Origin of the sequence: Megasphaera sueciensis, assembly GCF_050219315.1 — a bacterium.
Taxonomy (GTDB): domain Bacteria; phylum Bacillota; class Negativicutes; order Veillonellales; family Megasphaeraceae; genus Megasphaera_A; species Megasphaera_A sueciensis.
The window spans coordinates 57,672-288,357 of record NZ_CP116939.1 but is presented as its reverse complement, the minus strand read 5'-3'; the positions used below and the strand labels follow the sequence as shown (position 1 = coordinate 288,357).

The window sequence follows — 230,686 nt, the reverse complement described above, 5'->3', positions numbered from 1 at the left end:
CAATCATCCATCCCCCCCAAGCCGTTTCCTATCGCCTGTTGGCGAAGCTGGTGCAAATCCATAATGATTTCCCGCGTCATAGCATCTACAGCATAATATTGCCGATGCCAGGATAGAGCAGGTACTCCCAGAAACAGCAACGTCATAAGAATACTTATGGCAATAAGCAATTCTATAAGAAGGTATCCGTTATTTTTTATGTGAAAAAAAGCCATTCTATACATTCTCCGCCCATCACAGAAGCACACCACCATCCCATCAGCAGATACGGTCCAAAAGGTATCCTGTTGGTTCGACGAAATCGTCGGTAAATAAAGGTTCCAGCTGCAGCTGAAAAAAAAGCGGCGACAGTCATAATATAAGCAGATTGACCAGGACAGCCCAAGCAAAGAGCTGCAGCTAATTTTATATCGCCGCTTCCTATTCCTTTCGGAAAAAACAAATATACTCCCAAGTAGAAAAACAAACTAATAGCACAAACCATAGTATTTATGATTATATGCTGCCCTGCCAACATAAACCCGTCAATAATCAACAACAGCATAATCGGTTCATCAGGAATCCAGCAGCAACTCCAGTCTGTTGTAATAATAACAGCAGCGCTTATAGAAAAACCGGCAGCAGCTAAAAAAGACGGCCAAGAATAACACCACAGCGGGATTGTCATAAAAAAAAGGATAACGATACCCGCTAGTATTACATAAAAAATTTTGCTCTGCCGGCATTCTTCCGGCAGATAATGAATGAGTACATAATAAATAGGAATATATATCAGACCGCCTATTATTCCAGCAATGCTGCAGATCCACATAACGTCTATCACCTGTCAGCTTTTAACGGCTTCCGTATTGGATTTCGAATCATATGCAGTTCCTTCATATACAGCGGACACAACACCGTCTTCATCTATCAAATACGCCGTACCATCAGGAACTTTAGGCAAAAATTGCAGATAGGTTTTGCCATTTGTTTTGGCAGCAAGTATTTCCACTGTTTCAGGAAATTTGCCGTTTTCTGCTTCATATAAAGCAGCCGCAGTACTAATAGTACGAATATCTGTCTGAATTTTTGCAATTTTAGCTGTTTTCCCTGCGGAAGTAAATTTCGGTACAGCCACAGTTGCCAACACCAACATAATAGATACGCAAATCAAAAGCTCTAAGAGTGAAAATCCATTTTTCAAAGGTTTTTTTTGCTTAAATTTTGTCGAAATTGATACCAGCATACGTGTATCTCCCTTCAAACGTTACTTACTTTACCATAAAAGTAACCGCATCCAAAAGCGGCAGTAAAAGGCATAGTATAATCCCACCGACAATAATACCCGTAATCAAAAGAATAGTTGGTTCCAAAAGCTTTTTGCCACGCTTTAACATGACATGCAACCGCCATTCATAGTACCCGGAAATAGCTTGCAGGACTTCTTCATAGTTGCCTGTTGTTTCTCCCACAAGCAACATTGTTTCAATATATGCCGTGCCTGACTTACTGATTTGTACCGCCCGACTGAATGACATTCCGCTTTCCAAATACCGTATTATACTATTTATTTTTTTTTTAAACCAAATTACAGATATAACAGCAGCCGCATCATAAAGTGCCGACAGCAGCGGCATCCCTCCGGCAAGCTGTACCGCTAAAATACGGCTGAATCGTGCCCAGCATCCAATAATGCAAATTCGGCGCAACACGTCAATCTGCATTATATATTCTTCTAACATCACACGATACCGCTGCTGCCGTACCCCAGCGATACTACCCACTATAAAAATAATCACGGTAAAAAAACATCGTTCCGGATAGTAGCACAACTGATGCTGCACTGACAGTAATGCCTGTGCCGGTACCGGTAACGGAACATCCATTTGCTGAAACATCGTTTCAAATACAGGCAAAATGTAAAATACCGCACAAAACAACATTAATACTGTACAAATAATAAGAAACGCCGGATATACTAAGACATTGATCAGCTCTTGTTTTTGTTTTCCTGCTTTCTCATAATATTCCCCTAAGAGATGCAGCATTTTATCCATGTTGCCAGAATGCTCACCTGCTTTAATGATATTGCAAGCGAGTACAGGAAACAATCCAGACTGCTCCATAGCTGCCGAGGGATTCATTCCCCCTTCCATCAGCTGCGCTGCTGTTTCCATCTTTACAGCACATTTCTTCGGCATATCACACTGGACCAGCCGCCATCCTTGTACAAAAGTAATTCCTGTTGCTGTCATGACAGCTAATTGTTGAAACAATACTGCCAATTTAGAAGACGTAAGCCGCTCTTGTTTCTGTAAGAGGGTAAAAACAGAGCTTCTTTTTCGAAATTCCAAAATGTACAAGGATTGGCGAGCCGCAGTCCTGCGTGCTTCCTGTTCAGAAACAGCATATAGCGTTCTTTCTAATCGTCGTCCCGATGAATCAATAAGACTAACAATAAACTTTTTCATAATTTTTTTTACCGTAAAGCGCTAATGCTTGTTCCATTGTACGCATGCCGTAAGCAGCACCCGTCTGAAGAACGGATTCTAATTGATACTCACGTCCTGTCCGAATAAGTTGGGCAACCGCCGTTGTCTGAAATAACACTTCTCTTGCTACATGAGTCCCCGAATCATCACAAAAACGCTGTTGTGCCAATACCGCTTGCAGCACCATCGATAATCGGCATCGCAATTCTTCCTGTCTAGCAGCAGGAACCGCTCCTACAATTCTGGATATCGTCTGTGCCGCAGAGTTTGTATGAAGAGTAGAAAACACAAGATGGCCTGTTTCCGCGGCTGTAAGAGCTGCTTCCATTGTAACTCCGTCACGCATTTCTCCAACAAGAAGCACATCTGGATCTTGCCTCAAAGACTGCCGAACACCATCTTGAAAGGTTAAAAAATGTTTTCCCAATTCCCGCTGTGAAATCAACGCTTTCTTCCCTGGAAGAATATATTCTATAGGATCTTCCAGGGTAATAATATGGCATCGTCTGCTATTGTTCAGATATTCCATAATACGCCATAACGTAGTAGTTTTCCCACTCGCCGTAGGTCCCGTAATAAGAACTAGTCCATGTTTCATCTGACTGATATGTTCCAGAATAACTGCATCTTTATCAGGCGGCAGCCACTGCAAAGGATACAGCAAACGAAGTGCGGCATGATACCCCGCATGTTCAGGGAAAATATTGACACGACACCGAATACCATCCTGTAAGTCAACGGCCAGAGAAAGTTCACCGCACACCGGTAAGTTACAGCCATATGCATTCAACCAGGAAGAAAGATCACATGACTCCGCAACTTCCCCTTCCAACGGGAAAAGTTCCATACCTGTACGCAATAAAGGCAGCTTATGTTCTTGTAAATGTACGTCTGTAGCTTTTTTTTCAATTGCCGCTGCAATAATAGTCATGATATCCATGAAGAATCCTCACTCGTCATACATACGTTGAATTTCTGCCCAATCGGTCATTCCTTTTGCCAGTGCTTCTTCGACAGACTGTTTCATAAACCAAGCACCATCAGCTTTTGCCGCGTCCCGCAAGATCTCTGCGTTATCGGAATTACGGATCTGCTTCCGCATATGCCTTCCCACCGGCACGACTTCACAGAGACAAATACGCCCGGTATAACCAGTATGAAAACAATGCGTACATCCCACATGTCTATATCGTCCTTGTCTCTGTTCTTCAGCAGCGGGCACGCAACAGTGACGACAAATCTTACGCACCAACTTCTGTGAAATGATACCCACTAAGGCTTCACTTAACAAATATTTTTCAATACCCATGTCAGCCAAGCGTATCGGTGCCTCTACGGCGCTGGAAGTATGAAGGGTAGAAAACACAAGATGACCGGTTAATGCTGCTCGAACTGCAATTTCTGCAGTTTCTCGATCCCGCATCTCCCCAATAACAAGAATATCTGGATCTTGTCGCAAGAGTGCACGCAGGCCATTGTGAAACAAAAGACCTCCTTTAGGATTAATTTGACTTTGGCTCACTCCCTGTAATTGATATTCGACAGGATCTTCCATTGTTGCAATGCTAACTGCCGGACTTAATAATTCTCGCAGCATAGCATACAGAGTTGTTGTTTTTCCACTGTTAGTCGAACCGCTGATTAACAACAATCCTTTACTGTTACGAGATAACCGTCTCAGCATAGGCACCACACTTTCTCCTAATCCCAATGTATCCAGGTCTAAATGGACACGATTAGCATCCAGAAGACGGATTACCGTTTTTTCACCCCGGACAGTAGGCATCGTACTGACACGCATGTCAATGGATCGGTCATCCGTCTGCCAAATCATCCTGCCATCCTGAGGCAGCCGTTTATTAGCAATATCCAAAGAACTCATAATTTTTACGCGGGCAGTTATTTTTTCAAGCATATGACTCGGTAGTTCTCCTGCCTGAAATAATACTCCATCAAAACGAAAACGAATACGTACACAATGATCCATAGGTTCAATATGAATATCGCTTACACCTGCCTGAACAGCATGACCTAATACAGAATCCACTATATTCTGTGCATTTGTTTCCGAAGAAAGGGGCAGTTGCCAATGAACCTCCTCCATCTCGTCACCTCCAAGCATATTCCAGTACTACAAGACAAATCATAGCATATGCATCGTTACAACATGGGTAATATAATTATACTTTAATCTCAAATTTCCCAGTTATAAGTTTATCTTAAGCATTCTCTAATTATGCTTTAATAAAGATATTGATGCAGGCAACAAAAAAAGATGCCTCAGAATACTATCTGAGACATCTTTTTTCCATTCTTATTTTAATTTTTCCAACTCTTCTTTAATAATCGGCATCGCATTAAATAAATCTCCTACAATCCCGTAATGAGCAAATTTAAAAATGGGTGCATCCGGATCCTTATTAACGGCAATGATAAGACCTGCCTCTTTAATACCCAGCTGATGTTGAATAGCACCTGAAATACCAAGTGCGATGTATATTTTAGGAGCAATTTTCTTGCCCGTAATGCCAACCTGCAATTCATAAGGTGCCCAACCGTTATCAACAAGGGGTTTAGATACACCCAATGCAGCTCCAATAGAAGCAGCAAATTCTGTCACTTTTTTCAAACCTGCTTCATCCCCTACACCTCGGCCAGCACCCACCACAATATCTGCTGTTTCAAGACTGAATTCTTTTTCTTCCGGAGGTGTAGACACAAAATCTGTTACTTTTTGCATGACCTGCCGGCCTGACAAATCAACAGTTTCTTTTATAATTTTACCTGTACGTTGTCCATCAAATGAATTGCCGTGAAAAATTTTATCGCTGATAGTAGCCAGCTGGGGTCGCGTTGTTGTAAGAATCTTAACAAAAAGCTTACCTGTATAAGCCGGACGAATCCAAGTAACAGCGTCTCCCTCTCCTTCATAACGGGCATCAATGCAATCAGCCACAAGGCCTAAATTTAGCATAGCGGACAACCGTCCGCCTATATCACGCCCATTATGCGAAGCTCCTATAAGAATTACATTGGGTTCATATTTTTGTATCATGCCGGTCATAGCTTCAGCATAAAAATCAGCATTAAAATCCTTCAATGACGGATTTTCTACAACAACAGCAACATCAGCACCATACCCAATAACACATTTTGAAGCGCTTTCAATGTCGTCTCCAATAAGAACTGCTGTTAGAGGAACTTTCCGGCTATCGGCAAGTTCTCTTCCTTTTCCAAGTAATTCCTGACTTACCTGACTTGGTTTACCATTACTAAGTTCAATATATACCCATACGCTATTTTTCATTTCCATAGAACACACCTCCTTATATTGCCTTTTCCGAAGCCAGTATTTCTATAAGCTTATGTATTGCCTGCGCTTCATCATCACCGTTGATGATGATTCCCGCCGCATGCGGTTCTGGTGCAAACAACTCGGTAACCTCTGTAGCCGAACCGGCAGTACCAGCTTCTTCGGGACTTAGCCCCAGATCTTCCAATCTCCATACTTCAAAAACGGCTTTTTTAGCCATCATTTTCCCTCGGATGTTAGCCGAGCGAGGTGTGTTTGCAGTTTCCGTAACAGAACAAACTGCCGGCAACTGTGCTTCCACAGTTTCAAGTCCATCATTATTTTTCCGTGTTGCTTTAAGAACATTACCTTCCACAGTAACGGATTCAGCATACGTAATAAGGGACATTCCCAAACGTTGTGCAACTGCCGGGGGTATTTGTCCCGTATCGCCATCGGTAGAATGCTTGCCTGTTAAAACCAAATCTACGTTACCAATTTTTTCAACAGCCTTTGCCAATATTTTTCCAGTTGCCAATGTATCTGAACCGGCCATGCGTTCATCTGATACAAGAACACCTGCGTTTGCTCCCATGGCAATTCCATCCCGCATGCCTTCGCCTGCCAAGGCAGTTCCCATCGTAATAAGTGTAATGGTCCCACCGACAGACTCTCTGACAGCTAAAGCTGCTTCAATAGCATGAACATCCACCGGATTTAACATAGACGGTGCTCCGACACGGACCAAATTTTTATCCTTCGCATCAATTTTGATATCAGAAATAGCCGGTACCTGTTTTACTAATACAACAATATTCATATTTCAAACCTCCTTTGCATCTTTCCGTTATAGCTTATTTAACTCATATATCTATTATGCCACATATCAGCCCATTTATCAACTAATAGTAATTATTATTTATTAAAATATATATTTTTTTACGCTTTTATCCCTATTTTGCTGTTTTTTCCATGTCAATATCGATAATACCCACAACATACGGTGCTATTTCATATTGTCCAAAAAGAAAATGAATATGACTTTCAGCATCTAAATAATAATTATTGGGAAGATTTTTTAATCCTTTAAAATCATTGTAAAAATAATGTTTCTGACCATACTCGCTAGATAAAAGTTTAGCGTTAACTGCTTCCAACGTAAAATATTTTTCGTCCTCCGGGCGAACTATTTGCTGCCAACTTAATCTTTTTCCTGTCTGCAAATCAAAAGTCGCACCAACACATCCGCTGGAAGGATGCGCTGCATGATCAACATACACATATGTTTGTTCCAGAATAGATAAATATTTTCCATCATTTAGCTTAACTGCAAATTTTCTATCCATGGTACGTTTCACTTGGCTGTCTTTACCGGTTGTAAATACTTTGACATATCGATCTACATTATGAGAAAAATAATACGAAATTTTTTGTCCTGCAAAAACATTATCCCTCGTTTTTACAATGGGATATTGTAAAGTATACACACTCATGCCATCAGAGTTTTCCATCGTTGTCTTTTGATTCACCGTGATTATATCAGCCGGAGTTACTCGGGCTGCAGCAAAACCAAACGTCATAAGGCACACACAGACAGATAGTAAAAATTTTTTTTTCATCATGTTTAACGCCTCCTCGAACAAATATATTATTTCTTATTATAGCAATAGATACAGAAAAAATGCAAAATAGAAGTTTTATAAAAAACGGAGGCTGTCCTGCATCAAAAACAGCACCCAAAAAGCTGAGTGCTGTCTAACTATTTATATGTATCCCCGTTCGCAAAGACTAACAAATGTGCCATCACCAATAATGATATGATCAAGAACGGGAATTTCCATGACCCTTCCAGCTTCTGATATGCGCTGTGTCACAGTAATATCCTCGCGGCTTGGCTCTGGATCACCGGATGGATGATTATGCAGCAGAATAACAGCCGCTGCATTATATCGTATTGCATATCGAAACACATCCCTTGATTTAGCCAGAGATGCGTTAATCGTACCAACCGTCAGTGTTTGAAACGATATAAGCTGGTTTTTCGTAGATAAATATGCCGCTGCAAATTGTTCCTGCGGCAAAACTCTCATATCCTCCATGACATAATCAGCAATAGCTTGCGGAGAACTGAAATCAGGCGAACTTTGTTTGGCCCGCTGCCGGGAAATTCGTTTCCCTAATTCAATAGCCGCACAAACAGTAACCGCTTTATCAACACCTAATCCACGAACAGTACATAAATCACTAATACTCGTCTCTCCCAAATAATACAAATTTTCATTGGGAAGTAAACGCAAAACATCACGTGAAATATCTAACACAGAATGTCCCTTTATACCCGTCCGCAATAAGATTGCTAATAAATCCTGATCGGTTACGGCCCTCGGACCTTGTCTCATAAATTTTTCCCGTGGTTTTTCACATAGAACCATATGTCTTACATCTACGGTCATTAAGTCACCTTTGCCTTCTTAAGCATTTTGTAGACTTGTGACAAGGGGAGACCCACAACATTCGTATAGGAGCCATTTATTTTATCAACAAAAGCAGCAGCTTTTCCTTGTATACCGTAGGCTCCAGCCTTATCCATCGGTTCTCCCGTCGCAACGTACCGCTCTATTTCTCTGTCTCCTAACTTACGGAACCAAACCTTTGTTTCTACAACCTGCATATATTCCTTATCACTGCAAGCCAATGTTACTCCCGTATATACAGAATGTTTTTTCCCGGACAATTCATGCAGCATACGGATAGCTTCCTTATCATTCCGCGGTTTTCCTAATATAGTTCCGTTAACAGCCACTACCGTATCTGCGCCTAGCACCCACTGTCCGGGAAATTTTCCAGCAACATCTCGTGCCTTGCCAGCAGCTTGTGCCAATACATATTTTTCAGGATTTTTCTTTTTAGGGGACTGCTCATTATATGAGCTGGGATTCACCATATAGGCTATTCCGATCTGTGCCAATAATTCACGGCGTCTAGGTGAACCAGATGCTAAAATCAACACGTCAATCACTCCCATCAAAGACGTCGAAAGATAAATACGGCAAGCAGTATGCCCAATAGGCTTAGTATATTAGGTGCAAAACGAATGCCGAATTTGAGTTCCAATACATAGAGATTCAAGTCTACATTTTGAATATTAAAAATTTCATAGTGTTGTGATAACATGGGCATAAGGCTGCCAAAGCTGATCTGAGATAATAATTCACCCAGAATACCTCCCAGGATACCTCCAATGACCAGAAACAAAATAAACATTCCTACGCCATGAGCTCCAATCATTTTCAAAAAAATCATCCCCTCTTACAGGTACTTTGTGTACTATATCATTATACAGTTTAGTCATACTGGCCGCAACTGAAAGACGAAAAAGAACCGGTTTTCTAAGAAAATTCTAAGAATTTTCTTAGCCGGTCCATTTTTTTTATACCAGTTTAATCAAATTTTTATATAGTTATCATCTATCTTTTTTTCTGCATTTTCGCCCAAGTATCCCGCAAACCTACAATACGATTAACAACAATATGCGTTGCTGTTGTATCTGAATCAATGACAAAGTATCCCTGCCGCAGAAATTGAAAATGATCACCGATTTCAGCATCTTTGATGCATGCTTCCGCTTTACTATGATATACATCCAAACTGTGCGGATTAATTTTAGAAAGAAAATCCTTGTTATCTGATATGCTGTCTTCCTCTTCTTCCGGTGTTTCATCAGTCAAGAGATAGTCATACAATCGTGTTTCCACATCAACTGCATCAGCAGTCGATACCCAATGCAGCGTTCCTTTTACCTTGCGATTTGCATGCACCCCGCTGCCGCTCTTACTTTCCGGGTCATACATACAGTGGAGTTCCAGTATATTTCCCTCCGCGTCTTTAATAACTTCCTCACATTGAATGATATACGCATATTTTAAACGAACTTCTCTGCCAGGGGCAAGACGGAAAAATTTTCTTACCGGTTCCTCCATAAAATCTTGCCGGTCAATATACAGTTCTTTACTGAAATGGATCGTACGCAGCCCCATTTCTTCATTTTCCTGATTATTTTCGGCCGTCAGATCTTCTACCAAATCATCGGGATAATTTGTAATAACCACTTTAATCGGATCTATAACTGTCATAATGCGAGGCGCCTTAAGTTTTAAATCTTCACGAATACAATATTCCAAAAGAGAAATATCTACCATACTGTCCGCTTTAGCTACCCCAATGCGTTCACAAAAATCACGAATAGATTCCGGCGTATAACCACGACGGCGTATACCCGAAATGGTCGGCATGCGAGGGTCATCCCAACCGCTGACGATTCCTTTTTCCACGAGCGTGCGCAATTTGCGTTTGCTTGTAATCATCTTTGTTACATTGAGTCTGGCAAACTCGATTTGGCGAGGTTTTTGTCCTTCTGGATCGTCCCAATCTTCCAACACCCAGTTATATAAGGGGCGATGATCTTCGAATTCAAGTGTACAGATAGAATGTGTAATACGTTCTATCGCGTCAGATACGGGATGAGCAAAATCATACATAGGATAAATGCACCAAGCATTGCCGGTACGGTGATGTTCGGCATGCACAATCCGGTAAATAACCGGATCACGAAGATTAATATTAGGACTGGCCATATCAATTTTTGCACGCAGTACTTTTTCCCCATCAGCGTATTTTCCAGCCTTCATTTCTTCAAATAATTTTATATTTTCTTCTACACTGCGGTCCCGATACGGACTTTCCTTGCCAGGCTTAGAAAAAGTACCGCGGTATTCATGGATTTGTTCCCCTGTCAAATCATCCACATACGCTTTTCCCAGCTTAATAAGTTTTACAGCATATGCATACAACTTATCAAAATAATCGGAGGCATAAAACATGCGATCATCCCAAGTAAACCCCAGCCATTTTACATCTTCTTTAATAGAATCGACGTATTCTATGTCTTCCTTGGCCGGATTAGTATCATCAAAACGAAGATTTGTCAAACCACCGTATTTTTTGGCTATCCCAAAATTAAGGCATATTGACTTTGCATGCCCTATATGCAGATATCCGTTCGGTTCCGGCGGAAAACGCGTATGTACCCTTTTCTCATACGTATTCGCCTCATTATCTTCGTCAATGAAATTTTCGATAAAGTTTTTTGTGATTTCGTTGTCCATGGAACGCCCTCTCCTCTTTCTTGCTATGATACTTTATTGTAGCATAAATATGCCGGTCAAACTAGTAACTACTTAAGAATTAGAACTATAATTTACTTTCTCGTTCACACACGCCTCCAATGATTTTCCTGCAAGGCCTTTCAATAAATTGCGTGCTGCCAATTCGGCCATATCAATTCGTGTCCGTTCCGTAAGACTGCCAATATGCGGAAATACTAATGCATTAGGCAACGCCAGCAGTGGATGCTCCGCTGGCAAGGGTTCCGGTTCAGATACATCAAGAGCCGCTTTTGCGATTTGTCCTGTTTGCAACGCAGTTATTAAATCCGAGGTGTTAACAACGCCCCCTCGTGCAATATTAACAAAAATAGCTGTTTTTTTCATTTTCTTAAACCAATTCATATCAATTACATGCCGTGTTTCATCGGTAAGAGGCACGGCGGCAACCAACACATCAGAACGACGCAAAAGTTCATCAATCGTAACATATTCCGTACACCGTATGGGATCATCCGTTCTAGGATGACGATTATGATAAATAATCGTCATCCCGCAGGCACGTGCCCGTCGAGATAACGATATCCCGATAGCCCCCATTCCCAAAATCCCCATAGTACGCCGTGATAAGTCCATACCAAAAACAGGGTACTGACCCTCCATCCACTTCCCATCCAGCACAAATTGATGCGCTGGAATAAGGTCACGAGCAGCGCATAAAGTAATTGCCATTGCCAGTTCGGCCACCGTTTCCGTAAGAACTCCGGGAGTATGTCCCACTGGAATACCATATGACGTTGCCGCCGCAATATCTACTTCATTATATCCGGTTTGCGGAAGTGTTATCACTTTCAATTTTTTTGCTTGTGCCAGTACTTTCGCCGTTACCGGTGATCCTTCGCCGGCTACAAGTCCATCCGCTTCGCTGATCCATTGTGCTAAGAGATTTTCTGATATCTGTTCGGGATACTTCCATTGCCGGATAATCTCGCAGTACGGCGCAATTATTTCTAAAAAACGAGGATGTATATAATTTGCAGCTATTACAATTTTATATTTTTTCATGTCCAATCTCTCCTTTCGTTCATACGAAAGTATTGTACCACAATCTCCTTTATTGCGACACCATGATTTGCTATATCATATATGGTATAATAAAAATTATATAATTAAATACAAAGCAACAAAAGGAGGCCAATCTATGAATATGAAAAAATTATTAACCTTTGAAGATATGGGACTCGTCCAGTGGGGAGTTCTTAATGAAGAGGAAACAGGCGTATATAGTGCAATTGCTTTGGAAGAAGGTTTTTTTACGCCGCTTCCAGAAACACTTCTGGAATTCATCCGGCAAGGGAATGACGGATTATTAGCTCTTGCAGATGCCTTAGAGCAAAATGAAAAAGAAGGTGCCATAGAAGCAAAACTCCTTGATACGATTCGTATTCTTGCTCCCATTCCTCATGTAGAACGCAACATTTTCTGCATTGGTAAAAATTACACCGAACATATCGTAGAATTCGATAAAACAACCAACCCTACCATTCCAAAATACCCCATTATTTTTACAAAAGCGACCTCCAGTGTCATTGGTCCGGAAGACTTGATCAATCCACATAAAAATGTAACGGCAGAACTTGATTATGAAGGAGAATTGGCTGTTATCATCGGCAAAAGCGATTGTGACATCCCCATAAGTGAGGCAATGGATTATGTATATGGTTTTACTATTCTCAATGACGTTACCGCTCGTGACTTGCAACGTAATCATAGTCAATGGTTCCATGGCAAAAGTCTGGATACATTTTGTCCCATGGGTCCTTATATCTTGCTTCGTGATGCGGCCCCAGATACCTTTGATGTGATAACCAAAGTAAATAACGAAGTTCGTCAAGACGGTTCAACCGGAGAATTCATATTTACAATCTCTCAGTTGATCACAACTATTTCACAAGGTACGACCTTACAAGCCGGTGATATCATTGCCACCGGGACACCTTCAGGCGTCGGTGCAGGCTTTAACCCTCCCCGCTATCTCCATTCGGGAGACTGCGTAGAAATCTCAATTTCAGGTATCGGGACATTAAAAAATAAAATTAAATAGCCGCTATTAAAAACACCATTCACTTCAAGTCTAAAAAAGGCCTGCTAAAAAGCAGGTCTTTTTTCATACAACTCTATTTCTTTTTTTCCAACTTAATCATTTCCGGATGTTTTTGGGCCATACGGTCAAGAATTTTATCGTAACCGCCGCTGCCATACATAAGACAACGTTTAATGCGGCTGATCGTTGCCGTACTAGCCCCGGTTTTTTTGACGATGTCTTCATATATGTCACCGGCCTTGAGCATTCGTGCAACTTCAAGTCTTGCAGAAATGGCTTTCATCTCTTGAACCGTACACAAATCTTCAAAAAACTCGTAGCACTCATCCAAATCTTTTAATTCTAAAATAGATTCAAATAATTGATCATGAAGATGATCCTTCAATTTTTCATTGGCACTCATAATGACACCTCTCTCGCCTTTTGCTTTTACGCTTTATCCTATTAAATTCATTTATTTATTATAAAGCAGAAATATACAAATGTCGATAGGCAAATTACATGGCAAACAAGTCTATCTGTTCATCCTCCGGCAAATCCCCCAAACATCCTTGTTCTGACATTAAATCAATGAGTGATTGCGAAACCTTGCCGCGCATCTTAAGATCCGCTTTAGAACTAAACGGCTGCTGCTTGCGAGACGTAACGATCTGTTCAGCAACATTTTCTCCCAATCCTTCTACCGATGTAAACGGAGGCAGTAATTTTCCATCATAAATGGTAAATTTCGTTGCTGCCGATAAATTAATATCGACATTCAGAAAAGAATATCCGCGTAAACTCATCTCCACAGCTATTTCCAATGCGGAATACAGATCCTGATCCCGAGGAGATGCCGCTTTACCCTGTGCCGCAATTTCTTTCATAGCACGTCGTTGTGCCTCCAATCCCGGAACCATACACGATAATTTGAACGCCTTTGCCCGGATGGTAAAAAAAGCAGCATAATAAGCCAATGGTTGATTAATTTTAAACCAAGCAATACGAAACGCCATCATTACGTACGCCACCGCATGGGCACGCGGGAATAAATAACCAATTTTGTGACATGATTCAAGAAACCAGTTGGGAATATGAGCCGCTTTAAGTTCTCCTTCGTAGTCCGTAGTCTTTTGACCGAGTTTATTTTTCTTATCAATCCCTTTCCCTTTTCGCACATTTTCCATGACCTTAAAACCGGTTTTTGGTTTTACTCCGTGCTCAATCAAATAGTTCATAATATCATCACGCGTAGAAATGGCTTCTTTTAAAGGAACGGTATGAGAAGTAATTAAATCCTTGGCATTATTGAGCCATACATCCGTACCATGAGAAAAGCCGGAAATCCGCACCAATTCAGAAAACGTCTTAGGTTTAGTATCAACCAGCATCTGCCGGACAAAAGAAGTCCCGAATTCAGGAATTCCCAGGCTTCCCACTTCACTGCCCAGCTCCTGCGGATCCAAATCCAGTGCTTTGGTAGAGCTAAATAAACTCATGGTTGCCGGATCATCAAAAGGCACCTTCGTCGCATCAAGACCCGTCAAATCCTCAAGCATGCGTATGAATGTCGGATCATCATGCCCCAGGATATCAAGTTTGACTAACCGTCCTTCGATAGAATGATAGTCGAAATGAGTCGTAATAATTCCTGAATCCTTTTTATTAGCCGGATATTGGACCGGCGTAAAATGATGGACATCCATATCACGTGGAATTACCATAACGCCGCCGGGATGCTGACCCGTTGTATTTTTGACGCCGGTACAACCAGAAACAAGGCTATTGACAAAAGCATCGTTAACCTTAATACCCTTGGAATCGGCCCATTTCATAACATAACCATATGCCGTTTTATCTTTGACCGCGCCAATAGTACCAGCACGGAAAACATTATCTTTACCAAAAAGTTCTTCTGTGTATTTATGGGCTTTAGGATGATATTCACCGGAAAAATTCAAATCAATATCCGGTACTTTATCTCCATCAAAACCCAAGAAAATAGCAAACGGGATATTATGTCCATTTTTTTGCAATTGTGCGCCGCACACCGGACACTTTTTATCGGGCAAATCAAATCCGCCGCCTACGGATCCATCTTCAAAAAACTCGCTGTGCTTACAAGACGGACAAACATAATGAGGTGGCAGCGGATTTACTTCCGTAATCCCTGACATCGTCGCAACAAAAGAAGAGCCAACGGACCCCCGTGAACCTACAAGATATCCATCATCGTTAGAGTGCTTTACAAGCTTATGTGCGATATAATACAATACACCAAACCCATGACCCAAAATAGATGTAAATTCTTCTGTCAATCGATCTTCCACAATATCGGGCAAAGGATCTCCATAAATCTCATGCGCCTTATCATAACACATTTGTTTCAATGCTTCCGATGACCCTTCGATTTTGGGGAAATACAAAGTCTCCTTCGGTACAGGACGTACTTTTTCAATCATATCATTAATTTTATTGGGGTTCGTAATTACAACTTCTCGAGCCCGTTCTTCTCCTAAATAAGCAAATTCCTCCAACATTTCATCAGTCGTACGCAAATACAAATCAGGTTGAAAAGCAGCATCCTTAAATCCCTTGCCAGTCATTAAAATTTCACGATATATTTTGTCCTCGGGATTTAAAAAATGAGCATCACAAGTAGCCACCGTCATCTTCCCCAATTCATCACCCAACTTGATTATCGTACGATTAATATTGCGTAATTCTTCGTCGTTTTTCACCAATCCTTCCCGTACTAAAAACTGATTATTCGTAAGCGGCTGAATTTCAAGATAATCATAATAGGAGGCAATTTCTTTCAGTTTTTCATACGGTAAATTTTTCTGCACCATAGAACGCACAAGTTCACCCGCTTCACAAGCCGATCCCAATAAAAGGCCTTCCCTATATTCATTGAGTACAGCCCGGGGAATCCGCGGACGACTGCGATAGATATATTTTAAATGGGAAATACTGATAAGCTTGTACAGATTACGCAGTCCCACCATGTTTTTTGCCAAAATAACAATATGATATGATTCATCAATATGTTCATCAAACAAATACCCTTCCATACCATAAATAATTTTGACGTTATTCACGGGATTAGTCGCAATTTCCTGCAAAAGGGGAAAAGATTGAACCACTCCGTGGTCAGTAACAGCAACCGCCGGATGCTTCCATTTTTTTATGGTCTTAATAAGTTCTTTAACAGTAATAAGGGCATCCATATCACTCATAATAGTATGGAGATGCAATTCCACTCTCGGAGTTGGATTCGTATCTTCCCGTTCGACTACGCTGTTTTCAGCCGGCATAATATCATATACATTGAGTACATAATCATTTTGATAATTATCATACTTTACATCGCCATGTACACGAACAAAAACCCCTTCTTTGAGATTTTTCTGCAAGGCTTCAAACCGTTCGGGCGTCATAGAATCTTTACGACGATATTTTGCGTTAGGATTCCCTGCCCCTTTTGATATATCAATAAATTTTTTCGCTGATATACCATTTGTCTTATCTGCTATTTGAAATGACAACAGTATTCTGCCTGATTTCAATTCACGAAATTCCGCCTTAACTACTTTTCCTTTAAAGATAACTCCGTTTCTTTCTTCTCCAGAAACATCATTAATGGCTATTGTTTCACCAGTAAAACTTCTTCCCATCCATACGCGGCTGTCAACACCAGAAGCTGACTCTGTTCTTCCGGCAGAATTACCGCTTGACACTACTTTTTTAGGCCCATCGGCAACAGCCTTGCAAGCTTTGATGTACGCATCATCGCAAAGATCATCCGCTTCTTCATACAAATTTTCGTACATATCCTCATGAGGAATCGCATATCCTTCCTCATCTCGATCTGTTGTATCAACGATTTCCTCCATATCTTCTTCCGGCATGGGACGACCATCACAAGAAAGGTCGACACCGTTGGCAGTCTCACAAAGAGAATCAAAATCAGCGGCAGCATCATCCAATACCGCGGTATGAGCTGAAACGGGATTGGGTAAATTCGTTTTTACGGTATGATCAAGTATAACATCTCCACTAATAGATAATTGCCGGCAAACAGCTCTTTTCAAGGCCTCCAGATTCCGACATCCTTCACCATGGGTATATATATGCCACCTCTTACCGGCATCTGCCATGCATACTTTTTCAACAGTTATGCGATTTACATCGTCTAATTGTATTGTCATTGCATCCTTAGGAACAATATGATAGACCTTCATAACTTCTTTCCTCTCAAAAAATACTATACTATGATTAATCTGTCATGTCATGTAGTTTATTAATAATAACATCTTGTGGTGTCTCACCATCTAAATTTGTATCTTGAACCGTTTGTTCCGACGACGGCCCCAATGTACGAATAATTAATGTATTCGGATCATAATGCGATATAATTTTATCCGTATATTTATCTCCATCTTTGTATGACACATCACGCCGGATAGTTACATCATGTCCATCATATCCTTCTTGCTCGCGTACATCGTCCGTAACAGAGTCATCGTGTTTATAAATAACTTTATGCGGAAGCGTCTTTTGAGACAGCGTCGTAAAGGATACCTCACAAGTATCTGCGGCGTTCCCCAATATATATACAGTCAGCGCACTTCCTGTCATTACCGTATAAATATATATAGGATGTTTAAACGGATTGGTAAAGCCAAAATCCAAAGACCCATCAGCCACAGTAGCATCCATCCCTACCGGGACATATTCGGCAGGGGCAAAGTGGGGAGCCCGATGATCAATAATGAGCCCTGCTCTCAGAGCCGCATTGAAAAGAGTGGTACTTACCTGACAAACACCGCCGCCGGCATCCATGACCACCTTATTATCAAAGTAAACAGGCGCATCCTTATATCCTTTATCACGTGTACGCGTACCAACAGTATCATTGAAAGAGAAAGCTTTTCCTGCCGGTATCAATGCATGCGTCAGAAGATTCTGGCAAATTTTTATGTTGGCATCGCGGTCTGCAGCTGATGTATCAAAATGAGTCGTATAATAAGAAAGCACTGTATCAATCCCTTTTAAATCCTTCTCCTTGATGGCAGGTTCTTTGCGATCCTGTACCGTTATTGCAATATCCCCAGTATTCCCTTTGTGCAGTTCATCAAGAATCTGATTCTTCAGCTGCCCTGCATCAATCACGATACGATCCGTTCCATTATGCAAAATAACAGAACTGCCGTTAGGAACAGCATATGCATTTTTCTCTTCCACATCGTATGTATCATGAATCTGATTCGTAAAATCCGTAAGCATATCATCATTTACTTCGATAGCCAGCGGAACATCCTTTCCATATCGCAGCGTCGTATATACATCTGCTATGCGTTGTATAGGCGTACCGCTGCGCCCAATAAGAAATATGCCCTCATTGATGCGCTGCCGGTCATAATGGCCCTCCATTTTTTTTAAAGAAAGCGTTTCATCTACGCCTTGTGCCTTAAGCGAGATGGTTTTTTTATTCAAATCATTTTCTCTTTCATCAAGATACTGTTGAATATCCTCTTCGGTCATATTTGCAACAGGTTGTCCTTCCAATGTAACGGAATCAATCGTTTTACTCTGCGCAAAAAGAAATCCCCCAGTACTAACAATACAAATAACACCCAATGCAATTAATCCTTTTTTCCATGGAATCTGATGATGATGAATACCATGTTTTTCCTGATACCTGCGACGATATTCTTTCATCCGTTCCTTTCGTTCTCGTTCTTCTTCTGTCACTATAGGTGCCTTCCTTTTGAACTGCAATACAAGCAGATAAGCGGTACCATATCCTCGTGTGAACCCATTCCCCTGCGAATATTGAGCTGTAATTTAAATATGTTACTGATCAATTCATCTAATTCTGCCGCTGTCCAATATGTTTCTACCTTTTTTAAACTAAATAAAACATATTTTACGTTTCTCCCCTTATTGATTTGCGCTAAAACGGACTCACATTGCACCGTTCCAGCCTGACTATGTTTTAGTTCTTTGTATGCTTTTAACAGACGCAGACGTGACATCATGTACCCAGTATTTTTAAGAAACACATCTTGGCGGGAAAAAAGCCCTGTCAGCAACGGTATGGCATGACGACCATCACGGTGAAGAAATGCTTCCATAAAGGTAAACAAATTCTTTTCCATAGTGCCTGAAAACAGATGGGTTAGTTCGGCAACATCAATATGTGTTTGATGTTCATCAAGCATAATACAGAGTTTTTCTAGTTCTGAAAATACATACATAAGTGAGATAGATTCCCACGTTTGAAATAAGGCATGAAGATACTGTTCCGCTCTACTGGTAAGTATTTTTTGTTTTCCCTTCAAATATTCTGTTACATACATCATAGCATTGCGATCTGTAACAGGCTCACACTGTACTGTATCTGCTAAAGGTTTCAGTTTTTTATAAAAAATACTGCCCCTATCCACCATCCCTTTTGTATAAAAAAGAACGGCCTGCTGATCCGGCAAACGGCTGATTTTATCAAGGAACCATTCCTCATCTTTAGACAATTTACTCCGTGACCGTCCGCCATGTTTTACGGGTAGATAAGGAGATTCATTCCATATGCAGATACCTCCGCTGCCAAACAGAGAGGTTCCTTCAAAAGACTCCACAACGCGGGCAGGCGGTGTTTCCTTAGAAAACGTTTGAACATCTATATCACTGCCGAACGTTTTCCGACAAGAAAGGATAAACTTTCGGCGTGCTTCTTCCATTAGATATTCTTCTGTGCCATATATAATTTTTATAGAATTCATTCTGAATCACCACCATAAGAAGAAAATCTCCACTTCCCTTTACGAAATACGGCAATAATTTCACCCGTTCGAAAAGGAGAAAAACAAGGTATTCCATAATAGGCGGCCTCTTCCTGCCAATTTTCCCAGCCCATATCACCTTTGCCGCTGCGAAACAATATTAACGCAGCTGCCTCTTTAGGAAAAGATATCTTTTCGGTACCATATTGCAGTGATCGTATTTCAATACAAGACTTGGGAAATATAACACCATGAGGAAGCCTATCGCAAATATAATAAGGAACCATGCCCGGTACAGCTTCACAGTATTTCTGCTGATGTTCCTTATCAGCAGGAACGGTGGTAATATGTCCTATCGAAAACTGCTCTGTTAATTGCTGTGCCGTTTGTTTCGGCTCATACCCGCTGATATAAGCTGTATCAATGGAAAATATACCTTTATGGCGCAAAGCCGGAGTAAGGACACAGGCTATTTGTTCCGGATTGGACCATTGGCTCTTATTATACCACACATGGATAGAACTATCACTATGTATACTACATGTCGCTCTATCATTTCCCATATCGAAAACATAGACAACTGCTTCGGGTCTGTTCCATTGCCGCCATAAAACATTAATACTGACTAAAAGTACAGAAAATAATATTAATTTTTTTTTCTTTGGCAAAGGAAAAAATAATACTCCCACAAAAATATAATAGGCAATAACGGAAGACAGCGATAGTGCTCCGCTCCATATTCGGCTATACGGCAGGGCCGCAATGAAGTAATTTCCATGTACTGCCAAAGTAAGAAGCGGATTTATTATCCATAATAACACGGTCATTCCCGGTGTAAAAGAAATCCCCAAAAAAGCGGCAATAAGTCCTAACACAATAGTGCTGTCTAAAACAGGACCAATTATAAGATTTGCAAGGAAAGAATATAATGGGAACGCAAAGAAATTAGCAAACAAGAAGGGGACCAGCAATACCTGCGCACTGAGGCAGACAGTCATGCTTTCTTGTAAAAAATGTGGTAAACTGGCCAGTTTTTTTCTAACTGGATGCTGAAGCAAAACAATACCCGCCGAAGCGCCGCAAGACAATTGAAAACTTAAATCATATAAAAGATATGGGCTGTAAAGAACCATCGCAATGACTGCTGCTGCCAAAGCATGACAACTTGTATAATCACGCCTGGCAACCAGGCTATACGCGCTAATAAGTCCCATAATAACAGAACGAATAACGGGTGCTGTAAAATTTGACAAGGCACCATAAAAAACAACTAGCAGAGCCGATACGATAAATAATCTGCGTTCTCTTAATCCGAAAATACCCCCTGCCAATTGTACAATACTCAACAATAAAGAAACATGTGAACCTGATACAGAAAGTATATGAATAAGGCCTGTCGTACTAAAACTATCAATAAGCGTTTTCGGTAAATCTTCATAATGCCCGCCAAAAAGCAAACTGCTGAGGAGATATGAATTTTCTTTACTGAGAACCGTCATAAAATTCCGTGTCATATTTTCACGCATATTCCATGCAAAAAGCGGCCACCCGGAAGCTTCCTTTAAATATCGGATATCATTAAGAGTATCCACATATACCGCTCCTATCATATACCGTTCTCGATCCCGATGGCGTGCATCATACATTCCTGTATTTTTATAATATTTTACAGCATGTATGCTTCCCGTTATTCCAATATGAGTAGAAGGAAGCCACGACGGCAATGCAGGAAGCGTAATGTAGACCCGCCCGGAAGCAGCATACCGTAGGTCTTCTCCTTTATAGGAAAATTGAGTCAAAGAAAAAACATAGCGTGTCACCCTCCCTTTATCCGATTCATATGTATTTTTCTGCTCTTCAATAACACCTTCCATATAAAGAGTATGACCAATCAAATATACCGGAAGTTTATGATATTCCTCAGATACATATTGCAGCCGCCATGCTCCTAAGAAGAAAAAAAACGGTATAAGAAATACACAAAGCATTTTTTTCCTATAACGCATTTCCCCCATTGCTACAAGACTGATAAGCAATCCTGCAATATAATATTCACTCTGCAGATGCAGTATTTCTGCAGTTGCGATACCTCCGCAGCAAGCAACGGCTAATGCTAAACTAAAATATATCATGCAGTTACCTTATCTTTAATCTTATCAAATTTTGCAGTTCCGATTCCTTTAACCTTTTTCAAATCATCGCCGCTTTGGAATGCTCCATGTTCATTTCTGTAATCAATAATTTTTTTTGCCATAGAGGGACCTATCCCCGGCAATGTACACAGCTCGGCCTCCGTCGCTTGATTTATATTGATTACATCTCCTCCGGACTGCGTTGGTACCCCTTCTAAATTATAGGGAACGTGGATATGCATCCCATCATGTATTAATTCAGCCATATTTATACCGTCAGGACCTGCATATAACACCATATCGCCTGCATTATGAATAGCATCCCCTACTCTCACAGCTTCAGAAAATGAGTACAGCCCAGGTTTTCGAACTGCCCCTGTAATATATACGTAAATATCATTTTTTTTAGGCTTTTCTGCCATAACGACTTCTGCATGCTGCGGCGGTACCGCAATATAATCACTGCCAAACCATACAGCACTGCTTACAAAAACCAGCATAACAATTATTGCGACTTTTCTCATATTAGTGCCTCCTTATATATTTGATATTAAATAAACGATATAACTCATCACTTCTCTTACCATCAGAATCAATCCTGCTATTTTAATGTAAGTTTAAAGGAAGTTTAATCATTTTCTAATTACAAATAAACTTGCGGCACAAAAAAAGCTCTCCCAATGTATACAACATTCGGAGAGCAACTCAATATAAAAGTTCTGTTATTTGCGATTCTTTTCATGCATTTTTCTGCGCGTATTGCTTTTCATCCAACAATTCATTACACATATAAATACATCAAGTAAAAGAATGCCTACCATCACTCTTGATGGTCCATCATGCATAATAGCATATAAAGTGTAAAAGAAGACAACCGCCAATAAGGCATTTTTTAATTTATTCATAACCAACGCCTCTTACATATTTTTCTAGTTGCTGGATTTAGCTCTCTGCATAGCCAGAACAGCTTGAATATACATAGCACATTCAATACGCTTCTTTTGGATATGACAACTTAGTTCATAAGGAGTTTCAATAGCACCGCCATATTTAATATTGTTGGCATGACAACCGCCGCTGCAGAAAAATTTTGCCCAGCATTTTACACAAGTAGGTTTATTAAGAACATGAGTATCTCTAAAAATCTTTGGCAGTTTTTGATCTGTAACACCTGCATAGACATTACCAATGACATATCCGTCTTGACCTACAAATTGGTGACAAGGATAGATATCTCCGTTAGGAACAACGCACATATATTCATGGCCAGCCCCACAGCCCCGCAACCGTTTTGCAATACAAGGCCCCCGATATAAATCCATAATAAAATGATAATACACAAACGGACGTCCTTCATTATATCGTTTTAGATAAAAGTTTGTCAAACGGTCATATTCAGAATAGATTTCCGGCAAATCTTCTTCTGTAATCGCATACGAAAGATCATCCCCCACAACGGGTTCCATAGAAAGGCCCTTAAAACCGAGATCTGCCATATGGCGAACATCTTCTGTAAAATCAAGATTGTATTTTGTGTAGGTGCCGCGTACATAGTATTCTTCTCCATTACGGCGTTCTGCTGCTTTAACCTGATTTTCTGCACAGCGCTTATAAGAGCCATGTCCGCCGACATCAGGACGCATCCGGTCATGCACTTCCGGTCTGCCATCCAAGCTGAGAATCAAACTAATATGGTTATCTGTTAAATAGCTTATTTTTTCATCATCCAGAAGCATTCCATTGGTTGTCAGTGATAGTTTAAAAATCTTATCATGTATCTTTTCCTGTTCTCGTATATAGGAAATGGTCTGTTTTACAACATCGAAATTCATAAGCGGTTCGCCGCCGAAAAAGTCAATCTCGCAATGTTGTCTTTTATTTTTCGTACTTTCAATGAGTAAATCCACGGCATGCTTAGCTACGTCAAAGCTCATCAATTCTCGCTTGTGTGTGTCATAGTCTCCCGTAGAAGCAAAACAATATTTACAGCGCAAATTACAATCATGTGCAATATTGAGACACAAGGACTTAATAACCGGTTCTTCCTCCGCCACAACTTCAAAAGATTCACACATAGGTGCAAAAAGCATTTCTTTTTTAATGAGTTCATCTAATTCATCCAGTACTTGTTCTATATCTTTTTGAGCATATATTGAAATGAATTTTTCCAGAACCTTGTCTCGATTGCTGCCATTATATACATCGAGTATATCATACGTCATTTTATCAATAACATTCATAATGCCGCTGTTTACATCCAGTAACATATATGTTCCATTTTGGCAGTATTTGTGAATCATCGGTCTAATTTTTTCCGTCATAATTCCTCCATGCATAAGAATAGCCCTTTACCATTGTGGTAAAGGGCTGCTCAAAAATAACTTATTTGCTGCAAACCTGGTTACCTACCGTACAAGACGTTTTACAAGCGGACTGGCAGGATGTCTGACATTCGCTGCAGCCTGCATATTGAGCCGTCTTTTGGATAGATTCCGTATTAATTGTGATAATATGTTTTTCCATTGGAATTCACCTCGCATTTATGGTCACTATTATTTTAACACATGATATGTCTTTCTACAACATATCAAAGAAGCTTAAACCCTTTAAACATAAAGTTCTTCCCCATGCTGACAACAATAGAGTGCTCGTGAAATACGTCATTCGTATCAAAGAAAATATCAAAACCGCCTTGATACTGGACATACACGGAATTAATCCGTTCCAAATAACCTCGTATCTCCTCTGATGTAACTTCCGGTTCTCCGTCCTCACGCCATTTTTTATTTTTAAAATTGGCGATCAACGGCGCATGGGCAATGACACGGACACGATATTCCAATATCCATTCCCATATCTGCTTGCTATAGCGGACAGCTTCTTCATCATTTCCCTCCGGAAGCCCTTCCAGCGAAAACAAGACCGGCCTGTTTTCAAACATGATTTCATCCATATAACTGCCTTTAACATATTGCAAATTCATATAGAGAAAACCTCCCCTAAATAATTTATATATAGGAATGCCTTATTTCATCTTAGCAGAGTTGTAAAATTTGTCAAATGAAATATTCATATATTTTACCGGACATACATAACTATATATAATAACCAGCAATTACATCCCCGCCATACAACTTGGACAGCCGTGCACAAAAAAAGACTACTATCTGAATAAAGACAGCAGTCCTTTTATGACAAGCTACAATATTAAATAATTAAATCCAATGCCTGTTTAAGATCGGAAATGATATCTTCAGGATCTTCCAATCCGACAGATAACCGGACCAATCCTTCACTAATGCCAGCACTCGCCAATTCTTCTTTAGTATAAGTAGAATGCGTCATGGAAGCCGCGTGTTCAATCAACGTTTCCGCATCACCAAGAGAAACGGCAAGTTTACAAAGCTTTACATTATTCATGACGACTGCGCCTTCTTTGACACCGCCTTTAAGTTCAAAAGAAATCATGCCGCCGGACATACGCATTTGCTTTTGCGCCAATTCATAATAAGGAAAACTTTTAAGTCCCGGATAAGATACCGAAGCAACTGCTGGATGGGTTTCCAAAAACTGCGCTACCTTCATTGCATTGCTGCAATGGCGATCCATACGAATGGACAGTGTCTTCATGCCGCGGGCAATCAAAAATGCATCAAACGGGCTGAGTACAGCACCAGTCATATCTTTTAGTCCGAACATTTTAACATTGTTAATGTAGTCTTGCTTTCCGCAAACAAATCCAGCAATAACATCGCCATGCCCATTCAAATACTTTGTCGCCGAATGGACAACAACGTCAGCACCTAATTCCAGCGGGCGTTGAATATAGGGTGTACAAAATGTATTATCCACAATCACCATGCAATCATCAATCGAATGCGCAATTTCACTGACAGCACGGATATCCGTGATTTTTAATGTTGGATTCGCCGGTGTTTCCAAGTAAATAACTCTTGTATTTGGTTTTACCGCTTTTTTGACAGCTTCTAAATCTGCCATATCCACAAAAGTAACATCCACTCCATATCGTGTCATGCCATGGTTCAACAGAGAAAAAGTACATCCATAAAGCGTATCGCTGGCAATAACATGATCACCTGCATGAAGAGCCGTCCAAAGTGCCGCAGAAATAGCTCCCATACCCGAGGATGTAGCTACACAAGCTTCTGCTCCTTCCAATAATGCTAACTTTTCTTCAATAACCGTATTCGTCGGGTTGCCCAAACGCGAATAAATATATCCGCCTTCTTCTAAAGCAAATCTTCGGCCTCCTTGTTCTGCCGAATCAAACACAAATGTTGATGTTTGATAAATAGGACAAGTTAACGCACCAAAGGTGTTTGTAGAAGCACCGCCATGAATCGCTTTCGTTGCAAAACCCATTTTTTGTAATTGCTTTCTTTCCATGATTATCTCCTCCCAACTATTTTATCTGAGAAAATCATACCATAGAAATTTTTTTCTGAAAAATACCTATTAGTAGCATTTTTACATAGTTTTAAACTATGCCTACGTTTCTGTAAGGCATCCCCGTGTACATTGAGTCAAAGAATCCTCCAGCAATTGGACATAAAGTGTCATTTCCTCAGTCATTTTCATGTTTTTCAATTTCAACCAACCAATTTCCATCATATCAATACAATCTTCCACAGGAACAGAAATGATGCTGCTGCCAACCATATCAGCTAATAAACACCCTGTGCCGATATTAAAAGAATTGGTATTACGCAACATACTGAGCAGGCTGGACCGATCTGTCACATAAATCAGTTTCGTATTGGACATCCCTGGAAGAATAACTTCTTCAGAAAAAAGATACGGATCCTGCCCTTGTCCATATCGTACATACGGATAGGGTTCCAGCTCACGTACGTTGATCTGCCGTCTGGAAGCTAATGGATGCTGTGCTCTGAGATATACATATGGCGGATATTGGCAAAAAGGAACAAATTCCAGTCCTTTATGCAAAAATAACCGGTTCATAAATTTTTTTGTTGCCTTAGATACATAGATGATGCCAATCTGGCTTTGCTGCACAAGCACATCATGAATAACCTGCGTCGTTCGGCTTTCCTGCAATGTAATTGTATAACTATGATATGATTCAGCTTTCTGAACAAACTGAACCAATGCATCGGTAGGAAACATATAATGCTGTGCTGATATAGACAAATGAACCTTCTTTTCATTACTGTTATCCTGCCGAAAGTAACCCTGCATGCCTTCTATCTGATCGGCAATACGATAGGCATAGCTTAAAAATTCCATGCCACTTTGCGTAAAAGATACGCCATGTCTCGTTCGTTCCAATATAGTGATCCCCAACTCCGTTTCCAATTCTTTTACAGATTTGCTAAGACTGGGCTGAGAAATAAACAATTTTTGTGCGGCAGCAGTAATAGAATGACTCCTGGAAATTTCAATAATATATTTTAACTGTTGAAATGTCATGACACATGTCCTCCTTTTACTATAGTTTCAAACTATGCAACTTTGATGAAAATTGATATTTCACGAATACTATCTTAAAATGCTATTCTTATTATAACAAAACAGGAATCCATACGCTATAGCCATATGAATCTGGGGGAAATACAATACGTCGGGAGGTAATTTAAGAAAAAACAATAATGTAAAACTCAATTAAATATAATAAGGGAGGTACGTACAATAATGAATGATGAAAAAAAAGGTAATGCCATCGCCCTGCTGCCACTAGTTGTATTTATGGCACTATTTCTCGGGGTTTCATTAATTATGAAAGACTTTTACAAAATGCCTGTAGTCGTAGCTTTAATTATCGCCTCCACCATAGCCATACTGCAAAATAGAAAAGTATCCATCGACGCAAAAGTGGAACAATTCTGCAAAGGTGCCGGAGATTCCAGTATCATTCTGATGTGTTTAATTTTTATTCTGGCAGGAGCATTCGCTGAGGTCAGCAAATCTATGGGTGCAGTAGATGCTACGGTAAATTTGGGATTGGCTGTTTTTCCGCCCAGCCTAATGGTAGCCGGCATGTTTGTAATTGGTTCTTTTTTATCCATGTCTCTCGGCACGTCTGTCGGAACCATAGTTACATTAGCACCTATTGCCGTTGGAATAGCGGAAAAAACAGGATTGCCCGTAGGTTTCTTGATTGCTGCTGTCGTCAGCGGTGCCATGTTTGGCGACGGTTTATCCATGATATCGAATTCCACGGTAGCAGCCACTAAAACGCAAGACGTTGAAATGGTAGATAAATTTAAGGCTAATTTTAAAATAGTATTACCTGCGGCAATTATCACGTTGATTATATATGCATTTCTGACGTTAGGCATGGATGTCAACGCTACGGAAGCATATGATTATGAATTGATTAAAATAATACCTTATGTAGCCGTGCTTGTAATCGCTTTAACCGGTTTGAATGTAGTCCTGGTATTAGTCGGTGGCATTGTATTATCTGCTATAATAGGCCTTATATATGGTTCATTTGATATATTTACTGTATTTCAGCTTTCTTTAAAAGGTATTGCTGGTATGGAAGATATATCCATCATATCCATACTAATCGGCGGCATGGGAGAATTAACAAAGGTCAATGGCGGCATAGATTTTTTATTACATACCATACAAAAAAGAATTCACTCTGAAAAGGGTGCTGAATTTGGTATTGGCATACTCGTCAGTTTAGTAGATTTATGTACCGCAAATAACACAGTCTCTATCATCATAGTAGGTTCACTCACGAAAAATCTATCTGAAAAATATGGTGTGGACAGGAGAAAAGCCGCGAGTCTTTTGGATACGTTTGCTTGCTTTATACAAGGATGCATCCCCTACGGTGCTCAGCTGTTAGTTGCTTCCAGTCTCGCAGTAATTTCACCATTCTCCATCATGCAATATTTGTATTATCCTTATCTTTTAGGTGTGGCATCAGTCGTGGCCATATTATTGGGAATCCCCAAGTTTAAAACCCCGATAAAAGGAGACTCACTGTCTGCTGCACAAACAATGAGTTCTTCTAACAAATGAAGCATCATAAGATATACAATCAAGAATATTGCCATGCCTAATACGTGGCAGAAAATTCCCATAGACTGGTTCTATGCCTGTCCACTTTGCAGTGAATAATAGTGTCATCGGCATACCGTTCGAAGGGTGCCTGCAGATTTATTCTTACCCTCCACATATCAAATGCATATGTGCTTGGCACTATTAACCCGCACTAGGGACTTTCACCCGCTAGACTGCGCCCATGTCGGGCGCACAACGACAAGAGCGATATATTTCCACCATCCCTGTGGCGTGAAATATATCGCTCTTGTAATAATATATTCTTTCATAAATCCTGTTCCATTATTTACTTTTTAATGCCGCTGCCGGACACAAATCATTCAATATACATTCATGACATAACGGAGTCCGTGCTTTACAAACACGTCTTCCGTGCCAAATAAGCCAGTGATGTGCCCGACTCCACCATTTTTTTGGAACAGCCTTCTGCAATCCTTGTTCTACCTCTAACGGAGTTTTCCCAACAGCCAGTTCCGTACGATTTGCGACACGAAATACATGCGTATCTACAGCAATTGCCGGTATATTAAAAAGAATACTCACAAGAACATTGGCTGTTTTTCGGCCAACACCAGGAAGTTTGACAAGTTCTTCAAAAGACTGCGGCACTTCTCCGTCATATTTTTCACAAAGAATTGCGCTAGTTTCCAGCAAATGCTGCGCTTTGCTATGATAGAGACCACACGTACGTATTTTACTTTCCAATCCCTGCAGACCCAGTTCAAGCATTTTCTTTGGCGTATTATATAAAGGAAATAAGTCTCCTGTTACAACATTAACTCGTTCATCAGTACATTGTGCCGATAAAACGACGGCCACCAGAAGTTCAAAGGGGGAATGATAATGCAAGGCCGGTTTCAATATACCATACTGCTGTTGAAATCGTTCTAACATTTCTTGTTTTATTTTTTTTGTGATTGCCATTATACTATTCCTCTTTCACACTGATTTCTTCATTCAAACTTCCCATTTCATATCCGCCCAAGTCCAGTGTTACATATGTAAATCCACATTTCTTTAAAGCTTTTACAATACTTTGCCGATGCTTCAATATAACACTTAATTCCTCCATCCCCACTTCAATACGCGCGATATCGCCATGATACCGCACCCGCAGGGATCCCTGAATAAAAGGTGCAATATAAGTTTCTGCTTTATCAATTGTCTCCAATCGCTCCGATGTTAGTTCCATTCCATAGGGAATTCGGCTGGCAAGACAAGCTGCACTTTGTTTGTCCCACGTACGAAGCCCCAATTGACGGGAAATAATTCTGATATCCGCTTTTCCCAAACCTGCTTCGATCATCGGACTGCGTACGTGATCGGATAATTCCAGCAGTGCTTTCATTCCCGGACGGTAATCATCAAGATCATCTATATTGCCGCCATCAATTACCCATTGATATCCTTCCCTCTGTGCTAGTTTTACCAGTGCTTCAAACCTGATTTTTTTACAAATATAGCAGCGTTCTTTCGGATTATGCACAAAATTCGGATTATCAAATTCTGTCGACAATACTTCCCGATGGGGTATTCCTATTGCCTCAGCCAAACTTTTTGCATCAGACCGTTCACTTGCAGGCAGCGTTGGGGATACTGCCGTAACAGCCAGTGACTGCTTTCCTAATACGGTATACGCCGTATAAGAGAGCAGCGTACTGTCTACCCCACCGGAAAAACCAATAACAACACTGCCCATATGGCTTAAGATTTTTTTTAGTTTTTCATATTTTTGTTCTGTATTCACGAGTATATCTCCTGTATCATCATTTTATAAAATTTTGTATTTTCAAGCAAATCCGGTCCATGACGAAAAATACCGCCGCCTACCAAATATATAACATCCCTGCCGTATAACTTTGCCAGTTTAGGAATCGTTTCTTCTGTTATACCGCCACCGGGACTGGGAAAAATCGCCGCTAATTTTCCCAAATGATTTCTAGCGGACTCGGCAATCTTTTTGCAGTCATCCGCCGTAAAAGTAAATCTGCCGCCATAACTGGGAAATACAACAGCATCCGCACCGGCAAGACGTGAAAATACGCCATACAAGACAGACATGACAACACCGGAAAGGCCGGGCATAATAAACCCCCCTGACAACGATGGATGAGAAATTATGGGCAATCCTACCAAGGGATCATCCGCAATTTCACGAATCATGCCAAACCCTGTAAGCACAGGTGCCAATAAAATGCCCCCGGCCCCTAATTTTTTAGCTTGCAGTGCTCTTTCATGACTTTTTGTCCCGTCTGCAGTGCAATTAGCAACATAGACAGCATGCCCGCCAGTGTCCTTATTCGCTTTCCGTACAGCTTCGGCACAAGCAGCTACCCGTTCTGCAAAAGGAGCACTAGCCTGATTGGTAATACCGTGATCATCTTTAATAAGATCTGCCCCCCCTGCTGCAAACTCATAGGCCATATGAGCCAGCTCTGCCGTCGTTGAACCTAACGGCTTAATCACACAGTGAAGTAAAGGCCGGTGAAAAACACCTAAAAGTTCACGAATACCGGCAATGCCAAAATGAGGCCCGTGATACGCCGATAAAAAAGCCGAAGAAAATTCAATATCTTCTACCCATATGCCAGGCTGCATACTGCTATTTCCAAAAACAACATTGAATAACTGCGTAATTTCGGTTCCTGCAGCTCCATCATTATACGTTATCCAATACCGATATTGTCCATCCCCATACTCTGTAAACTTAACATTTCCAACTATATTATCGAAAATAGACTGTCTTTCTACTAAATCAGGAGGAAATTCGATAGTCTGTTCTACAGCAATTTTCTGAGCCAAATTTTGAGCTTCTTCCTTACTGTCTGCCGTAATTCGGTAAAGGACAGAAAAACTTTTCTCCTTGATCACGCTATGGTCTCCCTTCTCCTATTAAAAAGAATATCGCTATTTAAAAATACGTTCAAATGTAATAAGCACTTCTTTTAATTCCGGTGTTAACCGCTGCCATGCACCCTGCCATACTGCCTGCGGTATTCCTCCATAGTAAGCTTCCGCTATACTGGCAGCAATAGCCGCTTGTGTATCACTATCGCCGCCCAAGGAGATGGCATTGCGGATAGAATTTTCCACGCTTTCACTTTCTAAAAACGCCTCAATGCCCTGTGGAACACTCTCTTGCGTTCTAGAAGTAAACTGATAGCCGGGCCGAATTAGATCCAAGGTCTGTTCCATCGGATAATAGTATTGCTGTATATATGAACGTATACTCTCTTTATTATTCTTTGTACGAGCCAAATAAATAGCCGAAGCTACAGCAACTGCTCCGGTTATAGCTTCTTGTGTGTCATGTGTCACCACCGCCGTAAGTTCTGCCAGATACTGAACTTCATGTAAAGATCGTCCGACCCATGCGACCGGTGATACACGCATAGCTGCCCCATTGCCATAACTGCCGTATGGTTTTGCCGCTTCAGCTTGGAACCATTCCTTAAAACAAGGACCGTACCCCGCATCCGGATATTTTTGGCACCAATATCGTAGTTTTTCGCGAAGTGGCATACTAAGACCCTTTTTCTCTTTATATGCTTCTATTAACGCATCCGCTACAGCCACCGTGGTAACTGTGTCGTCCGTAAAACGCGATTGTTTTACAAACAAAGGAAACTCTTTCGTTTTAATGCGATACGGTCTTGCTTCATATACTGAACCAACTATATCACCTACAATTGCACCACGCATGTACTCACTCCTATCGATTATTATTCTCTGTATTAGGTATTATATCACAAGTAAAGATAGATAAACACATCTTACAATACAAGGGTATTTTTCTATAAAAAAGGCAGAAACGAGAATATCCCGTCCTGCCCTGATATCATAAAATTACATAAATTTTGCCGATTCCTCCTGCAAAATCCTATTACGTAATTTAGAAAGTTTAGAACTCCGCTGCACCCACATTTCCTCTGGATTAACAAGACGCAGATATTCCGGCCAAAGTGTCTGTATCTGTTCATCTGCATAATCACAGATTGCCGCCAACGTAGGCTTATGATATACCAGCTTCCCTTTTTGAAAAATAGGCTGCAGCATCGGACAAACATCGAAACTGTTAGCATAAATAACACGAGAGCGCCAAGGTGTCTTATCACTGACAAGCTGAAGATTTTTTATTGTCGAAAATTTTTCTTCTTCAAGGGCAATGATATCCGCTTTCATTTTTTTGCTTTCTCTGTCATAAATACGATATACATTTTTAATACCCGGATTAGAAATTTTTTCCGCATTATCGCTCATCTTAATTTTCGGTACAAACACATCCCCATCATATTGTCCCACAAGTTTAAATACGCCCCCCAAAGACGGACTGTCTTCAGCCGTTATCAGGTGTGTTCCTACTCCCCACGAATTGATAGCACATCCTTGCAGCTTTAGCTCAGAAATAAGAAACTCGTCAAGATCATTTGAGGCCGATATAATAACATCAGGAAATCCAGCTGCATCAAACATCTTTTTTGCTTCTTTTGACAGATAAGCTAAATCACCGCTATCGAGACGAATACCAAATTTCTTAGGCAGTGTCCCAGCATCTTTCATTTCTTGAAATACAGTAATCGCATCAGGAACTCCCTGCTTCAATGTATTGTATGTATCTGCCAAAAGTATTAAATTATTGGGATATTGGCGGATATATGCGTGAAACGCTTCCAGTTCCGACGGAAAACTCATGATCCAGCTATGCGCCATAGTTCCTAAAACAGGCATGCCAAATTTAGCTCCAGACAATACATTACTCGTACCGTTAAAGCCGCCAATCATAGCCGAACGCGCCCCATAAACACCCGCCGACATTCCCTGCGCCCGGCGTAATCCGAATTCCATAAGCGTATCATTCCCTGCAACCGTTCGAACACGACGTGCTTTAGTAGCTATCAAGCTTTCATGATTCATGATCATAGACATTGCAGTTTCCAGCAATAATGATTCATCTTTAGCCGTATGTATGCGAAGCAGCACTTCCTGGGGAAAAGCAACGGTTCCTTCCGGCATCGCATAAATATCACCCGTAAAATGCACGCCTTTCAAATAATCTAAAAATCTTTCTTTAAATAGATTCGTACTCTTCAGATAATATATATCATCATCACTGAAATGCATATTCTGCACATAATCAATCAAATGCTCCAATCCAGCTACAACCGTGTAGCCGCCTTTAAAAGGATTCGTTCTGTAATATCTGTCGAAAACACATGGCTGATTATGCTTGCCTTCAAAAAATAAGCCTTGCATCATCGTCAATTGATACAGATCAGTTAACAAAGCGTTCGTATACAATAGACTCGCCTCCAAATTATGATTAAATACATTATACATCATTCATTTATATATGACCAATGATTTTTAATATTTACATCTGTAAATACAGTGAAATATTTCACAATAATACATATTATGTATTATTTTTAGTTTTGCTTTATATTTTCTTTCTAGTAGAAAATATTTTTATGGTATAGTATACTTGATAAGTACAAATTTTACTTATGAAAGGATATTTCATGAAATATAGGTTATTATTATTGCTAGCTGCATTTATTTGGGGTACCGCGTTTGTCGCCCAAAGAATAAGTACCGAAACGATCGGTCCGTTTTCCTTTAACGGAATTCGTTTCGCATTAGCTTCCCTATCGCTTTTACCATTGATTATCTGGCAGAAAAACAGTCTGCTTGTGCGTTCGCGGAAAACTCCATCCCATCTGTCACTGCCGATAGCCTGCACGATGCTGGGCTTTGTCTTATTTGCCGGAGCTTCCTTACAGCAAATAGGTATTTTTTACACTACCGTTGCAAAGGCTGGTTTTATTACATCTTTATATATTATTGCTGTTCCTATTTTGGGCTTATTTTTATATAATCCTTTACGATTTTCTCATATCACCGGATGTATTGTCGCCGTCATCGGTCTTTATTTTCTTTCATATCCTACAAATGGACAAGCACTGAATTTCGGAGATGCCTTGGAATTATGCGGGGTTATTTTTTGGTCTCTGCATATTTTACTTGTTTCTTGGCTGGTTCGATATTATCCGGGAATCATACTTGCCGCTGGACAATTTGCTGTCTGTTCTTGTTTTAATTTTCTGGCAATTGCAATTACGGGAGAGTCCTTATCTTGGTCTATGGTTTTACTCACTTGGCTGCCTCTGGTATATGGCGGCGTGTTTTCCGGAGGCATCGCCTATACTTTACAAATTCTGGGACAAGCCCGCATTGCTGCAACGGAAGCGTCCTTGTTATTGAGTTTTGAAATGATTTTCAGTGCTTTGGCCGCCTTCTTACTATTAGGAGAAACGTTGACTTTTCGGGAATTATTTGGTTGTTTCCTTATGGCAAGCGGTATTTTTACCGCCCAAGTTCCCAGTCGCATTGTATGGCAAGGATTTCACTTGAAATAACTTGTTTATTTTGTTAATAATTAATTAATTTTTATAAAATAAATATTTCCACTCACAGCCATATATTTCCGTTAATCTCCTTTTTTGTTCCATTCACACGAAATTGCTTTCTTCTCCTTTAAAAGAATGTTATATTTGGAACGTAATAAAAAGGAGGTTTTAGTAATGGTAATGAATGGTGTTTATATGGTTATAATCACCGCATGCTTCCTTGTATTGGGATATCGTTTTTACGGCTCATTTATTGCTGCCAAAGTATTAACGTTAAACCAGTATAAGGTAGTACCATCCATCCGTTTAGATGATGGACATGACTATGTACCGACTAATAAATGGGTCGTATTTGGTCATCATTTTGCTGCCATAGCCGGTGCAGGTCCTCTTGTTGGTCCTGTTATTGCAGCACAATTCGGTTATTTACCGGGTATGCTTTGGATTTTGTTTGGCTCTGTATTTGCCGGAGCCGTCCATGACATGGTTATTTTATTGGCTTCTGTCCGTCACGACGGCAAGTCTATTGCTGAAATTGCAAAGGACGAAATCAGCAATACTGCCGGCATAAGTGCACTGCTCGCCACCTTATTTCTCTTGATTATCACAGAAGCAGGCATGGCTGTTGTAGTTGCAAATTCTCTATTTAATAGTCCTTGGGGAACGTTTACTGTAGCTTCTACCATTCCTATCGCAATTTTTGTTGGATTATATTTAAAGTATCTTCGTCCCGGTAAAATTCAGGAAGCTACTATTATCGGGGTTGTTCTTGTATTACTTGCTGTATTTTATGGTTCGGAAATTCCCGGTTCCGTATTAGCTCCCTATTTTACTTTCAATTTGACACAATTGGAAATCATGCTTGCTGTTTACGGATTTATTGCTTCCGTTCTGCCAGTATGGCTGTTATTAGCGCCACGTGATTATTTATCTACGTACATGAAAATCGGCACAATTGCTGCATTAGCTGTCGGTATCCTGATCGTAGCTCCTACTATCCGCATGCCGGCTTTAACAGAGTTCTGCGCAGGCGGCGGCCCGGTAATCAAAGGATCTGTGATTCCGTTTGTCTTTATTACCATCGCGTGCGGTGCTATTTCTGGATTCCATAGTTTGATTTCTACAGGCACAACACCAAAAATGCTGACTAACGAACGTCAAATTCTGCCAATTGGGTATGGGGCTATGCTTACCGAATCATTTATTTCCATGATGGCCCTTATTGCGGCTACTAGTCTTCATCCGAGCGATTATTTTGCTATTAACTCCACTCAAAGCGCATTTGCCGCTCTTGGCATCCAAGTTCAAGACTTACCCAGCTTAGCCGAACAAGTTGGTGAAAATCTTATGCATCGCCCAGGTGGTGCTGTATCCTTGGCTGTCGGCATGGCCGATATCTTTAACAAAATTCCAGGTATGGAACAGTTCATGGGATTCTGGTATCACTTCTGCATTATGTTTGAAGCGCTGTTCATTTTAACTTTGATTGATGCCGGTTCTCGTGTCGGCCGTTATTTACTTCAAGAACTTCTCGGAAAATTCTCCCCGAAATTCGGTGATACGGAATGGTGGCCCGGTATTATTATTTGCTCCGCTGCTATCAGCATTTGCTGGGGATATTTAGTACTCCAAGGCAACATCGGCGTCATTTGGCCGCTGTTTGGCGTATCCAACCAGTTACTTGCTGCCGTTACATTGGCTATTGGCACTTCCTTTATTTATCGTCATGGTCGTGGACGTTATGCATGGGTTACCATGATTCCCTGTATCATTATGAGTTTGATTACCGTCGATGCGGACTATGAAAATGTATTCTATAATTATATCCCTGACGGTAAATGGCTTTTAGTAGCTATCAGTGTTATTATGCTGATTCTCGATGCTATCGTTATGATAGAAGCGATTAAGAGCTGGATCAAATATTCTAAAACCGTTCCACAGGATATGCGTTCTCGTGAAGAAATCGAAGCAGAAACAAAAGCTAAAAATGAAAAAGAAGGTATTGAAGCACCTGCAATGCACTAACTTCATCTTTTTCCAACAAAAAAGCAACTTCAGCATAGTCGTTGAAGTTGCTTTTTTCTATATTTCAAAAAATAAACTTGTTATTTTTCTCGTATAATAGGTACCAATACATTCCCATCCTCCTTGAAAACGGCAGTACCATTTGTCAAATCAGCGATATCAGCCTGTACCTGCACACTCTTTTCTTGTGGAATCTCCAAACGAAAACAAACAGTATCAGAAAATATTCTGTCTATAATACGAACTTTCAAAGCCGGCAGTATCCGTTCAAGAGAGTTAATAAACGCATACCCAAATTCAGCTTCAGCAATAATAAAAGGAAAATAATCCGCAATCTGCGCCGCTTCAACCCCTAACACAGCAGCATGACTATATGCACGAATAAGACCTCCGCCACCAAGCTTAATACCGCCAAAATAACGTGTTATAACAATTACCGTATTGGTAATGCCGCTTTTCGTTAATACCTCCAATATAGGCCGGCCAGCTGTTCCTGCCGGTTCCCCATCATCATTATATTTTTGTATAAAACCGGTATCCCCTATACGATAAGCAAAACAGTTATGTCTGGCATCCCAGTATTGCTTACGAATTCTTCCAATAACGCTGCGTGCTTCTTCTTCTGTAGAAATTTCTGCCGCAGACGTAATAAACCGTGATTTTTTAACCGTAAATTCCGTTTCGGCATGACCATAGACGGATGTAAAACAAGGTGATATGATAGACATTATATTCTCCTGTACGTGAAATAGCTTATAAAATGCCATATGTAGTAGTGTAACGCATAATACTATTTTTGACAAATTATACGTTGACAAAACCTGCATTATCATATATAAAATTTTAATTTTCCAGAAAGTACAGCTTAGTTGGTTAGAACAAGCCATCGTCTTGTTCCGCATAGCCCATAATCTGTCGGATAGCCTGCTGTATTACCCGGTCCATGACCGTGGGGATACCCAGTTTTCGTACGCTGCTTTCTATTTTGGGATTTTCTTGCACCGTCCCGGCCGGGTCCATATTTTCCCATCCCGTAAAAAAAGAGCTGCGAAAGAATGATTTTTCATTTTTTCACAGCCCCTAATTTGTAGTTCGCTATTAAGTCATCCCAACATTTGACATAGAACCATAAATTGTATTTCGCCGTATCTTTTCATTTATTGACAGCATTTTTTTGATATACAGTTTTTATACCAAGCCGGTTAGCGGGTTTTATAGCCCTGATAGTCCTTCAATTTCGTGTTTTCTTTGAGCACTTCTGCAATCGATTTTCCTGCATCCAGTTCCTGAATAACTTTCTGTGCTTTATCAGAGAGATATGCTTTGTCTTTTTTGCCCAGCAACAAGGTCTTATCGTCGGGCCACAAGGTTCCGGTATTTTCATTTCTGCCCTGCAGGAGATACAGTGTATCGCCATTCTTATTAGCCTGTGCTAAGGAAACACCTTTCTTTTTCTGCCATACGGCAATACCGGCGCATAATGCGGCGTCATCTGTCCGCTTGCGGTTCAACACCAGAACAGCTTTGGTATTTTTATATTCTGTACAGAAATTAAAATCTCCCTGAGAGTCCATGGCGGTAAAAACCGGCCCCTGACCCTTATATCGCGGAGCAATAACCGAATCGATCGTCTGCGATTTGCCGACGCCCTGAGTCTGGGCATGAAGCTTGTAGTCGTACGCATTGATATACCGTCCCTGCCGATCCTTGCGATTCGTCATACCGACAATTCCATCGACACCGGGGATCTGGAAATAATCTACCGCGGCCCGAACAACATCCAGAGGAGATGCGGAATCAATCCATGTATCAATACCATTCTCATTTAAGGCGTTATACAACTCTTTTATTTCCGGTGTCACGGTAATCCCCAATTTATAGGATACGCTGACATTGCCGGCCTGCGATTTCAATTCCGCCGGGCTCTGATAGGAACCCTTACTCCATGTCTGTCCCTTGGCAGGATCACCATACCAGCTGTCGCAGCGGTACGCCAACTGATATACTTGATTAGGCGTCATGCCCGTATACCAGTAGGTTACCCACGGATACGACACGGATGCGTCCATGGTTTCGCCTATCGCATCATAGAGCCAGCGCATTTTAGCCTTAAATTCCTTGAATTCCGGACTATTTTTTACTGCTGCAGAAAATTCTTTTCCCTGCGGGGTTACTAGCCCTTGCTTATATAAAACACTATATGCAGCCGACGCATCTCGGATCCCATCCTGAATCCGCACCTGGCGTCCTTCGCCGTCATCGGCACCATAGGTCAAACTCAGCTTTTCCGCCGGAATGCCCGTCCGGAGCACTTCCATCATCTGATTCGGCGCAATGGCAAAAGCCAAATGATCTAGTTGCCAGATCATAAGCTGTTCCTCCACATCCATAACAGACGTCGTATTGTCAAAATCAAACACAGCATACGGACGATCCGCAGCTTTATAATTGGCCGACTGCTTGCCATAGAGTTTTAAAAAATCATTGATAGACTGTTTTACCTCCGGTTCCCAAGCCGTACGCTGTAAATACAGGGTGGAAGCCGCCTGCCGATTCATTACCGTCACCGTTTTATCAACAGGCGCAGCCATGACAGGCAATGTTTGCACAACCGAAAAAATAGTCAGTGCACACAATACACTGGCCGCATATTTCTTCATCTTACCCGGAACAATTTGTCTTTTCATATACATACCCCTTTCCACATCTGGATTTAGTATACAAAACGTATTCAAACGTAATGTCAGAAATATGTAATAAATTTGTAAATACAGAAAAATACGACAAGTTTTATCTGCGTATTATTAGGTTTGAAAACCTTTGCCAAAATACCATGCAATGAATATAATAAAAGACGAATCGAATATATGGTCCACAACAACGTTCCTGGTTATCTCGTTTTTGCGTGTCTTTTTTTATTGCACAAGAGAGATTTGATATGTTGTGAGACACATTACCTAACATCATTACATCATCCGTACTCGGACAGAAAATCGGTCGTTTTGCTGTCACGGCGCGACGAGGGTGTCCTGTTTGAATACGCAGATGGTAATTATTTCCATGCCATGACTAATATCGTAACACATGAAAGATATGTCAAACCAGCTGAAAAATCAATGCCATCACGCCCTTCAAGAGTGATGGCAAACACACCTTTTTCATCAACAACGGCGCTGAAGCCGATTGGAACGTCTTTTCTTCATGGATTTGAAATTTTTAATGGGACACTCCGGTACCCGAACGGTAGAACAAGTTTACGCCAACTATGAATCCCTGTGTACAATTCATAAATACAAAAAGAAGCTGGATACTGTTGTAAAAATATCATAGTATAGAATATACCATATGTAGGAAAATGGGGGTTGCACTCTATTGTCAATTATGGTACAATTCTAGATGCAACCTTACAAAAAGTGTATTATTAGTAATCTCAAAACACTAAGTTTTATCTTATTCCAAGGGGGTATAGCTCAGTTGGTTAGAGCGCTACGTTGACATCGTAGAGGTCAGTGGTTCGAATCCACTTATTCCCACCATATATTATCTCTAAGTTTCTAATATTATTTATTAGAAACTTTTTTCTTGTGTCTTATAATATATATCCTGTAAAATTTCTCCCCACTGTACTACTGAACCGCTTGCATTATAAGAACTTTTAAGAATATCGGATTTGACTTGACTATATAAGCATGGTACGATAAAGACATAAAGGAAGTGGTAATATGGATGCATTTTTTTCAATTATTATTTCCGCCCTTGTTACCTTCGTGATTTACATGCTGTATTGTAATTGGGCAAGACATAAATAGTACTATAAGGTTACTCGAAAAGACAAGCTCCCAATAAAAACGCAGCCATATCGGGCATCGAGCTTCGATATGGTGCGTTTTTGTGTTGACCTGTATGGTACTAGTGATTTATCTTTTGGCAAAATGAGAGGAGTCTGTATATGTCAGGACTAAAAGATTTACAGCGGTTATGCAATACCATAAGAAAGGATATCGTGCGGATGATTTATACTGCCGGTTCAGGACACCCAGGTGGTTCTTTATCTTCCGTAGAAATTATGGTTTCCTTATATTTCACAGATATATTTCGATGTTTCCCGGAAGATCCCGATAACCCTGCACGAGATCGTTTCATTTTATCAAAAGGGCACGCCGCCCCATTGCAATACAGTATATTGGCCCGTAAAGGATATTTCCCGGTAAAAGAGCTTGAATCACTTCGTACCTTTGGTAGTCCTCTCCAAGGCCATCCCAATATGAAAAAGCTCTCTTGTCTTGACTGTTCGGCCGGTTCTCTCGGGCAAGGGCTTTCTATTGCCAACGGTATTGCTTTTTCCTTCAAGCATACCCACCGTACACCACGTGTATATTGCCTTATGGGTGATGGTGAACAGCAGGAAGGACAGATTTGGGAAGCTGCGTTATTTGCTGCTCAGAATAAACTCGACAATGTATGTGCCATTATTGACTGCAATGGCATACAACTTGACGGTTCGGTAAAAGATATAAAAAATATGGAACCGTTAGATGAAAAATGGCATAGTTTCGGTTGGAATGTTATCAAAGTAAATGGCCACGATATATCTGCCCTACACAAAGCCTACAAACAGTCAGAAACGCATTTAGGAGTTCCTACCGTTATTTTAGCGGCTACCACCAAGGGGAAGGGTGTATCCTATATGGAAAATCAAGCAAAATGGCACGGTACAGCACCCAATACCGAAGAATATGCTGCAGCCATGGCAGAATTATCCTTGGAGGTGCAATAATGGAACAAATACCCATGCGGGATGGATATGGAAAGGCATTGTTGGAATTATGCAAAATTGACAATAATGTATTGGTTCTTGATGCAGATGTTGCAAAATCAACGAGGGCGGATTGGATCAAGCAACAATTTCCCGATCATTTTATAGATATGGGGATATCCGAGCAAGATATGGTAGGTACAGCGGCAGGAATGGCTCTAGCCGGCATGATTCCTTTTGTATCTACATATGGAGTGTTTCTATCTGGTCGTGCCTGGGATCAAATCCGCAATACCGTATGTTATAACAATTTAAATGTCAAACTCGGCGGTGCCCATGCAGGTATCTCTGTCGGACCCGACGGCGCTACGCACCAGGCATTGGAAGATGTCGCTATCATGCGTGTCCTGCCTAACATGACAGTTGTTGTGCCTTGCGATTCCATTGAGACCTATAAAGCCACCATGGCAATCTATCACACCACAGGCCCCTGTTACATTCGCTTTGGCCGAGAAGCGGTTCCGGTCATTACTACCGATGATATGCCCTTTGTTTTAGGCAAGGCATGTGTGTTCCGCCCTGGCAGCGATATTACAATATTTGCAAACGGAACAATGGTCCACCAAAGTATAAACGCCAGCAAACAACTGCAAAAAAAAGGAATTTCCGCCCGTGTAGTCAATGTACATACAGTTAAACCATTAGATGAAGAAACGATACTTTCTTGTGCCGCAGAAACAGGAGCCGTCGTCGTTGCCGAAGAACATCAGCAAGCCGGCGGCTTAGGAGGCGCAATTTGTGAATTATTGTCTCAGCATAATAATGTCCCTATATGCCTTGTCGGTATACATGACACGTTTGGAGAATCCGGAAATCCCTGTGAATTGATGAAAAACTATGGATTAGGAATACAGAATATTGTTGATGCCGCAGTAAATGTATGGCAAAGAAAATAACTGTCTATATAAAATCCCGTTGAAAACTTTTTGTTTTTTCAACGGGATTTTTTGAGAACTATTTTATTACAGTATCATTTAGGCGGTTATAAATAAAATAAAGAGTACCGTCTATTCTTCATTAAACATTCTTTCATACTCCCGTAAAACAGCTTCAAATTCTTCATCTGTCGGAGCTACATACAACGGTTCCCCATCTTCCATGTCGACACGGGCAATAATGGTTTCCGCATCTTCGGGAATAGCTTCTTCCCCATTTTCGTCCTCTGCATACCGGACGAGGATACTGAATTTCTTGCCATCGTATTCTAACGATGTTTCTTCATGGTAGTACACTTCATTTCCTTCTTCGTCTTCAATAACGATTACTGGAACTTCTTCCATCATTTCTTCTGCCATGTTATCCTCCTTGAGCGTCTAAATAATTCTGTAAGATGAAAACAGCCGCCATTTTATCCACAACTTGTTTTCGTTTTTCACGACGTACATGGGCCTCTATCAATTGACGTTGAGCCATAACTGTCGTTAGGCGTTCATCCCAATATACAAATTCCATATAGGGCATCACTTTTTTTAATTCTGCGACAAAATGTTCTATTTTATCAATGTTTACACTGTTATCGCCATTCATATGACGTGGTTTTCCCACGACAATACGATGAACTTCTTTTTCTTTTACAATCTCCTGCAGCCGGCCAAAATCTTTGGCTTTTGATTCCCGTCGAATCGTTTCTATTCCTTGTGCTGTAATCAGCAGTGCATCACTGCACGCAACTCCAATCGTACGGGAACCTACATCTAATCCTAATATACGCATATCCACCTATAGCTTATGCTGCTTTACATAAGAACGAACTAATTCTTCTATCAGTTCATCGCGTTCAATCCGACGTATATTGCTGCGAGCATTATTATGACTCGTAATATACGTGGGATCTCCGGACAACAAATAGCCCACAATCTGATTGATTGGATTATACCCCTTTTCCTCCAAAGAATGATAGACATCTTCAAATATCATAGATGCTACCGTTTGTTCTTCATCTCTGGATTTAACAATCATCGTTTCATCATTAATAGCCATTGTCAACACTTCCTTATCCTCATTGGACTATTTTTCTAATACATCGTAAATGGCCCTATAGCCAGCTTTTAAAGCTTCATTTATATGCTGCGGTTCTTTGCCGCCGGCTTGCGCCATATCAGGACGGCCGCCGCCATTACCTCCGGCAGCTTGTGCTGCCGCTTTGATGATTTTTCCGGCATGAAGACCTTTTGCCGTGTCTGCTTTGGCCACCTTGCAAACAAAATTGATTTTATCCGCATGAATGGCTCCCAATAAAACGACGCCGCCCCTGAGACGATCCAATATAGTATCCGCCAAATCACGTAATTCATCGATAGAATCAACATCAGCTTGCGCTGTAACAACAGATACCGCAGCAATAGTTTCTTTATGTGCAATAATGGAATCTACTCCGGAAAGAACCTCTTTCTTTTTTAAATCCTGCAATTCTTTTTCTGTTTCTCTCATTTGAGTCAACATATGTTCCAATTTTTCTGGAATCTCTTCGCTTTTTGTTTTAAGAAGACTGGCTATTATTTCCAGTTCTTTAACATCCGCTTGTGATTTTTCAAGTGCAGCAGCCCCTGTTACAGCTTCAATACGGCGCACCCCTGTACCAATGCCGGATTCACTTAAAATACGCAGAGAACCGATCACAGAGGTATTGGCTACATGAGAGCCGCCACAAAGTTCACAACTGAAATCATCTACAGTAACCACACGGACGATATCCCCGTATTTTTCACCAAAAAGCGCCATAGCTCCTTTTTCCTTAGCTGCCGCAATAGGCATTTCTTCAATCGTAATAGGAATCGCCTTAAGGATTTCCGTATTTACTAAATCTGAAATTTGATCCAATTCCTGCGTTGTAATAGGAGAAAAATGCGTAAAGTCAAATCGCAGTCGTTCCGGAGTAACGAGAGAACCAGCCTGATTGACGTGATCTCCCAACACACGGCGCAATGCAGCCTGCAACAAATGTGTTGCTGTATGGTTGCGGGCCATAGCTAGATTACGATCCGTATCAACGGCAATATCCATGACATCTCCGCAATGAACTACCCCTTCCTCTACAGCAGCTATCAAATACACCAACCCATTGGGCAATGCCTTAGCATCTTCGACAACGACCTTGCCAAATGCACTGGTAAGCACACCGGTATCGCCAAGCTGTCCTCCACCTTCTGCATGAAAGGGATTTATATCAAGAATTACAGTAACTTCCTGGCCATCATGAGCTTCCTTTATTTCAATGCCATCTTTGCCTAACATGACGACTTCAGCAGTAACGGCATGTACATCGTTCGTCAATTTTCCCTGATCCAGATGTGTTGTATCAGGTGTTGCTACTTTAGCAGCGGCATCATGACGAGCCGCTCTGGCACGTTCCTGCTGTTTCTTCATTGCCTTCTCAAAACCGTCTCTGTCAATAGCAATTCCGTGCTCCTGTGCAATTTCCTCCGTCAGCTCTACGGGAAATCCAAATGTATCATATAATTTAAATACTTCTGACCCAGCCAGCACTTTATTGTCCCCGGACGCGTCCATGGTTTCCTTCAAAAGCGCTAACCCTTGTGCTAGCGTAGCGCTGAATTGCTTTTCTTCCGTTTCGATAACTTTCTTGATAAATTTCTTATGCTCTATCAGTTCCGGATATTCCCCGCCAAGAATTTCGATAACCGTATCAACTAATCCTGCCAAGAAAATATCAGTAATTCCCAGTACACGGCCAAACCGCACCGCTCTACGCAATATACGCCGCAATACATACCCGCGGCCTTCATTGGACGGCAAAATACCATCACTGATCATGACCGTAATTGCCCGGATATGGTCTGCAATAACTTTAAGAGCTACTTTGTCGCTAGGATCAGAATACTCTCTATGACAAATAGAAAGTACCTGTTCGATAATAGGATAAATTAAATCCGTTTCAAAATTTGATTCTTTTTGCTGAATCACAGAAGCTAGTCGTTCCAAACCTGCTCCTGTATCAATATTCTTTTTTTCCAATGGATGATATTCTCCATTAGCATCCCGATCAAATTGTGTAAAAACAAGATTCCATATTTCAAGATACCGGTCGCAATCACATCCAACGGTACAAGTAGGTTGTCCACAACCACGTTCCGGACCAAGATCATAAAAGATTTCACTATCGGGACCGCAAGGACCTTCTCCAATTTCCCAGAAATTGTCTTCCATTTTAAAAATCCGTTCATCTGCCAGTCCGATCATATTATGCCAATAGTCATATGCTTCCGTATCATCCGGATAAATGGTAACATAGAGTTTATCTTTATCTAGTGCCAACACTTCTGTAAGAAATTCCCAAGCCCAAGAAATGGCTTCTTTTTTAAAATAATCGCCAAAAGAAAAATTTCCCAGCATTTCAAAAAACGTATGATGACGAGCTGTGCGTCCCACATTATCAATATCTCCCGTGCGAATACATTTTTGGCTGGTAGTTACACGATAAGACGGTGGAACAAGTTTACCCGTAAAATAGGGTTTTAACGGAGCCATGCCGGCACCTATAAGCAGTAAACTGGGATCATTTTCCGGTATCAATGGAAAACTGTGTAAAATCATATGTTCTTTACTTTTGAAAAAATTCAAATAGGCACTGCGAATTTCATTTCCCGTCATATACTTCATGCTGTAAACACTCCTCTGTTATCTTCCTTTATGGGAACGATTATACTCTAGTTACCCCCTTTAAAGCAACTGTTCCCATATAATACACCTTTAATTTATATGTTTTTTTATAAAACTACAAAACAAGGAGGCGATCCGCCCCCTTGTCTGCGCAAATTACTTGTTAACGTACTCGTTTAGCACCCACATACCGAGAAGACCAATACCCGTTTGACATACTATCTACACGAATACCACCACTTGATGTGGCACTAATAAATTTATCATTGCCTACGTAAATCCCCGAGTGGGACACACCCGGACAATAGGTTGTAAAAAACACGAGATCTCCGGGAATCAAATCAGACCTTGAAACAGGAGAGCCAACCATATACTGCTGATCAGCCAGACGTGGCAAATTGATGCCCGCATTAGAAAATACATATTTTGTAAACCCTGAACAATCAAATCCTTTAGGTGTATTCCCACCCCATACATAAGGAACCCCGACATATTTATTAGCAATAGAAACAAGACGATTGCCCATATCATCAGAAGAAAATCTTTGATAACTAATTTGATCTTCGTTGATCATCTTCATACGTTTTCCAGTAATTTGGTAAAAAGTCCAATCTCCTACTTTACCGCTAATCTGAATGCGCCGATCCGCTTGAAACTTGGCAACGGCTCTTGCCGTATCTTCCGTATATATACCGTTTGTTTTTACTCGATACCCTTTTTTTATCAGCTGCTGTTGTATCAGCATTACATCATTTCCCTTATCACCAATGGAATAATAGGCACCAACTGGAACGACCATCATCATCAATAAGACAGCCATCAAAAAAATTCTGTTAACATTCTTCCACATAAAGACTCCTTTCTATCTCCGGGTTATCATAATATAGTCCCGTACCTCGTCAGGATTCGATACTCTTTTATGTATACAGTTTCTACTTGCGATGCCGGCCTAATTCTGCCCGTATCCAATATAAAGGCCGACGCTTTACCTCTTCAAATATCCGGCCAATATATTCCCCAATAATTCCCAAAAATATAAGCTGCAGACCACCTGCCAGCGACACGACAATCATAGTAGTCGCCCAGCCGGGAACAGCCAATCCAGCCAATTTACAATATAAAACATGGATAATCAAAAAAACACTGAGCAAGCCGCTCAATAACCCAATATATAGGGAAGCTCTTAACGGCATAGTCGAATAGGCTGTTATGCCATCCAAAGCAAATCGCAGCATTTTGCGAGGAGAAAACTTTGATTTACCGGCATAACGCGGTGGTGCTACAAACTTAATTGTCGTCCGCTTATAGCCAATATCTCCCATCATACCGCGAATAAATCTATCATGTTCCCGAAACAACATAAAGGTTTCCAATACCTTGCGGTCTATCAATCTAAAATCTGATCCCCCCGGAACGATATCGACCTGAGAGATAGCATTGATAATCTTATAATACCATTTCGAAGTTGTCCGTTTAAGGAAATTCGCATCATCCGTAGACACCCGAATCGTCTGGACCACTTCATACCCTTCCTGCCATTTTTTTACTAAATCAGGAATCATCACCGGTGGATGTTGTAAATCCCCATCCATCGTAATAACCGCATCCCCTTGTGCATGATCCATACCACACGTAATTGCCAATTGATGTCCAAAATTTCGAGCCAGAATCAACGCACGAACATGTTCATCTTGTTGTGTCAAACGACTTAACATCAACGGTGTTGCATCTTTCGAACCATCGTCGACAAATATAATTTCATAATCCATGTCTATTGTCCCTACTGCTTTTATGGCTTCTTCATAAAACTTCTCTACATTATCTTCTTCGTTATACACAGGAACTACAATAGACAATAGCATTTTTTTCACCAACTTAATTGAATTCATTATGAGTATTATACCATTCTTCGGTTTTACCTGTCAAAATTTACTTTTTACTTAGGTATCATTCGAGTGTATGCAGCAATTTTTCAATTTCCTGCTGTGATGCATACCCAATAAGCCGTTTAATAAGTCTGCCGTCTTTAAAAAACAACAAAGTAGGAACGGCCATAACTTCATACTGTTCAGCCAATTCATGAAAAGCATCCACATCTACCTTAACCACTTTAACTTTAGTTTCAAATGTCTCTGCCACTCGTTTAATCTCCGAACGAATCATCTTACAGGGCTCGCACCATGATGCCCAAAAATCAACAATCACAATGCCCGGCTGATCAATGACACGCAATCGAAAATCACCTTTATTTTCAATTGCCATAATAGACATATTTCCCCATCCCTCCCAGGAATTACAGTAGTTGTAAGAATTGTGTCAAAATCATTAATATACTGCAAAATATTCGGCAATCTTATTTATTATAACAAATTTTATATAAAATATATAGAGGCAGCTGATTTTATACCGCATAACCGTGTAGGTTTACCATAGATATGTTACAAAAACAGAAATGAGAGAACACCTTTTTGTGTTATGCTTAAGTTACTACGCAAAACCATAACAGAAAGGGAGTCCTCTCATGAACAGCATAACACAAGATGTAAAATATCGTCTATCTATTCTTTCCTATGCAACAAAGCATGGTGTCACAAAAACTGCCATAAAATATCGTACGAATCGCCAGTTTATCTATCGCTTGCAATGGCGCTATGATGGGACCCCGGCATCGTTACAGCCCCGATCCAGACGCCCTCACCATCATCCCAATCAACACACGTCTCAAGAGATAACGTTTATTCAGAATATGCGACGACGAAATCCGCATGCCGGGCTGGTCGTGTTTTGGATCAAGCTAAGAAAACGGGGATATACACGATCCATCACGGGCCTATATCGCTGTTTAAAGCGTATCGGACTCACACGGGAATCCGTACCGAACCCAAAGTACATCCCCAAGCCCTATCAACAAGCACTGTTCCCTGGAGAAAAAGTGCAGGTAGATGTCAAAGTAGTTCCTTCTGCTTGCATCGTGGGGCAGGCACATGCGCTGGGTGAAAAGATGTACCAGTACACCGCTATGGATGAATGTACGCGCGTTCGGTATTTGGAAGCATTCCAAGAACAGAGCACCTATTCTTCCACGATATTTCTCCAACACTTGGTACGAAGATTCTCGTTTCCCATTTGTAAAATCCAAACCGACAATGGCTTTGAATTCACCAACCGATTTGGTCGAAGTAAGACAGCGGAACTCACGCTGTTTGAACGACAATTGGCAGCCTATCACATTATCCATCAAAAAATCCGTCCCTATACACCAAGACATAACGGAAAGGTAGAACGATCTCACCGAAAAGATAACGAGTATTTCTATGCGAATCATCGCTTTTATTCCTTTGAAGATTTCAAAAAACAGTTGGCTGTCCGTAATAGAGAATACAATAATTTTCCTATGCGTCCCCTGGCTTGGAAATCTCCCAATGAAGTTCTCCGATCTTTTCTCTCCGCTATGTAACATATGTTTGACAAACCTACACAGCTGATTTTATACCGCATAACCGTACCAAAGCTCAAATTTCATAAATCAATTGAGCTCGTTTCTCACTATATCGAAAAGGTACCTGTTCGTTCGAAAACAACAAACAAGTACCTTTACATTATTTAAATCATACTGCGAAAACGATTTAACAGTATCTCCCGTCCTTCGTTTTTTAAAGAAGAATAAGCAACTGCCGGAAAAGTTCCCGGAAACAATTGATCCAATGTTGTCAAATTACGTTTTCGTTCTGCTGTTTTCAGTTTATCCGCTTTAGTCCCAATAATCTGCAGCGGTACGCCATGACTGCGCATCCATTCGTAAGCCTTTTTATCTATAGCAAGTCCGGGATGCCGCAAATCCATAAGCAGGCATAATAGCGCTAATCTCGGAGACTGTTCAATATATTCTCCTATGAAGGTACCCCACATATTTCGATTGGCTCCTCCCGTCTTAGCAAAACCATAGCCCGGAAGATCAACAAAAAACAATGGGCAGCGTTCTGATTCCTCTCCCTTTTTTTCCCGCAATATTACAGTATAAAAATTTACAGTCTGTGTTTTTCCGGGTTCACCACTTACCCGTGCCAACCCTCGATAATTACAAAGAGAATTAATGAGACTCGATTTTCCTACATTGGATCGTCCTAAAAAAGCAATTTCCATTAATTCACTTTCTGGGTATTGCTCCTTGCGTACAGCAGAAGCCGTATATTCAGCTCTTATAATCTGCAAATCTCTAGATTCTGTCATCATGATTCACCAACGCTTGACTTAACACCTCATCCATGGACTGGACAAATACAAATTGTACATCTTCCTGCACAGACCGGGGTACATCTGCCATATCCCGTTTATTATCTACGGGCAAAAGTATTTTCTTGATACCTGCGCGATGAGCTGCTAATACCTTTTCCTTAATTCCTCCCACCGGCAGTATCGTCCCTCTCAATGTAATTTCACCTGTCATCGCGATATCATGATGTACCGCCTTACCCGTCAATGCGGAAGCAATCGCAGTTGCCATTGTAATTCCTGCCGACGGTCCGTCCTTAGGAATGGCCCCCTCGGGAAGATGAATATGGAGATCTGTGTTTGTATAAAAATCTTCGGCTAATCCTAAATCATCTGCCCGACGACGTATGTAAGTTACTCCGGCTTCAGCCGATTCTTTCATAACATCCCCTAACTGACCGGTCAAGGTAAGTTGCCCCTTTCCTTTTACAGCGACAGCTTCTGTCTCTAAAACTTCACCGCCTACCTGGGTCCAAGCCAATCCTGTTACAATACCGATTTCATCGTTTTTACTAAGCTTCGTATCAAAAAAACGCGCAGGTCCCAATAATTTTTCTAAATTCTTAACACTCACAGTAAGAGGTGTCTTTTCTCCTAATAACAGCGATTTGCCAACTTTACGGCAAACTGCTCCAATTTTGCGTTCCAGCGATCTGACGCCAGCTTCGCGTGTATAATCACGAATAATATGGCGCAAAACGGTATCTGAAAACTTAGCTCTAGCCATTGTAACTCCATTAGCGGCAATCTGCTTTGGCACAAGATAGCGTTTTGCAATCTGCAATTTTTCCTCATCTGTATACCCTGAAAGTTCAACAATTTCCATCCGATCCTGAAGAGGTTTAGGAATATCACTCATCACATTGGCTGTCATAATCCAAAACACTTTAGATAAATCAAACGGTATTTCAATAAAGTGATCGCTAAACATATTATTTTGTTCTGGATCCAGCACTTCAAGAAGTGCCGAAGATGGATCACCACGCATATCAGATGTCATTTTATCAATTTCATCAAGCAAAAACACTGGATTTTTAGTACCGGCCTGCTTCATACCTGATATAATCCGCCCCGGCATAGAACCGATATAAGTCCGGCGATGACCGCGAATTTCGGCTTCATCACGCACGCCTCCTAAAGAAATACGTACATACTTACGATTCATAGCCCGCGCAATAGAACGTGCCAAGCTTGTTTTCCCCGTCCCCGGAGGTCCTACCAAACACAAAATAGGTCCTTTTGAATCATGTGTCAGCTGTCGAACAGCTAAAAATTCAATAATACGTTCTTTTATTTTTGTTAGTCCATAGTGATCCTCATCCAGAATTTTCTGAGCCTCTGCTAAATCCAGCCGATCCTTTGTTTCCTTAGTCCAAGGCAAAGACAAGGCCCAATCTAAATAAGTACGGATAATCGCCGATTCTGCCATCATAGGCGGCATTGAATCAAGCCGGTCTACTTCTTTCAATAAACGTTGCTCCACCGACTTTTCAAGTTTCATATCATGAATTTTTTTACGCAGATTTTCTACTTCTTCATCGGGATCAACTTTATCCCCCAGTTCTTTATGAATCGCTTTAATCTTTTCACGTAAATAATATTCTTTTTGAGCTTGATCCATTTTTCCACGTACTTCTACATTCAGCTGCGACTCCAAATCGGCGATTTCTACTTCCGTATCAAGCAGCGAACAAATTCGACGCATCCGTTCAGATACATCTGCTATCTCCAGTAATTCTTGCCGGACTATCATTTGCAGAGGTAACTGGGAAGCAATAAAATCGGAAAGTATACCCGGGGTAGTAAGAGTCTGCGCCTTCTGCAGAATATCATCTCTGTTTTTAATCGTTTCCAACCACTCTGTAAACCGGCCAAGCATGACCCGTCGATATGCTTCATCTTCTACAGAGGAAGTACCATATTCATTTATTTCAACTCCGGCAACTTCAAAATAATTTTTCTTGCGAGAAAAGCCGTGTATACTTACACGAGAAATTCCATCAACGAGAACCCGGGCGACACCGCCGGGAAGGCGCAGCATCTGCTGAACTTTTACTAATGTTCCTGTATGATATATATCATCGAAATCAGGATTGTCTTCATTTTCATCTATTTGTGCCGATACGATCAGCATACGGTCATGAGCCATTGCATATTCTACAGCAGCTAAAGACTTTTCACGTCCTATATCCAAATGACTCAGTAGTTTTGGAAACACAACGATGCCGCGCAAAGGAACAAAAGGCAAAGCCAAGATTGATTTATCATCCATTTGATTCACCTACATTTCCTTTTCTTAAATAAAATTCTATAAGTTAAAACAAAACTCATTTCTCACGATGAAGAAATGAGTTTTGCTGTTGTAAGCATGTCTAATGCGTATATACCTATTCCATAATAATGGTAGGTTCCGCTTTTTTTGTAACGCAATCTTTCGTTACGATACATTCCTTAACATCTGTCCGGGAAGGAACGTCAAACATGACATCCAGCATAATGCGTTCAATAATAGAACGCAACCCCCGGGCCCCTGTATTCCGGCGCAGAGCTTCTTTTGCAATGGCCCGCAAGGCGTCTTCTTCAAACGTAAGTTTAACGTGATCCATATCAAGCATCTTTTCATATTGCTTGACCAATGCATTTTTAGGCTCCGTCAAAATATGCATCATTGCATCTTCATCCAGAGGATTCAACGTCACCAAGACAGGAAGACGGCCAACCAACTCTGGAATAAGGCCAAATTTCTGTAAATCGGCAGGAATAATCTCTTGCAAAATAGTTTCCATAGACTGTTCATCTTTTGAATGAATGTCAGCGCCAAACCCCATATTTTTATCAGATGTACGGTTTAATATCGTTTTATCAATACCATCGAAAGCACCGCCGCAAATAAACAAAATATTTGTGGTGTCAATCTGCAGCATTTCTTGATGCGGATGTTTGCGTCCTCCCTGAGGCGGCACTCCCGCAACGGTTCCTTCCAAAATTTTAAGCAAAGCCTGCTGTACTCCTTCACCAGATACATCACGGGTGATAGACGGATTTTCCGACTTACGGGCAATTTTATCGATTTCATCAATATAAATAATGCCACGTTCAGCTTTGGCGATATCATAATCAGCTGCCTGAATCAATTTAAGCAGACAATTTTCTACATCTTCTCCAACATAGCCAGCTTCGGTCAAACTTGTCGCATCAGCAATGGCAAATGGTACATCCAAAAGACGTGCCAGTGTTTGCGCCAGAAGTGTTTTACCACATCCTGTCGGCCCTACCATAATGATATTAGACTTCTGTAATTCTACATCTTCTACTATACTGCCGGTCTGTAATCTTTTGTAATGATTATATACAGCTACCGACAACGTTTTTTTTGCACTTTCTTGTCCGATGACATACTGATCCAGTGTCTCTTTGATTTGATGCGGTGTCGGCAATTCCTTTAATTGGAAAGAAGATGACTCTTCCTTCATTTCTTCTTCCAGAATATGCTGAGCAACTGTTACACATTCATCACAAATATATACACCGGGACCGGCTATCAACTTCTGAACTTCGCTTTGCGACCGTCCGCAAAAGCTGCATTTTGGTTCTTCTGTCCTATCTTTCACCAATAGTTCCTCCTGGTAGTGACTACTTCACGGGTGCCATATCATGAGGACGAAGAAGAATTTCATCGACCAATCCATATTTCTTGGCATCTTCAGCAGTCATGAAATTATCACGTTCTGTATCTTTCATGATAACATCTAACGACTGTCCCGTATGTTGAGACAATAACGTATTCAATTCTTTGCGCATACGCAGGATTTCTCGGGCATGGATTTCAATTTCCGTGGCCTGTCCCTGAACACCGCCCAAAGGTTGATGAATCATAATTTGTGAATGAGGCAGGGCAAACCGTTTCCCTTTTGCCCCCGCCGTTAATAAAACGGAAGCCATACTAGCTGCCGATCCCACGCAAATCGTAGAAACATCCGGTTTAATATACTGCATTGTATCATAAATCGCCATCCCGGCTGTTACAACACCGCCTGGACTGTTGATATATAAATGAATATCCTTATCAGGATTTTCCGCTTCCAAGAATAATAACTGTGCAATAATCGTATTGGCAGTTACATCTTCAATAGTGCCACCCAAAAAAACGATGCGATCCTTCAGAAGGCGCGAATAAATATCATAACTCCGTTCTCCCTGAGACGACTGTTCCACAACCATCGGTACATATTGCATATTCATAGCTAACACCTCGTAATTATAACGTTCCGGATGTCTTATTCTTTATCTTCGGCTTCTACCTTTTCCACTTTCGGTTCTTCTTCCTTAGCGTTCGTATCAATAGCATTGGAAAGAATAAAGGAAGCGGCTTTTTTACGGCCTACCGACTGAACGAGCATCGGAATACGTTTTTCCTTCATAATAATTTTATAAACTTCTTTGGGATCCGCCCCAAAATTCTGAGCCATTGTAAATATTTCAGCATTCAAATCATTATTATTTACTTCGATATTTTCAGCCTTGCAGATGGCTTCTAGAACAAGATCCATCTTCACATTATCTTTAGCTGGTTCCTTATAGCCTTCCTTGAGCTTATCCATATCTTGATTTGTATATTTCAGATAATCATCGATTTTCATACCCTGTGTTTCGAGTTTCATGGTGAGTTCTTCAAGCATCTGTGTAACTTTATCGTCGATCATTACTTCCGGAATATCAACTTCAGCATTGCCTATCGCTGTTTTCAATACTTCCCCGTTAAAAGTTTCCAATGCTTTAAAAGAAGCTTGTGTTTCTAACTTTTTCCGAGTGTCGTTCTTAAGCTCGTCCAACGTTTCATTTTTAAAATATTCTTTAGCAAATTCATCATTAAGAGCTGGCAGTTCACGACGTTTTACATCATTTACGGTAACCGCAAATACAGCTTCCTTACCCGCAAGATCTTTTTGGAAATAATCTTCCGGGAAGGATACCTTTACCTCCTTCTGATCTCCCGCTTTACAACCGATAAGTTGTTCTTCAAAGCCAGGAATGAAACTGCCGGAACCGATCTGGAGAGGATAAGCTTTCCCTTCTCCGCCTTCAAAAGGAACGCCATCTATGCTCCCTTTAAAATCAATAATGGCAAAATCATCATTGGCAATTTCTGTACCTTCCAGCGCTACAACGAGTTTAGAATGTGCTTTCTGTAAATTGATCAATTCATCAGAAATTTGTTCTTCCGTAACTTCGGAAGCTGGTTTAGCTGCTTTAATACCTTTATATTCGCCAAGCGTAACTGCCGGTTTTTTCGTAAGTGTCGCTTCAAATACTAAATCCTGTCCGACTTCGTTAGTAACAACATTAATATCAGGATCCGTAACAGGTATAATGTCCTGTTCTTTCAAAGCATCATTATAGGATTTTGAAGCAATAACTTCAAAAATTTCTTCTTTTACAGCATCTTTACCCAAAAAGCTTTCCAACACCTTACGCGGTGCTTTTCCTTTACGAAAGCCCGGTATATTTACCTTATTGGCTAAATTTTTGCAAGCTGCTTTTGTGCCCTTTTCCGCTTCTTCTACAGGCACTTCGATGTGCAGAGTTACTTTATGCTGGTCTACTTCATTGACTGTTACTTTCATTCTAAAAAGTCCTCCTTATGGGCACTATACCCAGTCCGTTATCTATAAAACTCCATACTACGCTCTTCATCATATCATAAAATTCCACGATTGACAATAAAAACGAAACAAACATATCCTCCGTCTTGTAGGTTTGTCAAACATATGTTACACAGTAGCAAGAAAAGAACGAAGGACTTCGTTAGGAGATTTCCAAGCCAGAGGACGCATAGGAAAATTATTGTATTCTCTACTACGTACTGCTAACTGTTTTTTGAAATCTGCAAAAGAATAAAAACGATGCTCCGCATAGAAGTACTCGTTGTCTTTTCGATGAGAGCGCTCTACCTTTCCGTTATGCCGCGGCGTATACGGCCGTATTTTTTGATGGATAATGTGATAGGCTGCCAATTGTCGTTCAAACAGCGTGAGTTCCGCTGTCTTACTTCGACCAAATCGGTTGGTGAATTCAAAGCCATTGTCGGTTTGGATTTTACAAATGGGAAACGAGAATCTTCGTACCAAGTGTTGGAGAAATATCGTGGAAGAATAGGTGCTCTGTTCTTGGAATGCTTCCAAATACCGAACGCGCGTACATTCATCCATAGCCGTGTATTGGTACATTCTTTCACCCAGCGCATGTGCCTGCCCCACGATGCAAGCAGAAGGAACTACTTTGACATCTACCTGCACTTTTTCTCCAGGGAACAGTGCTTGTTGATAGGGCTTGGGGATGTACTTTGGGTTCGGTACGGATTCCCGTGTGAGTCCGATACGCTTTAAACAGCGATATAGGCCCGTGATGGATCGTGTATATCCCCGTTTTCTTAGCTTGATCCAAAACACGACCAGCCCGGCATGCGGATTTCGTCGTCGCATATTCTGAATAAACGTTATCTCTTGAGACGTGTGCTGATTGGGATGATGGTGAGGGCGTCTGGATCGGGGCTGTAACGATGCCGGGGTCCCATCATAGCGCCATTGCAAGCGATAGATAAACTGGCGATTCGTACGATATTTTATAGCAGCAATAGTCACACCATATTTTCTGGCGTAAGAAAGAATAGATAGACGATACTTTACATCTTGTGTTATGCTGTTCATGAGAGAGCACCCTTTCTGTTGTGGTTTGGTATAGACAACTTAAGCATAACACAAAATGGTGCTCTCTCTTTTCTGTTTTTGTAACATATCTATGGTAAACCTACAAACGAAACAAACATATCCTCCGTCTATTTTAACAGACGGAGGATACCGCTTAAAGAGCAAAACATTCTAGCGCAAAGTACAGTCCAGATTATTCTTCAAATCTTCAAGCATCGAATCAATATACATTTGGATATTCTCATCAGTCAACGTAGTTTCCGCTGAACGAAATGTCAAAGAATAGGCCATACTCTTATAATTTTTAGGAACTTGTTTTCCTTGGTACATATCAAAAAGATGAACAGATTCCAGATATTCTCCCCCATCTTTAATAAGGATTTCCTGAATATCCGAATTAGCCGTTCCTACGGGGGCCAAAAAGGCTAAATCACGACTAATCGCAGGGAATTTAGCAACTTTTTTGTAGTTTCCAATAAAATCAATATAAGGAATCATTACATCTAAATACATTTCGAAAGCATACACAGGACCTGCAATATCATAATTATCGATAACAGCAGGATGTAATTCGCCGAATTGAGCCAGTATTTTACCATCTTTTACAAACTTTGCAGCTTTTCCCGGATGAAACGGTGCAAATTCAGTACTTTCCAAGTCAGCGCTTATACCCAGTTCTTCAAGCACGGTTTCTACAATTCCCTTGACATCATAAAAATCATATTTAGCAATTTTTCCGGGCCATATTCCTGTATCACGTAATCCATAAAGAACGCCGGCAACCTGTTTCTTCTCATACGGAAGTTCAGTAATCGGCAATTGTTTCGGGATATATACAGAAGCAATTTCATAGGCGGCAACAGCATTATTTTTCACGGCCTGATTTCTAACCAGCATATCCATAAGGGAAGGAAGCAAGGTCGTACGCATCAGCGGAAATTCTTCTGTAATAGGATTAAGAATAGGTACCGCCGTATATAATGGATCTTCAGCCGGGAACAGCAGTTTTTTTAGTGATTCATGATTCATGAAGCTGAATGTCACTGTTTCGTTCAAACCGCACGCGCTGAGAATTTCAGAAACTTTTTCCGTTACTTCATGATGGTATCCTTCTTCCCCTTCAGAAATATTACTCCACGGTCTTGTAGATTGAATATTTTCATATCCATAAATACGTGCTACTTCTTCACTGATATCTGCCATTTCTGTGCAATCACCGCGCCAAGATGGAACTATCGCCGTGATACTATCATTGTCTCCTTGTTCGATACCAAATTCCAATGTCTTCAAAATCGAAACCATTTGGTCGCCAGGAATATCTGTCCCCAGATAGGCATTAATTTGCTGAACCGTAAAAGATATCCGCGTAACAGGCTGTGGTTCTGGATATATGTCAATAATTCCCCGTGCTACATCACAAGCTCCCATTTTCTGCAAAAGCTGTGCACAACGGTCTAACGATGCAATACAGCCTTCTGCATCTATACCGCGTTCAAAGCGTGCTGAAGCTTCCGAACGCAAACCAAGCGCGCGACCGGTTTTACGAATAGTGGAACCTTTAAAAGAAGCGGCTTCAAGTATAACAGCTGTCGTCTTACCAGTTACTTCTGTTTCAAAACCGCCCATAACCCCAGCAACACCGCAAGCTTTATCAGGATCGGCAATAACCAGCATTTCGGAAGTAAGTATACGTTCTACACCATCCAATGTTTTTAATACTTCCCCGTTTCTTGCACGACGCGGAATGAGATGATGACCGGAAACCTTATCATAATCATAGGCATGCATCGGAATCCCTAATTCCAACATGACATAGTTTGTTGCATCAACCACGTTGTTAATCGGACGAACTCCGGATTTACGGAGACGCTGCTGCATCCATAATGGAGATTTTCCTATTTTTACATTTAAAAGCAGACGGGATGCAAAACGATTGCATAATTCAGGAGCTTCATTCGTAACGATCACATTACCGCTAATGGATTGCTCGCATTCATCGACTTCAATGGAAGGATATTTTGCTGTTGTATTACCTAAAACAGCAAATTCACGGCTTAAGCCGACCATGCTGAAACAATCCGCACGGTTCGGAGTTAATTCATATTCATAAACGGTATCTTTAAGTCCCAAAAAATCAACAGCATCGACCCCGACAGGTGTATTATCCGGCAATATCCAAATGCCGTTGCGTTCCTCCGGCAGCAGCAAACTGTCATCAAAACCCAATTCATGCGCAGAACATAACATGCCTTCAGAAACTTGACCGCGAAGTTTGGATTTTTTAATTTTCACCCCACCCGGCAGTATCGCTCCATGAATAGCAACGGGAACGACTTGCCCTTCACGAACATTCGGTGCCCCCGTAACAATAGTAAGTTCTTTATCTCCCATGTCCATCTGGCAAATAACAAGATGATCGGCATCAGGATGCTTTATAATTTTCAGAATTCTTCCCGTGTATATATTTTTGATATCGGTCCCCCAGCATTCTACTTGTTCTACAGGCACACCGGCAACAGTCATAATATCAGCAAAGATTTGTGGATCCTTGGTTGTATCGACATCCACATACTCCTTCATCCAGCGTAATGAACTTTTCATAATTTTTTTACCTCCTAAAACTGATTCAAGAACCTCATATCATCTTCATAGAACAACCGCAAATCATCAATACCGTATTTTAGCATAGCGATGCGTTCCACACCCATGCCAAAAGCAAATCCGCTGACCTTATCCGGATCATACCCGTTTAAGCGCAATACATTGGGATGCACCATCCCACAGCCGAGGATTTCCAACCAACCTGTATGCGAGCATACGCGACAACCTTTGCCGCCGCACATCACACAAGAAATATCTACTTCAGCACTCGGTTCTGTAAAAGGGAAGAAACTGGCACGAAAACGGACCTTTGTTTCCGGTCCGAAAATCTCTCTTAAAAAGTCTTCCAACATCCCTTTCAAGTCAGAAAAACGGATTCCTTTATCGACAATAAGTCCTTCCATCTGATGAAATACCGGGGAATGCGTAGCATCATAATCCCAGCGATACACTTTGCCCGGCACAATGACCTTAACCGGTTCATTCGGATTATGTGCCTGTAATGTTCGAGCCTGCATAGGCGACGTATGGGTACGCAGCAAAATTTTATCCGTAATGTACATAGAATCCTGCATGTCACGTGCCGGATGATCATCAGGAAAATTCAAGCACTGGAAATTGTAATAATCATCTTCAATTTCTGGTCCCTCAGCAATGGAAAATCCCATTTTTAAAAAAGCATTTTCCATGCAGCGCCGTGTTAAATGGAGCGGATGCATATGACCTAGAACGGGTTTACGTCCAGGTAACGTAATATCTATTTTTTCTGATTGAATTTTTTGTTCCATTTCATGTTGTTTCAATTCTTCCATTCTATCGGCAAGTGCTGCTTCAATCTTAGTGCGTGCCGTATTAACTAACTGACCCACAGCAGGACGTTCTTCTTTCGATAATTTGCCGAGTTCTTTCATTACCGCCGTTAGTTCTCCTTTTTTACCTAAATACTTGACACGAATATTCTGCACATCCTGCAGTGCTTCCGCGTTATCAATCTGTTCCCGTACAGCAGCTTTGATAACCTCAATTTTTTCCTTCATCACAGTTCCTCCTCTATCGTAAAAAAATAGACCTCCACCCCCTAAGGGGCGAAAGTCACGTTTCGCGGTACCACCCTAATTATTACTCTTTCATCCGTTAACGGAGATATCCGTCCCATCTACTTCATTCAACGGGAAGCTCCAAAGTGAACACATGAAAGCATCGGCATCAAAACTCTCAATCTATGATTCTGATTCCCTGTACCCGATATATTCTCCCATGTTCTCTTTTTCATAGCACTATTTCATATGATTTATATTCTATCAGTATAATGTCTTGTTGGCAATAACCAATCTTTGGATTTGATTTGTACCTTCATAAATCTGCATGATTTTGGCATCACGCATGTATTTTTCCACAGGATATTCTTTCATATAGCCATATCCGCCCATAACCTGCACTGCATTAACAGTAACATCCATAGCAATATCCGAAGCATTGCACTTCGCAATAGCAGCTTCCCGGCTAAATTCCATTCCCTGATCTTTCATCCAGCAGGCACGCTGTACTAAAAGACGGGCACCTTCAACCTTCATGGCCATATCAGCAATCATCCCTTGAACCATTTCAAAAGAAGCAATAGGTTTGCCAAATTGCTGACGAACTTTCGCATATTCCCCGCAGGCACGAAATGCAGCTTCTGCTATACCAACGGAAATAGACCCCACAAACGGTCTGGCAGCATCCAATGTGTTCATGGCAATGCGGAAGCCGTGCCCTTCACGGCCAAGACGATTTTCAACAGGAACAAAACAATCTTGGAAAATCAACTCCGTCGTATTCGACGCACGAATTCCCATTTTGTTTTCTTCTTTGCCCACAGTAAAACCGGGAGTTCCTTTTCGTACAATAAAAGCCGTCAATCCACGAATGCCGACACTTTTACGTGTATTGGCAAAAATAACAAAAACCTCTGCCAATGCGCCATTCGTAATAAAACACTTTGTGCCATTTAAAATATAGCCTTTGCCATCCTCTGTTTTTTTAGCAGACGTCGCAACAGCACCGGCATCCGAACCAACACCGGGTTCGGTAAGAGCAAACGCCGCTAGTTTATCTTGGCAGATAATATCAAAATATCGCTTTTTCTGATCATCATTTCCGGCTATAATAACAGGATAAGCTGCCAACGCGTTAGCAGCAACAGTTGTAGCTATTCCGGCACAACCTTTTCCTAATTCTTCATAAATGCCTGCAATCGTAACCGCATCTAAACCGGCACCTCCGAATTCTTCAGGAATAGCAACTCCCAACAATCCCTGAGCAGCTAATTTATCAAGTAATCCGTCACGGATTTTCCCTTTCTCATCCATTTCTCCCGCATAGGGAACGATTTCCTTTTCTACAAGATCGCGAACGACTTTAATAATATCCTGTTGTTCCTCATTGTAACTGAAATCCATGTTGATAACCAACCTTCCATTTAATTATTTTTCAAACTTCCCCAAAATATAAAAAGACGAACGCCCTTTTACAACAATATGACCTTCGCTATCAAAACATTCGCATTCAGCAACTATTGTCTTGCCGCCATGATGTACGACTTGACCGATTCCCGTAATGTACTTTCCCCCGGCAACGCGCCGGATATAATTCATATTGATTTCGAGAGTTGTCACCTGATACCCCAGGCTCCTGCTTGCCATACCCATAAGAGTATCACAAAAAGCAGCTAAGATGCCTCCTGAAGCAATTCCCCGATAATTGCAAAGATTCTCTGTTATGTCAAATCGAACACGCGCAAAGCCTTCGTCAATATCTTCTATTGTACACGGAAGACTCTTGAAATATGGAGTCAATTGATATACGCCGATATAAATATTGCGAAATCGTTCTTTTAATTCTTCACTATGAACTCGCTTCAAAAAATTCTCTTCATCAGCCATTAATATCATCCCCCTCTTTTGGAAAATGATATTCTCCTGTTACAAAAAAAGTTCCCTTTCCATGAGCTAAATATCGTTCATTATTATCATAAAAATCGCAAAGCGCCACCATTGTCGTACGACCATTATGAACCACTTTAGCTATTGCACGAACCGTCGTATCAGGATATGTCGGAGAAAAATAGTTCATCGCCAAATCCAGCGTCAAAACAGCTTTCCCCTTAAGGGCACAAGCCGCCTCCATCGTTGAGTCGGCCATGGCATAGAGCACTCCGCCGTACATAGTTCCATTCGGATTTTCCCATGCGCTTCCTTTATTTTCAAACAGGAGTACTGCTTCATCATCCTCAGCTTTTTCAACATGAAATCCCATAAAGGCGTCAAATGGATTTTTTTGGAGATCTTTTTCAACTATATCTATGTCAACCTTCATTTATTCTCTGGTCAACTCCCTTCAAAATAGATACTATTATATTTTACTATATCAAAATTGATACGTCAAACATAGTAATTAATGTAAAATATAAATTTCCATACTATCTATGTATTACACTGATCGGCTCGACACTATTAACCCGCGAGATCGGGACTTTCACCTGTTAGACTGCGCCCATGCCGGGCGCACCTACATAAAAGGAGCTGAATTACTTCAGCTCCTTGATACGCCTGACCTGGTTTTTAACCCCACACTCGCCTGCTGGAAGGTTCGCTCATAGATGCTAGATCTCCCACTACTGCTTCTCTCGTTTTTTCACGGCAGGACTTACTTCTAAGCCGCACTATGATCAGGACCGCTTTGGATCCCTTACGTGGATCGCTTCGCCTGCGACTGGCATCGACTTACAACCACAGACACATATCAGGTGACATTATACTGGAATCGAATACAATTGTCAATTTTTAATCCCATACCGGGCAATAAGCTCGTTTCCTGCTTCGATAACTTCTTCCGTCGTAATAACAGAAATTCCCTTGTAATTACCCTCACGGATAATTTTCTTCATACTTTTTCCTATTTTATATTCGTTTGTTGATTCCAAGACAATAGCTTTTTTCGTATACGGACCATAGAATTTCGGATTACTCGGTCCATAAAGTGCTACCAGAGGAACATCCTGACTAACAGCTACATGCATAGGTCCGCTATCATTAGTAATAAATAAGGAACAGCGCCTTACAGCAGCGGCAAGCTCACCTACGGAAAACTTTCCTGTACAAATAATCGGGGTGTTCTTCATAAAAAAAACAGCTTCCCGAACCATATCCATATCCATAGGGCCGCCATAAAAAGCACACCGGAATCCCCTGTTGGAAAAATAATCCGCCACCGCGGCAAATCGTTCGACAGGCCATCGTTTTTGCGGAACAGCACTACCAATATTAAAACCCACAAGCGGCTCTTTTTCCCGTAAATCAGACGCTATATAAAAATTTTGAACTTGTTTTTCCCACGCTGGACATGTAAAAATCTGCAATCCTGCATTTTTATGATCCTCAATGCCGAGTTGTCTGAGCACATCGATGTACATATCTGCTGCATGCAAATGAGTCCGATCCAATCTCGTATAGGTATCCATAAAAGACCGTGCCAAAAAATGGCTCATGCCAACAAACTGTTTTGCTCTGACAGCAACCGCTAAAAATGAAGTCCGTTCGTTAGGATGCAGATTAATCAGCAAATCGGGATGCTGGTTATGAAGTTCTTTGCCTATATGCCATAGCGCTGCCAGAGAATTATCCTTCCCTTTTTTATCGACGGTTACAAGATGATCTATATTAGGATTATAACGTACCACATCAGCTAATTTTTCATCTACAACCAAAGTAATGTCAGAACCAATCGCATGACGCCGTAAAATCTGCAAAAAAGGAGTTATTAAAATCAAATCTCCTAAGTGCATAAGGAAGGTTACAATAATTCTTTTGTTTTTTAAATTTATCATGCCTTCACCTTCTTTATAACAGCCGCATAGGTATTCCATACATCCCATACGGATATCTGTGCCATACAATCGGGATCATTTACTAAAGGGTGTTGTTGCGTAGCTGTGGAAGTCGGAGATAGTATTATATGAATATACGTATCTGCTTCTCCTCCATAGGGACCTGTACGATCCGGACACGTGGGACCAAATAAAGCAATCAGTTCTTTCTTAAGCGCATTGGCAATATGCAAAGGACCAGTATCAGCACTTATGTATACATCTGCCATGGAAATAACCGCCATAAGCTCATGTAAACTAGTTTTTCCTGTATAATCAAAAACGTTGGGACATTCCGTTCCCGCCATAATAGCTTTTCCCTTCAAAATGTCATCCCCACTGCCAAGGAGAATCACATTCATCCCAGTAGCGGCAACTCGATTAACAAAATCCGACCAATGCCCCAGCGGCCATTCCTTTACCTTCCACCTAGCTCCCGGTACAACCGCGATATAGTGTCCTATCATGCCATCCTCTGTAAATCGTTTCCGCATCGTTTGCTTTTGCATGCTAATATTGGGAAGAGGAAATTCTACAGAACTGACCGTACCGCCAAGTACACGTACCGTATCCAGGTATCGTTCAATGACATGATCATTCTTATGTATTCCCGTCAACCCTTTACTGACCAGAAAACTGCCTTCACGCATCTCCCAATATCCGTATTTTTCCTTAGCACCGCTCAAAAAAGCAACAATAGCACTTTTAGCTAACCCCTGCAAGTCAAAACATACATCAAAATGATAAGCATGCAGTATATGCCACAGTTCCCGCAAATATGCTATGGATGTAAGCTTTGCTTTATCAATATAAACAACATCATCTATATAAGGCTTTCCTGGAAGAACCGCTGCAAAATTTTGATGAACAGCCCATACAATACGTGCATTCGGACAATTCTGCCGCAATGCATAAAGCGTCGGTAATGCATGCAATACATCACCCAGAGAGCTCATTTTAATAATAAGTATGCTCTTATAGGCTTTCATGTGCATTCCTCTTCTCTAATACATGATCAATAAACACATCAAGGCGTTCTCCTGTAAACAAATATCCCGGCAAACCTGCGGCTTTGGCACATTCCATATCGCTTGTACTATCTCCAATTAAAAAGGATTGAGAAATATCCAAATCATACTCTTTTACTGCCTGCAACACCATACCAGGAGCTGGTTTTCGCCAATCACTTTTCTTATTATAAAAAGGATCCGCAGCCCCCTCCAAAAACGGACAGTAGTAAAATGCCGTAATACACCCCCCAGCCGCTGCTATTTCCTGAGACATCCAGGAATGAAGTTTTTTTACATCCTCTTCTGTATAATACCCGCGAGCCACACCGCTTTGATTCGTTACTACAATAACCAAGTATCCCAGCTGGTTAAGATATGCCAGTCCCTCCTTAGCACCTTTTACCCATATGACATCCTCCGGACGATGTAAATAATGTATATCTTTATTCAAAACTCCGTCCCTATCAAAAAAAGCCGCTTTTCTCATTCGAAGTATCCATCACTCTTTTCCAAAATACGGCAATATTCCTGTACGGCTTCCTTTAAGAGAGTAAACCCGCGGTCATACCCAGCATCCATTAATTTTGTTGTATCCGCCTGCGTAAAGCTCTGATATTTTCCCTTCAGAATATCCGGGAATGGAACGTATTCCACAGTACCTTTTCCGCAATACGCGATAATACCCCGAACAAACTCGTTAAATGAATGTCCTTCGCCAGTACCGCAATTATAAATGCCGGATAATTCGGGATGTTCCCAAAAATAAAATATAACATTTACAACATCATTCACATAAATAAAATCACGAATCTGCCCCCCATTTTCATATCCTGCAGTTCCCTCAAAAAGAGTAATTTTTCCATTTTTCTGCAGTTCATAATATTTTTGGTAAATAAGGGAAGCCATTCGATCCTTATGATTTTCCTGCGGCCCGAATACATTAAAATATCGAAAACCAACAATCTGACTGTTAGCAAGCGGCAGCATACGCCGTACAAAGCGGTCAAACTGCAGTTTTGAATATGCATACGGGTTCAGCGCTTGTTCACAAGCCGGTTCCTCACGAAATCCATGTTTACCGCTGCCATACGTAGAAGCCGATGATGCATACAAAAAAGGTATTTTACGATGCATACAATAACGCAGAAGATTCTTACTACCTTCATAATTATTTTTCATCATGTAGCGCCCGTCATAATTCATCGTATCCGAACAGGCTCCTTCGTGAAAGACAACATCAATATACCCGCCGTCAAAAGATTCGTCAGCCATTTGATCTGCAAAATCTTCATAATCCATATAATCATAAAATGACAATCCCTGTAAGTTTCGGCACTTACGTCCATCCGTCAAATCATCTACCACCAAGATATCATGAATACCCCTATCATTTAATTTTTTTATAATATTGCTGCCGATAAAACCCGCACCACCTGTTACTATCTTCATAAAATTCCCTTCCTCGCCCTATTTATAATTTTATCTATTATATTCGTTGTAGAATACCCTTCTTCAAAAGAAATGATTTCCACTCGTTTTACGTATTCTCGTCCAATCACTTCGTCAGCTTTATAATCCCCGCCCTTAACAAGGATATCCGGGCGCAAAACCGACAACAATTCTTTCGGCGTATCTTCATTGAAAATAACCACATCGTCAACGCAAGCCAGCGCGCTTAACAGCACGGCACGATCATTCTGCTGTACAAAAGGCCTTGCTTCTCCCTTTAACCGTCGAACAGATTCATCAGAATTTAAACCGATAACTAAATGCTGCCCCAGCATAGCTGCCTGTTGTAAATAAAGTACATGCCCGCGGTGCAGTATATCAAAGCAACCATTTGTAAAAACAACAATTTCACCATTTTGCTGCCATTGCCGTATCTTGCCGGCCATTTCCCTGCAGCTCAATGATTCATACGGAGCCCACCGGCGGTTGGGACGCCATTGGTGCCACAATTGTAAAAGTTCACTGCGATGAACAGGATAAGTACCTACCTTAGCGACGACAACTCCCGCTGCGGAATTAGCAATCTGTAAACTTGCACGAATAGAAAGCTTTGCCGCAATAGAAGTTAAAAAAGCAGCGGCTACTGTATCGCCTGCCCCAGATACATCGAATACTTCCTGCGCTGTTGCGGGGTTGCTCCAGACCTTTCCATCCTTGCCTATAACGGTTATCCCTTTTTCTGATCTAGTTACCATGAGATGTGCAAAATCATACCTCTCATGAAGTTTCATAGCAGCTTCAATCACATCTCCTCCTGCATTAGCAACCGTATAGCCAATACAGTCACTAATTTCCTTCATATTAGGCGTAACAAAATCGGCCCCGTTATATTTACTCCAATCCGTACCCTTGGGATCCACAAGTACCGGTATGCCAGCTTTACGAGCAAAAGAAATAACCCCGCCGGATACGGCATCCGTAAGAACACCCTTACCGTAGTCAGAAATGATAATACCGTCCAGTCCATCTCGTATCCGTTCTTGTAACCAGTGAAGCAATACCTGTTCCTCATCCGATTCAAGTGCCGTAATTTCTTCAAAATCAAGTCGCAGCATTTGCTGGCGTGAACCGAGAACGCGAAGTTTTGTCGTTGTAGCATGTCCTGTACGGGAAATTAACCCCGACCCATCAATATGCGCATCCGCCAATAATTTCTGCAAAACAGAACCATACTCGTCTGTCCCCATAAGACCAGCCAAAAAAACATGACATTCCAAATTAGCCAGATTAGACGCTACATTTGCAGCACCTCCCAAGGCAGAAGTAATATGGGACACCTTATTAACTGGGACCGGGGCTTCCGGAGAAATCCGTTCCACTTTGCCAAATACGTAACGGTCAACCATAACGTCGCCAATGACAGCAATACGTAAATTCGGCAATACATTGTTTAAAAAATTATCAATATAACCCTCTGTCATAAAAACTCCTTTTACGATCTCAGACCTTCTTATGCCTGTTATCCATGAGGCGCTTCAATTCCGCCATGAAACTATCCAAATCAGCAAATTGACGATACACGGAAGCAAACCGGATATATGCCACTAAATCCACACTCTGCAGCTCATCAAGAACCATTTCGCCGATTTTTACACTCGTTACTTCCTGAGCTAAAGAGTTTCGAATTTTATGTTCTACCCGAGAAACGATTCCATCTAACTGCTGCATCGTAACCATGCGTTTATTACAAGCACGCAATAATCCATTCAGAATCTTATTGCGATCAAACAATTCCCGGCTACCGTCTTTTTTTATGACTACCAGAGGTACCTCTTCTACCATCTCATACGTCGTAAACCGACGTCCGCATTTTTGGCATTCACGGCGGCGGCGGATAGCATTGCCGTCATCAGTCGCCCTGGAATCCGTAACCTTCGTATCGTCGCTCTTGCAAAATGGACATCTCATAATTTGCCTCCTACAGACATTCAAAAAATTATTTTTCAACAATCTTAAGTTACAATTCTACACGCCTCTTTAAAAATCCTGCTGTTTTAGCAAAAAAGCGGGTCCGACGGGACCCGCTTACCTTCATTGATTATCTCATCCACGTAGGAATTTCCACACCACTTGCTTCTTTTTTATCGTTCACTGTGCCAGATTGTCCAAAAGAAGGAATAGTTGATGGTTCCTTACCAAAGCCAGTAGCCACAACAGTAATCCGAATAGAATCTTCCATATCCGGATCGATAACAGAACCAAAAATAATATTTGCATCGGGATCGACAGCTTCAGCAACCTTTTCGGCTGCTTCATTAATTTCATACAAGCTGATATCCGGACCGCCTGTAACATTGAGCAATATGCTCTGTGCCCCATCGATGCTGGTTTCCAGAAGTGCACTGTGAATAGCACCATCAACGGCTTCCGTAGCACGGTTTTCACCGGATCCGATACCAATACCCATAATAGCCTCTCCCTGATCGAGCATAATTGTCTTTACATCGGCAAAATCAAGATTAATCAAACCGGTTGTTGTAATTAAATCAGAAATACCCTGTACACCCTGACGCAACACATCATCGGCTACTAAGAACGCATCTTTAAGAGGTGTCTTTTTGTCAATAATCTGAAGCAATTTATCGTTAGGAATCGTAATGATCGTATCTACTTTTTCTTTTAAATACGCCGCACCTTTTTCAGCCTGTTCTTTACGACGTTTGCCTTCAAAAGCAAACGGCTTAGTCACTACTGCGACGGTAAGAGCCCCCATTTCTTTAGCACATTCAGCAACAATAGGCGCTGCGCCCGTACCTGTACCGCCGCCCATTCCGGCCGTTACGAACACCATATCAGCTCCTTGAAGAGCCTTTATAATTTCTTCCTTGCTTTCAAGAGCAGCCTGTTCGCCGATTTGGGGATTAGCACCAGCACCGAGACCGCGAGTCAGCTTTTCACCAATCTGAATTTTCACATCAGCTTTGGATACTTCCAATACCTGATCCTCTGTATTGACGGAAATAAACTGAACACCCTGCAAACCGCTTTCTATCATACGATTGACAGCGTTATTTCCGCCACCGCCGACACCAATAACCTTTATATTTGCAAACTCTGCCATATTGTTTCCTCCTTCGAATATGCATACTTGTACTTTTAGATAGGATTTCCTTATTATTTTACACTATCTAAAGGAATTAATCCACATTATTTTTAAATTAATTTCATTTCTCAGGCTTATAAACTAGGAGTTTCCTGCGAATCCGGGCCATATTTTGAAAAATACGCATACCAAAGGTAATAAGCACAACAAAATATAAATCTATCCCCAGTCGTAATCCAACAAACACAAAAATTGCAGCCATAAATGCATTGGAAAAAAATCCAACCAAAAACATCCTGTTATCAAATTTTTTATTCAAGGTTGCCCGTATTCCGCCAAATACGGAATCCAGACAAGCCAGCAAAGCCGTCGCCAGCAGCTTTGCCATATCAGGAGAAACAGATAAATCAGGCATTATAATACCAATACATATCCCTATAGCCATACCGATTATCGGATATATCATGAGTTATCTGCCTCCTTTTTGGAGATACGAGCATATTCATGACGAAATGATCCTTCATATGCAGGAACAACGATCATTTCCAATTTTCGGATTTGCAATTCAATTCCCCAATATTTTAAACTTTCTTTTACCCCGCCGCGCAAATTAAGCGCTCCTAATAATGAATGCATATCGCCGATAGCTTTGATTTCAAAGGGCGGCGATAATATTTTACCGTTAATATTGATATTAGGTCCTACACACCGTATTTCCGATGTACCGATCAATCGCTGCCCATTAATTGATAAAGCCTCTGCCCCGGCTGCCCGGAGTTCATTGACAATACGCAATAAATCTTCATCATGAATGATATATAAATTAGGATTCGCTCCCTGCATTTTTGGCTGCGTACTATCATCCAGCGTTACGATAATACCAGGCCCTTCTACAGGTAAAACCCCAGCATCATAGCGAAGTTCTTGTAATTGCGTATCTTTATTCCCGCCAAGTTCGCTGATTTGTTTCTTCAAAGCCTTATTGTCAGCTTCCAGGTCCCTGACCTTGGAAATAAGTTCTTCTGCACGCTGCGAAGTGACTGGAAGCGTATCCTGTGCCGCTTTATATTGTGTAACCAACATGATTCCCAATAATACGCAAGCAAATGTAATCGCAATTTTTCCCTCTTGTAATCTCACAGTCTTTCCTTTCTATTTACTCTTCACTAAAGGTGCTTGAATATCACTGTCAATATAGTCAACGGATAAACGGTTGTTTTTTACCTCCTGCAACAGTTCTTCCGTAATGCGAGCTCGTTGTTCCGGATGATCGCCGTTTCCTAAATAGATAGGAATAGAATCTGATGTATAAACGGTAATCTTATCCGGATTTCCCACATTTACTTCCGCTACTTGATTTAAATATTCGGGAGATAGATTCTGTAAATATGTCAAAGAATCCCGAACCGGATCATTTTTTATAACATCGCCCAACAGGAGTGTGTCCATTTTTTTACCTGTAAAAAGAGGCACAGATATGCCTTTAATTCTCTGACCCAGCCGAATAACTACGCCATTAGCATCCAGATACGCAAAACCATACATCGTCGTCATAACAGCAATCGGCTTGCGTTCTTCTATCGTAATGTGGATCGTCACAGGAAATTCGCGTACTACTTCGACATGTGCAACACGCAAATCATTACTCAGATTATCCTTCATTGTGCCGGGTGACAATTGAACTACGTTAACGGGACCGCTAATACCGCAGCTGCGGTAAACAGCCTCATTCGACATCGTACTGTTTCCATCTACAATTACACGCCCAAAGGACACGGGAGAAAACCGCAAAAATAACCACAGCAGAAAAACCAATAACACTGCCAGTATAACAAATAAACGATACCGGTGCTGCAAATTTCCTGTCCGCCGTTTCTTTTTGCATTTTCCGGAATGCAATACGCTCTTACCTTCATCCTTTTCTTTATGCAGCTGTTCTGTTTCTGCTCCATCAGAAACAGTTTTTCTCAACGGGTCGTCAGGTACTTCCGGAGGAATAAATTTTTCCGGAGGCAACAGCGTTTCCGACACATCCTGATGAGACCGTACATCATCCGTATTCAGTATTGGAATAGAAAAGATATCTTTCTCATCATTTTTCATCACAAAATCTCACCAACATTATAATTAAAATTTACCAACAGCTGCTTCCAGCAATATATTTTCGCATAATTCTTCAAACGATATCCCCATCGCTCTTGCTGCATCGGGAACTAAACTTGTGCTGGTCATTCCTGGTACAGTATTAATTTCCAAAACAAAAGGATTTCCCGCTGCATCCGTCATAAAATCAACACGTGCGACACCATTACAATGGCACAAATGAAAGACTTTCATCGCTAGATCCTGCATTTGTTTTGTTAATTTTTCCGAAATCGGCGCCGGACACAGATGTTTGGTCACACCCGGTGTATATTTTGAATAATAATCGTACTTACCAGTACTCGATACAATTTGAATAACAGGAAATGCCATGTTATCCATAACCGCGACAGTAAATTCGTCTCCATTAATAAAAGACTCTGCTATCAATGATTTTCCATATTTAAACGCTTCCACTAATGCCGATTTAACTTTAGTTTGTAAATCGACAATAACAGTACCAATACTCGAACCCTGCCCTGCGGATTTTATAACTACAGGAAAGCCAAATCGTTCTGCAATATCCTCAGCGATAGTATCCAAGCCTTGATTTTCAAAATAATAAGAGAAGGGAGCCGTAGCAATTCCCGCACCTTGAAAAGCACATTTGCTCATCACTTTATTCATACCCACAGCACTGGCCATAACGCCTGACCCCGTATAAGGAATTCCCATCATTTCGCATAATCCCTGTATAAGACCATCTTCCCCATACCGGCCGTGCAGCGCATTAAATACAATATCAATTTTTTCATCTAGCAATTGTTGCGCCAGCATATGTGGATTCAGTTCCATTACAGTGACCTGATATCCTTTGGAAATAAGAGCCTTGGCAATAGCGCCTCCTGTATTGCGAGACACAGCCGCTTCTGTCGACGGTCCGCCGACAACAACGGCAATTTTTTTAGTTTTCACATCAATAGTACTTGTATTTTCACCGCTCGATTCAGCAATATATTGTTCACCCACACGATAAATATCGCCAGCACCCATAGTAATAATCATTTCTTTTGGCTGAGCAAATTTTCTCAAATATTCTACTACATCTTCTTTATTAGGAATATACAAGACCTCTTGACCTGTTGTTTCAATAACCTTATTGGCAATAAGTTCTCCCGTTACATTCGGAATCGGCGTTTCACCAGCACTATATATATCTGTAACAATAAGCAAATCTGCATTTTTAAATGCCCCGCCGAAACGATCTACCAGCAATTGCGTTCTCGTATACCGATGCGGTTGAAATACACAAACAATACGATGTGTTCCTATATCTTTGGCAGCGGTTAATGTGGCATTAATTTCAGCAGGATGATGTCCATAATCATCAACAACCCAAACATCGCCAACATATCCTTTTGTCTGAAAACGGCGTTTCGCTCCATGAAAATGAGACATGGCTTCCGCAATTTTTTCAAAAGGAATCCCACAAGCATCCGCTACCGCAACGGCAGCCAACGTATTCAGTACATTGTGGCGTCCCGGCACAAACAGATTCATGCTTCCCATCTTTTTATCGTGATGATACACGTCAAAACAAAGTCGGCCTTTTTCATAATGAATATGATCCGCTGTGTAGTCAGCCTGATTTTCTATCCCATAGGATATATAACGGCGGTTTAAGCTAGGTGCCAGATTGCGGATATGTTCATTATCAAAACAAAGAACTGCCATTCCTTCTTTCGGGTCAAGTTTCTGTATAAAAACTTTAAACGCATTGATAACATTATCCAAAGAGCCGTAATGATCCATATGATCGGCATCAATATTAGTAACCACTGCAATATAAGGATTAAATTTTATAAAGGATCCGTCACTTTCATCGGCTTCCGCAATGACATATTTCCCTTTCCCTAATACAGAATTAGCATGCAGATAATCGACTTCTCCTCCAATGACAACGGTTGGATCCATTCCCCCTTCCACAAAAATCTGTCCCAACATAGAAGAAGTGGTTGTTTTTCCATGTGCTCCCGCCACGGCAATTCCCTTTCCCCAACTCATAATATCCAGCAATGCGTCGGATCGATGAATAACAGGTATATGACGTATATGTGCTTCCTGTAGTTCTACATTATCTTCGTGAATTGCCGAAGAAACGACAACCAGTTCCGCATCTTGCAGATTTTCCGGTTTCTGCCCAATGCAAATACGTGCTCCTTGTTGGGAAAATCGTTCTGTAATAGCGGATTGTTTCACATCAGACCCGGAAATATAATATCCCTTTTGCAGCAAAACATTCGCAATCGCTCTCATACCGGCGCCGGCTATTCCTATAAAATGTACTTTTTTCACAGTATTCAACATGTGTATGCACTCCCTTTATTTTGAGTCGCGTGCGATGGACAATGCCAACTTTGCGATATCATATGCAGCCTTAGGTTTTCCCAAAGACTTACTAGCTTCAGCCATCCGTTTCAACGCTACCGGATCATTTTTCAAATGAACGATTTCTTCAATAAGTTCCCGTCCTGTAAGCATCTTATCCAAAATCATTTTTGCAGCACCGCACATAACCAAAGCCTGCGCATTATACCGTTGATGATCTTCGGCCGCATAAGGATATGGTATCAATATGGAAGGCAGACCTCGTACAGTCAATTCCGCCAGTCCTACCGCTCCTGCGCGGTATACTGCTAAATCAGCCGCCGCCAGTGCTTCCGGCATATGGTGAAGATATGGAATAATATAACTTCCCGAACCGTACTTCCCTTTTTCGCTGATTCCCGGAAGTTGTTCCACAACTTGTTTATATTCGTCAGTCCCAGTTACATGCAAAATCTGTATATCCGGATCATCTTTAAAGTACCGATGCGCTTCTACCATAGCTGTATTAATAGTACGAGCACCCCGGCTGCCACCAGCAACCAAAAGGGTAAACTTTACCGGATCTAATCCCAGAAAAGCCCGTCCGGTCTTCTTGGATACAGTTAAAATATCCTTCCGAACAGGATTACCTGTAACTACCAATTTGTTTTTTTGATTAAAACGACCAGAAGCTTCTTCATAACCGAGCGCTACAATATCGACAAATTTGCTTAAAATTGTATTGGTAATACCCGGAATAACATTTTGCTCCTGAATAAGTGTGGGTATACCGCTTAAACTAGCCGCTAAAAGTACTGGGCCGCAGACAAACCCCCCTGTTCCAATAACGACCTGCGGTTTAAATTTATGTAATAACCATCGGGCTTGCACCATGCTGCCAATAGTTTTTTTCAATGTAACCATATTGCGAATGGATATTTTTCGTTCCAATCCTCGTACATCCAGTGTAACAAAAGGCAGTCCTTCTTTAGGTATCAGCGTATTTTCCAAGCCAACTTTAGAACCCACATATAAAAACTCTGTCGGTTCAATATCGGCAATAGATCTGGCAATAGTAATCGCCGGATAGATATGACCACCTGTTCCTCCACCGGATATAATGACACGACGCATGCCTTTTCCTCCTTATTTTCACTTCAGCTCATAATTTACAGCGACCAAACAATCCGTTTAAAATCATCGCCGCGCTGTTCAAAATTGTCATACATATCGTAGCTGGAACACGCTGGTGACAACAATATTACCTGCGGTGCCGTTGCCATGTTTCGAGCCATCCTTACGGCCTTTTCCATGTCAAATCCGGCACGATAAATATTTTTCACACCAACTTTGCGAGCCTCTTGTTCAAATCGGTCGCCCGCTTCACCGACTAAAATCAGTATATCCACTTTTTTAGCTGCCAGCTGCATAAACGTATCAAGAGGAGTCATTTTATCATGTCCGCCGGCAATAAGAATAACATGGCCGGAAAACGCTTCCAAAGCCTTAATAGATGCATCCGTATTAGTCCCTTTACTATCGTTATAATACGGAACTCCTTGAATCGTACGCACAAATTCAATGCGATGCTCCACTCCGCTGAATTCTTTAAGAACTTTACGAATCACCGCAAGCGGTGCTCCGACAGCATAGGCAATTAAAAAAGCCGCCAAACAATTTTGAATATTATGTTTACCGAATAATTTCAATTCGTCCGTCCGGCATATGCATGTGTCTCTGCCATGGATCCGCAGGATCAATTCCTTGCCTCGCAAGAAAGCACCTACAGGAACTTCTGTATTCGTTGAAAAATATAGAATCCTACTTTGTATATCCTTCTCCATTTGTCTGATCAACGGATCATCATAATTCAAAACAGCGGTTTCCCGCTTAGTCTGATTGCGAAAAATGCGTTCTTTTGCAGCAGCATACGCTTCCATTGTATGATGCCGATCCATATGATCCGGTGTAATGTTCAATATACAAGCAGCTTTAGGTTTAAGCGTCTGTGTGTTTTCAAGTTGAAAACTGGAAAGCTCCGCAACAACCACATCTCCTGCCGGTAAATCAGCTGCTTGTTCCGAAAGACCTATACCAATATTGCCGCCTACTACAGTATGTCGTCCTGCCGCTTCCATAATTTTCCCAAGTAGTGTAGTCGTTGTCGTTTTACCATTAGTCCCCGTCACGCCGAGGATATCTGCATTGGTAACACGACTCGCTACTTCTACTTCGCTCCAAATAGGAATCCCTCTTTTTACCGCTTCCCGCATAATAGGAATTTCCGGAGAAATAACGGGAGAAGGTACAACAATATCCGTTGTATCAAGAAGAGACGTTTCCTGGCTGCCAAAAACAAATTTCACACCTGCTGCGGCAAGAATCGTCCACGGTTCTTCCGAGGCATCAATTTTCTTCCTATCATTTAAAACCACCGCCGCGCCATGTCCCGCCAATACACGTGCTGCAGCTTTACCACTGATTCCGGCACCGATAACCAGTATAGTTTTACCCGTAAAATCCATTATACTCATTGAAAACGCCTCTTTTAATTATTAATTAGTCGTGGACAATACAATAATAATAGCAATAATTGCCATTATGGCTGAAAAACTCCAAAAAACCGTAACGACTTTCACTTCGCTCCACCCTGATAATTCAAAATGATGGTGGATCGGACTCATCTTAAAAACACGGACACCGCGGGTCTTAAAGGAAATGACCTGTATAATGACCGATAATGCTTCGATCACATACAGTCCGCCCGCTATAATAAGCAGCAATTCTGTTTTCGTAAGAATGGCCATTGCCGCCAGCGCGCCCCCTAAGGCTAAGGAACCTGTATCCCCCATAAACATTTTCGCCGGATGCTGATTATAAAACAAAAAGCCTAAACAAGCTCCGGCCATAGATGCGCAAAATACGGCAAAATTAATATATCCCAGCGCCACGGCAATAACTACATACGCCACAGAAGTAATCGCACAAGAACCCGCCGCCAAGCCATCCAATCCATCGGTAAGATTCACGGCATTACTCGTGCCGACAATCATCACAAAAACAAATAAATAATAGAATATCCCAATTTCAACATGCCAGTTTGTAAATGGGATCCATAACGTCGTTGGAAAATCCAAATATACTTTTAAAATACCACAGAATATAGCCGCCATAATAAACTGCCCTATCAATTTTTGCTTTGCCGTAAGACCTAGGTTTCGATGCTTCAATGACTTGATTCCATCGTCTAAAAAACCAATTGCGCCATAGCCTAATGTCAAAAACAGAGCTAATCCCTTACGCAGATCCAGCGGATCAAAAACCAAGCAAGATACCACTAAAGCCGTTAAAATTAAAACGCCTCCCATCGTTGGAGTTCCCGCTTTTATTTTATGGCTCGCCGGTCCTTCTTCCCGCTCCGATTGGCGAGCGTGAAAGGATTTTAATTCCCGTATCACAAACGGACCCAATACCAGTGCTATGACCAAGCTGACTGCAAATCCATAGATCAGCGTATTTAACATTCGCATGACTTCCCTTCAAAATAAGGCAGTATTTTCTCCATTGCCATTCCTCGTGATCCTTTAAGAAGGATTGTATCTTCCGGCTGGAGAATATGTTTCAAACAAGCCGCCGCTGCCGCATGACTTTCTACCGTATAAACCTGGGTCAATCCGGCATTCTCAGCCGCCGCCGCAATATAACCAGCAAGAGATCCCATGGCGATTACAACATCAATGCCTAACGCAGCAGCCTCAATGCCAATTTTTTCGTGTTCCTTCTGTGCCCACTCACCTAACTCTAACATGTCGCCAAGAACAGCAATTTTGCGTCCCTTTCCAAGCTGTGCAAGCGTTCTGACTGCTTCCTGCATCGACGCAGGATTTGCATTATAGGCATCATTAATAAACGTATACGATCCAATGCGTATCAGTTCCTGCCGCATTGCTTCACTCTGATATTCAAGCAATCCTTTTTGCATTTTTCTATCTGAAAGTCCTAGTATCCGACCTACAGAAATAGCGGCCAATGCATTGTAGACATTGTGTTCTCCCAATGCCGGAATCAACACATCAAACATTTCATCAAAGCAGCGGCACGTAAAATGTACTCCCTGCTCATCCATAAAAATGCGGTTTCCCTGTATAACGGCATCATTACCCAAGCCAAAACTGACAACTTTTCCCTTGCACAAATCAGCCATGGCCGCAGTATACGGATCATCCTGATTTAAAATCGCCGCTCCGTTTTCCGTAAGAGCTTTGACTAATTCACTTTTCGCTTTGGCAATGTTGGCCTGAGATCCCAACAATTCGATATGACTTTTACCCACATTGGTCACAACGCCAACCGTTGGTTCCGCTACAGCAGCCAAATCAGCAATTTGTCCCAGCCCGCGCATTCCCATTTCCACCACGCAAGCCCCATGATCTTTCGTCAGCTGCAGCAATGTCTTCGGTAACCCAATTTCATTATTAAAATTTTTTGCTGTCTGCAAAACAGTAAATTTCTGTGCCAAAACAGATGCTATCATATTACGCGTCGTCGTTTTACCTACAGAACCGGTTACAGCTACGATGGGAATATCAAAACGCCGCCGGTGGAACCGTGCCAGCCCCTGATATGCAGTTAACGTATTGGAAACAAGAATAACAGCAAAGTTATCTTTCTTATATTCTTCTCTATATTCCTGTACAATCGCACCCGTTGCCCCATTATCACGCGCTTGGCATACAAAGTCATGCCCATCGAACTTTTCACCCTTTAACGCAACAAACAGCGATCCTGGACTTATATTTCTTGTATCCGTTTCTACTTTAGAAAAAATCATGTCTTCTTTAATCGGATAAGACAGTGTTCCTTCCGTTGCTTTCTCAACTTCTTGTATCGTAAAGGTTGCCATGTTTATCTCCCCTTTATCGCGTCACGCGCTACCTCACGGTCATCAAAATGAATAGTACCGCTGTTCAAAATCTGATACGTTTCATGACCTTTCCCGGCAATCAAAATAATATCCCCGCTTTGAGCTATTGCTACCGCGCGGTAAATAGCCGATCGTCTATCTACGATGACTTCATGATGCTGTCCTTCTTTTATCCCTTCCAATACACCCTTTTCTACTTCCTTAACAATATCTTCCGGGTTTTCCGAACGTGGATTATCAGATGTAACAATAGGAATATCTGCATATTCTGCAGCAATGCGCCCCATAATAGGACGTTTTGTCCGATCCCGATCACCCCCACATCCGAATACGGCAATAATTCGTTTCGGATTCATTGCTCGAGCTGTTGTAAGTGCCTTTTCCAGGCTATCCGGCGTATGCGAATAATCAACAATAACTGCAAAATCTTGCCCTTCTTCTACAAGTTCAAAGCGTCCCGGTACCGAATGAAATGTTTGAATCGCTTTATCAATAATTTCTGTAGAAACTCCTTCTGCGTGTGCAGCCCCAATAGCCGCTAAGGTATTATATACATTGAATAATCCGGTAATCTGCATATGGAGGGAAACACTTCCAAACGGTCCTGTCACATCAAAGGATGAACTCTTTAACTCTACTTTTAAGTTAGCGCCTTTAAGATCTGCTTCCTTTTCAACTCCATATGTCAGTGTCTTGCAATGGCAAACACCGAGAATATCTTTTCCATAAGGATCATCAATGTTAACAATGGCAGTCTTATTATCTTTAACATGTTCACCAGAACTTAATCCTTGAAAAAGTTTTTCCTTAGCTGCCAGATAATTTGCAAAGGTTTTATGATAATCCAAATGATCTTGTGTCAAATTCGTAAACACCGCCGTATCGTATTCACACCCTGCCACACGGTTCATAGCTAACGCATGACTCGAGACCTCCATAACCACATGGGTAATTCCTTTTTCATACATAAGCGACAAAAATTGTTGTAATTCTACAACATCCGGCGTCGTATTATGAATAGGCAATTCTTTATCGTCAATAAGGGCATGAATAGTTCCAATAACGCCGACATGATATCCGGCGCTGCGCAAAATATGAGCAATAATATGCGTTGTCGTTGTTTTCCCATTTGTTCCTGTAACACCTATCATCCGCATTTTTTTACCGGGATAATCATAAAAATACGGAACAACATCCTCCATCGCTTCATGAATATTGTGCACTGTAATTTGTACAACTTGCGGCGGCAAATCCAGATGTTTGGTTGTCAGAACGGCAGCCGCACCTTTTTCCACTGCTTGCTTGGCAAAAACAGATCCATCAACATGCACGCCAGGCAAGCAGATAAATAAATCGCCTGGTTCTATTTTTCTGGAATCGGAAGAAATACCCGTAATTTTCTTTTCGGCATTACCTTTAATATTATATATTCCATTAATTATCTTACAAAGTTCCCCTATTGTTTTCATCACAATTTCCTCCTAAACAACTAATCTCGGTTCGAATGAAGCCATTTTCAAAAAATACAAATAGCAGCCTTACGGAAAAAGGCTGCCCATATTGCTCTATTTACCTACGTGTTTCCCCACGCTGCTCTTTGCATATGAAGGGCCATACAGCACCTGCCCCGGTGCAACCATTCCCAATTTTTGCGTCGCCATAGAATAAATCCGGTCCGGCGATTCCATTTTGGCAATATCCAATCGTAAATCTTCATTTTCACGATAAAATTGTTGTACCTGTTGTTTTTCCCGCATCAAATTATACCCGCTATTCGCTGCGGCTGCCGAAATAGCCACATGTGCCAAAAGCAAGATACCTATAATGGCAATCAAAGCAAATGTTTTCCATAAAACCTGGGAAAATTTACGTTCTTCAGCTCTCGTACCGTATGCGGCATCTCCGGTATAATGAACGGCAATTGTCCGCGTGCTCTGATTTTGATAATTATAATAACCTGCTTTTCTGGCTAGCATATTATACCACATCCGATCAAATTATAAAATATATATCCATATACGTCTGGTATATTATATACGAATCCCAACACGCAATTTTGCGCTTCGTGCACGCGGATTGCATTCTAACTCTTTATCTCCCGGTTCAATAGCATGACGAGATACCTTCAAAATAGCATGGTGATGACAAGTACATACAGGCATGCCCGGAGGACAAATACAGTTAGTCGCCATACGTTTCAACGTCTGTTTAGCAATACGATCTTCCAGTGAATGAAAGGTAATGACAGCGATACGGCCCCCTGTTTTAAGACGCTCTGCCGCTGTTTCAAACGTATCTTTAAGAATTCCCAATTCATCATTTACTTCAATTCGAATCGCTTGAAAAGTTCTTTTGGCAGGATGCGGTCCATCTTTACGGGCACCTGCCGGTACAGCCTTTTTAATTATTGTTACAAGTTCCTCGGTCCGGCATATCGGTTTTTCATTCCGGGCCGCTACAATAAAAGATGCGATCCGTTTAGCCCACCGTTCTTCTCCGTAGTCTTTAATAATTCGATATAAATCCGCTTCACTATATGTATTAACCACATCATACGCACTTTGTTTCTGTGATTGATTCATTCGCATATCCAAAGGACCATCCTGCATATAAGAAAATCCTCGTTCCGGTGTATCCAGCTGATAACTGGATACGCCCAAATCAAACATAATTCCGTCAATTTTTTCAATACAAAGCGTATCAAGAACATGTCCAATATCCTGAAAATTACGCTGCACCGGAATAAATCGGCATGCAGTGCCTTTAAGCGTATTGACAGCTGCAGTTATGGCCTCACTGTCCTGATCTAAGCCAATAAGTGTTGCCTGATCGGTCAATCGTTCGGCAAGCGCCCTGGAATGGCCGCCGCCGCCAAGAGTACAGTCTACATATACTCCATTCGGATCACCTATAATATTATCTATCATTTCATTGAGCAGGACGCTCACATGATGAAATTCCATAGAGCCTCCTAAAAGTTAATGTCAAAAGAATTATCCAGTGTTTCCGCAATATCTTCCATTTCCGGCACTGTTTTTGCATTATATTCGTCAAATACGGCTTTGCTCCAAATTTCGACTTTGTCTCCCGTTCCCAGTACAACGACTTCTTTTTCCAAATGAGCATATTCACGTAGATTTCCCGGTATAAGGATACGTCCCTGCCGATCAAATTCCACTTCGGCGGCACTGCCAAAAACAAAGCGCTTAAAAGCCCGTACATTCCCCTTTGAAGTAGTAAATTTCTGCATGGCCTGCGCAAAATTCGTCCACGATTCCATGGTATATACAGAAAGACAGCCTTCCAGTCCACGGGTGACAATAAATGAACTACCCAATTCTTCACGGAACTTAGCCGGCAATATCAATCTACCTTTCGCGTCAATTGTATGCGAATGTTCACCCATAAACATAATGCTGTCATCTCCTTTCACTACTTTTTACCACATTTTACCACAATTTCCCACTATATGACAACATAAATAGGAAAAAATAGAAAAAAATTTTTATGTATACAAAAAAAGTCACCATGTCTGCACATAGTGACTTCCCATACCTTCTTATATATACTGCTATTTTTTAGATAATGCAAAAATATGCTGGCGCAAATTGGAATGTATCAAAACTGCAGAAGATGTCAGTTTATCAAACCGGCAGTATTGCAACAGCTGCGTTTTATCATAGTTTTCATAGTGTTCAATAAGTCCGCCCTGATATGCCAAATACGATAAAATTTCATTAGCCGCTACACCTTGCTCTCGAAGCTGACGCACTGTAATTCCCTGTTGCCGTTTTGACAACCGATTTCCTTCTTCGTCTACCAGCATGGGAACATGGGTATATTGCGGTACATCATATCCCAAAAGCCGCAGCAGCCATATCTGTCGTGCTGTTGAAGACAAAAGATCTTGTCCTCTGACAACATGCGTAATCCCCATCGCTCCGTCATCAACACTGACTGCCAGCTGATACGCATACATCCCATCAGCACGACGTACAATAAAATCACCGCACGTATCCGCTAAGTTTTCCTTCTGTAATCCTAAAATTCCATCAGTGAACGAAATATTCAGTGCCGGGACATGAATTCGCCAGGATGGAGCTTTAGTCATTCTACATTTTTCTTCTTCGCTCATACCATAACAATGTCCATCATAAACACTCAATTCACCTATATGAGGTGCGCTTCCCACAGATTGCAGCCGAGTCCGGCTGCAATAACACGGATAAAGTAAGCCTAATTGCCGCAAACGATGTAACACCCGTTTATACAAATCATATCGTTCCTGCTGCACATAGGGGCCCTGCCTTCCCCCTATATCAGGCCCCTCATCCCAATCCAATCCCAGCCAGTGTAAATCGTAAAGCAATGCCTGCATATATTCTTTCTTCGAACGCTGTTCATCAATATCCTCAATGCGCAGCACTAAAGTACCGCTATGACGCCGTACCTGCAGCCAGCAAAGAAAGGCAGTCCAAACGTTTCCCAAGTGCATATACCCTGTCGGACTCGGTGCAAAACGACCTCGCATATGCCCACCTCTTAATCCGGTAATGAAATAAGCTCTCCAAACAGTTCTTTATCCTGACGAATAGCAGTTTCACTCCCCATGACACATAAGCAATTATCAGTCATAGCGGCTTTAACTAAAGGTGCCAATGCCCGAATATCAGAAACGGTCGTCGCCAAAAGTTCATCACGGCGTTGTTGCACCATTTCCTGTGTATTTCCCGTAAAATACCGATTCATCGCTTTCGCTCCCCGTAATGATGGTGTAAAGGGAATATCAATACGGCTTAATGTACCAATAACGTATTTAGTCATTTCTCGTTCTGAAACATCAAAAGCAGACAAATATTCCGCTAATTCATCGTATACTTGGATACTGTTCTTTAAATTAGGATCGCGATATGAGCATAACACCATATCCCCATTCGTATAAAATTTAGCGAAAGCCCCATATGCTCCGCCTTGTACACGAATTTTTGTCCACAAATATCCGTACTGCAAGATGGTTTCCAGTACTTGTAAGGAACCTGTATAGGAAAAACCGTGTTGGCGGAAATTCCCTCCTTTAGCAACATACTGCACCTTGCCGCTAGTCATGATTCCTTCATTTTTCTTATTATGAGAAAAATCGCAAAGCGCTGTATTTTTCTCTCCCAAAGGCATCTGTGCCAGCCATTCAGGCAGAAGTTTTTTGACTATTTTCTTATCTTCTTCACTGCCCGTAATTTCCAACGTCATCCGAGACTGGGTAAATATTTTTTTCATAACATGGGACAAGCCGTCGGCTATTTTCGTTATATCTTGACCTGCTTGTTTAGCCACTGCCGTAATAAATTCATAATAAGAAAATTCCCCGGCATCACAAAATCCTTCCACAGCTGAAAGATAAGACAACACCCTATGCATCACAATAATATGACCGCGGCGGAACGCATCCATATCCCATCCGGATTTTGTCTCTTCAATAAGTTCCCGCAGACGCTGTGCATTGGTAAATGTCGTACCCAGGGAAATCTCTTTCATCAAGTCTAACAGTTTAGAAATATTTTGACTTAACACTTTGGTCTTTATCTGGAATACCGGCGTATATGCTTCATTATTCTGAATATCAGAATATGCTGACACGCTGTAATCCATCCCCCCCGTATATAAATCAATCTGTGATGCCAAGTCGCCATAGCTGTGAGACGTCGTATCCAGATCACCGATCAGGTCACTTAAAAGATATATATAAGATAACTCTTTCCGTGAAAAACCATATAAATCAAAGTAGGCATTTATATAGGCAATACCATTTGTAAAATCAGGCACATAGCAAACAGGAACATCATTCATGTCTTCGACATGAAATACTACATCTTCTGCTTTCGATTCCAAATCGCTGCGCTGCAATGTAGGAATAGACAACAACGCTTCTGCGGAATCCGGTGTTGCCTGCCGTTGTTTTAATGCTTGAGATTTGGCTACAATATGATCAATTTCACTTTTTGGCAATGTTGCTTTATATGCTTCCAATGAATCTGCGATTTCCTGATCATGCCGTTCTGTAAAACCTTTTTCCGGAACCATTGTAATCAAAACATGATACGGATTCTTTAAAATATACTTTTCCATAAGGCGTTCATAATATCCGGTTTCAATGCCTTGACGCAACACCTGTAAATCATGTTCATAGGCCAGCGTATCTAAAGGATCTCCCCCATAAAGCCATGTATCCATGCAGCGGATTCCATAAATCAGACCTTTGGGACGACCCGCAAAATCTGCTTCACGCAGTGCAAACTCCGTACGGTTCAAAGCCCCGGTAAGCAGGGTCTTATCAATCCCTGTTTTAATCATATCTGTCAACACATTTTGTACAACAGGAATAATTTTTTCTTGCGCTTCTTTTTCAGAACCGTTCACAGACACCGACCAAACCGGCTGAAGAATGCCATCTTGAAAATCACCAGATACATCTTTACCAACACCCGCATCCAACAGTGCTTTTTTGAGAGGAGCTGCCGGAGACTGCAGCAACACATAGGTCAGTACTTTAAAAGCCAGTCCCAGTGTTGGATCCAATGCATCATCAATAACATATGTCAGTGTATGTAATGTCTTACTTTCCTCATTATCATCAGAAGCAATGCCATACGGGTATGACTTTACCATGCTAGCCACGGGAGCTTGCCGGTGGATTTCCGAGTCTACCGTTATACAATCAAATTTATTAAGATATTCGCCATCTATGAACTCCAGTGTTTTTTCTATATCCATATCCCCATAAAGAAAAATATAACTGTTAGCAGGATGATAAAACTTGGCATGAAATGCCACAAAAGCCTCCTGTGTCAAATGGGGAATATCATCCGGATCCCCGCCGGACTCTACGCCATATGCCGTTTGTGGAAAAAGGTTTTCCATGACATGTCGTTCCATCAGTGCATCCGGAGAAGAAAATGCCCCTTTCATTTCATTATAGACTACTCCGCGATAGGTCAGCGGAGCATCCGCCGCATCCATATCATAATGCCAGCCTTCCTGCATCAGGACTTCTTCATCCGTTAGCATATTGGGGAAAAAAACAGCATCCAAATACACATCCATAAGATTCTTAAAATCAGCTGCGTTACGGCTGGCTACGGGATACATTGTCTTATCAGGAAACGTCATAGCGTTGAGAAAAGTGTTCAATGATCCTTTGACAAGTTCGACAAAAGGTTCCTTAAGTGGAAATTTACGTGAGCCACAAAGTACAGAATGTTCACAAATATGCGGAACTCCGGTACTGTCCGTGGGCGGAGTTCTGAAAGAAATGGAAAAAACTTTATTATCATCATCATTAGCTAAATATAAAACCCGAGCTCCGGACTTTATATGAGTCAAGCTATAGGCCTGACTATTTATTTCCTTAACATACATGGAACGATCCACGTGAAACCCATTACAAACAGAATGTACCTCCAATTTCATATATATACCCCTTTTCTTTTTATCAATGCATAAGTAATATATCCGTCAGCGCAGCTACAGATGGAGCTATATAATCGGGTCTGCTTGCTTTGCATTCTTCTTCCGATCCATAGCCATATTCCACGAGAATGACCGGTATATGTTGATTATGCGCACCGATGGCATCATATTTACGATCACCTACCATGACAACAGTTCCTTCATCACGGGAATCAATACTATCAAGTATACGCTTGATCATTAATGCCTTGTCTTCTGTACCTCCCAATTGACTGCCGGAAATCATGGACAAATATGGAAAAATCCCAAATTTCTCAACAATTGCCTGTGCATGTATTTGTGGTTTAGACGTTGCCAAGTACGAATATATTCCCTGTTCATGCAACAACTTTAACAAATCGAGTATCCCATCATACGGACGATTTTCAAACTTTCCGATTGTTGAATACCGTTCCTGAAAATATTCATATATTTTTTCGGCTATCTTCCTGGAAAATCCATAGGTTTCCATAAAAGTGTGCATCAACGGCGGTCCGACAACTACGTCCGGATCCAATCTCCCTGTTGTATCTATTCCCATTTTGACTAATGCATATTCGACGGATTTGATGATCCCTTCCTGCGAATCAGTAAGTGTTCCGTCTAAATCAAATAATACATGTTTAAACATAAAATCCTCCTGAATAGGTAATCTTTTGCAAATACTATAATACCATTACTGCGTAAACTAAACAAGAAGTAACCGTCATGCTTATTATATCTGCGTAAAAACAGCAGTCCTCTTATAGAAAGGACTGCTGAAAAAAAAGCATATCGCAAAATAGCCAGTATATTTTATTTACCTTTGTTCATTACGATCTTTACAGCAAATCCAATCAAAAAAAGAACAAAAATCCCGATAACCACATATGCAACACCGTTGGTTATGCTATGTAAAGCCGTATTCACTACATCTCCCTTTTCAGAGGTTAAAAAATGACGTAATAGAAAAAGAATCACAAAAAAGAAAAAAGTCGTTGATATAAGCTTTACAACAGGCCTATGTTTATCAAGAAATGTCGGATGATAATATACTCTGCTGCTGACCATAGAAAAGGTATTATTAAGATAAGCCGATACGCGGTTCCCATATGTTAAAATATCCAACGTTCCGCTGCCGAGTACACTATCTTGTTGGACATGCTTCATGAATATACGTTTCATCGCATCAAAATACGCCATAAGATTCGTGGAATCAGATGCCTTGGGAACAGCATCATATTCTGTAAATCGAATAGCACACACTTCTTGGAACCCATTTTTTATATGTTCAGGAATATCTTCATCCTGCGCATACCGCTTATCTAATTTTCCTAATACCGTCTCAAATATTTTTTTCAACTCTTTTTCCGTATGAATATATTTTTTTAAAAATATATAATAATCAGAATGAACAGGAACCTTTTTATTATTTATCAGCTCTGCATGAATAGACGTATATAATGCCCAGTATTTATAAAAACTGTATTCTAGCAGATTCATCAAGATATAGTCTGCCGGTTCTCCCTGCAAATCTTTAACAATATAGTCACAAATACCATCCTTTCTATCATACACGATATCTGTCAGTACTGTTATAAATTCTGCATATGTAAGTTCCTTCATGATTATGATCAATCCTTTTTCGTAAAATATGAAACCCGCAAACGTATGCCTTAGTCCTGCATATAGGGAGCTTTTCCGTATTGATTATCCTGATCAGATATATACAACGTCCAGAAAAAGATAATCAACATGCCGATACAAGGAATAATCAATATCAGCTGCCACCAGCCACTTTTTCCTATATCATGCAGACGGCGTGTAATAGATGCAATCCCAACAATACCCACCAATACCAGCAAAATCCCAAAAATCCCCGCAAGAATCAGCAATCCTTTTGATATAGTTGCCAAATACGCAGGATAAAAAAGAACCGATACCGTTCCCACACATAAGTATGTCAAATGGGATAAAATCATCTCTAAAATAAGCAACGAAACCATCCCCAGCCAAAACTCATCCCGTGATATCCTGCCGGAAAAACAAAATTTCTTTTTCCACAATCGCATGCTCGCTTCTTTCAATGTCAGCTGTTTTTGTTCCATCATGTGCCATTCCCTTCTATCTGCTAATACTTACTCTGCGTTTCTGTCGGATTGCATGGCAGCAGTCTGCAATAAATATATTATATAATTTATTATAGCATAAAATGACCTGCTACAATATGAATAATACGAAATCAAAAATCTAAGTGTTCTTTAATCTGTTGGAAAAATGGATTTTTAGTATCCTTATCCGATAATATAGGATCATCTATCCCCCAATCCACACCAATATCCGGATCATTCCAGCGGATACCGCCATCTGCCTGTGGAGCATAATAATTATCTGCTTTATACATAAATTCCACATCATCCGTTAACGTCACAAATCCATGTCCAAACCCTCGGGGAATAAGCAGCTGCTGTTTGTTTTTCTCGCTTAGTTCTACTCCTACCCATTGCGTATATGTCGGACTGCTCTTGCGCAGATCTACCGCCACATCCAAAACAGCCCCCCGTGTACAGCGCACAAGTTTCGCCTGACTCCATTCTCCCCGTTGAAAATGAATGCCTCGCAGCGTTCCTTTTATGGTAGAAGAAGAATGATTATCCTGTACAAAATCATACGGCAGCCCTGCTTCCTCCATTCTTCGTTTAGACCAGCTTTCCATAAAAAAACCGCGATGATCGCCAAATACTTCCGGTGTAAGGATAACCACACCCGCCAATTTTGTTTTTGTCACTTTCATCTATCCTGTCCTCCTCATGGATACTAAGTAGTAGTCAGCATTTGATAGTTACAACCGCCCGCACTACAACCGTCTTTGCCACAACCATCTTTATCTTTGCCACAACCATCTTTATCTTTACTACAACCATCTTTATCTTTACTACATCCGCCTTTTAATCTATTCCCTCTTCTATCAAAAACCGCCGTACGGCATCCTGCCAATCCGGCAGGGTACGAAATCCATTCTGCACCAGCTTGTCTTTACTCATGCGGCTGTTCAACGGTCGCTTGGCCGGAGTCGGATATGCACTGGTCGGGATATGCTTTACCCGGCACGGAATCCCTGCCTGGCGGAAAATTTCTTCTGCAAATTCCGCAAACGAACAGATTCCTTCATTCGTCGCATGATACGTCCCATAGGCTTCACTCCGTACCATATCACATAAAAGCGGTGCCAGATCTGCCATATACGTAGGAGATCCGATCTGATCGTCTACCACGCTTACTTCGTCCTGTTCCTTCCCCAACCGCAGCATCGTCTTGATAAAATTACTGCCGTTTTTACCAAAGGCCCAGGAAATACGCACGATAAAATGCTTCACTGCATATTTCCGCACCGCTTCTTCCCCTTCCCATTTTGTCTGGCCATAGAAGTTCAACGGCGCTGCCGGATCCTCTGGCTTGCGAAAAGCGGTTCCCTTCCCGTCAAATACATAGTCCGTACTGATATACACCATCTTGGCCTTCATTTCCCTGCATATTTTTGCTATGTTTTCAGTCCCCAGCACATTTACCTTATGACATATATCCCGATTGCTTTCCGCTTTATCTACGGCTGTATACGCACTGCAGTGGATTACCGCATCGGCACCGTACCCCGTAAGGAAACGATGGGCTGCCGCAAAATCCGTAATATCAAATTCGGCCAGATCCGCCCCCACACAGTCGATTCCACACCGTCTCAATTCCTGTACCACTTCATACCCCAGCTGTCCGCCTACTCCTGTCACTGCTACTTTCATCATAGTTCACCCTGCATCTTTCTATCATAATTTTTATATTCCCCGCTTAGGATATGTTCCCACCACGGTTTATGATGCAAATACCACGCAATGGTTTCCTGAATCCCTTCTGTAAACCGGGTTGTCGGTTCCCAGCCAAGTTCTTTCCGTATTTTTGTCGGGTCAATCGCATACCGCCGATCATGCCCGGGTCGATCGGTTACAAAGTGAATCAAATCTTCACTTTTTCCCAACGCCTTTACAATCGTCTGGACCACACACAAATTCGTCTGTTCATTATGGCCGCCAATATTGTATATTTCTCCCACTCTGCCGCTTCGGATAATCAAGTCAATGGCGCTGCAATGATCCTCCACATACAGCCAATCCCGTACATTGGCCCCTTTTCCGTATACAGGCAGCGGCTTATCCTGCAGTGCGCGGGTAATCATCAAGGGAATCAGTTTCTCCGGAAAATGATAGGGTCCATAATTATTTGAACACCGGGAAATGGTAACCGGCAAGCCATATGTTCGATAATACGCCTGTACCAGCAGATCCGCCCCTGCTTTCGAGGCCGAATACGGACTGGAGGTATGGAGCGGTGTTTTCTCCGTAAAGAACAAATCCGGCCGGTCCAGCGGCAGATCCCCATATACTTCATCCGTAGATACCTGATGGTACCGGGTAATGCCGTATATCCGGCAGGCATCCAGCAATACCGACGTTCCCATCATATTGGTACGCAGGAATATTTCCGGATCGATGATGGAACGGTCCACATGGCTTTCTGCCGCAAAATTCACAAGGATATCCGGTTTTTCCGCCTCAAATAACTGGTATACGAATGGTCGGTCGGCAATATCCCCTTTTATAAAGGTAAAATGAGGATTATTCATCACAGGTGCCAAGGTTTCCATATTCCCGGCATAGGTCAGCGCATCCAGACAAATAACACTATCCTTTGGATGCTGCCGTAGCATCCTATGAACAAAATTCCCCCCGATAAATCCGGCTCCGCCGGTGATTAATAGTTTCATGTGTAGCTCCCACACCTTTCCATAAAATTTGTTGGATTGGGTTGTAATAAATTGGGTTATGATAGAATCAGTTGTAATAAAAGCGGTTGCAAGAAAAACAGTTGTAGGAAAAGCAGTTGTACGTTTTTTAAATGGACATTAATTGCCATTTTCTTTTAATGTTTTAATCAATGTGTTCAAAAGTTTACTCACATGGTGACATAATCCCATGGCCTTGTCTATTTCAGCGCTTGTAACATACTCCAAATGCATACAAATTTGAAGCTGCGTTTCTAGTTCTGCAATAGATCCTCGAGAAATATACAAAAATCTAATAAAATCCTTATTCGAATATCGTGCCTGTCCTTCTGCTATATTCGAAGGAATAGAAACAGCTGCTCGTCGCATTTGATCTGATAAACCATACAATTCTTCTTTTGGCAAATATTTAATTAGACTATATATCTCTTTCACCAATTCCATACTACGTTGCCAAACAACCAAATCCTGATAATATCGTAAAGCCAATTCACCAACTCTTATATACGACTCATACTATTTTATCATATTCTTTAAATCACAACTCACAACCGCATTACCGCATTTTTTCTACAACCGTACAATCTTTTATCCACAACCGCTTGCAATTACTTTAAAATCTTCCCATCTACCACGTTTTGTAAATATTGTCCATAGGGAGACTTTCCATATTTTTCAGCACTCTTTGCCAATGTCTCTTTATCTATCCAGCCCTGTTCATAGGCTATCTCTTCCAAAGCGGAAATCTGCATGCCGGCACGATTTTCCACTGCCTTTACAAACTCTCCTGCTTCACTCAAACTTTTGATTGTACCCGTATCCAACCAGGCATAGCCGCGTCCTAAAGTTACCACATGAAGTGCTCCTTCATCCAGATATACCTTATTCAAATCCGTGATTTCCAATTCGCCGCGTGCTGACGGTGTCACCCTCTTTGCATATTCACAAACCTTGGCATCATAAAAATATAGTCCCGTCACAGCATAGTTCGATTTTGGGTGCATCGGTTTTTCCTCAATAGAAACCGCTTTTCCGGTTACATCGAATTCGATTACCCCGAATCGTTTCGGGTCGTCCACATAATATCCAAAAACAGTTGCCCCCTGCTCATTGGCAGCCGCTTCCCTTAAATATCCCCGAAGACCTGCCCCATAAAAGATATTATCCCCCAGTATCATCGCACATCGGTCGCCGGCTATAAACTCCTCGCCTAAAATAAAAGCCTGTGCCAGTCCTTCCGGCTTAGGCTGTACCTTATAGGATAAATGCAGTCCATACCGGGTTCCATTTCCCAATAATCTCTCAAAATTCGGCAGATCCGCCGGCGTAGAAATAATCAAAATATCCCGAATCCCCGCCATCATCAATGTCGACAACGGATAATAAATCATCGGCTTATCATACACCGGCAACAGCTGCTTCGACGTTACCATGGTCAGCGGATACAAACGTGTACCGCTGCCTCCTGCTAATACTATTCCTTTCATGCAATCACCTCAAAGTAAATGTTGGTATTCAACTACATTGAATTCGCACAACAACATCACAAATATATTCATCCACTACGTGGATTATCCTTGGACAGCCTTTCGTTTCATCACATAATTCCAAAAAGTGACAATAATTGTCGCAACTATTTTGGCTATCATATAATAAATTCCTATGAATTCGACAAACATCCACATACACAATTGATTTATCCCAAGTCCTACTATGCTGGAAGCAATAAACAGTATAGCTTGCCGTGTATTTCGCGCCTCTGCCCCTTTAAACACAAACACTATACAAAGCCAGTAATTAAAAATAACAGAAACTGTAAATGAAATTGCTGATGAATACCAATAAAAAATATGTATCAACTCTGTACAAACAAATAATAAAGCATAATCCACTAAAAATGATAATCCCCCGACTATGCAAAATCGAAAAACCTCATATTTCTGTTCACTTTTCATCGTTTCAACATCATCCTAATAATATTCATTTGTATTTCAAAATTTTTTCTACTATTATTAGCTATTGTATCTAGAATCAAACCACATACACTTGACAAAAAAGCTGCCAACATAAGAATAACACTAATAATCAACGTGGGTATACGAGGGACCAATCCAATCTCCAAGTATTCTATAAAAACAGGTATAAATAAAATAACAGCTAATACAGCCATTATAAATGCGGCTGTCCCAAAAAAATTCAATGGCTTATAATTGCGATATAAATTAAAAATAGTAAGTAGAACTTTAATACCATCACTATAGGTGTTTAACTTGCTTTCACTCCCTATTGGTCTATCTCTATACTGAACAGGAACACTTGTTATTAATAAATTCTTATCTAGTGCATGTATCGTCATTTCTGTTTCAATCTCAAATCCTTGCGAAAGAATGGGGAAGCTCTTAACAAATATAGGACTAAAAGCACGATATCCAGTCATTACATCAACAATTGGTTGTAGTGGTCAAGCATTTTTGTAACACTTGAGTCTACTTTTTTAACGTCTAAATCTGGCCTCAAATGGAGTCATATTGTTGTTGTAAGAATGGGGCCGTACATGGTTATACCAAATATAGGCAAAATCATGGACAGCTTGGTCAAGTTCTTTCTCCGAATGGTAGTAATGTAAGTTGATCTCTTCATTTTTCAGCGTGTTGTAATATCTTTCCATGGGTGCATTATCATAGGGACAGCCTGCTTTACTCATGCTTTGGGTTATTTTTACCGACTTGCAGAAAGAGACAAACTCCTTTGAACTAAATTGTGCCCCCTGATCACTATGAAGGATAAGCGGTTGTTTAACCGCCGCTTGAGAATTCAGCGCCTTTTTCACAGTTCGAATAGCAAGATCACTCGTTAGTTCTTTTCCATTTATACTGGCAACGACACTGCGGTCATAAAGATCCATGATGGCACAATTATAACGCGGGCGGCCATCTGTTAAAAATAAGTACGTAAAATCGGTACACCATTTGCTATTCTTTGATTCAGCAGTAAAGTCTTGATGTAAAAGATTAGAAAATATCTTATGCGCTTTCCCTTTTACATAGCCTGGTTTTTTCCGCCTTACAATGGATTTTAAGCCTAACTGCTTATTCATATATTTATGAATGGTAGTTTTACTTAAATAGATATTTTTTCGTGCTAAAAACACCCGCATTATGCGATGGCCTATCACGCCATTCATATCGTGATATAACTTGCTAATGACCTTCAGAATCTTTGTTTTCTCAATGTATTTTTGCTTCTTTTTATTTTTGATGAAATTATAATAAGCGTTTGGACTTAACTTGAATTTCCGCAAGAGCCACCGGAGACCAAACTCTGGGTGATATCTTTTGATAAACTGATACCTTTTTATTCGATTTCTTTCGCAAAGAATGCCGCCGCTTTTTTTAGGAAACGATTTTCCTTTTCCACTTCTTCTAGCTGCTTCCTTAGTTTCAGGCTTTCTTTCATATAATCATATTCTGATTGGCTGCTTGCTGTTGTTTGGCATTCTTCGCGATATAACTTAGTCCATTTTGATATAGCGGCTTTTGATACACCATATTCATCGGCTAGCCCTCTTAAGCTCCGTCCTTCTTCTAAATGAAGGCGAATTATTTTCTTCTTAAATTCTTCATCATATTGCTTCATGTTTATCCCTCTTTCTCTGATAGATTCATTGTACTCTATTAGACAGAGGTGTTACAACTTCACTATACCACTACAGGTTTTGTGGAATGCCAAAATGTATTAATACATTTTCGTACTATAATATTACCGAAATTATGAAACGGTCGTTTATTTTCCTTAAAATATGTAGATGATAATCGATCTCCTATCACCATATCCGCTTTACCTTGCAATACTAAGCTACACATTTTCTTGGCATTTTCCGACGGATACGTATCGTCCCCATCAATCATTAAATAGCAATCAGCATCTATATCACGAAACATAGAACGAATAACATTGCCTTTTCCTTGCCTATATTCATAATGTACAATAGCACCTACTTGCCTTGCTATTGTATCTGTACCATCTGACGAATTATTATCATACACAAAAATATCTGCTTCAGGCAAAGCATTTTTATAATCTTTTATTACTTTAGCAATTGTTTTGCTTTCATTATAACAAGGAATTAAAACGGCAATTTTATACATAATCTTTCCCCTATTAAGAACACTCAAGTTTCTTTAAATTTAAAAATAAAATAGGAAACAAAAACAGGAAATACAACAATGATGGGCAACATATATCTAATGCAAGCATCAACTGGTGATAAGAAACAAACCCCTACGGATAACAATAATGGCATACTTAAAATACAAGAACTAACTTTTTTCTCTACAAGCAATAGACCAGTAAAAAACAATATAGTCCACATATAAAAGCTACAATTGTATAGTAAACATAAAACAGGCAATTTAACATATAATTGAGGAACTTTACACAAAAAAACTCTAAGTCTATTAAAAGGTGATGTATTATTTAATACTATCTTATCACTATAAATTCCAACATCTTTAGGAATTACATAAGCACCAATATCATTAGCTTTTTTTAAAGGATATAAATAACCATAATTCTGATTTAAAAAAGCTTCTACATATACAGTCGGATATTTGGTAAAGTATTTTAAATAAATCTCCTTCCAAAGTTTTCTATTTTCCTCTCCCCACTTAAATGAAAACTTAACTGGATCAGCCAATTCCGGATTATATAAATCTTTAAGTTTTTTCCCTTGAAAAATATTTTGCACAACAATATCATCGTTAGCATTAATTTCTTTATTTTCCCAATATAAGCGTGCTGTTTGTTGAAATGGTATAGATAATGCTTCCTCAACCGGTTGTGGTATGTTATATATAGTTAATATTTTTGACCATCCTATGAAAAACACACTGAGAAAAATACAATTAATTAAGAGCATTAGTTTTATTTTTTTATTATTTTTGATAGCAAATATCAAAAATAATAATGATGGTAAAATAACATATAAACCATTATTTCTAAATATACAAACTATTAAAGTAGCTAAAAATAATTGCAATACTATTGTGCACTCATCAGTATACCATTTTTCGGTAATCTCTATAATAATTAAAAACATCCACAAAAAAGCTATGTAATAAATTGTATCCTTTACAAAACATATTCCCCATATAGGAAACAATGGATTCGCTACAAAAAATAGTATTGTAAATACAGTTAATATTTTATTGTGAGTTATACATGCAACCACTTTAACTGCATATGCAAAAACATACGATTGAAATAACATCTGTAAAAAAACATAAGTAAACAATCCAAAATTCTGTCCCCCAAATTTCGAACCAATATTAAAAATTGTCCCTTCAATTAAAGTAGCCATTACTGGTAAATGATTGCTTAAGTCTCGGTACCCATAATACTCTGCTATCTGAAAACATCCATCATAGGTAACAGTTCCTGGGTAAAAAGCTGATAGATACACACTGTTTATTAAAAAAAACAATATAAAAGCATACATTAACCAATGCTGTTTGGAATTATAATACAATGAAAATTTTAATTTAAAATTATTTAAACAAAAATATTCTAGCAGGAAAATATAATTTAGTGCAATACCTGAATATTCCATTCCTAAAGTGCAATCTTTCCGAAGTTTTAGTGCACCCCTTTCTAGAAATTTAGTGCATAGCTCCCGAAAATTCAGTGCAGTGCTCCCGGAAGCTATGCAGTCGTAAACCTTTTAATAACTTAATGTTTTTTGTTGTGCAGATTGTTTTAACCCGTGACGTTCGCGCATTGAAACCTGTCCGTCAATAAAGACTTCATAACTGTTGTGTACAATCCTGTCAATAATGGCTTCAGATACGGTGGCATCACTTTCTGTACCAATCCTGTTGTACCAGTCGCCTGGTTCAAATTGTGTGCAGAATATCACAGATCCCTTAACGCTTCTTGCTTCAATAATTTCTAGCAATTCTCTTGCCTGATCACTGGATAAAGGTGTTAACAAGAATTCATCTACGATCAGCAATCCAACTTTTTGGTAAGATTTAATGAGCTTTTCAAATGTTCCTTCACCATGAGCAATTGCCAGTTCATCCAGAAGCTCTGGCAACCTTATATACCGAACCTTTAAGTAGTTTCTGCAGGCAGCATTGCCAAGGGCACAGGCAATATATGTTTTCCCATTTCCAGATGCTCCTTTCAGAATAATATGGTGACTTTCACGAATGTATTGGCAAGTAGCAAACGAATTAATTAGTGCTTTATCAAGGTTCCTGTCAGGCTGGTATTCAATATTTTCAACGCAGGCATCTGGATAACGAAATGCTGCTGTATGAATAAGCTTGTTCATCTTCGTGTTTTGGCGTTTAGTCCATTCTCGATCAATCATCATCCCGATTCTGTCTTCGAAGGAGAGATTGTCGAAATATTTATCATTGCATTGTTCTTCAAAAACAGCGGCCATTTCGGACAAACGCATATCATGTAGTTTATCAACAGTGGATTGTTTTAACATTTTTCTTTACCTCCCCGGAAATATGCTGCACCGCGTGTTATGCCGTGAGATGTATCAGATTGTAAGGACGGGGGCTTTACCTTAACTTTGTCCAGACCGTTTTTAAGAATTGTTGCAATATTTTTAAGGCTGGGACTTGGGGTATATGTTAAAGCGGTACCGCATGCTTGTTCGAGCCTGTTTGTAGAATAGCGGTCTGCTAGTCTCATTAACGAAACACAGGATTTGTAGCCCTGTCTTTCTATCTTATGCATATATAGAAAGTTTTTAATAACAAGCAGCGCGTTATCCCCTATGTTTTCACCCCATTTAAGAAAATTCTCACTGTTGTATGCAAGATACTGCCTGTGGTTTGCCGGCATATGTTCAGGTACATAAATTGGTTCTTGGGAGTATGCTCTACGGATATGCGAAGCAATTCTTTGTCCATGGAAAAACATCTCTATTGTCTTTTCCGTGGTTCGTACCTCAATTTTTTTACCAATAAATTCATATGGCACAGAATACTTGCAATTCCCGACGGGTATGAGATAATCGGGTTGTATGGTGGCTTTCGACCAGATAGCCGTCTCATACGGGGAAGCAGGCAGTGGCATGAGGAAGTCCTTTTCTTCCTCTTCAAATGCTGTGAATCTGCTTCCTTTCTTCTTTTGAAACGGTTTTTTGTTGAATTCTGTAAGCTTTTCAAGGATTACGGCATTTACTTCCGTAAAGGAAAAACACTTCCTGTTGCGAATTGCTGCCAAAATCCAGGTTTCAATAACGCCAACGGTTCGCTCAGCATTAGCTTTATCTCGTGGAGTGAATGGCCTAGCTGGAATTATGGCGGTGCCATAATGTTCTGCCATCTCATGGTAGGAATGGTTTAAAATGAGCTCTGTGCTTGTGTTTTTAATCACTCCTGTTTTGAGATTATCTGGTACAAGAATGCGGGTTACGCCACCAAAGAAAGAGTAAGCATGAACATGGGCTTCAATCCAGTGATTGGACTTCATGTCTGGAAATGCTTCGGCATAACTGTAAAGGCTGCATGGTAGGCATGCCACAAAAACATAAGCTTTTATTTCTTCTCCTGTTGTTTCATCAATAACAGACAATGTATTTCCAACCCAGTCGACCTCCATGATTTCTCCCGGTTTTCTTGTTATCCTAAGGGTTGCCTTCTTTGAAGCAGCGTATGCATGGTACTTGTCACTGAATTGGGAATGCTGATAGGGAATCATTCCTTCATGTCGACATTTCTCACAGTATTCCGACCACAACAGGGAAAGCGTAACTCCTGGTTTCGCCAGCTCTTTGTAAATATACTCATAATCAGGGAGTTTTCGTCCTTGAGACGTGAGTCGTCCAGGGTAGAGAATAGCAGATAGATCCTTATTTGTAAGATTATTTGGAATTGGCCATGTTAACTCTTTGTCTTGAGCTAATTTCCATACTTCGGCGATAGTATTCCGGGAACTTCCACAACTGTTGCCGACACGCAAGTTGCTGTACCCCAGGCTTTTAAGCCTGATGATTTCTCGATAATTTAACATGATTATCGACCTCCAATAATGATAGTCACACGTATGTGTGCCATTTTCATTATATAGGGCATGCACTGTTATCGAAAATGAGTGCACTTAATTATCGGAAAGATACGCACTAAATTGTCGGCAAGACTGCACTATTTTGTTGGAATATACAAATACCACCTAAAGCGATAACTGTCACAGAAAATAATAAATTATATATACTCGAAAACATTAATGCCCAAGATGATAATAAATAATAACTTTTTCCTAAATATATAACAAAAGACATACATGATGAAAATATTATTATATAAAGTTTAATCGTAATTTCAGTAGTTTGTTTAGCTACTTTACCATATGCAAATGAAAATAAAATCCCAAAAACAAAATATAATATAGTTTTCTTTTGATTAACATTATATAATAATTGATTGTAAATCCAATAACCGGTTTCAAACTCATTTCTTTTAAAATCGAAATTAAAAAAACAAATAAGAATAGAAATTAAAAATGATAATACAATAATTTTAATTGTTTTATTAGCATATTCCATACTATAGCTCCAATAAATTAATGTGTTTCACTTTTAAAATAAAATATGATGTGCATATCGTTACTAACAATTCTGTTAAAACCATAGAAACAGCAACACCTTCCCCATGCCATATTATAGCTAAGGGTACAACTATAATTAAATTGAAAATTGCTGCACCAACCAATATTTTACTAAATTCTTTCTGCCATCCAAAATTAAGCATAGTTTGAATCCCAAAAACATTGCTGACAGAAATTACAGCTGGAAGCAATGCCATTATTTGTAGTATATGCATTGATTCTTCATACCCTAATCCAAATAATATTCTAACAATAATCCATGCTAACGCAAACAATAAAACTGAACCCAATAAATTAAGTCCACAATATATTTTTAAAAACTTATGCAAAAAAGTAATTGCATGTTCTCTTGAATTACACAATAATTGACTAACATGAGGATAAACAGCCTGAGTTACAGTGTTCATCAAACCTTTTACACTATCAATAATCTTATTTGCTGCGCTAAAATATCCAACAACTGTATTATTAGTTATTAATCCCAGTATAACTAAATTTGTTGCAGTATATATGTTTATAGCTATTGTTGATAAAAATATGTGCCATCCATTAATTAATGTTTTCTTTATTTTACAAATGGTTGGATGACAAAAAACAAAACGATACTCCGTGTATAAAACATAAAAAGAAAATGCTCCTGCAAATACTGTGGTACATGCCTGTAAAAAAGCTGCTAATAAGTAATCTTCAGGTCTGCGTACAAAAAGTAATATTAAGCTCACTGTAATAATACGCGCTAATATATTAACAATAGTAATATACCGCATTTGTTGGATTCCTTGAAAAAACCAAATAGGAAATACAATATTTCCTATTACCATAGTATATACAGCAAAAAACAACAGTATATCTATATTGACATAGCTTTGAAATATAACTAATCCTGATAAAAATAATATCGTAGAAATAAAACATATTATAATTTTAGATGTTATAACATTTGAAAAAATTTGGGCCACTTCATTTGTACTCTTCGCTCTAGCTATATCTCTCGGAGCTGTCATATTAAAGCCATAATCAACTAATATGATGAAATATTGAACAATACCTTGCATAAATGCAATAGCGCCAAATCTTTCCACTCCTAAAACACGCACTAAAAAAGGTAATAATATAAAATTTAAAATATATTCTAGACCCTTTAAGCCCAACAACGATGCTATATTTTCTGACAACTTATGGGGTTTTATTTTTATTACCACTGGCTTTGCAAACTCCTTTATATAAATTGAATGTATTTTCGGATAATAGTAATTGGTAAAGAATCAAAGATATAATAATTGTATATATTAAAGATGTTCCAAGTATATCCAAAAAAAAACGCTCATCAATAGATGATAAAAATAATGGGAAAGAATATGTTGCATAAAGAATAATCAAAAATGGTCTTACTTTATTTGACATCACTAAAGTATATAAACTTGTATAAAGAACTCCCAAAATCCACATTACCATCATCATACCAATATATCCAAAATCACAAATATATCGTCCCATTGCTGTATAAACATTGGTATCTATATGGTTAAATTGAGTGAAAGGTAAAAAAATCTGCACTTCTGGCAAATGCATTCCTAATCCATTAGCAATACGATATATTCCCAACATAGTATTACTTCCTATATAATTACTTACAATTATTGATTTATTTAATAAAGCATCTAGTGCCGGAATAGACAATCCCGCATAATGAGAAAAAATAATAAACGGGGTGCGATTTTCTCCAATAACTTTACCAGTAAAAAAACCTAAAAGTAAAAATACTATAGTAAAAAAAAGACCTGCCATACTTAATATTCCAAGTAACTTAAGTCTTACTTTTATAGACTGTCCATATTTTTTAGGGTATAAAACACCAATTGTTACTACACAATAAATTATCATTATCATTAATGCCATGCGCCCTGTGGTCAATATAATAAAAGGAATATAAAAACAAACTGGTATCAACATCAATAATTGGTTCCTTTTAAAACCAGTAAAAATGGCATTATATATAATAATATACAGATAAAAATATGTAATACTCTGTGCCAAAAGGTGACGATAATTCATCCATCTTGATAATACAATTTTATGTTCTTCTATAGCCGGCCGCACCACACTAATCATATGAGCATATCCAGCATCATTACCAAGCAAAACGGACAACTCGTATAATTCGTTTAAACTAAAATAACATAAAACCAACATTATTGAAGAAAGAATAAATAAAATATAACCATTTATTTGATATGGAAAATAATGTTTTACACTATTGAATTCAATACGTGCTCTTATCGAATTCAATCTATAAGAGCACCACACTCCTCCTATGGCAAAAGCAATAATGCCACTAATAATTGCAAAACAAGTTTTACTCTCTACATGCAGATCCCAACGCTCCACATTAATCATAGCAAAAAAAACACTTGCAGTCATGGTAATACTCATAATGAAACTAGGATTAAACAGGGTTTGTCAAGTTAAGTGTGTAAGTTTTTTTAGGTATCATAAAAGAAGATGCGTTACCAGTGATTGCTGGCTTTAAAATTTCTCGTATTTCAGGATACGAGCTTGCAGCTTATCATCCATAGCCAACTGGTTTCTGACCATCGCCCAGTTCTGGATATGATGCCCTTCCCACTTGGCATAGAGTTCCTTTACCCTGAGATAGAGAACCTTGAAGACAGATTCCTCGCTGGAGAACGAGCCCTTCTTGGTGACTTTTCGGAAGCTGGAATTCACGCTCTCTATCGCATTGGTGGTATACATCACCTTCCTTACGGCACTGCCATAGTTGAATAGTTGCTGGACATGCTGCCAGTTCCGCTTCCATGTTTCTACCGCACCGGGGTACTGGCTCCAGGCCTGCTTGAACCGCTCGAATTCGGCCTCAGCACTCTTCAGGTTCACGGCTCCATAGACCTTCCTGAGCTGGGTCGTGTAGGCCTTGTAATCCTTGGATGGGATGTACTTGATGGAGTTGCGGATCAGATGGACGATGCAGCGCTGCACGACCACCTGGGGGAAGATGGACTTTGCTCCCTCTTCCAAACCGGAGACACCATCCATGCAGATGAATCCGACATCTTCAACGCCACGGGCCTTCAGCTCATCGAATATCTGCATCCAGTTATGTTTGCCCTCCGTCTCGTTCATCCAAAGGCCCAGGACATCCTTCGAGCCATTGATGTCATAGCCGAGGATGACGTAGACAGCGTGGTTCTTGGTCTCATAATCCTTGCGTACAGAGACGTACAGGCAGTCTACGAACAAGAAGGGGTAGAAGGGGTTCAGAGGACGTGTCTGCCAATGCTGGACTTCGTCCATCACTCGGTCTGTGATGTTCGAGATGCTCTCTGCGGACAGCTCGAATCCATAGATGTCATCAATCGTCTTGGCAATATCCCGCTGGCTCATGCCGCGTGCATACATGGCCAGTACCTTGCTCTCGATCCCTGTGACATCCTTGGTGCGTTTGGGGACTACCTGGGGCTCGAAGGTAGATTCGCGGTCCCGTGGGACGCGGATGGGGACCTCGCCGACCGAAGTCTGGATGGTTTTCTCCGTATAGCCATTCCGACGGTTGGAGGTTTCCTTCTTGCTATGATCATTGGAGCTATACCCGAGATGGTTATCTATCTCGCCCTGCAGCATAGCTTCGAAGATAGGACCGAACACGTCCTTCAGCGCTATCTGCATGTCTTCCTGCGTCTTCGGCTGGTATTGTTCCATGATGAGCTTGGCGATTGCCTGGCCTTTCTCACTCGGGTTTCTACGTTTCTTCATCAGTGCTGTACTCAATTCCTTTCAACCTGCTTTCTGATAGTGTACCGCACCTCGACAAAAAAATGAAGTGCGTAAGTTAGTAAATTGGTTACCGGTAACTTACACACTTCATTTTACACTCCCATTAAACATATCCCCTTTGCTTAGTAAAAGCAAGAACAATGAGATGGATAATAAAATAACAAAAAGGATATATATATAATTAACGTTAATGGCATAACTCATTTTTTCTTCCCCAACACACACAATGTATTAACCGTCACAGTGATCATGCCAATTATTATACCCAATATTCCTCCTAATATACCATAATTTACAACAATTTTCCCTTTTGATACAGGTTGTACTTCAGGAAATAATTGAGTTTCATTTACTATTTTCAATTTATCATTAGCATCAATTAAATTTATTTGTTTACTAAACTCTCCCAAAATAATCTTTGGAAGTAATTCAGCATTTGTTTTTATATAATCCATGTCTTTAGAATCAGTAATATCTAAATAAAAAACAATTTGAAATACTCCATCATTAAAATCATTAACGATTAATTTTTTCTGCATCCATTTAAGTTTTTCATCTTGTGACATCTTATTCCAATTTGTATTTAATTTATTATAATCTATTTTTTGTTCTGTATCTCTGATAAAACTATTCATAAATGCATAGGTCTGAAAAAATTTATCATATTTAATTCTATTTTCATAAAAAGGAACACTATTTTTTTTATGATTGTCTACTTCTACAATTGTTTCAAAATGCACATTGCCACTTTGAACTACATATTGGTTAAATACTAATTTTTCACCCATTAATAAACAAGAACATACAACAGCACAAGCACAAATTATCAACCATTTTTTTTTTATGTTAATAACAATTTCACGAATCATATAGTATCCCCCTATAATTTAATATAGTTTTAATCACGATGTGAAAATTAAAATTAATGTGACTTATAATATTTATATAACTTATAAATTCCTGTATTTATTTTCTTACTTTTAAAACAGTGCAGCAAAAAACCCGCAGGCCACATACTATTTTTAAAATCATTAATAAATAAATGTGGATTAACAATATATGTTTTAAGGTCTTTGCATTTAACTAAAGATTCAAACCTGTCACTGGCAAACCTAAAATCACCCCATTCAGTTAGATCAGCAAGGCATGGTGTCAAACCAAATTTTTTAAAATTCTTAAGTGCCAAGTTATTTGATATTAGTATATTGCCAGCCAATTGATCATCATATTTCTCAACAAAATCTAATGCTCCCTGCTGTAAATTGGATATCATTACGGGTTCATCTACTTTTCCATCCCTGTCAGCATACTCATAGTTTTCTAAAATCGGACTCACAACATTATTATTTACCTTATATCCTAACACCGTTCCATGTGGAGCACTTAAAAACACTTCCAGCAACATATAGCAAAAATGCCATATACTATATATTTCCCTATTATTAGCACTTGTATCTATATAGTTTTTTCTTTTATCTGTTTCTTCTTTATAAGTTTGCATATTAAATGCCCATAGATTAATATCTAAATTCGCCTTTTCTATAAATTCTCTAAAAGCTATTTCTATGCTACACCCAGCACCAATATCTACCATTGCGACTTTACCGGACATATCAACCTGACAAAGATATTTTAATAATACGTCAAAAGACCTGTCAGAATTTTTAAAAATATATGGTTTTAAATCATCAAAAAGCAATCTGATATTTTTGTTCTGTAATAAAGTGTCATAAGTAAATTGCTCCGTATCTGAAATATTGTATTTTGAAACTAATGCTTTAAACATTACAAAATCTAAACCCAACTTATTAAACAAAAATTTAATATTAAACAGGTAAGGCCAAGAATTATAATGAGAAAGCATCTTTTCAAGCGTATCATCAAAACTAAAAAGTGTAGTAATAATTGATCTTCTTGATGCATAAAAATGGGTTTGTCAAGTTAAGTGTGTAAGTTTTTTTAGGTATCATAAAAGAAGATGCGTTACCAGTGATTGCTGGCTTTAAAATTTCTCGTATTTCAGGATACGAGCTTGCAGCTTATCATCCATAGCCAACTGGTTTCTGACCATCGCCCAGTTCTGGATATGATGCCCTTCCCACTTGGCATAGAGTTCCTTTACCCTGAGATAGAGAACCTTGAAGACAGATTCCTCGCTGGAGAACGAGCCCTTCTTGGTGACTTTTCGGAAGCTGGAATTCACGCTCTCTATCGCATTGGTGGTATACATCACCTTCCTTACGGCACTGCCATAGTTGAATAGTTGCTGGACATGCTGCCAGTTCCGCTTCCATGTTTCTACCGCACCGGGGTACTGGCTCCAGGCCTGCTTGAACCGCTCGAATTCGGCCTCAGCACTCTTCAGGTTCACGGCTCCATAGACCTTCCTGAGCTGGGTCGTGTAGGCCTTGTAATCCTTGGATGGGATGTACTTGATGGAGTTGCGGATCAGATGGACGATGCAGCGCTGCACGACCACCTGGGGGAAGATGGACTTTGCTCCCTCTTCCAAACCGGAGACACCATCCATGCAGATGAATCCGACATCTTCAACGCCACGGGCCTTCAGCTCATCGAATATCTGCATCCAGTTATGTTTGCCCTCCGTCTCGTTCATCCAAAGGCCCAGGACATCCTTCGAGCCATTGATGTCATAGCCGAGGATGACGTAGACAGCGTGGTTCTTGGTCTCATAATCCTTGCGTACAGAGACGTACAGGCAGTCTACGAACAAGAAGGGGTAGAAGGGGTTCAGAGGACGTGTCTGCCAATGCTGGACTTCGTCCATCACTCGGTCTGTGATGTTCGAGATGCTCTCTGCGGACAGCTCGAATCCATAGATGTCATCAATCGTCTTGGCAATATCCCGCTGGCTCATGCCGCGTGCATACATGGCCAGTACCTTGCTCTCGATCCCTGTGACATCCTTGGTGCGTTTGGGGACTACCTGGGGCTCGAAGGTAGATTCGCGGTCCCGTGGGACGCGGATGGGGACCTCGCCGACCGAAGTCTGGATGGTTTTCTCCGTATAGCCATTCCGACGGTTGGAGGTTTCCTTCTTGCTATGATCATTGGAGCTATACCCGAGATGGTTATCTATCTCGCCCTGCAGCATAGCTTCGAAGATAGGACCGAACACGTCCTTCAGCGCTATCTGCATGTCTTCCTGCGTCTTCGGCTGGTATTGTTCCATGATGAGCTTGGCGATTGCCTGGCCTTTCTCACTCGGGTTTCTACGTTTCTTCATCAGTGCTGTACTCAATTCCTTTCAACCTGCTTTCTGATAGTGTACCGCACCTCGACAAAAAAATGAAGTGCGTAAGTTAGTAAATTGGTTACCGGTAACTTACACACTTCATTTTACACTCCCATAAAAATAATATGTCTTAATACTCGAATTTAATAATTCAAACCCTTTTTTTAAAACATAGCCATCTCTCGAAAAAAAATAAATCTTATTTATATTATTTTCTTTTGCTTTTTTTAGCAACCAATCACAATACCCATATAAAAGTGGCCCAAAAACTTCAAAGCCTAATTTATAACTATTGGGTTTATCAATCCCAATAAAACTATTACTAACAAATTTCTCGATACATCCATATTGTAATTTTTCACTGCCATATAATCCTGTAACACCATAATATCTGCAATTGTCGTTTTCACTTATTAAAAACGCTGATAATCCCTGTTTTTTAGCCATGACATAATCAGCAATCTTATCATTGCCAATATGCAACACACGAGAAGCAGTTATATGGTTTTCTTCTAATATATTTCTGTATAGCAATCCATTCTGCCATTTTGTTTGTCTTGCTTCACAAGATACATAAAGTTTATTATACCCTGAATACCCACAATGGGAAAGCATCTTGCTAATAACCGTACTTGGCAAATACATATCAGATACAATAAAGATTAATTTCCCTTTTCGTTTACACTCCTCAAAAATATCGAATATTTGTTTATTGGGACAAGAAAAATCTATTTCTGTCTTAATTTCTAAATTCTTTAAACGCATACTAATTTTTTTATCATAAAAGGTTACCATCTGCTGATAAATTTCATCTAAATTAACCTCATAAAATTCCCCATTTTTACGAGCTAAATTTTCAGCTAATTGCCTTTTTTTAGTAAAATCTATTTTTTCACCAAATAACTGAAAATATTTTATCCCAACAATTTTAAATAAATCTATTGCTTGTGGAACATTTCTATTTATCATAGTATCAAAAACATCAAATGAAATGATAGCATGTTTATCAATTAAAGCTGAAAGTTTTTTATAATCCATGACTGCACCTATTTAAATAAAATTGTTCTATCTTATAAATCTCTGTTGCAATATCATATCCACTGTTAGTAATTTGTTGTTGCATATTGTTACGCTTATAATTACAATACTCAAAAATAGAATCCACCCATTCTGTTAGTCCACTATTATTGCAATAATGTACTAAACTAGTAATAGAAAGGTCCGGTGTAATAGTATTAGAAAAAAAACAAGGTAATCCTGCCGCTTGTGCTTCTACCCCGACCACTGGCAACCCTTCAAAATGTGACGGTAATAAAAAACAATCCATAGCCTGCATTAATTCATTAACATCTGTACGCATTCCCAAGAACAAAACCTTATCCTGCAGTCCCAATTGATTAACCATCTCATGGGTTTGTAAAAGGTATTCTTTATCTATGCCAACTGCATCTCCAACTAACAATAAAATCATATTACTATTTTTTTTACATGCTTCAGAAAAAACAGTAATTAAAAACTTATGATTTTTTTGATAAGTAAACCTACCAACATGTCCAACAACAAATTTCCCTTCTATTTTCAGTTCTTTGCGTTTTTTATTACGGATAACTTCATTAAACGTAAATTTTCTCGTATCAATTGCATTATGAATAATAATAAACTTTCTGTTTCTAAACATCCATTTACCCGCCGCATTAGAGCAAGCCCAACAATCAGTAGCAGCCCAAAACATTAGCTTGCTATTAAGCCAGACAATAAATTGACGCAATACATTTATTTGTAACTCATCGCCACTATTATGTGAATGCATAATACGTATTTTAATTCCCATTATACGACCTATAACTAATGGAAATACATAATACAAATGACAAGCATTTAAAACAATCGCATCATATTTACCTCTTTGTTTTTTTAAAAGTTTCCACCAATCATAGTAATGTTTAAAAGGATTTTTGCTACGACGACAAATTTTATAAACTTGATTACCAGCATCTTTAATTTCCTCTTCAAATACCATATGCCGGTCTCCCGTAATATTTACAAAGTCATATTCTATTTTATTTCTATTCAATTGCCTATATTGATTTATAAGGTAAGTTTCCATACCACCAATATTATCTGTCATACCAACCTGTAAGATATTCACTGTTTTCTTCATAAACAAATCATCCTTCTATCTTTTCAATATAGCAAAAATAGCTGGAAATTCTCTTTTTACTATGCCAATACATTTAATAAATTGTAACAAAACATTAATTTTATTAGATCTTAATGCACTAATCATAATCTTTTTTTTAATGTTTAAATGCTTAAATTTAATAGATCTATATATTTTAAACAGCTCATCGCTCTTAATAATATTGATCGTATCTTGTATATTTGCCTCATTAATATCTATTTTTCTTTGAAGTGTTGAATATATAAATCGTGTGTATAACCAAAACACATCTTCTTTAAGAGTGTCATTCATATTATTTATATTTCCAAAAGCATTAATAAATTCATGTATTTTCATCATATGTAAAGAATAATAACCATTTTGCCGTTTTGTGGAAAGGCTATTATTTATCCTTTTATTATAATGATATCCATAATAATCTATACATTTTAAATTCTTAATTACTTTAAAATACATTATATTAAAAATAAAATCTTCGTTAACAGCGTACCTTTCATTAAATTTAATCTTTTCTTTTTGTATTATATCCACTCTGTAAAATGCATTCCAAACATAACCAAATAAGGGGATAAGTTCCATTTCAATCATTTTGCATTTTATAGTGTCCCAATCATCAAAAAAACCATTTTCAATTTTGCAAATTTTACTATATACATGTCTATTTTTAGAATCAAAATATTCCTCTACACATCCAATTTTTAAGCAATCTATATTGTCCTTATTTAAATGAACATAGGCTGTTCCTAACAAATCTGTCTCAATATAATCATCACTGTCTATGAATGTTACATACGTTCCTTTCACATAAGGAAGTGCTATATTTCGTGCACTAGCTGCACCTTTATTTATTTTATTTTGTAATATTATAATTCTACTATCTATTTTAGCTAATTTTTGACAAATGCCGTAACTGCTATCCGTTGAACAATCATCCACTAAAATCAATTCAAAATTGGTAAAGTCTTGCTTTAAAATACTTTGTACCGCTGCATATAAATATTTTTCAACATTATAAACAGACATAATAATGGTAAAAAAAGGGGTAGCAATCATTATATATCCTCCAACATATAAACATTTTTAATTTTTTGTATAATCAACTTTGCGCAACAAAAATTTTGTTCCCTTTTTTAACCAATTTTGTTTTTCCATAAATGTAACATTAACTTCTTTATATACAATATTATTTTTATTTATCCATACATCTAGCAACAACTCACTAATATATCCAAATACTCTCGCTTCTGTAATATTATAGCTAGAAATTTCAATTCTGTTTTCCAGTTTAAAAAGAATCGAAAACAGCCATTTACAATAAGTATCAAACTTATCTTTTTTCATAACAAACATATTAAACATGTGTGCCGATGTTTGTTTCATTACTTGGTCAAAAGCATCTTGATATTCTGGATATAATTCTTTTATTATATCCCTTGTCATATCTAAATCAAGTTTATTGTGCGCATGAGCATAATGGGAGTAGTTGGTTTCTATATAATATTTTCTTTTTAAAGGAACAATTATATCATATTTGCTTAACAGATTCAGCCAATCACTGTATTGAAGAACATATTTTTTCTTATCATCATTATTATGACCGTCCTTATAAGTAAAATATCGCCGATAATGAACTAATCCAATATAATCAGCTTGCAAATTTTTCCATGCCCAGTATAGTCCTGTTAATTCACAATAATTAGGATTCTTTTCAGAAATATTGTTCCCTGTATCGTCACCCATAAATCCAATCGATTGTTTTCCTTTTTTCCCAACATGAATAGGCATATATACGGAATCACTTGGTATCCAATAAGGTTTATGCATTGCAATAAGAATTTTTATATCCATATTCTAAAATTCCCTTTCCACCGAATCTAAAGCAGATTGAATAACCTTATCCATATCGTAATACTTATATTCTGCTAAACGCCCACCAAAAATAACGTCGTTTTCTTGTTGTGCTAATGCTGAATATTTTTGATATAATGCTGTATTTTTAGCATCATTAACAGGATAATACGCTTCTTCTCCAGGTTTCCACGTACTTGGATATTCTTTAGTAATATAGGTTACTCGTTGTTTCCCAAATTCAAAATGTTTATGCTCTATAATTCTGGTATATGGTGTTTCTTTATCTGTATAATTTACGACCGCTCCCCCTTGATAATTGTCCGTATTATGTTTTTCAATCTCAAATCGTAGTCCGCGATATTCCAATGTTCCTAATGTATAATCAAAATATTGATCAATCGCCCCCGTATATACTATTTTATTTGCAATATTTTTAAATTCATCAGGAGCAACAAAAAAGTCCGTATTCGTTCTTACATCAATATTTTTCAACAGAGCATTAATCAAAACATTGTAACCACCTATGGGAACGCCCTGATACAAATCATTAAAATAATTATTATCATATGTATACCGTACAGGCAGTCGCTTAATAATAAATGCCGGCAATTCGCTGCATGGCCTGCCCCATTGTTTTTCGGTATATCCTTTAATTAATTTTTCATATATATCTTTTCCGACTAAGCTTATTGCCTGTTCTTCTAAATTCTTGGGTTCCCCTTTAAATGCAGCACATTGTTCCTGTATTTTCATTTGTGCTTCCTGTGGAGTAATAACTCCCCACATTTCGTGAAATGTATTCATATTAAATGGAAGATTATAGAGTTTACCCTTATAGTTTGCTATAGGACTATTAATATAATTATTAAACTCAACAAACCTATTAACATATTGCCACACCCTTTTACTGCTGGTATGAAAAATATGTCCGCCATAATAATGAATATTTATTCCGCCTTTATTTTCACAATAAATATTCCCGCCTAAATGATTTCTACGTTCAATAACTAGACATTTTTTATTATGTTCAGCAGCTTCATGGGCAAAAACACACCCGAATAACCCACTGCCAACAATTAAATAATCATATGGAACCACTTTTATTTCTCCAATCTGTTTTGACTAAAATATACATCATCATGTGGATTCTCAACAATCTTCATCTCATCAATATGCGCCTTTTTTACAGATTACAACCTTAATTGTTCTCCATAAGAGTACCATATCAAACCATACATTCCAATTCCTGACGTACCATGTATCCATTTGGACACGTTCATCATACGTAACATCATTCCTGCCACTAGTTTGCCACATACCGGTAATACCGGGACGAACCATGTAGAAATCGTCAATATGTTTTCCGTAGCGAGGTATTTCTTCACGGATAATAGGTCTCGGTCCGACAAGGCTCATATCTCCTTTAAGCACATTGAACAACTGAGGCAGTTCATCCAAACTGGTTTTTCGGAGAAAAGCACCACTCCGGGTAATGCGGGGATCATCTTTCAGTTTAAACTCGCTTTCCCATTCAGCCCGAGCTTTTGGATCAGCAGCTAATACTCGTTGTAATTTTTCGTCAGCATCCACACACATACTGCGGAATTTGTAACAGGAAAATGATTTTCCCTTTTTTCCTACTCGTCTATGCTTAAAAATCACAGGCCCCGGTGAGTCTCTATATATCCAAATGGCAATAATTAGAAAAACAGGCATCAGGCAAAGAATCCCTATAACTGTACAGACAATATCAAAAATACGTTTGATCCAACGATTATACCAGCGAGCCAAGTTATTCCGCACACTGAAAGCCACAATACGTCCATCAATGAGGCTTTCCATATTTAATACAGCTAATGGCATATTTCCCATATCGGGTATAAAAGAAATTGATTTTACCAACGGCTGCAAGCGGTAAACAATTTCTTGCACCGCATTCGTATTAAGTCCGGGGGCAATGACTACTACATGACGCACGCCAGTCTCCTTGATAACCTGTTCTGCATCCTGGAATTTACCCAGTTGCGGCATCATGGCTGTTACCTTGGGATTCGGTATATGATCTTCTAAATAGCCGATAAAATGATGTCCCATTCCCGTATCATGTTGAAAGTATTCCAATACTAAGGCTGCCGTCTTACCGGCTCCCATCACGAGTACAGGAACCTGCAATATACAAAATTTTTCCAATATTTTTTTAATAATAAAACGAAACAATATAACGAAACAAAACGCAAAAAACCATAAAAAAGCTAAAAACAATCGTGAAGTAGTCCCCGCTATTTGTGCTGCATACATCATCACGATAACTGTTACGGTTGCATATACATTAGCATTAAATATATGAGAGATAATACGCCAAAACTGCATACGACGCGTATATAATTCACTTGCCTGCATAAAAATAATATAGGTAACAGGACATATGACATACCAGCTTAACCAAGATATATGCAGCACCCCATCATTCGGTATAAAAAAATTCCGCAGGTAAAACGCTACGGATTCGGCACATACGATGGCACAGTAATCTCCTATTGTTAAAACAAGCGGCAATATGATTGTCGTATATTTATTTTTTATAGAAATTCTTATTTCACTGCATGATTTGCAGGCAGACATACGTTTTCCCCCGCTTCTATCCATATTTATTGTTCATAATTATAGCATATTATATACACCCGTTCTATATATAAGTTTCATAAGTGCATTATTTATGAATAATAAAAACAAAATTAATATTTTATAATAATTTTAGATGCTTAGGGTAGTAATGAAATACAGACGCCATCCAATAGGATTTTATATATGTTTTATACTCCCATATTTTCCCAAGCGGTAAATTCGCAGAACGCAAATAATTACTTATTGTCAAGCCGTACGTCTCCATTATGCGATGATACTCCGCCTCTTTTCGGTACTTAATTGTATATCGAATACAAGCAAAAATAGCTTTAACATATTCTTCAAAAGCGTATTTTTGAAGAATATCTTCTGATTTCTGAAAGAGAATCATTTGATAGATTTGTTTGCGAGCTCGAAAATTTCCTTGCCATATTTCATAATTTCCATCTTGCCAAGATAAGCTATCTTGTCGGTGCATATAATGATACAAGTTATTAGAAATCACTACTATAGAATTACACTGCATTAACACCTCCGTAATAAAAAGCTGATCTTCGGAATAAACGATTGTTTCGTCAAACCGGACAGACTTTATCAAATTTTTACAAAAAACTTTATTCCATATACACCCGGCACCCAATTTTTCATTTAGTAATAATTCTAATGGATGGTTGCAAATGAGAGGGAATGTACTAGGATTCGTTGCAGAAGGTTTATATGTAACTTCTGCAACGAATCCACACATAGCAATATCTGTATGACTTTGTTCCAATGCTTTTATTAAAATCTGGTACATATCTGGTTCAATTAAATCATCCGCATCTACAAAGGCAATATATTCTCCAATTGCCTTTACCAGACCACTATTTCTGGCAGAACTTACGCCACCATTTTTTTTATGTATTACTTTAATTCTAGAATCCTGTAATGAAAATTTGTAACAAATTTTCAAACTGTCGTCTGTAGAACCATCATCTACAAGGAGTAATTCAAAATCAAAATAAGATTGTCTCAAAATAGACGTGATGGTATCTTCTAAATATTTTCCCGCATTATATATGGGAACAATTATACTAAGTTTAGTCATACGTATTTACCTGTTTTCCTCTTTGAATAATAAAAACTGTTAGTCCCCAGTAAAACCAAAACAGATTCATTACATATCGACCAAAAAACGCATAATCAAAAAAGCCGTAAACAATGATGGCTGAAAAACAAAGCAGCATCCCACCAATCCAATTTAATCTCCGCAACGTATCCACCATAGATATTACGCCATATTTTAACATTGTATGCCATTGAAAAATCAATAAAAGCAAAAAACCGCTGAGTCCAATAAGACCATTTTCATTAGCAGACTGAAGAAAAATATTATGAGGCGATTGGATATTTTTTTCTCTTCCAGGCAATTCAAATCGATTATGATACACTTCTCCCCATTTTTTCGTACCAATGCCAAACACTGGATGTTCTTTAAATATTTGTTCAGAAACTTGCATTAGATATACTCGTCCATCATTCTGTAATTGATTGTGTATACGCGTTTCCAACACATTTGACGAAAAGCAAGTTACACCAAACCCAACTATCAATAGTATGGGAATAACAAATTTCAATACTTTCCAATATTGCGCTTTAATAATTAGAATCAGCATACCCAGAAATACAACTGCCATAACAATTACAGCACTGCGGGTACCTGTCATGGCAATGATATGACATCCTGCTACAAATACAATAAAAGAAATACAACAAAAAGCAAAATTTTCTTTCCAATACATGATAATTCCAAAAAGTAAAAACGGCAGCATCGTAATTAATACAGATGTTAGTCCCAATGGCCATGCAAAGGTTCCCATCAAACGTCCCTCAATATAATGAGGATGCATAAACGTATCAAAACATATGTAAATAACAGAAACAATTAACCCTATCCATACTATTTTTGGTATATTTATATCATCCTTCGCAATAATGCCAAATAACAAAAATGGTGCCATCCGTTCGACATAGTGACCAATTTCACTGATATCACCCTGATTAAAAAAATATGAAAAAATCATAGTACCAATAAAAACCATCATAAAAAGCCAAGATTTTCTATATAAAGAGCTAGTCCACATATTTCCTAATATAGGATAATCATATAGCCTGCATACTAAAATATGGCTTAGAAATGATAATATAAAGAACCATCCTTGGTTAATCCCACACCCTACTGTCAAAAACAATACTGGTAATACCTGTATATATAGTTTATATTTTTCAGCACACTCTCTCAAATTATACACCTACTTATTTCACTGGTATTAGTTTCCATTTCTCATCATAGAGAGAATGTCCATCGTATCCCTCACGCCGCCATTTATCAGGCGCAACTACTATTTTTTCTTTATAAGTACTTAAATACTGTGCCCACCAGCTAAACGTACTATTAGAAATAACAAAATGCTTACAGGCAGACATCAATTGCATTTTTTCCCACACAGGATCACTCCCATTTTCATATAACGTTCCTTTCGGAAATTTCATATTTTCTTGTACCCATGGAATATCATCAGAAAACACAATAAGTTGTGGTTCACGTATTTTCTGATACATGTACTCAATTCCCGCATAAAAATATTCTTTTGTGCATAGATTGGCCGCTTTCGCAACACCCGCCTTGTAAATAAAATCACCCCGCCGTATCGTAACACAAACAGACTCACTGCAGCAAATTTTATCATATAAAACTTTATTTTTATTCTGCACCGCATATTTTGGAGTAAATTCATTTCGTATCATAGTATCAAAGGCAGCAAAATATTTTGGACACTCAAAATAACCATCAAGAATCAAGTCTCCCAGCGGAAGATCAGTATACTCATGAAACCCATTTGCTATAAGTATCCCGTAATTTGCCAATTTATCTATTATTTGTTCATTAAATCGTACTTCGTTATCCGATCCTTTATCAAACTGCCGATACATACGAAAACCATGTTTCCGGAATAGAACTGCTAACCGTTGCATCTTAGTATACATTACTGATCCAATTACAGTATCCTTTGAAATATTATAGTACTGCAAGGAGTTTTCCCAACCACCATACGGATCAATAGCAGATTCCTCCTCAATATTGCTAAAATCTATAGTTATCTGGTCTTGGCGCTGTTCCGCCAACGTTCTGGCAAAAGCATATTGAAAAAATTGATTTCCCAGCCGCCCATGCATTTTAATGTATATCATTTTTTTACCCCATTCATTATTTTAATATGTTATATAGAAAATTTTCAGTTCCAAAATCTCTATTTACTCTATCAAGATTATTCTGATAAATGGGTATTTTTTTTTCGTACTGTTCTAAAAAATCGTGTATTTGTACAGACATATGATTCAAATCCTGTAAATCCACTTCAGTACCTACATCATATGCAGAAAGAATTTCGGGATTTAAAAATTTAGTCACCAATACGGACTTATATAAACCAAGTGCATTAAAATATACCGCACTCCAGTTATATAAATATCGCTTATCACTATAAGGCAAAAACAATACATCCATACTCGATAATATACTATACCACTTTTGACCATAAAGCTTTCCTTTTATAAAAGTAATCCCCGCCTTATTTTTGTATTCATTCATAATACGATCTAAGTCTGTTGCATCCTCTGGCGTAGTAGGGGCTGCTTGTATAATAAGTTCGGCCTTATGTGTCATTCCACTTTTCACAAACGCATTGATGATACCTTCTATATCTTTCTCCCCTTTGCGATAATGTCCAAAAAAACCAATTCGAATAGGTTCTTTGTACATCAAGTGATTATTAACTTTAATTTCTGTCGGAACCAATACAGGCGGTTTTATTAATTCTACATTAGGAAGTGCTGATTCTTTAAAATCGTCTCGCAAAGTAGTAATTTTCAGTTTAATATTTCTATAACTCAAACACTTTTGTGCTTGTCTGATAAATTTAGGTTTTTCATGAGGATTAACTCCCAAAAATATAAAAATAATAGGAATTGGGCTATCTTTCAATTTACTTCTATGAAGAGACCGCAGATATCGATAAGTAGCTGTCGTTAATACTATGGCATCTATTTCCTTTTTACAAGCCTTTTTGTAAGCCGAATCAAACCACTTAACTCTCCTGTTTTCACGCTGTATGGACAACCATATTTTCTTTATTTTTCCAGCTCCTTCATAGTCAACAATTTCACCTCCACTCATATATTCAATGGGAATATCAAAATCAATAGAAAGTTTGCTATTTTCTGGTAAATATAATATAGGCGTATGGCCCTGTCGTTTTAATTCATTGATAATAAGACGATCAAATTCCTGCTCAAATCCACCATTAGTTTTTACTGTTTCCAGTATTGCTACACGCATTATAGATCACTCTTTCTTTGCAATTCATATAGTTTCAAATACTTTAGCATGGTATAAAAAAAATGGTTAAAACACATATACGTTCCCATCCAACCGTCTAAAAATCCAGCTCGAACAATAAACATCTTAAAAAATCCACCTAAGCTATGAAGAAATATACTGGAAAGAGATGTACGTTTTCCTCTCTTAAAAGCTTCTTCAGCCCAAATTGTCGTATATTGACACAACTTTCCTTCCCAATGATGCCAGTTTTTATACGTATAATGCTCAATATGCCCCGGCAATGTTTCTGTTATTAACTTGCATTCAGGATGTTCATGTATTTTGTGAACCCAATGTACGGCAGTTCTCGGAAACATGCGAGACACATAATCAGGATACAAAACGCCATGTCCGAATTTTGTACCAAAAGCTACTGATTTCCGCTGTATACTGTATTGCTTAGTTGTATCATTCAGAGCAGCAGCTCTATGAACTGCATCAATAAGTTCAGAACTTAATCGTTCGTCGGCATCAAGATAAAAAACCCAATCCGCCGTTGTCTGTATCAAGCCAAAATTACGCTGTGCCGCAAAATCATCATCCCATGCACGGTAACACACGGATGCCCCTTCTCTTTCAGCAAGCTTCGCTGTATTGTCCGTACTTCCAGAATCAATTATAATAACTTCATCAGCACATTGAAATGCGTTCCGTATAACATCAACGATATTGTCCTGTTCATTTTTTGTTAAAATAAGTATGGATAATGTACTCACAATAAGACTCCTTATAACCTAATTTTCATTAACATACAGGTCTGAATTATTTATTTAGATTATAGCATATGATACAGTAATTCTCTAGCAACACCCTCGCATATATATATTGTGAATATACTGATATAAGATAATCCGAGTTATATTGCGAATGTCAAAATTGTTATTTGTCTTCCTTTAATAAGTACGTTACAATTAATACAGTATATGAATAGGAGTGCTTTCAGTGAAAAAACATAAATTTTTAATTACATTTATTATAGCTGCTATCATTAGCTATGTATTGATGTATGGTTTTTACTTATTAATGAGTGTCGGTCTCCCGTATAAAACATTATTTTTGCAAATGCGGCGATATGTCCCTAATGCAATAGCTGTCGGTATCACATTAGGATTATGGCAGCAATCAAAAATCCCTTGGAAAAAAATCAGTCCTCATATTGTTGTTTTTTTAGCCTGGGCAGTAGTATATCCTCTAAGTTATTGGATCACCTTCCACCAAAACACAAATTTTATTGACAACCATTTTGATATTTCCTTTGCTTCTTACATATTTGTATTTACAGCCACCCTGCGTTTACTGCTGAATACTTTTTCTATTACCACCATACAGCGCAAAATGTCAATTTTAATTATTAGTATACTACATACACTGCTTATGGTATTGCCTGTCATACAAATAATTTATTTTGTTAATTATCACAGTCCCATTACAGAAGCCGCTTGTATGGCTATGCTGCAAACAAATACATTAGAAGCTCATGAATATATTCTGCAGAATGCTGGATATAGCGGTATACTTATGATAATAATCCTATTTATCATTTTGTTATTTTTATTTATGTGGGGCAACTATGTAAAGATCCGTACTGTAAAACCAATAAAAAAGACGATTTTCATTTCTGTTATTATATTACTGACTTCGGGGATTTACAGTTGTCAAATTTTCAGAGAAACAGGTGTTATGGATGTCCTTCACAATGCGCAAGATTATTTTGATAATGCCCAAAAATTTAACTCCTATCACAAAAACAATTTCAATACCCTCATCGTAACTCCCACAACACCGGAATTTTCACAACCAAGTACCATTATCATGGTCATTGGAGAATCAGCCTCCAAAGATTATTGCAGCGCCTACGGCTACAGTCGGCATGATACAACACCTTGGCTACGTACCATGTCTTCTCAGCCTGGTTTTATTTTATTTAAGCATGCCTACACGAGTTGGGGACAAACAGTCCCTGCATTAGAACGTGCCTTGACAGAAAAAAACCAGTATAATAATTTAGACTTCAACCAATGTATTACGATGCTGGATATTGCTAAAAAAGCTGGTTACACGACCTATTGGTTCAGTAATCAAGGTACCATCAGCAATGCGGACACACCCATCACACTAGTAGCAAAGACAGCAGATTATTCCGCTTGGATTGAGGATGAATTAGCAAACAGCGATCATCAACGATATGATGGTGATTTACTTCCTTATCTGAAACGAATTGATCCTAAGAAAAATAATTTTGTCGTCATTCACATTATGGGCAGTCATGATAGTTACGATAACAGATATCCCAGAAATTTTACTAAATGGCCATCCGAAACGGGACGTAATTCAGTCACAGAATACGATAATTCCATTGCCTATACCGATTGGTTCTTAGAACAGGTATACATGTATGGTAAAGACAATCTAAACCTGCAGGCGATGCTCTATTTTTCTGATCACGGTGCAGATCCCAAACATAAACGTCACCCTGATTATGCGCCTTTTGAAGGCTTACGGATTCCCATGTTTCTTTACTTATCACCCGAATACTGCAAACTGTATCCCAATACTTCCGCTGTTTTACAAAATCACGCTGACACGTATTTTACCAATGATCTCATGTATGAGCTTATGTGCGGTGTATTCCATATTAAAAGTAATCATTATGATGAAACAAACAGTTTGTCCAGCATAAATTATAAATATACACGCGATATGTTAACGACAGAATTGGGGAAAATAAATTTAACGGAAGATACAAATAATTAAACGATTCATTTGCTCTATTGCCAAAGATACTGTAATATGTAAGACGGAACAAATAACATGAACCAATTTTATTTTAAAAATTTTAATGACGCGGAGTGATCAAATGGATTGGCAATTATTAAAGCAAATAGGCCATGATGTATATAAATGTGAAGATTGGCGTGATAATAAACGGTATTATTCTTTTTTGGCACGTGCTTTTATAAATCGTCATGTCATGGAACAACATCTAACTTTCTTTTTATCTGATCCAAAACGTACCCTTATTATGGAGCATTGTCCATGGCTTATCGATCAGGCCGTACGAAAAATATTTTATAAAAATTCTACTTGCCTAGAGCGAGCAAAAATCGTACAACAACATATCTGCTGGATGGAACAATTATTTGAATTTGATTTGATGGAACGAATCTACGTACACGGTGAACGAGTTCCGTTATGGCATGATGAAATAGATGAAAAACCATTTATATTGTATTTAAATTTCACAGATGGCCAGCAAAAGGAAGGATGCTTGTCCATCGAACTGGTATATGACAGTGAAGATGAAAAACATACAGGCTGGGATGCCGGAACCAGGGTATATCAATTGATGTTTTTCTTCGGCGATACTGATTTGACTATTCATATTGGAGCATTGCAAGGTATGGTCGGCGGCTCTGATTTTATTAAAAAGTTAACAAAAAAATATTTCGGTTATCGTCCCAAAAACCTTATTTTATGGTGCCTTCGCTGTCTGGCTGTCACACTGAATGCAAAAAAGATAACCGCTGTTACAAATAAGGGGTATTACGCCATGAACCATATTCGTTTAGATCGCAAGCTTAAGGTGGACTTAGATCGTTTTTGGCAAGAAGCCGGAGGCACTGCGGATTGCCAAGACAGTCGCTTCTACGACATCCCGATAGCGGAATATCGCAAGGAAATGAGTGAAATGAAACCTTCAAAAAGAGCAAATCACCGCAGGCGATATGAATTAATGGATCAAATCCAAGCAGAAATTTCTAAGGCGCTTAAAAAATATATGAAAAATGAGATTGGCGGTAAACAGTAACTCCATAACTACTTGAATATGGCATATTTTCCTGTTTCTATCAATATTTACAGTATTACATAAAATCTATTTAGGAGGCATAAAAATGAAGAAAGAATATGAATTGGCTGAACAATACCACACGCAGGGAAATAATTGCGTCGAATCGGTTATTAAAGCGTGTAATGACAGTATGAATCTGCACTTACCCGATGAGTCCATTCGTATGGCTTCGGTTATGGGCGGCGGCATAGGTCGTTCCGGCTGTGTTTGCGGAGCATTGAGCGGTGCTTGTCTGGTAATCGGATCTTTAGTGGGACGTCTGGATCCTGCTGAAAAACCCTTACCGGAAATGTATCAGTACACACATGAATTTCATGATCGTTTCAAAAAGCATTTTGGAACCACCTGCTGCCGGGCATTAAACAAACTCAGTTTCGGGACTCCGGAATATCGAAAACAATGTATTAAAATCACAGCAACCGCAGCAGATATGGTTTCCGATTTCATTGAAGAAAAACATTTAAAAAAATAGACTCATCCTTGGAAATAATATTCCAGCAATATCATTCTTATATATTAAAACGCCGATCTTATAAAAAATTTATAAAATCGGCGTTTTTCATATCTGGATATCATCCGTTTATCCCAAAAAGCCACGATAGTTTTGCGCTTTTACAATTCGATTCAAGGCTATAATATAGCATGCCAGCCGAGCGGGGACATGATATTTCCCCTTAATCCGCCATACTGTTTGAAATGTTTTTTTCATATTGTCATGAAGTTTTTTATTATAGTCCTCTTCTGTCCAATAAAATCCTGTGCGATTTTGTACCCATTCATAATAGGATCCCACTACACCTCCGGCATTTGTCATGACATCAGGAAGGATTTCTATCCCCTTTTTATAGAAATAGGCATCAGCCTCTGTTGTTGTCGGTCCGTTAGCACCTTCAAGAATAATTTTAGCCTTTACATCCTTCATCGTTTTATCATTTAATTGATTTTCCATAGCCGCCATAAAAAGAACATCCACATCCAGATGCAATACATCCTCCTTAGGAATGACTTTCATGCCTTCTTCTTGATACCCATTTAAAGTACGTCCGTGTGAATTGGCATACACATAGGCCTTTTCAATATCTATTCCATTGGGATTATACAGAGAGCGTCCTACATCTCCGATTGCCACAATTTTAACACCGGCCCGTTTCATAAGCAGACAACCCACGCTGCCCACATTGCCGAACCCCTGGGCAGCCATAGTAATATCACAAGGATTCTTACCTGCCGTTTCCAAATAACTCATCAAGGTATACATAATTCCTCGCCCGGTAGCTTCATTCCGTCCCAGAGACCCACCTATTTCAATGGGCTTGCCTGTGACCACACCGGGTGTATATTTCCCTTTGAGTTTACTATATTCATCCACTATCCATGCCATGATCTGCGCATTCGTACCTACATCGGGCGCAGGAACATCTGTATCTTCTCCGATAATCGGGGATATTCGATATATGTATTCGCGGGTAAGCCGTTCCAATTCACGATTGCTTAAAAGCTGCGGATTGACTTGTATCCCGCCTTTAGCCCCGCCATAAGGAATATCGGCAACAGCACATTTAATCGTCATCCATCCAGCAAGTGCCTTTGTTTCATTGACATTGGAACAGGGATGATACCGTATCCCCCCCTTAGCCGGACCGCGAACGGAACTATGCTGTACACGATATCCTTCAAAAACCTGGATATGTCCATCATCCATACGAATTGGCAGGCTTACTGTCATTTCCCGTTCGGGATACCGTACAAAAGCATATTCATCCTTATGCAGCTTAAGTACAGCCGCCGCTTCGTCTAGAACATTAAGCATATTTTGATACGGATCATAGGTTGCCATTATTATCACCTCATATAAAATTTGAAATACACACTGCTTGTTTATTTTTTCTATTTTTATCATACCACTTTTTGAACAAACTTAAAACTTTAAAGAATTTCATGTATAATTTAAAGTCATCATAAGTATATAAAAATGGCGAAAAAACAGCAATTTCAAAAAAACTTACAAAGTAGTATTACAAATTTGTATACAATGTACAGTGCTTATATAAAAATGTTTTTACCGATTCAGCTCAAATATGCTCACTTCCCGGCTGCAGGCTATGCGCAATGGCAGCCAGTGTCCCGTTCCCCTGTTGACATATCCATAGCATGCATCACCTGACTGAAATAAGCCGCGCAGATATTTAAACGCTATCATTTGAACTAATGGTCCAATAGGCGCAAATTGAGCGCCATGCGTATGTCCGCAAAGAGTCAAATTTACATGATGCCGAAAGCCTTCATCAATAAAGGCCGAATGATGTGCCAACATGACAACAAAGGAATTTTCCGGAATACCTTGCAAAGACTTTTGTACGTATTCTTCACGCTGCCGTGCAAAATTTTCCTCTCCCTGAGCAAATGAATAATCTGTTCCAGCAATGTAAAAATTTTCAGCAGCTTTATAATTACTGTTGCGGAGAATTCGCACTCCCGTTTTTTTCAGCATATCCGTGATACGTTCTATACCACGATAATATTCATGATTACCATAACAAAAATCGATACCATCGGGAAATTTTCTGCAAGCGTCCCGCAAAATGGTCTGACATTGGGGCAATAAGGTCAATTCGTCAATAAGATCCCCAGTTAAAACTACACGGTCCACTTTTTTTTTCACTAAAACCTCTATAGCTTCCTGCAGCCGCTGCGGACTGAAAAAAAGCCCCATATGACTGTCTGATATTTGTCCGATGCGATACCCTGCAAGACTATTAGGCAAATTAGGATACCGCAGTTTATGTACCGTCGTAGCAAGATGTTGTTCTCCATCAAAGATTCCTATCGTCGATGTCCCCAAAGCAAGAACAGGAATGGCAGCAGCCATTCCTTTAAGAAAAGTACGGCGGCTCATGCCCTTAGAAACACGATTGGATGCTTTACATGGATGTCCGTCGGTATGAAACAGACGGTATATAAAGCAACCTACAGCTCCCGCCAGCAGCACGGGAAACGCCAAAAGAAACATAAATAACCAGCTTAAAGACGCCATGGCACCATAAAAAAGAGGCGAAAACCATGAAGATGTTGAAATCGTAATATAATCCGCACCATATAGCCAAAGCTCTCCAATAGCCACCATACTGACAGCTGTCACGCCGAATAAAGTTCCAGCTTTATTGTTTTGCCGACGTATATACTGCCACAACAAGACAGAACATACAGCTATGCAGGACATACCTATCATGAATGTAATAAAAAATTGACCCTTCATCTATTGCCAAGCAGTAATTTTACCGTGCGGACCAGCCCACGGTATTTCCGTATAGCGATCCTTCGGCAACCACTGCCATTCCTCCTTTGTATTAAGATTTCCTGAAACTAGATGTCCTTTCAAGACCGTCATGTGCCATATTTTATGAGAAAAGACATGGCGCAGTGTACCTTGCGGTGTGTCCTCAAAATCAATCCGGCAGCCTACGTCAGCCAATACATCTTGAAGTTTACGGCGGCCTTCCTCCCCTTTTCCTTCAACATTAGGAAATTCCCACATAGATGCCAATAACCCAGCATCCGGACGGCGATGAAGCAGCCAGGAATCATTCTGTTCAATGACGACTACGAGAATTTCTTCAATTGGAATATTTTTTTTCCCCCTTCGTATGGGGATATGTTCTTCCGTTCCTTTCGCTTTTGCCAAACAAAAAGATATGAGCGGACAAACTTGACAACGCGGATGCTTAGGAATACAAATAGACGCACCCAAGTCCATTAACGCTTCATTAAAATCCCCCGGTGTATCCGGTGGGAGCTGTTCTTGAACCATGCCGGTTATTTTCTTTTTTACCGCTGCAGAAAGAATATTTTCCTCAATATCATATAAACGGGAAAAGATGCGCAGCACATTGCCATCTACAGCCGCCTCCGGTTTTCCATATGCAATGCTCAGTATAGCTCCTGCCGTATATTCACCTATTCCTTTAAGTTTCAGAATATCCGCTTTATTATCAGGAACAATCCCTTTATATTGAGATTGCACTTCACAAACAGCTTCGTGAAGATTACGCGCCCGGGAATAATATCCCAATCCCTGCCATTGCCGCAAAACTTCATCTTGTGAAGCTGCTGCCAAAGATTTTATATCAGGAAAGCGTTCCATCCAGCTATCATAATAGGGCCGTACCGCTTCTACTTTTGTCTGCTGCAGCATGATTTCCGATACCCATACCTTGTAGGGCGTCCGATTTTCACGCCAAGGAAGTGCGCGGCGATGTGTAGAAAACCAGTTCAGGAGAATCGGATACCATATTTTATTATCAAAATGTTTTTGTTTCATAATAAACCTTTCTGTTATCATAAAAATTATATCTTTTCATTCATCATTCATTTTTCTTGCTAAAAAAGCTTGTTATTTTATTATGGTTTAACTTATTCAAAAAAAGCAAGGGGTATGCTACAATAGATAGCAAAGGAGTATGTGCTATGGATCATATTATTGAATACAATTTAGATTTAGGAAAAACGAAACCAGATAACGTACATCACGACATGGAGTATTGTCCCTTTTGTGACGTAGAACATTTAACGAACGTTATAGACCGTCAGGGAACAATGATATGGCTGGAAAATAAATATCCTGTCTTAAAAAACACCTGGCAAACTTTGATTATTGAAACAGATCAATGCAAAGCAGATTTTTCCAACTACACCTTAGATTATGCAATAAAATTAATCCAATTCAGCTTGGAAAAATGGCAGATAGTAAAGGACATGAACCGTTTTAAATCAGTTGTATTTTATCGTAATCATGGATATATGTCGGGTGGTACCATCAGCCATCCTCACAGTCAAATCGTAGGATTTGAAAACTATGATTATCACGATGATATCAAGCCGTATCATGTAACGGGGTTACCTGTTCTTACGGAAGCCGGCATCGATATCACTGTTTCTTCCCATCCTATTATCGGTTTTTATGAAATCAATTTACACCTTCAAGATTCCGAGTATCTACCAGATTTAGTAAATTATATGCAGCGTACGGCAGTCTTTCTTATGCACTGCTTTTACAGTTATAATGACAGCTATAATATTTTCTTTTATGATTTTCCACAAGATGATAGTATCTATATTAAGATGGTTCCTCGTTTTCTTACCAACCCACTGTATGTGGGTTACATGATTCCGCAGGTACCCAATCAAGAACATCTGCAGCATTTTATACAGAAACTCTATCATGCTCTGAAACAAAGAAAGGATTGACATGCGTTTATTTGCAATCGGAGATTTACATTTATCAGGACATCCGCCAACAAAACCGATGAGTATCTTCGGTCCTGCCTGGGAAAATCATTGGGACCGCATCCGCACAGATTGGCAGAGCCGCGTTACCGAAGATGATGTGGTATTATTGGCCGGAGATATCTCCTGGGCAACTCATCTCTCCGAGGCGATATGTGATCTTGATGAAGTGCGTACCCTGCCAGGAAAAAAAATCATCATTCGTGGAAACCACGACTATTGGTGGGAAAGCGTCAGTAAATTAACAAGACTTTCAGGCAGCGGGAACATGATATATATCCAAGATGATTGTATTGCTGTTAACGATGGTACTATCGCTGTTTGTGGTACACGGGGCTGGATTTGTCCCGGAGATTTCCATTACCAGGAAGAAAAAGATGCAAAACCATATCGGCGTGAGTTGCTGCGCGTTGAACGAATATTGCAGAAAGCCGATACGTTAGGGTGCCAAACAAAACTGCTGCTTCTCCATTATCCACCGGTATGTGACTTAGTAAAGCCCAGTGGTTTTACAGATTTATTAGAACAATATAACGTACCGCTTTGCGTATTCGGACATTTACACGGCATGAAACCCCGCACAATGTTTCCGCGAATGTATAACGGAACATTGCTGCAACTGGTTTCGGCAGATTATCAAGAATGCAAGCTTTTAGAAATAAAGTTAAACAATGAAGGAGTCATAGAATGAGTCAGATAGCCAAAAAACATCTCCTTGCCGGTATTATTTTCGGGGATCATCACACACAAGAATATATCTATATGCCTGGCGGCGAAGTAGGTACAGATCACCCGCTGTGCGTTCTTGAACGCAATGGTGACCGTCAGGATATTTCCTTGGATGAAGCGGGGTATTTAGTAGAACACTTATCGTTAAAGAAAACTACACATCCCACACTAGGAAAAAAATCATTTTAATGTAATTAAAAAAAGCGCCTCTAGCCGAGGAGCTTTTTTTATGACAGCTTGTCTCCTACCACTACTATATCAGTCCTGTCTTCGTTCTGCTTGCTCAATAGCTGCCTCTGCCTGAGATGTTTTTGCTTTTGCTATGGTAAACCAAAAGACAACTCCGTCTGCCGCATTGTACATTCCATAATGCTGCTCGTGAAGCTTAACTAATGCAGCCACAATAGACAAGCCCAAACCATGTCCGCCAAACGTCCTCGTTCGTGCGGAATCCACTTTAAAAAAAGCCTGCCAAAGTCTTCCTTGATTTTCCGGTGCGATTTGAATTCCCTGATTATAAACAGACACCGTATAGGTATCTTGATTTTCTTCAGTACTAATACGGATAGTTTTACCCGACTCCGTGTAATCGATGGCATTCGAAATATAGTTGTTGAGAATTTGATCAATCCGTTCAGGATCTCCATTGACCAGTATTTCTTCCGGTAAATCCCACTGCATATGGATTTTCTTTTCGGCAATAGTACCAGCAAAACGTTCCTTTGTCTCTTCCGCCAATGCTGTAAAATCAAAATCTGTTTTTTCTATACGGAAAGAACCGGTTTCCAGCCGCGATAGATTAAGCAGATCCATGACCAGTCGATCCATTTTTTCAGTTTCGCTCCGAATAACGCGGCAATACCTGTTCCTGGTATCATCATCAAAAGCAAGATCATCCAGTCCTTCCGCATATCCTTGAATAATTGCCAAAGGGGTTTTGAGTTCGTGAGACACAGCGGAAATAAACTGTTTGCGCATATGTTCAACTTCATTTGCTTTATCTAATTGTTTTTGCAGTTCCTTGTTCGTTTCTTTCAAGTCGCTCAGTGCAGTATCAAGTTGATCTGATAAGGCATTCAGACTATTGCCCAGCTGACCTATTTCATCATCCCCCTTGCCATCCCATTTATGAGAAAAGTCCAAAGCCGTCATACCTTGTGCCAGTTTCTTTAATTTTAGAAGAGGACGCGTCAATTCCCGGGAGAAGAAAAAAGCTCCTAAAACAGCAACAATAAGCCATAAAATACCGCAAATAACAACAAATTGCTTAGCAATCTGCACACTTTCTTCAATAGGTGCTATCGGCTGGCTGATAATAAGATAGGTATGATCTTGTACTCGGTATATCAAGTCCAATAGCTTAATATGATTCTGCGTTTCGTAGAATTGGATTTCTTTGCTCCCATTCAAGTTAGGTTCATGTCCTTGCAGCAGTTCCATTATTTCCCGGACATGACGCGGCGGCTGCATGTGCATTTCTTTTTCTGCTCTGCCATCGGTTATTTCGCCAATCTCTTTTCGTTCATGCATCGGCGGCATCATGACACGGCGATCCGGACGCGATGAATAAGCCAGCTTTCCATGGTCAATAATAAATATATCAGCCCCGATTTCTTGACTGATTTGATCAATGTCATCAAATCCATCGCTGCCGTTTTGTTCATAGACAGTTTTAACATCTTGTCCTACAGAAATCATGCCATTCTTTTTGAATTGATAATAAAAAGGATTAAATCCGATCACGATAATGAGAGCCAGCGTAATAGCACAAAACAAGGAAAAGGCCACTAATGCCAGACATACTTTTTTGCGAATAGACAGTTTCATAATTTTTGTTCGTAGCGGTATCCGTAGCCACGGACGGTTTGAATGAGTTTGCCTTTATTGCCAAGTTTAATGCGCAGGCGATTGATATGCGTATCGACTGTTCGCAGATCTCCATAGTAATCATAATCCCACACTTTATTTAATATCTGCCGGCGGCTTAAGGCTTTTCCTGCATTGCTCATAAGATAGTTTAAAAGTTTATATTCTGTAGGGCTCAAATCTAAAACTTCTCCATCTAAAACGACTTGATGTGCATCTTGGTCAATAGAAACCCCTTCTGCTGCCTGATGCTGCTGTTCCTGTTGCCCTCGCCGCAATACAGCTTTGATTTTAGCAATAAGGATTTTAGGACTGAAGGGTTTTGTAATATATTCATCCACACCTAAATCATAAGCAAACAACTGATCTATTTCTTCTCCTTTTGCTGTGATCATCATAATAGGAATAGAGGATTCACGCCGAATCTCTCTGCATACGGTCCAGCCATCATATCCCGGCATCATAACATCAAGAAGAACTAAATCCGGATGATGTTCGGTATATAATTCCAGTGCTTGTTTGCCATCAGCCGCTTGAATAATTTCATATCCTTCTGGTTTAAGAAAATCAACGACTAGCTGACGCATCAATTGTTCATCATCGGCAACCAGTATTTTTTCCATTTATGTATCCTCCTGTAGTTCCATAGGTGCTAAAAATTTAATAGTATCTACATCATTAAGTTCACTCATCCACGCTTCAATAGTCCGACCCTTCACCATAAGTCCCGGTGCAATTTCATGTAAAGGGACAAGGACAAAAGCTCGCTGTGTCATATAAGGATGCGGCAATGTAAGCAGAACGGTTTCCATTTCAATAGCCGGACTGCAAAGTAAATCCAAATCTATTGTACGAGCCCCCCATTTTTCATGCCGTACCCGTCCTAAGGCAATTTCTACGGCCAAACAGGTTCGCAGCGTATCTTCCGGATCTAATTCCGATTCGATTTTAAGCGCTGCATTTAAGAATGATGCTTGGTTTATTTTCCCCCATGGCGGTGTCTCATATATGGAAGAAAGCGACTTTATCACAATTCCATCGCATTTTCGTAATGTTTCGACAGCCTTGCGAAGCATGTATTCACGATTTCCCATATTAGAACCTATTCCGATATAATACTCAGTCACAGCTTTTACTCCTTTCAATCACGACAGCAACGTCGTCAAAAGGACCGTCCAGCGGTGCCTGGGGTTTATGTACGATCACTTGAACTCGACTAGGAGAAAACTCATCCAGTATAGTATCAGCAATGATATACGCTACTTTTTCAATAAGCTTGCACGGCTTTCCTTCCACTATTTTTTTTATACAGCCATACACCGCACCATAATCTACCGTATCAGTTAATGCATCTGTATATCCCGCTTTGGTAAGGTCTTTCGTCATTGTTATATCAATGATAAAAGACTGACCTGTACACTGTTCTTCGGGAAAATAACCATGATATCCGTAAAAGTGCATTCCTTTTAATATAATTTTATCCATTCCCATTCTTTGTCCTTTTTTACCAACATAGGTAATCATACGTCAATAACATGCCCTTTTCGACTTTTGTAAATTATCTGCTGCCCCATGCATGTACTAATCAACAATCTTTTAGTACATCCGCCATTTTACACATCCGGACTATAGGTTTTACATCATGAACGCGCATGATATCACATCCAGCTAAAATACCCGCTACACAAGTGGCTCCCGTACCTTCCATCCGTTCGGTTACAGGCAAATCAAGCACTTGGCCGATAAACCCCTTGCGAGATGTTCCCAATAGCATAGGATACGGCAATGTTGTTAATTGCCGTAGATGGCGGAGAAGATAGATATTCTGTTCTGCGGTTTTACCAAATCCGATTCCCGGATCCATAATAATATTTTCTTTCCGCATGCCGGCATGCTTAGCAATTTCTACAGAACGGGTGAAAAAATTCCTTATGTCTTCTATCATATTATGATAAACTGTTCCGTTTTGATTATGCATAACTACAACGGGAATATCACAAGTTGCCGCAACGTGAGCCATTTTTCCTGGTTCCTGTTCATACTGGAGTCCCCATATATCATTTATTATGTGTGCTCCTGCACTCACCGCATACGCTGCAGTCTTCGCCTTATACGTATCAACAGATACAGGCACTGGACAGCGCGCTGTAATTTCCGGCAGTATCTGTGCCAACCGTTTTATCTCTTCTTCGGCGGAAATCGGGATGAATCCTGGCCGGGTTGATTCAGCACCGATATCGATGATATCCGCTCCTTCATCAACCATGTTCTCCATATGCTGCAGCGCTCGTTCTATATGATCCCATTTTCCCCCATCAGAGAAAGAATCAGGAGTAATGTTTAAGATTCCCATGATCAATGTTCTTTTTCCCACTTCCAATTTTTTCCCATCCTGCCAGTGATAATTCCGTATTTGATTACTCATCGGTATCCTTCCTTGTTAATAATTTCCAAGCTTCCATATATGGCTCTGTCCCTTTTTTAAGACAGCCGCTGGAAGCTGCTGTCACAATATCCGAATCCAAAGCAGTACTATTACGCATAGTCAAACATAAGTGTATTGCCTTAACAATGACCAACGTTCCTTCGGTATGCACCCCTGCATCAATAGAATCACAAAGCTGAGCCGTGAATCGTTCTTGAAGCTGAGGGCGTCGAGTAAGCACGCTAACAACATCAGCAAAATGACCAAACCCGGCAATTTGTCCGTTATGAGGATAATATGCTATCTGTACTGTTCCAAAAAAAGGGAGCAGATGATGTTCACAAATAGAATAAAACCGCAAATTCCGCACAGCCACCAACCCATTAGAAGCGGTTTGTATCAATTCTCCCCATTGGGAATCAGGATTTTCTTGTAATCCAGAGAAAAATTCTGCATAAGCCTCCGCTACACGATACGGAGTTTTTTCCATGCCAAGTTTTTTTAAATCCACTCCCAACACTTCCAAAAACGTTGTCATAGCCGCAACAGCCTTTGGATTTACCTTATGTTCTGTCATAACTGCTCCTTTACAGAAATTATATATTTCAAATTATTATCCAATTATACCACAGAGAAAAAACAGTAGCCAGTGCTGCTGCTGGCTAAGAAAAAGCTTATAGAAGCTACCGGCTATTTACTTTATTACCACATATTTTCACATCCATTTATAGTATGCCACCATAAAAAGGAGTCCACCGATAATAATAAAAAAAGGAGATGCGTATTGACGAAATAGGGATTGATTATGGTCCAGATAAATTTGCTCGGGCTGATGGGGATTATAACGCATATCCACAATATCTCCCGCTTCAAAATTCCATTCCGAATCCCCTATTTCATAACGTGAACGATACATATTATCCTTCACCTTATAGGCTAAAACAGGAAAATACATATCTCCGCTTTTAAGAGTTTTGACATCAAACCCCTTGACTGTACCTTTGACAGGTTGACTGCAATGCCGAATCAAACAGCGTAATTTCCAGCCATTGTATATGCCGACTCCAATGAACAGTATTCCTAAAGCAGCGGGGATATAATAAAAAATACTCATATGTAAAACCTCCTATACTACCATTAAACACGTTATATACGTTTAGAAATGACATAAGCCGCTATCCCTCCGAAAATGGCCGTTATACTTTGAGGCCAGCTCATAACCAATAAAATCATATGACGTACCATTTCAGGGAAAGCAACTAAACTAAAAAGAAAATAAAAAGATAGATACATAGCAGCTGCTTTAATACAAGCGGCTACACATAGGCCGAGAATGTCCCAGCGTTTCAAAATAAAACAGGCTCCAATATATGTGCAATTGCCAGCAGCCACAGGAAAAACAAAAGGCAAAAAAGGCAGCATTCCTTCCACATAAGCAAATACAGGTGTTACTAACGCTATCAGCAGACCTGATTTCCAACCAATCTTCAAAACAGCTAAAACAAAACATAAATTGACCAAAGACCCAATGAGAAACATACTTGTCTGCGGAGGCAGCGGCAGGACAAGGCGCAAGCTCTGCAAAATGAGTGTACTTGCCAAAAGCAGTGCCGTCCTGGTAATCGTTCGTGTTTGATTGTATTCCATATTTTAAATCGCCTCTGCATAATCAGCTAAAATTTGTTATAATAGAAAAGTCACCAGTTTATAAACTGGAATCACTATATATTATTGTATCCGCAGAGGTGTCATATGTCAAAACGATTTATTAATTCTATCAATTATATGCGAGGTATATGCATGCTGGGAGTTATCGGCATTCACATTGGTTCGATCGCACTTACGAATCCGACGCCAAATTTAGGACTCGTCGCTGTATTGGAAATCCTTTCCCGTTTTTCTGTACCGGCATTTTTCTTTTTATCCGCATTCGGTATGTTTTACAGCGAACCGTTATGTAAACCTTTTTCATATACTACCTATGTGCGCCGACGCATGAAAACTGTACTGATTCCTTATGTGACATGGTCTTTTTTCTATATGTTGTATTCATCTGTTTTAAGCCATACTTTCACCATTTTTGAACCGGCAAATGTGGTGAAGACGCTATGGTATGGTCTGGCAATGTATCATATATATTTTCTGGTTATCCTGCTTTGGTTTTATATTTTAATGCCTGTATGGCGTCCTATGCTGCGTTTTATGAATCACAAGCCGTGGTTTTGGTTCCCTTTATTATTTATTGCCAATGTCGTATTCAATTTTTATTCAAGCTACATTTGGGATTTTCACTTTTCTTCCCCTTTATGGCAGGATGCTTTTAATTATCGTTTGAATTACGTTATTCTTCATTATCTTTTTATTTTTATGTTTGGCGGTTATACAGCCGAACATTTTGATGATATAAAAAAATGGCTATTTCAGCATGGACTTTTTGTCAATATATTGCAAATCATTTCTACTGCAGGAATATTGATAAGTTTTTATGGTGTCATGAAATATCTCCATTACGATGCCCTATCTGCTGTGTATACTGTCCATCAGCTCAGTCCTACCGGTATGCTTTATACAGTATCCACTCTGCTGTTTTTATTATATTGGTGGGAATGCCGCCCCGTACCGCAAAACGTACACCGTTTATTCAACATGCTCGGAAATTATTCGTATCCTATCTATCTGGTCCATCCCGTATTTTTGTCTTTATTGACCGGACTGGCTGCACACTTGCATATATATCTGCGTTCACTGCATATTATCATTATATACTGCATCGTTACATTATGTTCCGTTGGATTTTCGGCACTACTGCCTAAATTGCATCTGCCAAAATGGATGTATATCTGCATTAAAGGCAAGTGATTTTACTATTTTATATCTGTATCTTCTTATGATTTCATGCTATAATAATATATATTATGAAAAAAGGCGGTGTATTACTAGTGAAAAAGTTAATGATTGCGTTAGGCCTGTCTTTAGCATTATCTGCTCCTGCCTGGGCTGCCAACAATATATGGCAATATAATCAACATATCGCCATTGATATGGATTCAGCTAAAATTACTACAGAAAAGGGAATGACAATTCTCACCTTTAAGACAATAGAAAAAGCGGATGGTGTTACGGACAACTGTACTTATGTCTATAATGTAGATGATCAGACAATTCAGCTTAAGGAAATGATTTCTAAAACAGCAAAGCGTTCTTATAAAAGCAATTTCTATCCCGAATCGATTAAAACCGGCAACAATGTTATTAAAGGCCGCGCCCATATGGCAAACAACGTGTTAAAAAAGGTTCAGGAAACAGAAGCAATGAAAGGGTCTCACAAAAGGTAATCCTATCAATCATCAAGCTGTCAAATAGTAAACCCCTCTCCGACCGGAGAGGGGTTTACTATTTGACAGCTTGTATTTTTATCGATTATCTACTTTTTCCGGATATACATCATGCTGCGTCAAGCGCTGCCATGCAACTTGTTTCCACGGAGTCCCTTCCTTGCCATAATTACAATATGGATCAATAGAAATACCGCCACGCGGCAAGAATTTTCCCCATACCTCAATATATTTCGGATCCATAAGCATAATCAAATCGTCCATGATGATATTTACACAATCTTCATGAAAGTCACCGTGATTGCGAAAACTAAACAAATAAAGTTTCAAAGATTTACTTTCGACCATCAGTTTTTGCGGAACATAGCAAATATAAATCGCCGCATAATCAGGTTGTCCGGTTTTAGGGCAAAGACTCGTAAATTCGGGACAATTGAATTTCACAAAATAATCTCTGTCATTATGCTTGTTTGCAAAGGTTTCCAACAAAGAAGGATCATAGTCAAAATGATATGACGTATGATTGCTGCCCAATTGGGTTACCCCTTGCAACTCGCTATTCGTTCTACTCATAGACTCTGCCTCCCCGGCATATAAACCCGCTGCAGTGCATGTACCATCACTACTCCTACAATAGCCGGCGGCAGCTGGCCGACCATCAAGCTGCCAGCCAGCACACTATAAGGAATCTGCAGCAAATAAGATAACCAAACACTGACACACAAAGATGGAACAATCCAGATTGGTAAAGCAATAAACCATATATTCAGATTACGAAAATTAATTTGTGTAATCATCCAAGTTGTTATGATTCCTACTGCACAGCCTCCCAACATATCAATAATTCCCAATCCACCAAAAAAAAAGTTGGACAAAAGGTTCGCAATCCCCAGCGGAACAACTAAGAAAGGATAAATATAAGCCAAAGCATATAGTGCAGTTGCAATACGTATCTGATAAGCTCCAAAAGAAATACTCTGTGTCATATAGAGTAAAACAATATATACAGTAATAACCATCGCAGAAATAGTCATACGTTTTGTATCAGAAAGAAAATTATACATTGGCCAACACCTCCTTTACGTATATTCACACAAAAAAAGGATGGGTACATATTCCATACCCATCCTAAATCGTTTACACTTTCCTAGTTTTATTTAACGACAGGATGGATTACGAACTGTCCTTATGCTATTGCTTATTTATTATAGCTTACAAACTACTGCATTGCAAGTCCTTTTATAAAACCAAAACACATGTTACCAAATCACATGTCCGAGTACATGGTCAACGGGAACGGGTCCGATAAAGCGACTGTCACTGCTATGATTACGATTATCCCCCATGCAGAACACATATCCCTCAGGGACAGTAATTTCTCCCTTTTGCGAATATGTCATAGGTTCATCGATATAGGATTCCTGCAGTTCTTCACCATTACGCCAAACATGTCCATCATGAAATGCTAATTTATCGCCCGGTCTGCCAATAACGCGTTTAACCCAAATATTTTTAGTCTGGAGTTTAGAATTAAAAAATGCCATGTAATTATTCATCGGTTCCGCTACGTCATCCTTCCACGTGCGGGGATAATGAACACGACTGTCGATAATTACAATATCTCCATAACCTGGCACTTCATTCATAATGTGACTAAATTTAGAAACAATAAGATATTCTCCGTTATGCAGCGTCGGTACCATAGATTCCCCCGAAACCCTTGTAGGCTGAAAAAAGAAAATATGGATAATCAGCGCAATAGCCAACGCGATAATGATGGAATAACACCATTCATATACTTCATGAAAAAATGAACTCAATACAAAACCCTCCCTTGCTGTACTGTTTTATTGTAACAAAGAGGAGAAACAAAATCAACTGTTATCGACTTTTCAAAAAATCATTATTTACTTATGGATATTAATTTCTCAATGCGTACCATTTCCGATTCTCCGATAACTGATATTCCCGCTTTCTTTAGATATTGCACCGCTATCCCATCACCACTCACAATAGTATGGCTGAAGCTTCCATCGTAGATATTACCACTTCCGCATGTTGGGCTTTTTTCTTTAAGAACAGCATAGCTGCAATGGAACAAGCGTGCCATCTTTACAGCTTCTGCCGCTCCTTTATGATAAGCCGCTGTCACATCAATTCCCGATTGCGTTATAACTCTTCCATTACTGCACTCTGCCGGTTCCCGTGGCGTCGCCAATCCACCGGATTGTTCCGGACAAATAGGAATCAAGTGAATATGCCGGGACTGCAGCAGCGTCCGGACAACCGTATAATTTTTTATAGTACCGTCATAACGGCAATACTGCCCCAATAAACAAGCGCTAATCAATACATTCATCAAATAACCCCCATTCATTTTCAGTACAACTACTCATTTTGTCCTTCTGAAAAAAACATCTAATTTTCATATAAAAAATACAATTATCATATTATGAAAATATTTTATGTAATATGCTATCCCCTATAATTCATAAATCTCCTTATTTTATGCGTGTTTTTCTATATTGCATTTTGTATTCAACAAATATCACAACATTAAAAAATGATTAAATACCACATTATGAAATTGCCAATTTCCTTTTCATATTCTATGATATTATTAGTAGGAAAATTTATTTCTTAATTATGTTTGACCTCTACAAAAAGGAGCTTATAAAATGGCAGAAGCAAGACAGCAACGAAATACAGCCGATTTATTGGTTGAATGCTTGGAAGAAGAAGAAGTACATTATATTTTTGGCATCCCGGGAGAAGAAAATCTTCCGGTTATGAATGCTATCGAAAAATCTAACATTGAGTTCATAACAGTACGTCACGAACAAGGTGCCGCTTTTATGGCCGATGTATATGGTCGTTTGACTGGTAAGGCAGGCGTATGTTTGGCTACACTTGGACCCGGCGCTACAAATCTCATTACAGGAGTTGCTGATGCCGATTGTGACGGTGCACCGCTCGTAGCTATTTCCGGGCAAGTGGGTACCGATAAGATGCATATTACAGCTCACCAGTATCTTGATTTACGGGCTATGTTCGAACCTATTACCCGTCGGGCTTACACCGTTGTCCGTCCCGACACAGTATCTGAAATCACTCGTCTGGCTTTTAAATATGCTGAACGAGAAAAACCTGGCGCAACTTTCATTGACCTGCCTATCAATATTAGCAAAATGCCCGTCGATGATGCAGAAAAGCCCCTTCTCCATAAAGTGATTACCCCGGAAACAGCAATGGATGAACAAATCGAAGCTGCCGCAAAAATCATTTCCCATGCCAAAAAACCGGTAATTTTAGCAGGCAGCGGTGTCATTCGCGGCCATGCGGCTGAAATGCTGACCAAATTTTCCGAAAAACTTAAGCTGCCAGTTATTAATACTATGATGGCAAAGGGTGCTATTCCCTTTGATAATAAATATTCTTTATGGACTGTTGGAATCCCGATGTCTGATTATCAAAGCAAGGTATTAGAAGAAGCCAGTTTGGTTATTGCTGTTGGCTATGATATTATTGAATATAATCCGGCGAAATGGAATACCAAACAAGCCGATATTATCCATATTGATATGATGCCAGCCGATATTAATAAACATTATCAACCAGAAGTCGAAGTCGTCGGCGATATTCCCAACACGTTATTCCGCATCATGAAAAAAGCTTCCCGTCTTCAAGAGCCAACTTCAGCACTAGATATTCGTAAAAAAATGGTCGAAGAACACGAACAATATGCTGATGATATATCTTTCCCTGTCAAACCGCAAAGGGCTCTGATTGACGCTCGCAAAGTTATGGGCAAGGACGATATTGTAATATCCGATGTAGGGGCTCACAAAGTTTGGATTGCCCGTCATTATAACTGTTATAAACCTAACACCTGTATTATTTCCAATGGATTTGCTACAATGGGTATCGCCGTTCCCGGTGCTATTGCGGCAAAACTTGTCCATCCCGATCGAAAAGTACTTGCAATTGCCGGTGACGCCGGCTTTTTAATGAACTGTCAAGAATTTGAAACGGCACATCGGTTAGGCGTCAATTTCGTCACACTCATTTTCAATGATGCCAGCTATGGTCTTATTAAGTGGAAACAGGACGACCAATTCGGACATCATTGCTATGTAGACTTTACCAATCCCGATTTTGTAAAATTAGCTGAAAGCATGGGTGCCATTGGTTATCGGATTACAAGGACAGAAGAATTACTCCCCACCTTAAAACAAGCATTTAATCAAAATAAACCAGTTATTATAGACTGCCCCATTGATTATGATGAAAACATGAAACTCACGCATCATCTGGAAGCACTCATGAAAGAACTACAGTAAAACGAAATTAAATTTCTGTTTTCTTCAAAACTGATGTTCATAAAAAACGTTCAGAATACTATTCCGAACGTTTTTTATGTTATATTTTCTTTATATCGGCCAACAAAGCTTCTACATTTTCTTCCCGAGTTGCCCAAGATGTACAAAAACGGCAAGCTAATCTACCATCGTCCAAACTTGCAAAATAATCGAAAGAATAATTTTTTCCCAGTTTTTCTGCCTGTTCCCGCGTCAAAATAGGAAGCTGCTGATTTGTCAGATGATCAACATAAAAAGAAAAACCGGAAGATGCAAATCCTTGATGCAGTGTAACAGCTAAATCAGCTGCATGTTTCGCCAATTTTATATATAATCCATCAGTGAACAATGTTTCAAATTGAACGCCCAAAAGCCATCCTTTGGCCAGTAATCCTCCCCGTTGTTTAACATGATATGAAAATTCCTGTTTCAATATTTTGTCGAGTATGACAACGGCTTCACCAAATAAAGCACCTTGTTTTGTCCCGCCAATGGTAAAAACATCACAAAGTTTTGGAAAATCGTGAAGTTTTAAATCACTTCCCAGACTTTCTATACCATATCCAATCCGTGCACCATCAATAAACAGCAGTATATGGTATTCCCGGCAAACGGCATAAATCTCTTCAATTTCACGGCGGCTGTACAAGGTACCTATTTCCGTAGTCTGTGAAATATATACCATTCCTGGTTGTACAATATGAAGAGCATGTGTATCATTCCAATATTGCCGACAGACATCGCGAACCTGTTTCCCTGTTATTTTCCCTGTATCTGTCGGTATGGACATAACCTTATGCCCTGTCGCTTCAATAGCGCCTGTTTCATGATTATTGATATGGGCTGTCTGCGGAGCAATAACACCTTGATAATTTTTTAATGCAGAAGCAATAACAGTCAAATTTGTCTGCGTTCCGCCAACCAAAAAGGCAACCTTTGCTTCCGGTGCGTCACAAACTTGACGAATTAATTCTTTGGCATGTTCACAATGAGCATCTTCACCATATCCGGCATTTTGTTCCATATTTGCTTTTGCAATTGCTTCTATCACCTGGACGGGTGCTCCTTCTAAATAATCGCATTCAAATCGAATCATCTTATATATCTATCCTTTCTGTCTGTTTTATTACTTTAACATCTTCCAGCATTGCCATGACCGGACGTATTAAACTTTCCTCGTCATCAGCATTCCCCATGACAATCGCAATTTCTACTACTCCGCCACGCTGCCATGCAATAATGTGCATCATTTCTTGAAAAGCTGCTGCATTGATAACCATAGTCCGACCAATTATTCCTTCATAGAAAGTGTTTCCTGAAACCTTTACCAGTTGAATTGGCTGAATAAGATTAAACCCGGATGGCAGAGAGGTCCGCAAGCGATTGTTAACATGTGCCGCGTACGTAGATATATCTGCGGCTCCCTGCTCTTGTAAATAATCGGGCCGGTTAAATTTTACCGTTTTACCATTCACAAGTTGTTTGAAGTCCCAAGAACCCAATGTATATTGCAACAAATACCCATAATAAAAAGAAGCTCCCTCTTTTTTTATTAATTGATATGTCCTGGGTGCTGCTGGATAAATAGCCTCCAACATTCTGTCCATATCATTGTTGTATTTTTGTGCTGTAACTACAGGTTGTTTACCGGCATCCATATAGATATTATCCGGAACCGTAATAATCCCCCAGTCAGGAAGTACCATCTGATTTCCCCTGTCTTTTTCCGCCATTGCGGTGGGTACCATGGCCATCACTGTCAATGTAATAATCAGGCACGTTTTTATTTTCAACTTCAACACTTCCTTTGTTTTACATTCCCCACATATAAAAACATTTTATAATATTTATTATAGACTGTCAAAAAGAGGAAATATATTATAAAAATCGAATTATATATATGGCAAGATGATTTTAATTTACTTGGGAGGTACAATATGGATTTTAATTTAAAGCCCCAATCTTCTGGGGAAAACAAAGAATTAGTAACAGAAAACAATACAGCTATAAAATATGCCAGCGGCACAGCTCCGGTATATGCCACTCCGGCATTAGTGGGACTCATGGAAAATGCAGCTGTATTAGCTATTGGAAATCAACTGCCGGAAGGCTTTGGGACCGTTGGTATTTCTATGAACGTGAAGCATGTATCGGCAACTCCTATCGGCATGACCGTACATGCCAAAGCCACTCTTACAGAACAGGACCGCAAAAAATTAACTTTTCAAATCGAAGCTTACGATGAAGCGGGTCCTGTCGGAAATAGTATACATGAACGTTTCATAATTGAAACGAAACCCTTTTTAGACAAGGCAGATAGGAAAAAAGCTGAATTCTGTAAATAATACATTCAAATAACAAAAAAGAAGAACAGGGTCCACAAGAAAATTTTCTTATAAGCCTTGTTCTTCTTTTTTTGATTACTCTTTCACCTCATCCGCCTTTATCAGTTAATATAGTATAACAGTTTCCCATAACAGGTCTGATTTTTGCAGCGGTGATGAGCTACAATCAATCTTCGGCATCTTCCTGCCATTTAGCCAAATCAGCTAATGTAATACCATCTACAACACCATCAATAGCTTCTGCAAGACGTTTCCATACTTCTTCAGTCGAACAATATGGTAAATTGCTATGGCTTTCAGAAATTGGGGCTAAACCGCCTTCCATAATACGAAGTATTTCTCCTACCGTATAATCACCAGGATCGCGTGACATCTTATAACCGCCTTGCGGTCCTCTCGCACTGATAACTAAACCTGCTCGTCCTAATTTAGTTACAATTTGTTCCAAATATTTTTCTGACAACTGCTGCCGTTCAGCTATGCTTTTGATAGTTACAAATTGGTGATCATTTTGATGAATTGCCAAGTCCAACATTAAGCGCAACGCATAGCGACCGCGAGTTGAGATTTTCATACTATCCTCTCCTTGTCTTTTTCTGATTTCTTATGAAATAACCGCTAATACATCGCCGGTCTTGACATTATCGCCTACTTTTACACGTACGTCAATAACAGTTCCATCAGAAGATGCGGTGATATCATTTTGCATCTTCATTGCTTCTAAAACGACCAGAACATCACCGCGGCTTACACCTTGTCCGATAGCCGCCTTCACAAAAGAAATTTTACCCGGCATCGGTGCTTTCACAGTTACAGCATGTTCAGGGACAGGTCCCTTGGGAAGCGAGGCTGCCGTAGCATGCACGGCTGTCACAGCAGCCGGAACCGGTTTTACTTCTACAGGTTTGGGGGCTTCCTTTACAGCCGCAGCCGGAGCCGGTTGTGTGTTGACTGCCGGAACGGAAGAAACCGTTTTTGCCGGTGCACCTATTTCTTCAACTTCAACTTCATATGCTTGTCCATTTACAGTTACTTTAAACTTTTTCATGCTATATCCTCCTGAAAGAATTTGTCGTATATTATCTCATGCCAATCATACGTGCAGCCATAATCCAATTGCTGGTCCGCTGACGTTCCGGTTTAATGGAACGAATCGCCGACGGCGGATACCCGCATGCGGTAATAGCAGCGGTAATAGCGGCAACGATTTCGGGGGGCAACGCCGCTGTTTCATTATGTACAGTAATCGGTTTTACGTTAAAAGCAGATGACTCCTGCAGTATACTTGAGTTTTTCGGTACATTCACCATTTTTTTTGAAACTTCAGGTTTTGCTTCTTCATTTTTTTCCATTTTTTCCAGACGAACCCGCAAGTTTTCATTTTCTTGCTGGAGTACAGCTATATCGATTGTAATCTTTTTTATATGCCGTACAACAACAATAACAAATGCCAAAATAACTACCGCCCAGATAACAAGAACCTTACTCAAAAATGCCAGTGACGTTAAAGACGTCAATTCTATCATATACGTCACTCCTCCTTATAACGGCATATTGCCATGTTTCTTAGCCGGCCGTTCTTCTCTTTTGCTGGCCAGCATCGCCAAGGCATCTATGATGCGCGGACGGGTTGCCTTCGGTTCAATAACACAATCGACATAACCATGTTCAGCAGCTTTATAAGGCGTAGAAAATTCTTCGATATATTCCTGCTTTTTCTGTTCTTTTTCCGGATCATTTTTAAAAATAATATTTGCCGCTCCATCAGGTCCCATAACCGCAATTTCAGCAGTAGGCCATGCAAACACCATATCCGCTCCAAGCTCCCGGCAGCACATCGCAATGTAAGCACCACCATAAGCTTTACGAACAATGACCGTGACCTTAGGTACTGTTGCTTCACAATACGCATAGAGCATTTTAGCACCATGGCGGATAATCCCTCCATATTCCTGTGTCGTACCCGGTAAAAATCCCGGAACATCCACATATGTCACAATAGGAATATTAAAAGCATCACAGAATCGGATAAATCGTGCGGCTTTATCGGATGCATTGATATCAAGGCATCCTGCCAGCCATTTTGGCTGATTGGCAATGATACCGACTGATTGTCCATCAAAGCGGGCAAAACAAGTAATAATATTTTGCGCATAGTTTTCCAGCACTTGGTATATTTCCCCGTTATCTACACTGGATTTAATAATATCCAGCATATCATACGGCATATTGCTGCTGTCAGGTATAATCGAGTTAAGCGACTCATCTTGACGCTGCGGATCATCTCCGGTTTCCACCAAAGGCGCTTCCTCCATATTATTACTGGGTAGGAATGCAAGAAGATATTTTATTTGATTAATGCAATCTTCTTCATCTTCTGCAATAAAATGAGCTACTCCAGAAATAGAATTATGAGTCATCGCTCCGCCTAATTCTTCTGATGTTACTTCTTCGGCCGTTACCGATTTAATAACCGCCGGTCCCGTAATAAACATATTGCTAGTCTTTTTTACCATAAAAATAAAGTCTGTCAAAGCGGGGCTATATACGGCACCGCCCGCACAAGGTCCCATAATAACAGAAATTTGAGGAATAACACCGGAAGCCGATGTATTACTCATAAAAATACGGCCAAACCCCGACAAAGCATCTACTCCTTCTTGAATACGTGCTCCGCCTGAATCATTAATACCGATAATAGGTGCCCCCATTTTCATCGCCATCTGCTGTACCTGAACAATTTTGTGGGCATGCATTTCTCCTAACGACCCGCCTTCCACGGTAAAATCTTCCGCGTAAGCAAAAACAAGCCGGCCTTTTACCGTGCCATACCCGGTCACTACACCATCACCGGGTAAATTCTTATCCTGCATATTAAAATTCGTGCAGCGGTGTTTAATAAACTGACTTATTTCAGTAAAACTTCCGTCATCAAATAACTTAAAGAGACGTTCGCGGGCCGTCATCTTACCATTTTCGTGTTGCTTATCAATACGTTTTTGCCCTCCACCCATCTCAATTTTTGCAATTTTCTGATGGAGAAGGTCAATCTTTTCTTGAACTGTAGCCATAATACACCTCCATTACGTCTTTCACACAATTACTTATTATATCATGAAACAATTTTTTTTTCATTATCCTTCATCATTTCATACTATATTATGATACGCCTTCTATAGTAACACTTGCCCCTTACATCGCATAATACACCATATATATCAGTCTTGATTTTTAACGTTTACAAATTTATTATTGCATATCTTATGCTACATCCCTCCTCAATACACTGTAAATACTACATCGCATCCTAAAATATATACATACTCTTTTTATCCCAATAAAATAGCAAATTATTTAGAATCTCTATGCTTCAATAATATTTTCGGTACATTATATTATATCACACACCCTATAGATAACAAAAATCTATAATAATAAATTTTCCATATATACTGCAGACTAATACCTCTTATCTGCTATTTATTTTTAATATATTATCTATAATTATCAATTGTTATTACTTGTTATTTTTCCGCTCAATTTTTAGGAATCTGCCGCAAACTCAAAGAAGAATACGGTTATGAAATAGACATGAATCGTACAAATGTAAATGGTTCCGGTATCGCCTTAGGACATCCTGTAGGATGTTCCGCATTGCGGATCATTGTTACTATGCTATATGAAATGCAGCGCCAAGATTACAAGACGGGATGTGCTTTTCTATGTGTAGGCGGCGGACCCGCGATGGCATCTTTATGGACACGTGATATCTAAATGCAGTTATAAAAATTGCATATAGAAAAACAGTCGAGATAAAATTTTTATCCCGGCTGTTTTTATTCAATATATATAATACATCCTGATGCATAAATCAGTATTCTTCGTTACGGAGTACGAATATAACGAGAATCGGGAATTCCTTCATATTTCGATATTTTCGTTTCACTATTACTATAATCCGTAATCTTATAGTATGCTCCATCTGTACTTCGAAAATAAGTAGACATGCCTCCATCGCTTTCATGTTCAACAGTATAATCATGTCCCCAATGAATACCTTGTAAATCCGAGGTATCATGTAATCCGTTAGTATCCCTGTAGGGAAAATAAACTCGCTGTCCTTTATCATCTAAAAACCAGGCAACTCTATATATCCTATCTTTGCCCTGAACGGTTAATGTAGTAAAAGTAACCTTTTGTCCTGCTACAATCGTTGTTTCATCCGTATCATAATTTTCGTTGTTTCCGGCCATAGATCGCAATTTAGATGACACCGCGGAATAGATACCCCTTTCATTATTATTTATATAAAAGACAGATAAAAAACCGATTCCCACGATGAGAAGAAAAATAATTCCATATTCCGTCAGTCCTTGCCCTTTTTTATTAAGCATACTATTTTCTCCCTGATGTATTTCCATTAAAAATAATCTCCATAATTATATATTACTATATCCATATGAAAAAATCCATGCATGTAAAACATGCATGGATTTTTTCATACAATATCTTATCTTATATAAAATCTAATCTCCATATTTCATACGTATATATGGTATGTTACATAGTATCAGGGAGTTCTTCATAGTTTTTTAATTCTGTACCATCAGCATACCTAATACAGTTAACGATAATCCAAGAATGAATCTCCGCTCCGTTCATAGTAAAAGCTCGTTCTTTAGGAAGGAACGGATTAAGATCCGATACAATATCTATCGTTTGTTGAAGTTGTTCCACAGTTCCCCGCTCAATCAAAAAAGGAAATTGCAATTGCTGTCCATCCGCAGTCCTAGCATACGCTTTACCGGAAACAGACTGAATCGGTTTACTGCCGTGCAAAGTAAGCTGCGCATGAATTTGCAGGGATTTCCGCTGTCCCGATACCCCATCAGACACAATTTTCACGGTTGTGTATCCCCGCTCAGCTACCGAATCAATTTTTTGCCGGATACCTGTATTTAAAACTTGAAGTTTTTCCTGTCGTGCCTTTTTAATAGCTCGAATATATTCTTTAAGATTAAGAATTTTTATAATCTTCCAAGAACCGTCCAGATTTTTCCGCATCGCCAAATCCAAAACAAACGACTGTTTCAACACAGAATCCGTAACAACAATACCAACAACAGGATCTCCATTGTCACTTTTTTTTGTATATAATACATTTTTATATCGAACAAAATTTAAATCCGTATCCTTTTTCATATCTTCCAAATTCAGGCGCTGCCGAATGTCCATATCCTGCAAATTTGTTTCGTAATTTCCTGCTTCTATATAATCATGCAGACAATCCTGCAGAGAATCAACCAGTCCCGGCTTCAATATCTGAAGAAAAGGTTCTGTTAAGTTCTTGGCCATATTGGCTGCTTCGGCATCGGATCTGCTTTCTTCTAATATATCATCAAAAGCAGATGATAAAACATGGTCTGTATCAACATGGTCTGCAAAAGTTTCCCAATCATGCTGTTCTATAGCTTTTTGAACAATATATATCGAATATGCAGGAGTCTTTGTATAATAGAAAAAATAACTCAAAAGCAGAACAACTACAATAAAAATACTACCAGCAATAGGAAATGTTCGTTTTTCTTGTCCTAATATATGCATGAGATCTCCTGTAATATTACCCTTATCATATTTAGCTTCGGCAACTATCCCCATCAGATTTTGTTCGGTTACCGATGGTCATAAACGTTCAAAACTTCCTGCTCAATAACTTCTGCTCTTCTATCAAGCTCCAACATAGCCTGTTCCATCACTTCTATAAATTGTGGGTCCTTGATGGATGATAAATTGACTTTAACACTATAAAAAGCACTGCGCATAGCCGCTCTGGCTTGTAAAACAGAAATAGCTGCATCTGTAAGAGCCCATGAATTACCATTGCGGATAACATTTTGGGATAGTTCAAGAATAATAAATATCTGTGTACTCAGCTCATAGGGAACTTGAGCTGCTTCTTTAAAAGCCTGCTGGATTTTTTCTGGCCGTTCCGGCCTGTCTTTGGATAAGCGAAGCGCAGCAATAACAGAACGAAACGCCTCTGCATCTGCGTCAATCGCAGTAAGGCAATATTCCCGTATCCGTTCACACTGCAGTTTGATATGCTGCATATCTGCCGCAGCTTGTTCATATCCTTTTTTTCCAATAGTAAGGTTTGCAACCATTTCCAGTAATGCCGCTGCCGCCGCCGCTGTCATAGCAGCAATACCGCCGCCGCCGGGCGCCGGAGCACGGGAAGCCGTAGCGGCTAACAGCTCTCTTACCGTCATATCACATAATTTCTCATTTGCCACTTAGAACAACCCCGTAATAACACCATTTTCATCAATATCCATTCTATTAGCAGCCGGTACCTTCGGCAAACCAGGCATAGTCATAATATTACTAGTTTGACAAACAATAAATCCTGCGCCAGAACAAATCCGGACATCTTTAATCGTTATTTTAAACCCTGACGGACGTCCGAGAAGTTCTGGATCATCTGATAAAGAATATTGCGTTTTAGCAATACAAACAGGCATTTTATCAAGACCTAAGTGTTCTAATTCTGTAACTTGTTTCTGGGCGGCTGTTTCAAATATAACGCCATCTCCCCCATATATTTCCTTGACAATAGCTTCAACCTTATGAGGAATAGTATCTTTTTCATCATAAATAGGCTTATACGGTGTCTTTTCTGTTTTCATAAGTTCCAGTACATGTTCCGCCATTTCAATACCGCCTTCGCCGCCTTTTGCCCAGCAGTCATTTAATGCAACATCAACACCAAAGTTTTCACAAAGTTTCTTAAGAAGACTAATTTCTGCTTTTGTATCTGTAATAAATTTATTGATACTGACCAAAACAGGTACATCGAATTTACGCATATTTTCTACATGCTTAGCCAAATTAGCAAATCCTTTTCTTAACGCTTCCAGATTTTCTTCCGTCAAATCTGTTTTCTTAACACCGCCATGCATCTTCAAAGCCCGAATAGTTGCGACAATAACAACTGCATCCGGTTTAATACCGGCAAAACGGCATTTTATGTCCAAAAATTTTTCCGCCCCCAGATCAGCACCGAAACCGGCTTCCGTAACGGTAATATCTCCCATTTTCATTGCTAATTTTGTAGCCACAACAGAATTGCAGCCATGCGCAATATTAGCAAAAGGACCTCCATGGACCAACGCGGGCGTATTTTCCGTCGTTTGTACGAGGTTGGGCTTGATTGCATCTTTCATTAAAATTGCCATTGCGCCATCGACTTGAAGATCACGGGCTGTGACAGGCTTACCTTCTAAATTATAGGCTACAATAATATCTCCCATTCTCTTTTTAAGATCCATAAGATCATGTGCTAAGCAGAGAATCGCCATAATTTCGGATGCTACAGTTATCATGAAATGATCTTCTCTGGGAAATCCGCAAACCTTACCGCCAAGTCCGACAACAATGCCTCGCAGTGCCCGATCATTCATATCCATCACACGTTTCCAAATAATACGGCGCACATCAATTTTAAGGGAATTTCCTTGATGAACATGGTTATCAATAGCTGCAGCCAGCAAATTATTTGCCGCCGTAATGGCATGCATATCACCTGTAAAATGCAAATTAATATCTTCCATAGGAAGCACCTGGGAGTATCCGCCACCGGCAGCACCTCCTTTAATACCAAATACAGGGCCAAGAGAAGGTTCCCGCAGAGCGATCATTGTTTTATGTCCTAATTTATTTAGTGCTTGGCCAAGACCAATAGTTGTCATAGACTTTCCTTCTCCTGCCGGAGTTGGATTGATAGCGGTCACCAAAACTAGTTTGCCATCTTCTTTTGCAGATAATCGTTTAATAGCACCAAAAGAAATTTTGGCTTTATATTTTCCATATAGTTCCAAATCATCTTCTTTTAGGCCGCATTTTTCGGCAATTTTTACGATTGGTTCCAAATTAGATTGCTGTGCAATTTCAATATCGCTTAATACCTTGCTCATGATATGCATCCACCCCTGTTCATAAAATTAGCAGCTTCTAGAGCTGCATGATATATTCTTACTATTTTATTATTATAAAACAAAACAATAGGTCTGTATAGAAACAATCAAACATCTCCTATCATTCCCAGGCAACAGCAAAACAGAAAAAATGATTCTTTTTATCTTTTATATAAAAGAATTATTTCCACCTGTTTTATACCGATTCGTTATACCTCTATAATTTTTTCTGTTTCCAATTTTACTTCTCCGCCAATCATAACACGCTGAAGTTCTCCTTTTACAACAACCGCAGCCGCGGCTATTACTCCGCCAGGTTGCTGCAGCTTGACAGCAATATTTCGATTCCCCATATAGGCTATCGCAGCCGCAGCCGCGGCAGATCCGGAACCACAGCTATGTTCCCAATATAGTGTATGGGTGTCTTTTACATAAACGGCAGGAATCATTTTCCATATTGTCGGATCAAGAAGAATAAGACCATAAGCAGCATAGTTTTCATCGGATACATACGTTTTAACAGCCCGCCAGAAAATATTCCTGTTGACTGCTGCTGCTCCTTTTCCTATAAAAACAAAATGAACAATGCCGGGAAGGACGACTCGAAAAAATCGGCAGGGAGCTCCGTCTATGTCAATAATAACTGCATCTACAGACTGCGGTAGAGGCATTTCAATAGAAGCATCATACACGCCTGCTGCCCGTTGATGAACGCTTGCCTTCAAAATTTCCATACAGCCGGAACATGAAATCATATATTCACCTTTTTCCGCACCTTCTACCATAGCTGCATAGGCAGCGGCTGAACGAGCGGCATTGCCGCAAAATTCGCCCCCCATCATATCTACACGCAAATCAAAATCATGCTTTATCTTATTTATTGCAAGAAAACCTACTTGTTCTGCTTCAATAGAATCAGAACGGAGGATTTTGGCAGCTAAAACAGCACGTTCTCCGGCTGCTGCCGAGTCTAATACAAATACAGTTGTATTCCCACTCGGATCTGCTAATACATAATGTATAGTTTTCATCACATATTCTCTCTTTTCAAGACGACTACGTTGCCAGAGAAGCATCTCTTCCCTGCAGCGAAATAATTACTGTATATTACAGAATAACATTGATTGAAATGCCCATTCTCATTCAGTTAATACATAACTGTGTTTTTCTTCCGCTCGGTTCTTTCCCCATGACAAATCCCAGAAATTTGAATTATCTCCGCAACAGGATGCGTACCACTTTTCAAAAAAAGGTACCGAGCTGCCGGTACCTTTTTATAAATTTCAGTGTTTTTTCCACTGGCCATTTTTATTTCTAACATTCTGGTTACTATATATTCCGTTATTTTTTAACTAAATTCTTATCTTCTGCATTGATGCGGATATGGAGTTCACGCAATTGTTTTACAGCTACTTCTCCCGGAGCTTCACTCATTTGATCAATAGCATTCTGCGTTTTCGGAAATGCAATAACATCACGAATAGATTTTCTCTTCAACATAAGCATAATCATACGATCAAGTCCAAAAGCCAGACCGCCATGCGGCGGAGCTCCGTATTCAAATGCCCGGAGTAAGAAGCCAAATTTTTCATTTGCATCTTCCGGTGTCAAGCCAATCGCCTTGAAAACACGCTGTTGAATATCCTGCTGGTAAATACGCAAACTGCCGCCACCCAATTCAACTCCATTGAGAACAAGGTCATAGGCTTTAGCATATACATGACCCGGATCCGTTTCCAATTTATCCAAATCTTCATCACGAGGTGCTGTAAACGGATGATGCATGGCAACATACCGTTTTTCTTCTTCATTATATTCAAACATCGGGAAATCAAGTACCCAGGTGAATGCAAATTTATTTTCATCTATAAGATGAGTACGCCGTGCCATTTCTTTACGAAGTTCCCCTAGTGCGGCAGCTACAACAGCTGGTTTATCGGCAATCATGAGAACCAAATCTCCTGTTTCCGATCCACAGGCTGCGCCAATTGCCTGAATCGTATCTTCACCCAGGAATTTCATGACCTGTGATTTGATTCCATCAGGTGTAAAGCAAATCCATGCTAATCCCTTCGCCCCATAGTGTCCGACATATTCAACAAGTCCGTCTAATTCACGGCGGGGAATTTGTGAATACCCTTTTACATTGATTGCCTTAACCTGTCCCCCTTTTTCAATAACACTGCGGAATACCTTGAATTCTGTACCTCGGACAAGTTCTGTAATATCTGTGAATTTCATATCAAACCGTAAATCCGGTTTGTCGGAACCATAATATTCCATAGCGTAATCCCATGTAATACGCTGAATAGGTAATTGTATATCATGTCCCAGTACTTCTTTAAAAATATAATGCATCAGTTGTTCTGTTAACTGAAGAATTTGTTCTTGACTCATAAAAGACATTTCCATGTCAAGTTGTGTAAATTCTGGTTGGCGATCCGCACGCAGATCTTCATCACGGAAACAGCGGGCAATCTGAAAATACCGATCCATGCCGGAAATCATCAAGAGTTGTTTAAATAACTGAGGAGATTGCGGCAATGCATAAAATTTTCCTGGATTTACACGGCTCGGTACAAGATAATCGCGGGCCCCTTCCGGTGTACTTTTACAAAGTTCCGGAGTTTCGATTTCAAAAAAACCGTTCTTATCTAAAAATTCACGCATAGCATGTTTTACACGATGACGCATAATAAGATTCTTCTGCATTTCCGGACGGCGAAGATCTAAATACCGGTATTTCAAACGAATGCTTTCATCTACATCTACATTATCTTCAATATAGAAAGGCGGCGTCTTAGAAGAATTTAAAATGCGCATTTCATCACAACGTACTTCAATTGTGCCTGTAGGCATCTTTTGATTAACGGTTTCTTCATCACGCATGCGAACTTCGCCACGAATAGCAAGTACATATTCTGTTCGTACTTGTTCTGCTTTTTTAAATGATTGTTCTTCATAATCCGGTGATGCAACAACCTGGATAACACCTGTACGATCACGCAAATCGATAAAAATTAATCCGCCATGATCACGACGACGTTCTACCCAGCCGCATAATATAACTTCCTTGCCTTTTTCTGCTTCCGTAACTTCTCCGCAATAATGACTGCGGCTCAACCCTTCCATTGTATCCATTACTTTGTCATCCTTTCTTCTGTGCTTCCATATATGCTGCTACTCCATCTAATGGAACAGCGATTTGTTCTTTTGTTTCCATATTACGAACTTGGGCTTCTCCTTGCAGCAATTCATTGTCACCGATAATCACGGTATATGCAGCACTGATTTTATTAGCGTACTTCATCTGTCCTTTCATGCTGCGTCCCATAAGATCGATTTCTGTATAGAAATGCCGTCCCCTCAGTTGCTGCTGCAGGTCAAACGCAGCAATACGCGCCGCATCCCCCAATGCAACAATATATATCGGACGTTTTTTTTCTGGTCGCTGCAAGAGATTCTGCTGCTGCAGGGTGAGCAGTAAGCGTTCCATTCCTACGGCAAAACCGATACCCGGAGTGGAGGGTCCTCCCATTTCTTCAACAAGACCATCGTATCGGCCGCCGCCGCAGACCGTACTCTGCGCACCCAGCGGTGCATACATAATTTCAAAGGCCGTCTTTGTATAATAGTCGAGTCCTCTGACAAGCCGGGTATCCAGCTCAAAAGGAATCCCAATTTTCGTAAGATAATTCTGAACTGCATCAAAATGTTCTTTGCATTCATCACAAAGATTATCGGTAATCTCAGGAACGCCAACAGCCGCTTTTTTACACCCTTCTTCTTTACAATCCAACACACGCAAAGGATTTTTATCAAGCCGTGCCAGACAATTTTCGCAAAGCATATCTTTTTTATCAGAAAAAAAATCAAGAAGTTTCTGGCGATAAATCGGACGACATTTAGGACACCCTACAGAATTTAAATGCAATACAAGATCATTTAATCCTAATTCCCGAAAGAGTTGAAATGCCATAGCAATAATTTCTGCATCTACTGCCGGATCCTGCGAGCCAATTTCTTCTACCCCAAATTGATGAAACTGCCGATATCTTCCGGCCTGAGGCCGATCATGCCGAAACATCGGCCCTATATAGAAAAACTTCTGAACCTGCTGTTCCGCATAAATCTTATGCTCCAAATAAGCTCGTACAACAGATGCTGTGTTTTCCGGACGCAGCGTCATGGATCTCCCGCCCCGATCATCAAAAGTATACATCTCTTTGGTTACAACATCTGTCGTTTCCCCTATACCACGCAAAAACAGTTCTGTATTTTCAAAGATAGGAGTACGAATTTCACCAAATCCATAATATGAACAAATTTGACGAATTTTTTGTTCCAGAAGCTGCCAATCTTCCATCTGTTCCGGCAAAAAATCCTGTGTGCCTCTTGGTGCCGTAATTGCCATTTTATCTATCCTCTCTTCCATATATATATGTACATAATTTGCGGCGCAGCTGCATTTTTTCCTCCAACGACGCCATGTATGCGTTAACTTCCTTGGGCATGTATAATTTTTCTAAGCGGTGTTCCGGCAAATTAATGAATTTAGTTGCTCCGCCGGGACCTGCTGCCAATACAGTTTGTCTTTCTTCCATCATTTGAATATTGTATTTTCCGATGGCATCAGAAAAAGCATAGCCGACATTAGCAAAACTAGCCGCCATGTATTTTTGACGATACATATAATAAGGTATATATCCTTTTTCAACAAGTCTTGCATCACAATATTCCAACATTTTTGTCACTTCCTCCTGAGATGGTATCCTATCTCTCAGCGGATGATGAAATAAAGGGGCCCTTTTTTTTAATGCTAACGTATGAATTGTAACATTTTCCGGCCATAGTTGGCAAACTATTTCCATATTTTCCTGCATATCTTTTACATTTTGAACAGGCAGACCCGCAATGAAATCCATATTAATAACCGAAAATCCCAGATCGCGACAGTTATTGAACATAGTATAAATATCTTCCACCCGGTGATGACGCCCCAATACATCCAATATTCGCTGCTGCATCGTTTGCGGATTAACACTAATGCGGTCTACACCATATTGCCGCAGTAATGCAAGCTTCTCTTTTGTTGCCGTATCCGGACGGCCAGCTTCTACAGTCCATTCCTGGACCGGGCTAAAATTGGCAGCAACAGATTGGATAATATCCTTTAAAATAGCAATCGGAAGGCACGTAGGGGTTCCGCCTCCTATATAAATGGTATCCACAGTTAGAGAGTATTGTCTGCAAAGCTTATTTAAATCCTGCAAATCGGTTTCCAACGCCTTTGAAAATGCTTGCAGACCAGCCTCTTCTTCCTTTCCAACAAGCCGTGATGGAAAGGAGCAATACAGACAATGGCTGGAACAATACGGAATTCCTACATAGAGTGCAACATGATTCCTCGGTTCCATTACAAAGGGACGTTGCAGCCGTGACATATGCACGAGCCGTTCAGCCATCTCCTTTTCTACACGATACTGCTGCTGCAGTATCGTTATTATCTCTTTATCCCCGAATCCCCTATCAAAAAAATGATGTACCAGTTTTGTCGGACGTACTCCCATAAGGGTTCCCCATGGCCCCGTTTTATTGCCAGTAAAGCGCTCATGCCAATGTATCAGACAATTTTTTATATCTTCACGAGTATGTCCGCATCGTATAATCGAAGCCCGGGATTTCCATTTTTTGTCATCCCGTATAAACACACAAGTCAAATCAATGATGCCATTCTCATCGGAAAGAAGGATATGAGCACCTATATTTCCCGTTTCATAGCCACCGACATAACCAAGATGAGCCATTACCTGACCAATAAAGGAATGGTATCCTTCCGGTCCCTTATAGCGATATCCTTGTTCATCCATTATTTGCAGCTTTAGATTTACGGGCTTCGTCTGCCCGCTTTTTTTGGCAATTTTCACAATACCCATAAACCTTTAACTGGTGATCTACCGTTTGAAAGTGAAGTTGTTTTTGCAAAATGGTTTCCAATGTTTCCAGTAAGTCATCACGGCATTCACGCACCTTGCCACATCCCAGACAAATTAAATGATGATGAAAATGTCCATCTTCTTCTCGGTCATTTAACTCATACCGACTGCACCCTTCATCAAAATCGAGTTTTTTCAACAAGTCCATTTCCGTAAACAAATCCAATGTTCTATATACAGTTGCCAATCCGATATCGGGTGCTGTTTTTTTCACACGTTCATATACATCCTCTGCACTCAAATGATTTTCCGAGCTTTCCACAAATGCACGCAGGATAACCTGCCGCTGCGAAGTCATTTTATATTTTTTATCCTTAATTTTATCTTTCATTCGTTTCATCATTACATTCATAATATCCGCTTTAGTTTTTTCCATAAAAATTCATCGCCTTTGTTTTATAAGTATTATAGAACCATAAATGCTTACAAATAATTTGTAAAACTGCCGTAATCGGTACAGTCAAAATCATTCCTTGAATACCGAACAAGGTTCCTCCCATAAGCAAAGCAATAACAATCGCAACAGGATGAAGACTAATAACCGCCCCCATAACCTGCGGCATTATGAGATGACTGTCAATCTGCTGAATAATGATATAGAAAATCAAAACCTTGGCGGCTAATGCCGGACTGACCAAAGCCCCTAATAAAATTGCCGGGATTGCCCCAACAATAGGTCCAATAATCGGAATCCATTCAGTAACCGCCGCCAATAGAGCAATAACCATGGGATAAGGGACCCCCATAATCCACATTCCTATAAAAGTTAACAAAGATATAATACAACTCATAATAAGCTGTCCGCGGATATAAGAACTTAATACCCGATCTACTTCATCAAATAATACATCCAGCTGCAGACGATATTCCTCAGGATAAAGATGAACAAAACAATCCACCATCTTTGATCCGTCCTTCATAAAGTAAAAAGTTATAATAGGAACAACAAAAAACTCAATTACCGTTCCAGCAATAGCAAATACTGACTTAACAAGGTTAGTTACTCCATCTATACCATAATTGCCAATCTTGACTAAGAAATCATTAATAATGCCTTTTACTTGGTCCGGTATATACAGCTGCGTCTGAGAGTTTTCAAAGTTCATAACCAACGCAGCCGTTTTATCCACCAAATTTTGAAAATTGGCTGCTAATAAGTTGACCTGTATCACCAGCGGATGCAAAACACTGTTCGTAATTCCGACAAGCGCTAAAATAAGAACTACAAAAGAAATCAAAATAGCCGCATCGACAGGAATTCTCCGTCCAGTAAGGCGCTGCACCCCCTTCAATACTGCATCCCGAACAGGGATGAGGATAAAAGTAATAATAAGTGATACTATGACAGGCCAGTACACAGCATGTACAGAAATAAAGATCCAGACAGCAAAAACGGCAACAACAATACGCAGCCAAAATTGCGATTCTCTGATCATATAACTCATCCCCTGCCTTCAAGATACGGATTGCCATGCCGTTCATCACCAATTGTCGTACTAGGGCCATGTCCGGGAAGCACAATCGTATCGTCAGGCAAAGGCATCAGTTTTGTTTCGATACTGGCAATAAGCTGTTCATATGAACCTCCATATAAATCTGTACGACCAATAGAATACTGAAACAACGTATCACCGGAAAATACAACCCCGCCGCCATATAAACACACACCACCGGGTGTATGTCCCGGTGTTTCATAGACTGTAAAAACTGTACTTCCGACACGGATTGTATCTCCATCAGAAACCGTATATTCCGGTGATGCACATTCAATTTTTTTGCCCATAAACATAGAAAGATTATTCTTGGAGTTCTGAATTAATCCGCTATCTTTTTTACTAACGTATACGGGAACATTTTTATGATTCCGCAATTCCTGCAAGGCTCCAATATGGTCCGCATGTCCATGCGTCAAAAATATTTTTTTAATAGTAAGGTCATGATCTGTCAGCGCTTTGTCTATGCGTTCATAGTCCCATGCCGGATCTATGACCATAGCTTCCCTCGTATCCTCATCATAAACAATGTAACAATTTGTTTCAATAGGGCCCAGCTGCATTGTTAGTATTTTCATCACATATACCTCCTAAAATTTCTTTTTGCTATCTATCAGTATGGTAACAGGTCCGTGATTGGCAAGAGTTACGACCATCTCTGTACGAAACACACCCGTACCAACAGAAATCCCGCAACGACGAACAGCAGCAACAAAATTTTCATATAAAGCTTCCGCCATTACGGGCGGAGCCGCTTGATCAAATCCCGGTCGCCTTCCGTGACGTACATCCCCATACAGTGTAAACTGTGATATTACCAGCATATCACCGCCAACATCCATAAGAGAACGATTCATTTTTCCCTGGTCATCTTCAAAAACACGCAGATTTGTAATTTTATCTGCCATATATTGTACATCTTCTTCTCCATCTTCCTTCCCCACGCCAAGAAGAACAGTAAGACCAAATCCAGCTTTACCTGTTTGTATCCCTTCCGAAATAACCTGAGACGACAACGTGCGCTGTATAACAGCTCTCATATAGCACCTCCCGTATATCGCTGTACCGTATACACATCTTTAAGACGGCGTATCTTTGTTGCAATAAATTCAAATTGAGCCAAATCTTTGATGCTGATTCCCAAATGAACGGTAACAGTTTTTGTGTCGTTTACTTTCGCATTGACATTGAGTATGGATATCTTCATCTCGGCTAATGTAGCCATAATATCCGCCATCACGCCCGTTCTGTCATATGCTACGATTTCCATATTAACTTCAAACATTTCCTTGCCATCATAGTCCCATTCTACATCAATTAAACGATCTATATCTTCCTGGTTATTTGTAATACTGGGACAATCGGCACGATGTACAGAAACCCCTCTGCCTCGGGTGATAAATCCAATAATCGGATCTCCGGGAACAGGACTGCAGCATTTAGCCAATCTCACAAGCAGACCCGATTCGCCTTTGACAAGAATTCCCGTACCACTCTTGTTTAATGGCTTTCTCGGACGAAGTTTTTCAACAACAGCGGTATGACTATTTTTTTCTTCTTCTTTCTGTCTATCTTTTTTATGTAAGTCGAGCAGCTTAATTAGTACTGTATTAACGGCAAAGCCGCCATATCCTACAGCCGCCAGCAGATCATCCTCCGACCCAGCGTTCATTTGCTTGGCCACTCTAGCTAAACGTCCTGCTTTATTCAATACTTTCCAATCATGATTCAGTCGTTTACACTCCCGTTCCAAGGCTTCTGCCCCTTTAGCCATATTTTCTTCACGATTTTCTTTTTTAAACCAACTTCGTATTTTTGAACGGCTTTCTGAACTCCCTACAATATTAAGCCAATCTAAACTGGGTTTTCCATTCTTAGAAGTTATAATTTCAATGATATCGCCATTTTTTAACGGCGTATTCAATGGTACAATTTTACTGTTAATTTTTGCTCCAACGCAGCGATGCCCCACATCGGTATGAATACGATAAGCAAAATCAATAGGAATCGCTCCTTGCGGCATATCGATCACATCGCCTCGCGGGGTAAATACAAATACTTCATCAGAAAACGCATCCAGCTTCAACGAGTTCATGAATTCCTTAGGATTGCTTGTATCCTGCCATTCCAGCAAGTTGCGCAGCCATCCCATTTTTTCATCGAATTCATTTTTGCCGGCATTTGCATGGCCTTCTTTATACCGCCAATGTGCCGCTACCCCATACTCAGCAACCCGGTGCATTTCCCATGTGCGGATTTGTATTTCTACGGGCTGTCCCCGTGTTCCAATAACGGTAGTGTGCAGCGATTGGTAATTATTGGGTTTAGGCATAGCAATGTAATCCTTAAAGCGATATGGCAGCGGTTTCCACAAACTATGGACGATTCCCAATACTCCATAACAATCTTGTACGGTATCTACAATAATACGGACAGCATATAAGTCATAAACTTGACTAAGATCCCGGTTATCTTTTTTCATTTTTTTATATATACTGTAAAAATGTTTCGGTCTGCCGTTAATTTCAAATTTTATATGGGACTCTTCCAATGCTTTACGCATGACATTAATCGCTTCATTAACGATTTCTTCGCGAACATGCCGTTTTTGTTTCATCTGATCGACTAAATCATAATATTTATCAGGTTCAAGATAGCGAAAAGACAAATCTTCCAATTCCCATTTAATATTAAAAATTCCCAGTCGGTGTGCTAATGGAGCAAAAATTTCCAATGTTTCCTGAGCAATTCTCTTTTGTTTATCACTGCGCATGTATTTGAGTGTGCGCATATTATGAAGACGATCTGCCAATTTAATAACTACGACGCGTACATCTTTTGCCATAGCCAAAAACATTTTGCGCATACTGTTTAACTGCTGATCTTCTTTTGTCCGGTAATCAATACGGCTTAATTTAGTAACTCCATCAACCAGAAAAGCCACTTGAGAACCAAATTCCTGTGTTAAATCCTCCAGCGTATAGGATGTATCTTCTACCACATCATGCAGTAAAGACGCCGTAATCGTCGTCGTATCAATCTGTAATTCTGCCAGTATTTGTGCCACTGCCAGGGGATGCGTGATATAAGGTTCACCGCTGACTCGCTGTTGTTGTTCATGCGCTTTATCGGCCAACTCAAACGCCTTTTTCACATCGACACAGTCCGCATTAGGTTGATAGGTATGAATCGTCTCTATTAAATAATTAAGTGCTTCTTGTTTATCTTTAAACTCCATCATGACGCCCCCTATCCCCGGGTATATTTCATAAAAGTCGGTGATTCTGCAAGACTCATTTTATGTTGAAACTGCGGTACATAGCAGACCGGCCCTTCTGCAGTATCTTCTGTAAGTAAAACACCTATTTCAAAAAATACATGCAAGGCAAGACAAACTATATGTCCATCTAAAATACCTTGAAAATCAGCTATCATCTTCTGTCGAATTTGCCATATCGGCAGATGTCGGATATCCAATTGCCGGCGTAGCTCCTTAAAAACATCCACCATTACGTCTCTATCTAAATGCAAGTTCACATCAGCCTGACCGCGCATATCCTGCAATATCATCTGCGGAGAACTCACTCCATTAAACGTATTTTTTTCCAGTTGAAATACTATATCTACCATATCCCCCATTAATATTTCTTCACATAAATACGCCATAGACCACCCCACGCCGCTTAAACATTTAGCAGAATTTCCCGCATTATCCTGCAAAACAGAAAAACGTATATGATGTCGATCTTTACCAATAGGGCGTATCTCTGTCAATTTTTGATCCATAAGAGAAAAACAAGGTCGGCTGTTTCCCATTCCATAAGGTTCTAAAAGACTTAGTTCATCAATAAGCTGTAATGATATAGACGCAGAAGGAAGTGCCATATCAACGGCTATTGTCGGTATATAATCATCAGCCTTCATATGAATCGCCGCATATTCATTCAGTCGATTACGGAACGCATTTATATTTTCCTCCTTGATAGAAAACCCAGCCGCCATAGGATGACCGCCAAATTGAATGAGTAAGTCTGCTGCATATTGCAGTGATTCATACATATTAAATCCGGCAATACTGCGGCAGGATCCTTTGCCAATTCCATCGCTTATGCTGATTACCAAAGCTGGCCGATAGTATTGCTCTACAAGACGTGAAGCGGCTATTCCAATAACACCAACATGCCAATGATTCCCGGCAGCGACTAATACTCCATCAGATCCATACCCGTTTTTTTCTATTTGCTCCAAAGCTTGCTCGGTTATATTCCGTTCAATTTCCTGCCGCTGACAATTCATCTCACTTAATTCATTCGCTGCTGCATGAGCTGCCGAACGGTCAGTTTCCAACAAAAGGCGTACTCCTTTATCCGCATGGCTGATACGTCCAGACGCATTAAGACGCGGTGCTATCGTAAAAGCAACACGTCCGGCATTTATTGTTTCTTTTTGTATGGATGCCACATCCAATAATGCCTGCAGTCCCAGATTACAACCTTCTTTCATATATTGCAGTCCTTGTTTTACAAGAATACGGTTTTCTCCTCTAAGGGGAACCAAATCAGCAATAGTTCCCAGAGCCACAATTTCCGCATATTTTTCCAGTTTTTCTTTATGCAAAATCTGCCACAAAGCCCGACATACAGTATAAGCTACACCGACTCCGGCAAGCTCTTTACAAGGATAGGTACATCCCTCTTGTTTAGGATTAAGCACAGCAAAAGCTGGTGGTATATGTTCCGGCGGTTCATGATGGTCTGTTATAATAATATCCATATATTTCTGATATGCAGTTACGTCCTGAAAAGAAGAAATTCCACAATCTACAGTAATTAGCAAATCAGTGCGCCTCGTCCGCAATTCTTCCAGCGCATGCCCGTTCAGTCCATATCCTTCACTTTGTCGAGCCGGAATATAATAGGCTGGATTTGCCCCCAAATCCCGAAGTACCCTGCATAATAACGCGGTAGCCGTAATACCATCCACATCATAATCACCATAAACAACAATATGTTCTTTATTGGCAATAGCTTTGGAAATCCGTGCTGCCGCTTTATCCATTCCTTTCATAAGAAAAGGGTCCGCTAAATCGTTCATTGTATCAAAAAGAAAATGGCGGGCATCCTCAACCGTACCTATATTTCGGTTAGCAAGGACACGCGCCAAAACAGTTGAAATGTGCAATTTTTGAGTTAGTTCCCGTATAAAATTATTATCTTTTTCCAACACATACCAACGTTTACGCATTATACCACCATTTCTCACAAATAATCACTATCAATATCAATAACGTATTTCTATTTTACCACTTTTCATTCTCACTATCTAGTCAAAATGCTATGGAAAACGCAAAATAAAAGAATTATTCTAAACATGAATTTGAGAATGCATAGGTAGAACCTTCACTATTTTTTTATAAAACAGAACACGCGGCAACTGCCGCGTGTTCTGCTAAACGTAAAAGGAATGAGTTCGACAAAATAACGAACCCATTCCTTCTTAGTAATTCAATGTATTCACTCACTGGTTGCAGTGAATACTTTTATTTTTTGCATAACATGCATATTATGCACTTATCTTAACGTACTGCTTAGGCTTCCATAGATTTCTGGAAACGAACATAGGATTCGCGACGAGTCTTGGCATCAGCTTCAGTTTTAGCATACATTTCCTGTGCTGCATCAGGGAAGGATTTAGCCAAAGAAGCGTACCGAACTTCACCTTGTAAGAATTCCTGGAATTTACTGTAGTCCGGTTCCTTAGAATCAAGGCTGAACGGATTCTTACCTGCTTCTTTAAGAGTCGGGTTATAACGATAAAGATCCCAATACCCACATGCAACTGCGAGTTTTTCTTCGTCCTGGCTCTTGCTCATGCCTTTGCGAATACCATGGTTAATGCAAGGTGCGTAGCAGATAACCAAGGACGGACCATTATAAGCTTCCGCTTCCGTCAATGCTTTGATGAGCTGATTCTGATCAGCACCCATAGCAACTTGTGCTACGTATACATAACCATAAGAAATTGCCATCATGCCAAGATCCTTTTTCTTTGTTTTCTTACCAGAGGCAGCAAACTGCGCAATAGCAGAAGACGGTGTAGCTTTAGAGGATTGTCCGCCTGTATTCGAATAAACTTCTGTATCAAGTACAAGAACATTTACATCCTGGTTTTGTGCGAGTACATGGTCAACGCCGCCGTAACCGATATCATAGGACCAGCCATCCCCACCGATGATCCAGTGAGAACGTTTAACAAGATACTTTTTCTTATCAAGGAATTCCTGAAGTGTCGCATTGCCGGCAGCTTCTTTTTCAAGAAGTGCAACCACTTTATCAGCACGTTCACGAGAACCTTCTCCTTCGTACATATTAGCAGCCCAATCACCTAGCGCAGCTTGAAGATCAGCAGAGGCTTCTGCTTTGGCAACATCAACTTTAGCAGCCATATCTTTACGGATTTTGTCAACCCCCATGAACATGCCGAGGCCAAATTCAGCAGCATCTTCAAACAAGCTGTTAGCCCAAGACGGTCCATGGCCAGCTGCGTTTGTCGTATACGGAGCAATAGGAGCAGATGCGCCCCAAATAGAAGAACAACCTGTAGCATTAGCAATCATCATGCGATCACCAAAGAGTTGAGTAACAAGTTTAACATACGGTGTTTCCCCACAACCGGCGCATGCGCCGGAGAATTCAAGCAGCGGAGTTTCCAATTGGCTGCCGATAACCGATTTCTTATTTTGCGGATTAGGCTTCGGAGCGACTTTATCCATCGCATAGTACCACTGATCCATCTTAGCGATTTGAGCATCGTCATTTTGAACCATAGTAAGAGCCTTAACCGGGCAAACGTTTACGCAGCTGCCGCATTCGAGGCAATCGAGTTGAGATACGACGATAGTTACACCATATTCCTTGCCGGATTTAGCTTTCGGAGCTACCTTAAAGCCTGCCGGAGCAGCCGCAGCTTCTTCCGCTGTTGTCAATACCGGACGAATAGCAGCATGAGGACATACAAAAGAACATTTGAAACAACCAATACATTTTTCAAAATCCCAGGAAGGAACGTGCATAGCCGGACCCGGTTTTTCAAACTTCGTAGTGCCGTTCGGCATAGTACCATCTTCACGACCAACGAATGCCGCTACTGTCAAATCGTCACCAACCTGATTCAACATCGGTGTGGCAACCTTCTTGAAGTATTCCGGTGTACTTGTTTCCGAAACTGCTTCATCAACTGCATCTGCCCATGAAGCCGGATAAGATACCTGATGGAATTCCGTAATACCGGCGTCAACAGCTCCGTTGTTCATATCAACAACTTTCTGACCTTTTTTGCCATAGCTCTTAACAATGGAATCCTTCAAATATTTAACTGCATCTTCAACAGGAATAACCTTCGTAAGTGCAAAGAAAGCAGCCTGCATAACCATATTGATACGAGTGCCAAGGCCCAGTTTCTGACCAATAGCATCCCCATTTAAGGTGTAAAATTTAACATGATGTTTTGCAATAGCACGTTTGATGAGAGCAGGCAGTTCTTTATCAAGTTCTTCATCAGTCCATGTGCAGTTCAACATGAAAGTACCGCCATCTTTAATACCCCGAAGCAAGTCAAAGCGTTTTACATAAGACTGACGATGGCAGGCAATGTAATCAGCTGCATCAATCAAATACGGCATTTCAATAGGTTTCGTCCCAAAACGCAGATGAGAGATCGTTACCCCGCCGGATTTCTTGGAGTCATATGCAAAATATGCCTGTGCATACATATCGGTATGGTCACCAATAATTTTGATAGCAGATTTATTGGCACCAACAGTACCATCGGAACCAAAGCCCCAGAATTTGCAAGCCGTAAGACCGGTTGTATCAAGCGGCATTTTTTCAGCACGAGGCAGAGAAAGATTGGTAAGATCATCCACGATTCCCAGTGTAAATTCATTTTTCGGAGCAGCAGATTGCAAATTATCAAAAACAGCCATAATATCTTCCGGAAGAACATCCTTGGAACCCAGTCCAGCACGGCCGCCAATTACGTCAATCGCAAGATTCTGTTCTTTTACGAAACCATTGATATCAAGGTATAAAGGTTCTCCAAGAGAACCCGGTTCTTTTGTCCGGTCGATAACAGCAATTTTCTTGACAGTTTTAGGAAGTACTGCCGACAAGTATTTTGCAGAGAACGGACGGAAAAGATGGACATTGATAGCCCCAACCTTTTCACCCTTGCTTGCCAAATATTCTACACAGCTCTTCACTGCTTCAAACATGGAGCCCATAGCTACAACTACATATTCAGCATCGGCAGCGCCTACATACGTAAAAGGTTTATATGTACGGCCGGTGATTTCAGAAATCTTATCCATGTATCCTGCAACGATATCAGGCATAGCATCATAAAGTTTATTATTTGCTTCACAATGTTGGAAATATACGTCCGGATTTTCTGCAGTACCGCGAGTTTCCGGAGCATCCGGATTCAAACCACGGGCACGGAAAGCCGCAACGGCATCCCAATCAATTAATTTACGGAAATTTTCAAAGTCCATTACTTCCACTTTTTGGATTTCATGAGATGTACGGAAACCATCAAAGAAGTTAATGAACGGCAAGGAGCCTTTCAAAGCGGCCAGATGAGCAACACCGCCCAGATCCATTACTTCCTGAACGCTGGATTCAGCCAACATACAGCAGCCAGTAGCACGAGCAGACATAACGTCCTGGTGGTCGCCAAAAATGCTCAATGCATGGTTAGCCAAAGCACGGGCAGCTACATGAAATACACCCGGAAGAAGTTCGCCGGCAACTTTATACATATTCGGGATCATGAGCAGAAAACCCTGAGATGCCGTATATGTAGTAGTTAAAGCACCTGCCTGCAGCGAACCGTGGAATGCACCGGCAGCACCGCCTTCAGATTCCATTTCAACAACGTTGACAGTGTTACCAAAGAGGTTCTTCATCCCTTGGGAAGCCCATTCATCAACATGTTCGGCCATAGGCGAAGACGGAGTGATCGGGTAAATTGCGGCAACTTCAGTAAATGCATAAGAGACCCATGCAGCAGCTTCGTTACCATCCATGGTTTTGAATTTGGTCATAGATAAAACACGCTCCTTAGTTAAAATATATTAACAATAATAGGTTTAATACCTAACTTGTTGTTAGACAAAGTTAAAAAGTTAACGAATACCGACAATATACAATATATTCATACATTCACAAAAAAGCCGCACAAAACCGCACGCTATCCGCTTCCACCCTGATTGGAAGCGGTACATAATGAGTTATATGCATATTGTATACGTTCCAAAATCTGCAATTATCTAGCTAGAAAGCCGTGAAACATATAAAAAAGTATTGCCATTATTCCAAATCTGTAATAATATAATAGTAATATTACTGATTTGCACAAGTAATATTTATACGTCCTTCCGACCACGGCAACCGAATGACTTTGTAACTTTTTTCTACAATTAAATTATATTCCTTCGGCATTTTAAATTCAATAGCACTTTTATGCTAGTTTTAACATTTGTATGTGAATATTTGTAAACATATACTTTTTGAGTGTCGTTTTACCCTAGGGAGGTGGCCATATGGATTTTCATCATCTTAAGTATTTTGTAGAAGTTGCCGATAAAAAGTCATTCAGTAAAGCCGCAAGGACACTGCACATTTCGCAGTCTGCCATCAGTCGGACCATTAAGGCCCTGGAAGAAGAATTAAGTGTCGTACTCTTCATGCGAAACGCCAAAGCGGTCGAGTTAACAGACGCGGGAACTATTTTCCTTACCCACGCCAAGCGTGTGGTATTTATGTTCGAGCACTTGAAAACTGACTTTGAAAATGAGTTCAAATTGGAACAAGGTACAGTTCTCATTGGCTTGCCGCCGATTACAGATGCTCCTATTTTCGCAAATCTTCTCGGGGCTTTCAAGCAAGAATATCCTCAAATCGAGCTTGACCTCTATGAACACGGTTCAAAAAAAGTTGAAATCAGTGTTCAGGAAGGTTTGATTGACTTGGGAATTATCTGCACACAACCTAAGGAAAAAGATTTTGAATCATTTTTCCTGACACAAGATCCAATGAATGTTATTATTCATCGTGACAATCTGTTGAGCAAAGAAAAAACTATATCCCTCAAAAAATTGGCTAATGAATCCCTTGTTTTATATCGTGATGATTTTAATTTACATGATGAAATTATTCAAGATTGTAAAAAAATCGGATTCCAGCCCAAGATTGTTTTTGAAACAAGCCAGCGGGATCTCATGATCCAGACAGTAGTTGCTAATCTGGGTGTTGCACTTCTTCCCAGTCGTTTATGCCCAACAAAAGATGCAAACCCCCGCACAGCAGAATCCGTCGTTGTCCGTCCGCTCGTAGAACCGGAAATTATGCATACCCTTTACGTTATCTGGAAGCGCGGTCACTATTTATCACACGCGGCGCAGCTGTGGCTGGATTTTGTACGCAATCGAATTCGAATCATCAATAATCTATAATATGTCAGGGAAAGGTAGTGCCAACTTTGCAATTCGGGGATAACACAAAAAGAATCATGCAATGTGCAGCAGACAAAACACAATATGTTCATAAAACTTGGTTTGTATGGACAAAAAAATGGTCCTACCGCTTAAAGAGTATGAAACAATATTGGCACTCCTTACAGGGAACAGAAAAAATATTGGCACATATTCTACTTTCCATGACAGTTCTTATTGTAGTGCAGTTTGTTTGGATTTTGTCCTTGCAATATCAAATGAATCAACTGACAGCGGCTGCAGAAATCAGAGAAATCCGCATTACTAATTTAGAACAGTCAGAAAAAAAACAAAACAGTATACTATACTCTACCTACTCTACTATTTGGGATTTGCAAAAACAATGGAATGATTTAAATTTCCGTGTATTAGAAAATTCTTGGAAACTAGGAAATTAACAAGTATATGTTGCAACCAGTAAACAGAGGCTGCAGTAAAATGAAGAATCTTTTCATTTCACTGCAGCCTCTGTTTTTCCCGTATCTAAAATACGAACGTCAACTGTTGAATTTTTTCAGCATTTCTTCCGGCCGCGGCAAATGTTCTACCAACCACCAAGGAGCATGCTGTTTTAATTGCGCTGATGTATAATGGCCGGTACTTACCGCCACTGTTTTAGCATAAATGGCTTTGCCACATTGAATATCATAAGGGGTATCACCAATGACAAATATGTTTTCGATAGCATCACCCCAAGCTTGCTGCACCAGTTTATATGCATAGCGTGCCATGTCATCACGATAATAAAAATCACAAGCAAAACCAGAGTGCGCAAAATCAAAATACGAGGATAATTCGTAGGCATCAAGCTTCAGCCGAGCACCATACTCACTGTTTCCGGTTAATAATACTTGTTTAAAATCCGAACGTTCTGCAAAAAAAGGCAGTATTTCACGAACTAAGGGAAATACCTGTCCATCTGTTTTAGAAATCCATTTTAAAAGCAGTTTTTCATACCGACGGCAAAAAACAGATACTTCTGTATGAGCAGGCATTTTTCCCGTCGCCTTAAACAAAAGCTGCTGACAAATATAATTATCCGTTCGTCCTCCCGCGGCAATCGGCGGTACTATAACTTTTTTCCCCTGCAGTTCGGAAAAGGCTTCTTCTATAGCATATAATCCTGCTTTTCCCGTGTTAAGTAATGTTCCATCTATATCCCAGAATAAAATATTCAATGTGGTTCCTCCAAAACTAAGCGGCCAAAACAATAGTTTATCCGCAGCCTTAATATAGGACACCCGCTGAATAAGCAGGTGTCCTATATTAAACAAATAAATTATTCAGCTACAATTTCTTTTGTATCGCGGGCAATCATAATTTCTTCATTGGTCGGAATAACATACATCTTAACGGTAGAATCGTCCGTACTGATAAGAGCATCCTTACCGCGGACATTATTACGTTCCGGACAAAGTTTTGCTCCTAAATATTCAAGTCCGTCACAAATGGCTGCACGGTTTTCAATACCATTTTCACCAACACCAGCAGTAAAAGTAATGACATCTACCCCGCCCATGGCGGCCGCAAAGGCTCCAATGAATTTACGTACTTGATAATGGAACATATCAAGTGCAAGCTGCGCACGTTCATTACCTTTGGCCGCAGCAGCACCCAGATCACGAAAATCACTGGATACTCCAGAAATACCAAGTACGCCGGACTTCTTATTCATAAGTGTATCCATTTCCGATGTGCTTAATCCTTTTTTGTCCATAACGTTCAATACAATGGCCGGATCCAGGTCACCGCAGCGAGTACCCATCAGCACACCCGCAAGAGGGGTAAAACCCATCGTCGTATCAACACATTTGCCATTCTTAATGGCTGCCAGAGAAGATCCATTTCCTAAATGGCAATTAATGATGCGCAGTTCTTCCACCGGTTTTCCCATAACTTTTGCCACTTGTCCAGCTACATAACGATGGCTGGTTCCATGGAAGCCATATCGACGAATACCATTTTCTTTATATAATTCATAAGGAAGGCCATACATATAAGCCTTAGCCGGCATGGTCTGATGAAAGGCCGTATCAAATACGGCTACCTGAGGAACATCTGGCATAATAGCTTTGCAGGCATTGATACCGATAATATTCGGCGGATTATGAAGCGGAGCCATATCAGAGCATCTTTCCAACGCTTTCATCACTTCCTCTGTGATCAAGGTGGAAGCTGCAAATTCTTCACCACCGTGTACAACACGATGTCCAATGGCATCAATCGCATCCATGGAAGCTATAACACCGCATTCTTTATCAGTCAGTGCATTCAAAAGCAATCGTACAGCTACTTTATGGTCAGGAATAGATTGTGTAACTTCTCTCTTCTGTCCATTCCATTTATGCGTAAATACAGCATCTTCCATTCCTATACGTTCCACCAAACCCTTTGCCATTACTTCTTCCTTGTCCATGTTTACCAATTGGTATTTCAAGGACGAACTGCCGCAATTTAAAACCAATATGATCATGCAATTTACCTTCTTTCATCGTCTAGTAAGATTTGATTTTGCCAAAAATGTAATCCGTCACTTCTTTACCCATGGCGTCACCGTCACGGTACATATACATGACATGCCAAATTTGGCCGTTATCTTCAAAGAAGAGACTCCGTACGTCCAGTTTGGTATTCTTGCCATGCAGCGGTTCTTCATAGGTATACTCCGTTTCCACAGCAGGCTTACCATTGACAGTCGTTTCGTTGACCTTCGTTTGCAGATTCGATATATCCGGTGTTTGTTCCAACATAGTACGTGAAGTTTCAGCCAGTTTTCGTACTGTAAATTCTTTTGCTGATTCGGAAATCGCCATCAAATTAATATGGGTATCATTTCCTACATACATTACACCATCACCATTTTGCCTGTTAGCTTTACCAAGCTGGAACGGGGTCATAAGAAACACTTCAGAATGTTCCGACTTCAATTGCGTATAGCCGAAACTGTATTCTTCAAGCATAGTTGTATTGCCGCAGCCGGACAGCAAACACCCCATCACAATTATAAGGCACATAGCCCACATTCTAAAAAATTTCATACTATCACCTATCATACTTTCTAACAGATATTATCTATTATATCATGTTTTTTCTTATAGAAAAGCAAATAAACTAACTTTTTATAAATTTACCTGCAAAAATTATAAAAACGTATTAATAATTTATGCTGCAGTCTGTTTCAGAGCTTAAAAGCTTAATCTCTTTATAGAAAGATACATCATTATATTCCCGCAATTTACTTGTTTACGCAGATGCTGTAATATAGTATATATAAAGAATAATATATTATAGGAATAGGAGGTCTTACATTTGGATAGCATCGCCATCATCGCCGAATACAATCCATTTCATAGCGGCCACAAAAAAATGATCGATACACTGCGAAAAACATATGGCATCAACACAATTATTATCGTACTGATGAGTGGTTCCTTCGTTCAGCGGGGAGAACCGGCTTTGTTTAGTAAATGGAAGCGTGCCGCTTGGGCCGTATCCTGCGGTGCTGATTGTGTATTCGAACTCCCCTGTTCTTTTGTTCTTAATGGCGCAGAAGAATTTGCTGCCGGCGGCGTCCGCCTTGCTTCCCAATTAGGCTGTACTGCTATATCTTGCGGCATAGAACATGGTTCCGCTTCAGATATAACAGCGCTGGCAGAAACAGCCTTATCAATTGATATAAAACCGTACTTAGCCGCAAGCCGACTGCAAGGTACCAGTTATGGCACGGCTTTAACACAAGCATTAGCCGATGCCCTCCCGCAAAAATCAAGTCTGCTGCAATATCCCAATACATTACTTGCTTTGGAATATGTTAAAGCCCTGAAACGTTATGCAAAAAAACTTCAGTTTCTTCCTGTAAAAAGAACAGGGTCACACAACGCACAAGATCTGACAGCCTACGCAAGTGCATCCCTATTACGGCAGGCGGTCATCACAACACGCCCTAAAACCGACTATATACAGTATATCCCCCAAAAAAATCGTAAGAGCTTTCAAAAAATTTTGGCTGACCAAGCCTATTGTGATTACTCCCGCTATCAAGATCTGATTTTATATGAAAGCCGCCGCCGCTCTCCTGAAGAATTAGGCTTGCTGCCAGCTTTTCGCGACGGTATTGAAAACCGGTGGAAAAATATAATGGGACAAGCGGTCCTATGGAAATCAGGAATAGAGGAGCTAAAAACACGCCGCTATCCTTTTACTCGACTTTGTCGCATGGGAGCCTATACAGTATTAGGCATAACCAAAAATTCTATGCTGCAATGGCAGGAACAAGGTCCTCAATACGCCCGTCTTTTGGCTTTAAATTCTCGCGGCCGGGGATTTATTCATGAAATAAAAAAAAATACTACGTTCCCTATTATCAATAAAATAACGCAATCCGTCGGCACGTTAACATCATGCGGCTTTACTATGCTTGCCTTAGATATATTGGCAACAGACATACAGCAGTATTGTTTCACTAATCCAGCTTTACGTTTTTCTCATGCAGACTACCATTATTCTCCTATTGTACTGCCTGTTTCATAATATATTAAAAATCAACCTTTTGACTTATTGACTTTTTGACCTTTACGTGTATAATGATACTTGAAATCACAGTAGACAATTATATTGCCTATAATGAAGGAGGTTTTATTATGGGAACTGAAAAATATACACAAAAAGTTATCGAAGCATTTCAAGCTGCACAACAAATCGCCGCTTTAAACTATCATCAGGAAATCACTGCAACGCATATGCTTATGGGCCTTGTAAAAGAACCGGAGGGTCTTTTATCCACTATTTTCACAGAATGCAAAACGGATTTGCCTATGCTGCAGGCACGATTAGATCAATTACTGAAAAGAATCCCGTCGGTTAAAGGTCAAAATCAATTGACAATGTCCACCGAAATGGTTCGTGTTATTGGTAAAGCTCAACAATTAGCGGCTTCCATGCATGATGAATATATCAGCACAGAACATCTTTTGTTGGGAATTGTTGAAGAAAGTGATGATAATGTAAAATCATTATGCCAAGAATTCGGATTGCATAAAGACAAAATCATGTCCACTATTAAATCAAACCGCAAACAACATGTTAACAGCGACAATCCGGAAGACAACTACAAAGCCTTGGAAAAATATGGCCGTGATCTTACAGAAGCAGCACGTAAAGGAAAACTTGATCCCGTTATCGGCCGTGATGATGAAATCCGCCGTACTATCGAAATTCTGTCACGCCGCACAAAAAACAATCCGGTACTTATCGGTGAACCCGGTGTAGGAAAAACAGCTATTGTAGAAGGTTTAGCTCGCCGCATTATCGCCGGGGATGTACCTGAATCATTAAAAAACAAAATGCTTTATTCTCTTGATATGGGTTCTCTTATAGCCGGTGCTAAATACCGTGGAGAGTTTGAAGAACGGTTGAAATCCGTATTGAACGAAATCTCAAAATCAGACGGCCAAATTCTTCTTTTTATTGATGAAATCCATACCGTTGTAGGCGCTGGTGCATCAGAGGGCTCCATGGATGCCGGCAATATTTTAAAACCCATGCTGGCCCGGGGCGAATTACGCTGTATCGGGGCTACCACCTTGAATGAATATCAAAAATATATTGAAAAAGATGCTGCTTTAGAACGCCGTTTTCAACCTGTTATGGTTGGTCAACCTTCTGTAGAGGATACCATCACAATTCTCCGTGGTCTGAAAGAACGCTATGAAGTACATCATGGCGTACGGATCCGGGATAAAGCCTTGGTAGCAGCCGCCGTTTTGTCAGATCGATACATTTCCGATCGTTTCTTACCTGACAAAGCTATTGATTTAGTCGATGAAGCCGCCGCCAAATTACGTACAGAAATAGAATCTATGCCACAACCCATTGACGAAATCAGCCATAAGATCATGCAACTGGAAATAGAAGAACAGTCTTTGAACAAAGAAACCGATGCTGCTTCCAAAGAACGTTTAGAAAAAATCATAAAAAAGAAAGCAGAATTAAAAACAGAAGAAAGTAAACTTAAATCCAAATGGGAAGAAGAAAAACAATCTATACTACGTACACAAGCTATAAAAAAGGAAATAGACTCCGTAAAAAGCCAAATGGAAAAAGCAGAACGTGAATATGACTTAACCAGAGCTTCCGAATTAAAATACGGTAAACTTCCTGAATTAGAAAAACAAATGGCAGAACAAGAAAAATTACTTACCACACATCAAGATTCGCAGCTTTTAAAGGAAGAAGTCGGTGAAGAAGACATTGCCCAAGTCGTCAGTCGATGGACAGGTATTCCTGTTACAAAAATGATGACGGGAGAACGAGAAAAGCTTCTCCACTTAGAGGATATTCTGCACGCACGTGTCGTAGGTCAGGACGAAGCCGTCCGCGTCGTCAGTGAAGCCATTATCCGTGCACGAGCCGGTATCAAGGATCCTAATCGCCCAATTGGTTCATTTATATTCCTCGGTCCTACCGGCGTAGGTAAAACAGAATTGGCAAAAACACTGGCTGAATGTCTTTTCGATGATGAACGTAATATCATCCGCATTGATATGAGCGAATATATGGAAAAACATACCGTATCACGTCTTATCGGTGCTCCTCCGGGATATGTCGGCTATGATGAAGGCGGCCAGCTTACGGAAGCTGTACGCCGTCACCCTTACAGCGTTATTCTTCTTGACGAAATAGAAAAAGCGCATCCGGATATCTTTAACGTACTCCTGCAAATTCTGGACGATGGCCGCCTGACAGATGGGAAAGGCCGAGTTGTCAACTTTAAAAACACAGTCATTATCATGACCAGCAATCTAGGCTCTCATGAAATCCTGGAAAAACAAGATTTTACCGAAGCAGAAAAAGCCGTACGTGAATTACTGAAAACCTATTTCCGCCCAGAATTTTTGAACCGTATCGACGACATTATCGTCTTCAAAGCTCTTCAAAAAGATCAAGTTCGCAATATCGCCGCTATTTTGCTTAAACGCTTAAGCGAACGGTTAGAACGGCAAGTTAAAATAGAATTGACTTGGACGGAAGATGCGCTGCAGGCACTTGCCGATCAAGGATTTGATCCTCAGTTCGGCGCCCGTCCTTTACGACGCCTTATTGTCCATACTGTCGAAACAGCTCTGAGCAAAGATATTATCAGTGGTACTATTCGCGAAGGAGATACGGTTTCCATTGGTTTTGACGGAAATCATTTCAGTTTTACACCGTTCCGTAAACATGAAGAAGAAGTCCAGTGAACAATATCGTAGTCCCCCAGCATGAACAAACTATATATATGTTATAAATCAAGAGTTCCAGAAAAATTTTCTGGAACTCTTTTGGCAAATAATGAATATACATATTATTTTCTCTTGACTTATAGTACACTTTAAATGATACACTATAAAAGTATCATTTAGTTACAAGGAGGGAAAAAAAATGGAAAAATCCAAAGTATATTTCACAGATTTCCGTGTCGGCTTAGGTACCAATCTTTTAAAAAAATTACAAAATATCTGTATCAAAGCTGATTTCAAAACAATGGACATGGATGGAAAATTCGTTGCTATTAAAATGCATTTCGGTGAATTAGGAAATTTATCTTATCTTCGTCCTAATTATGCAAGGGCTGTCGCTGATTTAGTAAAAGAACAAGGCGGTATCCCTTTCCTTACAGATTGCAATACTCTTTATCCAGGCAGTCGCAAACATGCGTTGGAACATATGGATTGTGCCAATTTAAATGGTTTCAACCCGATAACAACAGGCTGTCAGATCATCATTGGCGATGGATTGCGCGGTACCGATGATGTTGATGTGCCGGTTAAAAACGGGGAGTACATAAAAGAAGCACATATCGGCCGCGCTATTATGGATGCCGATATATTTATCAGTCTGACCCACTTCAAAGGTCACGAAATGACCGGCTTTGGCGGTGCTATAAAAAACATCGGCATGGGATGCGGCAGCCGGGCAGGTAAAATGGATCAGCATTCATCGGGAAAACCCACGGTAAAAGAAAAACGGTGCCGCGGATGTAGGCGCTGCGCTAAAGAATGTGGTTCTAACGCTATCACATATGAAAACAATAAAGCCTATATTCATGAAGATTTGTGCAAAGGCTGCGGACGCTGCATCGGTGCCTGCTCTTTTGATGCTATCACCGTGATTCAGCGAGATGCTTCCGATCAATTGGATCGTAAAATGGCTGAATATGCTATGGCTGTTTGTCAAGATCGTCCCACATTTCATATCAGTCTGGCCATGGATATTTCGCCAAATTGTGACTGTCATGCCGAAAATGATGCCCCTATCCTGCCGAATATCGGAATGTTTGCCTCTTTTGATCCTGTCGCTATTGATCAAGCTTGCGTAGATGCCTGTCAAAAACAAATTCCTTTATCCAACAGCCAACTCGGAGACAATCTTGCTGATCCTAACTGGCATCATCATCACGACCATTTTCTCGACAGCAACCCCAACGTGCATTGGAAAGAAACATTGGAACATGCTGAAAAAATTGGATTAGGCACGCGTGATTATGAATTAATTACTATAAAATAATTCTTTCATTCTCTTATTTAAGTTTTTATTTTTTTCAAACCGGTGGAGCTGCAAAAAAGCTCGCCGGTATTTTATTTTTTAACATAAATATCTTAAAGTTATGAATTTTTTACATACAAAATATTTACTTTTATTCTCAAAAACATCATTTTTCCACATTCCTTCTATATTTCTAAATAACAGCAAAATTTTGCTTATTTACATTTGTCAATTTACGTTTACAAGGCGCAGAAAAAATTATATAATAAGTCGTAACTAAACGTTAGGTGGGTAATCATGAAAAATACATTAGGAACACATTTAATAATTGATTTTTACAATTGCAAGACAACATTTCAAGAACCTGAAGAGCTCGAACCTTTAGTAGAACGGGCTTTTGAGTTAGCAGAGGCGCCGCTGGATGGTATTAATTTTTATCATGTTGATGATGAACTCACCTGTATAGCCGTATCAGAAAATTCACATATCTGCATCCATTTTTATCCACAGCTTTTATACGCTGCCGTGGATATATACAGTTTTAACATTAATCTCAAGGCCAGTTCTATTATGAGTGCCTTAAAAGTCAATCTCCATTCGGACCGTATCAAAGCTACCAGTGTACGCCGCGGTGATTTTGGCTCTATCCGCGACATGCGGCCAAAACATAAGTCGAAAATTACAACTATTCGCCGGGTAAAAAACACAGGTGCAAAAATAAAGCGAACAAGCAGTAAAATGTTTACCATTATTCGTCATCCTAAACGGTCTACACGGGCACGCCGTATGAAAAGTTCCCAGAAGGACACTATCCAATAAGCTATTATAATATTGAAAGGTTTGTTTCTATGTTTATGTTATCATTAATGCAGTCTGCCGAAGTCGGATCTAAAGAACGGGAATCTCTTGATACTGTTACCGCACAATTTCTTCGCTTGCTGCAATACAAAAATCAACGCCTTTATCTCCATTCGCTGCAAGTTGCTAACTATAGCGTCAGTATTGCCGCTAAACTGGGACTGCCCAACAATGAAATAGAAACAATTCAGCACGCCGCGCTGCTTCATGATATTGGTTTGTTATCTATATCCAATACCTTACTGGCCAAGCTTCCCTATTTAAATACCAGGGAAAGAGCACAATACAAGCGTCATTCCGCAGCCGGCAGCAATATGTTAGAAAACATCCCTTTCTGCCAAGATATCATTCCTTACATTCATTATCATCATGAACGCTGGGATGGTTCAGGATATCCAAAACATCTGCGGGCATCAAATATTCCTTTTGGAGCACGTATTATTGCCGTTGCCGATTATTATGACATTATCATAAATCCTTCTACCGAATTCTGGGCCAAGACAAAACAGCAGGCCGTTCGAGAATTATTCAGCGCATCGGGCATCCTTTTCGATCCTGAAATCGTAAAAGCATTTATTGAAACGCTGGGCTGACTACAAAGCGCCGCTGGAAATGACCAAACCGGTCACCGATGCGGCGCCTTTTTGTTTTAATATATATGCACATTCTTGAAGAGTGGCTCCCGTTGTATAAATATCATCCAACCCTACCACGTAATTGATACAATGCAACGATGGTCTGGATTTTGAACACCCCCGTGTGCAAAATAGCTAATATAATTTTAATTTTCTAACTTTCTCCTCTCCAAAACACTTATAAACCCACACTCTATCGGCACTCTGAGTTTCGTCAAATCGTAGGGACAAATTCTATTTAGCAGGACAACCATTGCTACTTTTTACCTGAATTCAATCCAAATTCCCACTAAAAACACAATTTTTCTCCAAATGCAAAAAACCTTGAAAACAGCTTAAATGTCAGCGTTTTCAAGGCTTTCGTCATATCTATTACCGTACCAACGATGGTGACTTGGATGTTTTGGTGAGAACAGAGTGGGATAAAATGTTACCGTGTTCAAAGTTGAAATTCTAGTGTGCCATAGTCGTTATTATTGACCCATAGCAGTTTTGACAGACTCATAATCCCAATAATGCTTGCCATCTTTCATTTTTTGCATCACAGTATGCGTACCATAATTCTTAATAGCGTCTGGGCATTTTCTCTTGTCAACAGTTGCGGCATTATAAAGAACAACAAGTTTAATGTCATTGCGATCCCTAACTGCCTTTTTACATTCGTATTCAAGGAAACTGTCATTGCTAATGGTGTGGCCCTTTTTACACTTGCCATTGTCGTAATGTTCGCAATATGTACATTCGCCAGCCTTACGGCTCCTTGTGCCGTTCCCAACGATTAGAACGAATGTCTTGGAAGCATCCATCCTTGCCGCAAGAGACTCCTTAATACTACAATTGAGGCTAGAATCCCGTGCTTGAGTTAGATCGTGTGCGTCTGTAAAAGACAAGCTCCATTTATTGCTATCATTCCATGTGTGCATCTGATCGATAGCGTTTTTGTCGCCATCCCAGTCTGCCGCGATATAAGTTCTTGTTCTATTAGCCATAATTCTTCTCCCTTCAATTCATATAGATTGTTCTAATAATGTTTGATGCCACATCAAGTATGAGAAGTATCTCATGTCTCAAGATCTTTCAGTTTTTGCAGGTTTATCTTTTCACTCTTTTTCTCCCAGACAACAATCTTGACCTTGGACGGATATGTAAATTTGATTCTGCTTAATTTGAATGTCCAGATGATAAGCTCTAGCAACTCTTGGTCGGATACGTTTTCGTAATCCCTAAAACGGGTAATCCCAGAGCCTAATACTGGTAGTGCTAGAATTCTTCCAGCATATACTCTGTCTACCTCATTCCAAAATGTAAGCAGGCAGCTAATGTAGTCAGATATCTCAAGGAAAGCCTTGTTGTTCACATCAAAGCGCGATAGTGCAATCAGCAGATATTCTTCTGCCATGCAGACGGCTCCAAGCTTGTACTTAGTTTTTTTGCCCGCCGGTCGCGTAGAGTTTTCGCCTGCGATCATCACTGGCAAATGTTCATCTGAAGCAATGATGCCGTCTAGGATATCCACCCGGCCACTGTAAAACTTTTCGATAAACTGTCCGTGCAAAGAGGTCTTTGAAATGACTTTATTGTCTACCTGTGTATCAAAATACTCGTTAAAAGAGATAGCTTTGAGTTCTGCCGTATCCTCAAAGATGTCGCCAAAATACACCTCGACTTCAGAAGTATTTATCTTAAGCTGAATGCTCCGTCGTACATTTACGTAATATAAGATTCCGATGTAAACGAGGACGATCGCACCAAAAGCCACCACACCCGCGACTAGCTTGTTCTTATCATCTATGCCGACAAACAGAAATACAATCGATGTGATTACGCTTATCGCGCTAAGAAAAGCGTAGAATTTGTTTAGCACTCTCTTATCAAAGGGCGATACTTTCATTCAACAAGCCCCCAGTCAACATATGATTGGCGGTTGTAATAGTTCTTTCCATTAGACAGATGCTCGCCATTTACATAAAAGCGAGAAATAGCATTTATGATGGGATTTTTAGCAAAAGCAATATGAATCGCTTCCACATCTTTATTATTAATACGGTCCGAAAGTGCCTTTGGCCACATGCCACTGAGCGCATCTACATTACAGATTGCCGAGTATCCAGGGTATGCGATAATAAGAGGGATCTCGTATGTATCGATAGCTTGCTCGATTTCATAGGAAAGGACACTGCCTGTTTTGCGGGTATCCGTCGTGAGAATGACAAGCATATTCTTGGAACCACGAAACCTTTCTTGAATGCGAGAATAGAGTGTTGCCCGTAAGCTTGTGTCGCGCACGGCAGCTGTCTTTTCGTGGCTGTTAGTTAATTTAAATTCAATATTGTCGTTTCCATTCCATGCTTGGAGAGTTGCATAGTATCTGAAGTCTGATTTCGTGGGGTCGGTTTGACCTAATCCATCAAATGCAACATAGGTTCCTGTTCGATTTGGCATAACATGTTCGCTCCTTACCCACAGCTGTGCTGCGTTTATTTTTCAACCTCTCGAACCCCTTCTTGATACCTGTGCCATCAGTTCTCGGCGTTTGTTTAAGACAATTAAAGGGGGCCGCATTTTCCCAACCAGTACATTTCGTAAATGGCAGGTTTGCCCGCCGATAAAACTTTTTCCAGTTGATTTTTCATATACTCCGCCGTCTGGTATCCAGTATATCTATAGTAAACAATCTTCGACAGATTGTACCCATATTTTAGTTATTTTTTATCGGGTAAAGAATACTATCCTTAAATACTCCATCTCCCCAAATTTCTCTTTCAGATAATGATGTTTCAATTAATTCAATCAATTGATTATTGATTATTACCATTGCACAGCGGTAACCAAAAAATGGTTGGTAAAGAGGCATAACAATTTCTTTATCTTGTAATACAGATATAATATCGCTGACTTTAAAAGCAACGTGAGTTTCTGTCTGAACTCGACTATCTAATGGAGAATGTTTTCCAAATGCATGTAATTCAATTGGAATAGATAAGTCATTTTGCATATCTAATGAATACATATCGAATAAAGGACTATATTTAGTATCTTTATTATCTTTTATACTTTCTAACGAAACAGGCTTTCCTATATGATGAAATGTTATTTTAATTTTTTTTGTCATATAAGCGCTCTCCTATATAATATTTTGACAACACAAAACATTTTTCAGCTATTATATCCAACTCACACACTCATGAACCCATTATCCAATTCACTGTCTAAACTATCAAAAAACAGCTTTCGTCGATATGTTCCCATGGAATGATAGAACTCCGATTTTAAATTTCTCATTTTTAATATCAAAAATTTATTTTAATTTCGTTTTATGTTTTCTTTTCCCACCCCTACCATGTAATTAATATAATACAACAATAATCCGGATTTTGCACGCCCCCGTGTGCAAAATAGGGTACATGCCATTTTCTATTGTACTTTATGTGCATAAATATAACGAAATACTTATTTAAATTTTTTACTTAATGCGTGAGTCAATACTGCCAAGTTCTCAATTATATTAACACGATGCGTATATGAAATTCCACTAAACGCCTCAATTTCTGCTAATTTTAATTTTTCAAGAATAGGTATTGCAAAACAATTTCCCTTTTCAGTAAATGTAATAATCTTATTTCTACGATCTTCAGCCTTTATTTCTTTTTCGATATATCCTTGTTTCTCCAATTTGGACAATATTTGAGAAACTGTTTGTTTGGGTAAAAACAATTTATTGCATATTTGATTTTGTGTGCAGTATGGTACTGAATTTTTTATTACGTATAAAACGAATAACATAGTATCGTCTATGCTATGTCTTTTCGCCCAGTCATGATATATACTATTCATTTTAAACCATGAATCATAGTAGCTATCTATCTGTTCAATAATTTTCTCTTTATTATCCATATTTTATTCGACCTCACTTTACATCTTAATACATCAATACCCCATTCGGCTCAAATTTACTCCTATAACGCCTACCACTATGAAAAATATAGATACTACTTTAAGTACGGTAACTGCCTCATGAAAAAATACAATTCCGATTATTGCTATTACTGTAATTCCGGTTGCTCCCCATATAGCATATGCCACACCCATATCTATCTTTTTCAATGCCAAAGAGAAAAAATAAAAGCACATAATGTATCCTGAAAATGTTCCTATAGTGGGTAATAATTTGGTAAAACCATCCGATATTTTCATCAGAGTCGTTGCTATAATTTCTAAAATAACTGCAGAAAACAAAAAAATCCATTCCATAATAATGTCCTTTCTACACTAATATTAGTCCGTTATAGGACTAATATTAGTGTAGACTACTATCGTTTTTTTGTCAAGAGATTAGTACTTTACTGTTAAAATATTACCATAAGATAAGTAACTTTCAAGAAAATCTATAAAGCCATTTTGCCATTACAGCATCTTTTACAAGCGTATTTCCGTTCCATCCTTAAATATCACTCGAATATCATTTTTACTGTAAACCGTAATGTAATCGACCAGGCTGCACCACAGCCGTTTATCAAATTCTTCTATCAGGTTCTGGCCCTTAAGATTATCAATGAAGATTCCCAATTGCTCATTTCGCGACCGATTGTCTTTTATTCTTGCAGTAACCGTTTCGTATTGTTCCTTTGTCCGGTCATATCGGCTGACGAGACTGTTGTAGCGTTCCTGATATTCCATCTGGTCTTGGGAAACCCGTGCATTTTCAGCAATACAATTTTCTGTCATATCTGTAAGTGTTATCAGGTCCTGATTCAGCCGATCCTGCTCGCTTTCAAGATTTGCCGTATCACACAGTTGTTCCCGTATTAGTTGTATATTGGAAATGATTTCATTCTTATTCCCCATCAATTTATTCACGGCTTTAACAAAAACAGCTTTGATATCTTCTTCGGTAAGGTGCGGCGTTTTGCAATGATGCTTGAATTTATCATTGCAGCGGTAGATAGTCCTGCGGTATTTATCGTTGGAATGCCAAACTTTGGCTCCATACCAGCTGCCGCAGTCACCACATTTTATCTTCGACGAAAAAATACTGACCCCGCTGTGCCGCTTGCCGCCACGCCCACGTCTCTTTATTCCTTCCTGCACTAAGTCAAATACCTGCGGACTGATGATGGCTTCATGATCATTTTCCACATAGTACTGTGGCACCTCGCCCTGATTTGCCTTTGTTTTCTTGGTCAGAAAATCTACTGTATAGCGTTTTTGGAGAAGCGCATCGCCTTTATACTTCTCATTCGTAAGAATACTTCTGACAGTGCTTGGACTCCATACGTTACATCCTGCCGGAGTTTTAATACCCTGCCCCGTCAAATCACTAGCAATGGAGTGAAAGGTATATCCGCTAAGATACAGCCTGTAAATCAGTTTCACGGTCTTTGCCTGTTCCCTGTTTACGACCAGATTGCCATCCGGCCCTTTGTCATACCCAAGGAACTGCTTGAACGGTACGCTGACCTTACCGTCGGCAAAACGTTTCCGCTGTCCCCATGTCGTGTTCTCGGAAATGCTCCGGCTTTCTTCCTGGGCAAGCGAGGACATGATGGTAATGAGCAGTTCGCCCTTGGCATCAAGCGTCCAGATATTTTCCTTCTCGAAATAAACCTCAATCCCCTTATCCTTAAGTTTTCGCACAGTTGTCAGGCTATCCACCGTATTTCTGGCAAACCGGCTGACGGATTTTGTGATAATAAGGTCAATCTTATTATCCAGCGCATCCTTTACCATCGTATTGAATCCGTCACGGTGCCGGGTATTGGTTGCCGAGATTCCTTCATCCGTGTATATGCCAACAAACTCCCAGTCATTCCGGCCCTTGATATACGAGGTGTAATAATCAACCTGTGCTTCATAGCTCGTCACCTGATCTTCATGGTCTGTCGATACACGGGCATACCCCGCCACTCTCCGTCTCCGGTGGCTATTGATAGGTTCTGCCGTGTAGCGGCTGATGACTGCCGGAATGGTATGTACTCTTCGCGCTTCCACTATCGTTTCCACTTCCCCTTATGTGTTCAGCAATTTTCCGTTTTAACCGGTGGCCAGCGGCAGCTTTTTCTCCTGCCATCGGTAAAACAAAAAGTCAGTTCATCAGCTTTTCCAGTTTCAATATGATCTATCTGTTTTTGGAATGCAGCATCATCAAATACTGACAGGCCGAGCACCTTTGCTGCAATCTGCTTCAATGGTTCTTCCCGTATACCCGGAACCTTGCAGGATTTCCCTGAGAGCTTGCATCGCCAATAAGCGATGCTTCCGTTTTTCCGTTTATCCAGACAGCGTTTAAAGCAGACATGGCATCGTACACACAAAATGCGATCCGTAAAAGTAGAATATCGTTCTGATTTACCACTCATCCGGTACTGCTTCGTCCAAACCCGCTGTCTGTCCTTGAGTTTTTCCGTCCAGCGATCCTTGTTTGCAGTCGATTCCCAGTGCCTGATAATTTTCTGACCATCTTTCATGTTAAATACCAAGACATGATATTCCGGCACAGTGATGGTATCAACTTTTTCAAGAAATACATTTTTATCAAAATTCTGCAGGCCAAGGACAGCCGCGCACTCCCGTTCCAGCACGATTTGTGGGATAGCCCCTTTTGCACCACAGTTTTTTCCTTTATATTTATGGGATGTACATCCCCAGTACCCGATATGCCGCCCTTTATATTTTCGCTTGCTACTGACGTAACTTTTCCCACAAATGCCGCATTTTATTTTTCCTGTAAAACACGTCGTATGTAGTGATTTGTTAGCAAATGGCCCTAATTTACACCGGCGCGCCATTTCTTTCTGTACATAATCGAACGTTTTCTTATCAATAATAGCTTCATGAGAATTTTCAACAAAATACTTTGTCCTCTCGCCACGGTTTTTCCGTTCTTTTTTGGTAATAGGATCTTCTATATATGTTTTCTGGAGCAGAAGATTGCCGGTATAGGTAATATTGGTAAGTACCTGCTTGATGCTGGGATCACCCCAGTTATTACCATGCCTGGTTTTGATGCCCTTCGCCGCAAGCTCTCGTCTTGTCTCAACCCGTGATTTCCCGTCAAGAAAATTTTGGTATATTCGCTTTACAACAGCTGCTTCCTCAGGAACAATTACGAGTTTATCCCCTTCCCATCGATAGCCATAGATGAAGAACTTCGCAGACGGCATGCCCTGTTGAAACCGTTTCTTCACCCGCCATTTGATATTCTCGCTAATGGACCGGCTTTCTTCCTGGGCAAAGGATGCAAGGATGGTCAGCATCAGCTCACCTTCGCCGCTCAGGGTATGGATGTTTTCCTTTTCAAACCATACTTCGACGCCGATATCCTTTAAATGTCGTACCGTGTTCAAAAGGTCAACCGTATTTCTGGCAAACCGCTGGATAGCTTTTGTAAGGATAATATCGATTTTCCCTGCTTCTGCAACAGCGATCATTTTGTTGAATGCATCTCGCTTCGCCATTCCCGTACCGGAAATGCCATAGTCCGCATAGACACCGGCATATTCCCATTCAGGATTTTTCTGGATAAAGCTGCTGTAATAGCTGACCTGTGCCGAAAGTGAATGCTGCATCCGTTCCGATTCCACGGAAACACGGGCATAGGCTGCTACTTTCTTCCGTTTTTTGAACGGTGATATCGGATGCTCGATTTTTAGGATTGTCTTTCGCATAGAATTCACTCCTTTCCAACACTATATATCACTCTGTTTGATACAATTATCAAGTGTATAACGAGCTGGAAAAAGGCTGATATTTTTCGATCATCTGGCGCTCTGCTATATGATATTCACTCTCCGTGATAAGTTTTTCATCACGCATCAACTGCATCAGATGCAATGTCATCAGGAACACCGCTTCATTTTGAAAGGTTTTCTTATCCATGGCGACCACCGCCGAAACGGTACGCAATATAACAGGCATGGCAGCAAAATTTCCGTTGACTATTTCCGTAAGCTTTAAATACCTTGCCGCAGTTCGGACAGGTAAAGGTATAGACTGCCTTTCGCTTCACCAAGTCAAGATGCCCGTTCCACCACTTGTTTCTGCAACTATCCGAGCAAAAGCGTTTCTGCTTTCGTCCCGGGGCCTGTTCTATCTGCTTGCCGCAGCATTCACACACCGATTTTCCACCAATAGAAACTATCAAGTTGCTCCGTCGGCAGAATGACTTGACTGTATTCATTGAAACACCTGTTTGCTGTGCTATTTTCCCGTATCCCAGACCGTCTCGGCGTAAAACGATAATCTGCCTTTTCTCATCGTCCGTCATATTGGACACCTCCTAATCGTTACGAGGTAATTGCCTCTATAAGTAAAAGGACAGATAGATATCAATTAAGAACCCAAGACATAAAAAAAGGACCTGCCAGAGTGATGAGACTCCAGCAGATCCAAGGTATATATTTTTATTTTCGCAGCTGCTTCAATGCTTCCTGCAGCCGGTCTGGTATGGGAAGTCCCATCCGTGCGGCATTTTCCACAATGGAAAGTCCCTCGTTGGACAGGTAGAACAAGATGGTGGCGGTCCGTAATGCGCTGCCGGAGCCGAGCATCGTCGCATCCAACGTATGAGCGACACCGACGAGTACAAAAAGAAGCACCTTCCGGCAGATGCCTATAAAGCCGATCTCACTGGATAGCTGCCGTTCCCTGCAGGCGCATAGCACACCGGTAATATAGTCCAGGCAGACAAACGTCAGCAGGGCATAGAACAGATTGTCGAAGCCGCCGATGAACCATCCCAACCAGGCACCGACTGCCGCGCACCCGATTCGTATTTCATTCCATGTCATTAATCATCACCCCGCCAATGTAGCCTTGATTTCAAGATACTGGTCCCCGTATTTTACATTATCGATAAACTGGATGTTGTACTTCTGACCGCGGAACTTGATGAACCATGTTTCCGTGATGTCCGATCGGTACCGGATGACAAACGACACATCCTTTTCCAGATGCACGGCGGCAGCGAAGAAATACTCCCCACCGTGGATATTGGTCACCTTGGCCCAGGTACTGCCCTTGCTGACCAGGGTAGTGTCGTAACCACCCTGGCCATCAGAGACGTTCTCCTCCACTACAAACTCAATCCGCTGCTTCATTTCCCCGATATCCATTAGAACACCTCATCCCGGTAGGAGAACAGCATGGCCCGCATGAGCTTGATCATGGCATCGAAGTCCGCTGTATCCCGATTTTCATACAGATAAGCCACACCATACAGAATGGCCGTCTTGATGTCCTCCGGCAATGTAGAGTAGTCGCTTAACGGATGGCGCAGTACATTTTCCACCGTCGTCGTGGAGGACTGAATCAAATTGTCGATCAAAGCATCCTCCACATCATTATCAATACGGAGATATAATTTAGCTTCGTCCCGTGTTACTGCCATGCTGCCACCTTCCTTCCGTTATTTGCTGGCCTGTTTGAGCGTCTTGATGGCCTCCGGCAATACAATCTTGGCATCGACACGCTGGGAGCCGAGAAAACCGACCTGACCGGTAACCGCGTATAATTCATTCAAACGCTTAAAGGTGCGGCCCTGCCGGTCGGCAATCCAGTAGTAGGAAAAGTCACCGAACAGCACCGTCTTGGCGTCGGCTGCCATCTGCGGCATATACCGGCTGGTGACAACCGGGCAGTTCAGAATCTTATCCGGCACATCGGCACTGACGGAAGGCTGCCAGATGTACTGGCCCTGCGTATCCTTCAATTTCCGGATAGCCTTGACGGTGTTTTCATGCAGCAACAATGTAGCTGATTTGCGGTACGGTTCACGGAGCGAATAGTACAACTCGATCAAATCGTCGAAGGTAATGGCCGTAGCGGATGCAGCAGTCGAGCCATCCGAAGCACCGGCGGCATCGACAAGGATGCCGGACGGACGATCCGTTCCGGTGCCGGTGAGAAAGGCTTCTTCCTCGGCATTGCCCAGCCTGCGGGCAAACTCCTGTGCCATATATCCTTCCAGGTCGAAGGCGGAATCGTTCAACAGTTCTTCGGACACCTTGACGAGCGTACCCAGTTTATGCGCCCCGATGGACACCTGGCCGAAGGTGGTGTTGCTTTCCGTGTAGGCGGCTTCTTCATCCGTCCATGCTGCGGTTCCTTCGCTGGCAACGACCGGAATCTTATGGTCGCCGCTGGCAGTCTGGATCACATGGGACAGGGAGCGCAGCACATTTTCCTCAGCCAGCATCTGAATCAGCGTCCGTTCAAATTCGTCCGGTACGAGGTAGCCGCCCTGTGGATCAGCCCCTTCCTTTAAGGTGTTCCGGATTTCCGGACGGGACTTGCCGCGCATGCTGTCCCAAAAGGCGGGCGCATAGGCGTCGCTGAACCTGCCATGCTTAGTTGCATCCTGTTTTGCAGGCTGGTTAACGATAGCGGTCGAGGTCGGCTTGCGTAATTCAAGATCGATGGCAGCCTGCGTTTTCAGCCTGTCGATTTCCTTGCCCAGTGCCATGACATCGGCTTCCATCTTGTCATAGGTGGCAGCATCTTCGGTGGAAAGCGTGTCACCGGCTGCCTGCTTTTCATCCAGGAAGGCCTTGGCCTGTTCCCAGATAATAGCGCGTTTTTCCTGCAGTTCTAATAGTTTACTCATATTGGTACCTCCATTTAATGTGTTAAGAGCGACAGCCGCTGCTGCAGCGACGCTACGGATATACGGGATTCTGTTTTCATTCTTGATTTCTTGGCGATGGCCTTGTTCAATAATGCATTGGTGACCTGCCGCCGGGAAAAAGAGTAACTTCTCATACCGGCAGCATCATGCATCTGTTTACTATCGCTATCAGTCAAAATGCTGTCAGCAAAACCAAGCTCGATTGCTTTTCCTGCATTCATCCAGGTCTCGGCATCCATCAGATGGGATAGCTGGGTGCGGGAAAGGCCGGTCTTTAACTCATAGGCATTGATAATGGATTCCTTAACCTCGGACAGCATAGCGATGGCCCGTTCCATTTCATCAGTATCGCCCATAGCGATCGTGAACGGATTATGGATCATCATCAGTGCAGTCGGTGCCATATTGACGCTCGTACCTGCCATGGCAATCACGGAGGCAGCCGAAGCCGCAATCCCGTCGATATTGACATGGACCTGTCCGGCATAATCCATCAGCATGGCATAGATCTGGCTGGCCGCTACGCAGTCGCCGCCGGGCGAGTTCAGCCACAAGGTGACATTGCCCTGCCCGGATGCCAGCTCGTTTTTAAACAGCTTCGGCGTTATGTCGTCGTCAAACCAGCTTTCCTCGGCAATGGTACCGTCAATAGTAAGGATGCGCCCTGTATCGTCATCAGTATTCCAGTTCCAGAATTTCTTCATGGTGTTTTTCTCTCGCTTTCGGTATAAAATTTTCCTGCCTGGTCCAGCGGCAGCATATTGCCGTTGACTAGATACGTATCGCCGCCCTGCTCGGAAGGGATGCGGTTCATATCCTCAAGCTCCCGGATGTCGTTGGCGGAGAGCCAGCCGTTCTGCCTGCCGATGGCATAGCCGTTCATGCGGCTCTGGTAATCACCGCGCAGCAGGCCGTCCACATTAAACTTCGTAAAGACCTGCGAGCGCTCCGACGGCAGCACCAACTGCTGATTCATGGCCTGTTCCCAGCGGACGCACCAGGGATTCAAGGTGTATTTGACAAATTCCAGCGACTGCTGTTCGATATTGGAGAAGGTGGATTTCTCCAGATCCCCGACCATATGCGGCGGCACCCGGAAGATACGGGCGATTTCGTCGATCTGAAATTTCCGCGTTTCAAGGAACTGCGCCTGATCCGGCGGGATGGATAACTGTTGGAAGGTCATGCCTTCCTCCAACACGGCCACATTATGCCGGTTTGTACCGGAAAATTGGGCATGCCAGCTTTCCCGCAGCTTGACCGGATCCTTCACGATGCCCGGATGCTCTAAGATGCCGCCCGGTGTAGCGCCGTTGGCAAAGAATAACGCGCCGTACTGCTCGGCTGCCAGCGACATGCCGATGGCATTCTTGGCCATGGCGATCGGACTGTAACCGATAAGTCCGTCAAACCCAAGTCCCGGAACATGCAGCACCTCGTCCTGCGACAGGACAATCTGCTGACAACGGTTATTTGCACCGAATTCATCCGAGTCCTTGGAGTAGGTGTAGATAAGCTGACCGTTCGCGGCCCGGCTGACATCCATCTTGTTGGGCAGCAGCGGGTACAGTGCAATCGTCTGCCCGGTGCCGTTCCGGATGATCTGTGCATAGGCATTGCCCCATAAGAGAAGATGGCTCATGAGGGTTTCCCGAAATATGAAGCTCGTCATCTCCGGATTGGGTGCATCATGGAGCAACCTATATAGAGGATGATTGATGGCTTTTTCCTTGCCGCCATCCGGTGTATAGCGGTACATATTGAGCGGCAGTCCGGCAATGGCCTCGGACAGCACCCGGACACAGGCATAAACTGCCGTTGTCTGCATAGCGGTCCGTTCCGTCACCACATTTCCGGAGGAGGTCGGGCCGAACAGGAACGTAAACGCCGTAGACAGGTAGTTTTTCGGCTTGTCACGTGATTTTTTGCCCCATATACGTTGGAATATACTCATAAAATCAATAACCCCCTTTGGTCATATACGCTTTCACTGTTGTCATTGCCGCAGCGGATGGCACGATCGAGTGCCATAACCGTAGCTACGACACCGTCGATCTTTTCGGTGGATTTCTCCTTGTCCGGCTTGATATTGCCAGCCGGATCGGATTTGATGAAGATATTGTCCATCATCCAGCGCAGTACCGGATGGCCGCCGTGGGCGATCTTCTTTTCCAGCGTCAGCTTCATCAGTTCCTTGGTGGGAGGACTCATATCTTTGAACCCCTGCCCGAACGGGACGACGGTAAATCCCATACCCTCGAGGTTTTGCACCATCTGCACCGCGCCCCAGCGGTCAAAGGCGATCTCGCGGATGTTGTACTGTTCGCCCATGGTTTCGATGAACTTTTCGATGTAGCCGTAATGGACGACGTTTCCTTCCGTCGTGTGCAGGAATCCCTGCTTCTGCCATACGTCATAAGGAACATGATCTCGCCGGACACGCAGCGACACGTTTTCTTCCGGTATCCAGAAGTAGGGCAGCACGACATAGTTGTCTGCTTCATCCTGCGGCGGAAACACCAGTACGAAGGCTGTAATATCCGTGGTGGAGGATAAGTCCAGTCCGCCGTAGCAGACGCGTCCTTTTAATTCATCCGGCTGTACAGGAAACGCGCAGGCATCCCATTTTTCCATCGGCATCCAGCGGATCGCCTGCTTGACCCATTGGTTCAGGCGAAGCTGCCGGAAGGCATTCTCCTCGGCAGGATTCTGTCTGGCAGACTCACAGGCTGCCTTGACCTTATCCATGCCGACCGTAATCCCAAGCGATGGATTGGCTTTCTTCCAGACCTTCACATCCGTCCAGTCATCGGTGTCCTTGGCACCGTATATCACCGGATAGAAGGTGGCATCTATCTTCCGGCCTGCGATAATATCCAGTGCTTTCTGGTGGGTTTCATAGCAGATGGAGTGGGTGTCCGTTCCGGCTGTCGTAATCAGGAAATACAACGGCTGCGTCCGGGCATCGCCGGAGCCTTTGGTCATGACATCAAACAGCTTCCGGTTCGGCTGCGTGTGCAGCTCATCGAAGATTACGCCGCTTACGTTAAAGCCATGCTTGCTATAGGCATCGGCGGATAACACCTGATAAAAGCTGTGCGTGGGAAGGTAGATGATCCGCTTCTGCGAAGCCAGGAGTTTTACCCGCTTTGATAAGGCCGGACACATCCGCACCATATCTGCCGCTACTTCAAAGACAATGGATGCCTGCTGACGGTCGGCGGCACAGCCATACACTTCGGCACGTTGTTCCCCGTCGCCGCAGCACAAAAGGAGTGCTACCGCTGCCGCCAGTTCTGACTTGCCCTGCTTTTTAGGAATCTCGATGTAGGCGGTATTGAACTGCCGATAGCCGTTCGGCTTTAAGATGCCAAACACATCACGGATAATCTGTTCCTGCCAGTCGATCAACTCAAACGGCTTCCCTGCCCAGGTGCCCTTGGTGTGGCAGAGACATTCGATAAAGGAAACGGCATAATCCGCCATGGTCTTGTTGTATTTGGAATCCTTAGCCTTGAATTTCGTGGATCGATAGCGTTTCAGCGTTCGCAAACAGCGTCACCTCCTTGGCAGCAACAAAAAAGACCGCCGAAGTGGGCAGTCTTGGTATAGGGTGTAATGGTATATATTATTTTCTCATGAATTTATTCGGATATTTCATCATGGTGTTGTTCCTTTCTGCCGTTTTTAAAGGCCGAGGAACCGGAAAGGTGCTGCAGGAGCAACTTCCGTTCTTCCTTGTATTCCGTACCGATAAAACCAAGCCGGAGCAGAAAGCAGCGGAAGTCGTATTTCTCGTTGATGGATGGGTGCTCCGTTGCCAATACCCGTTTCTGTTTCTTTGCCAGATGGCAGAGGGCCGTAATGAAATGAGTGTAGGCTTTGACCGTATCGGTATCCGGGCAGCCGGTAAACCAGGGGAATAACACTTTATCCTCTGTTACCTGCATCCGCAGCAGATCGATTTGGAAAACTTTTAACATAATGTTGCTCTTGGCCTGGATCAGCTTCTTCAGATTTTCCAGTGCCGTATCAGTGAAAAAAGAACGCGGCATAGCAATAACCAAGTCGTCAGGTTCTTTGGTAAGATTATTTGATTCCTCGGCGGTAAATCCTGCTTTTTCCAAACCGGCCAGCACCGTTTGGACAATCTTGCTATCAGTATCTGCTTCGTAGAGTAGGTTTCCGTCCTTGTCGACGGTGAAAGCGCCGATAGCATAGGCGCAGGTTGGCATGAATTGGTAGACCGCCTTTTCTCTGGTAATAGTGCTGACGGCATTGGCCAGTTCCTTACGTGTTTTTCCTTGTGCATGGTACAAAATTTTCATAGTAGTAAACCCCTTTCGTTTTTGTCATGTACATATATCACTCTAACCGGCAATTATAGCAAGGGGTTTGTACCATAATTTGTACAGATTATTCTTGTACTGCCGCCATTTTACCGAGCAGTTTTCCAGTCAGCCACAAGCCGCCATCAATCAGCGTCGGCAGGAAGCATTGATCGCGGAACTTGCTCCAACCGGTTTCCTTGCCAGCAGATTCCTGCAACGCGGCTGTGTAGGCATCCGCTACTTCTTTGGCTGCCGGAAGCACCGTTGTATTCAGCCAGGAAATGGTGGCGTTCTTGGCATCCTCCTGGACCGAGTCCAGAATATGTTCCTTGAGTTCATTTTTAATCATTTCGATATCCATATTAGCATCTCCCTTCAAAATCTGTTATGCCGCGGGCAATCGCCCGGGCGAAATCATCCGTGTTATTCGTGAGCAGCACGGCATCATCGTCGTTATCAATAAAAGCTGTTTCTACTAAGACAGCGGTCATCGTGGTGTCCTTCAGCACGATGAGGTTGGGCCGTTCCTTTAGGCCGCAGTCCACCGTGCCAAGGCTCTGTACAATCTGCGACTGGATGCAGGAGGCAAGCTGCGGAGACGAACCGCTGTCGTTGGCATAGATAAGCGTCTCCGTACCACGGGCGCAGCCGCTGTCGGCATTGCAGTGCAGGCTGACAAATACATCGGCAGGCCAGGTATTTGCCGTATCCACCACGCAGGGCAGATCCGGTGTTTCACCAGCCAGGTTATCGCTTTGCAAGAGCTGCACCTCGCAGCCTGCCGACTCCAAATATCCCTTCACTAATTCCCCAATAGTTGCCGCCACATCACATTCCCGCAGTCCGGTGTTTGGGTTTACTGCACCGCTGTCCCGTTCCCGGTCATGCCCGGGGTTGATAAATACACGCATCATGTTGCATCCACTTCAGTATAGGTATACGTTTTTCCATTCCGTGTCACGGTTACCTGTTCGCTCGAGCCGACCTGTTCGATATACCGTTTCACAATGACATCACAGAACTTTTCATCCAGCTCCACCATGTAGCAGCGTCGCTTCGTTTGCTCACAGGCCAGCAGCGTCGAACCGCTGCCGCCGAACGGATCGAGCACAGTGCAGCCGGTCATGCTGGAATTCAGGATGGGGTAGGCTAAAAGCGGGATTGGCTTCATGGTAGGATGGTCCGTATTCTTTTTCGGCTTATCAAACTCCCAGATAGTGGATTCCTTCCGTCCGGTGTACCATTCATGCTTTCCTTTCTTCTTCCAGCCGTACAGCACCGGCTCATGCTGCCATTGGTAGGGAGAGCGTCCCAGCACCAGCGACTGCTTTTTCCAGATGCAGCAGCCGGATAAATAAAAACCGGCATCCGAGAAGGCTTTCCTGAAGTTAAGTCCTTCGGTGTCGGCGTGGAATACATAGATGCTGGCATCCTCTGCCATGACCGTATGCATGCAGGTGAAAGCGGCGAGCAGGAACTCATAGAACTTGTCGTTCTGCAGATGGTCGTTCTTGATTTTTCCGGCCCGGCCTTCGTAGTTGACATTATATGGCGGATCAGTAAGCACCAGATTGACCGGTGTTCCCTGCAGTAATCGCTGGTATGTTTCCGGCTGGGTGCTATCGCCGCAGAGCAGGCGATGCGTTCCCAACTGCCACACATCACCGGCCTTGGAGAATACCGGTTTCTTAAGCTCGGCATCCACATCAAAATCATCATCATGCACACCATCCTTCATATCGTCCTTGAAAAGGTCGTCCAGTTCTGCCGGATCAAACCCGGTAAGCGATACATCAAAATCGCTGCCCTGCAGGTCGGTAATGAGCAGTGCTAATTTATCCGTATCCCAGTCGCCGCTGATTTTATTGAGCGCGATGTTTAAGGCTTTCTCCTTTTCGGTGTCCATGTCGATTACAACGCAGTCGATTTCCGAGATGCCTTCCTGCTGGAGCACCTTTAGGCGCTGGTGGCCGCCGACCACGTTGCCGGTACGCTTGTTCCAAATGACCGGCTCGACGTAACCGAACTCGTCCAGCGAGCGTTTCAGCTTTTCGTACTCCGGGTCGCCCGGCTGCAAATCCTTTCTCGGATTATAGGCTGCCGGGATGAGGTCTTGTATATTCTTTTTGATTAATTCCATGGTTATTTTCCTTTCCGCGCCTGCAACAGGTGCTCCATCATTGTATCCTGCGGAGTCCCTACGAAGGTCGTCGTACAATTTTGCTTGACGATATCGAAAATCTCATACCAGAGCAGGTTTGCCTGTTTCTGGAACGACTGGCTCATCTGCACAAACGGACTGGTAATCGCACCGCCGGTTGTGGGGTGCTTGCCGAGCAATCCATACGTGCTGATGGCTTCCTCGCACTGGATATACCGGGCGAATGCCTGGGCATAGGCTTCCAGCAGCCGGGGATTGACGAGCCGTTCGCAGCCGCGGTCCTTCAGCCATTTCCAGGTCTGGCGAAACAGGTCGTCGGCACCGAGCGGCTTGCCGTCCCGTTGCCGGGCAGATAAATAATCGCTGGGATTCGGCATGTCCTCGCCGGTGAGATCTGCGGCATCATTTAAATCCGCCCCTTCTAAGTTGGGTGTCGGCAGATCGATAATGGTGGCTGCCTTTCCCTTGGCAATCTTGTCGGCCAGCGCCTCCGGCTTGTCCCCGGCGCGGATCCGTCTGCCGCCGCGATTGGTTCCGTCCTTGGCCATGGCTGTTCAACTCCTTTCTCATGCGGTAAATCCCCTGTTTGAACCGCAGTTTTTGTGCGTGTGACCCCAGCACCGGTCTAGCATTTCGGCGCGCCAGAGATTTGGACCGCCCCTCCCGGCGGAGTGTAGTCATTCGTAGTGGTATTCCTTTTTGGCATGATGCCAGCGGTCGTCCATCTTGGCGGTTATCTTCGAGTGGCACGGCTTGCATAATGCCATAAGGTTATCCTCGTCATGGGTGCCGCCGCGGGATAGGGGACGGATATGGTGTACCTCCGTTGCCGGTATGGTCTTGTGGTTCTTCAGACACATCTCACACAGGGGATGCCTTCCGATGTACCGGTCCCGGATGCGTTTCCACGCTCTGCCGTATCGTTTCTTGACAACAGGGTTGCGCTCGTACGTGTCATAACGTTTGTCCATTAATTTTTGATGCTGCTCGCAGTACCGATTCACGGTCAGCTCTTTGCAGCCGGGGTAGGCGCACGGTTTCTTTGGTTTCCAAGGCAAAGCACTCATCTCCAGACATAGCAAAAGCCTCCAAAGGATTGCTCCCTCGAAGGCTTCTCTCATACTTTCATGCTATTAGTATAACACGTCAAATGAATAAATGCGTCCGCGATTTTGGACATCATGTCTTTCCAAACAAAAGAATGGCAAACTTAGCCAATGCACGATTCTTCCTCTTATAGGCGGATGATCGCTCGATGTGGAAATGATCAGCTATGGCATAGACGGCGCTCGTCTGTGCATCCTCGTCAGCATAGAAGGTTTCCAGTACATACTGCTCATCGCTACTTAGCTTCTCCCATGCAGGACGGAACCACGTCATGTATTCCACAGCCTGCCGATAACGTTCCTTCAGGATGTCGATGTCTGCCATGCCGGAGATGATATGATCTTCTGCGACATGCGGATTGCAGGAGTGCGGCATCCCATCGGAGCCGGACGGATGCAGGCTGGTCATGGCAGCATATGCCTGCTTGATATCCTCGCTGGTGTTGTCGATGATGAACGTCATGCTGTCGTAATCCCTGATGGCATCAATGGCACCGCTTCGTTTGTTCAGGTACTTCCAGATAACACTCATAGGCTGCCTCCTCGCAAGCTGGCCCGGACTGCATCAATCAGTGCAGCCTGGGTCTTGTTTTTTTCTTTCAGGGCCTTCAGGATGCGTCCGTCGATGGTCCCTTTCGTGATGATATGCTGAATGACCACGGTTCTAGATGTCTGTCCCTGTCGCCAGAGTCTGGCATTCGTCTGCTGGTACAACTCCAGACTCCATGTCAATCCGAACCAGACAAGCGTGGAGCCGCCCTGCTGCAGGTTCAGTCCATGACCGGCGGATGCCGGATGAATAACTGCAATGGGAATCGCACCGGCGTTCCAGTCCGCTATATCCTGCGAGGTATTGATTGCCCTCACGGTAAACCGCTGCCGGATCCGTACTAAATCGTGCTTAAACCAATAGGCCACCAGAACCGGCTTGCCGTTGGCGCTTTCGATGATATCTTCCAATGCATCCAGCTTCCGGTCATGAATAGGAAGCACCGTCCCGTCATCAGAATAGATCGCACCGTTTGCCATCTGGGAAAGCTTCATCGTGAGGGATGCCGCATTGGCGGCTGTGACATCACCGTCCGGCAGCTGCAGTACCAGATCCTTCTTCAGTTCTTCATACCGTTTACGTTCCGCATCAGATAATTGCACTTCATACTGGCTGCTGATGAGTTCCGGCATAAGCAGGTGGTCCGTGGATTTCATGGAAATAGAAATGTCCGATATTTTCCGGTATATTTGGTCCTCGGCTCCCGGCAGTGGTCTGTAGCTGAAAACGACCTGCCCATTCCGCTTGTCCGGTGTAAAGTAAGTGCTGCGGTACTGTCCGATGAATCTGCCAAGCCGCTTCCCCATATCCAGCAACTTGAACTCGGCAAATAAATCCATCAAACCGTTTGAAGAAGGGGTCCCTGTCAGACCCACCATTCTTTTTACCTTCGGTCTTGCTTTCATCAGTGCTTTGAACCGCTTGGACTGGTAATTCTTGAATGATGAAAGTTCATCCACAACCACCATGTCAAAATCAAAGGGGATCCCGCTTTTCTCAATCAGCCACTGCACATTCTCACGGTTGATGACATAAATATCCGCCTGTGCTTTCAGTGCCGACAGTCGTTCTGCTTCTGTACCCACTGCCACGGTATATTGCAATCGATGCAGATGATCCCAATGCTGCATTTCATTTGCCCATACGGCTTCCACACGCAACGGGCATATCACTAAAACGCGATGAACGTCAAAGCTATCAAACAAAAGATTTTGGATCGCCGTCAGCGCGATGCTTGTTTTGCCAAGACCCATATCCAACAGGACTGCCGCCGTGGGATGGCTTTCGATATAAGAAATGGCATATTGTTGGTACTCATGAGGCTTGTATTGCATCCAGCATCCCTCCAATCTGATCTGCGCTGTCAATAACATAAACACGAAATCCCAACTCCCGCAGCATACGATGCCTTGCCAGCTGAAGAGGACGTGACTTCTTTCCCGGTGCTTTTACTTCTACAAAGGCTATCCTGCCGCCCGGCAATAATACTAACCGGTCCGGCATTCCATCAAAGCCGGAACTAACAAACTTCAGTGCCATACCGCCTGCCTTTTTTACGGCTGTCGCAAGTTTCTGCTCGATTACTTTTTCCCGCATTTCACATACTCCTTCCCACCTTTCTCCCATGTCATCATTGAAAGTCTTCCTATTTTTGTCCTTTTTGTCACACTGTCCTATAGCGTGTACGAATGAAAATATAAATATAAATATAAGTAAAAATATGTATCTATATGTATCTGTTACTATAAGGACATATATACCCATATATTTACATATGGTATAGGGACAGAAAGGACAAAAAGGACAAAAGTCACTGCTCATACATATGTGGATTGACGAGATATGTCTGTGCAGGAGGCCTTCCTTTTCCCGAATAGTTTTTATGTTCCTTCGGTGCAATATAGCCGTAATCCACCAGTTGTGTTAAGACCGGCTGCACATCCTCTGCTTTCTTGAAATTGCGGCAGAGCCTCATAAGGTCCCTGCGTGTAAATTCCGTCATCCCATTTTTCGTTACCACATCCATCACCTTCTTGCTTTGGCTGATAACCGGGTCAGCACCCATCAGCATAAAAGCCGCCCTTGCGTGTTCTATAAAATATTCTCCGATCCGGATGCTGTTTCTCATGGTTTCCCCGTCCACCACAAGTGGATCCGGAACAACTAAAAAGTCATGGTTCCTGTATGTGGATGCCCGGCACAACAGGGCTGCGATACGCTGAATGTTGCCTACCAGCTTTCCTGCCCAGTCCACAATGTCTGCGTAGGTTCTGTTTAACTCAGGCTCCAGCCTTTCGGCAAAGGCTTCTATCAGCGCATCTGCCTCCTGCGATAAGGTGATGATTTCTTCCCCTCTTTCACATTCATCCTCCAGCAGATTCCGGATGCACTGCTCATATTCCCGGTACACCTCATCAGGAACAGATGCTGAACGGTATTTTCGTTTCCCTACAAAGGATGCCGGGATACAGTATAAAAACCGTGCTGTCAGTCCCCGCCCCCGGAAGACGCCGTTCTGCATCAGGCCGGAAAGGACGCTTGGTTGTACCATAAGCAGCACCGTCAGTGCCGGGTTCATGATGCTTTCACTGTTCCTGCCGATACGGTCCACCCGGATGCTGTCCCCGGAGTAGCCTTTCAGCATAACGTCAATATTGACGGTTTTGGAATACGCTCCCGCGAGAGTATCAAATATCCCACCTTCCGTGGATAGAATTGCCGCCCGTCCGTTATTATCCGCCAATACAGACGTCAGCTTTTCTGTGGTAATATCATCCACATACAGCTTCATCGGCTTCATTTCCTTATATCCGGCAATCTCCTCTGCCATTCTTCGGACTGCTTGTGCATCCGCTTTTCCCTTGGATGCCTGATCCTCCAGCACTTTCTGCCTGCGTTCCAGTATCCGTTTCTGCATTTTGCTGGCTTCGATTGCCGCTGCATTCTGCACATTCCGCTCTGACTCATATACATTCAATGGCCGTATCATGGCATTTTCGACCGCAGATTTACGCTCGGACGGATTCATGACATTCAGCACAAAAATATTGACAGGTTCTATCCAGTCCGGCTTTGCCCTGATTTTGAATTTCCCCTGCATGCATACGGACAGGATTGCAATGGCTGCGGTAGCCGCCATATCAACCGGTGTCTGTGTGCTTTCCGAGAGTGCCGCCACATAATCACCGACCGCCTTTGGCAGGGCATCCAACGGGAAAGGCGGCAGATGGTACTCATCAAAAGGAATGGGCATCTCCCACTCCGGTTCTTTGTTGTACTCCTCCGGTGCAATATACCCATCCTGCTTTGCCAAATCCCTGCCAAATTTCAAGGCACTGTCCCATATGCTATCCAGTTCTTCCCGCGCTAACGGCGGCGTACACCTTTTTGATTTCTCGATGAAAATACGACGTGCTTCCTCTGTGCAGCCATACCGCTTGACAACTTTTCCCGCAAACCAACTCATGCTTTTATTACGGGAACCTTCTGTAATAGTTTCCTTATCAAAATCGCATAAAGATTTCTCGTCTAAAAATTCATCTATAGTCTTACTTCCTTCATGCCATATCACATCCACCGGCTGACAGCCATACATAAACCGTGCCGCATCTGTCGCCCCCTTATCAAAGAAGGGTGCCGCCGCATATATACGTTTTTTTAAGTTCGAACAATCTTCCGCACTTACAGTGGGTTGATGAGGAAAATAGACATGATGCCGCGGTCTGGCTGACTTTTTTCCTTTTACCTTTCCGTCATGGCGGCTGGGAACAACGACAAAAGAAACATCCGGGAAAATGTTTGGATACATGTCAGGATATATCCAGTCTTTGGGATGATCCGAGTGATCGTTGTCACAGTCCATGACATCCACGTTCCCGGCAATATAATCAGCATTGGAGCGATGGAAATTTTTATATTCCGCACTGACATGATCGCGGCAGATGGCAGCCTTAAAGTCTTCTTCATTTGCAATGTCAGCCTGATTCGGGTAGATGCTGTTTCTGGCATTGCCCGTACAATTTGCCGTATATAAAGTGAACTTCATCGGACCGTCTCCTTTAAATCACTGCCAAAGTAACGCAGTTTGTAATTCTTTCTTTTGGCTCTCCTGATTTCCGCATCCATTCCCGCCGATATGATGTCTCCAAACACCCACACCTCACTGCAATGGCTCATCAGTACATTGCCAAAGTGCAGTCCCAGTTCACGTTCCGTTATGTCGGTATCATCAAGGAACTGCGGAAACAGCAAATGTGGAGCGATAGGGATATACCCCTGCTCCACAGCAAAGCGACTGTACCGTCTTGCATTGGCAATGTTCCCGGACACGTCCCCTGAAAACGGGGAGCATACATAGATCATGGGCCGGTATGCTCTTGCCTCCTTCACTTCCTGCTCGATATGGGATAAGGCTCCGTAGGTAGTCGGATCTGGATATCCTTCACTGTTACGTCTGCTCACACCCACACTGTTTACCTCCCGCCAGCTTTTTGCCGCAGCTGTCACACAACACCGATGTACCGAAAAGATCAACCTTGCCATCGGCAAATACCTCCGCCAGGTCAACCTGTACTTCTGAGCCGCAATGCGGGCAGCGGCAGAATACATTCTCATCATTGATTTCAATGGAAATCCCTACCGTATCATTCAGTTGTTCCTTTACATAAAACATACGTATCGCTCCTCCTAATTGGTTAAATGCTTTTGCATTCGCATGAAAGCAATCAGAAATTCCGGCCTAAATAAGCCATATTCCACAGATTCAATCCACACTTTCCCATCCTCATCTTTCGACGTAACAAGTCCGGCATCAGCCAATGATTCATGAAACTCACCCAGTTCGTCATATTGTGGACAAATGCGTGAAATGAAATCACGAAAATCAGGAACCTCGTCCTTCAATCTTTGGTTCCTGCCACCTGTCGCTGTTGCAATACACTCCTTCATAAAAATACCGCCTTTCCTAAAAGTAGGGCTTTGCCCTCTGCTAGTAAAAGGACAAAACCCTATTTTTTAAGAACCATATGTTTAATCTTTTTTGTAGAAGCTGCATTCGTATCCGTCTGCACGAAGGAGAAGTCCGCTGATCCATGGCGGCGTTCTGCCCATTTGCTCACAGATGCAATCAAGGGATACATCCATGCTGCACTCCATGATCAGTTCATCATGGACATGACCGCAGATAAAATAGTGGGATAACGTGCGCATGGCATAGGCAAGAATATCCCGGCTGATTGCCTGGACAATGTTTTCCACGAACTTGGGGCCGTAGCTTTCAATCCGTTCCCATTTTTTTGTGCCGCCAACCCCCTCGTAGGTAACGGCTTCGCCGCCGAAACGGTTTTCTCCCATGCGCGGCTTCACATAGGACAGATGTCTGCCGCTTGGCAACTGGATAAACAGCATCCCACTCTGATAGACAAAACGAATACCATGTGTTTCAGTCGACATATGCCGCTGGACCGTATTTTTAACACACCTGTCCACGTCCCACCAAAACTGTACGATATTCGGATTGGCTGCCCGCCATGAATCCACCAACGGCTGAAGTTCTTCCTCCGCAAGGCCCATATCGAGTGCCCCCATTGCTTTTAAAGCGCCTGTCGAACCCCCGTATCCACAGTTGTGGACGAGTTTCCCCGATACGGTAAAACGATGATGCTGTCCGGCATTTCGTATGTCATAAAGTCGAGTCGTGCGCGTATTAGATGCCAGTTCTTTCTCTTTTCGAACACTGCAAGTTCTGCTGACGCAATAATCTCGTCCCGACTCATCCCCTGAGTAAGCTTTCTTGTGACTACACTTCTTGCATATGGCCAATATTGCTGCTCGAATTTTGTCAATACCGTTCTCCGTTGATTTATACAATTTTCTTGATGTGTCGCAAACCTCAGATTCCCCGGTTGATAGTGGCTGTTCGTATCGATTCGGTCTATCTCCATTTCTCGCCCCGGGAGTCCAAAATTCTTTATCATATACAGACCTGCTTCTGTTACACTTACAAAATTGAAACGTATTCCTCTCGCGCCATAATTGTGAAATCCTCTGTCCGATGGATTTTCGCAGCGTTGTTTCGCTGCTGTCAATCGGCGATCCAACCACAAAGGAATTTTCCGTTTCTGTGAACATTGTTGACACCCTTTTGACCTTCCACTTCTTAGGTTTTCCAATTCTTGCCATTGTGTAGAGTGGCAGCCTTGGCATTCCGTTAACACATAGCAATGATTCATCGCCTTGTTCCATCGTTTTTCCGCCGATATTATTTTCACCCAGCCGAATTGTCTGCCTACCATTCCCGGTTTGTAGGAGATGTGCGCCGCAGGTGGCGGCGATTCCAAACTGTACGGGCTGCGATTTCCCTTCGACCCATACAAAGTGGTCTGCTGTTGCTCTAAGTCCATCGTACTCAATAACCTCTCTTTCTCCCTTATAGATAACACCATCATGCTGTACCCAATTTTCTCCATCCCATAGCAATTGGTTTTTTGTGACATCCTCAATCGGCACAAGACCTTGATTTGTCAGAACGAGTTCTCCTTCTGCAATACAGGCCAATTCCGCTATCTTTCCTTTTTGCCTGAGATGCCCGTTCACACCGTGCTTTTCTACAGGCACACCAAACATCTTACTTGCAGTCGAGCAATAAATATCTTCGCCTTCCTCAAATGCTTTTGATTTCCATTTTTCACCTGCCAGAAAGGACAGCACCCTTGCTTCAATAGCCGAAAAGTCTGCCACCACGAATTTCATGCCGTCTCTCGGCACAAAAGCCGTGCGGATAAGCTGTGACAGCGTATCCGGAATATCATCATATAACAGTTCCATGGCATCATAATCGCCACACTGTACCAGGCTGCGGGCCTGTTCCAAATCCGGCATATGATTCTGGGGCAAATTTTGAAGTTGAATCAGACGTCCTGAATTGCCTGTCACCCATACACGTCCGTTTCTTCTTACTAAAAAATATCCTGTCGGGGTTTCGGCACAATAAACGTAACCCTCAAAGTCAGTGATTATCGGCTTTGTCCTAATTTCGTGACAATTAATAGGTGTAAGCCAAATATCAACATAATACGCATCACTCCAATTCGGGTGCTTGTCTGAACGCACTTTGGTTTTTACAGAAGCAGTTCTTCCCGAAATATGTGCAAATGCTTGAACAATATCTGCATTTTGTTTATTACAGGTCACATATTGAATGCTGTTTTTCGCCGATCTGCATCCATCCCAATATACAAGTTCATCAAAGAATACATCCGCACTTTCGTCAAATAACCACGTTCCAAAAGTTTTTTCTCTGAATTGTCTGAGCCATAATGGAACATTTCTTGCTAAAATATTGAATTGCAGTCTTGGCTTTGGGTTATTACTATACACTTTATATGAATACTGAATATTGGCTGCCCTGAGTAAAGCCTTACATCGTTCAGCTTTTCTGCTTTTAGTAAAACCAAGTTTAATGGTTCCGTCATCACAATAATGACCATCTGCTTGCACCATTACCATAACTCGCAGCTTATTATGTTCTAAACCAGAGTTGATTTGGCGATAGCCTGTAAATGGAATTGATGGACGATATCCAGCCATATTCTCCACGGTATCCATTGTCCATTCATCTCCATATCGCTTTTTTACATACATTCTATGATCAGGTGTACTAATTTGCGATATGCGTTTATCTTCATATAAGTAGATGTCACCTTTATATGGAAACATGAGTTGTTTCGCTTTCTGAAATGATACTGCTTCTCCTTGTGGATTCCAGCAAGCTATTATCCCGCCATTCCATCTGTCCAGACGCTCCCAACCTTTATCGGTGAGTACTTCGTGGTCACCGGTCAAGCACCATCGACCTGTGCGATTAGCGCCGTAGAACTGAAACATTCCTCTGGCCCTGCCGTCCTCGCAGGCAGCATGCTGCATTGCCTGATACTTTTTGACGGAGGACTTGGCAAGCTGCTGACGAAGAATTAACACATCGGCAATTGCCTGTGGAGCTGTTTTCACAGCCTGTGCCACTTCCTTTTTCCCAAGGCTGTCCATTGCCATCCCGTGATCTGCCAACCATTGCTTCATCTGAACCACGGAGTTTGGATTATCAAGGTTGGTCAGTTTCTGCATTTTTTCTACCAGTACGGCCTTGGATTTTGCATCAAATGCAATCGCATTTGTGACCACCTTCATATCAAGGGCAATCCCCCGGTCATTGATTTCCTGGTCGAGGTGGTATTCGTCCCATACAAAATCCGGTACAGGATAATTTTTCAGCCGATCCTGTATCGACATTTCCACTTCCACATCACGTTTGTTATAGAATTTGAACAAGTTCCACTTGTTGATATCATGCTCTGGCAGATTCCGTGTTCTGCCGCCGTTGACTTTGGTCGCCTTGCAGGGGATACAAAAATAGCGAATGAGATCTTTCCCTTCCTTTAATTTCTGTTCATCCAATCCCAGCACCGCTCCTGTCCCGGCAAGGGATAAGGGCAGTCCCATATAGGCCGCCCATATCATGGAGCATTTCCATGCTGCCGAATCCATATAATCACCGACCGTATCTTCGCTAACGCTATAACTGTGAAATTGCATCGGATAGTTCCGTTTCAGCCAAACTGACAGGCAGACCCTCTCGAATGATGCATTAAATGCCCACTTAGTTACGGTGTTATCCGTCAGTGCCGTAATAATCTCCATCGGCACTGTATCGCCCTGCGCCAGATCATATACCATGATGTCGCCACCGTTTACCGATACACCAAACAGCAGAACTTCAAAATTAGGGGATTGAGCATATTTATAGACCCCACACTTCTGCAAATTCACATCACTGTATGTTTCAATATCAATGGAAAGTGTTGTTATATTTCCCATATTGTCATCATCCTTTATACAAGCAAGGCGGCGAAGTATTATCTCCACCGCCTGCCGTTCATTGATTACGCTGCCTTGTCAGCAGACTCGTTTTCTCCACGTTTACGTTTCTTTTCCTTACGATTTTCAATAGCGTTTTGGACAAGAAGCACCACATCTGCAATGAGAGCTCCCAGCACCGCACCGAAACACACCGCAAGCATCATGCTTTGTACTGTTGTCATATTCCGTTTTCCTCCTTATGCTAGAAAATCATCATCAGCATCGGTTGCAAAATCGTCCTCGGCACGGCTTTTCCCGCCTAACGGTTCTCCGTCCTTAATCTTCTGCAGGTTATTCAAGCCGCAGGCGATACCCTTATTGCCATTAGAATTGAATGCATAGAAATTGATGGAAGCACGACCATACACGCCACTGTACACTTCACTGCGTTCGATAATAGGCTGACACCCTGCATCTACAATGCCAGGGGCGGATGCACTGTTGGCATTGATGAAGTAGCTATTGGCATAGGTTGCATCATCAGGCCGTTCCATATCCCCGTCACGAAGCGGTGTCTTTAGAACAGAAAGTGCTGGCACGGTCTTGCCGTTGCCTTTCAGCTTGGATTCTCCTTCCTCATACGCTGCCTGGATAGCTGCCTTAATCTTGTTAACGGTTACGGTATCGTCTTTCGGAATGATAAGGCTCACACTATATTTCGGTGTGCCGCCATTGATTGATTTTGGATCCCATACATTGGCATACGACCAACGCGTGTTGATACCGGTAATCACTTTTGTCAAATTCACATATTTCTTTGCCATATTAGTTGTCCTCCTTAAAATCGTTAGCTGCCGTATGTATAGCCGGACGTTTATCCGACATCGGTACCAAGGTTGGCTTGCCCTGTGGCTTTTCAATGAAACCCGAGAGCATGTCTTCAAATTTTGTTTTGCCGAGCAGTTTGGTCATCGCCGTAATACCCAGCACCTTGTGCTCATACGGATCAAATCCAGCTTTTTCAACAGTTTCTGCCACCGCATGTTCATTCACATATCTCCGGTTGGAACGCCCCTCGACAATTTTCCAGTCATGCCATTCCTTGCCGCTGACCGCCTGCTGCAACGCATATTCCTTTACATCGCTGGCCCATGATACCAACATGTCAGCTTTGGAGAGAATAGCTTCTATTTCCTCATCTTCCAGCGTGGATGGCATGGTAAAATCATACCGGGCCAGTTCCAGGTTATATTCTGCCCGCTTCCGGCAGATAGCTTTCACCTTGCAGAACCGGCAATGTTCTCCGGCCTTAAACTCACCTTCGCCTTTAGCCGCAAGCTGTGCCGTCGGCTTCAGTGTATTGTCTGCCCAGGAGAGCAACTCTTTCTTTGAAATGGTATCGGTGCTAATGTTTTCGCGACGCGGCTGGAAGATGGTCATGGATACCTGTTCGATATCATAGATACCGTCAAACAAATCCAAAGCACCGAGTGCATAACACATCAGTTGCGGATTCCGCTCCGCTTCCACTAAAATTCCTACCCCAAACTTCATATCAATAACCGAAAGTACCCCATCTGCCACAATGACACAGTCGCCGGTACCGAAACCATGCGGCACCCATCGGGAGAAATCCAGTCGTTGTTCAACCAGCACCAACGGGTCTTTACATGTTTTCTGTACCGCCGCAAGCTGCTCCATTACATACTGGACATACATATCCGCGCAGTCTGCCATTTCCTCATTGAAGTACGTAAGATTTTCCGTGGGATCTGCTGGCTTCTGCCCCAGTACGGTTTTCAGTTTATACTCACAAAGACTATGGGCATCCGTTCCCTGTATTGCAAACTCACTTGTGACATCGCCAACTTTGGCACACAGCAATGCTGATGGTGGGCATTGTAACCATCTGTGGCTGGATGAGGCTGATAAGACTGCGTGTTTATCCGGCATTGCCAAGTACCTCCACTTCAGCAAGCAAGGTCTTGTATTCTACCGGGTTTACATCGGACAGCCTTCCCACACCATGCTGATTAATGATTGCCTTTACCTGTGCGGTATAGCCTTTGCGGGCCTTATCCGCACAAACAGCCCTGACATCTTCAAGCGTGAGTTCCTTTTCTTTCTGTACTCCGGCTTTAGGCTCCCCGACTTCTTTTTTCTTAGCAACAGCCTTTTTTGCAGGCGGCTTTTCTGCATCCGCGCCGCTGAAAAAACTAGCCAGTTCCCCCGAAATACCGACCAATGTTTCACCACATTTTTTTAGCTCATCAATGAGCATGGATAATTCGTGTTCTTTTCCCATTGGGATTGTCTCCTTCCCTCTTCATTTTTTCAGTTGCGCTGGCTGTCAAAAACCTGTCAGCGATTCGCCGTGACACCACACTAATTGCAATAAGCACATCAGATAACTCACGGTCGAGTTCCTGACGGCCATTTGCTTTTGTGCCTGATCTGCATCGGATTGTCATATTTGACACCGTCCTTTCCGAGTGGTTTTCCTGCCCCTCTGTAAGTAAAAGGACGTCTGCCGATATTTTAAGAACCATAATTGCTAAAAAATATAAAAGCCTGTTCTATCACATGCTGCTGTGGTAGAACAGGCGGAGATTTGCTCCTTATTTAAAATTACTCATTTGGGTCTTTATCTTCAGTAAAATCCGGTGTTTGCGCTTGTTAACACCTTTCTGACTCATACCGGTGACCCGTCCGATTTCGGCTTCGCTATGACCGGTGCCATACATATCCATAATCGTGCGGTCAAGTTCTTCCAACCCGTCCAGCACCTTGTGTAGTTCGTCAATCAGCATTTTCTTCATAACATCCGCTTCAAGATCGGAAGTATCAGCAACTTCATATTCGGTTTCCCCGTACATTTTATCCAGTGATGCCATCGGCTCCTGCCTCTGCTTCCGTTTATCTGCTCTCCAAAGCGGACGCATATATTCATAATATTGTTCTTTGGTTGCTGGAACCATAATAACTTTCTTCGGTTTATTCCCGATTTTCGTCCAAACTACATCCGCCGGATCAATACCGAAATCCCTGACGGTTTCCGGTGTTACCTCCATTGGGATGTAATACTGCCTGTTTTCACTGCTTGTCTGTATATTTTCGTTCTTTTTCATTTTGTGTCCTTTCCGCCTGGATAAGCGGTCGGGATACAAAAAGGAGTCGATGGATTTATGCCCACCGACTCCTTCACCTAAAATGGCATGACAAGGTACGGTAGGTACATCATCGGTTTGTCCACAGTCAAGCTGTGTTCAAACGTCCTATGTATCCCGCCGCCTTAATGCGCATCTCAGGCTATGAGATATTATTTGTGTCTAACATATTTCTGGATGTGGATAGGCTGTTTCTTCTAATTTTTTACTATCCACCATTTCTAACAAAATATTTTTTGCTTATTTTTTTGTCAGAGTTTTATCTCCTTTCTACAGAAATTCTTTTACTTCGCAAAGATTTTTGATATAATAAAATGTATAAACTTCTGGAACAGACCCGGTATCTATTGGGTCAATTAAATTGTAACAAATTAGTAACTTTAAAAATCGGACTGACTGGACGATTCCGGACGCTTTCGGACTAGGCAACAAACGTATACATGTTTATTACAGGAGGTGCCGTGTTTTGAAATTTTCTGACTATGCTCAAGGCCTTTACCCATATTGTTCTAATGGAATGCGTGAACCAGCTTTTTTCACTGCACTGATTGGTAATTTTATCCAAGATGCTACAATGGATGCTTGCAAAATTCTCCAGAGGGAAGAAGACACTCGGTATCGATACATAAAAGGAATTCGTAATATTCAAATAAAAGATGCCAAGTACATTTATCACCATCGAGATATGGACAAATTTTCTGATTGGATTGATGATCGGATGGGCGAATCCGATTCTTATGAAGCTGTTGATAAGTGGCTGAATGATTGCCAAATAGCACATGACAAGTGTTATATAGCAAAGGCGTGTTCAACACTTCTGGAAACAATACTTTTGGAAATAATACAAGGCAGTGGTGCTTCATCTGGTAACTCTACAAATTCTGAATATGATTTTGCACTCATAGATGAAATTAACAAAAAAATAAAGTCGCTCCCTCAACCGGTTAAAGTACCGGTGCCAAAGGAAGCGACTCCTGAAGAACATGATTATATAAATGAACTATATTGTGCTTATGGAGATGCTGAAGGCAAAAACAATTTTACAAAATCTGATTTATCCATTTATCCTGAATATAAAGAAGATCTTGCTGATAGGCGTATTGATTTTTATGCTGCAGAATCTATTCATCGTGGCGTAATGGAATTAGGGAACGGCGGCCTTGCAAATCAGTTTGATGTACTAAAAGAGGAAACATATGATGGCGTAAAGGATACGGCAAAACGCACACATTCAAATGGATACGAACGTATGCTTGCCGTTATGGAACAAGCAGTGAATGTAACCGTTAAAAGCTATGTACTCAGTGAATCACCATATTGGATCAGTGGAAAAATTAAGAAAGGAGTCTGCCATCAATTGGTTAACGATGGCAGACTTAAGTGGGTAAAAAAGAAAAATGAATAAAAAAGCTGTACTTGGTTCCCCATTTGAAATGTCACTCCGCATCCTTCTTATGCTGAATGAAATAAAGAATATTGAATGTGATTTGCAAATAATATGTGCTATTGATTTTATTGCTGTATATGCCGCTGACTTTAATCTCCTGGATGAAAATCTACACGGATATGGTAATTATCGTTTTAGTGAATACCCTGCCAGGAAAAATCTTGTTACATCCGCGCTAAAGATTCTTGTCCTTAATGGTACAATTGCATTTTTTGCAAATAAAAATGGTTTCACGTATAAGATTACGACAACGGGAAGAAAGGTATGTCACGACTTAACTGATTCATATTCAAATGAATATCGCATTGCTGTTAGGTCAGTTTGTAAAAGATATGACATATCAAATGACGCAGCCATGCTGAATGATATTAACAAGCATACCATCTGCTCTTTGCAGGAGGACAAAAATGAATAGATTCTATATTGATAAAATAGTTGTATCTGGCACAGGCCATTCTAATTCTCTTATAAATTTTAAACCTGGACTAAATTTTATTGTTGGGCCATCAAACACTGGAAAAAGCTTAATAATGGATTGTATCGACTATGTGTTCGGGTTTACGCCAAAATCAGATCGCCCATCAAAAATAGTTGACAACAATAATGGATATGAAAAAATAACACTTTATTTAAAAACAGCTTCAGGAATAGTTATTCTTGAACGGAAAATCGGTGATACAAAGATTGCCGTTAGTGGTTCAGATTCTACCATAGAACACGGTGTTTATAGTACAAGCAACGCAGCAAAGAAAAATATCAGCTCTATTTTTCTTCACCTACTTGGGATTGATGAACCACATAAAATTTTATCCAGTCAGGCTGGTAATACGCAATCTTTAACATGGAGAAGTATATTACATTTATTTTTTATGCGGCAACCAGACATTGCAAGGGAATCTTCTTCTCTTATGGCACCTGGCGGTTATAGTAAAACCGCATCACCGGCAGCATTACTATATTTACTAACTGGTCAAGATGCAGATAATCTTGAAAAAGTTGAAAATCCGGAAATAAGCAAGGCCAAAAATCAAGCATTAGCATATTATATTCGTGATAAGATTGATCGTTTAACTAAACGACGTGAAGAATTAGAAGAAATCATTTCTAATACCGAAACTTCAAATTCTCAAGAAGCAATAGAAAAAATTCATAAAGAAATCAATAGCATACAAGAAAAGCTGGACGATGCTGCAAGCGAAAGTAAAAACCTCATGTCACAAATATATGCTCAAAACAGCAAATTGTCTGAATGTAATACTGTGATACATAATTTTTCTGTATTACGAAGGCAGTATCAATCCGATATAAAACGACTTGGGTTTATTGTTGATGGAAAAATAAGCTTATCTACATTATCCTCAACAAAACACTGCCCCTTCTGTAATAGTGAAATGAAGTCAACACCAAATCCACAGTACATTATTGCATCATCTGCTGAACTTGATAAAATCAAAGACCATCTTACCGAACTTACAAAAGCTCAGCGAGATATTGATAAACAAAAACAAGCAACCATTGATAATATTAAAAATCTTGAACTGCAAAAGGGACAAATTGATACCCTTATAACCGAACAACTTCGTCCACAATTATTAACATTCAAAAAACATCTCGAAAATCATTTACAATTAATGAGGTTTACTGGTGAACTTGAAGTAGTTAATCAAAACGAAATACAATATAAAAGTGAACTTTTTGAAAAAGAAACAGAAGAAATACCAGAAAATCCTAAATACAATATTTCCAGTTATTATAGCTATGATATTGTGAATGGCTTTGAAAAAAAACTCATAGAAATATTGAGTGCTTCCAAAGTCGGTGGCGCTACAACTGCAAGACTTAATATGACAAATTTTGATATTGAGATCTGTGGCTTAAAAAAGGCATCTTCTATGGGAGGCGGTTTTTGTGGAATTTTGAACACTATTACCGCCCTTGCAATGAGTGGCTATCTAATTGAATCTGAAGGCAAGGCACCCGGTTTTTTCGCAGCTGATTCACCTTTAACACAACTATCTGAAGCTGAGTATATAGAACAACAAAATACGATCAAGATGAATTTTATCCAATATCTCATTAATCATGCTTGCGAACGACAGGTTATTATCATTGAACAGAAGAAACGTATGCCATTTATTCCTAAAGATGATGATAAAAAACAAATCCATGTTATTGAATTTTCCAGAAATAAGGAATCCGGACGATATGGATTTCTAAACGATGTTTATAACTCGGAGGATGAACAATCAATTGAAACGTAATTTAATGAAATAATAGGAGAAGAAACATGTATATTAGCTATGAAAAATTATGGCACATTTTACTTAATAGGCACATGACCCGCGAAATTCTGCGAAAGGAATGCAAAATCAGCTCCAATACCATTGCAAAGCTTGGCAAGGGACAAAATGTAACAACAGATGTTCTTTTGAAAATATGTAAGTATCTAGACTGCAAATTAGAAGATATTATGGAAATAATCAAAGAGTGATGGAGGTACTAGGTGTCAAACATTATTACCCTTGGCAAGAACACAAAATCTGTTCAGTACCTATGTCGAAAAGATAAACGATTAGCAAAAGTAATTTCAATGGTAGGAAATATTACCTATATACCATATGAAGATGGATTTGCATTTTTAATACATGAAATTATTGAACAGATGCTATCAATAAAAGCTGGACAGAAAATTTATGATCGACTCGAACAATTATGTAACGGAGTTATCACACCGTCCGCTATTAGCGTCCTAAGAAATAATGATATTAGAAATACCGGGACATCAAGTTCCAAGGTTTGCTATATCAAAAATATAGCAAATATAATAATAGATGGTTCTCTAGTGCTTGAAAATCTAAACAATTTATCTGACTTGCAAGTCATAAAGGAACTTACAACATTGAAAGGGATTGGTAATTGGACAGCAAAAATGTATCTAATTTTTGTTCTTAATCGTGCTAATATTCTTCCATTTGAAGATGTTGCATTCTTACAATCATATCAGTGGTTGTATAAAATATCTGAGTTCAGTTCGGTTAATGTTAAAAAACGCTGTAAAAAATGGGAACCATACTCATCTATTGCATCCAGATACATGTACCAAGCATTAGATCTTGGTCTAACTAAAAACGAATTTCACCTATTTAAGTAAAGGGGATTAAAAACTTGGCTACAAAAGGGAATAAGAAAACAAATTTAGAGGCAAACGATGCTTTTTTACAATATGAAGAAGAGATTGTCAATAATCCTGCTTATAACGGTATGCCCGACCTAAGATATAGTGATGGCTCTATCCAATGGGAGGCTCCATCAAATAGAAGTTCTGGAGAATTTCAGTTTTCTCATGATAAAAGGTATCAGTGGTGGATAAAAAAAGCCGCTGAAGTTGGAATTAGTACTGATGAAGATAAATGGATTAGTAAGGTTGCAAAACGAATTCACCCTACTAAGTTACATCCTTGTAAAGTATGTGGGCGAGTAATGGATATTCGCTATTGCTACCTTTCTGCAAACTTTATAAAACGTGTCCAGAAATTACCTTTTTATGACGGCTCTGTTACAATGAATGAAATTACACATATTATTGATTTTATTTCATCATTTGTTGATACCTATGGTGAAAAAGCCTATGCTTCATTACCAAATTTGTTAAAATGTGTCCAAGTTAAACAAGTTCCGGTACTCCCGAACAATTTGATCTCATGGACTTCATGGATTGAAAATGAGTATATTCCAAAAGAGCCAAGTATGTTAGGCCCGGGAACGATGTCTAATCCACCAGACCGTTTGGATGGTTTCCACACATATAATCGTTGTTGTAGACGTAAAGCAGATAAAGGTCGATCAAAGGAAAACCTTGCTTCTTATTCTACAGATAGACGTGCGTTTGAAAATTGGAGCGACGGAAACTGGATAACCGCCAATAAACTGATGGGATTCATCAACTCAAACATTGAAATGAAACAACAGTATTGCGCAAATAATGGTAATGGTCAAAAGCATCCTCGTCCGTGTAGCGCAGATCATATTGGACCTATTTCTTTGGGTTTTTGCCATAGGCCAGAATTTCAATTATTATGCACCCCATGTAACAGCGCCAAAAACAACCGTATGTATTATTCCGATATTCAACATCTCATATCTATAGAAAAAACTGGCATCACTGTTACAACATGGTATGCGGAACCTATTTGGAATAACTGCAAATTTAAAGTAAATGATAAAGAATCGGCGCTAAGATTAAGTCGTATGATGCGAGACAATCGTAATATTGCGCTAATGTTGCTACATGACTTTATGGAGAACGGGGAATATCTGTTCTTACTCACGCTTCTTAATCTCCAATATGCAGATTTTGAATATAGTATAATACCTGAAAGCATAAAAATAAAAAAACAAATTGTCACCGTGGATTTCTTACAAAAGTCAAGCACCTTAAAATATGTCAATATTCAAAAAACCAGAAAAATACGAGTAGCATTTTCAGCTTTGAGTGATTATTCCAAAAAAGAGAATCGAAACGGATATATGTATACAAATACTAAAATTGAAGCTTTAAAGAATGAGGCTTTGATATTGTTAAACAGAGTTAATCCAATCCAAAAGGCTTGGAATAGACAGTTGATTTCTGCGTTATTAGAAGAAACCGCTGAAACTGCGATCGATAGTTTTCTTACTCAAATCAACTATACTTCCATCGCTTCATATTCTGTTTACTTGCAAGTCAAAGAGCTGTTAAAACAGATTATGGTACTCATTGCAAAAGAACTCTCATCAAAATGGGATGATCCGCGCTACGCAAGAGAAATTGATGAAACAAATAAAATCACCAATCAATAAACAACTGTCTTTATTTTAAATATAGCTGTCTAAATATTCTTCTGGCGAAATCTCTCCACGTATAAATTTTTGAAACGATGTGGCGGCAGGGTGAAGATACTCCTTTGTGCTTCCATCCTCAGCATGTGCAATTGGAGGTAAATCTCCAATTGCATCCTTAACACCAATTACCGGCGGCAAGAGTCCTACCTGCCCATTCTTATAAACAGCTGTTTTGGGTACCAAATTAAACTCATCAACAAGAACATTGTTTCCCCCCAAGATTATTACCCTTTCTCTTCGTTGAGGAATTCCAAAATCGGCGGCATTAATCTTGTTGATTTTAATCTTATCTACACAAGTTTCCAAGTCTGTCCGAATCATTTCAAAAAATCGCCCACCATCAAGATTTATTATGCCCTTTACATTTTCAAAAACAAAACCATCTGGTTGAATGTTTTTCACAATTTTGACATAAGATTTAAACAACCAATTTCGCATATCACTAGCGCCACGCCTAGTATTTGCAGTAGAAAACCCCTGACAAGGTGGCCCACCAAGGACAAATAAAGGTAATTCTGGATGCGCATTTTTTGCTTTTAATGCGACATTTATTATTGTATTAAACACTGTTTCAGAATTAATATCTCCACAAATTACGTTCTTTCCCATATTTATTTTATGGGTTTCCACTGCGTATTTATCAATATCGTTTGCAATAATAGGATTCCAACCAGCCCAAATAAAGCCTAATGCAAGTCCCCCAGCACCACAAAACAAATCGACGAATTGACCTTTAAAAGGAATTGCTTTTGCAATTTGATATGCCAACAGGACAGGCACAGCATTACCAATCTGATTATTTATGGCACTACTTGATCCCCTAAATTCAAACGAATCAGGAAATGTTTGTAATCTTGCAGCTTCTCTTTGAGATAATGTTCGATCTTGTTCATAATGTATATTACAGCCATTTCCTGGACGATTAAAATATGTATTAATTGTATATGCTGGCATATTGGGTCGTAACCTTCCATAATATGTCGATCTGCTACCTTTTCCTGCTTTATAACTTTCTCTAATTTGAACAAGTCTTTGAGATGGCACACTTTCTGGAATGTCTTTCCAGTTTCCTCCTTGTGGCACACACTTTACAACTTGCATATCCAAATTACTTAGTTTAGCAGCATAATGATTATAAATCATGTTTCACTCCTTAATAATACTGTTTTGCTATTGTCTTGAGTTCAATTATTTCATTGTTTGAAAAATCAAATCGACTTACTATAGCAAAAAACTGTTTTTCAGTAAGTGCATATAGTTTAGCAACATATACCTCAATTTCCCATTCTACATTTTTCCCTATCATCCGATTATCAACTAATTTCTGAAGTTTTTTTTCTTTTGTCAAATAAGGAACATGCAATTGTTTAATAACTCCGGCTGACACATGATTGCTAACCAAATGACTTCTTGCTTGAAATTCAAAAACCATTGAATTCATAACTGCCAGAAGGATTTTCAACAACCCGTTTTTTCTTTCATCCATGTTGCAAATCGCACCAAGTGAATTTCCAACAATATGACCAGGTGGCAGAATAGTTGCTTTCATTCGTCTTTTTTGTGAATTACGTGAAACATCTCTCCATACAATTTTCCAACCTTTTATTGTATTGGGCGGAACTACCTTTTCTTCATTTAGAAATAGTCCATCAGCTTGAAATTGGTACCTATCTACCATATACCCCTTAGCAAATCCTATTTTACCATAACCACTTAACTTTTCAGTGACTCTTGTTTCGTCAAGTTCTCGAACAAAAGTAAAATCGTTTTCTGTACAAAAATCAAGTACTGTTGGTAATTTTTCTAAATGCCGCAAAATATTGAACATACCAAATCCAGTTTCGAGTGGCAAAGTATATTGATTCCTTTTCACATATTCAAATTCATCTTTATCAAGTATTTTCGTTTCATAATTATGTTCAAGACCAAAAATCTTAGTCGTAAAAAATGTATCTGTTTTTCCCGTTCCTATTACTGCAGTTACACTTGAAACATCCGCGGGACCATATAGTTTCAATTCTGCCGGATAATATGATATTGAATATATGCGATGCTCATCAAAAATCCACTTTCTTAGTGTAACCGATACCTGATCATTGAACAAAGATGCCGGAGAAACCAATCCGCAAATACCCTTAGGTGCCATCAATCTCAATAATACTTCCGCGCCTGTTCTCCCAAGATTTGTACCCCATTTTCCGAATTTCCTTGTTGGTTGCGAAAGTGGAAACTCTGATTTAATATAAGTATCATATAATGCTACTGACTTTTTGTACTCATTGATTTCTTGTAGTGTGCATCTGTCATGAAATATTTTTTGTGGCTTCAACAAACACCATGGTGGATTCGTAATACAAATATCAAATTTTTTCTCTTCCGAAGCGTACAAAACATAGGCATCTACATTTTCTGTATTCACAATTGCATCCAGTGATGTTTCCTTAATAATATTTTTAATCTCGTTTCCAGCTTTTTCTACCGCAACTTGATCAATATCCCACAATACAATTTCGAGTGAAACCGTTTTAAAAACATCTATATCTGCTATTTTCAAGAGTAGTAATTTTATTAATCTTCCATCCCCACAAAATGGATCAATTATTCGAATTCGATTACTTCCGATAGGAAATTCATATTGGGACAACAAATCTGTTATCAGGCGCTTTGCGATAGACAAGTCCGTATAAAATTTCCCAAGCATTTTACTATTCTCAAAATCTGATTTTACAAATTTGTTTATAAACTCATAATACTGATTGCTGAAAATACGCAATTTCATCACACTCGCAGCATCCATTCAATTCCTCCTATATACTTTATTCGTATTTCTGCTACTGATATGATTAAGCACATACTTAGATAGCACTTTTCCCGCTCCTAACCCACAAATCAAGTTCGCTTCGTTTGAATTTCCAAAGTTTGCCAATTTTATGCGCCGGAATATCAGTTTTTTTAATCCAAGTTCGTACTGTTTCTTTTTTTACTCCAAGATAATGTGCAGCTTCATCCAGTCCAATCCAATTATCCACAACACTTTGTTCCATAATCACACCCCGTTCTGAATCTACATAAAATTTCTAAAGACATCATACCATTTTTTCATTTTATTATCAACTTTCATATATGTTTTATATGTATTTTATAATATTTAAAAATTCAATATGGGTTAATTTGTGTAGTCACGGCTTATAAAACTGGATCTTTCTGTTAAAAAAACTATACGTTATATTCAATAGTATGTAATCCATTTTGTTTTATCTTTTTAACGATTTATTCGCTATCGTTAATTCCGTATTCATTTTCAGTTCAAAATACAAATTAAAATTTATTCCATTCACTGTATTGCGGGCATAAAAAAAGAATCAGCTCATTGAGCCAGTTCACAAACTCGCCATATCTGATGCGTTCTTTTGCTATGCACACTTTTTGTTGTTTTGTATCAATCCCAACGTCATTACGTCAACTAACAGTAAGTGTGTCCCCGTAATACAAAAAGAGTCTTTGTTTATTTCAAAGGCTCTTTTTAAATTCTTTTCTCGCTGCTGCTTAGTAAGATGCCATTGCGCCTCTGTAGAACGAACCCGTTCAAGCAAGTCTTTCCAACATCCATACCGTTCCACCCAGGGACGAAAAATAACTTCAGTCTGATTATACCCTCTTTTATACATACGCCGTGTCGATAAAGGCACCGGAACGACAGCATCTATTCTAGCAAACCTATCCTGCCAGGGAAATGCATCCAATATATACTGACAACCTTTTTCATATTTTAAAGCGCGACTGTATTTCAAGGCACGCAATATTTTTTTCATATCCCCACTGTAAGAGGTTAACGCATAGCATCCATCCAATTTTCCCGCTTTATGACTGCCGCTGATCATGCGCGGCTGCCAGATTTTGGCGAAACAAGGAGGACACCAGTTTCCATGCACCTCCACAGAACAGCCACATCCAGGACATCGAGGCGGATATACTAAATCAAGGAGAACACAGCCCATACGTTTTAACATAACTCTTCCTCTCGCAAACGCTGTGCCAGCAAAGTGAACCTACGACTTGTGCGCACATTTTCCACAGCCAGCCGCAAGGCCTTTTTAGTACCGACTAGAATAACTTTTCGTTTGGCCCGCGTCACGGCCGTATAGAACAAATTACGCTGCAGCATAATAGCATGACTATTTACCAGTGCCATTATAACGGTATGATATTCGCTGCCTTGACTTTTATGGACCGTCACCGCATAGGCCAATGTAATTTCCTCTACTTCCCGTCCTTCGTATTTTACATCCTGTTCGGGATAACGCACGTGGATCATATCTTGCTGAATAGCATATATTTCCCCTATGTCACCATTAAAGACACCTTTATCATAATCATTTTTTTTCTGCATCACTTTATCTCCTACACGAAAAAAAATGCTTCCGTTTTTATATTCTTGCTTTTCCGGAGCTGCCCCGTTCGTTTGTTCTTGGATCAATTGGTTTAAATGATCCACTCCGCACTCCTGCCGATACATGGGAGATAAAACTTGCACGGAAAACTTATCCCCCGTTTGCTTGATTTCTTGTGCATAAAGCTTACTAATCAAAACAGCACCCGATTTTTCATCAGCAATTTCCAAAAACTGAAATTCTCCGCCTATATCTACTACAGGCAGCCGTCCACGATTAATTAAATGAGCGTTCGTCACAATACGACCGCCATCTTTTTGACGAAAAACCGTCTGTAATCGCACAACAGGAACCACTTCAGACCGTATAATGTCATGCAATATCGCTCCCGCTCCAACGGAAGGCAGCTGATCTGCATCCCCAACAAGTATACAGCGGCATTCAGGACGCAAGGCATTCATCAAGTGATACATCAGTTCCAAATCAAGCATAGACACCTCATCAACAATAACTAAATCTGCCGGGAGTGGATTGGCTTCATTATGATCAAATATCTGCTTCGTTCCAACATATCCGCCAGGCCCGAGCAAACGATGAATTGTCAAGGCCTCCCGATTCGTCGTCTCCGTAAGCCGCTTAGCCGCTCTTCCCGTGGGTGCACATAACATAATCCGCAATCCTTCCTGTTCAGCTAATCGAATGATAGTCTGTATGATAGTTGTTTTTCCAGTTCCCGGACCGCCTGTAATAACCATAATTCCTGTTTCTAAAGATTGCTCGACTGCCTGTATTTGCTCATCTGCCAGCTTAAATTTACAATCCTGCTGCCAACGCTCTAAAAATAATGCCACATGGGATGTTGTCTGTAAGGGTGCCATTTCCGTCATCTCTATAATATGACGGGCTGCTTCTACTTCTTCTGTATACGCTTCCTCTGTATAGACATATGTAACGCCGCCATAATAGGACGTAATGAGTTGTCCCATTTGAATTGAATTATTAAGTATTTCCCGCAGCACTACTTCCTCAGCCCTCAAAATTGCAGCGGCTCGATGGACCAGTTCATTATCCGGCACGCATACATGTCCACTTTGGGTCATATCGTATAAAACATAAATAAGGCCTGCTGCCAGCCGCTCCTCTGACAATGGATTCATTCCGAAAGCCAAGGCAATCTGATCTGCCGTTTTAAATCCAATGCCATCCACTTCACGAACCATGCGATATGGTTCATGAATCAGAACATAGTTCGCTTCTTCACCATATACTTGCAATAACCGCCCGGCAAAACGCCCGGATATACCATGTGTTTCCAATGCAAGAGCCAATTCATTTACTTTCTTCTCCTCATAAAAAGAGTCTGTAAGCATCGCTAATTTTTTATTGCCGATTCCTTCTATTTGAAGTAATTTCTGCGGTTCTTGTTCAATGATGCGAATCGTCTCTTTTCCAAAGACGTCAACAATGCGCTGTGCCAATGCCGGACCTATTCCATTTACGGTGCGGGAAGACAAAAAACGTATAATGCCTTCTTCCGTATCAGGTACCATGCGTTGCCAAAAAGATGCAGAAAATTGACGGCCGTATCTTTTATGCACCACATAGTGTCCTTTGATTTCCAACCGCTCTCCAACCAGCGGTTTAAGTCCTTTTCCCATAATAGTGAGATTGGAATCATTTTCATCTATGCGTATCCGAAAAATAAGAAAATCGGAATCCGGTGCCTGAAATATAATGGATTCCACACTTCCTCTTATTATTTCCTCATTCTCCATCATATCACCGTTCCATTCGCTTCCGTTCATACTTTTTGCTCTCATTCATAATACAAGTATATATCTGCTTAATATGGGGTATCAACTTTTCATTTTTTATACGTATTGCAATTTTATCCAGCACGGCAATTTCCCGCTTAGGATCATATACATCCATATGATGTAGTTCTTTATATTCCGCCACACGTGCTACGATAGCCATACGCTGCTCCAATAACTGCGTCAATTTTTTATCAATGACGTCGATTTGTTCGCGACACTCCTCCAATTCCATAGCAATCCTCCTGCATCACACTAATTTACCCGCCTGAGGCGGCTGCACAGCAACATTATTGTATATAAACCAAACTAATGCGGCAATAAGCACCACCGTTCCTAATATACGAGTATATGAAGAACGAGAGACATAATCATACCTCGTTCTATTCTTTTTTTCAGTTATTCGATATTGAATTTCCATTCCTTTATTAAGAAAGCGGAAATGCTCTTCTACTCTATTCCTGAAAAAAATACCATTAAAATTAATTGTCACAACAGTTTTGATATCAGAGGTCAATATTCTGGCAGTTTGGATCAGCCATTCTTGCAGATGATCTAAAAAAGCTTTGTCTGACAATGCACTGCCAAATGCAAAGAAATTAATTTCTGCTTCATTGATTCCATTTTTAATTTCCACTTTTAAAAATGGATATTGTTCCTGCAGTGTATCTATCATTTTCTCCACATCCCGGCGTTGTTCACCAACAAGTTCATATAAAACCGTCGGATTTACCGATGCAATCGATATATCTCCGGATACAGTCACTCGATATTTACCGTAATATTCACATATTCTTCTTCTTATATTCAATACAGGATTCCTCCTCTTAACTTAACCCCCGATAGTAATACGGACAATTTCCCGCATCAAAATAAACATCATTATAGCAATACGGACATTCAGCCATATCAATTTTTTGGCAGTTTTGTCCCACAATTAGGGCAATATGATGCAGAAACATCTATTTTAGCCCCACATTGCCGACAATATTTCCAATCATTCGAACTGTTGAGCAATGTTTTTTCTTCCCCAGGATTCATGACCGCAGTTCCGCCGTCCAATCGGTCCATACGCTGTTCCATGTGATTCATACGGGCATTCATCGCCGTCTCAGATACAGTAATACGTTCTTTCATGCGATCCTTTTCCATACTGGTGCGTCGTATTGCCTGATCTACCGTCAAATCACGCATAATTGCTAAAATAATAGCAGAAATAATAGGACTGATAAGCAACGCAATAATAAACCAAGCAACAGCGCTGCGTCCACGGTGGCTGGCATAGTATCCTACTAATATACAAAGTCCCAAATATAACAATGCAGACATCATTTTCACCTCATTACTATAAACATAATCTCATTATACGGCACTTCCATGCATTTTTCAATTTAAGAGACTCGTATTTAATATGGTACAAGATAAATACATTATTGTTCATTGTAATCATTTCATAATTTCGTTATAATATACGAGTAAGACTATCGTGTTCTTAACATTAACAAAAGGTTGTGGTTTGATATGAACGAAGAAAAGCAAGGCTTACGTCGGAGTCTCAAAGCGCGGCACATGAATATGATTGCTATCGGCGGCGCTATTGGGACCGGACTTTTTGTTGCCGGCGGGGAAACAGTCAGTAAAGCCGGCCCTGGTGGTGCGTTAGTAGCCTATATTTTTATCGGCGTTATGGTGTACTTCCTTATGACCAGCTTAGGCGAAATGGCTTCCTATTTACCAGTCAGCGGGTCTTTTGAAACCTATGCGAATCGTTATGTAGATAGGTCTCTGGGATTTGCTTTAGGCTGGAATTATTGGTTTAACTGGGCTATTACGGTTGCCGCCGAATTGGTAGCCGGTGCACTTATCATGAAATATTGGTTTCCTGATGTACCGGCCGCCGTTTGGAGTGGAATGTTTTTGGCGATCTTATTTATTCTGAATTATTTATCTACCCGCTCATATGGTGAAAGTGAATTTATTTTCGCTGGTATAAAGGTACTTACGGTTCTTGTCTTTCTTGTTGTAGGAACATTGCTTATCTTAGGATTCGGGCCTACCCCATCACCGGGTTTTATGAATTGGACTATCGGCGATGCCCCATTTGTCGGTGGTGTCACTTCCATGTTGGGAATTTTTATGGTTGCCGGTTTTTCCTTTCAGGGAACAGAAATGATTGGTATTGCCGCAGGAGAAAGCGAAGATCCCGAAAAAAACGTTCCTCGTGCCGTTCATTCTATATTTTGGCGTATTCTTATTTTCTATTTAGGAGCTTTTACCGTTATAGGTTTCCTTATTCCTTATACAGATCCCAATCTGCTAAACACAGAAATAGAAAATATATCCATCAGTCCTTTCACCCTTGTTTTCCAACGATTTGGATTTGCTGCCGCAGCTTCTATCATGAATGCAGTTATATTAACCGCAGTCCTTTCTGCCGGCAATTCCGGCCTATATGTATCTACACGTATGTTATATGCTATGGCCGAAACAGGACAAGCTCCCAAATGTTTTCTTACGCTGAATAAACGAGGTGTCCCGACAAATGCACTTTTTGCTACCGTCATCTTTGGATTTGCTGCATTTCTCACCTCTCTGATCGGCGAAGGCACTGCCTACAACTGGCTGGTCAATATCAGCGGCATGGCCGGTTTCATTACTTGGATCGGTATCGCTATTTGCCATTATCGCTTCCGCCGAGCATTTAAAGCACAAGGAAAGGATTTAAGCGTATTACCTTATAAAGCTTCTCTTTTCCCCTTTGGACCTATTCTGGCTCTTATCTTGTGCATTATTGTCACTGCCGGCCAAAATTATTCAGCTTTCATAGGTCCTTCTATCGACTGGTATGGTGCCAGCGTAGCTTACATCGGAATTCCTGTATTTCTAGCTGTTTTCATTTGGCATAAATTAAAACATCACACCCAATTAATTCCTTTAAAAGAAGTTGATTTATCAAAACATACCGACTAAACTAAGAAGAACAGTAAAAACATTGACTTGTTGAATATAAAAAATACAAAACCAGTACTAAAAATGATTTTATTTCATTCTTGGTACTGGTTTTCTCTTACACATTTTTCTTACTATGCTGTTATAAACTACAATGTTTCCAAAAGTTTATGCAAGAGGTTGCGAAGCTCTTGTATTTCATCCTGCGAAAGTTTGACACAAGTACCCATTTTTCCTGGAATATCTCTCGCCTCCTGGCGCAAATCGCTTCCAGTTTGTGTCAAGGTTACCATAACATTTCGCTCATCCGCAGGGAGACGAGATCGCTTTAAATATCCTTTTGATTCTAACTTTTTAAGCAACGGCGTCAAGGTTCCCGAATCCAAATACAAGCAATCTCCCAATTCTTTAATATTGATTTCTCGTTTTTCCCATAAAACCATCATGGTAATATATTGTGTATATGTCAAGTCTAATTTTTTCAGATAGGGCCTATAGTGTTTAACAACTTCCTTAGATGCTGCATATAAAGGAAAACAAAGTTGATTGCAAAGTTTCAATTGCTCATATGTTTGTAAAGTTTGTTGTTCTTCATGCTGTGTCACATGCGTTGCCTTCAATCCAATTTTTCTTTGATAAATTGTAGAAGTTGTTCTTTAGGAGCAAATCCAACTTGCTTTCCAACGGATTTCCCTTCTTTAAAAACAAACAACGCTGGTACACTTTGAATTTCTAATTGTGCTGCTAAGGCAGGTGCTTCATCTACATCCACATTGAAAAAGCTTACGTTTCCTTTCATATCTTCGGCAACTTCTTCTAACACAGGAGCCAGCCTTTTACAATGTCCACACCAAGTCGCTGAAAAATCGACTACCGCCGCTTTGCTATTAAGTACTTCATTAAATTCATTTTGAGAAATTTTTTTAATCATCATAATTACCTCCTAAAATAATTATCTACTTGTGCCGATTTCGATCTACATAAGATACAGCCGAAAGAGCAGCCACATTCCCCTCACCAGCTGCTTTACTATATTGATAAGGGCGTCCCGTAATATCGCCGCATGCAAAACAGCCTTTCATAACTGTCTCCATTTGACGATTTACAGCAACATAACCGCTCTCCGTTGTTAATCCTGGAACCAATTGATCAGGTGCGACACTTTCACGTAAAATAAATACTCCATCGACCTCATACACAGCATCCTCAGTTTGAAGCTGAGAAACTTTAGATGTACCAGCAATACTCACAGGTATTTCATGAACAACTGTAACGGAAGAGGATACATGGATATCCCCCTGATACAAGGGGATATAATATACTTTGGCCGCTATTTCAGCCATAAAATCTACTTCACTTTCTTCAGCCGCACTGTCTGCAATAATTGCAACAACCTTACCTTTGTATAATGGAGCATCACACGTAGCACAATAACTTACTCCCCGCCCCAAAAACAATTTTTCTCCTGCAAAAAAGTGCGTTACTGTCGTACCGGCAGCCAATATAATGCTCGTCGTTTCATACATAGCACCCGCTGCTGTTTGTATTTCAAAATATTCTCCCATATTGTATATGACTGTCGCCTTATCTTCTGTAACAGCAATATTCATTATGCTCAGCTGCTGTTGAAAAACCTTCACCATATCAACACCGCTGTAATTAGGAAGGCCTAAGTAATTTTGAACAATATGTGCTTTTTCCACCTTTTCACTTAAATTTTTTCTTCCTAAAAGCAGTATTTTTTTATTGCGTATCTTAGCAGTAAGTGCCGCCGAAAGTCCGGCAGGACCGGTTCCAATAATACCTATATCATAACGTCCCATATATCATCCTCCTTTTCTTAAGAATGACATCATTAAAAACTAATGTAAAATTAAATTGTGTGCAACTTAATTTCATAATTATTGTACACAATTTATCTTCTTTTGTCAACAGGATACACCTCCCAATGTCACAAAAATATATAGCATTAGGAGGTGTAATTATGTAATATGAAATAAAGTTTTCCTATTCTTTACCAATCAAGTCTTCCCGTAATTAAATATACAAGAAGTCCTTTTTCCGCATGTCTGCGGTTTTCTGCTTCATCAAGAATGGTGTCCAAATGCATATCTATAATTTCCTGAGAAATTTCATATCCCGGATGCATCGGCATATCGTGCATGACCATGGCAGAACTACCTTCCATTAATTCTTTATTAATTTGATAAGGTTCCATCAAATGGACAATCATATTTTTCTTTTCCGTATAGGCAGGATTTGTAAAAAATTCCATATCCACCCATGTATCTGTATATACCGCATCCATATCTACCATAACCTGTTTTAATTTACTTTTATTGATATCAACCGGAAGTTCATGATAATGACCCGTCCTTTTTAAAGCTGCATAAAAATCATCGTCTACATCCATAGCTTGGCTAAATGGGGTTAATCCATACATATCTCCTCCCATTTTCACAACAATTTCGCAAAGAGAATTATAGCTATTATTTTTAGCCCCGATGTAGAGAACTTTCACATCAAAATGACCTGTTTTTTCATAAAGAGTCAGCATATCCGCCAATGCCTGCGTCGGATGAAAAGTATTATCGCAGCCATTAATAACAGGTACTGTAGAATAGCGCATAAAACAACGTGTCATTGCCGCCTTTTTAAAACGACCCATAATGCAGTCTACATTGCGGCCTACATATTTAATTTCACTCATAAGATCTCCAATTGTAAAATTGCTGTCTTTCCACAATTGATTATACGCTTTGCCACCCAATTCCTCCATACCGATTACAAAAGATAGATATGTACGATTTGATGTCTTTTCAAATAATGTATATAATTTTTTTCCATCAAGTATATGTGCATAAGCATCCTGATTTTTCTTGATTTTCTCAGCTAGCAATAAAATTCCCTTAATTTCATCTACCGTGTAATCTGCAAAGCTATTCAAGTGTTTCATAGTTCCCTCCATATATTAAATACATACATCAAATGAAAATCACTCTTGTATCATATCATATATCTGCATTATTTTCAAGTTTTTATGCATATTTTTTTGTAAAAATTTACATATATATTGAATATTTATCACAAATTATACTTTTGAAGTAGACAATGCAATTAAAAGAAAAACCGGCAATCTACGATTGCCGGTTAAAAGGTCAATATTGATCAACCCAAACAGCTTATGCCTTTGTTACGTTAGCTGCCTGCGGTCCACGAGCGCCATCAACGATGTCAAAGTCAACTTCCTGACCTTCTGCCAAGGATTTGAAGCCATCTTCCTGTATAGCGGAAAAATGTACAAATACGTCGCCGCCGTCTTCTCTTTCAATGAAACCATAACCTTTTTCTGCGCTAAACCATTTTACTTTACCGTGCATTACAAATTCCTCCTAAAAAAAACAAATCCAGCTATCGAGTAGCTATAGGCTTATATTATCATATTAACTAACTAATGTCAACCAAATTCAATATTTATAAATTACTTGTCATTTCATTTAAATGGTACATTCCTCTTCTCACATAACGTGCAAAACGATATGCATATTTATTATGTTCATCTGCCGCAAACTCTTGTAATTCTGCAATATACCAATCTTTTCTTACAAATTTCGGGAAAAAAGTATCTGCCGTAAATACCGCATTTATCTCTGTAATATACTGGCTATATGCAAACGGCATAAAAGACTCATACATAGATGCTCCGCCAATAACGAAATAGTCCTTATCCGGCAGCAATGCCGCCACTACATCTTCTATTGAATGATACACGGTAATACGAGAATTATTCTTTTCATACTGATTCTGTCTTGTCACGATAATATGATGGCGCTGAGGCAAAATACCAGGTAAACTCTCAAAGGTTTTACGTCCCATAATAATGGTATGCCCACTGGTAAGTGCTTTAAATCGTTTTAAATCCTCCGAAATATGACAAAGGAGATGCCCATTGATTCCAATCCCCTGATTCTTATCTACCGCGGCAATAAGATGAATCATTATACAGCTACCTCCATGGATAATTTTCCTAAGTGCTGATAATTATCCAGCGCAATATCATCTATTGTAAACTTGTAAAAATCGTGAATGTTAGAATTAATAAGAAGTTTCGGTGCCGGCAACGCTTTATCACGACGATTTAACTGCTGTTTGAGTACGTCTATGTGATTTTCATACACATGTGCATTATTGATAACATGGGTAAACAATCCTGGCTTCAATCCCACCGATTGGGCAATTAAATGGACAAGCACCGCATATTGCGCCATATTAAACGGAACACCTAATCCCATGTCACCGCTGCGTTGGATAAGCATACAATTTAATCGATCACCGGTAACATCCCATAATGTCTGAAAAGCGCACGGCTGCAGACTCATATCAGGAAGATCTTCGATATTCCATAAAGAAACAATCATACGTCGATTCTGACTATCAGATTTCAACATATCTAATAATTTGTCTACTTGCTTAAATTTACGAATTTGATACCCGTACGCTTTGCCAATCGTACCATCAGGACGCATCCACTCGTCCCAAACGTGACATCCCATTTTTTGTAACTCTCTGACATCATTGCTTTGAAGCTGCCATATCCAAAGAAGCTCTTTAACGGCAGTTTTAAAAGCAACAAATTTGGTTGTCAAAATAGGGAATTCTTCGTTTAGATCAAACTGCATGATTTGATGAGGCAGTTTATAGGTAGGAATACCCGTTCGGTTATTAGAATAATACCCTTCTTTAATTATTTTTTCAACAACGTTCAAATACTTCACATCTGCTTTACTCACAAGAATCACCTCTGTATATTTTTAAGCTTTTCTATCGTCATTAAAAACTGTTTGCCATATT

The 230,686-nt window shown here is 40.6% G+C and carries 231 protein-coding genes, 1 tRNA gene and 1 pseudogene (2 of these 233 only partly in view); 33 read left to right on the top strand and 200 right to left on the bottom strand.

The window, feature by feature from the left end; all coding sequences use genetic code 11:
• The 14 genes from NXG62_RS01420 to NXG62_RS01355 all read right to left on the bottom strand — a co-directional run.
• On the bottom strand, positions 1 to 215 hold the start of the coding sequence (locus NXG62_RS01420) for a pilus assembly FimT family protein (protein WP_427113272.1). The gene continues 241 nt to the left of window position 1, outside the view; 215 of the gene's 456 nt are visible here — the first part of the coding sequence; it begins with the start codon at positions 213 to 215; its stop codon lies beyond the left edge, outside the window.
• The gene (locus NXG62_RS01415; protein ID WP_427113271.1) at positions 197 to 811 is read right to left on the bottom strand and encodes a prepilin peptidase; all 615 of its coding nucleotides are present in this window, start codon (positions 809 to 811) and stop codon (positions 197 to 199) included. Before NXG62_RS01415 ends, NXG62_RS01420 begins: the two co-directional genes overlap by 19 nt.
• A gap of 15 nt (positions 812 to 826) precedes the next feature.
• Positions 827 to 1,225, bottom strand: a complete 399-nt coding sequence (locus tag NXG62_RS01410) for a competence type IV pilus major pilin ComGC (RefSeq protein WP_427113270.1) — start codon at positions 1,223 to 1,225, stop codon at positions 827 to 829.
• 25 nt (positions 1,226 to 1,250) lie between these two features.
• Positions 1,251 to 2,450, bottom strand: coding sequence for a type II secretion system F family protein (locus NXG62_RS01405; protein WP_427113269.1), 1,200 nt, complete (start codon positions 2,448 to 2,450; stop codon positions 1,251 to 1,253).
• On the bottom strand, positions 2,431 to 3,411 hold the full coding sequence (locus NXG62_RS01400) for a type IV pilus twitching motility protein PilT (RefSeq protein ID WP_427113268.1): 981 nt from the start codon (positions 3,409 to 3,411) through the stop codon (positions 2,431 to 2,433). The genes NXG62_RS01405 and NXG62_RS01400 overlap by 20 nt, the downstream gene beginning before the upstream one ends.
• Before the next feature lie 9 nt (positions 3,412 to 3,420).
• On the bottom strand, positions 3,421 to 4,575 hold the full coding sequence (locus NXG62_RS01395) for a GspE/PulE family protein (RefSeq protein ID WP_427113267.1): 1,155 nt from the start codon (positions 4,573 to 4,575) through the stop codon (positions 3,421 to 3,423).
• 210 nt (positions 4,576 to 4,785) lie between these two features.
• Positions 4,786 to 5,784, bottom strand: coding sequence for an electron transfer flavoprotein subunit alpha/FixB family protein (locus NXG62_RS01390; protein WP_427113266.1), 999 nt, complete (start codon positions 5,782 to 5,784; stop codon positions 4,786 to 4,788).
• 13 nt (positions 5,785 to 5,797) lie between these two features.
• A complete protein-coding gene (locus NXG62_RS01385) occupies positions 5,798 to 6,583 on the bottom strand; it encodes an electron transfer flavoprotein subunit beta/FixA family protein (protein WP_427113265.1) in 786 nt (261 codons plus the stop codon).
• 133 nt (positions 6,584 to 6,716) lie between these two features.
• The gene (locus tag NXG62_RS01380; RefSeq protein WP_427113264.1) at positions 6,717 to 7,385 is read right to left on the bottom strand and encodes an RsiV family protein; all 669 of its coding nucleotides are present in this window, start codon (positions 7,383 to 7,385) and stop codon (positions 6,717 to 6,719) included.
• Positions 7,386 to 7,526: 141 nt separating this feature from the next.
• Positions 7,527 to 8,216 carry a RadC family protein gene (gene radC, locus NXG62_RS01375; RefSeq protein ID WP_427113263.1) on the bottom strand — a complete coding sequence of 230 codons (690 nt, stop codon included), beginning with the start codon at positions 8,214 to 8,216 and terminating at the stop codon, positions 7,527 to 7,529.
• Positions 8,216 to 8,773, bottom strand: a complete 558-nt coding sequence (locus NXG62_RS01370) for a Maf family protein (RefSeq protein ID WP_427113262.1) — start codon at positions 8,771 to 8,773, stop codon at positions 8,216 to 8,218. The genes radC and NXG62_RS01370 overlap by 1 nt, the downstream gene beginning before the upstream one ends.
• A 14-nt stretch (positions 8,774 to 8,787) precedes the next feature.
• Positions 8,788 to 9,051, bottom strand: coding sequence for a DUF4321 domain-containing protein (locus NXG62_RS01365; RefSeq protein WP_091649330.1), 264 nt, complete (start codon positions 9,049 to 9,051; stop codon positions 8,788 to 8,790).
• 179 nt (positions 9,052 to 9,230) lie between these two features.
• On the bottom strand, positions 9,231 to 10,928 hold the full coding sequence (locus tag NXG62_RS01360) for a glutamine--tRNA ligase/YqeY domain fusion protein (RefSeq protein WP_427113261.1): 1,698 nt from the start codon (positions 10,926 to 10,928) through the stop codon (positions 9,231 to 9,233).
• A gap of 72 nt (positions 10,929 to 11,000) precedes the next feature.
• A complete protein-coding gene (locus NXG62_RS01355; RefSeq protein ID WP_427113260.1) occupies positions 11,001 to 11,990 on the bottom strand; it encodes a 2-hydroxyacid dehydrogenase in 990 nt (329 codons plus the stop codon).
• Between the two features lie 136 nt (positions 11,991 to 12,126).
• Between NXG62_RS01355 and NXG62_RS01350 the strand changes: the two genes are divergently transcribed.
• Complete coding sequence (locus tag NXG62_RS01350) at positions 12,127 to 13,029, top strand: fumarylacetoacetate hydrolase family protein (protein WP_427113259.1); 903 nt, start codon at positions 12,127 to 12,129, stop codon at positions 13,027 to 13,029.
• 73 nt (positions 13,030 to 13,102) lie between these two features.
• Here the strand turns inward: NXG62_RS01350 and NXG62_RS01345 are convergent, their stop codons facing one another.
• The 12 genes from NXG62_RS01345 to NXG62_RS01290 form a co-directional block, all read right to left on the bottom strand.
• On the bottom strand, positions 13,103 to 13,432 hold the full coding sequence (locus NXG62_RS01345) for a YerC/YecD family TrpR-related protein (protein ID WP_091649313.1): 330 nt from the start codon (positions 13,430 to 13,432) through the stop codon (positions 13,103 to 13,105).
• A gap of 94 nt (positions 13,433 to 13,526) precedes the next feature.
• Positions 13,527 to 17,252, bottom strand: a complete 3,726-nt coding sequence (locus NXG62_RS01340; protein WP_427113258.1) for a PolC-type DNA polymerase III — start codon at positions 17,250 to 17,252, stop codon at positions 13,527 to 13,529.
• Positions 17,253 to 17,286: 34 nt separating this feature from the next.
• Entirely contained in the window at positions 17,287 to 18,765 is a 1,479-nt protein-coding gene (locus NXG62_RS01335; protein ID WP_427113257.1) for a VanW family protein, read from the bottom strand.
• Complete coding sequence (gene holA, locus NXG62_RS01330) at positions 18,765 to 19,793, bottom strand: DNA polymerase III subunit delta (RefSeq protein WP_427113256.1); 1,029 nt, start codon at positions 19,791 to 19,793, stop codon at positions 18,765 to 18,767. Before holA ends, NXG62_RS01335 begins: the two co-directional genes overlap by 1 nt.
• Positions 19,790 to 21,925, bottom strand: a complete 2,136-nt coding sequence (locus NXG62_RS01325; RefSeq protein WP_427113255.1) for a ComEC/Rec2 family competence protein — start codon at positions 21,923 to 21,925, stop codon at positions 19,790 to 19,792. Before NXG62_RS01325 ends, holA begins: the two co-directional genes overlap by 4 nt.
• Complete coding sequence (locus tag NXG62_RS01320) at positions 21,922 to 22,449, bottom strand: helix-hairpin-helix domain-containing protein (RefSeq protein WP_427113254.1); 528 nt, start codon at positions 22,447 to 22,449, stop codon at positions 21,922 to 21,924. The genes NXG62_RS01325 and NXG62_RS01320 overlap by 4 nt, the downstream gene beginning before the upstream one ends.
• Positions 22,450 to 22,647: 198 nt before the next feature.
• Positions 22,648 to 22,830, bottom strand: a complete 183-nt coding sequence (locus NXG62_RS01315; RefSeq protein WP_427113253.1) for a hypothetical protein — start codon at positions 22,828 to 22,830, stop codon at positions 22,648 to 22,650.
• A gap of 24 nt (positions 22,831 to 22,854) precedes the next feature.
• Complete coding sequence (gene scfB, locus NXG62_RS01310; protein WP_427113252.1) at positions 22,855 to 24,246, bottom strand: thioether cross-link-forming SCIFF peptide maturase; 1,392 nt, start codon at positions 24,244 to 24,246, stop codon at positions 22,855 to 22,857.
• A gap of 61 nt (positions 24,247 to 24,307) precedes the next feature.
• Positions 24,308 to 24,448, bottom strand: a complete 141-nt coding sequence (gene scfA / locus NXG62_RS01305) for a six-cysteine ranthipeptide SCIFF (RefSeq protein WP_427113251.1) — start codon at positions 24,446 to 24,448, stop codon at positions 24,308 to 24,310.
• Positions 24,449 to 24,512: 64 nt separating this feature from the next.
• A complete protein-coding gene (locus tag NXG62_RS01300; protein ID WP_322351554.1) occupies positions 24,513 to 24,908 on the bottom strand; it encodes a DUF2262 domain-containing protein in 396 nt (131 codons plus the stop codon).
• Positions 24,909 to 25,132: 224 nt separating this feature from the next.
• Positions 25,133 to 26,332: a methionine gamma-lyase gene (gene megL, locus NXG62_RS01295; RefSeq protein WP_427113250.1), complete on the bottom strand. Its 1,200-nt coding sequence runs from the start codon at positions 26,330 to 26,332 to the stop codon at positions 25,133 to 25,135.
• Between the two features lie 102 nt (positions 26,333 to 26,434).
• Entirely contained in the window at positions 26,435 to 27,376 is a 942-nt protein-coding gene (locus tag NXG62_RS01290) for a LysR family transcriptional regulator (RefSeq protein WP_427113249.1), read from the bottom strand.
• 222 nt (positions 27,377 to 27,598) lie between these two features.
• Between NXG62_RS01290 and NXG62_RS01285 the strand changes: the two genes are divergently transcribed.
• Positions 27,599 to 28,942 (top strand): Na+/H+ antiporter NhaC family protein, encoded by a 1,344-nt coding sequence (locus NXG62_RS01285; protein WP_427113248.1) that lies wholly within the window; start codon positions 27,599 to 27,601, stop codon positions 28,940 to 28,942.
• A gap of 324 nt (positions 28,943 to 29,266) precedes the next feature.
• Here NXG62_RS01285 and nth read toward each other — a convergent pair whose 3' ends face one another.
• The 5 genes from nth to NXG62_RS01260 all read right to left on the bottom strand — a co-directional run bounded on the left by nth (position 29,267) and on the right by NXG62_RS01260 (position 34,282).
• Positions 29,267 to 29,908, bottom strand: a complete 642-nt coding sequence (nth, locus tag NXG62_RS01280; RefSeq protein WP_427113247.1) for an endonuclease III — start codon at positions 29,906 to 29,908, stop codon at positions 29,267 to 29,269.
• A 4-nt stretch (positions 29,909 to 29,912) separates the two neighbouring features.
• Positions 29,913 to 30,731, bottom strand: coding sequence for an ATP-dependent sacrificial sulfur transferase LarE (larE, locus tag NXG62_RS01275; protein WP_427113246.1), 819 nt, complete (start codon positions 30,729 to 30,731; stop codon positions 29,913 to 29,915).
• The gene (locus tag NXG62_RS01270) at positions 30,728 to 31,855 is read right to left on the bottom strand and encodes a RuBisCO large subunit C-terminal-like domain-containing protein (protein WP_427113245.1); all 1,128 of its coding nucleotides are present in this window, start codon (positions 31,853 to 31,855) and stop codon (positions 30,728 to 30,730) included. Before NXG62_RS01270 ends, larE begins: the two co-directional genes overlap by 4 nt.
• Before the next feature lie 36 nt (positions 31,856 to 31,891).
• The gene (locus tag NXG62_RS01265; RefSeq protein ID WP_427113244.1) at positions 31,892 to 32,686 is read right to left on the bottom strand and encodes an ADP-ribosylglycohydrolase family protein; all 795 of its coding nucleotides are present in this window, start codon (positions 32,684 to 32,686) and stop codon (positions 31,892 to 31,894) included.
• 144 nt (positions 32,687 to 32,830) lie between these two features.
• Positions 32,831 to 34,282: a nicotinate phosphoribosyltransferase gene (locus tag NXG62_RS01260; protein WP_427113243.1), complete on the bottom strand. Its 1,452-nt coding sequence runs from the start codon at positions 34,280 to 34,282 to the stop codon at positions 32,831 to 32,833.
• Positions 34,283 to 34,503: 221 nt separating this feature from the next.
• Between NXG62_RS01260 and NXG62_RS01255 the strand changes: the two genes are divergently transcribed.
• Together NXG62_RS01255 and NXG62_RS01250 are read left to right on the top strand one after the other, a co-directional pair.
• Entirely contained in the window at positions 34,504 to 35,400 is an 897-nt protein-coding gene (locus NXG62_RS01255) for a DMT family transporter (protein WP_427113242.1), read from the top strand.
• Between the two features lie 165 nt (positions 35,401 to 35,565).
• Positions 35,566 to 37,416: a carbon starvation CstA family protein gene (locus NXG62_RS01250; RefSeq protein WP_427113241.1), complete on the top strand. Its 1,851-nt coding sequence runs from the start codon at positions 35,566 to 35,568 to the stop codon at positions 37,414 to 37,416.
• An 80-nt stretch (positions 37,417 to 37,496) separates the two neighbouring features.
• Here NXG62_RS01250 and NXG62_RS01245 read toward each other — a convergent pair whose 3' ends face one another.
• From NXG62_RS01245 to NXG62_RS01235, 3 genes are all read right to left on the bottom strand, one after another.
• Positions 37,497 to 38,144: a YigZ family protein gene (locus NXG62_RS01245; RefSeq protein WP_427113240.1), complete on the bottom strand. Its 648-nt coding sequence runs from the start codon at positions 38,142 to 38,144 to the stop codon at positions 37,497 to 37,499.
• 145 nt (positions 38,145 to 38,289) lie between these two features.
• Positions 38,290 to 38,436 (bottom strand): hypothetical protein, encoded by a 147-nt coding sequence (locus tag NXG62_RS01240; protein WP_427113239.1) that lies wholly within the window; start codon positions 38,434 to 38,436, stop codon positions 38,290 to 38,292.
• 182 nt (positions 38,437 to 38,618) lie between these two features.
• Positions 38,619 to 40,103 (bottom strand): hypothetical protein, encoded by a 1,485-nt coding sequence (locus NXG62_RS01235; protein WP_427113238.1) that lies wholly within the window; start codon positions 40,101 to 40,103, stop codon positions 38,619 to 38,621.
• A gap of 772 nt (positions 40,104 to 40,875) precedes the next feature.
• Here NXG62_RS01235 and NXG62_RS01230 point away from each other — a divergent pair.
• The 3 genes from NXG62_RS01230 to NXG62_RS01220 all read left to right on the top strand — a co-directional run bounded on the left by NXG62_RS01230 (position 40,876) and on the right by NXG62_RS01220 (position 43,128).
• Positions 40,876 to 40,952: transfer RNA gene (locus NXG62_RS01230), tRNA-Val, on the top strand.
• A gap of 413 nt (positions 40,953 to 41,365) precedes the next feature.
• A complete protein-coding gene (locus NXG62_RS01225; protein ID WP_427113237.1) occupies positions 41,366 to 42,193 on the top strand; it encodes a transketolase in 828 nt (275 codons plus the stop codon).
• Entirely contained in the window at positions 42,193 to 43,128 is a 936-nt protein-coding gene (locus tag NXG62_RS01220; protein ID WP_427113236.1) for a transketolase family protein, read from the top strand. The genes NXG62_RS01225 and NXG62_RS01220 overlap by 1 nt, the downstream gene beginning before the upstream one ends.
• A gap of 111 nt (positions 43,129 to 43,239) precedes the next feature.
• On the opposite strand, the gene NXG62_RS01215 is transcribed toward NXG62_RS01220, so the two are convergent.
• The 7 genes from NXG62_RS01215 to trxA (NXG62_RS01185) all read right to left on the bottom strand — a co-directional run bounded on the left by NXG62_RS01215 (position 43,240) and on the right by trxA (NXG62_RS01185) (position 49,123).
• Positions 43,240 to 43,527, bottom strand: a complete 288-nt coding sequence (locus NXG62_RS01215; RefSeq protein ID WP_427113235.1) for a DUF1292 domain-containing protein — start codon at positions 43,525 to 43,527, stop codon at positions 43,240 to 43,242.
• Between the two features lies 1 nt (position 43,528).
• On the bottom strand, positions 43,529 to 43,945 hold the full coding sequence (ruvX, locus tag NXG62_RS01210) for a Holliday junction resolvase RuvX (RefSeq protein WP_427113234.1): 417 nt from the start codon (positions 43,943 to 43,945) through the stop codon (positions 43,529 to 43,531).
• Positions 43,946 to 43,951: 6 nt separating this feature from the next.
• On the bottom strand, positions 43,952 to 44,212 hold the full coding sequence (locus NXG62_RS01205) for an IreB family regulatory phosphoprotein (protein ID WP_091651262.1): 261 nt from the start codon (positions 44,210 to 44,212) through the stop codon (positions 43,952 to 43,954).
• Positions 44,213 to 44,239: 27 nt separating this feature from the next.
• Positions 44,240 to 46,843, bottom strand: a complete 2,604-nt coding sequence (alaS, locus tag NXG62_RS01200) for an alanine--tRNA ligase (protein WP_427114300.1) — start codon at positions 46,841 to 46,843, stop codon at positions 44,240 to 44,242.
• Between the two features lie 172 nt (positions 46,844 to 47,015).
• Complete coding sequence (locus NXG62_RS01195; protein ID WP_427113233.1) at positions 47,016 to 47,702, bottom strand: NlpC/P60 family protein; 687 nt, start codon at positions 47,700 to 47,702, stop codon at positions 47,016 to 47,018.
• A gap of 82 nt (positions 47,703 to 47,784) precedes the next feature.
• Positions 47,785 to 48,741 (bottom strand): glycosyltransferase family 2 protein, encoded by a 957-nt coding sequence (locus NXG62_RS01190; RefSeq protein ID WP_427113232.1) that lies wholly within the window; start codon positions 48,739 to 48,741, stop codon positions 47,785 to 47,787.
• 58 nt (positions 48,742 to 48,799) lie between these two features.
• Complete coding sequence (gene trxA, locus NXG62_RS01185) at positions 48,800 to 49,123, bottom strand: thioredoxin (RefSeq protein ID WP_427113231.1); 324 nt, start codon at positions 49,121 to 49,123, stop codon at positions 48,800 to 48,802.
• Between the two features lie 250 nt (positions 49,124 to 49,373).
• Between trxA (NXG62_RS01185) and NXG62_RS01180 the strand changes: the two genes are divergently transcribed.
• Complete coding sequence (locus NXG62_RS01180; RefSeq protein WP_427111963.1) at positions 49,374 to 50,309, top strand: integrase core domain-containing protein; 936 nt, start codon at positions 49,374 to 49,376, stop codon at positions 50,307 to 50,309.
• Positions 50,310 to 50,455: 146 nt separating this feature from the next.
• Here the strand turns inward: NXG62_RS01180 and yihA are convergent, their stop codons facing one another.
• The 66 genes and pseudogenes from yihA to NXG62_RS00850 all read right to left on the bottom strand — a co-directional run bounded on the left by yihA (position 50,456) and on the right by NXG62_RS00850 (position 120,059).
• Positions 50,456 to 51,085: a ribosome biogenesis GTP-binding protein YihA/YsxC gene (gene yihA, locus NXG62_RS01175; protein WP_427113230.1), complete on the bottom strand. Its 630-nt coding sequence runs from the start codon at positions 51,083 to 51,085 to the stop codon at positions 50,456 to 50,458.
• Positions 51,069 to 53,396 (bottom strand): endopeptidase La, encoded by a 2,328-nt coding sequence (gene lon, locus NXG62_RS01170; RefSeq protein ID WP_427113229.1) that lies wholly within the window; start codon positions 53,394 to 53,396, stop codon positions 51,069 to 51,071. Before lon ends, yihA begins: the two co-directional genes overlap by 17 nt.
• 115 nt (positions 53,397 to 53,511) lie before the next feature.
• Positions 53,512 to 54,738 (bottom strand): ATP-dependent Clp protease ATP-binding subunit ClpX, encoded by a 1,227-nt coding sequence (gene clpX, locus NXG62_RS01165; protein WP_427113228.1) that lies wholly within the window; start codon positions 54,736 to 54,738, stop codon positions 53,512 to 53,514.
• Positions 54,739 to 54,757: 19 nt separating this feature from the next.
• Complete coding sequence (clpP, locus tag NXG62_RS01160) at positions 54,758 to 55,366, bottom strand: ATP-dependent Clp endopeptidase proteolytic subunit ClpP (RefSeq protein ID WP_427113227.1); 609 nt, start codon at positions 55,364 to 55,366, stop codon at positions 54,758 to 54,760.
• 35 nt (positions 55,367 to 55,401) lie between these two features.
• A complete protein-coding gene (gene tig / locus NXG62_RS01155; protein WP_427113226.1) occupies positions 55,402 to 56,748 on the bottom strand; it encodes a trigger factor in 1,347 nt (448 codons plus the stop codon).
• Positions 56,749 to 56,895: 147 nt separating this feature from the next.
• A complete protein-coding gene (locus NXG62_RS01150) occupies positions 56,896 to 57,831 on the bottom strand; it encodes an integrase core domain-containing protein (RefSeq protein ID WP_427113225.1) in 936 nt (311 codons plus the stop codon).
• A gap of 171 nt (positions 57,832 to 58,002) precedes the next feature.
• Complete coding sequence (gene pheT / locus NXG62_RS01145; RefSeq protein ID WP_427113224.1) at positions 58,003 to 60,432, bottom strand: phenylalanine--tRNA ligase subunit beta; 2,430 nt, start codon at positions 60,430 to 60,432, stop codon at positions 58,003 to 58,005.
• Between the two features lie 14 nt (positions 60,433 to 60,446).
• Positions 60,447 to 61,472: a phenylalanine--tRNA ligase subunit alpha gene (gene pheS, locus NXG62_RS01140; protein WP_427113223.1), complete on the bottom strand. Its 1,026-nt coding sequence runs from the start codon at positions 61,470 to 61,472 to the stop codon at positions 60,447 to 60,449.
• A 261-nt stretch (positions 61,473 to 61,733) separates the two neighbouring features.
• Positions 61,734 to 62,873 (bottom strand): acyl-CoA dehydrogenase family protein, encoded by a 1,140-nt coding sequence (locus tag NXG62_RS01135; protein WP_427113222.1) that lies wholly within the window; start codon positions 62,871 to 62,873, stop codon positions 61,734 to 61,736.
• A 24-nt stretch (positions 62,874 to 62,897) separates the two neighbouring features.
• On the bottom strand, positions 62,898 to 63,356 hold the full coding sequence (locus tag NXG62_RS01130) for a PaaI family thioesterase (protein WP_427113221.1): 459 nt from the start codon (positions 63,354 to 63,356) through the stop codon (positions 62,898 to 62,900).
• On the bottom strand, positions 63,349 to 63,789 hold the full coding sequence (locus NXG62_RS01125; protein ID WP_427113220.1) for a PaaI family thioesterase: 441 nt from the start codon (positions 63,787 to 63,789) through the stop codon (positions 63,349 to 63,351). The genes NXG62_RS01130 and NXG62_RS01125 overlap by 8 nt, the downstream gene beginning before the upstream one ends.
• Before the next feature lie 460 nt (positions 63,790 to 64,249).
• A complete protein-coding gene (locus NXG62_RS01120; RefSeq protein WP_427113219.1) occupies positions 64,250 to 65,299 on the bottom strand; it encodes a glycosyltransferase family 9 protein in 1,050 nt (349 codons plus the stop codon).
• Positions 65,296 to 66,327, bottom strand: coding sequence for a glycosyltransferase family 9 protein (locus NXG62_RS01115; RefSeq protein ID WP_427113218.1), 1,032 nt, complete (start codon positions 66,325 to 66,327; stop codon positions 65,296 to 65,298). The genes NXG62_RS01120 and NXG62_RS01115 overlap by 4 nt, the downstream gene beginning before the upstream one ends.
• Positions 66,314 to 66,835: a D-glycero-alpha-D-manno-heptose-1,7-bisphosphate 7-phosphatase gene (locus NXG62_RS01110; RefSeq protein WP_427113217.1), complete on the bottom strand. Its 522-nt coding sequence runs from the start codon at positions 66,833 to 66,835 to the stop codon at positions 66,314 to 66,316. The genes NXG62_RS01115 and NXG62_RS01110 overlap by 14 nt, the downstream gene beginning before the upstream one ends.
• Positions 66,832 to 67,797: an ADP-glyceromanno-heptose 6-epimerase gene (rfaD, locus tag NXG62_RS01105; RefSeq protein WP_427113216.1), complete on the bottom strand. Its 966-nt coding sequence runs from the start codon at positions 67,795 to 67,797 to the stop codon at positions 66,832 to 66,834. The genes NXG62_RS01110 and rfaD overlap by 4 nt, the downstream gene beginning before the upstream one ends.
• Positions 67,794 to 69,278 carry a D-glycero-beta-D-manno-heptose-7-phosphate kinase gene (rfaE1, locus tag NXG62_RS01100; RefSeq protein WP_427113215.1) on the bottom strand — a complete coding sequence of 495 codons (1,485 nt, stop codon included), beginning with the start codon at positions 69,276 to 69,278 and terminating at the stop codon, positions 67,794 to 67,796. The genes rfaD and rfaE1 overlap by 4 nt, the downstream gene beginning before the upstream one ends.
• 19 nt (positions 69,279 to 69,297) lie before the next feature.
• Positions 69,298 to 69,765: a transcriptional regulator NrdR gene (gene nrdR / locus NXG62_RS01095; protein WP_427113214.1), complete on the bottom strand. Its 468-nt coding sequence runs from the start codon at positions 69,763 to 69,765 to the stop codon at positions 69,298 to 69,300.
• Between the two features lie 130 nt (positions 69,766 to 69,895).
• Positions 69,896 to 70,918, bottom strand: coding sequence for a cell division protein FtsZ (ftsZ, locus tag NXG62_RS01090; RefSeq protein WP_091651209.1), 1,023 nt, complete (start codon positions 70,916 to 70,918; stop codon positions 69,896 to 69,898).
• 103 nt (positions 70,919 to 71,021) lie between these two features.
• Positions 71,022 to 71,366 carry a small basic family protein gene (locus NXG62_RS01085; RefSeq protein WP_427113213.1) on the bottom strand — a complete coding sequence of 115 codons (345 nt, stop codon included), beginning with the start codon at positions 71,364 to 71,366 and terminating at the stop codon, positions 71,022 to 71,024.
• A complete protein-coding gene (locus NXG62_RS01080; RefSeq protein ID WP_427113212.1) occupies positions 71,363 to 72,040 on the bottom strand; it encodes a DUF881 domain-containing protein in 678 nt (225 codons plus the stop codon). Before NXG62_RS01080 ends, NXG62_RS01085 begins: the two co-directional genes overlap by 4 nt.
• Positions 72,041 to 72,052: 12 nt before the next feature.
• The gene (locus NXG62_RS01075; RefSeq protein ID WP_427113211.1) at positions 72,053 to 73,003 is read right to left on the bottom strand and encodes a cell division protein FtsQ/DivIB; all 951 of its coding nucleotides are present in this window, start codon (positions 73,001 to 73,003) and stop codon (positions 72,053 to 72,055) included.
• A 24-nt stretch (positions 73,004 to 73,027) separates the two neighbouring features.
• Complete coding sequence (locus NXG62_RS01070; RefSeq protein ID WP_427114299.1) at positions 73,028 to 73,957, bottom strand: D-alanine--D-alanine ligase; 930 nt, start codon at positions 73,955 to 73,957, stop codon at positions 73,028 to 73,030.
• A 27-nt stretch (positions 73,958 to 73,984) separates the two neighbouring features.
• A pseudogene (murC, locus tag NXG62_RS01065) lies at positions 73,985 to 75,349 on the bottom strand (UDP-N-acetylmuramate--L-alanine ligase); the annotation flags it as partial.
• Between the two features lie 15 nt (positions 75,350 to 75,364).
• Entirely contained in the window at positions 75,365 to 76,483 is a 1,119-nt protein-coding gene (gene murG / locus NXG62_RS01060; protein WP_427113210.1) for an undecaprenyldiphospho-muramoylpentapeptide beta-N-acetylglucosaminyltransferase, read from the bottom strand.
• Positions 76,484 to 76,518: 35 nt separating this feature from the next.
• Positions 76,519 to 77,883: a UDP-N-acetylmuramoyl-L-alanine--D-glutamate ligase gene (gene murD, locus NXG62_RS01055; protein ID WP_427113209.1), complete on the bottom strand. Its 1,365-nt coding sequence runs from the start codon at positions 77,881 to 77,883 to the stop codon at positions 76,519 to 76,521.
• 21 nt (positions 77,884 to 77,904) lie between these two features.
• A complete protein-coding gene (mraY, locus tag NXG62_RS01050) occupies positions 77,905 to 78,873 on the bottom strand; it encodes a phospho-N-acetylmuramoyl-pentapeptide-transferase (RefSeq protein WP_427113208.1) in 969 nt (322 codons plus the stop codon).
• On the bottom strand, positions 78,867 to 80,252 hold the full coding sequence (locus NXG62_RS01045; RefSeq protein WP_427113207.1) for a UDP-N-acetylmuramoyl-tripeptide--D-alanyl-D-alanine ligase: 1,386 nt from the start codon (positions 80,250 to 80,252) through the stop codon (positions 78,867 to 78,869). The genes mraY and NXG62_RS01045 overlap by 7 nt, the downstream gene beginning before the upstream one ends.
• Before the next feature lie 2 nt (positions 80,253 to 80,254).
• Positions 80,255 to 81,742, bottom strand: coding sequence for a UDP-N-acetylmuramoyl-L-alanyl-D-glutamate--2,6-diaminopimelate ligase (locus NXG62_RS01040; protein WP_427113206.1), 1,488 nt, complete (start codon positions 81,740 to 81,742; stop codon positions 80,255 to 80,257).
• A gap of 96 nt (positions 81,743 to 81,838) precedes the next feature.
• Complete coding sequence (locus tag NXG62_RS01035; protein ID WP_427113205.1) at positions 81,839 to 82,249, bottom strand: septum formation initiator family protein; 411 nt, start codon at positions 82,247 to 82,249, stop codon at positions 81,839 to 81,841.
• 54 nt (positions 82,250 to 82,303) lie between these two features.
• Complete coding sequence (gene rsmH / locus NXG62_RS01030; protein WP_427113204.1) at positions 82,304 to 83,236, bottom strand: 16S rRNA (cytosine(1402)-N(4))-methyltransferase RsmH; 933 nt, start codon at positions 83,234 to 83,236, stop codon at positions 82,304 to 82,306.
• An 8-nt stretch (positions 83,237 to 83,244) separates the two neighbouring features.
• Positions 83,245 to 83,685, bottom strand: a complete 441-nt coding sequence (gene mraZ, locus NXG62_RS01025; protein ID WP_427113203.1) for a division/cell wall cluster transcriptional repressor MraZ — start codon at positions 83,683 to 83,685, stop codon at positions 83,245 to 83,247.
• A 159-nt stretch (positions 83,686 to 83,844) separates the two neighbouring features.
• Positions 83,845 to 84,804 (bottom strand): tRNA glutamyl-Q(34) synthetase GluQRS, encoded by a 960-nt coding sequence (gene gluQRS / locus NXG62_RS01020; RefSeq protein ID WP_427113202.1) that lies wholly within the window; start codon positions 84,802 to 84,804, stop codon positions 83,845 to 83,847.
• An 11-nt stretch (positions 84,805 to 84,815) separates the two neighbouring features.
• Positions 84,816 to 87,737 (bottom strand): insulinase family protein, encoded by a 2,922-nt coding sequence (locus tag NXG62_RS01015; protein ID WP_427113201.1) that lies wholly within the window; start codon positions 87,735 to 87,737, stop codon positions 84,816 to 84,818.
• Positions 87,738 to 87,759: 22 nt separating this feature from the next.
• Entirely contained in the window at positions 87,760 to 88,407 is a 648-nt protein-coding gene (locus NXG62_RS01010) for an HAD hydrolase-like protein (protein ID WP_427113200.1), read from the bottom strand.
• Positions 88,408 to 88,571: 164 nt separating this feature from the next.
• A complete protein-coding gene (locus NXG62_RS01005; RefSeq protein WP_427113199.1) occupies positions 88,572 to 89,381 on the bottom strand; it encodes a hypothetical protein in 810 nt (269 codons plus the stop codon).
• A 50-nt stretch (positions 89,382 to 89,431) separates the two neighbouring features.
• Positions 89,432 to 89,866, bottom strand: a complete 435-nt coding sequence (locus NXG62_RS01000) for a DUF805 domain-containing protein (protein WP_427113198.1) — start codon at positions 89,864 to 89,866, stop codon at positions 89,432 to 89,434.
• A gap of 131 nt (positions 89,867 to 89,997) precedes the next feature.
• Positions 89,998 to 90,549: a dTDP-4-dehydrorhamnose 3,5-epimerase gene (gene rfbC, locus NXG62_RS00995; RefSeq protein WP_427113197.1), complete on the bottom strand. Its 552-nt coding sequence runs from the start codon at positions 90,547 to 90,549 to the stop codon at positions 89,998 to 90,000.
• A 154-nt stretch (positions 90,550 to 90,703) separates the two neighbouring features.
• A complete protein-coding gene (rfbD, locus tag NXG62_RS00990; protein ID WP_427113196.1) occupies positions 90,704 to 91,555 on the bottom strand; it encodes a dTDP-4-dehydrorhamnose reductase in 852 nt (283 codons plus the stop codon).
• The gene (gene rfbB, locus NXG62_RS00985; protein ID WP_427113195.1) at positions 91,552 to 92,571 is read right to left on the bottom strand and encodes a dTDP-glucose 4,6-dehydratase; all 1,020 of its coding nucleotides are present in this window, start codon (positions 92,569 to 92,571) and stop codon (positions 91,552 to 91,554) included. The genes rfbD and rfbB overlap by 4 nt, the downstream gene beginning before the upstream one ends.
• Before the next feature lie 138 nt (positions 92,572 to 92,709).
• Positions 92,710 to 93,078, bottom strand: a complete 369-nt coding sequence (locus NXG62_RS00980; RefSeq protein ID WP_427113194.1) for a four helix bundle protein — start codon at positions 93,076 to 93,078, stop codon at positions 92,710 to 92,712.
• 119 nt (positions 93,079 to 93,197) lie between these two features.
• The gene (gene rfbA / locus NXG62_RS00975) at positions 93,198 to 94,076 is read right to left on the bottom strand and encodes a glucose-1-phosphate thymidylyltransferase RfbA (protein ID WP_427113193.1); all 879 of its coding nucleotides are present in this window, start codon (positions 94,074 to 94,076) and stop codon (positions 93,198 to 93,200) included.
• 84 nt (positions 94,077 to 94,160) lie between these two features.
• Positions 94,161 to 94,544 (bottom strand): GtrA family protein, encoded by a 384-nt coding sequence (locus NXG62_RS00970; protein ID WP_427113192.1) that lies wholly within the window; start codon positions 94,542 to 94,544, stop codon positions 94,161 to 94,163.
• Positions 94,541 to 95,026 (bottom strand): hypothetical protein, encoded by a 486-nt coding sequence (locus tag NXG62_RS00965; RefSeq protein ID WP_427113191.1) that lies wholly within the window; start codon positions 95,024 to 95,026, stop codon positions 94,541 to 94,543. Before NXG62_RS00965 ends, NXG62_RS00970 begins: the two co-directional genes overlap by 4 nt.
• 57 nt (positions 95,027 to 95,083) lie before the next feature.
• A protein-coding gene (locus tag NXG62_RS00960) for an IS3 family transposase (protein WP_427112051.1) occupies positions 95,084 to 96,225 on the bottom strand; the annotation gives its coding sequence in 2 pieces (ribosomal slippage) (positions 95,084 to 95,973 and positions 95,973 to 96,225; 1,143 coding nt in all).
• Between the two features lie 62 nt (positions 96,226 to 96,287).
• Positions 96,288 to 96,737 carry a glycosyltransferase family 2 protein gene (locus NXG62_RS00955; protein WP_427113190.1) on the bottom strand — a complete coding sequence of 150 codons (450 nt, stop codon included), beginning with the start codon at positions 96,735 to 96,737 and terminating at the stop codon, positions 96,288 to 96,290.
• A 23-nt stretch (positions 96,738 to 96,760) separates the two neighbouring features.
• Positions 96,761 to 98,197: a DUF6020 family protein gene (locus NXG62_RS00950; protein WP_427113189.1), complete on the bottom strand. Its 1,437-nt coding sequence runs from the start codon at positions 98,195 to 98,197 to the stop codon at positions 96,761 to 96,763.
• A 111-nt stretch (positions 98,198 to 98,308) separates the two neighbouring features.
• Complete coding sequence (gene istB, locus NXG62_RS00945) at positions 98,309 to 99,088, bottom strand: IS21-like element helper ATPase IstB (protein WP_427112184.1); 780 nt, start codon at positions 99,086 to 99,088, stop codon at positions 98,309 to 98,311.
• A complete protein-coding gene (gene istA / locus NXG62_RS00940; protein ID WP_427112183.1) occupies positions 99,082 to 100,623 on the bottom strand; it encodes an IS21 family transposase in 1,542 nt (513 codons plus the stop codon). The genes istB and istA overlap by 7 nt, the downstream gene beginning before the upstream one ends.
• A 109-nt stretch (positions 100,624 to 100,732) precedes the next feature.
• Positions 100,733 to 101,155: a hypothetical protein gene (locus tag NXG62_RS00935; protein WP_427113188.1), complete on the bottom strand. Its 423-nt coding sequence runs from the start codon at positions 101,153 to 101,155 to the stop codon at positions 100,733 to 100,735.
• A 1-nt stretch (position 101,156) separates the two neighbouring features.
• On the bottom strand, positions 101,157 to 102,419 hold the full coding sequence (locus NXG62_RS00930) for a flippase (protein ID WP_427113187.1): 1,263 nt from the start codon (positions 102,417 to 102,419) through the stop codon (positions 101,157 to 101,159).
• Complete coding sequence (locus NXG62_RS00925) at positions 102,394 to 103,671, bottom strand: O-antigen polymerase (protein WP_427114298.1); 1,278 nt, start codon at positions 103,669 to 103,671, stop codon at positions 102,394 to 102,396. Before NXG62_RS00925 ends, NXG62_RS00930 begins: the two co-directional genes overlap by 26 nt.
• 72 nt (positions 103,672 to 103,743) lie before the next feature.
• Positions 103,744 to 104,988, bottom strand: coding sequence for an IS256 family transposase (locus NXG62_RS00920; RefSeq protein ID WP_083615847.1), 1,245 nt, complete (start codon positions 104,986 to 104,988; stop codon positions 103,744 to 103,746).
• 221 nt (positions 104,989 to 105,209) lie between these two features.
• Positions 105,210 to 105,878 (bottom strand): hypothetical protein, encoded by a 669-nt coding sequence (locus tag NXG62_RS00915; RefSeq protein ID WP_427113186.1) that lies wholly within the window; start codon positions 105,876 to 105,878, stop codon positions 105,210 to 105,212.
• A 53-nt stretch (positions 105,879 to 105,931) separates the two neighbouring features.
• Positions 105,932 to 106,795 carry a hypothetical protein gene (locus NXG62_RS00910; protein ID WP_427113185.1) on the bottom strand — a complete coding sequence of 288 codons (864 nt, stop codon included), beginning with the start codon at positions 106,793 to 106,795 and terminating at the stop codon, positions 105,932 to 105,934.
• A gap of 216 nt (positions 106,796 to 107,011) precedes the next feature.
• Entirely contained in the window at positions 107,012 to 108,256 is a 1,245-nt protein-coding gene (locus NXG62_RS00905; protein WP_083615847.1) for an IS256 family transposase, read from the bottom strand.
• Positions 108,257 to 108,364: 108 nt separating this feature from the next.
• Complete coding sequence (locus NXG62_RS00900; protein WP_427113184.1) at positions 108,365 to 109,303, bottom strand: HAD family hydrolase; 939 nt, start codon at positions 109,301 to 109,303, stop codon at positions 108,365 to 108,367.
• Positions 109,293 to 110,426 (bottom strand): glycosyltransferase family 1 protein, encoded by a 1,134-nt coding sequence (locus NXG62_RS00895; protein ID WP_427113183.1) that lies wholly within the window; start codon positions 110,424 to 110,426, stop codon positions 109,293 to 109,295. Before NXG62_RS00895 ends, NXG62_RS00900 begins: the two co-directional genes overlap by 11 nt.
• A 15-nt stretch (positions 110,427 to 110,441) precedes the next feature.
• Entirely contained in the window at positions 110,442 to 111,500 is a 1,059-nt protein-coding gene (locus NXG62_RS00890; RefSeq protein WP_427113182.1) for a glycosyltransferase family 2 protein, read from the bottom strand.
• Positions 111,501 to 111,527: 27 nt separating this feature from the next.
• Positions 111,528 to 112,295 carry a DUF4422 domain-containing protein gene (locus NXG62_RS00885; RefSeq protein WP_427113181.1) on the bottom strand — a complete coding sequence of 256 codons (768 nt, stop codon included), beginning with the start codon at positions 112,293 to 112,295 and terminating at the stop codon, positions 111,528 to 111,530.
• A gap of 3 nt (positions 112,296 to 112,298) precedes the next feature.
• Complete coding sequence (glf, locus tag NXG62_RS00880) at positions 112,299 to 113,396, bottom strand: UDP-galactopyranose mutase (protein WP_427113180.1); 1,098 nt, start codon at positions 113,394 to 113,396, stop codon at positions 112,299 to 112,301.
• Between the two features lie 69 nt (positions 113,397 to 113,465).
• On the bottom strand, positions 113,466 to 114,920 hold the full coding sequence (gene wbaP, locus NXG62_RS00875; RefSeq protein ID WP_427113179.1) for an undecaprenyl-phosphate galactose phosphotransferase WbaP: 1,455 nt from the start codon (positions 114,918 to 114,920) through the stop codon (positions 113,466 to 113,468).
• A 121-nt stretch (positions 114,921 to 115,041) separates the two neighbouring features.
• Positions 115,042 to 116,010, bottom strand: a complete 969-nt coding sequence (locus tag NXG62_RS00870) for a glycosyltransferase family 2 protein (protein ID WP_427113178.1) — start codon at positions 116,008 to 116,010, stop codon at positions 115,042 to 115,044.
• Positions 116,003 to 117,007 (bottom strand): O-antigen ligase family protein, encoded by a 1,005-nt coding sequence (locus NXG62_RS00865; RefSeq protein WP_427113177.1) that lies wholly within the window; start codon positions 117,005 to 117,007, stop codon positions 116,003 to 116,005. The genes NXG62_RS00870 and NXG62_RS00865 overlap by 8 nt, the downstream gene beginning before the upstream one ends.
• A 211-nt stretch (positions 117,008 to 117,218) precedes the next feature.
• Positions 117,219 to 118,154: an alpha-1,2-fucosyltransferase gene (locus NXG62_RS00860; protein ID WP_427113176.1), complete on the bottom strand. Its 936-nt coding sequence runs from the start codon at positions 118,152 to 118,154 to the stop codon at positions 117,219 to 117,221.
• Positions 118,155 to 118,170: 16 nt separating this feature from the next.
• Positions 118,171 to 119,301 carry a glycosyltransferase family 1 protein gene (locus NXG62_RS00855; RefSeq protein WP_427113175.1) on the bottom strand — a complete coding sequence of 377 codons (1,131 nt, stop codon included), beginning with the start codon at positions 119,299 to 119,301 and terminating at the stop codon, positions 118,171 to 118,173.
• Positions 119,301 to 120,059 (bottom strand): glycosyltransferase family 2 protein, encoded by a 759-nt coding sequence (locus NXG62_RS00850; protein ID WP_427113174.1) that lies wholly within the window; start codon positions 120,057 to 120,059, stop codon positions 119,301 to 119,303. Before NXG62_RS00850 ends, NXG62_RS00855 begins: the two co-directional genes overlap by 1 nt.
• Positions 120,060 to 120,285: 226 nt before the next feature.
• Here NXG62_RS00850 and NXG62_RS00845 point away from each other — a divergent pair, with 226 nt between their 5' ends.
• From NXG62_RS00845 to NXG62_RS00835, 3 genes are all read left to right on the top strand, one after another.
• Positions 120,286 to 122,097: a phosphoethanolamine transferase gene (locus tag NXG62_RS00845; protein ID WP_427113173.1), complete on the top strand. Its 1,812-nt coding sequence runs from the start codon at positions 120,286 to 120,288 to the stop codon at positions 122,095 to 122,097.
• 103 nt (positions 122,098 to 122,200) lie between these two features.
• A complete protein-coding gene (locus tag NXG62_RS00840) occupies positions 122,201 to 123,151 on the top strand; it encodes a DUF535 family protein (RefSeq protein ID WP_427113172.1) in 951 nt (316 codons plus the stop codon).
• Between the two features lie 85 nt (positions 123,152 to 123,236).
• A complete protein-coding gene (locus tag NXG62_RS00835; protein ID WP_427113171.1) occupies positions 123,237 to 123,665 on the top strand; it encodes a C-GCAxxG-C-C family protein in 429 nt (142 codons plus the stop codon).
• A 108-nt stretch (positions 123,666 to 123,773) separates the two neighbouring features.
• Here the strand turns inward: NXG62_RS00835 and NXG62_RS00830 are convergent, their stop codons facing one another.
• The 3 genes from NXG62_RS00830 to mutY form a co-directional block, all read right to left on the bottom strand.
• Positions 123,774 to 125,030, bottom strand: coding sequence for a Glu/Leu/Phe/Val family dehydrogenase (locus tag NXG62_RS00830; protein WP_427113170.1), 1,257 nt, complete (start codon positions 125,028 to 125,030; stop codon positions 123,774 to 123,776).
• Between the two features lie 222 nt (positions 125,031 to 125,252).
• Positions 125,253 to 126,449 (bottom strand): metallophosphoesterase, encoded by a 1,197-nt coding sequence (locus NXG62_RS00825; protein WP_427113169.1) that lies wholly within the window; start codon positions 126,447 to 126,449, stop codon positions 125,253 to 125,255.
• A complete protein-coding gene (gene mutY / locus NXG62_RS00820) occupies positions 126,450 to 127,511 on the bottom strand; it encodes an A/G-specific adenine glycosylase (RefSeq protein ID WP_427113168.1) in 1,062 nt (353 codons plus the stop codon).
• Between the two features lie 146 nt (positions 127,512 to 127,657).
• On the opposite strand from mutY, the gene NXG62_RS00815 reads away from it, so the two are divergent.
• From NXG62_RS00815 to NXG62_RS00805, 3 genes are read left to right on the top strand one after another with little or no spacing between them, the layout of a single operon-like run.
• On the top strand, positions 127,658 to 128,437 hold the full coding sequence (locus tag NXG62_RS00815) for a DUF4931 domain-containing protein (protein WP_427113167.1): 780 nt from the start codon (positions 127,658 to 127,660) through the stop codon (positions 128,435 to 128,437).
• Between the two features lies 1 nt (position 128,438).
• A complete protein-coding gene (locus NXG62_RS00810) occupies positions 128,439 to 129,167 on the top strand; it encodes a metallophosphoesterase (protein ID WP_427113166.1) in 729 nt (242 codons plus the stop codon).
• Complete coding sequence (locus tag NXG62_RS00805) at positions 129,164 to 129,394, top strand: hypothetical protein (RefSeq protein WP_427113165.1); 231 nt, start codon at positions 129,164 to 129,166, stop codon at positions 129,392 to 129,394. Before NXG62_RS00810 ends, NXG62_RS00805 begins: the two co-directional genes overlap by 4 nt.
• Positions 129,395 to 129,463: 69 nt before the next feature.
• Here NXG62_RS00805 and NXG62_RS00800 read toward each other — a convergent pair whose 3' ends face one another.
• From NXG62_RS00800 to NXG62_RS00765, 8 genes are all read right to left on the bottom strand, one after another.
• Positions 129,464 to 131,032 carry a sensor histidine kinase gene (locus tag NXG62_RS00800; protein ID WP_427113164.1) on the bottom strand — a complete coding sequence of 523 codons (1,569 nt, stop codon included), beginning with the start codon at positions 131,030 to 131,032 and terminating at the stop codon, positions 129,464 to 129,466.
• Positions 131,029 to 131,694: a response regulator transcription factor gene (locus NXG62_RS00795; RefSeq protein WP_427113163.1), complete on the bottom strand. Its 666-nt coding sequence runs from the start codon at positions 131,692 to 131,694 to the stop codon at positions 131,029 to 131,031. Before NXG62_RS00795 ends, NXG62_RS00800 begins: the two co-directional genes overlap by 4 nt.
• Complete coding sequence (gene folK / locus NXG62_RS00790; RefSeq protein ID WP_427113162.1) at positions 131,695 to 132,198, bottom strand: 2-amino-4-hydroxy-6-hydroxymethyldihydropteridine diphosphokinase; 504 nt, start codon at positions 132,196 to 132,198, stop codon at positions 131,695 to 131,697. It lies immediately after the preceding gene.
• Positions 132,191 to 132,595: a dihydroneopterin aldolase gene (gene folB, locus NXG62_RS00785; protein ID WP_427113161.1), complete on the bottom strand. Its 405-nt coding sequence runs from the start codon at positions 132,593 to 132,595 to the stop codon at positions 132,191 to 132,193. Before folB ends, folK begins: the two co-directional genes overlap by 8 nt.
• A gap of 61 nt (positions 132,596 to 132,656) precedes the next feature.
• Complete coding sequence (folP, locus tag NXG62_RS00780; protein ID WP_427113160.1) at positions 132,657 to 133,496, bottom strand: dihydropteroate synthase; 840 nt, start codon at positions 133,494 to 133,496, stop codon at positions 132,657 to 132,659.
• Entirely contained in the window at positions 133,489 to 134,073 is a 585-nt protein-coding gene (gene folE / locus NXG62_RS00775; protein ID WP_427113159.1) for a GTP cyclohydrolase I, read from the bottom strand. The genes folP and folE overlap by 8 nt, the downstream gene beginning before the upstream one ends.
• 138 nt (positions 134,074 to 134,211) lie before the next feature.
• Positions 134,212 to 134,610 (bottom strand): DUF3592 domain-containing protein, encoded by a 399-nt coding sequence (locus NXG62_RS00770; RefSeq protein ID WP_427113158.1) that lies wholly within the window; start codon positions 134,608 to 134,610, stop codon positions 134,212 to 134,214.
• A 32-nt stretch (positions 134,611 to 134,642) separates the two neighbouring features.
• Entirely contained in the window at positions 134,643 to 135,143 is a 501-nt protein-coding gene (locus NXG62_RS00765) for a hypothetical protein (RefSeq protein WP_427113157.1), read from the bottom strand.
• 105 nt (positions 135,144 to 135,248) lie between these two features.
• On the opposite strand from NXG62_RS00765, the gene NXG62_RS00760 reads away from it, so the two are divergent.
• Positions 135,249 to 136,355: an acyltransferase gene (locus tag NXG62_RS00760; RefSeq protein WP_427113156.1), complete on the top strand. Its 1,107-nt coding sequence runs from the start codon at positions 135,249 to 135,251 to the stop codon at positions 136,353 to 136,355.
• A gap of 80 nt (positions 136,356 to 136,435) precedes the next feature.
• A complete protein-coding gene (locus NXG62_RS00755; RefSeq protein ID WP_427113155.1) occupies positions 136,436 to 136,831 on the top strand; it encodes a hypothetical protein in 396 nt (131 codons plus the stop codon).
• A 78-nt stretch (positions 136,832 to 136,909) separates the two neighbouring features.
• Here the strand turns inward: NXG62_RS00755 and queF are convergent, their stop codons facing one another.
• The 4 genes from queF to NXG62_RS00735 form a co-directional block, all read right to left on the bottom strand.
• Positions 136,910 to 137,404 carry a preQ(1) synthase gene (gene queF / locus NXG62_RS00750; protein WP_427113154.1) on the bottom strand — a complete coding sequence of 165 codons (495 nt, stop codon included), beginning with the start codon at positions 137,402 to 137,404 and terminating at the stop codon, positions 136,910 to 136,912.
• Positions 137,401 to 137,895, bottom strand: a complete 495-nt coding sequence (locus NXG62_RS00745; protein WP_427113153.1) for a QueT transporter family protein — start codon at positions 137,893 to 137,895, stop codon at positions 137,401 to 137,403. Before NXG62_RS00745 ends, queF begins: the two co-directional genes overlap by 4 nt.
• 195 nt (positions 137,896 to 138,090) lie before the next feature.
• Entirely contained in the window at positions 138,091 to 138,651 is a 561-nt protein-coding gene (lepB, locus tag NXG62_RS00740; RefSeq protein ID WP_427113152.1) for a signal peptidase I, read from the bottom strand.
• An 83-nt stretch (positions 138,652 to 138,734) separates the two neighbouring features.
• Positions 138,735 to 139,190: a DUF523 domain-containing protein gene (locus tag NXG62_RS00735; protein WP_427113151.1), complete on the bottom strand. Its 456-nt coding sequence runs from the start codon at positions 139,188 to 139,190 to the stop codon at positions 138,735 to 138,737.
• A 319-nt stretch (positions 139,191 to 139,509) separates the two neighbouring features.
• Here NXG62_RS00735 and NXG62_RS00730 point away from each other — a divergent pair, with 319 nt between their 5' ends.
• Positions 139,510 to 141,171 (top strand): acetolactate synthase large subunit, encoded by a 1,662-nt coding sequence (locus NXG62_RS00730; protein WP_427113150.1) that lies wholly within the window; start codon positions 139,510 to 139,512, stop codon positions 141,169 to 141,171.
• 79 nt (positions 141,172 to 141,250) lie between these two features.
• Here the strand turns inward: NXG62_RS00730 and NXG62_RS00725 are convergent, their stop codons facing one another.
• Both NXG62_RS00725 and NXG62_RS00720 read right to left on the bottom strand, forming a co-directional pair.
• On the bottom strand, positions 141,251 to 142,285 hold the full coding sequence (locus NXG62_RS00725; RefSeq protein ID WP_427113149.1) for a threonine aldolase family protein: 1,035 nt from the start codon (positions 142,283 to 142,285) through the stop codon (positions 141,251 to 141,253).
• A 1-nt stretch (position 142,286) separates the two neighbouring features.
• On the bottom strand, positions 142,287 to 142,982 hold the full coding sequence (locus NXG62_RS00720) for a hypothetical protein (protein ID WP_427113148.1): 696 nt from the start codon (positions 142,980 to 142,982) through the stop codon (positions 142,287 to 142,289).
• Between the two features lie 144 nt (positions 142,983 to 143,126).
• Here NXG62_RS00720 and NXG62_RS00715 point away from each other — a divergent pair, with 144 nt between their 5' ends.
• Positions 143,127 to 143,534, top strand: coding sequence for a thioesterase family protein (locus NXG62_RS00715; RefSeq protein WP_427113147.1), 408 nt, complete (start codon positions 143,127 to 143,129; stop codon positions 143,532 to 143,534).
• Between the two features lie 166 nt (positions 143,535 to 143,700).
• On the opposite strand, the gene NXG62_RS00710 is transcribed toward NXG62_RS00715, so the two are convergent.
• The 4 genes from NXG62_RS00710 to mmdA are packed head-to-tail and all read right to left on the bottom strand — an operon-like array spanning position 143,701 to position 146,605.
• A complete protein-coding gene (locus NXG62_RS00710) occupies positions 143,701 to 144,108 on the bottom strand; it encodes an RrF2 family transcriptional regulator (RefSeq protein ID WP_427113146.1) in 408 nt (135 codons plus the stop codon).
• A gap of 30 nt (positions 144,109 to 144,138) precedes the next feature.
• The gene (locus tag NXG62_RS00705) at positions 144,139 to 144,582 is read right to left on the bottom strand and encodes a biotin/lipoyl-containing protein (RefSeq protein WP_427113145.1); all 444 of its coding nucleotides are present in this window, start codon (positions 144,580 to 144,582) and stop codon (positions 144,139 to 144,141) included.
• A 31-nt stretch (positions 144,583 to 144,613) separates the two neighbouring features.
• Positions 144,614 to 145,060 carry a hypothetical protein gene (locus NXG62_RS00700; RefSeq protein WP_427113144.1) on the bottom strand — a complete coding sequence of 149 codons (447 nt, stop codon included), beginning with the start codon at positions 145,058 to 145,060 and terminating at the stop codon, positions 144,614 to 144,616.
• Positions 145,061 to 145,075: 15 nt separating this feature from the next.
• Positions 145,076 to 146,605 (bottom strand): methylmalonyl-CoA decarboxylase subunit alpha, encoded by a 1,530-nt coding sequence (gene mmdA, locus NXG62_RS00695; protein ID WP_427113143.1) that lies wholly within the window; start codon positions 146,603 to 146,605, stop codon positions 145,076 to 145,078.
• A 439-nt stretch (positions 146,606 to 147,044) separates the two neighbouring features.
• Here mmdA and NXG62_RS00690 point away from each other — a divergent pair, with 439 nt between their 5' ends.
• The gene (locus tag NXG62_RS00690) at positions 147,045 to 147,308 is read left to right on the top strand and encodes a hypothetical protein (RefSeq protein ID WP_427114297.1); all 264 of its coding nucleotides are present in this window, start codon (positions 147,045 to 147,047) and stop codon (positions 147,306 to 147,308) included.
• A 110-nt stretch (positions 147,309 to 147,418) separates the two neighbouring features.
• On the opposite strand, the gene NXG62_RS00685 is transcribed toward NXG62_RS00690, so the two are convergent.
• From NXG62_RS00685 to nifJ, 15 genes are all read right to left on the bottom strand, one after another.
• The gene (locus tag NXG62_RS00685) at positions 147,419 to 147,955 is read right to left on the bottom strand and encodes a hypothetical protein (RefSeq protein ID WP_427113142.1); all 537 of its coding nucleotides are present in this window, start codon (positions 147,953 to 147,955) and stop codon (positions 147,419 to 147,421) included.
• Between the two features lie 139 nt (positions 147,956 to 148,094).
• A complete protein-coding gene (locus NXG62_RS00680) occupies positions 148,095 to 149,138 on the bottom strand; it encodes a hypothetical protein (RefSeq protein WP_427113141.1) in 1,044 nt (347 codons plus the stop codon).
• A 68-nt stretch (positions 149,139 to 149,206) separates the two neighbouring features.
• A complete protein-coding gene (locus NXG62_RS00675; RefSeq protein ID WP_322351536.1) occupies positions 149,207 to 149,827 on the bottom strand; it encodes a cyclodeaminase/cyclohydrolase family protein in 621 nt (206 codons plus the stop codon).
• Positions 149,828 to 151,507, bottom strand: coding sequence for a formate--tetrahydrofolate ligase (locus NXG62_RS00670; RefSeq protein ID WP_427113140.1), 1,680 nt, complete (start codon positions 151,505 to 151,507; stop codon positions 149,828 to 149,830). It abuts the gene before it with no gap.
• A 209-nt stretch (positions 151,508 to 151,716) separates the two neighbouring features.
• A complete protein-coding gene (locus tag NXG62_RS00665) occupies positions 151,717 to 152,538 on the bottom strand; it encodes a hypothetical protein (protein ID WP_427114296.1) in 822 nt (273 codons plus the stop codon).
• 310 nt (positions 152,539 to 152,848) lie between these two features.
• Complete coding sequence (gene aspS / locus NXG62_RS00660; RefSeq protein ID WP_427113139.1) at positions 152,849 to 154,648, bottom strand: aspartate--tRNA ligase; 1,800 nt, start codon at positions 154,646 to 154,648, stop codon at positions 152,849 to 152,851.
• A gap of 7 nt (positions 154,649 to 154,655) precedes the next feature.
• Positions 154,656 to 155,921, bottom strand: a complete 1,266-nt coding sequence (gene hisS / locus NXG62_RS00655) for a histidine--tRNA ligase (protein WP_427113138.1) — start codon at positions 155,919 to 155,921, stop codon at positions 154,656 to 154,658.
• Position 155,922: 1 nt separating this feature from the next.
• Positions 155,923 to 157,434, bottom strand: coding sequence for a coproporphyrinogen dehydrogenase HemZ (gene hemZ / locus NXG62_RS00650; protein WP_427113137.1), 1,512 nt, complete (start codon positions 157,432 to 157,434; stop codon positions 155,923 to 155,925).
• Positions 157,370 to 157,879, bottom strand: a complete 510-nt coding sequence (locus NXG62_RS00645) for a Fur family transcriptional regulator (protein WP_427113136.1) — start codon at positions 157,877 to 157,879, stop codon at positions 157,370 to 157,372. Before NXG62_RS00645 ends, hemZ begins: the two co-directional genes overlap by 65 nt.
• Complete coding sequence (locus NXG62_RS00640) at positions 157,866 to 158,939, bottom strand: AI-2E family transporter (RefSeq protein WP_427113135.1); 1,074 nt, start codon at positions 158,937 to 158,939, stop codon at positions 157,866 to 157,868. Before NXG62_RS00640 ends, NXG62_RS00645 begins: the two co-directional genes overlap by 14 nt.
• A gap of 5 nt (positions 158,940 to 158,944) precedes the next feature.
• Positions 158,945 to 159,574, bottom strand: a complete 630-nt coding sequence (locus NXG62_RS00635; RefSeq protein ID WP_427113134.1) for an MBL fold metallo-hydrolase — start codon at positions 159,572 to 159,574, stop codon at positions 158,945 to 158,947.
• A 12-nt stretch (positions 159,575 to 159,586) separates the two neighbouring features.
• Positions 159,587 to 160,036 (bottom strand): D-aminoacyl-tRNA deacylase, encoded by a 450-nt coding sequence (dtd, locus tag NXG62_RS00630; protein ID WP_427113133.1) that lies wholly within the window; start codon positions 160,034 to 160,036, stop codon positions 159,587 to 159,589.
• On the bottom strand, positions 160,033 to 162,234 hold the full coding sequence (locus NXG62_RS00625; RefSeq protein WP_427114295.1) for a RelA/SpoT family protein: 2,202 nt from the start codon (positions 162,232 to 162,234) through the stop codon (positions 160,033 to 160,035). Before NXG62_RS00625 ends, dtd begins: the two co-directional genes overlap by 4 nt.
• Before the next feature lie 11 nt (positions 162,235 to 162,245).
• A complete protein-coding gene (gene recJ / locus NXG62_RS00620) occupies positions 162,246 to 164,240 on the bottom strand; it encodes a single-stranded-DNA-specific exonuclease RecJ (RefSeq protein WP_427113132.1) in 1,995 nt (664 codons plus the stop codon).
• A gap of 343 nt (positions 164,241 to 164,583) precedes the next feature.
• The gene (gene nifJ, locus NXG62_RS00615) at positions 164,584 to 168,099 is read right to left on the bottom strand and encodes a pyruvate:ferredoxin (flavodoxin) oxidoreductase (protein ID WP_427113131.1); all 3,516 of its coding nucleotides are present in this window, start codon (positions 168,097 to 168,099) and stop codon (positions 164,584 to 164,586) included.
• A 498-nt stretch (positions 168,100 to 168,597) separates the two neighbouring features.
• Between nifJ and NXG62_RS00610 the strand changes: the two genes are divergently transcribed.
• Together NXG62_RS00610 and NXG62_RS00605 are read left to right on the top strand one after the other, a co-directional pair.
• The gene (locus NXG62_RS00610) at positions 168,598 to 169,509 is read left to right on the top strand and encodes a LysR family transcriptional regulator (RefSeq protein ID WP_091647185.1); all 912 of its coding nucleotides are present in this window, start codon (positions 168,598 to 168,600) and stop codon (positions 169,507 to 169,509) included.
• 140 nt (positions 169,510 to 169,649) lie between these two features.
• Complete coding sequence (locus NXG62_RS00605) at positions 169,650 to 169,946, top strand: hypothetical protein (protein WP_427113130.1); 297 nt, start codon at positions 169,650 to 169,652, stop codon at positions 169,944 to 169,946.
• A 99-nt stretch (positions 169,947 to 170,045) separates the two neighbouring features.
• On the opposite strand, the gene NXG62_RS00600 is transcribed toward NXG62_RS00605, so the two are convergent.
• From NXG62_RS00600 to NXG62_RS00590, 3 genes are all read right to left on the bottom strand, one after another.
• Entirely contained in the window at positions 170,046 to 170,726 is a 681-nt protein-coding gene (locus NXG62_RS00600) for a haloacid dehalogenase-like hydrolase (RefSeq protein WP_322351604.1), read from the bottom strand.
• 101 nt (positions 170,727 to 170,827) lie between these two features.
• Positions 170,828 to 172,021, bottom strand: a complete 1,194-nt coding sequence (locus tag NXG62_RS00595; protein WP_427113129.1) for an acetate/propionate family kinase — start codon at positions 172,019 to 172,021, stop codon at positions 170,828 to 170,830.
• A gap of 22 nt (positions 172,022 to 172,043) precedes the next feature.
• Positions 172,044 to 172,586: a hypothetical protein gene (locus tag NXG62_RS00590; protein WP_427113128.1), complete on the bottom strand. Its 543-nt coding sequence runs from the start codon at positions 172,584 to 172,586 to the stop codon at positions 172,044 to 172,046.
• Positions 172,587 to 172,857: 271 nt separating this feature from the next.
• Between NXG62_RS00590 and NXG62_RS00585 the strand changes: the two genes are divergently transcribed.
• The 5 genes from NXG62_RS00585 to NXG62_RS00565 all read left to right on the top strand — a co-directional run bounded on the left by NXG62_RS00585 (position 172,858) and on the right by NXG62_RS00565 (position 179,522).
• Positions 172,858 to 174,078 carry a tRNA(Met) cytidine acetate ligase gene (locus tag NXG62_RS00585; RefSeq protein ID WP_427113127.1) on the top strand — a complete coding sequence of 407 codons (1,221 nt, stop codon included), beginning with the start codon at positions 172,858 to 172,860 and terminating at the stop codon, positions 174,076 to 174,078.
• Positions 174,079 to 174,188: 110 nt separating this feature from the next.
• The gene (clpB, locus tag NXG62_RS00580; RefSeq protein ID WP_427113126.1) at positions 174,189 to 176,786 is read left to right on the top strand and encodes an ATP-dependent chaperone ClpB; all 2,598 of its coding nucleotides are present in this window, start codon (positions 174,189 to 174,191) and stop codon (positions 176,784 to 176,786) included.
• 181 nt (positions 176,787 to 176,967) lie between these two features.
• Entirely contained in the window at positions 176,968 to 178,092 is a 1,125-nt protein-coding gene (locus NXG62_RS00575; RefSeq protein WP_322351621.1) for a DUF362 domain-containing protein, read from the top strand.
• A gap of 276 nt (positions 178,093 to 178,368) precedes the next feature.
• On the top strand, positions 178,369 to 178,890 hold the full coding sequence (locus NXG62_RS00570; RefSeq protein ID WP_427113125.1) for an S-adenosylmethionine decarboxylase family protein: 522 nt from the start codon (positions 178,369 to 178,371) through the stop codon (positions 178,888 to 178,890).
• Positions 178,891 to 178,919: 29 nt separating this feature from the next.
• Entirely contained in the window at positions 178,920 to 179,522 is a 603-nt protein-coding gene (locus tag NXG62_RS00565; protein WP_091647201.1) for an HD-GYP domain-containing protein, read from the top strand.
• A 515-nt stretch (positions 179,523 to 180,037) separates the two neighbouring features.
• Here NXG62_RS00565 and NXG62_RS00560 read toward each other — a convergent pair.
• From NXG62_RS00560 to NXG62_RS00375, 38 genes are all read right to left on the bottom strand, one after another.
• The gene (locus tag NXG62_RS00560) at positions 180,038 to 180,553 is read right to left on the bottom strand and encodes a TIR domain-containing protein (RefSeq protein ID WP_427113124.1); all 516 of its coding nucleotides are present in this window, start codon (positions 180,551 to 180,553) and stop codon (positions 180,038 to 180,040) included.
• A gap of 71 nt (positions 180,554 to 180,624) precedes the next feature.
• Entirely contained in the window at positions 180,625 to 181,455 is an 831-nt protein-coding gene (locus NXG62_RS00555) for a macro domain-containing protein (RefSeq protein ID WP_427113123.1), read from the bottom strand.
• Positions 181,452 to 182,006, bottom strand: a complete 555-nt coding sequence (locus NXG62_RS00550) for a TIR domain-containing protein (protein ID WP_427113122.1) — start codon at positions 182,004 to 182,006, stop codon at positions 181,452 to 181,454. Before NXG62_RS00550 ends, NXG62_RS00555 begins: the two co-directional genes overlap by 4 nt.
• A 256-nt stretch (positions 182,007 to 182,262) precedes the next feature.
• Complete coding sequence (locus NXG62_RS00545) at positions 182,263 to 182,676, bottom strand: hypothetical protein (protein WP_427113121.1); 414 nt, start codon at positions 182,674 to 182,676, stop codon at positions 182,263 to 182,265.
• Between the two features lie 338 nt (positions 182,677 to 183,014).
• A complete protein-coding gene (locus NXG62_RS00540; protein WP_427113120.1) occupies positions 183,015 to 183,458 on the bottom strand; it encodes a MarR family winged helix-turn-helix transcriptional regulator in 444 nt (147 codons plus the stop codon).
• 33 nt (positions 183,459 to 183,491) lie between these two features.
• Entirely contained in the window at positions 183,492 to 183,815 is a 324-nt protein-coding gene (locus tag NXG62_RS00535) for a DMT family transporter (RefSeq protein WP_427113119.1), read from the bottom strand.
• 165 nt (positions 183,816 to 183,980) lie between these two features.
• Positions 183,981 to 185,552 carry a recombinase family protein gene (locus tag NXG62_RS00530; protein WP_427113118.1) on the bottom strand — a complete coding sequence of 524 codons (1,572 nt, stop codon included), beginning with the start codon at positions 185,550 to 185,552 and terminating at the stop codon, positions 183,981 to 183,983.
• A gap of 26 nt (positions 185,553 to 185,578) precedes the next feature.
• A complete protein-coding gene (locus tag NXG62_RS00525) occupies positions 185,579 to 187,228 on the bottom strand; it encodes a recombinase family protein (RefSeq protein ID WP_427113117.1) in 1,650 nt (549 codons plus the stop codon).
• A 49-nt stretch (positions 187,229 to 187,277) separates the two neighbouring features.
• Positions 187,278 to 187,439 (bottom strand): SHOCT domain-containing protein, encoded by a 162-nt coding sequence (locus NXG62_RS00520; RefSeq protein WP_427113116.1) that lies wholly within the window; start codon positions 187,437 to 187,439, stop codon positions 187,278 to 187,280.
• Entirely contained in the window at positions 187,432 to 187,827 is a 396-nt protein-coding gene (locus NXG62_RS00515) for a hypothetical protein (RefSeq protein ID WP_427113115.1), read from the bottom strand. The genes NXG62_RS00520 and NXG62_RS00515 overlap by 8 nt, the downstream gene beginning before the upstream one ends.
• Positions 187,828 to 187,963: 136 nt before the next feature.
• Entirely contained in the window at positions 187,964 to 188,350 is a 387-nt protein-coding gene (locus tag NXG62_RS00510) for a phage holin family protein (protein ID WP_427113114.1), read from the bottom strand.
• A gap of 6 nt (positions 188,351 to 188,356) precedes the next feature.
• Positions 188,357 to 188,674 carry a phage head closure protein gene (locus NXG62_RS00505; RefSeq protein WP_427113113.1) on the bottom strand — a complete coding sequence of 106 codons (318 nt, stop codon included), beginning with the start codon at positions 188,672 to 188,674 and terminating at the stop codon, positions 188,357 to 188,359.
• Positions 188,674 to 188,949 carry a head-tail connector protein gene (locus NXG62_RS00500; protein WP_427113112.1) on the bottom strand — a complete coding sequence of 92 codons (276 nt, stop codon included), beginning with the start codon at positions 188,947 to 188,949 and terminating at the stop codon, positions 188,674 to 188,676. Before NXG62_RS00500 ends, NXG62_RS00505 begins: the two co-directional genes overlap by 1 nt.
• An 18-nt stretch (positions 188,950 to 188,967) precedes the next feature.
• Complete coding sequence (locus tag NXG62_RS00495; protein WP_427113111.1) at positions 188,968 to 190,164, bottom strand: phage major capsid protein; 1,197 nt, start codon at positions 190,162 to 190,164, stop codon at positions 188,968 to 188,970.
• A 14-nt stretch (positions 190,165 to 190,178) separates the two neighbouring features.
• Positions 190,179 to 190,889 (bottom strand): head maturation protease, ClpP-related, encoded by a 711-nt coding sequence (locus NXG62_RS00490; RefSeq protein ID WP_427113110.1) that lies wholly within the window; start codon positions 190,887 to 190,889, stop codon positions 190,179 to 190,181.
• On the bottom strand, positions 190,886 to 192,139 hold the full coding sequence (locus tag NXG62_RS00485; protein ID WP_427113109.1) for a phage portal protein: 1,254 nt from the start codon (positions 192,137 to 192,139) through the stop codon (positions 190,886 to 190,888). The genes NXG62_RS00490 and NXG62_RS00485 overlap by 4 nt, the downstream gene beginning before the upstream one ends.
• Entirely contained in the window at positions 192,136 to 193,737 is a 1,602-nt protein-coding gene (locus tag NXG62_RS00480) for a terminase large subunit (RefSeq protein ID WP_427113108.1), read from the bottom strand. The genes NXG62_RS00485 and NXG62_RS00480 overlap by 4 nt, the downstream gene beginning before the upstream one ends.
• A gap of 92 nt (positions 193,738 to 193,829) precedes the next feature.
• Entirely contained in the window at positions 193,830 to 194,513 is a 684-nt protein-coding gene (locus tag NXG62_RS00475; protein ID WP_427113107.1) for a hypothetical protein, read from the bottom strand.
• Between the two features lie 88 nt (positions 194,514 to 194,601).
• Positions 194,602 to 194,877: a hypothetical protein gene (locus NXG62_RS00470; protein WP_427113106.1), complete on the bottom strand. Its 276-nt coding sequence runs from the start codon at positions 194,875 to 194,877 to the stop codon at positions 194,602 to 194,604.
• A 1-nt stretch (position 194,878) separates the two neighbouring features.
• The gene (locus tag NXG62_RS00465) at positions 194,879 to 195,430 is read right to left on the bottom strand and encodes an N-acetylmuramoyl-L-alanine amidase family protein (RefSeq protein ID WP_427113105.1); all 552 of its coding nucleotides are present in this window, start codon (positions 195,428 to 195,430) and stop codon (positions 194,879 to 194,881) included.
• Positions 195,427 to 196,656 carry a site-specific DNA-methyltransferase gene (locus tag NXG62_RS00460; protein ID WP_427113104.1) on the bottom strand — a complete coding sequence of 410 codons (1,230 nt, stop codon included), beginning with the start codon at positions 196,654 to 196,656 and terminating at the stop codon, positions 195,427 to 195,429. The genes NXG62_RS00465 and NXG62_RS00460 overlap by 4 nt, the downstream gene beginning before the upstream one ends.
• A 2-nt stretch (positions 196,657 to 196,658) precedes the next feature.
• Positions 196,659 to 197,225, bottom strand: a complete 567-nt coding sequence (locus NXG62_RS00455; protein ID WP_427113103.1) for a P27 family phage terminase small subunit — start codon at positions 197,223 to 197,225, stop codon at positions 196,659 to 196,661.
• A gap of 129 nt (positions 197,226 to 197,354) precedes the next feature.
• On the bottom strand, positions 197,355 to 197,537 hold the full coding sequence (locus NXG62_RS00450; protein ID WP_427114294.1) for an HNH endonuclease: 183 nt from the start codon (positions 197,535 to 197,537) through the stop codon (positions 197,355 to 197,357).
• Between the two features lie 94 nt (positions 197,538 to 197,631).
• The gene (locus NXG62_RS00445; RefSeq protein WP_427113102.1) at positions 197,632 to 197,754 is read right to left on the bottom strand and encodes a hypothetical protein; all 123 of its coding nucleotides are present in this window, start codon (positions 197,752 to 197,754) and stop codon (positions 197,632 to 197,634) included.
• 102 nt (positions 197,755 to 197,856) lie between these two features.
• The gene (locus NXG62_RS00440; RefSeq protein ID WP_427113101.1) at positions 197,857 to 198,315 is read right to left on the bottom strand and encodes a hypothetical protein; all 459 of its coding nucleotides are present in this window, start codon (positions 198,313 to 198,315) and stop codon (positions 197,857 to 197,859) included.
• Positions 198,312 to 199,667, bottom strand: a complete 1,356-nt coding sequence (locus tag NXG62_RS00435) for an SNF2-related protein (RefSeq protein WP_427113100.1) — start codon at positions 199,665 to 199,667, stop codon at positions 198,312 to 198,314. The genes NXG62_RS00440 and NXG62_RS00435 overlap by 4 nt, the downstream gene beginning before the upstream one ends.
• Entirely contained in the window at positions 199,648 to 199,929 is a 282-nt protein-coding gene (locus tag NXG62_RS00430) for a VRR-NUC domain-containing protein (protein ID WP_427113099.1), read from the bottom strand. The genes NXG62_RS00435 and NXG62_RS00430 overlap by 20 nt, the downstream gene beginning before the upstream one ends.
• 214 nt (positions 199,930 to 200,143) lie before the next feature.
• Entirely contained in the window at positions 200,144 to 202,378 is a 2,235-nt protein-coding gene (locus NXG62_RS00425) for a DUF3987 domain-containing protein (protein ID WP_427113098.1), read from the bottom strand.
• Entirely contained in the window at positions 202,375 to 202,794 is a 420-nt protein-coding gene (locus NXG62_RS00420) for a DUF4406 domain-containing protein (RefSeq protein ID WP_427113097.1), read from the bottom strand. The genes NXG62_RS00425 and NXG62_RS00420 overlap by 4 nt, the downstream gene beginning before the upstream one ends.
• Entirely contained in the window at positions 202,781 to 203,005 is a 225-nt protein-coding gene (locus tag NXG62_RS00415) for a hypothetical protein (protein WP_427113096.1), read from the bottom strand. The genes NXG62_RS00420 and NXG62_RS00415 overlap by 14 nt, the downstream gene beginning before the upstream one ends.
• Before the next feature lie 14 nt (positions 203,006 to 203,019).
• Positions 203,020 to 203,280, bottom strand: a complete 261-nt coding sequence (locus NXG62_RS00410) for a hypothetical protein (RefSeq protein WP_427113095.1) — start codon at positions 203,278 to 203,280, stop codon at positions 203,020 to 203,022.
• Between the two features lie 81 nt (positions 203,281 to 203,361).
• A complete protein-coding gene (locus tag NXG62_RS00405) occupies positions 203,362 to 207,204 on the bottom strand; it encodes a DNA polymerase (protein WP_427113094.1) in 3,843 nt (1,280 codons plus the stop codon).
• Between the two features lie 65 nt (positions 207,205 to 207,269).
• Positions 207,270 to 207,428: a hypothetical protein gene (locus NXG62_RS00400; RefSeq protein WP_427113093.1), complete on the bottom strand. Its 159-nt coding sequence runs from the start codon at positions 207,426 to 207,428 to the stop codon at positions 207,270 to 207,272.
• 15 nt (positions 207,429 to 207,443) lie between these two features.
• Entirely contained in the window at positions 207,444 to 208,010 is a 567-nt protein-coding gene (locus tag NXG62_RS00395; protein WP_427113092.1) for a DUF2815 family protein, read from the bottom strand.
• Between the two features lies 1 nt (position 208,011).
• Positions 208,012 to 209,139 (bottom strand): DUF2800 domain-containing protein, encoded by a 1,128-nt coding sequence (locus NXG62_RS00390; RefSeq protein ID WP_427113091.1) that lies wholly within the window; start codon positions 209,137 to 209,139, stop codon positions 208,012 to 208,014.
• The gene (locus tag NXG62_RS00385; RefSeq protein WP_427113090.1) at positions 209,129 to 209,491 is read right to left on the bottom strand and encodes a hypothetical protein; all 363 of its coding nucleotides are present in this window, start codon (positions 209,489 to 209,491) and stop codon (positions 209,129 to 209,131) included. Before NXG62_RS00385 ends, NXG62_RS00390 begins: the two co-directional genes overlap by 11 nt.
• On the bottom strand, positions 209,457 to 209,657 hold the full coding sequence (locus tag NXG62_RS00380; protein WP_427113089.1) for a hypothetical protein: 201 nt from the start codon (positions 209,655 to 209,657) through the stop codon (positions 209,457 to 209,459). The genes NXG62_RS00385 and NXG62_RS00380 overlap by 35 nt, the downstream gene beginning before the upstream one ends.
• A 147-nt stretch (positions 209,658 to 209,804) precedes the next feature.
• A complete protein-coding gene (locus NXG62_RS00375) occupies positions 209,805 to 210,314 on the bottom strand; it encodes a sigma-70 family RNA polymerase sigma factor (RefSeq protein WP_427113088.1) in 510 nt (169 codons plus the stop codon).
• 505 nt (positions 210,315 to 210,819) lie between these two features.
• Between NXG62_RS00375 and NXG62_RS00370 the strand changes: the two genes are divergently transcribed.
• Genes NXG62_RS00370 through NXG62_RS00345 form a run of 6 tightly spaced genes read left to right on the top strand, consistent with a single transcriptional unit; the run spans position 210,820 to position 216,639 of the window.
• A complete protein-coding gene (locus NXG62_RS00370; RefSeq protein WP_427113087.1) occupies positions 210,820 to 211,758 on the top strand; it encodes an ABC-three component system protein in 939 nt (312 codons plus the stop codon).
• On the top strand, positions 211,751 to 212,215 hold the full coding sequence (locus tag NXG62_RS00365) for an ABC-three component system middle component 2 (RefSeq protein WP_427113086.1): 465 nt from the start codon (positions 211,751 to 211,753) through the stop codon (positions 212,213 to 212,215). The genes NXG62_RS00370 and NXG62_RS00365 overlap by 8 nt, the downstream gene beginning before the upstream one ends.
• Entirely contained in the window at positions 212,208 to 214,061 is a 1,854-nt protein-coding gene (locus NXG62_RS00360) for an AAA family ATPase (protein ID WP_427113085.1), read from the top strand. The genes NXG62_RS00365 and NXG62_RS00360 overlap by 8 nt, the downstream gene beginning before the upstream one ends.
• Positions 214,062 to 214,087: 26 nt before the next feature.
• Positions 214,088 to 214,291: a helix-turn-helix domain-containing protein gene (locus tag NXG62_RS00355; protein WP_427113084.1), complete on the top strand. Its 204-nt coding sequence runs from the start codon at positions 214,088 to 214,090 to the stop codon at positions 214,289 to 214,291.
• A gap of 12 nt (positions 214,292 to 214,303) precedes the next feature.
• Entirely contained in the window at positions 214,304 to 214,951 is a 648-nt protein-coding gene (locus NXG62_RS00350) for a DNA-3-methyladenine glycosylase family protein (RefSeq protein WP_427113083.1), read from the top strand.
• A gap of 14 nt (positions 214,952 to 214,965) precedes the next feature.
• The gene (locus tag NXG62_RS00345; protein WP_427113082.1) at positions 214,966 to 216,639 is read left to right on the top strand and encodes an Alw26I/Eco31I/Esp3I family type II restriction endonuclease; all 1,674 of its coding nucleotides are present in this window, start codon (positions 214,966 to 214,968) and stop codon (positions 216,637 to 216,639) included.
• A 15-nt stretch (positions 216,640 to 216,654) separates the two neighbouring features.
• On the opposite strand, the gene dcm is transcribed toward NXG62_RS00345, so the two are convergent.
• The 8 genes from dcm to NXG62_RS00305 form a co-directional block, all read right to left on the bottom strand.
• Positions 216,655 to 217,824 (bottom strand): DNA (cytosine-5-)-methyltransferase, encoded by a 1,170-nt coding sequence (gene dcm, locus NXG62_RS00340; protein ID WP_427113081.1) that lies wholly within the window; start codon positions 217,822 to 217,824, stop codon positions 216,655 to 216,657.
• Between the two features lie 10 nt (positions 217,825 to 217,834).
• The gene (locus NXG62_RS00335; protein ID WP_427113080.1) at positions 217,835 to 219,478 is read right to left on the bottom strand and encodes an Alw26I/Eco31I/Esp3I family type II restriction adenine-specific DNA-methyltransferase; all 1,644 of its coding nucleotides are present in this window, start codon (positions 219,476 to 219,478) and stop codon (positions 217,835 to 217,837) included.
• Between the two features lie 58 nt (positions 219,479 to 219,536).
• On the bottom strand, positions 219,537 to 219,725 hold the full coding sequence (locus tag NXG62_RS00330) for a helix-turn-helix domain-containing protein (RefSeq protein ID WP_427113079.1): 189 nt from the start codon (positions 219,723 to 219,725) through the stop codon (positions 219,537 to 219,539).
• Between the two features lie 369 nt (positions 219,726 to 220,094).
• Positions 220,095 to 220,691, bottom strand: a complete 597-nt coding sequence (locus NXG62_RS00325) for a ComF family protein (protein WP_427113078.1) — start codon at positions 220,689 to 220,691, stop codon at positions 220,095 to 220,097.
• Complete coding sequence (gene recD2, locus NXG62_RS00320; RefSeq protein WP_427113077.1) at positions 220,685 to 222,877, bottom strand: SF1B family DNA helicase RecD2; 2,193 nt, start codon at positions 222,875 to 222,877, stop codon at positions 220,685 to 220,687. The genes NXG62_RS00325 and recD2 overlap by 7 nt, the downstream gene beginning before the upstream one ends.
• Positions 222,852 to 223,121, bottom strand: a complete 270-nt coding sequence (locus NXG62_RS00315) for a chorismate mutase (RefSeq protein ID WP_427113076.1) — start codon at positions 223,119 to 223,121, stop codon at positions 222,852 to 222,854. The genes recD2 and NXG62_RS00315 overlap by 26 nt, the downstream gene beginning before the upstream one ends.
• Positions 223,122 to 223,136: 15 nt before the next feature.
• Positions 223,137 to 223,697, bottom strand: a complete 561-nt coding sequence (locus NXG62_RS00310) for a hypothetical protein (RefSeq protein WP_427113075.1) — start codon at positions 223,695 to 223,697, stop codon at positions 223,137 to 223,139.
• A 98-nt stretch (positions 223,698 to 223,795) separates the two neighbouring features.
• Positions 223,796 to 224,218, bottom strand: a complete 423-nt coding sequence (locus tag NXG62_RS00305) for a zinc ribbon domain-containing protein (protein ID WP_427113074.1) — start codon at positions 224,216 to 224,218, stop codon at positions 223,796 to 223,798.
• A gap of 189 nt (positions 224,219 to 224,407) precedes the next feature.
• Here NXG62_RS00305 and NXG62_RS00300 point away from each other — a divergent pair, with 189 nt between their 5' ends.
• Positions 224,408 to 225,856 (top strand): amino acid permease, encoded by a 1,449-nt coding sequence (locus tag NXG62_RS00300; RefSeq protein WP_427113073.1) that lies wholly within the window; start codon positions 224,408 to 224,410, stop codon positions 225,854 to 225,856.
• 128 nt (positions 225,857 to 225,984) lie between these two features.
• On the opposite strand, the gene NXG62_RS00295 is transcribed toward NXG62_RS00300, so the two are convergent.
• The 8 genes from NXG62_RS00295 to recQ all read right to left on the bottom strand — a co-directional run.
• Positions 225,985 to 226,440, bottom strand: a complete 456-nt coding sequence (locus NXG62_RS00295) for a MarR family winged helix-turn-helix transcriptional regulator (protein ID WP_427113072.1) — start codon at positions 226,438 to 226,440, stop codon at positions 225,985 to 225,987.
• 11 nt (positions 226,441 to 226,451) lie between these two features.
• A complete protein-coding gene (trxA, locus tag NXG62_RS00290) occupies positions 226,452 to 226,769 on the bottom strand; it encodes a thioredoxin (protein ID WP_427113071.1) in 318 nt (105 codons plus the stop codon).
• A 22-nt stretch (positions 226,770 to 226,791) separates the two neighbouring features.
• A complete protein-coding gene (locus NXG62_RS00285) occupies positions 226,792 to 227,658 on the bottom strand; it encodes an FAD-dependent oxidoreductase (protein WP_322351611.1) in 867 nt (288 codons plus the stop codon).
• A 191-nt stretch (positions 227,659 to 227,849) separates the two neighbouring features.
• Positions 227,850 to 228,791, bottom strand: a complete 942-nt coding sequence (locus NXG62_RS00280; protein ID WP_322351610.1) for a hypothetical protein — start codon at positions 228,789 to 228,791, stop codon at positions 227,850 to 227,852.
• A gap of 226 nt (positions 228,792 to 229,017) precedes the next feature.
• Complete coding sequence (locus NXG62_RS00275; RefSeq protein WP_091647217.1) at positions 229,018 to 229,215, bottom strand: cold shock domain-containing protein; 198 nt, start codon at positions 229,213 to 229,215, stop codon at positions 229,018 to 229,020.
• Between the two features lie 94 nt (positions 229,216 to 229,309).
• Entirely contained in the window at positions 229,310 to 229,834 is a 525-nt protein-coding gene (locus tag NXG62_RS00270) for a dihydrofolate reductase (RefSeq protein ID WP_427113070.1), read from the bottom strand.
• A complete protein-coding gene (locus NXG62_RS00265; protein ID WP_427113069.1) occupies positions 229,834 to 230,625 on the bottom strand; it encodes a thymidylate synthase in 792 nt (263 codons plus the stop codon). Before NXG62_RS00265 ends, NXG62_RS00270 begins: the two co-directional genes overlap by 1 nt.
• 5 nt (positions 230,626 to 230,630) lie before the next feature.
• Positions 230,631 to 230,686: the final stretch of a DNA helicase RecQ gene (gene recQ / locus NXG62_RS00260; RefSeq protein ID WP_427113068.1), read on the bottom strand. Its footprint extends 1,774 nt past the window's final position; 56 of the gene's 1,830 nt are visible here — the last part of the coding sequence; its start codon lies beyond the right edge, outside the window — the gene reads right to left on this strand; it ends in the stop codon at positions 230,631 to 230,633.

Bases quoted from the DNA above. Each gene is read 5' to 3' on its own strand.
- NXG62_RS01415 (WP_427113271.1), bottom strand. From the start codon at position 811: ATGTGGATCTGCAGCATTGCTGGAATAATAGGCGGTCTGATATATATT.
- NXG62_RS01410 (WP_427113270.1), bottom strand. From the start codon at position 1,225: ATGCTGGTATCAATTTCGACAAAATTTAAGCAAAAAAAACCTTTGAAA.
- NXG62_RS01405 (WP_427113269.1), bottom strand. From the start codon at position 2,450: ATGAAAAAGTTTATTGTTAGTCTTATTGATTCATCGGGACGACGATTA.
- NXG62_RS01400 (WP_427113268.1), bottom strand. From the start codon at position 3,411: ATGGATATCATGACTATTATTGCAGCGGCAATTGAAAAAAAAGCTACA.
- NXG62_RS01395 (WP_427113267.1), bottom strand. From the start codon at position 4,575: ATGGAGGAGGTTCATTGGCAACTGCCCCTTTCTTCGGAAACAAATGCA.
- NXG62_RS01390 (WP_427113266.1), bottom strand. From the start codon at position 5,784: ATGGAAATGAAAAATAGCGTATGGGTATATATTGAACTTAGTAATGGT.
- NXG62_RS01385 (WP_427113265.1), bottom strand. From the start codon at position 6,583: ATGAATATTGTTGTATTAGTAAAACAGGTACCGGCTATTTCTGATATC.
- NXG62_RS01380 (WP_427113264.1), bottom strand. From the start codon at position 7,385: ATGATGAAAAAAAAATTTTTACTATCTGTCTGTGTGTGCCTTATGACG.
- radC (WP_427113263.1), bottom strand. From the start codon at position 8,216: ATGACCGTAGATGTAAGACATATGGTTCTATGTGAAAAACCACGGGAA.
- NXG62_RS01365 (WP_091649330.1), bottom strand. From the start codon at position 9,051: ATGATTGGAGCTCATGGCGTAGGAATGTTTATTTTGTTTCTGGTCATT.
- NXG62_RS01360 (WP_427113261.1), bottom strand. From the start codon at position 10,928: ATGGACAACGAAATCACAAAAAACTTTATCGAAAATTTCATTGACGAA.
- NXG62_RS01355 (WP_427113260.1), bottom strand. From the start codon at position 11,990: ATGAAAAAATATAAAATTGTAATAGCTGCAAATTATATACATCCTCGT.
- NXG62_RS01350 (WP_427113259.1), top strand. From the start codon at position 12,127: ATGAATATGAAAAAATTATTAACCTTTGAAGATATGGGACTCGTCCAG.
- NXG62_RS01345 (WP_091649313.1), bottom strand. From the start codon at position 13,432: ATGAGTGCCAATGAAAAATTGAAGGATCATCTTCATGATCAATTATTT.
- NXG62_RS01340 (WP_427113258.1), bottom strand. From the start codon at position 17,252: ATGAAGGTCTATCATATTGTTCCTAAGGATGCAATGACAATACAATTA.
- holA (WP_427113256.1), bottom strand. From the start codon at position 19,793: ATGAATTCTATAAAAATTATATATGGCACAGAAGAATATCTAATGGAA.
- NXG62_RS01325 (WP_427113255.1), bottom strand. From the start codon at position 21,925: ATGATATATTTTAGTTTAGCATTAGCCGTTGCTTGCTGCGGAGGTATC.
- NXG62_RS01320 (WP_427113254.1), bottom strand. From the start codon at position 22,449: ATGAGAAAAGTCGCAATAATTGTTATGCTGGTTTTTGTAAGCAGTGCT.
- NXG62_RS01315 (WP_427113253.1), bottom strand. From the start codon at position 22,830: ATGAATAAATTAAAAAATGCCTTATTGGCGGTTGTCTTCTTTTACACT.
- scfB (WP_427113252.1), bottom strand. From the start codon at position 24,246: ATGACGGAAAAAATTAGACCGATGATTCACAAATACTGCCAAAATGGA.
- scfA (WP_427113251.1), bottom strand. From the start codon at position 24,448: ATGGAAAAACATATTATCACAATTAATACGGAATCTATCCAAAAGACG.
- NXG62_RS01300 (WP_322351554.1), bottom strand. From the start codon at position 24,908: ATGAATTTGCAATATGTTAAAGGCAGTTATATGGATGAAATCATGTTT.
- megL (WP_427113250.1), bottom strand. From the start codon at position 26,332: ATGGAAAGAAAGCAATTACAAAAAATGGGTTTTGCAACGAAAGCGATT.
- NXG62_RS01290 (WP_427113249.1), bottom strand. From the start codon at position 27,376: ATGACATTTCAACAGTTAAAATATATTATTGAAATTTCCAGGAGTCAT.
- NXG62_RS01285 (WP_427113248.1), top strand. From the start codon at position 27,599: ATGAATGATGAAAAAAAAGGTAATGCCATCGCCCTGCTGCCACTAGTT.
- nth (WP_427113247.1), bottom strand. From the start codon at position 29,908: ATGGCAATCACAAAAAAAATAAAACAAGAAATGTTAGAACGATTTCAA.
- NXG62_RS01265 (WP_427113244.1), bottom strand. From the start codon at position 32,686: ATGCGTGGTGCAATTGTAGGTGATATAGTTGGTTCAGTATATGAAGCA.
- NXG62_RS01255 (WP_427113242.1), top strand. From the start codon at position 34,504: ATGAAATATAGGTTATTATTATTGCTAGCTGCATTTATTTGGGGTACC.
- NXG62_RS01250 (WP_427113241.1), top strand. From the start codon at position 35,566: ATGGTAATGAATGGTGTTTATATGGTTATAATCACCGCATGCTTCCTT.
- NXG62_RS01245 (WP_427113240.1), bottom strand. From the start codon at position 38,144: ATGTCTATCATATCACCTTGTTTTACATCCGTCTATGGTCATGCCGAA.
- NXG62_RS01240 (WP_427113239.1), bottom strand. From the start codon at position 38,436: ATGGACCCGGCCGGGACGGTGCAAGAAAATCCCAAAATAGAAAGCAGC.
- NXG62_RS01235 (WP_427113238.1), bottom strand. From the start codon at position 40,103: ATGAAAAGACAAATTGTTCCGGGTAAGATGAAGAAATATGCGGCCAGT.
- NXG62_RS01225 (WP_427113237.1), top strand. From the start codon at position 41,366: ATGTCAGGACTAAAAGATTTACAGCGGTTATGCAATACCATAAGAAAG.
- NXG62_RS01220 (WP_427113236.1), top strand. From the start codon at position 42,193: ATGGAACAAATACCCATGCGGGATGGATATGGAAAGGCATTGTTGGAA.
- NXG62_RS01215 (WP_427113235.1), bottom strand. From the start codon at position 43,527: ATGGCAGAAGAAATGATGGAAGAAGTTCCAGTAATCGTTATTGAAGAC.
- ruvX (WP_427113234.1), bottom strand. From the start codon at position 43,945: ATGCGTATATTAGGATTAGATGTAGGTTCCCGTACGATTGGAGTTGCG.
- NXG62_RS01205 (WP_091651262.1), bottom strand. From the start codon at position 44,212: ATGGCTATTAATGATGAAACGATGATTGTTAAATCCAGAGATGAAGAA.
- alaS (WP_427114300.1), bottom strand. From the start codon at position 46,843: ATGACGGGAAATGAAATTCGCAGTGCCTATTTGAATTTTTTCAAAAGT.
- NXG62_RS01195 (WP_427113233.1), bottom strand. From the start codon at position 47,702: ATGTGGAAGAATGTTAACAGAATTTTTTTGATGGCTGTCTTATTGATG.
- NXG62_RS01190 (WP_427113232.1), bottom strand. From the start codon at position 48,741: ATGAATTCAATTAAGTTGGTGAAAAAAATGCTATTGTCTATTGTAGTT.
- trxA (WP_427113231.1), bottom strand. From the start codon at position 49,123: ATGTCTATTATGGCAATTGAAAATAAAGGTGATTTTCGATTGCGTGTC.
- NXG62_RS01180 (WP_427111963.1), top strand. From the start codon at position 49,374: ATGAACAGCATAACACAAGATGTAAAATATCGTCTATCTATTCTTTCC.
- yihA (WP_427113230.1), bottom strand. From the start codon at position 51,085: ATGATGACAGAATCTAGAGATTTGCAGATTATAAGAGCTGAATATACG.
- lon (WP_427113229.1), bottom strand. From the start codon at position 53,396: ATGGATGATAAATCAATCTTGGCTTTGCCTTTTGTTCCTTTGCGCGGC.
- clpP (WP_427113227.1), bottom strand. From the start codon at position 55,366: ATGAATATGCAATATGTACCGATGGTTGTGGAACAGTCGTCTCAGGGA.
- tig (WP_427113226.1), bottom strand. From the start codon at position 56,748: ATGAAAGTAACAGTCAATGAAGTAGACCAGCATAAAGTAACTCTGCAC.
- NXG62_RS01150 (WP_427113225.1), bottom strand. From the start codon at position 57,831: ATGAACAGCATAACACAAGATGTAAAGTATCGTCTATCTATTCTTTCT.
- pheT (WP_427113224.1), bottom strand. From the start codon at position 60,432: ATGAAAAGTTCATTACGCTGGATGAAGGAGTATGTGGATGTCGATACA.
- NXG62_RS01135 (WP_427113222.1), bottom strand. From the start codon at position 62,873: ATGGATTTCAGTTACAATGAGGAACAACAGGATATTATTAAAGTCGTT.
- NXG62_RS01130 (WP_427113221.1), bottom strand. From the start codon at position 63,356: ATGGCTGATGAAGAGAATTTTTTGAAGCGAGTTCATAGTGAAGAATTA.
- NXG62_RS01125 (WP_427113220.1), bottom strand. From the start codon at position 63,789: ATGAAGGTTGACATAGATATAGTTGAAAAAGATCTCCAAAAAAATCCA.
- NXG62_RS01120 (WP_427113219.1), bottom strand. From the start codon at position 65,299: ATGATAAATTTAAAAAACAAAAGAATTATTGTAACCTTCCTTATGCAC.
- NXG62_RS01115 (WP_427113218.1), bottom strand. From the start codon at position 66,327: ATGAAAGCCTATAAGAGCATACTTATTATTAAAATGAGCTCTCTGGGT.
- NXG62_RS01110 (WP_427113217.1), bottom strand. From the start codon at position 66,835: ATGAGAAAAGCGGCTTTTTTTGATAGGGACGGAGTTTTGAATAAAGAT.
- rfaD (WP_427113216.1), bottom strand. From the start codon at position 67,797: ATGAAGATAGTAACAGGTGGTGCGGGTTTTATCGGCAGCAATATTATA.
- rfaE1 (WP_427113215.1), bottom strand. From the start codon at position 69,278: ATGACAGAGGGTTATATTGATAATTTTTTAAACAATGTATTGCCGAAT.
- nrdR (WP_427113214.1), bottom strand. From the start codon at position 69,765: ATGAGATGTCCATTTTGCAAGAGCGACGATACGAAGGTTACGGATTCC.
- ftsZ (WP_091651209.1), bottom strand. From the start codon at position 70,918: ATGGCAGAGTTTGCAAATATAAAGGTTATTGGTGTCGGCGGTGGCGGA.
- NXG62_RS01085 (WP_427113213.1), bottom strand. From the start codon at position 71,366: ATGATATATCCGATAATCGGTATGGCTATAGGGATATGTATTGGTATT.
- NXG62_RS01075 (WP_427113211.1), bottom strand. From the start codon at position 73,003: ATGAAAAATGATGAGAAAGATATCTTTTCTATTCCAATACTGAATACG.
- murG (WP_427113210.1), bottom strand. From the start codon at position 76,483: ATGCGTCGTGTCATTATATCCGGTGGAGGAACAGGTGGTCATATCTAT.
- murD (WP_427113209.1), bottom strand. From the start codon at position 77,883: ATGAGTATAATGGATTTTACGGGTAAAACTATACTGGTTATCGGTGCC.
- mraY (WP_427113208.1), bottom strand. From the start codon at position 78,873: ATGTTAAATACGCTGATCTATGGATTTGCAGTCAGCTTGGTCATAGCA.
- NXG62_RS01045 (WP_427113207.1), bottom strand. From the start codon at position 80,252: ATGGCAACCTTTACGATACAAGAAGTTGAGAAAGCAACGGAAGGAACA.
- NXG62_RS01040 (WP_427113206.1), bottom strand. From the start codon at position 81,742: ATGAAAACAATAGGGGAACTTTGTAAGATAATTAATGGAATATATAAT.
- NXG62_RS01035 (WP_427113205.1), bottom strand. From the start codon at position 82,249: ATGCTAGCCAGAAAAGCAGGTTATTATAATTATCAAAATCAGAGCACG.
- rsmH (WP_427113204.1), bottom strand. From the start codon at position 83,236: ATGGAATTTCATCATGTGAGCGTCCTGCTCAATGAAATGATAGATAAT.
- mraZ (WP_427113203.1), bottom strand. From the start codon at position 83,685: ATGTTTATGGGTGAACATTCGCATACAATTGACGCGAAAGGTAGATTG.
- gluQRS (WP_427113202.1), bottom strand. From the start codon at position 84,804: ATGCGAGGTCGTTTTGCACCGAGTCCGACAGGGTATATGCACTTGGGA.
- NXG62_RS01015 (WP_427113201.1), bottom strand. From the start codon at position 87,737: ATGAAATTGGAGGTACATTCTGTTTGTAATGGGTTTCACGTGGATCGT.
- NXG62_RS01010 (WP_427113200.1), bottom strand. From the start codon at position 88,407: ATGTTTAAACATGTATTATTTGATTTAGACGGAACACTTACTGATTCG.
- NXG62_RS01005 (WP_427113199.1), bottom strand. From the start codon at position 89,381: ATGAAGGAACTTACATATGCAGAATTTATAACAGTACTGACAGATATC.
- NXG62_RS01000 (WP_427113198.1), bottom strand. From the start codon at position 89,866: ATGATGGAACAAAAACAGCTGACATTGAAAGAAGCGAGCATGCGATTG.
- rfbC (WP_427113197.1), bottom strand. From the start codon at position 90,549: ATGAAAGTGACAAAAACAAAATTGGCGGGTGTGGTTATCCTTACACCG.
- rfbD (WP_427113196.1), bottom strand. From the start codon at position 91,555: ATGATGAAAGTAGCAGTGACAGGAGTAGGCGGACAGCTGGGGTATGAA.
- rfbB (WP_427113195.1), bottom strand. From the start codon at position 92,571: ATGAAACTATTAATCACCGGCGGAGCCGGATTTATCGGGGGGAATTTT.
- rfbA (WP_427113193.1), bottom strand. From the start codon at position 94,076: ATGAAAGGAATAGTATTAGCAGGAGGCAGCGGTACACGTTTGTATCCG.
- NXG62_RS00970 (WP_427113192.1), bottom strand. From the start codon at position 94,544: ATGAAAAGTGAACAGAAATATGAGGTTTTTCGATTTTGCATAGTCGGG.
- NXG62_RS00965 (WP_427113191.1), bottom strand. From the start codon at position 95,026: ATGACTGGATATCGTGCTTTTAGTCCTATATTTGTTAAGAGCTTCCCC.
- NXG62_RS00955 (WP_427113190.1), bottom strand. From the start codon at position 96,737: ATGTATAAAATTGCCGTTTTAATTCCTTGTTATAATGAAAGCAAAACA.
- NXG62_RS00950 (WP_427113189.1), bottom strand. From the start codon at position 98,197: ATGGAATATTCAGGTATTGCACTAAATTATATTTTCCTGCTAGAATAT.
- istB (WP_427112184.1), bottom strand. From the start codon at position 99,088: ATGTTAAAACAATCCACTGTTGATAAACTACATGATATGCGTTTGTCC.
- istA (WP_427112183.1), bottom strand. From the start codon at position 100,623: ATGTTAAATTATCGAGAAATCATCAGGCTTAAAAGCCTGGGGTACAGC.
- NXG62_RS00935 (WP_427113188.1), bottom strand. From the start codon at position 101,155: ATGGAATATGCTAATAAAACAATTAAAATTATTGTATTATCATTTTTA.
- NXG62_RS00920 (WP_083615847.1), bottom strand. From the start codon at position 104,988: ATGAAGAAACGTAGAAACCCGAGTGAGAAAGGCCAGGCAATCGCCAAG.
- NXG62_RS00915 (WP_427113186.1), bottom strand. From the start codon at position 105,878: ATGATTCGTGAAATTGTTATTAACATAAAAAAAAAATGGTTGATAATT.
- NXG62_RS00910 (WP_427113185.1), bottom strand. From the start codon at position 106,795: ATGTTTAAAGCATTAGTTTCAAAATACAATATTTCAGATACGGAGCAA.
- NXG62_RS00905 (WP_083615847.1), bottom strand. From the start codon at position 108,256: ATGAAGAAACGTAGAAACCCGAGTGAGAAAGGCCAGGCAATCGCCAAG.
- NXG62_RS00900 (WP_427113184.1), bottom strand. From the start codon at position 109,303: ATGGATTATAAAAAACTTTCAGCTTTAATTGATAAACATGCTATCATT.
- NXG62_RS00895 (WP_427113183.1), bottom strand. From the start codon at position 110,426: ATGAAGAAAACAGTGAATATCTTACAGGTTGGTATGACAGATAATATT.
- NXG62_RS00890 (WP_427113182.1), bottom strand. From the start codon at position 111,500: ATGATTGCTACCCCTTTTTTTACCATTATTATGTCTGTTTATAATGTT.
- NXG62_RS00885 (WP_427113181.1), bottom strand. From the start codon at position 112,295: ATGGATATAAAAATTCTTATTGCAATGCATAAACCTTATTGGATACCA.
- wbaP (WP_427113179.1), bottom strand. From the start codon at position 114,920: ATGTCTGCCTGCAAATCATGCAGTGAAATAAGAATTTCTATAAAAAAT.
- NXG62_RS00870 (WP_427113178.1), bottom strand. From the start codon at position 116,010: ATGACTAAACTTAGTATAATTGTTCCCATATATAATGCGGGAAAATAT.
- NXG62_RS00865 (WP_427113177.1), bottom strand. From the start codon at position 117,007: ATGATGGTTTTTATTGGTACTATGATTTTTTCATATTTTTTTAATCAG.
- NXG62_RS00860 (WP_427113176.1), bottom strand. From the start codon at position 118,154: ATGATATACATTAAAATGCATGGGCGGCTGGGAAATCAATTTTTTCAA.
- NXG62_RS00855 (WP_427113175.1), bottom strand. From the start codon at position 119,301: ATGCGTGTAGCAATACTGGAAACAGTAAAAACTAATGGTGGATTTGAG.
- NXG62_RS00840 (WP_427113172.1), top strand. From the start codon at position 122,201: ATGGATTGGCAATTATTAAAGCAAATAGGCCATGATGTATATAAATGT.
- NXG62_RS00835 (WP_427113171.1), top strand. From the start codon at position 123,237: ATGAAGAAAGAATATGAATTGGCTGAACAATACCACACGCAGGGAAAT.
- NXG62_RS00830 (WP_427113170.1), bottom strand. From the start codon at position 125,030: ATGGCAACCTATGATCCGTATCAAAATATGCTTAATGTTCTAGACGAA.
- NXG62_RS00825 (WP_427113169.1), bottom strand. From the start codon at position 126,449: ATGAAGGGTCAATTTTTTATTACATTCATGATAGGTATGTCCTGCATA.
- mutY (WP_427113168.1), bottom strand. From the start codon at position 127,511: ATGAAACAAAAACATTTTGATAATAAAATATGGTATCCGATTCTCCTG.
- NXG62_RS00815 (WP_427113167.1), top strand. From the start codon at position 127,658: ATGGATCATATTATTGAATACAATTTAGATTTAGGAAAAACGAAACCA.
- NXG62_RS00810 (WP_427113166.1), top strand. From the start codon at position 128,439: ATGCGTTTATTTGCAATCGGAGATTTACATTTATCAGGACATCCGCCA.
- NXG62_RS00805 (WP_427113165.1), top strand. From the start codon at position 129,164: ATGAGTCAGATAGCCAAAAAACATCTCCTTGCCGGTATTATTTTCGGG.
- NXG62_RS00800 (WP_427113164.1), bottom strand. From the start codon at position 131,032: ATGAAACTGTCTATTCGCAAAAAAGTATGTCTGGCATTAGTGGCCTTT.
- NXG62_RS00795 (WP_427113163.1), bottom strand. From the start codon at position 131,694: ATGGAAAAAATACTGGTTGCCGATGATGAACAATTGATGCGTCAGCTA.
- folB (WP_427113161.1), bottom strand. From the start codon at position 132,595: ATGATTACCTATGTTGGTAAAAAAGGACAAAGAATGGGAATGGATAAA.
- folP (WP_427113160.1), bottom strand. From the start codon at position 133,496: ATGAGTAATCAAATACGGAATTATCACTGGCAGGATGGGAAAAAATTG.
- folE (WP_427113159.1), bottom strand. From the start codon at position 134,073: ATGACAGAACATAAGGTAAATCCAAAGGCTGTTGCGGCTATGACAACG.
- NXG62_RS00770 (WP_427113158.1), bottom strand. From the start codon at position 134,610: ATGAGTATTTTTTATTATATCCCCGCTGCTTTAGGAATACTGTTCATT.
- NXG62_RS00765 (WP_427113157.1), bottom strand. From the start codon at position 135,143: ATGGAATACAATCAAACACGAACGATTACCAGGACGGCACTGCTTTTG.
- NXG62_RS00760 (WP_427113156.1), top strand. From the start codon at position 135,249: ATGTCAAAACGATTTATTAATTCTATCAATTATATGCGAGGTATATGC.
- queF (WP_427113154.1), bottom strand. From the start codon at position 137,404: ATGAGTAGAACGAATAGCGAGTTGCAAGGGGTAACCCAATTGGGCAGC.
- NXG62_RS00745 (WP_427113153.1), bottom strand. From the start codon at position 137,895: ATGTATAATTTTCTTTCTGATACAAAACGTATGACTATTTCTGCGATG.
- NXG62_RS00735 (WP_427113151.1), bottom strand. From the start codon at position 139,190: ATGAATGTATTGATTAGCGCTTGTTTATTGGGGCAGTATTGCCGTTAT.
- NXG62_RS00730 (WP_427113150.1), top strand. From the start codon at position 139,510: ATGGCAGAAGCAAGACAGCAACGAAATACAGCCGATTTATTGGTTGAA.
- NXG62_RS00725 (WP_427113149.1), bottom strand. From the start codon at position 142,285: ATGATTCGATTTGAATGCGATTATTTAGAAGGAGCACCCGTCCAGGTG.
- NXG62_RS00715 (WP_427113147.1), top strand. From the start codon at position 143,127: ATGGATTTTAATTTAAAGCCCCAATCTTCTGGGGAAAACAAAGAATTA.
- NXG62_RS00710 (WP_427113146.1), bottom strand. From the start codon at position 144,108: ATGAAAATCTCAACTCGCGGTCGCTATGCGTTGCGCTTAATGTTGGAC.
- NXG62_RS00705 (WP_427113145.1), bottom strand. From the start codon at position 144,582: ATGAAAAAGTTTAAAGTAACTGTAAATGGACAAGCATATGAAGTTGAA.
- NXG62_RS00700 (WP_427113144.1), bottom strand. From the start codon at position 145,060: ATGATAGAATTGACGTCTTTAACGTCACTGGCATTTTTGAGTAAGGTT.
- mmdA (WP_427113143.1), bottom strand. From the start codon at position 146,605: ATGGCTACAGTTCAAGAAAAGATTGACCTTCTCCATCAGAAAATTGCA.
- NXG62_RS00685 (WP_427113142.1), bottom strand. From the start codon at position 147,955: ATGGAAATACATCAGGGAGAAAATAGTATGCTTAATAAAAAAGGGCAA.
- NXG62_RS00680 (WP_427113141.1), bottom strand. From the start codon at position 149,138: ATGCATATATTAGGACAAGAAAAACGAACATTTCCTATTGCTGGTAGT.
- NXG62_RS00670 (WP_427113140.1), bottom strand. From the start codon at position 151,507: ATGAGCAAGGTATTAAGCGATATTGAAATTGCACAGCAATCTAATTTG.
- NXG62_RS00665 (WP_427114296.1), bottom strand. From the start codon at position 152,538: ATGAAAACTATACATTATGTATTAGCAGATCCGAGTGGGAATACAACT.
- aspS (WP_427113139.1), bottom strand. From the start codon at position 154,648: ATGGATACAATGGAAGGGTTGAGCCGCAGTCATTATTGCGGAGAAGTT.
- hisS (WP_427113138.1), bottom strand. From the start codon at position 155,921: ATGGCAATTACGGCACCAAGAGGCACACAGGATTTTTTGCCGGAACAG.
- NXG62_RS00645 (WP_427113136.1), bottom strand. From the start codon at position 157,879: ATGGAAAAAACTAAAGCGGATATTATGAATGTAATGATGAAACGAATG.
- NXG62_RS00640 (WP_427113135.1), bottom strand. From the start codon at position 158,939: ATGATCAGAGAATCGCAATTTTGGCTGCGTATTGTTGTTGCCGTTTTT.
- NXG62_RS00635 (WP_427113134.1), bottom strand. From the start codon at position 159,574: ATGAAAATACTAACAATGCAGCTGGGCCCTATTGAAACAAATTGTTAC.
- dtd (WP_427113133.1), bottom strand. From the start codon at position 160,036: ATGAGAGCTGTTATACAGCGCACGTTGTCGTCTCAGGTTATTTCGGAA.
- NXG62_RS00625 (WP_427114295.1), bottom strand. From the start codon at position 162,234: ATGGAGTTTAAAGATAAACAAGAAGCACTTAATTATTTAATAGAGACG.
- recJ (WP_427113132.1), bottom strand. From the start codon at position 164,240: ATGCGTAAACGTTGGTATGTGTTGGAAAAAGATAATAATTTTATACGG.
- nifJ (WP_427113131.1), bottom strand. From the start codon at position 168,099: ATGACCAAATTCAAAACCATGGATGGTAACGAAGCTGCTGCATGGGTC.
- NXG62_RS00610 (WP_091647185.1), top strand. From the start codon at position 168,598: ATGGATTTTCATCATCTTAAGTATTTTGTAGAAGTTGCCGATAAAAAG.
- NXG62_RS00605 (WP_427113130.1), top strand. From the start codon at position 169,650: ATGAAACAATATTGGCACTCCTTACAGGGAACAGAAAAAATATTGGCA.
- NXG62_RS00595 (WP_427113129.1), bottom strand. From the start codon at position 172,021: ATGATCATATTGGTTTTAAATTGCGGCAGTTCGTCCTTGAAATACCAA.
- NXG62_RS00590 (WP_427113128.1), bottom strand. From the start codon at position 172,586: ATGAAATTTTTTAGAATGTGGGCTATGTGCCTTATAATTGTGATGGGG.
- clpB (WP_427113126.1), top strand. From the start codon at position 174,189: ATGGGAACTGAAAAATATACACAAAAAGTTATCGAAGCATTTCAAGCT.
- NXG62_RS00575 (WP_322351621.1), top strand. From the start codon at position 176,968: ATGGAAAAATCCAAAGTATATTTCACAGATTTCCGTGTCGGCTTAGGT.
- NXG62_RS00570 (WP_427113125.1), top strand. From the start codon at position 178,369: ATGAAAAATACATTAGGAACACATTTAATAATTGATTTTTACAATTGC.
- NXG62_RS00565 (WP_091647201.1), top strand. From the start codon at position 178,920: ATGTTTATGTTATCATTAATGCAGTCTGCCGAAGTCGGATCTAAAGAA.
- NXG62_RS00560 (WP_427113124.1), bottom strand. From the start codon at position 180,553: ATGGCTAATAGAACAAGAACTTATATCGCGGCAGACTGGGATGGCGAC.
- NXG62_RS00555 (WP_427113123.1), bottom strand. From the start codon at position 181,455: ATGAAAGTATCGCCCTTTGATAAGAGAGTGCTAAACAAATTCTACGCT.
- NXG62_RS00550 (WP_427113122.1), bottom strand. From the start codon at position 182,006: ATGCCAAATCGAACAGGAACCTATGTTGCATTTGATGGATTAGGTCAA.
- NXG62_RS00545 (WP_427113121.1), bottom strand. From the start codon at position 182,676: ATGACAAAAAAAATTAAAATAACATTTCATCATATAGGAAAGCCTGTT.
- NXG62_RS00540 (WP_427113120.1), bottom strand. From the start codon at position 183,458: ATGGATAATAAAGAGAAAATTATTGAACAGATAGATAGCTACTATGAT.
- NXG62_RS00535 (WP_427113119.1), bottom strand. From the start codon at position 183,815: ATGGAATGGATTTTTTTGTTTTCTGCAGTTATTTTAGAAATTATAGCA.
- NXG62_RS00525 (WP_427113117.1), bottom strand. From the start codon at position 187,228: ATGCGAAAGACAATCCTAAAAATCGAGCATCCGATATCACCGTTCAAA.
- NXG62_RS00520 (WP_427113116.1), bottom strand. From the start codon at position 187,439: ATGGATAAGAAAACCTTTCAAAATGAAGCGGTGTTCCTGATGACATTG.
- NXG62_RS00515 (WP_427113115.1), bottom strand. From the start codon at position 187,827: ATGACGGACGATGAGAAAAGGCAGATTATCGTTTTACGCCGAGACGGT.
- NXG62_RS00510 (WP_427113114.1), bottom strand. From the start codon at position 188,350: ATGACATGGAATGAAATACGAATCGGGTGCGCGGCAGTCGGTGCCTGG.
- NXG62_RS00505 (WP_427113113.1), bottom strand. From the start codon at position 188,674: ATGGATATCGGGGAAATGAAGCAGCGGATTGAGTTTGTAGTGGAGGAG.
- NXG62_RS00500 (WP_427113112.1), bottom strand. From the start codon at position 188,949: ATGGCAGTAACACGGGACGAAGCTAAATTATATCTCCGTATTGATAAT.
- NXG62_RS00495 (WP_427113111.1), bottom strand. From the start codon at position 190,164: ATGAGTAAACTATTAGAACTGCAGGAAAAACGCGCTATTATCTGGGAA.
- NXG62_RS00490 (WP_427113110.1), bottom strand. From the start codon at position 190,889: ATGAAGAAATTCTGGAACTGGAATACTGATGACGATACAGGGCGCATC.
- NXG62_RS00485 (WP_427113109.1), bottom strand. From the start codon at position 192,139: ATGAGTATATTCCAACGTATATGGGGCAAAAAATCACGTGACAAGCCG.
- NXG62_RS00475 (WP_427113107.1), bottom strand. From the start codon at position 194,513: ATGAAAATTTTGTACCATGCACAAGGAAAAACACGTAAGGAACTGGCC.
- NXG62_RS00470 (WP_427113106.1), bottom strand. From the start codon at position 194,877: ATGGATATCGAAATGATTAAAAATGAACTCAAGGAACATATTCTGGAC.
- NXG62_RS00465 (WP_427113105.1), bottom strand. From the start codon at position 195,430: ATGATGCGTGTATTTATCAACCCCGGGCATGACCGGGAACGGGACAGC.
- NXG62_RS00460 (WP_427113104.1), bottom strand. From the start codon at position 196,656: ATGGAATTAATCAAAAAGAATATACAAGACCTCATCCCGGCAGCCTAT.
- NXG62_RS00455 (WP_427113103.1), bottom strand. From the start codon at position 197,225: ATGGCCAAGGACGGAACCAATCGCGGCGGCAGACGGATCCGCGCCGGG.
- NXG62_RS00450 (WP_427114294.1), bottom strand. From the start codon at position 197,537: ATGTGTCTGAAGAACCACAAGACCATACCGGCAACGGAGGTACACCAT.
- NXG62_RS00445 (WP_427113102.1), bottom strand. From the start codon at position 197,754: ATGTCTGGAGATGAGTGCTTTGCCTTGGAAACCAAAGAAACCGTGCGC.
- NXG62_RS00440 (WP_427113101.1), bottom strand. From the start codon at position 198,315: ATGAGTGTTATCTGGAAGTACCTGAACAAACGAAGCGGTGCCATTGAT.
- NXG62_RS00435 (WP_427113100.1), bottom strand. From the start codon at position 199,667: ATGCAATACAAGCCTCATGAGTACCAACAATATGCCATTTCTTATATC.
- NXG62_RS00430 (WP_427113099.1), bottom strand. From the start codon at position 199,929: ATGCGGGAAAAAGTAATCGAGCAGAAACTTGCGACAGCCGTAAAAAAG.
- NXG62_RS00425 (WP_427113098.1), bottom strand. From the start codon at position 202,378: ATGAAGTTCACTTTATATACGGCAAATTGTACGGGCAATGCCAGAAAC.
- NXG62_RS00415 (WP_427113096.1), bottom strand. From the start codon at position 203,005: ATGTTTTATGTAAAGGAACAACTGAATGATACGGTAGGGATTTCCATT.
- NXG62_RS00410 (WP_427113095.1), bottom strand. From the start codon at position 203,280: ATGAAGGAGTGTATTGCAACAGCGACAGGTGGCAGGAACCAAAGATTG.
- NXG62_RS00405 (WP_427113094.1), bottom strand. From the start codon at position 207,204: ATGGGAAATATAACAACACTTTCCATTGATATTGAAACATACAGTGAT.
- NXG62_RS00400 (WP_427113093.1), bottom strand. From the start codon at position 207,428: ATGACAACAGTACAAAGCATGATGCTTGCGGTGTGTTTCGGTGCGGTG.
- NXG62_RS00395 (WP_427113092.1), bottom strand. From the start codon at position 208,010: ATGGCAAAGAAATATGTGAATTTGACAAAAGTGATTACCGGTATCAAC.
- NXG62_RS00390 (WP_427113091.1), bottom strand. From the start codon at position 209,139: ATGCCGGATAAACACGCAGTCTTATCAGCCTCATCCAGCCACAGATGG.
- NXG62_RS00385 (WP_427113090.1), bottom strand. From the start codon at position 209,491: ATGGGAAAAGAACACGAATTATCCATGCTCATTGATGAGCTAAAAAAA.
- NXG62_RS00380 (WP_427113089.1), bottom strand. From the start codon at position 209,657: ATGACAATCCGATGCAGATCAGGCACAAAAGCAAATGGCCGTCAGGAA.
- NXG62_RS00375 (WP_427113088.1), bottom strand. From the start codon at position 210,314: ATGAAAAAGAACGAAAATATACAGACAAGCAGTGAAAACAGGCAGTAT.
- NXG62_RS00365 (WP_427113086.1), top strand. From the start codon at position 211,751: ATGAATAAAAAAGCTGTACTTGGTTCCCCATTTGAAATGTCACTCCGC.
- NXG62_RS00360 (WP_427113085.1), top strand. From the start codon at position 212,208: ATGAATAGATTCTATATTGATAAAATAGTTGTATCTGGCACAGGCCAT.
- NXG62_RS00355 (WP_427113084.1), top strand. From the start codon at position 214,088: ATGTATATTAGCTATGAAAAATTATGGCACATTTTACTTAATAGGCAC.
- dcm (WP_427113081.1), bottom strand. From the start codon at position 217,824: ATGATTTATAATCATTATGCTGCTAAACTAAGTAATTTGGATATGCAA.
- NXG62_RS00335 (WP_427113080.1), bottom strand. From the start codon at position 219,478: ATGGATGCTGCGAGTGTGATGAAATTGCGTATTTTCAGCAATCAGTAT.
- NXG62_RS00330 (WP_427113079.1), bottom strand. From the start codon at position 219,725: ATGGAACAAAGTGTTGTGGATAATTGGATTGGACTGGATGAAGCTGCA.
- NXG62_RS00325 (WP_427113078.1), bottom strand. From the start codon at position 220,691: ATGTTAAAACGTATGGGCTGTGTTCTCCTTGATTTAGTATATCCGCCT.
- recD2 (WP_427113077.1), bottom strand. From the start codon at position 222,877: ATGAACGGAAGCGAATGGAACGGTGATATGATGGAGAATGAGGAAATA.
- NXG62_RS00315 (WP_427113076.1), bottom strand. From the start codon at position 223,121: ATGGAATTGGAGGAGTGTCGCGAACAAATCGACGTCATTGATAAAAAA.
- NXG62_RS00305 (WP_427113074.1), bottom strand. From the start codon at position 224,218: ATGATGTCTGCATTGTTATATTTGGGACTTTGTATATTAGTAGGATAC.
- NXG62_RS00300 (WP_427113073.1), top strand. From the start codon at position 224,408: ATGAACGAAGAAAAGCAAGGCTTACGTCGGAGTCTCAAAGCGCGGCAC.
- trxA (WP_427113071.1), bottom strand. From the start codon at position 226,769: ATGATGATTAAAAAAATTTCTCAAAATGAATTTAATGAAGTACTTAAT.
- NXG62_RS00285 (WP_322351611.1), bottom strand. From the start codon at position 227,658: ATGGGACGTTATGATATAGGTATTATTGGAACCGGTCCTGCCGGACTT.
- NXG62_RS00280 (WP_322351610.1), bottom strand. From the start codon at position 228,791: ATGAAACACTTGAATAGCTTTGCAGATTACACGGTAGATGAAATTAAG.
- NXG62_RS00275 (WP_091647217.1), bottom strand. From the start codon at position 229,215: ATGCACGGTAAAGTAAAATGGTTTAGCGCAGAAAAAGGTTATGGTTTC.
- NXG62_RS00270 (WP_427113070.1), bottom strand. From the start codon at position 229,834: ATGATTCATCTTATTGCCGCGGTAGATAAGAATCAGGGGATTGGAATC.